Source organism: Arthrobacter sp. 01T428, assembly GCF_056398685.1.
Window position 1 is genome coordinate 113,977 of record NZ_JBFTPW010000003.1, and the last position, 197,848, is coordinate 311,824.

Annotated in this window: 163 protein-coding genes, 2 tRNA genes, 1 rRNA gene and 5 pseudogenes (1 of these 171 cut by a window edge); 68 read left to right on the forward strand and 103 right to left on the reverse strand. The window is 63.2% G+C overall.

What is annotated here, in order from left to right; translation table 11 throughout:
• Positions 1 to 555, forward strand: the 3' portion of a protein-coding gene (locus AC1DJB_RS05865) for a hypothetical protein (RefSeq protein ID WP_441432740.1). It extends 327 nt beyond the left edge of the window; only the last 555 of its 882 coding nucleotides appear in the window; the start codon falls outside the window, past its left edge; its stop codon occupies positions 553 to 555.
• 231 nt (positions 556 to 786) lie between these two features.
• Positions 787 to 1,359 carry an MOSC domain-containing protein gene (locus AC1DJB_RS05870; protein ID WP_441432739.1) on the forward strand — a complete coding sequence of 191 codons (573 nt, stop codon included), beginning with the start codon at positions 787 to 789 and terminating at the stop codon, positions 1,357 to 1,359.
• 8 nt (positions 1,360 to 1,367) lie between these two features.
• Here AC1DJB_RS05870 and AC1DJB_RS05875 read toward each other — a convergent pair whose 3' ends face one another.
• Positions 1,368 to 2,642: an MFS transporter gene (locus AC1DJB_RS05875; RefSeq protein ID WP_441432782.1), complete on the reverse strand. Its 1,275-nt coding sequence runs from the start codon at positions 2,640 to 2,642 to the stop codon at positions 1,368 to 1,370.
• Between the two features lie 320 nt (positions 2,643 to 2,962).
• Between AC1DJB_RS05875 and AC1DJB_RS05880 the strand changes: the two genes are divergently transcribed.
• The gene (locus AC1DJB_RS05880; RefSeq protein ID WP_441437420.1) at positions 2,963 to 4,441 is read left to right on the forward strand and encodes an HNH endonuclease; all 1,479 of its coding nucleotides are present in this window, start codon (positions 2,963 to 2,965) and stop codon (positions 4,439 to 4,441) included.
• A gap of 5 nt (positions 4,442 to 4,446) precedes the next feature.
• Here the strand turns inward: AC1DJB_RS05880 and AC1DJB_RS05885 are convergent, their stop codons facing one another.
• The 4 genes from AC1DJB_RS05885 to AC1DJB_RS05900 are packed head-to-tail and all read right to left on the reverse strand — an operon-like array spanning position 4,447 to position 7,676.
• Positions 4,447 to 5,523, reverse strand: a complete 1,077-nt coding sequence (locus AC1DJB_RS05885) for a sensor histidine kinase (RefSeq protein WP_441437421.1) — start codon at positions 5,521 to 5,523, stop codon at positions 4,447 to 4,449.
• 11 nt (positions 5,524 to 5,534) lie between these two features.
• Positions 5,535 to 6,209 (reverse strand): response regulator transcription factor, encoded by a 675-nt coding sequence (locus AC1DJB_RS05890; RefSeq protein ID WP_059388236.1) that lies wholly within the window; start codon positions 6,207 to 6,209, stop codon positions 5,535 to 5,537.
• Positions 6,210 to 6,214: 5 nt separating this feature from the next.
• Positions 6,215 to 6,868 (reverse strand): DedA family protein, encoded by a 654-nt coding sequence (locus AC1DJB_RS05895; RefSeq protein WP_284989579.1) that lies wholly within the window; start codon positions 6,866 to 6,868, stop codon positions 6,215 to 6,217.
• A 10-nt stretch (positions 6,869 to 6,878) separates the two neighbouring features.
• A complete protein-coding gene (locus AC1DJB_RS05900; protein ID WP_284989578.1) occupies positions 6,879 to 7,676 on the reverse strand; it encodes a phosphatase PAP2 family protein in 798 nt (265 codons plus the stop codon).
• A gap of 168 nt (positions 7,677 to 7,844) precedes the next feature.
• On the opposite strand from AC1DJB_RS05900, the gene AC1DJB_RS05905 reads away from it, so the two are divergent.
• Genes AC1DJB_RS05905 through AC1DJB_RS05915 form a run of 3 tightly spaced genes read left to right on the forward strand, consistent with a single transcriptional unit; the run spans position 7,845 to position 10,438 of the window.
• A complete protein-coding gene (locus AC1DJB_RS05905; RefSeq protein WP_284989577.1) occupies positions 7,845 to 8,630 on the forward strand; it encodes an alpha/beta fold hydrolase in 786 nt (261 codons plus the stop codon).
• Positions 8,631 to 8,649: 19 nt separating this feature from the next.
• Complete coding sequence (locus AC1DJB_RS05910) at positions 8,650 to 9,546, forward strand: hypothetical protein (RefSeq protein ID WP_284989576.1); 897 nt, start codon at positions 8,650 to 8,652, stop codon at positions 9,544 to 9,546.
• 49 nt (positions 9,547 to 9,595) lie between these two features.
• Entirely contained in the window at positions 9,596 to 10,438 is an 843-nt protein-coding gene (locus AC1DJB_RS05915) for an IclR family transcriptional regulator (RefSeq protein ID WP_084784417.1), read from the forward strand.
• A 145-nt stretch (positions 10,439 to 10,583) separates the two neighbouring features.
• On the opposite strand, the gene AC1DJB_RS05920 is transcribed toward AC1DJB_RS05915, so the two are convergent.
• Both AC1DJB_RS05920 and AC1DJB_RS05925 read right to left on the reverse strand, forming a co-directional pair.
• Complete coding sequence (locus AC1DJB_RS05920; RefSeq protein ID WP_441432735.1) at positions 10,584 to 12,080, reverse strand: purine-cytosine permease family protein; 1,497 nt, start codon at positions 12,078 to 12,080, stop codon at positions 10,584 to 10,586.
• Between the two features lie 135 nt (positions 12,081 to 12,215).
• Positions 12,216 to 12,977 carry a FadR/GntR family transcriptional regulator gene (locus AC1DJB_RS05925; protein WP_441432734.1) on the reverse strand — a complete coding sequence of 254 codons (762 nt, stop codon included), beginning with the start codon at positions 12,975 to 12,977 and terminating at the stop codon, positions 12,216 to 12,218.
• Positions 12,978 to 13,070: 93 nt separating this feature from the next.
• Between AC1DJB_RS05925 and AC1DJB_RS05930 the strand changes: the two genes are divergently transcribed.
• The 4 genes from AC1DJB_RS05930 (at position 13,071) to AC1DJB_RS05945 (ending at position 17,681) form a co-directional block, all read left to right on the forward strand.
• Positions 13,071 to 13,949, forward strand: a complete 879-nt coding sequence (locus tag AC1DJB_RS05930) for a carbon-nitrogen hydrolase family protein (RefSeq protein ID WP_441432733.1) — start codon at positions 13,071 to 13,073, stop codon at positions 13,947 to 13,949.
• Between the two features lie 10 nt (positions 13,950 to 13,959).
• On the forward strand, positions 13,960 to 15,309 hold the full coding sequence (locus AC1DJB_RS05935; protein ID WP_441432732.1) for an APC family permease: 1,350 nt from the start codon (positions 13,960 to 13,962) through the stop codon (positions 15,307 to 15,309).
• 37 nt (positions 15,310 to 15,346) lie between these two features.
• Positions 15,347 to 16,147, forward strand: coding sequence for a carbon-nitrogen hydrolase family protein (locus AC1DJB_RS05940; protein ID WP_441432731.1), 801 nt, complete (start codon positions 15,347 to 15,349; stop codon positions 16,145 to 16,147).
• Positions 16,148 to 16,229: 82 nt separating this feature from the next.
• Positions 16,230 to 17,681 (forward strand): purine-cytosine permease family protein, encoded by a 1,452-nt coding sequence (locus tag AC1DJB_RS05945; RefSeq protein ID WP_441432730.1) that lies wholly within the window; start codon positions 16,230 to 16,232, stop codon positions 17,679 to 17,681.
• A gap of 51 nt (positions 17,682 to 17,732) precedes the next feature.
• Here AC1DJB_RS05945 and AC1DJB_RS05950 read toward each other — a convergent pair whose 3' ends face one another.
• The 4 genes and pseudogenes from AC1DJB_RS05950 to AC1DJB_RS05965 form a co-directional block, all read right to left on the reverse strand.
• Positions 17,733 to 18,590 (reverse strand): aldo/keto reductase, encoded by an 858-nt coding sequence (locus AC1DJB_RS05950; RefSeq protein WP_441432729.1) that lies wholly within the window; start codon positions 18,588 to 18,590, stop codon positions 17,733 to 17,735.
• Between the two features lie 24 nt (positions 18,591 to 18,614).
• Positions 18,615 to 19,025 carry a (R)-mandelonitrile lyase gene (locus AC1DJB_RS05955; protein ID WP_306963764.1) on the reverse strand — a complete coding sequence of 137 codons (411 nt, stop codon included), beginning with the start codon at positions 19,023 to 19,025 and terminating at the stop codon, positions 18,615 to 18,617.
• Positions 19,026 to 19,224: 199 nt separating this feature from the next.
• Positions 19,225 to 20,415, reverse strand: a pseudogene (locus AC1DJB_RS05960) (MFS transporter); the annotation flags it as partial.
• Between the two features lie 99 nt (positions 20,416 to 20,514).
• Positions 20,515 to 21,567 carry an NAD(P)-dependent alcohol dehydrogenase gene (locus AC1DJB_RS05965; protein ID WP_441432728.1) on the reverse strand — a complete coding sequence of 351 codons (1,053 nt, stop codon included), beginning with the start codon at positions 21,565 to 21,567 and terminating at the stop codon, positions 20,515 to 20,517.
• 144 nt (positions 21,568 to 21,711) lie between these two features.
• Here AC1DJB_RS05965 and AC1DJB_RS05970 point away from each other — a divergent pair, with 144 nt between their 5' ends.
• From AC1DJB_RS05970 to AC1DJB_RS05980, 3 genes are all read left to right on the forward strand, one after another.
• On the forward strand, positions 21,712 to 22,380 hold the full coding sequence (locus AC1DJB_RS05970) for a TetR/AcrR family transcriptional regulator (protein ID WP_441432727.1): 669 nt from the start codon (positions 21,712 to 21,714) through the stop codon (positions 22,378 to 22,380).
• Between the two features lie 7 nt (positions 22,381 to 22,387).
• On the forward strand, positions 22,388 to 23,644 hold the full coding sequence (locus AC1DJB_RS05975) for an FAD-dependent oxidoreductase (RefSeq protein WP_476910025.1): 1,257 nt from the start codon (positions 22,388 to 22,390) through the stop codon (positions 23,642 to 23,644).
• A gap of 147 nt (positions 23,645 to 23,791) precedes the next feature.
• Positions 23,792 to 25,018, forward strand: coding sequence for a S53 family peptidase (locus AC1DJB_RS05980; RefSeq protein WP_284989563.1), 1,227 nt, complete (start codon positions 23,792 to 23,794; stop codon positions 25,016 to 25,018).
• Positions 25,019 to 25,094: 76 nt separating this feature from the next.
• Here the strand turns inward: AC1DJB_RS05980 and AC1DJB_RS05985 are convergent, their stop codons facing one another.
• The 16 genes from AC1DJB_RS05985 to AC1DJB_RS06060 form a co-directional block, all read right to left on the reverse strand.
• Positions 25,095 to 26,267 (reverse strand): flagellar hook protein FlgE, encoded by a 1,173-nt coding sequence (locus tag AC1DJB_RS05985; RefSeq protein ID WP_441432725.1) that lies wholly within the window; start codon positions 26,265 to 26,267, stop codon positions 25,095 to 25,097.
• A 39-nt stretch (positions 26,268 to 26,306) separates the two neighbouring features.
• Complete coding sequence (locus tag AC1DJB_RS05990; RefSeq protein ID WP_284989484.1) at positions 26,307 to 26,732, reverse strand: flagellar hook assembly protein FlgD; 426 nt, start codon at positions 26,730 to 26,732, stop codon at positions 26,307 to 26,309.
• A gap of 16 nt (positions 26,733 to 26,748) precedes the next feature.
• Positions 26,749 to 28,188, reverse strand: coding sequence for a flagellar hook-length control protein FliK (locus AC1DJB_RS05995; RefSeq protein ID WP_441432724.1), 1,440 nt, complete (start codon positions 28,186 to 28,188; stop codon positions 26,749 to 26,751).
• A complete protein-coding gene (locus AC1DJB_RS06000; RefSeq protein ID WP_441432723.1) occupies positions 28,188 to 28,856 on the reverse strand; it encodes a C40 family peptidase in 669 nt (222 codons plus the stop codon). The genes AC1DJB_RS05995 and AC1DJB_RS06000 overlap by 1 nt, the downstream gene beginning before the upstream one ends.
• Positions 28,853 to 29,278, reverse strand: coding sequence for a flagellar FliJ family protein (locus AC1DJB_RS06005; RefSeq protein ID WP_284989482.1), 426 nt, complete (start codon positions 29,276 to 29,278; stop codon positions 28,853 to 28,855). The genes AC1DJB_RS06000 and AC1DJB_RS06005 overlap by 4 nt, the downstream gene beginning before the upstream one ends.
• Entirely contained in the window at positions 29,275 to 30,606 is a 1,332-nt protein-coding gene (locus AC1DJB_RS06010) for a FliI/YscN family ATPase (protein WP_441432722.1), read from the reverse strand. The genes AC1DJB_RS06005 and AC1DJB_RS06010 overlap by 4 nt, the downstream gene beginning before the upstream one ends.
• Complete coding sequence (locus tag AC1DJB_RS06015; RefSeq protein WP_441432721.1) at positions 30,603 to 31,217, reverse strand: FliH/SctL family protein; 615 nt, start codon at positions 31,215 to 31,217, stop codon at positions 30,603 to 30,605. The genes AC1DJB_RS06010 and AC1DJB_RS06015 overlap by 4 nt, the downstream gene beginning before the upstream one ends.
• A complete protein-coding gene (fliG, locus tag AC1DJB_RS06020) occupies positions 31,207 to 32,235 on the reverse strand; it encodes a flagellar motor switch protein FliG (RefSeq protein ID WP_284989479.1) in 1,029 nt (342 codons plus the stop codon). The genes AC1DJB_RS06015 and fliG overlap by 11 nt, the downstream gene beginning before the upstream one ends.
• Positions 32,232 to 33,851: a flagellar basal-body MS-ring/collar protein FliF gene (gene fliF / locus AC1DJB_RS06025; RefSeq protein WP_284989478.1), complete on the reverse strand. Its 1,620-nt coding sequence runs from the start codon at positions 33,849 to 33,851 to the stop codon at positions 32,232 to 32,234. The genes fliG and fliF overlap by 4 nt, the downstream gene beginning before the upstream one ends.
• Positions 33,851 to 34,192: a flagellar hook-basal body complex protein FliE gene (gene fliE, locus AC1DJB_RS06030; RefSeq protein WP_441432720.1), complete on the reverse strand. Its 342-nt coding sequence runs from the start codon at positions 34,190 to 34,192 to the stop codon at positions 33,851 to 33,853. The genes fliF and fliE overlap by 1 nt, the downstream gene beginning before the upstream one ends.
• Positions 34,192 to 34,584 (reverse strand): flagellar basal body rod protein FlgC, encoded by a 393-nt coding sequence (locus AC1DJB_RS06035; protein ID WP_059388252.1) that lies wholly within the window; start codon positions 34,582 to 34,584, stop codon positions 34,192 to 34,194. The genes fliE and AC1DJB_RS06035 overlap by 1 nt, the downstream gene beginning before the upstream one ends.
• Positions 34,584 to 34,925, reverse strand: a complete 342-nt coding sequence (locus tag AC1DJB_RS06040; protein WP_441437423.1) for a flagellar basal body rod protein FlgB — start codon at positions 34,923 to 34,925, stop codon at positions 34,584 to 34,586. Before AC1DJB_RS06040 ends, AC1DJB_RS06035 begins: the two co-directional genes overlap by 1 nt.
• 134 nt (positions 34,926 to 35,059) lie before the next feature.
• Positions 35,060 to 35,356, reverse strand: coding sequence for a hypothetical protein (locus tag AC1DJB_RS06045; RefSeq protein ID WP_476910026.1), 297 nt, complete (start codon positions 35,354 to 35,356; stop codon positions 35,060 to 35,062).
• Positions 35,346 to 35,786: a flagellar export chaperone FliS gene (gene fliS / locus AC1DJB_RS06050; protein WP_284989475.1), complete on the reverse strand. Its 441-nt coding sequence runs from the start codon at positions 35,784 to 35,786 to the stop codon at positions 35,346 to 35,348. The genes AC1DJB_RS06045 and fliS overlap by 11 nt, the downstream gene beginning before the upstream one ends.
• 12 nt (positions 35,787 to 35,798) lie before the next feature.
• Positions 35,799 to 37,178 carry a flagellar filament capping protein FliD gene (fliD, locus tag AC1DJB_RS06055; RefSeq protein ID WP_059388255.1) on the reverse strand — a complete coding sequence of 460 codons (1,380 nt, stop codon included), beginning with the start codon at positions 37,176 to 37,178 and terminating at the stop codon, positions 35,799 to 35,801.
• Between the two features lie 117 nt (positions 37,179 to 37,295).
• On the reverse strand, positions 37,296 to 38,162 hold the full coding sequence (locus AC1DJB_RS06060) for a flagellin N-terminal helical domain-containing protein (protein WP_284989473.1): 867 nt from the start codon (positions 38,160 to 38,162) through the stop codon (positions 37,296 to 37,298).
• 300 nt (positions 38,163 to 38,462) lie between these two features.
• Between AC1DJB_RS06060 and AC1DJB_RS06065 the strand changes: the two genes are divergently transcribed.
• From AC1DJB_RS06065 to AC1DJB_RS06085, 5 genes are all read left to right on the forward strand, one after another.
• Positions 38,463 to 38,963, forward strand: a complete 501-nt coding sequence (locus AC1DJB_RS06065; RefSeq protein WP_284989472.1) for a flagellar protein FlgN — start codon at positions 38,463 to 38,465, stop codon at positions 38,961 to 38,963.
• 76 nt (positions 38,964 to 39,039) lie between these two features.
• Positions 39,040 to 40,479: a flagellar hook-associated protein FlgK gene (gene flgK, locus AC1DJB_RS06070; RefSeq protein WP_441437425.1), complete on the forward strand. Its 1,440-nt coding sequence runs from the start codon at positions 39,040 to 39,042 to the stop codon at positions 40,477 to 40,479.
• Positions 40,480 to 40,482: 3 nt separating this feature from the next.
• Positions 40,483 to 41,370 carry a flagellar hook-associated protein FlgL gene (flgL, locus tag AC1DJB_RS06075; protein ID WP_441437426.1) on the forward strand — a complete coding sequence of 296 codons (888 nt, stop codon included), beginning with the start codon at positions 40,483 to 40,485 and terminating at the stop codon, positions 41,368 to 41,370.
• Positions 41,367 to 41,753, forward strand: coding sequence for a flagellar assembly protein FliW (locus tag AC1DJB_RS06080; RefSeq protein ID WP_441437427.1), 387 nt, complete (start codon positions 41,367 to 41,369; stop codon positions 41,751 to 41,753). Before flgL ends, AC1DJB_RS06080 begins: the two co-directional genes overlap by 4 nt.
• Positions 41,754 to 42,264: 511 nt before the next feature.
• A complete protein-coding gene (locus AC1DJB_RS06085; RefSeq protein ID WP_284989468.1) occupies positions 42,265 to 43,830 on the forward strand; it encodes an APC family permease in 1,566 nt (521 codons plus the stop codon).
• 71 nt (positions 43,831 to 43,901) lie between these two features.
• Here AC1DJB_RS06085 and AC1DJB_RS06090 read toward each other — a convergent pair whose 3' ends face one another.
• From AC1DJB_RS06090 to AC1DJB_RS06135, 10 genes are all read right to left on the reverse strand, one after another.
• Positions 43,902 to 44,447 carry an AMIN-like domain-containing (lipo)protein gene (locus tag AC1DJB_RS06090; protein ID WP_284989467.1) on the reverse strand — a complete coding sequence of 182 codons (546 nt, stop codon included), beginning with the start codon at positions 44,445 to 44,447 and terminating at the stop codon, positions 43,902 to 43,904.
• A 371-nt stretch (positions 44,448 to 44,818) separates the two neighbouring features.
• Complete coding sequence (locus tag AC1DJB_RS06095; protein ID WP_059388261.1) at positions 44,819 to 45,121, reverse strand: DUF4193 domain-containing protein; 303 nt, start codon at positions 45,119 to 45,121, stop codon at positions 44,819 to 44,821.
• Between the two features lie 143 nt (positions 45,122 to 45,264).
• On the reverse strand, positions 45,265 to 45,441 hold the full coding sequence (locus tag AC1DJB_RS06100; RefSeq protein ID WP_172465532.1) for a hypothetical protein: 177 nt from the start codon (positions 45,439 to 45,441) through the stop codon (positions 45,265 to 45,267).
• 56 nt (positions 45,442 to 45,497) lie between these two features.
• Positions 45,498 to 46,346, reverse strand: coding sequence for a DUF6454 family protein (locus tag AC1DJB_RS06105; RefSeq protein WP_441437428.1), 849 nt, complete (start codon positions 46,344 to 46,346; stop codon positions 45,498 to 45,500).
• Positions 46,327 to 47,874: an inositol monophosphatase family protein gene (locus AC1DJB_RS06110; protein WP_441437429.1), complete on the reverse strand. Its 1,548-nt coding sequence runs from the start codon at positions 47,872 to 47,874 to the stop codon at positions 46,327 to 46,329. Before AC1DJB_RS06110 ends, AC1DJB_RS06105 begins: the two co-directional genes overlap by 20 nt.
• Positions 47,871 to 48,932, reverse strand: coding sequence for an ABC transporter ATP-binding protein (locus tag AC1DJB_RS06115; RefSeq protein WP_441437430.1), 1,062 nt, complete (start codon positions 48,930 to 48,932; stop codon positions 47,871 to 47,873). The genes AC1DJB_RS06110 and AC1DJB_RS06115 overlap by 4 nt, the downstream gene beginning before the upstream one ends.
• A gap of 49 nt (positions 48,933 to 48,981) precedes the next feature.
• The gene (locus AC1DJB_RS06120) at positions 48,982 to 49,845 is read right to left on the reverse strand and encodes an ABC transporter permease (protein ID WP_441437431.1); all 864 of its coding nucleotides are present in this window, start codon (positions 49,843 to 49,845) and stop codon (positions 48,982 to 48,984) included.
• Positions 49,845 to 50,807 carry an ABC transporter permease gene (locus AC1DJB_RS06125; protein WP_284989461.1) on the reverse strand — a complete coding sequence of 321 codons (963 nt, stop codon included), beginning with the start codon at positions 50,805 to 50,807 and terminating at the stop codon, positions 49,845 to 49,847. Before AC1DJB_RS06125 ends, AC1DJB_RS06120 begins: the two co-directional genes overlap by 1 nt.
• Positions 50,804 to 51,964 carry an extracellular solute-binding protein gene (locus AC1DJB_RS06130; protein ID WP_306963814.1) on the reverse strand — a complete coding sequence of 387 codons (1,161 nt, stop codon included), beginning with the start codon at positions 51,962 to 51,964 and terminating at the stop codon, positions 50,804 to 50,806. Before AC1DJB_RS06130 ends, AC1DJB_RS06125 begins: the two co-directional genes overlap by 4 nt.
• Before the next feature lie 172 nt (positions 51,965 to 52,136).
• Positions 52,137 to 52,955 (reverse strand): COG4705 family protein, encoded by an 819-nt coding sequence (locus tag AC1DJB_RS06135; protein ID WP_284989459.1) that lies wholly within the window; start codon positions 52,953 to 52,955, stop codon positions 52,137 to 52,139.
• 117 nt (positions 52,956 to 53,072) lie between these two features.
• Between AC1DJB_RS06135 and AC1DJB_RS06140 the strand changes: the two genes are divergently transcribed.
• On the forward strand, positions 53,073 to 53,387 hold the full coding sequence (locus AC1DJB_RS06140; RefSeq protein WP_306963817.1) for a hypothetical protein: 315 nt from the start codon (positions 53,073 to 53,075) through the stop codon (positions 53,385 to 53,387).
• 20 nt (positions 53,388 to 53,407) lie between these two features.
• Here the strand turns inward: AC1DJB_RS06140 and AC1DJB_RS06145 are convergent, their stop codons facing one another.
• The 8 genes from AC1DJB_RS06145 to AC1DJB_RS06180 form a co-directional block, all read right to left on the reverse strand.
• On the reverse strand, positions 53,408 to 53,725 hold the full coding sequence (locus tag AC1DJB_RS06145; RefSeq protein ID WP_284989456.1) for an ArsR/SmtB family transcription factor: 318 nt from the start codon (positions 53,723 to 53,725) through the stop codon (positions 53,408 to 53,410).
• Complete coding sequence (locus AC1DJB_RS06150; protein WP_476910027.1) at positions 53,722 to 54,204, reverse strand: SRPBCC family protein; 483 nt, start codon at positions 54,202 to 54,204, stop codon at positions 53,722 to 53,724. Before AC1DJB_RS06150 ends, AC1DJB_RS06145 begins: the two co-directional genes overlap by 4 nt.
• A 66-nt stretch (positions 54,205 to 54,270) precedes the next feature.
• Positions 54,271 to 55,464 carry a virginiamycin B lyase family protein gene (locus tag AC1DJB_RS06155; protein ID WP_476910028.1) on the reverse strand — a complete coding sequence of 398 codons (1,194 nt, stop codon included), beginning with the start codon at positions 55,462 to 55,464 and terminating at the stop codon, positions 54,271 to 54,273.
• 88 nt (positions 55,465 to 55,552) lie between these two features.
• Positions 55,553 to 56,224, reverse strand: coding sequence for a response regulator (locus AC1DJB_RS06160; protein WP_059388273.1), 672 nt, complete (start codon positions 56,222 to 56,224; stop codon positions 55,553 to 55,555).
• The gene (locus tag AC1DJB_RS06165) at positions 56,221 to 57,849 is read right to left on the reverse strand and encodes an ATP-binding protein (protein ID WP_306963824.1); all 1,629 of its coding nucleotides are present in this window, start codon (positions 57,847 to 57,849) and stop codon (positions 56,221 to 56,223) included. Before AC1DJB_RS06165 ends, AC1DJB_RS06160 begins: the two co-directional genes overlap by 4 nt.
• An 80-nt stretch (positions 57,850 to 57,929) precedes the next feature.
• Complete coding sequence (locus tag AC1DJB_RS06170; protein WP_476910029.1) at positions 57,930 to 59,312, reverse strand: amidase; 1,383 nt, start codon at positions 59,310 to 59,312, stop codon at positions 57,930 to 57,932.
• Entirely contained in the window at positions 59,305 to 59,481 is a 177-nt protein-coding gene (locus AC1DJB_RS06175; RefSeq protein ID WP_306963828.1) for a hypothetical protein, read from the reverse strand. Before AC1DJB_RS06175 ends, AC1DJB_RS06170 begins: the two co-directional genes overlap by 8 nt.
• Positions 59,482 to 59,489: 8 nt before the next feature.
• Complete coding sequence (locus AC1DJB_RS06180) at positions 59,490 to 60,878, reverse strand: amidohydrolase family protein (RefSeq protein ID WP_441437435.1); 1,389 nt, start codon at positions 60,876 to 60,878, stop codon at positions 59,490 to 59,492.
• A gap of 81 nt (positions 60,879 to 60,959) precedes the next feature.
• On the opposite strand from AC1DJB_RS06180, the gene AC1DJB_RS06185 reads away from it, so the two are divergent.
• Positions 60,960 to 61,880: a polysaccharide deacetylase family protein gene (locus AC1DJB_RS06185; RefSeq protein WP_284989446.1), complete on the forward strand. Its 921-nt coding sequence runs from the start codon at positions 60,960 to 60,962 to the stop codon at positions 61,878 to 61,880.
• Here AC1DJB_RS06185 and AC1DJB_RS06190 read toward each other — a convergent pair.
• The 15 genes from AC1DJB_RS06190 to AC1DJB_RS06260 all read right to left on the reverse strand — a co-directional run bounded on the left by AC1DJB_RS06190 (position 61,870) and on the right by AC1DJB_RS06260 (position 74,954).
• The gene (locus AC1DJB_RS06190; protein ID WP_441432781.1) at positions 61,870 to 62,667 is read right to left on the reverse strand and encodes a maleate cis-trans isomerase family protein; all 798 of its coding nucleotides are present in this window, start codon (positions 62,665 to 62,667) and stop codon (positions 61,870 to 61,872) included. The two genes, AC1DJB_RS06185 and AC1DJB_RS06190, sit on opposite strands and share 11 nt — an antisense overlap.
• Positions 62,592 to 63,209 (reverse strand): helix-turn-helix domain-containing protein, encoded by a 618-nt coding sequence (locus tag AC1DJB_RS06195; RefSeq protein ID WP_059388278.1) that lies wholly within the window; start codon positions 63,207 to 63,209, stop codon positions 62,592 to 62,594. Before AC1DJB_RS06195 ends, AC1DJB_RS06190 begins: the two co-directional genes overlap by 76 nt.
• A gap of 152 nt (positions 63,210 to 63,361) precedes the next feature.
• Positions 63,362 to 64,102, reverse strand: coding sequence for an aldolase/citrate lyase family protein (locus AC1DJB_RS06200; RefSeq protein WP_284989444.1), 741 nt, complete (start codon positions 64,100 to 64,102; stop codon positions 63,362 to 63,364).
• The gene (locus tag AC1DJB_RS06205) at positions 64,102 to 64,503 is read right to left on the reverse strand and encodes a cupin domain-containing protein (protein ID WP_441432704.1); all 402 of its coding nucleotides are present in this window, start codon (positions 64,501 to 64,503) and stop codon (positions 64,102 to 64,104) included. The genes AC1DJB_RS06200 and AC1DJB_RS06205 overlap by 1 nt, the downstream gene beginning before the upstream one ends.
• A gap of 29 nt (positions 64,504 to 64,532) precedes the next feature.
• Positions 64,533 to 65,456, reverse strand: coding sequence for a polysaccharide deacetylase family protein (locus AC1DJB_RS06210; protein ID WP_441437436.1), 924 nt, complete (start codon positions 65,454 to 65,456; stop codon positions 64,533 to 64,535).
• A gap of 84 nt (positions 65,457 to 65,540) precedes the next feature.
• Positions 65,541 to 66,365: an MBL fold metallo-hydrolase gene (locus AC1DJB_RS06215; protein WP_059388282.1), complete on the reverse strand. Its 825-nt coding sequence runs from the start codon at positions 66,363 to 66,365 to the stop codon at positions 65,541 to 65,543.
• On the reverse strand, positions 66,362 to 67,102 hold the full coding sequence (locus tag AC1DJB_RS06220; protein ID WP_307052701.1) for an MBL fold metallo-hydrolase: 741 nt from the start codon (positions 67,100 to 67,102) through the stop codon (positions 66,362 to 66,364). The genes AC1DJB_RS06215 and AC1DJB_RS06220 overlap by 4 nt, the downstream gene beginning before the upstream one ends.
• 29 nt (positions 67,103 to 67,131) lie before the next feature.
• Complete coding sequence (locus tag AC1DJB_RS06225) at positions 67,132 to 67,806, reverse strand: cysteine hydrolase family protein (protein WP_307052700.1); 675 nt, start codon at positions 67,804 to 67,806, stop codon at positions 67,132 to 67,134.
• A 105-nt stretch (positions 67,807 to 67,911) separates the two neighbouring features.
• Positions 67,912 to 69,504 carry an ABC transporter substrate-binding protein gene (locus AC1DJB_RS06230; protein WP_441437437.1) on the reverse strand — a complete coding sequence of 531 codons (1,593 nt, stop codon included), beginning with the start codon at positions 69,502 to 69,504 and terminating at the stop codon, positions 67,912 to 67,914.
• A gap of 73 nt (positions 69,505 to 69,577) precedes the next feature.
• A complete protein-coding gene (locus tag AC1DJB_RS06235) occupies positions 69,578 to 70,393 on the reverse strand; it encodes an MBL fold metallo-hydrolase (RefSeq protein ID WP_332601791.1) in 816 nt (271 codons plus the stop codon).
• A 10-nt stretch (positions 70,394 to 70,403) separates the two neighbouring features.
• Positions 70,404 to 71,228, reverse strand: a complete 825-nt coding sequence (locus AC1DJB_RS06240; protein ID WP_059388287.1) for an MBL fold metallo-hydrolase — start codon at positions 71,226 to 71,228, stop codon at positions 70,404 to 70,406.
• 63 nt (positions 71,229 to 71,291) lie between these two features.
• Positions 71,292 to 72,353 (reverse strand): ABC transporter permease, encoded by a 1,062-nt coding sequence (locus AC1DJB_RS06245; protein WP_476910030.1) that lies wholly within the window; start codon positions 72,351 to 72,353, stop codon positions 71,292 to 71,294.
• Positions 72,350 to 73,162: an ATP-binding cassette domain-containing protein gene (locus AC1DJB_RS06250; protein ID WP_284989435.1), complete on the reverse strand. Its 813-nt coding sequence runs from the start codon at positions 73,160 to 73,162 to the stop codon at positions 72,350 to 72,352. Before AC1DJB_RS06250 ends, AC1DJB_RS06245 begins: the two co-directional genes overlap by 4 nt.
• Before the next feature lie 2 nt (positions 73,163 to 73,164).
• Positions 73,165 to 74,055: an ABC transporter ATP-binding protein gene (locus tag AC1DJB_RS06255; RefSeq protein ID WP_441432696.1), complete on the reverse strand. Its 891-nt coding sequence runs from the start codon at positions 74,053 to 74,055 to the stop codon at positions 73,165 to 73,167.
• A complete protein-coding gene (locus AC1DJB_RS06260) occupies positions 74,052 to 74,954 on the reverse strand; it encodes an ABC transporter permease (RefSeq protein WP_441432695.1) in 903 nt (300 codons plus the stop codon). The genes AC1DJB_RS06255 and AC1DJB_RS06260 overlap by 4 nt, the downstream gene beginning before the upstream one ends.
• A gap of 272 nt (positions 74,955 to 75,226) precedes the next feature.
• On the opposite strand from AC1DJB_RS06260, the gene AC1DJB_RS06265 reads away from it, so the two are divergent.
• From AC1DJB_RS06265 to AC1DJB_RS06290, 6 genes are all read left to right on the forward strand, one after another.
• On the forward strand, positions 75,227 to 76,204 hold the full coding sequence (locus AC1DJB_RS06265) for a branched-chain amino acid transaminase (protein WP_307052695.1): 978 nt from the start codon (positions 75,227 to 75,229) through the stop codon (positions 76,202 to 76,204).
• A gap of 33 nt (positions 76,205 to 76,237) precedes the next feature.
• Positions 76,238 to 77,143: an acetamidase/formamidase family protein gene (locus tag AC1DJB_RS06270; RefSeq protein WP_306963851.1), complete on the forward strand. Its 906-nt coding sequence runs from the start codon at positions 76,238 to 76,240 to the stop codon at positions 77,141 to 77,143.
• Between the two features lie 33 nt (positions 77,144 to 77,176).
• Positions 77,177 to 78,601, forward strand: coding sequence for a dihydroorotase (locus AC1DJB_RS06275; RefSeq protein WP_306963853.1), 1,425 nt, complete (start codon positions 77,177 to 77,179; stop codon positions 78,599 to 78,601).
• 171 nt (positions 78,602 to 78,772) lie between these two features.
• On the forward strand, positions 78,773 to 79,771 hold the full coding sequence (locus tag AC1DJB_RS06280) for an aldo/keto reductase (protein WP_284989428.1): 999 nt from the start codon (positions 78,773 to 78,775) through the stop codon (positions 79,769 to 79,771).
• Between the two features lie 153 nt (positions 79,772 to 79,924).
• Entirely contained in the window at positions 79,925 to 80,539 is a 615-nt protein-coding gene (locus AC1DJB_RS06285; RefSeq protein WP_306963856.1) for a PepSY domain-containing protein, read from the forward strand.
• A 116-nt stretch (positions 80,540 to 80,655) separates the two neighbouring features.
• A complete protein-coding gene (locus tag AC1DJB_RS06290) occupies positions 80,656 to 81,045 on the forward strand; it encodes an MmyB family transcriptional regulator (RefSeq protein ID WP_307052820.1) in 390 nt (129 codons plus the stop codon).
• 455 nt (positions 81,046 to 81,500) lie between these two features.
• Here the strand turns inward: AC1DJB_RS06290 and AC1DJB_RS06295 are convergent, their stop codons facing one another.
• Positions 81,501 to 81,980 (reverse strand): SRPBCC family protein, encoded by a 480-nt coding sequence (locus AC1DJB_RS06295; protein ID WP_306963860.1) that lies wholly within the window; start codon positions 81,978 to 81,980, stop codon positions 81,501 to 81,503.
• A 207-nt stretch (positions 81,981 to 82,187) separates the two neighbouring features.
• On the opposite strand from AC1DJB_RS06295, the gene AC1DJB_RS06300 reads away from it, so the two are divergent.
• Entirely contained in the window at positions 82,188 to 82,799 is a 612-nt protein-coding gene (locus tag AC1DJB_RS06300; protein WP_441432694.1) for a PadR family transcriptional regulator, read from the forward strand.
• A 151-nt stretch (positions 82,800 to 82,950) separates the two neighbouring features.
• Complete coding sequence (locus AC1DJB_RS06305) at positions 82,951 to 84,174, forward strand: amidohydrolase (RefSeq protein WP_441432693.1); 1,224 nt, start codon at positions 82,951 to 82,953, stop codon at positions 84,172 to 84,174.
• A 473-nt stretch (positions 84,175 to 84,647) separates the two neighbouring features.
• On the opposite strand, the gene AC1DJB_RS06310 is transcribed toward AC1DJB_RS06305, so the two are convergent.
• Complete coding sequence (locus AC1DJB_RS06310; RefSeq protein ID WP_441437438.1) at positions 84,648 to 86,273, reverse strand: phospholipase D family protein; 1,626 nt, start codon at positions 86,271 to 86,273, stop codon at positions 84,648 to 84,650.
• 108 nt (positions 86,274 to 86,381) lie between these two features.
• On the opposite strand from AC1DJB_RS06310, the gene AC1DJB_RS06315 reads away from it, so the two are divergent.
• The 3 genes and pseudogenes from AC1DJB_RS06315 to AC1DJB_RS06325 all read left to right on the forward strand — a co-directional run bounded on the left by AC1DJB_RS06315 (position 86,382) and on the right by AC1DJB_RS06325 (position 90,936).
• Positions 86,382 to 87,239 (forward strand): phosphatase PAP2 family protein, encoded by an 858-nt coding sequence (locus tag AC1DJB_RS06315; protein WP_441432691.1) that lies wholly within the window; start codon positions 86,382 to 86,384, stop codon positions 87,237 to 87,239.
• Between the two features lie 127 nt (positions 87,240 to 87,366).
• A pseudogene (locus tag AC1DJB_RS06320) lies at positions 87,367 to 89,427 on the forward strand (phosphocholine-specific phospholipase C).
• A gap of 228 nt (positions 89,428 to 89,655) precedes the next feature.
• Entirely contained in the window at positions 89,656 to 90,936 is a 1,281-nt protein-coding gene (locus AC1DJB_RS06325; protein WP_476910031.1) for a hypothetical protein, read from the forward strand.
• 567 nt (positions 90,937 to 91,503) lie between these two features.
• Here AC1DJB_RS06325 and AC1DJB_RS06330 read toward each other — a convergent pair.
• The 4 genes and pseudogenes from AC1DJB_RS06330 to AC1DJB_RS06345 all read right to left on the reverse strand — a co-directional run.
• Positions 91,504 to 92,559 (reverse strand): SIS domain-containing protein, encoded by a 1,056-nt coding sequence (locus AC1DJB_RS06330; RefSeq protein ID WP_441432689.1) that lies wholly within the window; start codon positions 92,557 to 92,559, stop codon positions 91,504 to 91,506.
• Complete coding sequence (locus tag AC1DJB_RS06335) at positions 92,556 to 93,335, reverse strand: ATP-binding cassette domain-containing protein (protein WP_441432688.1); 780 nt, start codon at positions 93,333 to 93,335, stop codon at positions 92,556 to 92,558. The genes AC1DJB_RS06330 and AC1DJB_RS06335 overlap by 4 nt, the downstream gene beginning before the upstream one ends.
• Positions 93,332 to 93,802 carry a hypothetical protein gene (locus AC1DJB_RS06340; protein ID WP_476910062.1) on the reverse strand — a complete coding sequence of 157 codons (471 nt, stop codon included), beginning with the start codon at positions 93,800 to 93,802 and terminating at the stop codon, positions 93,332 to 93,334. The genes AC1DJB_RS06335 and AC1DJB_RS06340 overlap by 4 nt, the downstream gene beginning before the upstream one ends.
• Positions 93,779 to 94,183, reverse strand: a pseudogene (locus tag AC1DJB_RS06345) (alanine racemase); the annotation flags it as partial. The gene AC1DJB_RS06340 and the pseudogene AC1DJB_RS06345, both read right to left, overlap by 24 nt.
• A gap of 214 nt (positions 94,184 to 94,397) precedes the next feature.
• On the opposite strand from AC1DJB_RS06345, the gene AC1DJB_RS06350 reads away from it, so the two are divergent.
• Positions 94,398 to 94,772, forward strand: a complete 375-nt coding sequence (locus AC1DJB_RS06350; RefSeq protein ID WP_441438379.1) for a transposase family protein — start codon at positions 94,398 to 94,400, stop codon at positions 94,770 to 94,772.
• Positions 94,773 to 96,073: 1,301 nt separating this feature from the next.
• On the opposite strand, the gene AC1DJB_RS06355 is transcribed toward AC1DJB_RS06350, so the two are convergent.
• The 4 genes from AC1DJB_RS06355 to AC1DJB_RS06370 all read right to left on the reverse strand — a co-directional run bounded on the left by AC1DJB_RS06355 (position 96,074) and on the right by AC1DJB_RS06370 (position 100,203).
• Entirely contained in the window at positions 96,074 to 97,036 is a 963-nt protein-coding gene (locus AC1DJB_RS06355; protein WP_241708022.1) for a carbohydrate kinase family protein, read from the reverse strand.
• A 118-nt stretch (positions 97,037 to 97,154) separates the two neighbouring features.
• Positions 97,155 to 97,949, reverse strand: coding sequence for an ATP-binding cassette domain-containing protein (locus AC1DJB_RS06360; protein ID WP_241708021.1), 795 nt, complete (start codon positions 97,947 to 97,949; stop codon positions 97,155 to 97,157).
• Positions 97,946 to 98,992, reverse strand: a complete 1,047-nt coding sequence (locus tag AC1DJB_RS06365) for an ABC transporter permease (protein ID WP_234750546.1) — start codon at positions 98,990 to 98,992, stop codon at positions 97,946 to 97,948. Before AC1DJB_RS06365 ends, AC1DJB_RS06360 begins: the two co-directional genes overlap by 4 nt.
• A gap of 95 nt (positions 98,993 to 99,087) precedes the next feature.
• Positions 99,088 to 100,203: a substrate-binding domain-containing protein gene (locus AC1DJB_RS06370; protein ID WP_241708020.1), complete on the reverse strand. Its 1,116-nt coding sequence runs from the start codon at positions 100,201 to 100,203 to the stop codon at positions 99,088 to 99,090.
• A gap of 166 nt (positions 100,204 to 100,369) precedes the next feature.
• Between AC1DJB_RS06370 and AC1DJB_RS06375 the strand changes: the two genes are divergently transcribed.
• Positions 100,370 to 101,368 carry a LacI family DNA-binding transcriptional regulator gene (locus tag AC1DJB_RS06375; RefSeq protein ID WP_241708019.1) on the forward strand — a complete coding sequence of 333 codons (999 nt, stop codon included), beginning with the start codon at positions 100,370 to 100,372 and terminating at the stop codon, positions 101,366 to 101,368.
• Between the two features lie 46 nt (positions 101,369 to 101,414).
• Entirely contained in the window at positions 101,415 to 101,708 is a 294-nt protein-coding gene (locus tag AC1DJB_RS06380) for a putative quinol monooxygenase (protein WP_241708018.1), read from the forward strand.
• A 419-nt stretch (positions 101,709 to 102,127) separates the two neighbouring features.
• Here AC1DJB_RS06380 and AC1DJB_RS06385 read toward each other — a convergent pair whose 3' ends face one another.
• Positions 102,128 to 104,734 (reverse strand): GH32 C-terminal domain-containing protein, encoded by a 2,607-nt coding sequence (locus AC1DJB_RS06385; protein ID WP_476910032.1) that lies wholly within the window; start codon positions 104,732 to 104,734, stop codon positions 102,128 to 102,130.
• 376 nt (positions 104,735 to 105,110) lie between these two features.
• Here AC1DJB_RS06385 and AC1DJB_RS06390 point away from each other — a divergent pair, with 376 nt between their 5' ends.
• The 9 genes and pseudogenes from AC1DJB_RS06390 (at position 105,111) to AC1DJB_RS06430 (ending at position 115,272) form a co-directional block, all read left to right on the forward strand.
• Entirely contained in the window at positions 105,111 to 106,181 is a 1,071-nt protein-coding gene (locus AC1DJB_RS06390; RefSeq protein WP_241708017.1) for a LacI family DNA-binding transcriptional regulator, read from the forward strand.
• A gap of 78 nt (positions 106,182 to 106,259) precedes the next feature.
• The gene (locus tag AC1DJB_RS06395) at positions 106,260 to 107,936 is read left to right on the forward strand and encodes an ABC transporter substrate-binding protein (RefSeq protein ID WP_284762649.1); all 1,677 of its coding nucleotides are present in this window, start codon (positions 106,260 to 106,262) and stop codon (positions 107,934 to 107,936) included.
• Positions 107,937 to 108,063: 127 nt separating this feature from the next.
• Positions 108,064 to 109,041: an ABC transporter permease gene (locus AC1DJB_RS06400; RefSeq protein WP_241708015.1), complete on the forward strand. Its 978-nt coding sequence runs from the start codon at positions 108,064 to 108,066 to the stop codon at positions 109,039 to 109,041.
• A 10-nt stretch (positions 109,042 to 109,051) separates the two neighbouring features.
• Entirely contained in the window at positions 109,052 to 109,978 is a 927-nt protein-coding gene (locus AC1DJB_RS06405; protein WP_284762648.1) for an ABC transporter permease, read from the forward strand.
• A complete protein-coding gene (locus AC1DJB_RS06410) occupies positions 109,975 to 110,937 on the forward strand; it encodes an ABC transporter ATP-binding protein (RefSeq protein ID WP_241708013.1) in 963 nt (320 codons plus the stop codon). The genes AC1DJB_RS06405 and AC1DJB_RS06410 overlap by 4 nt, the downstream gene beginning before the upstream one ends.
• A complete protein-coding gene (locus tag AC1DJB_RS06415; protein ID WP_241708012.1) occupies positions 110,934 to 112,004 on the forward strand; it encodes an ATP-binding cassette domain-containing protein in 1,071 nt (356 codons plus the stop codon). Before AC1DJB_RS06410 ends, AC1DJB_RS06415 begins: the two co-directional genes overlap by 4 nt.
• Positions 112,001 to 112,627 (forward strand): annotated as a pseudogene (locus AC1DJB_RS06420) (glycoside hydrolase family 32 protein); the annotation flags it as partial. The gene AC1DJB_RS06415 and the pseudogene AC1DJB_RS06420, both read left to right, overlap by 4 nt.
• A 152-nt stretch (positions 112,628 to 112,779) precedes the next feature.
• Positions 112,780 to 113,556, forward strand: a complete 777-nt coding sequence (locus AC1DJB_RS06425) for a glycoside hydrolase family 32 protein (RefSeq protein ID WP_476910063.1) — start codon at positions 112,780 to 112,782, stop codon at positions 113,554 to 113,556.
• A 222-nt stretch (positions 113,557 to 113,778) separates the two neighbouring features.
• Positions 113,779 to 115,272, forward strand: coding sequence for a glycoside hydrolase family 32 protein (locus AC1DJB_RS06430; protein WP_284762646.1), 1,494 nt, complete (start codon positions 113,779 to 113,781; stop codon positions 115,270 to 115,272).
• 512 nt (positions 115,273 to 115,784) lie between these two features.
• Here the strand turns inward: AC1DJB_RS06430 and AC1DJB_RS06435 are convergent.
• Together AC1DJB_RS06435 and AC1DJB_RS06440 are read right to left on the reverse strand one after the other, a co-directional pair.
• Positions 115,785 to 117,041, reverse strand: coding sequence for an IS110 family RNA-guided transposase (locus tag AC1DJB_RS06435; RefSeq protein ID WP_476910064.1), 1,257 nt, complete (start codon positions 117,039 to 117,041; stop codon positions 115,785 to 115,787).
• A gap of 456 nt (positions 117,042 to 117,497) precedes the next feature.
• Positions 117,498 to 118,484 (reverse strand): response regulator transcription factor, encoded by a 987-nt coding sequence (locus AC1DJB_RS06440; protein WP_284762645.1) that lies wholly within the window; start codon positions 118,482 to 118,484, stop codon positions 117,498 to 117,500.
• Between the two features lie 358 nt (positions 118,485 to 118,842).
• On the opposite strand from AC1DJB_RS06440, the gene AC1DJB_RS06445 reads away from it, so the two are divergent.
• From AC1DJB_RS06445 to AC1DJB_RS06460, 4 genes are all read left to right on the forward strand, one after another.
• A complete protein-coding gene (locus tag AC1DJB_RS06445; RefSeq protein ID WP_476910033.1) occupies positions 118,843 to 120,006 on the forward strand; it encodes a N,N-dimethylformamidase beta subunit family domain-containing protein in 1,164 nt (387 codons plus the stop codon).
• A gap of 123 nt (positions 120,007 to 120,129) precedes the next feature.
• Positions 120,130 to 121,536, forward strand: coding sequence for an APC family permease (locus AC1DJB_RS06450; RefSeq protein WP_284762643.1), 1,407 nt, complete (start codon positions 120,130 to 120,132; stop codon positions 121,534 to 121,536).
• Positions 121,537 to 121,973: 437 nt separating this feature from the next.
• The gene (locus AC1DJB_RS06455; RefSeq protein ID WP_241708006.1) at positions 121,974 to 122,321 is read left to right on the forward strand and encodes a N,N-dimethylformamidase alpha subunit family protein; all 348 of its coding nucleotides are present in this window, start codon (positions 121,974 to 121,976) and stop codon (positions 122,319 to 122,321) included.
• A 5-nt stretch (positions 122,322 to 122,326) separates the two neighbouring features.
• The gene (locus AC1DJB_RS06460) at positions 122,327 to 124,681 is read left to right on the forward strand and encodes a N,N-dimethylformamidase beta subunit family domain-containing protein (RefSeq protein ID WP_284762642.1); all 2,355 of its coding nucleotides are present in this window, start codon (positions 122,327 to 122,329) and stop codon (positions 124,679 to 124,681) included.
• Positions 124,682 to 125,112: 431 nt separating this feature from the next.
• Here AC1DJB_RS06460 and dctA read toward each other — a convergent pair whose 3' ends face one another.
• The gene (dctA, locus tag AC1DJB_RS06465) at positions 125,113 to 126,423 is read right to left on the reverse strand and encodes a C4-dicarboxylate transporter DctA (RefSeq protein WP_284762641.1); all 1,311 of its coding nucleotides are present in this window, start codon (positions 126,421 to 126,423) and stop codon (positions 125,113 to 125,115) included.
• A 57-nt stretch (positions 126,424 to 126,480) separates the two neighbouring features.
• Positions 126,481 to 127,620, reverse strand: a complete 1,140-nt coding sequence (locus AC1DJB_RS06470; protein WP_284762640.1) for a PrpF domain-containing protein — start codon at positions 127,618 to 127,620, stop codon at positions 126,481 to 126,483.
• A 125-nt stretch (positions 127,621 to 127,745) separates the two neighbouring features.
• On the opposite strand from AC1DJB_RS06470, the gene AC1DJB_RS06475 reads away from it, so the two are divergent.
• The 5 genes from AC1DJB_RS06475 (at position 127,746) to AC1DJB_RS06495 (ending at position 134,632) form a co-directional block, all read left to right on the forward strand.
• Complete coding sequence (locus tag AC1DJB_RS06475; protein ID WP_476910034.1) at positions 127,746 to 128,681, forward strand: LysR family transcriptional regulator; 936 nt, start codon at positions 127,746 to 127,748, stop codon at positions 128,679 to 128,681.
• A 168-nt stretch (positions 128,682 to 128,849) separates the two neighbouring features.
• Entirely contained in the window at positions 128,850 to 129,140 is a 291-nt protein-coding gene (locus AC1DJB_RS06480) for a single-stranded DNA-binding protein (protein WP_284762638.1), read from the forward strand.
• A gap of 354 nt (positions 129,141 to 129,494) precedes the next feature.
• Positions 129,495 to 133,067, forward strand: coding sequence for a MobF family relaxase (gene mobF, locus AC1DJB_RS06485; protein ID WP_476910035.1), 3,573 nt, complete (start codon positions 129,495 to 129,497; stop codon positions 133,065 to 133,067).
• 112 nt (positions 133,068 to 133,179) lie between these two features.
• Positions 133,180 to 133,392, forward strand: coding sequence for a helix-turn-helix domain-containing protein (locus AC1DJB_RS06490; RefSeq protein ID WP_476910036.1), 213 nt, complete (start codon positions 133,180 to 133,182; stop codon positions 133,390 to 133,392).
• A gap of 25 nt (positions 133,393 to 133,417) precedes the next feature.
• Positions 133,418 to 134,632 carry a site-specific integrase gene (locus AC1DJB_RS06495; protein WP_476910037.1) on the forward strand — a complete coding sequence of 405 codons (1,215 nt, stop codon included), beginning with the start codon at positions 133,418 to 133,420 and terminating at the stop codon, positions 134,630 to 134,632.
• An 89-nt stretch (positions 134,633 to 134,721) separates the two neighbouring features.
• Here AC1DJB_RS06495 and AC1DJB_RS06500 read toward each other — a convergent pair.
• From AC1DJB_RS06500 to AC1DJB_RS06510, 3 genes are all read right to left on the reverse strand, one after another.
• Positions 134,722 to 134,804, reverse strand: a tRNA-Ser gene (locus AC1DJB_RS06500).
• A gap of 484 nt (positions 134,805 to 135,288) precedes the next feature.
• The gene (locus tag AC1DJB_RS06505) at positions 135,289 to 135,459 is read right to left on the reverse strand and encodes a hypothetical protein (protein WP_476910038.1); all 171 of its coding nucleotides are present in this window, start codon (positions 135,457 to 135,459) and stop codon (positions 135,289 to 135,291) included.
• A 1,425-nt stretch (positions 135,460 to 136,884) separates the two neighbouring features.
• The gene (locus AC1DJB_RS06510; protein ID WP_476910039.1) at positions 136,885 to 137,871 is read right to left on the reverse strand and encodes a protein kinase domain-containing protein; all 987 of its coding nucleotides are present in this window, start codon (positions 137,869 to 137,871) and stop codon (positions 136,885 to 136,887) included.
• A gap of 307 nt (positions 137,872 to 138,178) precedes the next feature.
• Here AC1DJB_RS06510 and AC1DJB_RS06515 point away from each other — a divergent pair, with 307 nt between their 5' ends.
• The 3 genes from AC1DJB_RS06515 (at position 138,179) to AC1DJB_RS06525 (ending at position 141,894) form a co-directional block, all read left to right on the forward strand.
• On the forward strand, positions 138,179 to 138,880 hold the full coding sequence (locus tag AC1DJB_RS06515; RefSeq protein ID WP_476910040.1) for a vWA domain-containing protein: 702 nt from the start codon (positions 138,179 to 138,181) through the stop codon (positions 138,878 to 138,880).
• A 78-nt stretch (positions 138,881 to 138,958) separates the two neighbouring features.
• On the forward strand, positions 138,959 to 139,831 hold the full coding sequence (locus tag AC1DJB_RS06520) for a PP2C family serine/threonine-protein phosphatase (protein ID WP_476910065.1): 873 nt from the start codon (positions 138,959 to 138,961) through the stop codon (positions 139,829 to 139,831).
• 659 nt (positions 139,832 to 140,490) lie between these two features.
• Positions 140,491 to 141,894 carry a type IV secretory system conjugative DNA transfer family protein gene (locus tag AC1DJB_RS06525; protein WP_476910041.1) on the forward strand — a complete coding sequence of 468 codons (1,404 nt, stop codon included), beginning with the start codon at positions 140,491 to 140,493 and terminating at the stop codon, positions 141,892 to 141,894.
• A gap of 1,410 nt (positions 141,895 to 143,304) precedes the next feature.
• Here AC1DJB_RS06525 and AC1DJB_RS06530 read toward each other — a convergent pair.
• Positions 143,305 to 143,607 (reverse strand): hypothetical protein, encoded by a 303-nt coding sequence (locus AC1DJB_RS06530; protein WP_476910042.1) that lies wholly within the window; start codon positions 143,605 to 143,607, stop codon positions 143,305 to 143,307.
• Between the two features lie 1,062 nt (positions 143,608 to 144,669).
• Positions 144,670 to 145,347 (reverse strand): DUF6308 family protein, encoded by a 678-nt coding sequence (locus tag AC1DJB_RS06535; RefSeq protein ID WP_476910043.1) that lies wholly within the window; start codon positions 145,345 to 145,347, stop codon positions 144,670 to 144,672.
• Positions 145,348 to 145,535: 188 nt separating this feature from the next.
• Here AC1DJB_RS06535 and AC1DJB_RS06540 point away from each other — a divergent pair, with 188 nt between their 5' ends.
• Positions 145,536 to 148,538, forward strand: coding sequence for a DEAD/DEAH box helicase (locus AC1DJB_RS06540; RefSeq protein WP_476910044.1), 3,003 nt, complete (start codon positions 145,536 to 145,538; stop codon positions 148,536 to 148,538).
• A 353-nt stretch (positions 148,539 to 148,891) separates the two neighbouring features.
• Here AC1DJB_RS06540 and AC1DJB_RS06545 read toward each other — a convergent pair whose 3' ends face one another.
• The 5 genes from AC1DJB_RS06545 to AC1DJB_RS06565 all read right to left on the reverse strand — a co-directional run bounded on the left by AC1DJB_RS06545 (position 148,892) and on the right by AC1DJB_RS06565 (position 151,535).
• Positions 148,892 to 149,149, reverse strand: a complete 258-nt coding sequence (locus tag AC1DJB_RS06545) for a hypothetical protein (protein ID WP_476910045.1) — start codon at positions 149,147 to 149,149, stop codon at positions 148,892 to 148,894.
• A 219-nt stretch (positions 149,150 to 149,368) separates the two neighbouring features.
• Entirely contained in the window at positions 149,369 to 149,653 is a 285-nt protein-coding gene (locus AC1DJB_RS06550) for a hypothetical protein (RefSeq protein WP_476910046.1), read from the reverse strand.
• Positions 149,654 to 149,958: 305 nt separating this feature from the next.
• Positions 149,959 to 150,378 (reverse strand): hypothetical protein, encoded by a 420-nt coding sequence (locus tag AC1DJB_RS06555; protein ID WP_476910047.1) that lies wholly within the window; start codon positions 150,376 to 150,378, stop codon positions 149,959 to 149,961.
• A 612-nt stretch (positions 150,379 to 150,990) separates the two neighbouring features.
• Positions 150,991 to 151,251, reverse strand: a complete 261-nt coding sequence (locus tag AC1DJB_RS06560) for a hypothetical protein (RefSeq protein ID WP_476910048.1) — start codon at positions 151,249 to 151,251, stop codon at positions 150,991 to 150,993.
• On the reverse strand, positions 151,248 to 151,535 hold the full coding sequence (locus AC1DJB_RS06565; RefSeq protein ID WP_476910049.1) for a hypothetical protein: 288 nt from the start codon (positions 151,533 to 151,535) through the stop codon (positions 151,248 to 151,250). Before AC1DJB_RS06565 ends, AC1DJB_RS06560 begins: the two co-directional genes overlap by 4 nt.
• A gap of 252 nt (positions 151,536 to 151,787) precedes the next feature.
• Between AC1DJB_RS06565 and AC1DJB_RS06570 the strand changes: the two genes are divergently transcribed.
• Entirely contained in the window at positions 151,788 to 152,921 is a 1,134-nt protein-coding gene (locus AC1DJB_RS06570; RefSeq protein ID WP_476910050.1) for a DNA methyltransferase, read from the forward strand.
• A gap of 79 nt (positions 152,922 to 153,000) precedes the next feature.
• On the opposite strand, the gene AC1DJB_RS06575 is transcribed toward AC1DJB_RS06570, so the two are convergent.
• The 3 genes from AC1DJB_RS06575 to AC1DJB_RS06585 form a co-directional block, all read right to left on the reverse strand.
• Positions 153,001 to 153,576: a recombinase family protein gene (locus tag AC1DJB_RS06575; protein ID WP_476910051.1), complete on the reverse strand. Its 576-nt coding sequence runs from the start codon at positions 153,574 to 153,576 to the stop codon at positions 153,001 to 153,003.
• A gap of 146 nt (positions 153,577 to 153,722) precedes the next feature.
• Positions 153,723 to 154,178, reverse strand: a complete 456-nt coding sequence (locus tag AC1DJB_RS06580) for a hypothetical protein (protein WP_476910052.1) — start codon at positions 154,176 to 154,178, stop codon at positions 153,723 to 153,725.
• Positions 154,179 to 154,499: 321 nt separating this feature from the next.
• Positions 154,500 to 157,634, reverse strand: a complete 3,135-nt coding sequence (locus AC1DJB_RS06585; protein WP_476910053.1) for a toprim domain-containing protein — start codon at positions 157,632 to 157,634, stop codon at positions 154,500 to 154,502.
• A 1,472-nt stretch (positions 157,635 to 159,106) separates the two neighbouring features.
• Here AC1DJB_RS06585 and AC1DJB_RS06590 point away from each other — a divergent pair.
• Positions 159,107 to 160,516, forward strand: coding sequence for a hypothetical protein (locus AC1DJB_RS06590; protein ID WP_476910054.1), 1,410 nt, complete (start codon positions 159,107 to 159,109; stop codon positions 160,514 to 160,516).
• Positions 160,517 to 160,565: 49 nt separating this feature from the next.
• On the opposite strand, the gene AC1DJB_RS06595 is transcribed toward AC1DJB_RS06590, so the two are convergent.
• From AC1DJB_RS06595 to AC1DJB_RS06635, 9 genes are all read right to left on the reverse strand, one after another.
• Positions 160,566 to 161,825 (reverse strand): McrC family protein, encoded by a 1,260-nt coding sequence (locus tag AC1DJB_RS06595; RefSeq protein WP_476910055.1) that lies wholly within the window; start codon positions 161,823 to 161,825, stop codon positions 160,566 to 160,568.
• Positions 161,825 to 164,842, reverse strand: a complete 3,018-nt coding sequence (locus tag AC1DJB_RS06600; RefSeq protein ID WP_476910056.1) for an McrB family protein — start codon at positions 164,840 to 164,842, stop codon at positions 161,825 to 161,827. The genes AC1DJB_RS06595 and AC1DJB_RS06600 overlap by 1 nt, the downstream gene beginning before the upstream one ends.
• Positions 164,839 to 168,630, reverse strand: coding sequence for an Eco57I restriction-modification methylase domain-containing protein (locus tag AC1DJB_RS06605; protein ID WP_476910057.1), 3,792 nt, complete (start codon positions 168,628 to 168,630; stop codon positions 164,839 to 164,841). The genes AC1DJB_RS06600 and AC1DJB_RS06605 overlap by 4 nt, the downstream gene beginning before the upstream one ends.
• A 267-nt stretch (positions 168,631 to 168,897) precedes the next feature.
• On the reverse strand, positions 168,898 to 171,759 hold the full coding sequence (locus tag AC1DJB_RS06610) for a helicase-related protein (protein ID WP_476910058.1): 2,862 nt from the start codon (positions 171,757 to 171,759) through the stop codon (positions 168,898 to 168,900).
• Positions 171,756 to 176,936, reverse strand: coding sequence for a DEAD/DEAH box helicase (locus tag AC1DJB_RS06615; RefSeq protein WP_476910059.1), 5,181 nt, complete (start codon positions 176,934 to 176,936; stop codon positions 171,756 to 171,758). The genes AC1DJB_RS06610 and AC1DJB_RS06615 overlap by 4 nt, the downstream gene beginning before the upstream one ends.
• 203 nt (positions 176,937 to 177,139) lie before the next feature.
• Positions 177,140 to 178,378: a tyrosine-type recombinase/integrase gene (locus AC1DJB_RS06620; protein WP_476910060.1), complete on the reverse strand. Its 1,239-nt coding sequence runs from the start codon at positions 178,376 to 178,378 to the stop codon at positions 177,140 to 177,142.
• Entirely contained in the window at positions 178,378 to 178,605 is a 228-nt protein-coding gene (locus AC1DJB_RS06625) for a helix-turn-helix transcriptional regulator (RefSeq protein ID WP_109863918.1), read from the reverse strand. Before AC1DJB_RS06625 ends, AC1DJB_RS06620 begins: the two co-directional genes overlap by 1 nt.
• Before the next feature lie 136 nt (positions 178,606 to 178,741).
• Positions 178,742 to 178,818: transfer RNA gene (locus AC1DJB_RS06630), tRNA-Thr, on the reverse strand.
• Between the two features lie 173 nt (positions 178,819 to 178,991).
• Positions 178,992 to 179,870, reverse strand: a complete 879-nt coding sequence (locus AC1DJB_RS06635) for a DsbA family protein (protein WP_284988873.1) — start codon at positions 179,868 to 179,870, stop codon at positions 178,992 to 178,994.
• A gap of 180 nt (positions 179,871 to 180,050) precedes the next feature.
• Here AC1DJB_RS06635 and AC1DJB_RS06640 point away from each other — a divergent pair, with 180 nt between their 5' ends.
• The 4 genes from AC1DJB_RS06640 to AC1DJB_RS06655 all read left to right on the forward strand — a co-directional run bounded on the left by AC1DJB_RS06640 (position 180,051) and on the right by AC1DJB_RS06655 (position 185,131).
• Positions 180,051 to 181,541: an alpha,alpha-trehalose-phosphate synthase (UDP-forming) gene (locus AC1DJB_RS06640; RefSeq protein WP_306963940.1), complete on the forward strand. Its 1,491-nt coding sequence runs from the start codon at positions 180,051 to 180,053 to the stop codon at positions 181,539 to 181,541.
• Complete coding sequence (otsB, locus tag AC1DJB_RS06645) at positions 181,531 to 182,355, forward strand: trehalose-phosphatase (protein WP_441438378.1); 825 nt, start codon at positions 181,531 to 181,533, stop codon at positions 182,353 to 182,355. Before AC1DJB_RS06640 ends, otsB begins: the two co-directional genes overlap by 11 nt.
• A gap of 194 nt (positions 182,356 to 182,549) precedes the next feature.
• Positions 182,550 to 183,632 carry an ABC transporter ATP-binding protein gene (locus AC1DJB_RS06650; RefSeq protein WP_059388327.1) on the forward strand — a complete coding sequence of 361 codons (1,083 nt, stop codon included), beginning with the start codon at positions 182,550 to 182,552 and terminating at the stop codon, positions 183,630 to 183,632.
• Between the two features lie 89 nt (positions 183,633 to 183,721).
• Positions 183,722 to 185,131, forward strand: coding sequence for a DUF4032 domain-containing protein (locus AC1DJB_RS06655; protein WP_307055248.1), 1,410 nt, complete (start codon positions 183,722 to 183,724; stop codon positions 185,129 to 185,131).
• A 9-nt stretch (positions 185,132 to 185,140) separates the two neighbouring features.
• Here AC1DJB_RS06655 and AC1DJB_RS06660 read toward each other — a convergent pair whose 3' ends face one another.
• Positions 185,141 to 185,812 (reverse strand): GntR family transcriptional regulator, encoded by a 672-nt coding sequence (locus tag AC1DJB_RS06660; protein ID WP_284988877.1) that lies wholly within the window; start codon positions 185,810 to 185,812, stop codon positions 185,141 to 185,143.
• Positions 185,813 to 185,985: 173 nt separating this feature from the next.
• Here AC1DJB_RS06660 and AC1DJB_RS06665 point away from each other — a divergent pair, with 173 nt between their 5' ends.
• The 6 genes from AC1DJB_RS06665 (at position 185,986) to AC1DJB_RS06690 (ending at position 193,267) form a co-directional block, all read left to right on the forward strand.
• Complete coding sequence (locus tag AC1DJB_RS06665) at positions 185,986 to 187,029, forward strand: ABC transporter permease (RefSeq protein ID WP_441432676.1); 1,044 nt, start codon at positions 185,986 to 185,988, stop codon at positions 187,027 to 187,029.
• 42 nt (positions 187,030 to 187,071) lie between these two features.
• Positions 187,072 to 188,796 carry an ABC transporter substrate-binding protein gene (locus tag AC1DJB_RS06670; RefSeq protein WP_441438377.1) on the forward strand — a complete coding sequence of 575 codons (1,725 nt, stop codon included), beginning with the start codon at positions 187,072 to 187,074 and terminating at the stop codon, positions 188,794 to 188,796.
• Between the two features lie 99 nt (positions 188,797 to 188,895).
• The gene (locus tag AC1DJB_RS06675) at positions 188,896 to 189,897 is read left to right on the forward strand and encodes an ABC transporter permease (protein ID WP_284988880.1); all 1,002 of its coding nucleotides are present in this window, start codon (positions 188,896 to 188,898) and stop codon (positions 189,895 to 189,897) included.
• On the forward strand, positions 189,894 to 190,982 hold the full coding sequence (locus tag AC1DJB_RS06680) for an ABC transporter ATP-binding protein (RefSeq protein WP_284988881.1): 1,089 nt from the start codon (positions 189,894 to 189,896) through the stop codon (positions 190,980 to 190,982). The genes AC1DJB_RS06675 and AC1DJB_RS06680 overlap by 4 nt, the downstream gene beginning before the upstream one ends.
• Before the next feature lie 8 nt (positions 190,983 to 190,990).
• A complete protein-coding gene (locus AC1DJB_RS06685; RefSeq protein WP_332601818.1) occupies positions 190,991 to 192,013 on the forward strand; it encodes an ABC transporter ATP-binding protein in 1,023 nt (340 codons plus the stop codon).
• A 24-nt stretch (positions 192,014 to 192,037) separates the two neighbouring features.
• Positions 192,038 to 193,267, forward strand: coding sequence for an amidohydrolase family protein (locus AC1DJB_RS06690; protein ID WP_284988882.1), 1,230 nt, complete (start codon positions 192,038 to 192,040; stop codon positions 193,265 to 193,267).
• A gap of 71 nt (positions 193,268 to 193,338) precedes the next feature.
• Here AC1DJB_RS06690 and AC1DJB_RS06695 read toward each other — a convergent pair whose 3' ends face one another.
• From AC1DJB_RS06695 to rrf, 5 genes and pseudogenes are all read right to left on the reverse strand, one after another.
• Positions 193,339 to 194,655, reverse strand: coding sequence for an MFS transporter (locus AC1DJB_RS06695; protein WP_441438376.1), 1,317 nt, complete (start codon positions 194,653 to 194,655; stop codon positions 193,339 to 193,341).
• 134 nt (positions 194,656 to 194,789) lie between these two features.
• Positions 194,790 to 196,208, reverse strand: coding sequence for an FAD-binding oxidoreductase (locus tag AC1DJB_RS06700; protein WP_441438396.1), 1,419 nt, complete (start codon positions 196,206 to 196,208; stop codon positions 194,790 to 194,792).
• Between the two features lie 54 nt (positions 196,209 to 196,262).
• Positions 196,263 to 196,733: pseudogene (locus AC1DJB_RS06705) on the reverse strand (N-acetyltransferase family protein); the annotation flags it as partial.
• Positions 196,702 to 197,196 carry an SRPBCC family protein gene (locus tag AC1DJB_RS06710; protein WP_059388335.1) on the reverse strand — a complete coding sequence of 165 codons (495 nt, stop codon included), beginning with the start codon at positions 197,194 to 197,196 and terminating at the stop codon, positions 196,702 to 196,704. The gene AC1DJB_RS06710 and the pseudogene AC1DJB_RS06705, both read right to left, overlap by 32 nt.
• 572 nt (positions 197,197 to 197,768) lie before the next feature.
• Positions 197,769 to 197,848 (reverse strand): 5S ribosomal RNA (gene rrf / locus AC1DJB_RS06715); the annotation flags it as partial.

Sequence of the window (197,848 nt, forward strand, 5' to 3'; positions counted from 1 at the left end):
AGTAGTTATGCCACAGGCAAGGGAACTCAGACACTGATCAACATTGCTTCAAACACTGCGGATCGAGAATATCGGTTTCCCTTGTCGCTCCCCGCAGGATCAAAAGCAGCCATAGACACTGATGGTTCCGTTGTTGTTCGCACCGCTGAGGGTGCGATTGCTGGGGGTTACAGGGCTCCATGGGCTTACGATGCGCTCGGCAGGGCTGTTCCGACGCGGTTCTCCCTCGACGGAGAGGCTCTCGTGCAGTCGATCGATTTTGATCAGAACACAGCCTTTCCGGTAACCGCTGATCCGAGCGACTTTTGGGGCTGGGCCAAGTGTATAGCGACCGTTACGGCAGAGGTTGCTGCTAACGCTCTGGTCGCCGGTAAAGTCGCTAAACTAGTTGCAAGGTTTGGAAGTATTCAGAGGACCTTCGAAATTCTCTTCCGCGCCTGGAACGCGGCATCCGGGTTGGAGAAGAAGTGGCAAGCTGTCGTTGCCGCCGGCGGTGGTCTTGCTGGAGAGGTTCTAGGCATCGCCTCGATCAAGGAAGCGTGTTTTGACTCCTAAAGGTGCTCGCGACATTCCTATTTCCCTGCTTCTATTTGCATTGGTAGCGGTTCTGCTATTCATAACGGCCGCCGGATATATGCAGCTCTGGTGGTCAATACTTGCTGGTATCGCGCTTGTTGGAACCGGCATCGGAGCTTTCGCTGATTTCCAGCGTCGCAAGAACTAGCTTTTCAAGGTTGGGGTAGAGTGCCCGGGGTTGCTCACCCGGGACAGGCATAGCCTTATGGCATGACCGCAAGCTACAGGTACGACGTGGAGATCCTGTATCTCCTTGTGTCATCCGGCCACGCCTACTTCGGCCGCGCACGCGATGGTGCCGCCGAGGTGCCCACAACGGACGCCGAGCAGGTCGACGTCGTAAGCGGCAAGGGCATCGTCGGTGACCGGTTCTTCGGCAAGGCCGCGCACATGGATGCCGCAGTCACCCTGATAGCCATCGAGTCGCTCGAAGCGATGGCTGCTGAGCTGGGGGTCGCCCCTTTTGACCCGCTCCTCACGCGCCGCAATGTGGTCCTCAGGGGAGCCCACCTGGCTCCCCTGCTGGGCGAAGAATTTGCCTTGGAATCGCGGGGCGGCGTTGTCCGGTTCCGCGGCGGACGTCCGGCCCACCCCTGCGCGTGGATGGACCAAGTCCTGGCTCCGGGCGCGCACGCCGCCATGCGCGGGCGTGGGGGCGTGCGCTGCCAACCGCTTTCGGATGGCACCCTGCATCGTGGCACAGCTGTGCTAATTAGTCCCGTGCCGCTTGTTCCTGACAAGGCCGGCGAGGCCACGTTCCACGGGGCTTCGCGGCTTCCGTAGGTCCATTCTTAGGACTGCCGTGGTTCCGTTTCGGATGTGATGATCGCGGCGTTGGCCTGGTCGGCCAAAGAGCCCTGCCGACGACTCGCCAGGAGGAACGGCACCGCGATCAGCTCGATAACGCCGCTGATCGCGAGCGAGGCGGAGTAGCCGTAAACATCGGCGGCCCGGCCGAGCAGCGGCTGCACCACCACTCCACCGCTTGATCCCATCAGCGAGTCGAAGCTCAGCACTGTTGCCCGCTGCTTCGACGGGATCATGTCGTTCACGTAGGCCTGCCGTACCGGTGTGGCCGCCGAGTCGACCATGGCCCAGAACGTCAACAGCGCCAAGGCCACCCAGAAGACATTCGTGAACCCGAGCACCACCAGAATCGATGCGCTCACCACTCCACTCAGAATCAACACCGTAGTGCGTTTGCGAACGAGGCGCCGGATACGCGGTGCAAGCCATCCGCCCACCACCTGCGCCCCCGCCACGATTGCCGCTGCCAGCCCGGCCACCGAGTACGCGCGCGGGTCACCGAAGAGCTGAAGCAGGTACGGCTGCAGGGCATAGAACACATAGATCCCGACGCCGGCACTGAACGGCGCTGCCAACATCACGTACCGCACGGGTGGATTTTTCAAACCGTTCTCGATCGAGGCGTCGAGGACAGCACGGGTCGCCTTGAGTGGAGGGGCAGAGCGCTCGGGGGTGAAGCCGACGTCGTGCATCAGCAAGAAGGCCACCACGAACATGGCGAGGAGCACGCCCACGCGAATCAGGAACGGGACTCCCAGGTTGGTGGCCTGCGCGATCACCCCGCCAGCCACTGAGCCCGCAAGCATGGCGGCACCCGACACCATCTGTCCCCGCCCGAGCACCGTCTCCAAGCCACCCTCATATCCAGTGAAGCGCAACGCGTCGACGAGCCAGGCCTCCACTGCACCCGAGAAGAAGGTGAAGCCCAAGCCGAGCAACACCGACACCACGGCCCACCACAAGAACGGGGCCGAAAGCTGCCAGAGCAGAAAGTAAAGGTAGGTGGATCCGGCCAGTGTCACCGTGCCAAGAAGGAACGAAACGCGGCGTCCCCAACCATCGGCCACCACTCCAGTGGGCACTTCGAAGACGACCATCCCGGCAGTGAAGAAGGCGTTTGCCGCAAAGGCCTCAAGATTGCTGAGTCCGGCATCCAGTAGGAAGAGGGTATTGATCCCCCAAATGAACGAGGCCGCAAGGGTATTGCCGAGGGTCAAGGTGAGGTAGACACTTTGGATCTTTCGGGCGGCGGGGTTCATTGGAACGACGGCCCCGCCTTGGCGAGGGGGAACCACGAGGCCATTCTCGTCCGCTTCGGATGCGCACGCCAGAGGCGGACGGGACGGGTTTGAGGGGAGCCCACCGCAAAGCACACCTCACGCCGGCGAAGCCGATCACAACGTCGCCCATCGGGTGATTATCGACGGCTGCGAGGTTGAGCCGGTGGCGGCGGAAGGAGACCCGGGAACCGGAATCCTTCCCGAGCAAATATGGAAAATTTCTGCTGATTTCCGGGATTTTTCGGTGGGCAGGTGTTCTTCGACCTAAGAATGTCAGTGGTCCCTGGGATGCTTTGGTTATGGCCGGAATTCGGGAAACCCAGCTGATGGGGACGGGCGCGCCAGTCGGCGGCGCAGGTCCGGATGCTGCTGTCTCGTGGGCCGAAATAAGAGACCTGCTCGGTGCGGTGGCCTCGCTCCGGCCAGGCGCCGACGGCGCTGAACTGATTGACCAGCTGCGGGCACTGGAGGATTTCAAGTCCGCGGCCGCGGCTGCGCAGGCCCGGATTGCCGTCTCCTTCGATGCGGCCCAGCGCAGCGCCGAGACGAACCTGGGCGTCCCCGCCGACGAGCGCGGCCGCGGCGTCGCAGCCCAGATTGCCTTGGCCCGGCGGGAATCCCCCGCCAAAGGACCCCGATTGCTGGGTTTGGCGAAGGCCCTCGTGACCGAGATGCCGCATACCCTGGCCGCGCTGGATTCGGGACAGCTGAACGAATGGCGCGCCACCCTGCTGGTGAAGGAAACAGCCTGCCTGTCCGCCGAAGACCGCTGCGCCGTGGACGAGGAGCTCGCCGCCGACACGGGAGTCTTCGACGGCGCCGGAGACAAGACCATCATCTCCGCCGCACGGGCCGCCGCCTACCGGCGGGACCCCCGCTCCGTCACCCAACGCGCCAGCCGTGCCGCGGCGGAGCGGCACGTGAGCCTTCGCCCGGCACCGGACACCATGACCTACCTGACCGCCCTGCTTCCCGTCGCCCAGGGCGTGGCCGTGCACGCGGCCTTGACCCGGCACGCCGACACCCTTCGCTCCGGCGGAGACACCCGGTCCCGCGGGCAGATCATGGCCGACGCCCTGGTCGAACGCACCACCGGCACCCCCGGCAGGATCAGTGGGGTTGAGGTCCAGCTCGTCATGACCGACCGCACCCTCTTCCATCGCGACAGCGAACCGGCGCGTCTCCCGGGCTACGGGATTGTCCCCGCTGCGTGGGCACGGGCAATGCTGGTTGGGAACGAGGGCCAGGCGGAACCCGGCCAGGCCGGTCCCGGCGGCCAGTCCGCGGACCGGGCCTTCAAGGTCTGGCTCCGGCGCCTCTACACAGCCCCCGGAACCGGGGACCTCGTCGCCGCCGATTCGAGAGCCCGGCTCTTCCCGCCAGGCATGAGGCGCTTCATCCAGGCCCGCGACGACACTTGCCGGACACCCTACTGCGACGCACCGATCCGCCACTTCGACCACATCATCCCCTGGCACGACGGTGGACACACCACTCTGGCCAACGGCGCGGGGCTATGCGAAGCCTGCAACCACACCAAAGAACTCCCCGGCTGGACAGCACAAACCGGAGCAGCAACAACCCAGCACGGGACACGGCATGTCCTGGACATCCGCACCCCCACCGGACGCCACTACCGGTCAACAGCCCCGCCCCCGCCAGGAACCGGGCTATCCATGACCACGGCGGCGCCAGATTCCAGAAGCCACCGACGCAAGCTCCGACACCATGCAAAGGCGCTTAAATACGCCCAACCCGCCAAACTGCGGGCCGCCTAAGTAAGCTATGCCGAGCCGGACGACGTGTCTTTCGGGCCGGTGTCTTTCGGGCCGGTGTCTTTCGGGCCGGTGTCTTTCGGCGCCGCATCTTTGGGGCCCGCATCTTTCGCAGCGAGCGGCAGGGTGATCCTCATGACCGTTCCCCGCGGCCCGCTGCGCTCAACCTCCACAGTGCCGCGGGCCCCGGTGATGATTTCACGGACCAGCGCCAAGCCGATTCCGAAGCTGCGCTGGCCTGGTGCGCCCTCCGGACTGTGTGTCCTCACGAAGCGGTCAAAGATCCGGGTCTGGTCCACGCCTTTGATCCCAGCCCCGGAATCCGAAACCGTGACCACTGCGCGGTTGCCGAGCACCTCCGTCGTGATCCCCACCTGGCCGCCAGCTGGGGTGTGTGCCAGCGCATTGTCGGCCAGCGCGAGGAGGGCACGTCGGAAGCCATTGCTGTCAATGAGCGCGAAGGGGCGGTCCTTTTCCGTCAGGGTGACGCGGACGTTCTTCTCTCCCGCGAGCTGTTGCAAGCTCTCGACAACGGCACCCGCCACCTTGGCGAGATCGCTCGGCTCTGCGGCTGCGTCCGGAGGCGAGCCGGTGGCTGCGACAAGCAATTCGTTGACGATGCCGGTGAGGGTAGCTGTGTCATTTCGGATGCGGGCGAGCGCTTCCCCCGTTTTTGAGTCCGCGGCGGCATCGCGCTGGGCGAGCTGGACCCGTGCATCGAGGATGGCGAGGGGCGTGCGCAATTCGTGGCTGGCGTCCTGAACGAAACGTCGCTGCAGGGCAAGCGCTTCGCCAAGGGGCCTGATGGCGCTCCGCGCGCTGAGCCAGCCGATGGCACCGGCGAGGAGGATCCCCGCAATGCCGGCAACGATCATGGCCTTCAGGAGGTCCTTTGTGTCCAGATATGCGTAGACGGAGTCGGTTTCGCCTGGTCCCGGCAGCGTTGGATGCTGCGCCTGGTTGAAGAGGTAGATCGCGGCGGCCGCAAGCAGGCAAAGAACCAAAACCGCGCATGCCGCGCTGATCCGCACTGCGATCTTCAGGGAGGCTCTGCGGAGAGTCTCCTGGTCCGGGTTCTCAGTCATGGGTGTCGTTCTCAGTCATGGGGGTCGCCGATCTGGTATCCGAGGCCGTGGACTGTCCGGATCACCGTTTTGGAAATCTTGCGGCGCAAATGGTGGACGTAGGTGTCAATCACGCCCGGCTGGTCCGTGGGGTGGAACAAGGCGTTGATGAGGTCTTCACGGGTAAACACACGCTCGGGTTCGCCGGCCAGGATTTCGAGGAGCCCGGCCTCCTTCGCCGTCAGGGTGACGACGGAACCGTACACGGAGCGCACGGAGCGGGCACCGGCGTCGAACTCCCAATCCCCGATTCCCAGGGTCTGGGGCGGCAGCGCGTACGTTCGGGTGAGGGCTCGCAAGCGGGCGGCCAATTCCATGGCGTCGAACGGCTTGCTCATGTAATCGTTCGCCCCGGCGTCGAGGCCCCGGATCTTCTCGTCGGTGGCACCGAGCGCCGTCAGGATCAGGATCGGGGTGGCAATCCCCTTGGCACGAAGGGCCTTGATGAGTGCGATGCCGTCCATGACCGGCAGCCCCCGGTCAATGACCATCGCATCCCAACTCTGTGTCAGGGCGAGGTGGAGCCCGTCGCGCCCATTGACAGCCAAGCGGACAGAGAAGTCCGGCTCCAGGAGTTCGCTGATGAGCGGCCCCAGGGCGGAGTCGTCTTCGACCAAGAGGAGGGCCGGCCGCTCAGCTGTTGTCATGCTGCCTATTCTTCCCCGGCGTGCCCGTTCGCGGCGCCTACCTTGACGTTGCGCCGCTTTTTGAGCAACTCGACTCCCCACGGCAGGACGGAGACCAAAACCATGATTACGGCAATGGCGTCAATGTTGTTTGCGATGAACTCGTAGTGTCCCAGCCACGAGCCCAGGAGTGTCACGGAGGTCGCCCAAATGACGGCCCCGGCGATGTTCCACAGGGTAAAGGATTTGTAGTTGTAGCGCGCGATGCCTGCGCTGAGCGGCGCAAACGTCCGCACAATGGGGACAAAGCGGGCCAAGACGATTGCGGGGCCGCCGCGGCGCTTGAAGAATTCTTCGGCCGCATCCAAGTGGGCGGTTTTCAAGACCCGGGCGTCGTCCTTGAACCATCGCCGTCCGAACTTGCGCCCAAGCATGTAGCCGATCTGGTCTCCTGCGATGGCGGCGGCTGATACGACGGCGATCAACACAGGCAGTTCAAGCTGCAGTTGCTGGTGAAGCAGGCCCGTGGTGAACAGCAAGGAGTCACCGGGCAGGAAAGGGAAAAGGAGACCGGATTCGATGAAGACGATCAGCGCCACTACCCCCAGCGCCGCAGGGCCCAAGCCCTGGAGGAGGGTGGTGGGATCAAGGAATGCGGGCATGGCGGAAAGTACGTGCATGGGGTCCTCCTCAGGATCCGTGTGCTTGGGTTGGGGCTGCTCCCGAGGCGGCTGCCTCCGAGGCGCCTGCTTCTGATGCAACGCCAAACGGTAGCCGCGCGAAAACCCGCGGGGCGTACCGGTTCCAGAACCCGGCCAAGACGATCACTGCGGCGCTGGTGGCCAGGAATGACGCCACAACGTCGCTGGGGTAATGGACTCCGATGTAGATACGCGACCACGCCACCACCACGGCCATGACAGCACCGGCCCACGCAGTGATGACGCCCCACCGGCTTCCCCGGACCAGGAAGTACAGAGCGAAGGCGAGCGCTACGGCGAAGGCGGTGTGGCCGCTGGGAAAACTGTTGGAACCCGTTTCCGGAGCCAGGGGGTCGAAAAGAAGCGCGGGGTTGGGCCGGTGGCGGGCAACGATAAGTTTGAATACCTCGCTGGCAACCCAGCCCGAACATGCGAAGAGCACAAACATGACAGCCCGCACGAAGGACTTGCGGACCAGGCAAAGGTACAAGCCGATCACGAGGACAATGCAGACTCCCGCTACGGGGGCGAAGAGGACGTTCAAAGCCATGGCCGCGGTGGTCAGTGCGCCCACGTGATGGCGGCTGAGTTCCTGGTCAATACCGAATTCCCCAGTGGTCAGGCCTGCTACCGCCTGCACGCTGAAGCCAATGGCAAGGACGGCCGCGGCGAGGACAATGCCCCACAGGAGCCAGAACCTCGTCTGGGGAAGCAACGGCACACTGTGACGGACGACGGCGGAAGCGCGGCCTTCCGTGGAAGTGTTCTGCTTGGGGTGTGATCGCATGGTGTCTCCGGTTCGGGGTGACGGCCGTTGTGCGGCCTGTTTCCACTCTCCCGTGGGGCACTTAAGAAGCTCTTAAGAACTCCTGGACACGGCCCTTTCCCCTTGACCCGCACGTGGATGGGCCCCAGAGTTTAGGAACCTACTGTCCGCCACATCGAAGGGTCTGGGATGTCCGAATTTGCGATCTCGAAAGACGGTACCCGCATCGGGTATGACCAATACGGCGAAGGACCTGCCGTCATCCTGGTTGGCGGCGCGATGCAATTCAGGGGCTTCGACTCCAACACCATGGAAATGGCCAAGCTCCTGGCCGCCAAGGGGTTCACGGTGCTGAATTACGACCGGCGCGGCCGAGGGGAAAGCGCTGAGGCTCCGTCATTCAGCCTGAAGGACAACATCGACGATCTCGCCACGCTCATCGACATCGTGGGCGGCCAGGCCGCGCTCTTCGGGAGCTCTTCCGGTGGCTCGATTTCCCTGGCAGCGGCGGCAGCAGGCTTGCCCGTCACGAAGCTCGCGCTCTGGGAGACTCCGCTGAGCGAAGAACTCGGCGCCGGCGGGGCTGAATTCTTCGCCGGGCTCCAGGAACGGGTCGCCTCCGGCGACAAGGCCGGCACCATCGAGTACTACATGAAGGACATGCCGCCGGAGTGGCTGGCCGGAGCCAAGAACAGTCCAGGATGGCCCATCATGATCGAATTGGGCCCCAGCCTTTTGGCCGACGCCGAATCCCTCGCGTGGTCCCAGTCCGCGCCTCGGGCAGCGCTCTGGTCCGGCATCACCCAGCCCACCCTCGCGATAGTCGGCGAGCAGACCGTCCCGATCATGCCGAAAGCGGCCGACTCCATCGTGGCCAACATCCCGAGCGCCCGCAAAGCTACCATTCCAGGCGCCAACCACGGCTGGGAACCTAGCGTCATGGCCGACGCCTTGGCCGAGTTCCTCGCCGAGTAATACAGCACTCGCTTTCACCATGAACCTGGCCGGGATCGCCGTCGAGCTCTACACACTGGTTCCCTCGGCCTTCACGGCGGCCCGCACTGCGCGGGCCAAGGAAGCCAAGTCGGATGGGGATGCCGAACTGGCGAAACAAATCGCCCAGTTGCCCAAGCCTTCGACGGCGGCGTGGGCCGTCAACATGCTTGTCCGGCACGGCACCAAGGAATTCGCCGGCGTCCTGGAGCTTGGGGCCTCGCTCGGGCGAGCCCAGGAGCAGCAGGATCACGACCGTCTCCGCACGCTCGGCCAACAGCGCCCGCGCGTCCTGGGCGCCGCCGTCGAGCAGGCCCGGGCAGTGGCGGAAGGCCTCGGTGTCAAGGTCAGTGGCGCCGCCGCGATGGAGATCGAGGCCACGCTGAGGGCCGCCATGACGGATCCCGGCGCCGCCGCGGCGCTCCGCAGCGGGCAGCTTGTGCGTTCGCTCGCCACGAACGGATTGGAACCCGTGGATCTCTCGGGCGCGGTGGCGATTGCGGGCGCGCTTCCCGCGGTGGACGTCACCCAGGAAGAGCCCGACGACGGCGGGCGGCAACGGGGGCGGGCAGACTCACAGCGGGCTCGCGCCGACTCGGAGCGCGAACGCGAGAAGGCACAAACCGTACTCGCGGAAGCAGAGCGCAGTGCGGACAAGGCCGACCTGGAACTCGCGCAGGCCGAGCGCGAGAAGTCCGAGGCCTTGCGCCGGAGCGAGCAACTCGCCGTCGACGTCAAAGCCGCCAAGGACAAGCTGGCTGCATTGCAACAGGAGCTTGCCGCGACGGAGTGGGCGATCACCCTGGCTGAGCGGGACCGCAAGCTGGCAGCCCGGCTAGCCGAGCGGGAGCGCCGGGCCGCGGAAACGGCACGGGCCCGGTTGGAGGGACTTTCTTAGCGGGCGCAACGTCCGGTATACCGGACATTCCGAGGCGTATTCTAGGACAATGTACAGTCAATCGGTGCGGCCCAAGGCGCCGGCCGCGGCCCAGGTGCTGGCGGTTCTCAGATACGTTGCCGGACAGGCCGGCCCGGTCAGCGCGTCCATCATTGCGCGCGATGTTGGACTGCCTCGGTCCACCACGTATCAGCTCATTGCCTCCCTGATCGATGACGGCTTCCTGGTCCATCTTCCCGAGGAGCGCAAGTATGCCTTGGGAGTGACCGCCCATGAGTTGGGGACCGGGTATTCGCGGCAAGCTCCGATCCAGCGGATCGCCCGGTTCCCCCTGTCCCGGCTCGTCGCCCGGACCCGCCGGACTGCCCATCTTGCCGTGATGCACGGGCGCGACGTCGTTTACGTGATCGAGGAGCGGGCGCCGCGGCAAAGCCCCCTTGTCACCGACACCGGAGTCCGGCTTCCTGCCCACCTGACGGCCAGCGGCAGGGCGATGATGGCCCAGATGGACCCCGCCCAGGTGGCTGCGCTTTTCCCTGGGCCAGAGGCTTTCGCGGAGCGCCACAGCAAAGGCCCGCAATCCTTGCCCGCATTGCAGGACCTCTTGGCGCGGGCACGATCGCTCGGATACGCATGGGAGCAGGACGAGGTCACGGAGGGGTTTTCTTCTGTGGCGGTCGCCGTCCTCGACCGGCAACGCTATCCCGTGGCCAGCGTGACGTTGACGGTGTCGAACCGGGCGTTTCCCGGCGGAGGCACCCGTCACCGGGCCAAGGACGCCGAGACCCCGGAGGAAAGGGCGGTCCGCATCGAGGACGTCGCCCGCGAGTGGATTCCGGAAGTGACCAGGTGCGCGCGGGAAATTTCCCGCAGGCTGGGCACCCAAGCCTGACCCCGACGTCGTTCCCTCTGGTCGACTGGGACGCTCGCTAAAATATAGGACCAAATGCCAGGACGCTCGCTCACCAAAAGTGAGCGAGCGTCCGCCGAAAACATCCCAAAAGTGAGCGAGCGTCGGAGGGGGCACAGCCCAAAGGCTAGACTGCCGCGGTGTTCGACGCTGAGCCGGCTAGCGGCGCTATTGCCCCCGAGTCCGATTCCGCGGGGTCGGGTTCCGTCGGGTAGACCATCTCGGCCGGTGCGTTGGAGTTCCTCTTCGCCAGCGGGTAGAACACGATTGCCGTGACCACGAGGCCTACAAGCCAGGAGATGTCCGCCCCGCCGAGAAGCTCGGTCATCGGGCCGGTGTAGAGGGTCTGCGCCAAGAACGGGATCTGGACGACGATGCCGATCGCGTAGCTGAGCAGCGCTGTCTTGTTCCAACGGCCGTAGCGACCGTTCAGGTCGTAGAGGGCCGGAATGTCCACCTTCTCCTTGGAAACCAGGTAGTAATCCACCAGGTTTATGGAGCTCCAGGGGATGAACACCATCAGCAGGAGAAGGACGAAGTTCTTGAAGTTGGCGATGAAATCGGGGGAAGCAAGCACTGCGATGAGCACCGAGAGTCCGATAAAGCCGATCACGTAGGCGAACCGGGTCCATGACGCCACCGCGGACTTGCGGGTGAACGCCGTGACCGAGGTAAGCATGGTCATGTAGCCGCCATACGCGTTCAGCGTGTTGACGGTCAGTTTTCCGGTCACGATGACCAGGTAGATGACTACCGCGATCAGTCCGCCTCCACTCAGGTTCCCGAGGAAAGCGACTTGGCCGTCCAGGAACCGTGCACCCTTGGGCAATGCGAGGGCGGCGAAGAGAGCGCCCAGCGTCATGGACCACTGGGAACCAATCACCGTGCCGAAATAGGCCGACATGAAGGTCTTGCGTGCTGGGGTTTTGGAAGGCAGGTACCGCGAGTAGTCGGCGACGTACGGGCCGTAGGTCAGCTGCCATCCGGCGCCCAGCGAAATGGCGAGCAGGAAGGTGGGGAACTCGAAACTGCCGGCTCCCAAGAGTGCGCCGACGTCCTGGCTGGCCAACAACCTGATGCCCAGGTAGGTGAAGCCGAGGATACCGACGACGGTGGCAATGCGGCCCAACATGTGGATGTACTTGTAGCCCAGGGTCGCCACGACGATGGTCAGCGCCCCGAAGACGATCATGCCCACGGCCGGGGTGCCCGTGTGGAGGATGAGGCTGACTGCCTGTCCGGAGAGGACCGTACCGGTGGCGGCGAAGCCGAGGTACATCACGACCACCAGGACCAAGGGAATCACTGCCCCGAAGATCCCGAACTGTGCCCTGCTGGAAATCATCTGCGGCAGGCCGAGCTTCGGCCCCTGCGCCGCGTGGAGCGCCATCACAGCACCGCCCAAGAGGTTTCCGATCAGGAGGCCGATGATCGCCCACAGCGCATCCGCGCCGAACAGGACTGCCAAGGCGCCGTCGACAATAGCCGTGATCTGCATGTTCGCCCCGAACCAGAGCGTGAACTGCTGGCCAGGCGAACCATGGCGTTCATTTTCCGGGACAAAGTCGATGGAACGACGCTCAACGCGCGGCCCACCCGTTCCCGCTTTTCCTGTGGCCTGCATGCCTAATCCTCACTTTGACAACCGAAGTCCGATGTCCCCAACTGAGAATCAATCAGAGCATGCAAAGTGACAGTGATCACGGAAAGGGGTCGATCTTTAGTCCGATATCCCGGACGATAAGCCACGAGCTGTTGTTCACCCGGATTCATGGCCGTCGCCGCCGGCGAGGCCCATGAACATCGTCTTGTGCAACACGTCCACGTGCCGCCGCGATACCTCCACCGCGCCGCGGTCGTCGCCGGCGCGCAAGGCGTTGACGAGCGCAATGTGGTCCCGGTTGGACTCATGGAGAAACTCGATCGGGTACGGGATGAAGTATGCGTAGAGCTCCGCCAGCGCCTCGTTGTAGACGTCGACCGCAGCTCCCAGGCCCGAGCACGCCGCGACCAGCCTGTGAAACCTCTCGTCGGCCTGGTGATACTCGGACCAATTGCTTGATCCGGCCATCTCATGGGTCAACCGCTCCAGCTCATCCAGCTGCGCTGCCGTGGCGTTGACGGCGGCGAAGTGGGTAACCGCGCATTCGAAGAGCAACCGACGGTCCACCAGCCGGTTCACTGCATGGGATTCGGCTGGCGACGCAGCGAGCTCTTCAAGGACGTTTTGCGGCGGCTCGTCGGCGACGAAGGTTCCGCCGCCGCGCCCCCGCCGGCGGACAACGACCCCCTGGTCGGCCAGGCTCGCTAGGGCCCTGCGGGCGGTGATCGGGCTGACCGAAAGGCCCAGCGCGACGTCTTGCTGGTCGGGCAGCCTCTCCCCGGGCTGAAGCAGTCCCAAGGATATGGCCATGCCGATCCGCAACCGCACGGCGTCGATTGCGCTCCGGCGGTCGATTCCGAGCAAAGGGGCAGCATCGATGGGTGAGTCGCCGGTGGTGTCCTCGAGCTGACGGGTCATATCCGCTACTTTACGGGGCAAAATCCACCTTCCTTTTATTTGATCATTATGATCTAATATGAGGCGAGTCACAACGACAACGTGGAGAAACCAGTGCAACGCATCCTTCCCCTCATCGCCGCCCAGGCGGCACCCCGACTGATCGGCGAACCGATCGAGGCCTTCGCCGCCGAAGTCGCCGCCGCCGTCGCGATCCAACCGCACAGCAAGCTCGTGGTCTTCCCGGAGCTGCACCTTTTCGGGGATTCCAACCCGGACCTGCAGCGTACGGAAGTGCTGCAGGACTCGGCCGAGCCGCTGGACGGTCCGCGCGTCAAGGAACTGCGGCAGCTCGCAGCTGACCTGGGGATCTGGTTGGTTCCGGGCAGCGTCTGCGAGCGCGGCCCCGAGGGGCAATTGTTCAATACCCAGCTGGTCCTTTCCCCCGAAGGCGAGCTCGCCGGCTACTACCGCAAGGTCTTCCCTTGGCGCCCCTTTGAGCCCTACGACCCCGGCGACCGGTTCACCACCGTCGACCTGGAAGGGATCGGCAGGGTGGGCTTGAACATTTGCTACGACGCCTGGTTCCCCGAGGTGACCCGCCAGTTGGCGTGGATGGGCGCCGAAGTGATCCTCAACGTCGTGAAGACCACGACGCCGGACCGCAAGCAAGAACTCGTCCTCGCCAAGGCAAACGCGATTGTGAACCAGGTCTTCATGGTCAGCGTCAACTGCGCGGGACCCACCGGCAAAGGCCTCAGCCTGATCGTCGACCCCGAGGGGAACACCATAGCCGAGGCCGACGACGACGCGCCCACCCTTCTCTCCGTGGAACTGGACCTCTCCGCCGTCGAGCATGTCCGCACGCACGGGACCGAAAACCTCAACCGCCCCTGGTCCCAATTCCGCCCCGGCGAGCCGCCCATCGAGCTGCCTGTCTACCAAGGCCGCATCGACCCGACCACCTGGACCCCACGGTCCTCCAACTCCTAAGGAACCACCGGTGACAACGCAACCGAGCCTCACGCGCGCCCTGAAACTGCCCTCGCTGGTCCTGTTCGGGCTGGCCTACCTGACCCCGCTCATCGTGCTGGCGATTTTCGGCGTGATCGCCGAAACCACCGGCGGAGCATCCCCGTCGGCCTATCTGGTGGCCATGGTCGCCATGCTCTTCACCGCGCAGAGCTACGGACGCATGGCCGTTGCCTATCCGGTGGCCGGCTCCGCGTACACCTATATCCGGCGCTCCATCGATTCCCGGATCGGCTTCCTGGCCGGTTGGGCTGTCCTGCTGGACTACCTGTTCCTGCCGATGGTCATCTGGCTCATCGGCGGCTCGTACCTCACCGCGCAGTTCCCGGACATTCCCATCGGGGTCTGGATTGTCGCGTTCATCGCGATCACAACGCTGCTCAACGTGGTTGGCGTCAAGGTGGCTGACAAGGCCAACTACCTGCTGATGGCATTCCAGCTTCTAGTGATAGTCCTTTTCGTGGCCTTGTCCGTTGGAACCTTGGTCTCGACCTCCGGCGCGAGTGCCCTGGTCAGCACCGCTCCATTCTTCAACGACACGTCGAGCTTCGACAAGATCACCGCTGGCGCTGCCATCGCGGCGTACTCGTTCCTGGGTTTCGACGCCGTGTCCACCCTCACCGAGGAGACCATCGAGCCGAAAAGGACCGTACCGAAGGCGATCATGCTTGTGGCACTCATCGGCGGCGCGATCTTCGTCGTCGTCTCCTACACCACACAGTTGATCCACCCCGGCGGGGTGTTCGACGATTCGGCGTCGGCGGCGTCGGACATTGCCCTGAAGATCGGCGGACAGTTCTTCGGCGCAGTCTTCCTGGCCGGACTCGTGGTGTCCCAGTTTGCCTCCGGACTCGCGGCGCAAGCCAGCGCCTCACGATTGCTCTACGCCATGGGCCGGGATTCCGTCCTGCCGAAGAAAGTCTTCGGGGCGTTGAACAAGTCCTTCCACACGCCGGTATTGAACCTGGTCATCACCGGCGCGGTGGGACTCATCGCCATGTTCCTGGATGTCGCCACCTCGACGTCGTTCATCAACTTCGGTGCCTTCACCGCCTTCACCCTCGTCAATGTCTCGGTCATTGCCTACTACCTGCGCCAACGACGCTCGGGGAACCGGCTCAGCGTAATGTTCTACGTGGTCATGCCGGCTGTCGGAGCCATCATCGACGGTTTCCTGCTCTCCCAGCTCGATTCGAATGCCATCACGCTCGGACTGATCTGGCTCTGCGTCGGCGTCGTTGTACTCGGCATCATCACCAAGGGGTTCCGGAAGGCGCCGCCGGAAATGGTGATGGAGGAAAAAGAAGCAGCCCTGGTATGACGACGGAACACAGTAAACGGGGAGAAACGAGGACTGCGTGCGCATCACCCTAGCCCAGCTGGATTCCGGCACGGACGTCGGCCGCAATCTCGACCTCATCGCGGATTACTGTGCCCGGGCCGCCTACGAGGGCTCTGAGCTCATCGTGTTCCCGGAGTACTCGACGTACGAGAAAAGCCGGGTGGACCGGAGCTTCGTGGACATGGCCGAACCCCTTGACGGCCCTGTGGCTTCCACGCTCTGCGCGATGGCCGCACGCTACGGGATCGCCGTCGTCGCGGGTCTCCTGGAAGCGCCTGGTGACGGAGACGGAACCAAAGAACCGGACCGGGCATTCAACACCTTGGTGGCGATCGGTCCGGACGGTTCCCTCCTCGCCAGCTACAGGAAGATCCATCTGTTCGACTGCCAAGGATTCCGCGAATCGGAATACATCAGACCGGCGCCGGAACCATTGCCCGTCACCTTTTCCTGCGGCGGCATGACGTTCGGGTTGATGACCTGCTACGACCTGCGCTTCCCCGAGTTGGCGCGCATCCTGGCCGATGCCGGGGCCGAGGCGCTCCTCGTCTGTTCTTCGTGGGTTCCCGGTACCGCAAAGACCGAGCAATGGGCCACATTGGCCAAGGCCCGGGCAATAGAGAACGGCGTGTACGTGGCGGCGGTCTCCCAGACTCCACCGGTATCCATCGGCTACAGCATGCTTGTGGATCCCCTCGGGACTGTCCTGCACAGCCTCGACACGGAGCCGGCCACCGCCACGCTGGACCTCTCCCCGGATGCCGTTTTGGCAGCCAGGGACCAGTTCCCCACATGGCGGCACCACCGGCTCCCCTAGGAATCTCGCGGCCTCTTCTAGGCCGCCCCACTCTGTGCTAAACCAAAGTCAAGATGCACCGATGCTCCGAAGGAGATGCACCATGAGCGCAACGACGGACAAAGGATCGGGCCGAGGGCTGGAGATCCGGTCGATCGACTATGTTCCACTGAACGAGCGCCACGGCAAGGTCTCGCACATCGGACCGCTGTGGTTCGTCAGCAATGCCCAGATCGCCACCCTGGCAGTGGGGTTGATCAGCATCACCACCGGCGGCAACTTGATCTGGTCGCTGCTCGCGATCGCCATCGGGGTGCTCGTCGGCACGCTTTTCATGGCCGCGCACTCCTCGCAGGGCCCCCAGCTCGGCCTGCCACAGATGATCCAGTCCCGGCCGCAGTTCGGCTACATCGGCGCCCTTCTGGTTTGGCTCTTCGCCTACCTCCAGTACGCCGGCTTCAACATCTTCAACACCATCCTGGCCGGCCAAGCGATCTCGGAGTCAGTCAACTTCGGGTCGCAAAACCTTTGGTTCTGGGTGGTCACCATTGTCGCCGTCGTCATCGCCTTGTTCGGCTACGACCTCATCCACGCCTTTGAGCGCTACCTGACGTACCTGACCATCATCATGCTGGCGTTGCTCACCATTGCAGCCGTGAAGCTGGCCATTCCCGCTGGCGCATACAACCTGGCTGACTTCCACATGGTGCCGTTCCTGGGCCAGCTGGGGGTCGCGGCCGGCTACCAGATTTCCTGGGCCATCTACGTCTCTGACTACTCCCGCTACCTTCCGCCGGCCAGCGGACGGGGCACTTTCAGATGGACGTTCTGGGGCAGCGCGCTCGGCGGTATTTGGGTGATGTTCCTGGGCGCGTACATCGGTGCGGCCGCCGGGGAGAACTTCGAAACCATCGGCTCGATCAAGTCCACGGCCGACCAGCTCTTCGGCGGATTCGGTGGCATCGCCCTGTTCGTCGCCGCCCTGGGCTTGCTGTCCGTGACGGCCCTGAACATGTACGGCGGTTCGCTGACCTTGATATCGTCCATCGACAGCGTGCGGCAGATCCGGCCAACGCTAAGGCTCCGGATCATCACGATTTCCGTCACCGCCCTCATTTCCGTGGTCCTGGCTAACCTGGCCTCGGCCGACTTCCTCGCCAACTTCAACGACTTCCTGCTGTTGGTCCTGTACTTCTTCATTCCGTGGACGGCTGTCAACCTCACCGACTACTTCATCGTCCGCAAAGGCCACTACGCCATCGCGGAGATCTTCAAGCCCGATGGGATCTACGGACGCTGGGGCTGGCCCGGCATCATCTCCTACCTTGTCGGCTTTGTGGTGATGATTCCCTTCTTCTCGGCAGGCAAGCTCTTCGTCGGGTTCATCGCCCACGCCCTGGACGGCGCCGACATCTCGCTGTTTATCGGGCTCCCGGTCTCCGCAGGGCTGTATTGGCTAATGACCCGACGCATCGACGTCGAAGCAGAGACCCGCATGGCCAAGGAAGAGGCCGACGCCCTGGAGGCGGCCGCGCACGAACACCTGCTTCCGTAACTCCGCCGGACTAATGGGGTAGGGGTCGGGCAATGGTCCAACCCCGGCGCCTCAGTTGATCCTGCGATTGCCGAGCCAGCTGACCATGGCGGGGTCGCGGTGGTCGAAGAAGAGGCTGGCCCCGGTGTCCAAGGCGGCGATCCGGCTCATCTGCTCGTCGGTAAGGGTGAAATCGAAGACGTCGAGGTTCTGGGCCATGCGTTCGGGCCGGACGGACTTGGGGATGACGACGACGTCGCGCTGGATGAGCCAACGGAGAACCACCTGTGCGACGGACTTGCCGTGCGCATCGGCGATGGTGCTGAGAAGCGGGTTGGTGAACAGGTTGTTCTTGCCTTCGGCGAAGGGTCCCCAGGACTCGATCTGGACACTGCGTTCGCGCATCATTGCCTGGTCGGCCGCGCGCTGGTGGAAGGGGTGGGTTTCGATCTGGTTGACTGCCGGGACGATCTCGTTGTGGTCGATGAGGTCCACCAGCCGGTCGAGGTGGAAATTCGAGACCCCGATCGCGCGGGCGAGGCCGTCCTGGTGGAGTTCCTGCATGGCGCGCCACTCGCTGTAGTAGTCCCCCAACGGCTGGTGGATCAGGTACAGGTCGACGTAGTCGAGTCCGAGGCGGCGGAGTGAGTTGTCGAAGGCGCGCTTGGTGTCGTCCTGGACGCTGCCTGCCGGGGCGTGCTGGATCCAGAGCTTCGTGGTGATGAAGAGTTCGTCGCGGGCGAGGCCGCTGTTCTTGATGGCCAGGCCAACGGCCTCTTCGTTCAGGTAGGAAGCGGCGGTGTCCAGGTGACGGTAACCGGCGTCGAGCGCGGCTTCCACTGCGGCCTGGGTTTCCTCGTCCGGGATCTGGAAGACGCCGAAGCCGAGGATCGGCATTTCGACGCCGTTGTTAAGGGTGACGGTGTTCATGGGTTTCCTTCGCTTGGATGGGGGTTATCGGCTGATTTGGGCGTGGGCGGCTTGGTAGTCCTGTTCACTGACGGGCTCAAGCCAGGTGGCGCTCTCCCCGTTGTCATGCTCCACCAGGGCCAGGTGGCACATCATGTTGTCCTGGGTGGCGCCGTGCCAGTGTTCCTCGCCGGGGGGCGTGTGGACCGTGTCCCCTGCGCGCATGAGGATCACACTGCCGTCCCGGGTGGCAACGAACCCGGTGCCATCGGTGCAGTGCAGGGTCTGGCCAAGAGGGTGGGAATGCCAGTTCGTACGGGCACCGGGGGTGAAGCGGACCATCGCCGCCACGAGACGTGAGGGCGCCTCGCCGTTGTGGAGCGGATTGAGGTAGACGTCTCCCGTGAATCTCTCCGTAGGGGCTTTGACGGTCGGGGTGGGGGGAACGAGTTTCATGGCGTCTGCCTTTCGCTAGTGCCGTGATTGTTGTGCGTGCCGAAGCGGCAGGGACACCGCTACGAGGACCAGAAGGAGAAGGGCCGTGATACTCAGGTTGATGCGCAATCCTGCCATGAAGTTCTGACCGGCGAGTGCGGCCGAAGATCGCGACGCCGAGGGAGCCTCCGAGCTGCCGGGCGGTATTGACCGCGCCGCTGGCGGTCCCCGCCAACTCCGCCGGCACGTGGTCCAGGATGAGGGCAATGATCGGCGGAACCGTGAAGGAACCTCCGACGCCGACGGGCACCATCAGGAACGCGACGAGCAGGGTCGGCGCATTGCCTGGCAGGAGGCAGAGGCTCGCCAGCCCCGCGGCCATCAGCAATTGGCCAGAGACGATCGCGACTATGCGCCCGAATCGCTCCGCGAACCTGGCCACGAGGGGATTCAGGAGGGCAACAAGCCCGGTCATGGGCAGGAACAAAAGCCCGGTCTCCAGGGCGCTGGCTCCGCGTTCCTGTTGGAAGTAGAGGCTCTGGAGGAAGACGACGCCGTAGAACGCCGCCATGGTGACCCCGGCGACAATCAGGGCCGTGGAGACTGCGCGTGAACGGAACAAGTCGAGCGGGATCATTGGGTGGCTTCCCCGTGCTTGTGCTGCCACGAATACGGCTGCGGATGCGACACATATGGCGAACGTCAACAAGATGTGGGGGCTTCCGTAGCCGAGTTCGGCTCCTTCGATGATGCCGTACGCCAGGCTCGCGAGCGTGAGGACCGCCGCAACCTGCCCCGTCCAGTCAAAGGGCATCGAGCGTCGTGGCGAAGGAGCCACTCGGGAGAGGACCAGCAGGGCTGCCACTCCCACCGGAAGGTTGACGAAGAAGATCAGTCTCCAGTCCAGTTGCGTGAGGATGCCTCCGAGCACGGGCCCGGCAGCAGCGGCGACCGAGCCGCCCAGGCCCCAGTACACGATTGCCCTTCCGCGACGCGCAGGATCGTGGAACGCCTCCCGGATGAGGGCGAGGGACGTAGGGGTAATCATTGCCGCACCGATGCCCTGCAGGACGCGTCCGGCGATGAGTGCAGGAAGGCTCGGGCTGAACCCGCATGCCATCGAGGCAACGGTGAAGAGAATCATGCCGATGCCGTAGGCGCGACGCGCCCCAACGCGGTCTGAGAAGGTCCCTGCGAAAAGCTGCAATGCCGAGAACATCAAGGTATAGCCGGTGACTATCCACTGCAGGCCGGAAAGGCCACCGCCGAAATCATTCCGGATCTCCGGCAGCGCGACGTTGACAATCTGGGCGTCCAAGGCGACCACGAAAAATCCGAGCATGGCAACCGCGAGAGATGCGCGCGGACGCGCCACGGCTTCCGGAAAGGATTTGACGGTAGTCACGGACATGGTGGCCTTCCAAGCAGGGAAACGGGGACTGATTCAAGAAAACCAGTCCCCGGGTCCGCGTGGGAGTGCCTGTTATAACGTGTACTGCCAGTGCCTGTTTCAGTTGCCTTGAGCTTCTCGGATGGTGATCGCGATTTTCCCCCGCACTTTGCCGGCGTCGAAATAGCGCATGGCGTCCGGAACCTGCTCCAGCGGATAGCTGCGGTCGACGGTCGGGGTGAGGGTTCCGGCGTCGATGAGCCCGGCAAGGTATTCGAGGTCCGCAACGTCCTGCGTCCCCATGACCATGGTGAGCCGCTGACCGATGAACGGGGACAGCGCGAGGGCCCTGAATTGCCTGTCGATACTGCCCGTCCAGGAGCCGCCTTCTTCGCCGCCGGTGATAACAGCCGTGCCGGTAGGCGTGAGCGCCTTGCGGAGGCGTGCCAGGGTGGGGTTCCCGGCAATATCCAGGATCAGATCGTAGTGTTTGGTGCCGTCGGCGAAGTCCTGCGTGGTGTAGTCGAGGACGTGATCGGCACCGAGCGAGCGCACCAGGCCCATTTTGGCGGCACTGCACACGCCCGTGACCTCAGCCCCGGCAGCTTTTGCGAGCTGAACAGCGTAGCTGCCCACTCCTCCCGAGGCACCAAGGATCAGAACCTTCTGTCCCGGCGCTATCCGGCCCGCGGCGCGAAGGGCCTGCAGCGCAGTGCAGGCGGAAACCGGGACCACCGAGGCTTGTTTGAAACTGATGTTCGCCGGTTTGAGCGCCAGTTGGCTTTCGCGGGCCGTCGCATATTCAGCGAAGGAACCCTTCCCGACCCCGAAGACCTCGTCCCCGACGGCGAATCGGGTCACTGCTGCTCCGACCGCCGTGACCGTGCCGGCCAAGTCCATCCCGGGCACAGGATTTTTGGGGGCGCGGACGCCGAACGCCAGGCGCAGCGCGTAAGGCAGGCCCCGGGTTACATGCCAGGTCCCCCGGTCCAGTCCTGCAGCGTGGACCCGGACCAGCACCTCGTTCTCCGCAATCGTCGGTGTGGGGATCTGCGCCAGGTGCAGGACGTCGGCGGAGCCATAAGCCTCCTGCACGATGGCCCGCATCGTAACCTCCGGCTTTTGCGAGCCGCCTGAAATCGGAGTCTCCGCAGCATGCTGACCAGCGGTCATGGCCGTTCCTTTCCAGTCATTTGGGGTGTTCAGCTACTTTTTCGTACGCTGTACCAAAAAGATTATCGTACAATGTACTAAACCGCTAGACCCCCTGCACTAAATCGCTGGAGTACTGCACCAACTAGAGTCCAAGGAGTCCCGATGCCGGACACTGCACAGCCCCTCCCCCAGCGACGCCCTCCGTTGAGCCGCGAAAGGGTGCTCGGTTGCGCTGTGGATCTCGCTGACGAGTCAGGAATCGCCGCGCTGACCATCCGCTCGCTCGCCCAGAGCCTGGGAACCAAGCCCATGTCGCTCTACTACTACGTGGCCAACAAGGATGAAATTTTGGATGGCATCGTGGACATGGTCTTCCACGAAATCGCATTACCCTCCCCCGCGGGCGACTGGCGGGAGGAAATGCACCGGCGGGCACACGAAGTGCGCAGCGCGCTCAAACGCCATCCTTGGGCGGTCGGGCTGCTGGAAAGCCGCTCCGCCCCGGGCGAAGCGAACCTGCGTCACCACGAAGCGACCTTGGCGACCTTGAGGGCAGCAGGCTTTTCCGTCCAGATGACGGCCCATGCCTATGCCTTGCTCGATAGTTACATCTACGGATTCGCACTCCAGGAAGCCGCCCTTCCTTTTGACGGCAGGGACACCGCCGCCGAGATCACAGCGCCGATCGTTGAACGCTTTTCGACCGGGCAATACCCCCACATGATGGAGATCGCCACCGAACACGTCCTCAAACCCGGCTACGACTTCGGGGACGAGTTCGACTTCGGGCTGAACCTCATCCTTGACGGCCTCAGCCGGTCGATGAGGTGAGCCAGGAATGTCCAGCGAATCCGAAACCACACCCGTTCCGGGCCCCGGCCTCGGCCCATGTTCTTGGGACACGCAGTGTTGCGTGGTCGGCGGTGGACCGGCTGGCATGATGCTCGGCTACCTGCTGGCCCGCGCCGGAGTCGAGGTGACAGTGCTGGAGAAGCACGCCGATTTCTTCCGTGACTTCCGGGGCGACACCATCCATCCTGCGACTACCGACATACTGGCCGAACTGGGATTGCTGGAAGAGTTTCTGAGCCTGCCGCACACGGAGATACCGGAACTGCGTCTCGGCATCTCCGGACAGACCTTCGGGCTGGTGGACTTCCGGCACCTCCCCTCCCGATGCAAGTTCATGGCGTTCATGCCGCAGTGGGACTTCCTGACCTTCTTGGCCACCCAGGCCATGCAATACCCCACCTTCCGACTGGAAATGAGTACCGAGGCCACCGGCCTACTCCGCCACGGTGAGCAAGTGATCGGCGTACGGGCGCGCACTCCCCAGAGCGAAGTAGAGATCAGGGCGGATCTCACGGTGGCGTGCGACGGGCGGTTCTCCCTTGGCCGGGAACACGCGGACTTGCCGCTAAGGGAGTTCGCAATGCCGATCGACGTGCTGTGGTTCCGCGTGCCGCGCAGCGAGGATGCGCCGCCGACCCTGGGCTATGTCGGCGGCGGGCAGATCGTGCTGGCCATCGACCGCGGCGACTACTGGCAGTGCGGCACGATCATCGGGAAAGGAACACTCCCGCAGGTTCAGGCCGCGGGGCTGGCCGCCTTCCGCGACCGGGTGGCACGTGCCGCGCCGTTCCTGGCCGCCGGCCTGGCGGCGCTGACCGACTGGGACCAGATCAAGCTGCTGTCCRTGCGCTCCAATCGGTTGAGACGCTGGTGCGAGCCAGGCCTGTTATGCATCGGCGACGCCGCCCACGCTATGTCGCCGGCCGGAGCCGCCGGGGTGAACTACGCCATCGCCGACGCCGTCGCCACGGCCAATCACCTCGCAGTACCACTGCGCACGGGCACCATCGCCTTCGCCGACCTCCAGCGCGTGCAACGACGACGCGAACCAGCGGTACGGATCGCACAGGCATTGCAGCGACAGCAGACACGCCAACTCGCTTGCCTTGCCCAAAACAACCCACCCGTCCAACTCATACGGCTCATCAGCCACACGCCACTGGTCAAACGCCTCTTGGGCCGCATTGTGGGCCTCGGTTTCCGTCGCGAACACATCCACAGCCCCCACCTCACCAACCACTAGCAATCGAACCGCAAATCTCCCCGGTGGCTCATGAGACCGCAGGGGTGGATGTGACATGGGTGACAATAGTGACGTTTGGTGCGAAGCTTGTCACGCCGAGTTGACTATCCTGTCAAGTCGGATCTTATTGTTCCTCAGGGAGGTTTCGTGAAGAAGATCCTTAGCGTTTCCGGGACGTTGTTGCTGTTGCTGAGTGCGTTCTCAGCCACAGCACCGGCCGCAGTTGCCCAACCATCTCCGTCCGCCAACTGGCATGCGGAGAAGGTCTGCGCCGATGTCCCAGCCGGCAATGCGTCGTGTTTTGCGCTCAAGTACGTCGATGATTCGACGACTCCGGGCAAGTCGTCGCCGGGAGGACAAACCAAACCCGCTTCGAGCACGCCGCCCGCCACCGGCAAGACCCCCGCGGACATCCAGAGTGCCTACAACATCACAGGCCTCGCGTCTGGCGGCAGAACCGTCGCAATCGTGGATGCCTACGGCTATCCGAACCTGGAACGCGATCTCGGCGTTTACCGCTCACAGTTCGGCCTCCCGGCATGCACGGTCAGCAACGGCTGCCTCACCATCAAGGACCAAAACGGCGGCAACAAGCTTCCCAGGTTCAATTCCGGATGGGCCGACGAAACGGCCCTCGACGTCGACGCCGTCTCTGCAGCGTGTCCGGACTGCAAGATCCTGGTAGTGCAGGCGACAACAGCGAGCCTCAGCGACCTTGGGACAGCCGTGGCAACGGCCGCAAAACAGCCCGGCGTCGCGGCGATCTCCAACAGCTACGGCGGCGGGGATTCAGCAGACTCCAGCTACGGCACGTACTACAACCACCCGGGCATCGCGGTGACAGCGTCAACCGGCGACAACGGGTATACCGGCTCGTCCTACCCCGCTTCCTCGAGTTACGTCACCGCCGTGGGAGGCACATCGTTGGTCAAGAACTCCAGTGCACGCGGGTGGGGCGAATCTGCCTGGTCCGGCTCGGGATCCGGATGCTCAAGTGTCAATGCCGCGTTGCCAGCGGCTGCCACGTTCGGAACTGGGTGCAGCAAGCGCGCCTCGGCGGACGTCTCCGCCGTCGCGGATCCGCAGACCGGCCTGGCAGTGTACGCGCCGAGCAGCAGCACCACCTCGTCATGGGCCCAGTATGGAGGGACCAGCCTCTCCTCGCCCCTGATCGCGGCCATGTACGCGCTTTCCGGGAACACAGGCAGCTCCTCGGCACTGGCCAACTCTCTTCCGTACACGAACTCCGGGAAATTCAATGACGTCGCCTCGGGTTCAACGGGCACGTGCTCCACGAGCCAATGGTGCCTCTCCGGGACCGGATGGGACGGACCCACGGGCGTCGGCACTCCGAACGGGGTCGCCGGACTCTAAAAAGCAGTAACTGCCTGAAGGGTGGCCGGCGTCCAAGGATGCCGGCCATCCTTCTGTCTGTGAACGGGCAGTGTCACTAGTGCTTCAGGTTCGTCAGCTCCTGCAGGACCTCGTCCGACGTCGTGATGATGCGGGCGTTCGCCTGGAAGCCGCGCTGGGCAACGATCAGGTTGGTGAATTCCTGGGAGAGGTCAACGTTGGACATCTCAAGGGCCCCGGCAGTCAGGGTGCCGAGTCCGGCGTCGCCCGGGGCGCCCAACTGGGCTGCGCCGGAGTTGGCGGTAGCCACATACGTGGAGCTACCGGATTTCTCGAGGCCGCCGGGGTTGGTGAAACGGGCAAGGGCCACGCGGGCCATAACCTGCTTGCTGCCATTGCTGAACGAGCCGATGAGTGAGCCGTCGCCGCCGAGGGTGAATGACTCCAGCTTGCCTGCCTCGGATCCGTTCTGGCTGCCGACCGTGAGTGTGCTCATGGCGGCGAATCCGGTAACAGTGGACATGTCCACCGAGATGCCGCCGACGGTCATGGCACCGCCCGAGGTCAGCGCACCGTTCGCGAACGTGAGCGTCGAGTTCCCCGTGGCGCCGTTGGCGTCGGCCCCGGCCACATCCCAGCCTCCCGCAGAGCGGCTGAACGTCAGAGTCAGGCTGCGGGAGGCGCCGTCGGCGTCGTACACCTTGACCTGGCGCTCCACGCTGGTCCCCACGGCCGCATCGGACGGCAGGTTGCCGTCCAGCGAGGCCTTGGTGGTGGCGACGGCGGCCGACGTCGTATTGGGTGAGAGGGCGATCGGGCCAACGGGACCTCCCAAGTTCACGGCGCCGTTGGCGGCAGACCAGCCCTGCAGGATCCCGCCGTCGGGGCTCACCAGACGGCCGGCCGCGTCCATGTCGAAGGCGCCCGCGCGGGTGTAGAGCTGCTGTCCGGCCTTGCTGGTGATGAAGAACCCGTCGCCGGAGATCATCATGTCAGTGGCGCGCCCGGTGTTCTGCGATGAACCCTGGCTGAAGTTGGTGCTGACTCCCGCCACGCGTACCCCGAGGCCGATCTGGGCGGGGTTGGTGCCACCGGTCTCGGCTTGCGGGGCGCCGGCGCCCTGGGTCATCTGGGAGAGCGTGTCCTGGAACTGCGTGGAGGAGGCCTTGAAGCCGGCCGTGTTCACGTTGGCGATGTTGTTTCCCGTGACGTCCAGCATGGCCTGATGGGCACGGAGGCCGGAGATTCCGGAGTACAGCGAACGAAGCATGGTGTTGCCTTTCTTCGGGTGGTTCGAGGGTGTGGAGCGTCAGGCGGTTGGCGTGGCGGCGGCGGTCATCCCGCTGATGGAATCGAGCGGAACGTTCACTCCCCCGACCGCTACCGTGGGGGTTCCGGCCGCGAAGGAAACCGAACTCGCGACGCCCGAGCCCTTTGTCCCGTCGGCGAGCGCATAGCTGACGTTGTGCCCGATGATCTGTGCCGCGGCACTGCGCATCTGGAGCGAAAAACTCTCTTTGGCGTCCGCCGTGAGTTCCGTCATCTTCTCCATCATGGACAGCTGGACGGTCTGGTTCATCATCTGGTTGGTGTCCATGGGAGCGCTCGGGTCCTGGTTCTTCAGCTGAGTCACCAGGAGGGACATGAACATGCTCGAGTCCATGGTCTGCGCGGGTTTGGCTGCGGTGGTTCCGGGCTGGACTCCGTTGCTTGCCGCGATGGCTTGGATGGTCACTATTGGCTCTCCTTCATCAGACGAGAATGTCCAGGCTGCTGGTAATGCTTCGGGGAAGTACGACGGCGGTCCGCGCCTGGCGGAGCGACTCGCCGTCGCTGCCCCGTGGGAAGGCGGGACTTTCGGCCGGGCGCCGGTCACGGGGGTCCGAGCCGCCCGCCCCGGCATCGGCCGGAGCGTTGTGTTCGGACAGGTCGAGGCTCGCGCCGAAGCCCGATTCGCCGAGTCCACGCCGCAGTTCCGGCAGGATGCTGCGTATGGCCTCACGGCCGGCTTCTCCGGGGGCGAACAATTCGATCCGGACCCCTGCGCCTTCGATATGCGCCCGGACAGTCAACGGACCGAGGTCTTCCGGGGAGAGCTTCAAGGTCATCACGTGGGAGCCGGGCGCCGCCGATGCAAGCGAGAACAGCGGTGCGGACACTTGGGACAGCAGCTTCGCCGGGTCTGCCTGGAGAGTGGGCGTTGCCATGCCGGGAGCGGCTGTCGTAGGAGCCTCCTGAAGTGGCGGCGCCGGCCGCCCCACCAACGGAATTCCTGCCTGAATCCCGGAGGGAAGCCCGGGTGCCGCGGCGGCCGGCCTGTCCTGCCCGAGGACCGGTGGCGAGTCCCGCTGCGTCCCGGCTTTCCCAACGGGAAGTACGACGGCGGTGCCCGGCTCGCCTGCTTGGGCTGCGGTCGCGGTGACCCCGGTCTCAAGGCCGGCGGTCAGCGGGTTGATGGGCAGCGAGTTACCGCGGAGCGGGCCGGCGGGTAGCGCGACGGTTGGCTGCGGGCTACTGGGCAGGGCGCCGGGCATCTGGCTGGCAGGCGCAGCGGCCGGCAACGGGCTGGCCGGCAACGGGCTGGCCGGGATCGGACCAGGCTGGGTTGGGCTCTGACCAAGGCTCCCGATCGGCAGCGCAGCCGGCACAGCTGCGCCCACCTCCGTTCCAGCCGGCGTCGCCTGAGTGGGGCCCGCGGTCATCCCGACTGGCAGTCTTGCTGCCGCCGACGTGCGTGCAACCGCTGTGGCCGGTACCGCGCTGTCAACGGCACTGTCTTTGGCCGACACAGTAACGCCAGTGCCGCTCGCCTGCGGAGCAGCGTTCCCGGCCGCGAGTCCACCGGCAACAGCAGCCGCGGCGGCCGCATCAACAGCACCCGCCACGCCCACAACAGCACCCGGCACGCCAGCCGCCTCAACCACACCCACAGCATCAACCCTGTCCCTGGCGACCTCCGACGGTTCCGGTTTGGCGGCTCGGGCGACCGGCCCGGAACCGTCGCCGGCAGGCTCTTCCTGGGCGCCGCCGTCGGGGGTCTGTTGTGCGGTCCCGAGCGAGGTCTTCGCGTCGGACGCCAGCACGCCGTTCATCACGGCATCAAACCCGGCAGCCCCGCCGGACTGCTGCACGGGCGAAGAGCCGGGAACAGCCGGACGCGGAACTGCCGCAACAGAGAGTGGCAACGGCATCACGAGCCTCCCGCGGGGACAATCCGGCGGATCGCAGTCAGATTGGACTGCTGTTCCCACGCATCGCGGATCTGGATGGTCTGGCCGGGGACGGGCGCGTCGATCGCTTTGCCGTTGCCGAGGTAGATGGAAATGTGTTCGCCGCCGAAACTCACCAACAGGTCGCCGGGCTTGGCTTGGGCCAAGGATGCCACGGGAGTGCCTTGCCGCATCTGGTCGCTGACGACGCGCGGCAGATCAACGCCGAGGTCCTTGAAGACGCGCTGCACGAAGCCTGAGCAATCCATGCCCACCGCCGGGTTCGTGCCGCCCCAGACGTAGGGCACACCCACGTATTTCTTGGCGTCGGCCACCACGGCGTCGCCCGTGACAGCGCCGGTGGCCGTGCCTGTACCGGCATTCGAAAGCGCGCCCGCGATGCCGGAGAGGGCGGCACTGCCGCCGAGCCCCAAGGAAGAAGCTAGCTGGCTCACGTCCGGCGTCGCCGATTCCCCGACGGCGGAGCTCAGCGCTTGCGCGAAGGACGCCGAGTCGGTGGAAGTGGCCGCGCCCGCGGCAGTGGAAGCGGTGGTGCTCGCGGCAGTTGCCTGAGGGCGGATGCCTTGGCTGAGTTGCTGCAACATCGACTCGATGCTCTGGATGCGCCCGATGGCCTCGGTCACGCTCACGAGGTGGCCTTCCGGTGCCACGCGGAGGACGCGATCTCGTCCAGCACGCCTTGCTCAGCGCGCAGCGCCGAAGCCTCAAATGCGGCGCCGTGCCGGGTTTCGAGCTTCTCGAGTCCTACTGCGCGGCGCTTGGCTTCGGTATATTCCGCGCGGGCCGCGGCGGCTTCAGCCTCGGCACTGGCGGACAAGGCGTCAAGCTCGGCCAACATGCTTTGCGCGGACGCCCGGGCGGCCGCGATGGCCAAAAGAGATGCGGAGCTTCCGGCGCCTCCGGCGGACTCTGCCAGTTCCTCCCGGGCGGTGGCTCGGCGGGATCGCAGGGACGCGGACCGGGAGTTGGCACGGGCCAGTCCACTGGCGGCGGCATCCTGCTGCGTCTGGCGCAAGCGCAACAACCCGGCCAGGGAGAATTGACGGTTCACGCGGCTCCTTCGAGGCTTGCTGAGAGGCGGAAGAGTTCCGGCCAGGACTCGCTGTACGGGGTGGATTCGTCCATGCTTTGCTGCAGGAACCCGTTGATGGCAGCTTCGTGGTCCAGGGCCGCGTCAACCAAGGAATTGCTTCCACGGTGGTAGGCGCCGACGTCGATCAGGTCCTGGGCGCTGCGCCGCGCGGCGAGGACCCTGCGAAGGGATGCCGCGAGCGCCGTGCGATCGGCCGAGTTGACCTTGGAGGCCACGCGGGACACCGAGCCAAGGACGTCCACCGAGGGAAAGTGCCCCGTGACGGCGAGCTTCCGGTCCAGGACCACGTGTCCGTCGAGGATCGAGCGGGCGGCGTCGGCGATCGGTTCGTTGTGGTCGTCGCCGTCCACCAGCACTGTGTAGATACCGGTCACGGATCCGGTCTCGGCGGTGCCGGCGCGTTCCAGGAGCCGGGCCAGAACGGAGAAGGTCGACGGCGGGTAGCCGCGGGTAGCGGGCGGCTCACCGGCGGAGAGGCCGATTTCGCGCTGGGCCATGGCCACGCGGGTCAGTGAATCCATCATGAGGACGACGTCCTTGCCGGCTTCGCGGAAGGATTCGGCAATCCGGGTGGCAGTGACGGCGGCGCGCAGGCGCATCAGGGCAGGCTCGTCGGACGTGGCAACGACCACCACGGAACGGGCCAGGCCTTCGGGGCCGAGGTCGTCTTCCAGGAACTCGCGAACTTCACGTCCGCGCTCCCCCACCAAGGCAATGACGGACACTTCGGCATCCGTTCCGCGGGCGATCATGGACAACAGCGAGGACTTGCCGACCCCCGAGCCCGCGAACAGCCCCATGCGCTGGCCTCGGCCAAGAGTGGCCATGGTGTCCAGGACGCGGACGCCGGTCTGGAGCGGAGTGTCCACCCGGGCACGGTGCATGGCCGACGGGGCTTCGTTGTCCAAAGGGACCATAGGACTCGCGGGCATCGGGCCTTTGCCATCGATCGGACGCCCGAGCCCATCGAGTACCCGTCCGAAGAGGCCACGGCCGGTGGGGACCAGGATCGGAGCGCCCTTGGAACGGGCCGGGTCTCCCGCGGCCACTCCGGTCAACCGTCCCAGCGGCATGCAGCGGACAGCGCCACTGACCGAGGCGACCACTTCGGCGTCGAGCCCGGGCGCCTCGCCCACGGTCACCAGGTCCCCCACCGCGCAGTCCAGTCCGGAGACCTCCAGGCCAAGGCCGAGGACGGACGTCACGGTACCCACGCGCTGCGGCGCCGCGGCGGCGAGGGCTGCGCGGAAACGGCCCGCGTGCGGCCGGTAGTTGATGCCGCTCATGCGTCTTTCCCCAGCAGGGCTGCCTTGGCCCTGTGCACTGCGGTGCTGAGCCGGGCGTCGAGCCAACCCTGCGGATATTCCGCAATCGCATCGCCCGGGTCCAGGGCGGGATCGGCCTTGAGTTCGACGCCGGCCACGTTCCCGACGTCGACGGCGGACAGCGCGGCCAGGTCCGCCGGGTGGAGGCGGACCGTGGTCACCGCTTGCACGTCTGAAACCGTTGCCAGAGCCCGGGCCAACGCGGCGCGGGCGGTATTATCGCCGTCGTTGAGTTCGTAACCCAGAATGGCTTCCGCAAGCTCGATCGCGCTGGCCGCCAACACGTCCTGCGCTTCCTCCAGCACGGCACCGCGGTGCTGCCGGGACGCTGCGGCCGCCGCCTCGAGCGCTCGGACAGCTTGCTCCACAGCCAGCTGCCCGGCGTCGAGCATTGCGCGGTGTTCGGCCTCGAATTGTTCGCGAAGGCGGCGCTGTTCCGCGGCCGCAGCCTGGATCCCGGCCGTGTAGCCCGCCGCGTGTCCCTGGGTGTATCCCCGGTCCACTTTGCGCGACCTCGCGGCTGGTTGGATGTCCGGGAAGACCACCCTCTGGAATTCAGCCTCAGTAGACATAGTCGTCTTCCTCGCCGCGTCGGACCACGATGGCGCCTTCGGCTTCCAGCTCACGGATGGAACGGACAATCTCTGCCCGGGCTTCTTCAACCTGGGAGGCGCGCACCGGCCCGGCGGAAGCCATTTCGGCTTCCAGGATTTCGAGGTTGCGGCCGGACACGTTGGTGCGCACGGCGTCGAGAACCACGGCAGGGGCACCCTTCATGGCGACAGCGAGCACTTCGGCATTGACGCCACGAAGGATCTGCTGGATGTCGCGCCGTTCCAATTTCACGATGTCCACGAAGGTCAGCATCCGGGCGCGCACTTCCGTGGCCAGTTCCGGATCGAGGGTTTCCAGGCCTTCCAGCACGGAACGTTCGGTGTTGACGTCGGAACGGTTGATGATGTCGACGAGTGGCTGGATGCCGCCGACAATCTCGCTCGACTTCCTTTGCGACATGACGGCTCCGGCACGAACCTTGAGCGTTTCGGCCACGATGCCCACGGCCTCCGGCGAAGCCAATCCCATCGTGGCTATGCAGCGGGCCACCTCACTGCGTTGCACGTCGCCCAAGCCGGCCATGACCGCGGAAGCCTTGCCCGGCCGCAAATGCGCCAGGATCAAGGCGATGGTCTGCGGCATCTCGCCGTCGATGAGGGCCAACAGCTGGCCGGAATCCATCATTTCCAGGAATTCGAAGGACTTCCCGGCCATCGTGGAGGCGAGACGGTCCATGAAACCGGCCGCTTTGTCCGCACCGAAGGACGCTTCCAGGAGCCCGACGGCGAATTCCTGGCCGCCGCGGGCCGTCCGGCGTCCGCTGACCGCAAGGTCGTGGAATTCCGTCATGACGTGGTCTGCCACGGATGAGGAAACGCGGCGCAAGCGTACGATCTCGGCGGCGATGTCCTCGGCCTCGGATTCGGAGAACTGGGTCATGACGGACGCTGCGCTGGTAGGGCTCATCTGCATGAGCACCACCGCCACCTTCTGGGCGCCGGTCAAGCCTCCTACGTCCAACTCCCCCACCCTCATACGGACTGCCTTTCATCCATAAGCCCGCGCAGGTAATCGGCGGTCCGGGCGGGGTTCTCGGCAACCATGGCTTCAATCTGTGCCCGCCGCCGTTCGCCGTCGAGAGCCTCAGCGCCTGGCATCGGCAACGCCGGGACCGGATGAACCGGCGGCAGTTCGATCGCCGAGGTGGCGGGCGGTCCTTCGAGCGCCGGGGTCGAGACCGCTTCAGGCAGCATCTCGTAATCAAGGCGTTCGCCAAGGTCAACCGGTTCGCGGTGCTGCCGGCGCCGCAGGAGGATCAGCACGAGCACGATCAGCGCTACGACTGCCAGCAGGATGCTGCCCGCGAGAATGAGCGTGTTCATCAAATCCGACTGTTGCTTGGCGTCGGCTTGCGATTTGGCCGCGCCCAGTGCCTGGGCCGCCGCGTCTGCGGCCGAGGTACTGAAGGGCAGCACTTCGACTGTCACCACGTCGCCGCGGGCGGGATCGACGCCGGCCGCGGAAGTGACGAGGGCCTTGACCGAGTTGACGTTGAGTCCAGCCGCCGCCGACTGGTTGATGGCCACCGAGATGGTCTGGCGTTTCACGGCGCCTTGCGGAATGGTGCGGTCTTCGGTGACTTTGTTGACGGCGTTGTTCTTGGTGGTGTCGCTGGAATCGAACGTTCCGTTGCCGTTGGTGCCGCCCGGCACGGCAATGTTGTCCGGGCCAAGGACACCGGAGGCGCCGCCGCCGGTTCCCGTGTACTTCTCGGTCTTGGTGGTCTCGCTGAGCGGAGCGGCATCCTTGGCGGTGGAGAACGTCTCGCTGCGCTGCTGCGCGGACTCGGCGGTCACGTCGGCCGCGACGGCGACGGTGGCGTTGCCCGGTCCCACAACCCTATCGAGTACAGCCTTCACCGAATCGGAGGTGCGCTGTTGGTAGTCGGCGGCTTGCTTGGAGGAGGAGCCCGTGGCTCCGCCTCCCACCGTGGAGAGGACGTTGCCCTGGGAATCCACCACGGTCACGTTCGTTGGCTTCAGGTTTTCGATCGCGGCGGACGTCAAGTGCACGATCGCCTGGACCTTATCGGCGGACAGGGTGATGCCCGGCTGTGTTTCCACGAACACGGATGCCGTCGCGTCCGGAGCCTTGTCAACGAACACCGTTTTGGCCGGAAGGGCCAACTGCACGGCGGCTGTCTTCACGCCGTCCATGGCCTGGATGGTGGTGGCGAGTTCACCCTCGAGCGCGCGTTTGTAGGTAACCGATTGCTGGAATTCGGACGAGGTTACGCCGAGCTTGTCGAGCAGCGAATAGCCGGTGGCCGCGGCCGCCGGAAGACCGGCCGCGGCGGCTTTCAGCCGTTCGTCGTTGACCTTGTCGTCGGGGACGAGGATGGTGGAACCGCCGTTGCTGAGCTCGTACGGGACATTGTCCTTGCGCAGCTGCTCCACGATCCCGTTGGCATCCGTGTCCTTCAAACCGGAGAACAACGGCGAGTAGGACGGCTTGCCCAACCATGCTGACAGGGCCACTCCGCCGAGCACCAGGACGGCGATGCCGATGATGGCGATGGTGCGCTGCCCTGCCGTGAACCCCTTGAATCCATCGCCCATCTTGCGGAAGAAGGCGGCAATCTGTGGAGGCATCAGGCCTGCATCCTCATGATCTCGTTGAACGCGTCAACGCCCTTGTTCCGCACTGTGGAGACAAGCTCCATGGTGATCTGGGCGCGGGTGGCAGCGATTGTCGCCTTGTGGATATCGTCAAGGTTGCCCGTTACCGCGGACACGGCCACCTGGTTCGACGTCGACTGCAGTGACTGGAGGTTGTCCACGGCACCAGTCAGCGCCGTCGCAAAGCCGTTGCCGTCCGAAGTTCCCGCGACTCCGGTTACGTTGCCGGCGCCGCCCAGGTAGCCGGTGCCGGTGACGCCCTGCACGGAAAGTCCCCCGCCGCCTTGAATTGCGCCGATCGGGTCCAAAGCCATCAGGATTTTCCTATCTCAAGCGCTGCCTGGTACGTCTCACGGGCCCGGTCGACCACTTGGGCGTTGGCCTGGTAGCCGCGTTGCGCCACAATCAGGGCACCCATCTGTTCGGCGAGGTCGATGTCCGGGTAACGGACATAGCCTTGGGCATCGGCAAGCGGATGGTCCGGTTGATACACGAGCCTGCCGGTCGCACTGCCTTGCGGTGTGCTCTTGACGTACACGCCGGTTCCATCGCTGCCCTCGGCGGCTTCGATGTAGCGGGCTTGGAACGCCTTGCCGCTGGTGCGGGTGGCGGTATTAATGTTGGCCAGGTTGTCCGAGACTGCATCGAGCCATTTGCGGTGGACAGTCAGGGCGGAGCCGGCAATCCCGATCGCGTCGAAAGTCATCAGCTGGTCCTCAGGGCCGTGCGTAGGGCGGTGAATTGTTCGCCGATGGCACGGGAGGCGAACTGGTAGCGCAGGACGGTGTCTACGTTCGAGAGGGTTTCGGTGTCCAGGTTGACGTTGTTGCCGTTGAGCTGGGTGGGTTCCTGGGACGTAGTGACGGAAGCCGTGGCCTGCCCGTCTCCGGCGCTCACCGAGGCCGCAAGCGTGTCTTCGAACTGGACCCTTTTGGCGTGGTAGTTCGGTGTGTTGACGTTGGCGATGTTGTTGGCGATGGTGCGCTGGCGCAATGAGAGCCCGTCCAGGGCGCTACCAAGGGCAACAGAAGTCACTGACTCGAACACGACGGCCTACCTTCGCGAATAGTATGAAGAGGCCGATCCGTGGCCGTGCATCGAGCAATCCCTGCTCAACTTCCACCATCGGCAAGCATGTGGCATCCGTTAGCCGATGAGCGATTGTTTTCAATACTTTCTCTTCAGCCCTGCACATCCAGGAACAGCGGGCGCGCGGAACTTTGGCTGTCCGGGACCGTGCTGAGCGCGTCCAAGTGGGCGAGGGCGTCGTTGCGGACCTTGCCGAGCATCGCCATCGACTCCAACTGCGCGTCCCGTATCCGGCGTGCTTTGTCCGCCAGCTCCTCAGGCAGCGGCCCGGCCTCGTCCGCGGCGGGCGGATTCCATGCCTCGGGCTCGCCGCCGGAGACGGCCAAGGCGATGTCCGCTTCAAGCCGGTCCAGGATTCCGGACCATGCCTGCACAGGGTCAGCCGACACCGAGTGTGCCGTTCGTCCGCGCCGTCCCGGATACCGTCGCCCGGACAGGCAGCTGCGAAGCGGCGTCGTGCCAGCCTTGCCGGAGCGGTTCCAGGAGCACAATGCATTCTTTGGTCCGGTTGACGTCGCGGTAGATGTTTGCGCCGATCATCGCTTCCATCGCGTACTGGTAGATGCTCAGCAGCCCGGATGCCCCGTCCCACACATCGGTCTTCAGGGTGGAGGACAGCTCGGTGACGATCGACTGGGCATGCAACAGGTTCTCGCTTGCCACACCCCAGTTGGCATTCTCCTGGGCGAACTGGGCGCGGTTCAGGTCCAGGAGCAGCCGGTCATAAAGCATCGTGAGGAGCCTGGCCGGCGGAGCCGACAGGACGGCGTCGTCGTTGTACCGGGAAAGCTGGCTGGCGCGGAGGGCTGTGGAGGTCATGCGTTACGCTCCTTACTTCGTCGAGCTCGAGAGGCCGGCAATCTGGCCGGTGAGCCATGATTGCTGGGCGTTGAGTTGGCCAAGGGCAACTTCCATGGCGTTGTACGTCGTTTGCAGGGTCTGCCGCCTGGAGGCCAAACGCTGGTCCCAGTCGGAGATCTGGCTCCCGAGGTCGGTCACTTCGGATTGTTGCCCCTTGATCAGGGCGGTTACCGAACCACTGAACGGATCGGTAGCGCTGGTTGCTGCGTCGGACACGCGGGATGCAATGGTCTGGAGCGCTGCCTGCGTCCCGGCGGGATCCGAAGCCAAGGACGATTGGAGCTTGGCCGCGTCAAACGTGAAGTTTCCATCCCTGGTGACGTTGATTCCGTATTCGGAGGGAGACTTCCCGTTCACGGGCATGGACACGGCGGAGAAGACTTGGTCGTTGACCGAGCGGACGCCGCTGTTGCCGCTGAAGATGCCGCCACTGGCTGCGGAGGCGCCGTTGGCGTCGGTCGTCTGGGTCACGGCGCTGTAAATGGAGACGAAGCCGAGGACGTCATTGACGGCGTTCACCAGATCCCCGGCCTTTTTGGTGATCCCCGCGGAGTCACTGGCAATGTTCACGGTCACCGGTCCGGCAGTGACGGCGGAGGCCGCCACTGACACACCGGGAAGCAAATCAGTGAAGGTGTTGGTTCCGGACGTGATTGTCTGCGCTGCCGGAGTCCCCGCATACAGCGTCGCTTTGGCATCCTGGGCGGCCTTGACGACGGCGGCGGAGGGGTCAGCCATCAGGTCGGTCGCGGTGCCCGCGCTCACTTGCGCTGCCGTGCCCTGGTAGACGCTGTACGCTCCAGCCGCACCTGAAGTGGCCGCGGTCAGTTGAAGGCGATAGGTTCCGTTGCCTGCCGGGACCTTGACGGCCCGGGCCGGGCCGGACGCCGCGTTGATCGCCGTCACGACGTCGTCAAGGGAGGTAGATGCAGGCGTGATCTCAGTCTGTTTTCCCGTGGAGTCGACGAGCGTCAGGTGTGCCGGTGCACCCGAGCCGTCGGTGGGCCAGTTGCTCATGGCCGCGGTGACGTCCACTTGGCTCTGGGCCAGCTGGGTGACGGTGACGTCGATTGAGCCCGCGGTCGCGGAGGTGGTCGCCGTCGCAGTGATCGACGGGGAAGTCGTGGTGGCGCTAAACAGGTTCAAGGCGTTCACGGCCGAGTCGCCGCTTGCGAGGTCTTTCAGTGACGACAGCTTCGAGTTCAGCGATTGAAGCGTCGAAATCATTGTCTGGTCCGACGCAAGCTTCGTCTTCAGAAGTGTCTGCGGTTGTGCTTCCACCGCCATGAGCGAATCAATGATGGAGGTGGTGTTCAAGCCGCTGGCGAGGCCGTCGATCGAGCTTGCCACGTTTGGTCCTTCCGGATGTGTTGGTTACGTCGGCGGGGTCCGGACGCGAATGGCGGCCAGGGGTGTGTTCCCGTCCTGGCCGCCATTCGCTGATTACCGGTCAGCTACCGGAAGGTCTTAGCGCAGGAGCGAGAGAACGCCCTGGCCGGACTGGTTGGCCTGGGCCAGCATTGCGGTGCCGGCCTGGGACATGATGTTGGCCTTGGTGTACTTGACCATTTCCGAAGCCATGTCCGTGTCCGTGATGCGGGACTCGGCTGCCTGCAGGTTTTCGCCGGAGACCTGGAGGGTCTTCGTGGCGTGCTCCAGACGGTTCTGGGTTGCACCCAGGTCGGCGCGCTGGGCGGAAACGGCCGCGATGGCCGTGTCAACGGCAGCGATGGTCAGCTGGGCGTTGGCGCTCGTGTCCACTTTGAAGCCTGCAGCACCCGCGGCGCCGGAGAGGCCGGTAGCGCCGGTTCCGACGGCGGTTGCGACGTCGCCGAGGTTGACGGCGATCTTGTCGTTGGCGCTGCCGCCGGTGCCGACCTGGATGTTCAGGGACGCGCCGCTGTTTCCAGCCGCACCCTTAAGCAGATCGATGCCGTTGAACTGAGTGGACTGCGTGAGGCGGTCCAGTTCCTTGCCGAGCGAGTCGCCTTCACCCTTGATCGCCGCACGGGAAGCGGTGTTGTTGGTGTCGTTCGAGCCCTGGACAGCGAGGTCACGCATGCGCTGGAGGATCGAGTGGACTTCGGTCAGTGCACCTTCAGTGGTCTGGATGACCGAGATGCCGTCCTGGGCGTTGCGGGCGGCGACTGCCGAGCCGCTGACCTGGGACTTGAGGCCTTCCGAAATTGCCAGGCCTGCTGCGTCGTCAGCTGCACGGTTGATGCGCAGGCCGCTGGAAAGCTTCTCCATCGACTTGGACACGTCGTTCTGCGTGCGGTTGAGGTTGCCGTAAGCGTTGTTCGCCATCAGGTTTGTGTTGATTGCCATGCCCATGATGTATTCCTCCATGATTGGGTCTGCTGGTACTTCCAGGCCGTCCGTGGCCTGTCACTTCTGGTTATCGGAACGGCGGTCCCCTTTGGTTAGCAAAACGCCGCAGGAAAATTTGCCACAGGGCTCAAGATCCGCCGCGCGTCGCTTGACTGGACAAAGCGAATAAATCATGCATAAACAACGCCTAACGCATGGGCCGCGGCAGCCGATAGTTGTTTTCAGCGCGGCGAAGGCACAGGGGAAGTGTTTTCCCGCGGCAACGCACCCGAAAAACCAACCCGGAACTGGAGTTGACCCGACATGGCCATCCATGAACTGTCGGCCCTGCTGTGGCGAGAACGTGAGCTACTGGATCTGCTGACATTCAAGCTGGAGGAAGAGCAACTGCTCCTCACGGCGGGCAAATCCCGTTGGTTGCCGCATGGCACCCGGGAAGTGGAGCAGGTCCTGGGGCACCTGTCCAAGGCCGGGCTTGCAAGGGCGGTGGAAGTGGCGGCCGTGGCAGAGCAATGGGGGTTGCCTGCCGAGTCTTCACTGGGCGAGCTGGTCACAGCGGCCCCGGAAGAGGCCTGGGCTGATGTCCTGTCCGCGCACCTGAACGCGATGCAGCAGCAAACCGCGGCCATCAAGGAGCTGCGTGATTCGAACGAGCAGTTCCTTCGCGCCGCCGTCCGCTCCACCCAGGAAACCATGGCGGACCTGAAACCGGCGGCCGGGACGTACGACTCCCACGGGCGGACCGGTTCCCAAAGCGGGACAGCAGACTCAACCCCGTCCCGCCTTTTCGACCAGCAATTCTGACCGAAACTCATCAAACGTAGACGGACATGCAAAGGCCGGATCACCTCAAGGCCCGGATCACCCAAAGGACACAGCAGTGAGCACATTCGGCGGACTCAATACGGCCTACCTGGGCCTCACCGCGGCGCAGCAGGGCATCAACGTTGCCGGACAGAACATCGCCAACGCCGGCACTGACGGGTACACCAGGCAGCGGATCGAGCAATCCGCCGTCGGCGCACCCGCGCGCACGGGCCTCTTCACGGCGGGTGCCCAGGCCGGTCAGGGCGTGTCGGTGGACGGAATCGCCCGCCTGGGCAACAGCTTCCTCGATGCCGGGGTTCGCTCCAGCGCGGCCCAGGCCGGTTACGCCGGCTATCGGTCCACCCAACTCCAGCAACTCGAAGGCTCGCTGAACGAGCCCGGGCCCGCCGGAATATCGACGGCGTTGCAGACCTTCTGGTCCTCGTGGCAGGGCGTCTCCAACCACCCAGGCGAAGCAGCCCCGGCCGGCGTGCTGCTGCAAGCCGGCACCACCGTTGCCAATGCGGTGTCGGCGGGATACAAGGCCTTGGATTCCCAGTGGACCCGGATACGAGGAGAAGCCCAAAGTACCGTCGCAACCCTGAACGATGCCGCAGCCCAGGTGGCCGGCTTCAACGCGACGATCCGTTCCGTCACAGCCTCGGGCGGCTCAGCCAACGAGATCATCGATGCCCGAAACAAGGTGGTTGAAACCATTGCTTCCTTGGCTGGCGGAACTGCCCGGGACAACGCCGACGGCACGGTGGATGTCTTCGTGGGCGGCAACGCCATCGTCTCGGGCACGTCGCACCGCGAGCTCACGCTGGGCGGCCAGGCGAGCATGGGCGCACCGGGCTCGACATTGGCGCTGGGAGGACCCGTCCAGCTGGAATGGGCCAATCGCCCCGGTGTGGCGGTTTCACTCGACGGCGGAAAACTCGCCGGCGCCGTCTCCCTCCTTGCCCCCGCCACGGCGGGAGGCGCGGGAGGGGCCATCTCCGAGGCCGCCGCATCCTACAACGCCTTCGCCACCAAACTCATGAACGACGTCAACGCCGTGCACCGCACCGGGCAGTCCACCACCGGCGCCTCAAATCTCGATTTCTTCGCAACCACCCCTGGCGCCCCGGCGGCCCTGTCCCTCAGCGTTGTCCCGACGAGCGCCGCGGGAATCGCCACCGGCAGCCCCGGCTCCGGCGCCCTCGATGGCAAAATCGCCGACGCCGTTGCCCAAATCGGCACCGGGCAAGGATCCCCTGATGCCTTGTGGTCCGGAATCGTCACAGGGATCGGCACGACGTCCCAATCGGCACAGCAGCATCAGCAGCTCGCCGATGCGGCGAGCACAGCCGCCGTCGGGCAGCGTTCCTCCGGTGCGTCCGTCAGCCTCGACGAGGAGAACATCAGCCTCCTGAGCAACCAGCACGCCTACCAGGCGGCTGCCCGGGCCATGACGGCCGTGGATGAAGCCCTCGACGTCCTGATCAACCACACCGGATTGGTGGGAAGGTAAGCCATGCTGAACCGTGTCACGAACCAAACGATGTCCGCGGCCGCGCAACTGAACCTGCAGGCCGGGCAGGCCAAGCTCGCCGCGCTGCAGGACAAGGCCAGCAACCTCAAGAACATCACCAGGCCCTCCGACGATCCCGCGGCCACGGCGAACCTGCTCGCCACGAAAAGCCAGCTCAGCGCCGCCGGACAGTATTCGAACAACATCGACGACGGCAATGGCTGGCTGACCACCGCCGATTCCGCCCTCGGGCAGGCCACCAACATCCTCAACCGGGTCCGTGACCTCACGGTCCAGGCTGCCAACGGTTCCCTGAACAGCAACGCCAAGGAGGCGATCGCCGTCGAAATCGAAGGCCTCAACAAGGACCTCCTGGCCCAGGCGAACACGCAGTACCTGGGCCGCAATGTCTTCGCCGGGAGTTCCGATTCAGCCGGCGCGTTCAGCAATGCCACGCCACCGGTCTTCAACGGAACGCCAGGCAGCACGGTGGAACGGCGGATTGACGCAACGCAGACGGTGCGGGTAGACGCCGACGGCGGTGCGATCTTCGGTGACGGCGCCGGCTCCGTCTTCGCTTTGGTGAGCAACGTCGTCGCCGATATCCGCTCCGGCGCGGATGTCAGCGGGCGCTTGACGGCGATCGGCGACAAGATCAAGTCGGTTGTCAACGGACGCGCGGACGTCGGTGCCAGGCAGACTAAGCTCATGCGCGCCCAGGACTCCGTCGACGGACTAAAGGCCTCGCTGGACGCGCAGCGCTCCGGAATTGAAGACGCAGACATCGGAAAGGTCGTCATGGACTTGAAGCTGCAGGAAACCAACTACCAGGTTGCCCTCGCGGTCACCGCCAAGACGCTCCAGCCCACGCTCATGGATTTCCTGAAGTGAGCACCGCACAGGCTTCCCGGGCGTTGAACTTCACCGCGCCCATGCCCGGGCTTGAAGCGTCTGACGGCTTCGCTTTGCGGGGAATCGACGGCGCCCCCGGGCTCTACGCGATGGAGTCGGCGAGCCCGCGGATCCGGATGTTCCTGGCCGAGGCCGTCGTGTACGTTCCGGGCTACGCGCCCGCCATCCCCCGCTCGACACTGGACGATCTCGGCCTGGACCGGGCTGAGCTGGCAACCACGTTGGTGGTGGTCAACCCGAGCCCGGAGAAGACCACGGTAAATCTCGCGGCCCCGATCGTGCTGAACCCGGAAACCGGACGCTGCACGCAGCTTCTCCTCGATAGCAAGGAATACCCCCTCCGGGCCGAGCTGAGCGCCTAAGAAGCACGCCTCCCCTGACGCTCGCTCACTTTTGGGTCCCTTCCGGCAGACGCTCGCTCAGATGATCTGAGCGGGCGTCACCGCTTTTGGCCCCATATGTGAGCGAGCGTCCCCTTCTTGAGCCGCGGGGAGCCGCGGGGATCCCAGGATCCCAGGATCGCGGCTCGCTAAACCCGCTGGGCCTCCCCCGACGCTCGCTCACTTTTAGGCCGTTTCCGGCCGACGCTCGCTCACTTTTGGGCCGTTTCCGGCCGACGCTCGCTCAGAAGTTCCACTCCGAACCAAAATTGTTTGGTCAAACCACTTGCGCCAGGGCTTCTCCCCGTCCATACTAAATGAACGTCATTCATTTAGTGACTCCCGTCTCACCGGAGAACAGCCATCATGATCTGCACCACCTACCCGGGCGCCCCAACCTCCCCCGCCCGCCATCAGCTTCGATGACCCCGCAGACGGCTTTCACTGCAACACCCAGCAACAACCTTCGGCCCATCTAGAAAGAGCCAAGCACATGACTCAAATAACCCGCCCAAGCGCCAGGAAAACCGTGGAGGCCCACGATCCCGCCGGCACCGAGCACGGCATCAGCGGCAAAGGACTCAAGACGGGGCAGCTGGGGCTCCTCGCCGTCGTCGTCCTTGGTATTTCTTCCGTGGCGCCCGCGTACAGCCTGACCAGCTCACTGGGCCCGGCGGTCAACGCGGTAGGCCTGCAACTCCCCGCGATTTTCATCGTCGCCTTCATCCCGATGATCCTCGTGGCGTTCGCCTACCGGGAGCTCAACGCAGACTCGCCGGACAGCGGCACCACCTTCACATGGGCAACCAAGGCTTTCGGCCCCTTCATCGGATGGATGGGCGGCTGGGGGCTGCTTGCCGCGAACATCATCGTCCTTTCCAACCTGGCAGGCGTCGCGGTGGACTTCTTCTACCTCTTTCTCGCCCAGGTTTTCGGCAACCCCGATCTTGCCGACCTCACCTCCAACAAAGCCTTGAACATCGCCACGTGCCTGGCCTTCGTGGCACTGGCTGTCTGGGTCAGCTACCGGGGACTTCACGCTACCAAACTCGTGCAGTACGCCATGGTGGGATTCCAGGTAGTGGTCTTGGGCGTGTTCATCGTCATGGCCCTCACCCATGCCTCCTCCGGCGACACCCCGACGGCTATCGCCTTCAGTTGGGACTGGTTCGACCCCACGAAGATCAGCAGCTTTGAGCAGTTCGCTGCCGGCATGTCCCTCGCGGTCTTCGTCTACTGGGGCTGGGACGTCTGCCTGACGGTCAACGAAGAGACCAAGGGCGGCAAGGGTACTGCCGGCAAGGCGGGCACCACGACGGCGATCGCGGTGCTGGGTCTCTACGTCGCCGTAATCGTCGCAACCATGATGGTGGCTGGCGTTGGTGGGGACGGCATCGGGCTCAACAACCCGGACAACCAGTCCAATATCTTCGCCGCGTTGGCGTCCCCTGTGATGGGTCCTTTGGCCATCCTCATGTCTTTGGCCGTACTCGCAGGCACAGCGTCGTCCCTGCAGTCCACTATGGCCTCCCCCGCCCGAAGCCTTCTCGCCATGGGTCACTACGGCGCCCTTCCGCAGAAGTTCTCCTCCGTGAGCAAGCGCTTCGGTTCCCCCGGATTCGCAACCATCATGGCCGGGGCTATCTCCGGCGGGTTCTACGCGATCATGAAGGTTGTCAGCGAGAATGTCCTCAACGACACCATCCTGGCTCTGGGCTTGATGATCTGCTTCTACTATGGAATGACCGCCTTTGCCTGCGCTTGGTACTTCCGGCACAGCGTATTCAGCAGCGTCCGCAACTTCTTCATGCGGCTGCTTTTCCCGGTGATCGGCGGCGTGGTTCTGACCCTCGTCTTCATCCAGACGGCGGTGGACAGCTGGTCCCCCGACTTCGGCAGCGGTTCCGAGATTTTCGGCGTCGGCCTCGTATTCATCATCGGCGTGGGCATCCTGGCCCTCGGAGCGGTGGTCATGGTGATCATGGCCCGCGTCCGTCCCGGCTTCTTCCGCGGCGAAACCCTTCGCAAGGACACACCGGCCCTCGTGGTTCCCGAATAAGCCAGCAACTCTCAGCGTGGCAGAAGCCCTGTTCCGGCATCACCCGGAGCAGGGCTTCTGTTGTAGTTGCTTCACCACATGTGCGCGACGTCGATCACCAGCCGCGATCCCGTTCCCGGACCGGCCAGCGTGAAGACCCTGAAGGGGAGCCGGGCGCGGACACCCAGGCCAAGGCTCGTGTATCCCTCGAAGCTGCCCGCGAAGGCCACTTGCCGGAAAGTCTTGTAGTCCGAGACGTTCGTGAGCTCGTTCTTGTCGGCCGGGTTGTACGTGGCATTGCCGCTGGAACTATAGGCGGGGGCGTTGACCGTGACTTGCAGGAACGCATTGCCCCTCAGCTCGACGGGAAGTCCCGAGCCATCGTGGAGTACTTGTGGAACGTAGCGGATTGAATAGCCGGCAACGGCGCCATTCAGGTCGATCACCAGGCGGTCAAAGCACGGTTGCTGCCCCGTCCGGACATTCACCACTTGCGCTTGGGTCAGCGCGGGGTTTGACTTCGCCAACGATCCCCACGCGATCCCGCAATACGGGGCTGCCGACGCTTCCCCTGGAACCACTAGACCAAGCCCGGCGGCCACTACCAAAGCTGCCAACCACGCGTAAAACCTTCTCACTTGGGCCCACTCCCCTTGAATTCTTGAGCGATCCGATACCTCAAGCGTAGGAGCGTCCGGCCCCTTGAGAGAGCTTCGTATCCGCTTCGGCGCCCAACTGTTAACAGGCTTCGCGAAGGGTCACGAGGACGTAATTCAACGGTCTGCTTCCCGCGGTTTTCCGGGGTTTCGGCGCCGTCTCGCGCCTCTGTTCGTTATCACGGATAACGACGTCGGAGCGCTTGCCGGCATCGATTGCTCCGTAACTGTCGTTTTGAACGCTCAGAACGACAGTTACGGAGCAATCGATGGGCCTACGCATGCAAAAGCCCCGCCCGACTGGTTTGGGGATGCTGGATTCCAGTCGGGCGGGGCTGATTTGCGTGCGGGGTTTAGCCTTCGCAGTCGCGGCAGTACTTGAGACCGTTCTTTTCCAGCGCGATCTGCGAGCGGTGACGGACCAGGAAGCACGATGAACACGTAAATTCATCGGACTGCTCCGGGACAACGATGACGGTTAGTTCTTCGCCGGACAGATCGGCGCCCGGAAGATCGATGCCCTCGGCTGTGTCGTTCTCGTCGATGTCGATGACAGCAGTCTGGGCACCGGAGCCGCGCGATGCCTGAAGGGCCTCGAGCGATTCGGCGGGAGACTCTTCTTCGGTCTTGCGTGGGGCGTCGTAATCGGTAGCCATTGGTGTGGTTCACTTTCGTTGCTGCATAGTGCCATTTCAGGCACCTCAGTGAAGCAGTTTAGGGCATAGTACACGCCGTCAACGAATAGTGTGTTCAACAAGACATTTGGCCACGTAAGAACCCCGGAATCCCGGGGGTTTCGCTACTCCACGACGCGGATTTTCCGCGCTTGGGCGTCGGCAATGGCCACACCGCTGAGCGCCGGGAGCCAACCGTAGCGGGTGGTTTCAGTGGCTCCGGAGGCCCCCAGCTCGGCAGCGTCGTAGAAGTAGGCAGCTTCGATCCAGGCGCTCACCTTGGACATGATGGAGACGATCATGCGGCCACGCTATCGAGGCCCGGTTCAAGACCCGTTTCCGCTCTGTCACAGCCGTGTTAAATGATCCTGTAGCTCAGTAACCGCGTGCCGCCGTCGTCGTCGCCGTCGTCGGGCGCCGCGTGAATCAGCAGCCCGGATTCATCCGCAGTGACGGTGACAGGGTTGCGGGTGATGACGTGACCGGCGCCGCTGAACACGCCGATGGGCACGTCCCACGTGATTCTTTGCCGCAGCGGTTCCACCAGGGCCAGCCCTCCGAGTTCAAGGACACCACCATCAACCTGCGGCAACAGGGAAATCCCGCTGCACAGCAGAAGTCCCGGACCGAGGAGCTGGGCATCCTGGTAGTCGACGAAGTGGCCAGGGTTCTCCCACTGATCCACCAGGCGGCCTTCCGTGTCCCAGATGTAGAGCTGCCGGGAACCCCAGCTTCCGCCGAACACCAGGTCCAGTCCGGGATCGCGCACGATCCAACCGATGTGGTCCTCCACCCGGAACCGCTCGCGGACCTCGAAGGTGCCCGGATCGATCGTATAGATGGTGCTTCTGCTCGCGGCCCGGTACTCGGCGACGGAAACCCAGACGTGGTCGCCGTCGAAATCGATACCCCCGGGGTGATACGCCGCGTCCTCGCCCACGGGAATATCGCGAAGCAGCCCACCGTCCGGCCCGAGGACGAACACGTGCCCGCTCCCCCGCCCCGGAGTCCGTAGTGCCGGATCCGCCGCGGGGCGCGGCGCATCGAGGATCTCAACGGAGGACAAGAACGTGAGTCCCTTGGCGAAGGCCATGCCCTGCGGGTGGTGGGTCGGAAAGTCGAGGCTGATCTCCCCGACCAGCTTGAAGCAGCTCCGCCGGTCGAGTGCGAAAAGAGCGGCGAGAAGCTCAGTCCCCCGCATCGGCATGGGCCTGGCTCCACAGCTCGTAAAGCTCGGCCGCGTATTCCGGACGGGCCGCAAGGACCCCGCCCTGCTCCGGGAACGTGTCCATCTCGCCTTCGGAATTGAGGACGACGCCACCGGCCTCCTGAACAATGAGCGTCGCCGCCAGGTGGTCGATCGGGCTGAAGCTTCCGATGATTGCTCCCGCACCACGCCCGGCAGCTACGCCCACCACCGTCATGGTCGCTGAACCCATAATCCGCATGATGCTGTGCCGTTCGCCCAGCTCCGCGAGCAGTTCCAGCATCCCGGGCCACGGCAGGTGCCCCGCGAGTTCGGTCGCCACCACGGTTCCGGCCAGGGCCGCCGTCGAACTCCCCGCGGGAGCCAGGGATACCGGCTTTCCGTTGAGCCACGCACCGTGACCGGCCCACCCCTCGAAAATCTCGCCGCGCCAGGGATCTGCGACGACGGCGACCGCGGGCTTGCGGTCCACGGCCAAGGCAAGTGAGAACGCCGTCCACGGAATCTGGTTCACGTAATTGGTGGTCCCGTCGACGGGGTCAAGGTACCAACACGGTGCGCCGGGCACGGCGACTCCGCCCATTTCCTCGCCAACCACCGTGTGGCCCGGAAGGCGGGCTGCAATCACTTCGCGGACGTGGCGCTCGACGGCGACATCGACTTCCGTGACCAGGTCGGCAGGGTGCGCCTTGGTTGAGACCAGGCCGCGATCGACGTCGCGCATGTACCCGACCGCCCATTCGGCCAGCTCCATCGCGACTTTCCGGGACTCAAGGACTTCGTCTCCGGCCAGTCCTCTGGGAGCCTGGGCCGAAGTCCATGCCTGTGGGTCTTCGGCGATGGCGCTTTGCAACAGGTCCAGTTGGTTGCTCGTGATCGAGTCCACGCCGAGTCCCAATGCCCAGCGCATGGTTTCCAGGTTGTCCACGGTCCAGCACGCTACTTTGGCTCCCGCGGCGTGGATCTGTTCCACCATGCCCTTGCTGAGGACCACGTGCTCGGAATTGACGAACTCGGGACCCAGTTCGGCCAGCAACTCCTCCGGCGGGGCAGTCCTCTTGCTCCAAGGCAGCCAGATCCGGGCATCCTTATCGAGGGCGCGGATGATCCGCATCCCGTCCAGGTTCCCGCACCAGGCCACTTCGATGCCGCTTTCGCGTACGACGGCGGCAGTCGCCTTCGCGGGGCCGGGCTCGTCCATGTCGATGAGCAAGGTTGACCGGCTGTCGCGAAAGAGCTCAAGGGCTTCGGATAGCAGGGGAATACGTTCCTCACCGGCGCCCAGTTGCCTGATGCGGTCATAGTCGACGTCTGCAACGTCCGCATCGAGGCTCCAGATCCTGAGCAGCGCGGCATCGTGGAGCAGGATCACCTGCCCGTCCTTCGTTACCCGGACGTCCACTTCCACGAGGTCCGCACCCGCGTCGATGGCTGACGCGATGGCGGGCAAGGTGTTCTCCAGGTATTTGCTGGAGTCGCCCCGATGGGCCGCGGCCCGGGTCCTTTTGGTGTCGATCGTGTTGCTCACAGTGCGGCACCTGCCTCTCCTACCAGGCGTCCGTCCCGGAAGGTCATGGCCTTGCGGATCCCCGCATATGTCTGTTGGCCGGGCTGCATGAGCTCTCCGCTGACAAAGCTGCGGAGCCGGGCGTCGGCCCTGCGCACGTACACTTCCTGGAAGTGTCCGCGCGGGACCACCCTCTCGACGGTCGCCGGCACAGCACCTGCGAAGGGGGCGTCTGCCAGGATGACGTCCTCGGGCCGGATCCCGAGAATGTCCGGGCCCGCAGTGATGAGTCCGCCGTCGAGCGAGCCTTCCAAGCGATTCATGCTTCCGATGAAGGTGGCGACAAACTCGGTTTCCGGGCGGGCGTAGAGCGCTTCCGGGGTGCTGTATTGCTCGATCCGGCCTGCATTCATCACGGCGATGCGGTCCGACATGGACATCGCCTCTTCCTGGTCGTGCGTGACGATGACCGTTGTGATGCCCAGTTCCTGCTGGATCTTGCGGATGTCTTCGCGCACTTTGACACGTAGTTTCGCGTCCAGGTTGCTCAAGGGTTCGTCAAGGAGCAGGAGCTTCGGCTCCTGGACGAGTGCCCTGGCCAATGCCACGCGTTGCTGCTCGCCGCCGGAGATGCGTGCCGGTTTGGAATCCGTGTGGTGCAAAAGGCTGACCAACTCCAGGACGGCTTCCACCCTGCCCTTGATCTCAGCCTTGGACAATTTGCGGAGCTTCAGCGGGAAGCCGACGTTCTTGGCCACGGTCATGTGGGGCCACAGCGCGTAGTTCTGGAACACCATGGCGCTGGGGCGGTTCTCCGCGCCGAGGTGAGAGACCTCCTGGCCTTCCACCTCAATGGAACCGGAGTCCGGCTCCAGGAACCCGGCGATCATGCGTAGCGTCGTTGTCTTGCCGCAGCCGGAGGGCCCTAGCAAGGACACCAGCTCGCCCTCCTTTACCGACAGATCGAGGTTGTCGATGATGGTGCGGCCGCCGAGGATCTTGTGGAGGCCGCGGATGGTCAGGCCACCGCCCGACGCCGGAGTGCCCGGCCTTGTTGTGCTGGCAGGTGGTTCAGTCAATTGTTCATGGATTGTCATGGGTTCTCTGTCTGACATTGAGCGCGATGCGCTATTTGATCTGGAAGCCTTCGGCGAGCTGGCCGCCGAGGATGTGCTTGTGCGCCGCGAGCATGAGGGCCACGGAGGGGATCGCCAGCAGGATCGAGAAGACGGCAGCCACCTGGGTGGGGTAGTTCAGCACCAGGCTGTACATCTGCGTTGGCATGGTCATGAAGGCCGGTGCACCCACCAAGTACGTTCCTTGTGCTTCGTCGAAGGACGCCAGGAAGGACATCACGGCCGCGACGATAATCCCGGGCAGGGCCATGGGGAGGGTCACGGAAGCGAACACGCGCAATGTGGAGGCTCCGGCGTCGCGGGCTGCCTCCTCAAGGTTCCGCGGCACGGCAGCGAACGCTGCCGCCGGAATCCACGTCATGAACACCACGGTGCCCAGCACGTGCACCACGAGGATTCCCAGCACCGTGTTCATCAGGTTCAAGGCGTAGAAGAGCGCAGCGAGGGTGACGAACAAGCCCATCTTGGGGAAGGCGTTGGTCGCGAACAGGCTGATCAGGAAGAAGCGGCGTCCGGGGAAATCAAAGCGGGCGAAGGCGTAGGCGGCGGGCAAGCAGATGATCGAAGACACAAGGACCGTCAGCGGGGCGAAGAACAAGGAGTTCTGCACCGCAATTCCGAGCGCGCCGTCGTTGACCACCACCTGCCACCAGCGCAATGTCCAGTCATCGGGAAGGAGGTTGGGGAAGGTCCAGTTGCCTGCGAAAGCGCGGACGCCCAGCCAGAGCAGGGGGCCAAGGATGAAAACGACCATGAGGACCACGAACAGGCCCACCAGCGCACTGCGGACAATCGAGTCCAGCGTGAGCGGCCTGCGGGTGCGGGACCCAGCCGGGGATCCGGTAGGGAGAGCCATCAGACTTTCCCCTGTTCCTTGGCGGAACGGAAGTTCGCCCACACGTAGAGCGCGGCGATTCCGGAGGCAATCAGGAAGACAGTGAAAGCCATGACCGCGGACTGCTGTGGCTGGTTGAAGGCAGAGAAGTAGTTGGACATGTCCACTCCGAGCATGTTCGGTGAATTGGGCCCGGTGAAGTACGGGACCGTGAACGATCCAACAATTCCAATGGCCGTAAACGTCGTCGCGATGATGATGGGAACTGCCGCCATCGGAACGATTACCGATACGATCGTGCGCAAGGACCCGGCACCGGCGTCGCGGGCTGCTTCGATCATGGCGTTCGGCACGGACTGCAGTCCGGAGGAGACCATGAGCACGGCGAAAGGCAGGGAAGTCCAGACCGAGCCGATGATGACCGTGACCATGGTGAAGGCCCACACGGGGAAGTCAAGCCCGAAGAGGGCAAAGACGCTCCGGAGGAAACCGGTGCCGGAGTAGAAGGTCAGGATCGCCCACGAGGCGATGACCACCGGGATGAAGAGCGGCACGATCGCCAGTCCGGAGAGGAGGCGGGCCATTCGACCGCCTTTCAGCTTGAGGTAGAGCCCAATGCCCAAGGCCAGGAAGATGACCGTTGCCGTGCTGACCAGCGTCACGATGACGGTGACCAGGAGGTCCCCGAGGAAACGCTTGTTGGTGAACATCTCCTGGTACGCGGCCAGCGTTCCCCACCAAGCGTCTGCCTCGTGCACGTTCTGGCCAATGGTGGCGATGGTGTGGTTCAACCCGCCGGTCAGGCCGATGCTGAAGCCGAAGGCGAGAACGATCGGGAAGCCGACGAAGATCGCGATCAACAGGATCGGCGGCAGTGCCATGAAGAACCCGACGGCGCGCTGGCCCAGGCGCTTGGGGCGCGTGGTACGAGCCGGCGGAACTGTTTGCTGCAGTTCCGCCGGCTTGTGAAGCGTGGTTGTCACTGGCCGGGAACCTTCTGGTCCCAGAGGTTGTTCAGGTCTTTGCCCATCTGGTCGAAGTAGCCCTTACGCAGGTTGTTGGTGTCTGCGTCCTTGAACTTGTCCTTCACATCACCCGGAAGTTTGTCCAGGCTGATGGCCGGGAAACCGGACATCTCCTTGATGATCATGGTCTGCGCGTCCGGCGAGAGGACGAAGTTTGCAAGCTTCAGCGCCGCTTCCTGGCGGGGCGAGGACTTGGGAATGCCGAGGTAGGCGGCGCCGCCGGTGAACGACGGGTTGCTGATCTGGGTGGCCTTCACGGTGGACGGGATCTGGCCGTTGGTCAAGCCGGTGATGAACTGGTCAGACCACACCGGAGCCATGGAGATCTGTCCCTTGGCGAGCAGGTCAAGGGTCTGCTGGTTGCCGTTGGGGTAGACGCCGCCCTGGAAGACGGACGAGTTGAGGTCCTTCAACGTCGCGAAGCCCTGGTCCCAGTACTTCTCGAGATCCTTCTCGTAGCCCACCGTCATCTTGGCGCGGGCGTCGGCCGGAACGAACTTGTCCAAAACGGTGGCAACGAATGCACCGCCGGACCCACCGGACTTGGGCGAGTTGTAGGTGAACTTGCCCGGGTTTGCCTTGATCCAGGCGAGCAAATCGTCGAGGGTCTTCGGCGGAGTGGCAACCGTCTTGGTGTCATATGCGAGGAGCACCGCGGAGCCGCGGTACGGGATGCCACCGGTGCCGCCGGCCTTGATGACGTCCTGCGGGACATCGTTCAATGCCGGAATGGTCTGGGAACTCACGGAGGTCAGCAGATTGGCTGCGGAAGCCTTGGAAACGAAGCCGCCATCGACGAGGTCGAAGTCAGGTTCCTTGTTTTGCTCCGTGGCGCTGGTCAGTTTCGCCAGGGTCTGGGAATCGTGCTCGCCGTGCAGATCGAGGGTGACCTTCACGTTGTAGCCGGGGTTGGCCTTTTGGAAGGCGGGAACAAGGCTCTTTTCCCACAGGTTCTGGACGTTCGTGTCCCCGCTGATGAAAACGGTGATCGTCTTGTCCGGGGATGCGCTGGCGCCATTGTTCTGGGCCGTTGCGGTGCTGCTTTGAGCGCAGCCGGTCACAGCGGTGGCTGCAACAACGGCGACGGCGGCCGCTGCTAGAAAGCGGTTGGTCATGGTGTTCCTTCATCTTGAACCGAAAAGTCCCCCAAGGGCAGGAACTACCATCCAAGGGCAAGGTGAAGGAGTGGGTCATGGCCCATGAATCCGGGGTTAACCCGAGGAAGAATTAACGCAAATATGTCAGGACATACGAACAACAGCACGAAACGTTTTGCAGTGGATCGCCCTACTTGCGGGCTCGCTTCCAACCGATCGTCAGGAACGTGACCAGGACCGCTATCGCCGCGGCCAGGGCCAGGCTGACCGGGCCGGTTCCCCAGTCGAGTCCCCCTCGGTCAGGAGAAACAGCGGTCCAGTCGGAGAAGGACGCCCCCAATGGCCGGGTCAGGATGTACGCGAACCAGAAGGCCGGGATCGCCGCCAGCAGGCGACGCCAGCGGGCCAGTGCCGGGACAGCGATGACAACCGCGAACATGATGCCCGAGGCGAGGTAACCGAGGCCCAGCGAGTAGGCGGCCAGGTCCCCGGTAGCCGTGCCGAGGGCGAAGGTTGTCAGCACAGCGGCCCAGTAGAAAGCCTCCCGACGCCGGGTGGTGATGCTATGGATGGAAAGGGTCTTCTCGTTCCGGTGCCAGAGCAGGAAGACAACAGCGAGAGCCACGGTGAAGAAGAGGGTCGACGCCAGATAGGGGACGCCAAGTCCGACGTGGACAGCGTCCGCAGCCATGGTCCCAAACACACTGACCATCGCGACGGCGGTCCAGTACACCCAAGGGATGTAGCGGCGGACGCGGAACTGGAGGACCAGCGAAATTACCAACGCCGCAAATCCGAGGCCCAGAGCGATCTCGGGCTCAAAGCTGTGCACCAGGAAATCGGACGTGGTTTCGCCCATCCCGGTAGTGAGGATCTTCACTACCCAGAACAAGACGGTCACCTCGGGTACTTTCGAGGCGGAAGCTCGGGCGACGGCTTTCTGCAGTCGATCGCCAGCAGCTACGGTGTCCTTGGCCCGCGGGCTAGCGGTGAGTTCTTCGGGCATCATGGCCCCCATTGTTCAGGGCTTTCCCGAGCGTTTCCCGAATGTGACGCGTGGGCCCTCGCCCTGACACGGCAACGCGTCCCCCAAGCCACCCCGCGCCATTCGCGGGATAATGGAACCATGGCCGATCAGGATCAGGATCCTTGGGAAGAGTTCGACAGGCTCAAGCCCGCGGGACACGATCGCGTCCAGGGCTATCCGGGAGGAGAACCCTTGGGTTTTGGCTTCCAGACGGGCGTGCGGAGCGCAAGGGTGGCCTTTGGTTTCGCCGTCTACACTCTGGTCCTCGGAACCGTTCTGGTCTTCGTCGGAATCATCGACTTCATCGGCACCGGCGAGTTGCTGTGGCTCGGACTGATGGTGCTCATCGAGGCCGCCTTCATCTACGGATTCATCCAACTGGCGCACCAAGCGCGCAACCGACGCTCAACTTAGGCGCGCCCGTTGTCGAAGAATTACAGTCCCTCCGCGATCCGCTTGATCGCGGCCAGGCGGCGGTCCCACTCTGCGCCGATGCGCTCGAGGCTGCGTGCCGTCTCGCTCAGCTGTGAGCCGAGCACCCTGTAGCGCAGTTCGCGGCCCACGCGCAGCGATTCAACGAGTCCGGCTTCCTGCAGTACGGCGAGGTGCTTGGCGATCGCTTGCCGGGTGACCGGGAGCCGCCCGGCGAGGGCCGACGCCGATGCGTCGCCCTCGCCGAGGGCAGCCAGGATGCTCCACCTCGTCTCGTCGCCGAGTGCGGCGAACACTGGAACCAGGGTGCTCGCGGTCACGACCCACCCTCGACATAAGCGGCCAGTTCGTCGAGTTCCGAGTCCCAGCCCTGGCGGTGGCTCTCCATGTTGAACGCCGGATCGCTCGTCGTGTCGAAACCGGTCTCGACGACGGTGAGCTGCGTTCCGCCGTCGAGCGCTTCAAGCGTGAAGCGGAAAACGGTCGAACGTTCAGGATCGACCTCGGTGGGCTGGGTGCCGCGCGCGTCGTCGTTGCTCCAGCGGCAGGCAATCATTCGGGGTGGGTCGAGCTCCTCGATCCGCACCGGGAAGGCGCCGTATCCTTCGAAAGAGAAGACACCGCCGGCGCCGACGGCGACCTCGTCGAGGACGGCGGCCTGTCCGAACCAGCGCGCGATATGCTCGGCCTCGGTGATCGCGGCCCAAACCTTCTCGATTGGTGCTGCGATGGTGATGGTGCGCCTCACGGTGAATTCGCCGGCGTCGACGACGGAGGCCTGGTTTGCAGTCATAGTCATGATTCTGTTCCTTTCAGTCAGTTACTGCAACTACAGGGTTGCATTAACCTAAAGAAAGAGCAACCCCTAGGTTGCAGATCGAGGCTTGCCGCCGTCGCCAAGGGCGGATCTCTTGCGGCGTCCCGAGGCCACGATGAAGACTGCGACGGCGATTGCCACTATCGCGGCGGCGCCGCCGATTGCAGTGATGATGCTCCAGGGGCTGACAGTCCCGTCGTCGGATTGCGTTCTGGCTGTGGTGGCCGCAGGCGCGGGCTTCGAGGCTGCAGAGGTTGTTGCGCCCGCGGCAACCGCGGCGTAACGGGATACCGAGCCGTCGCCGGTATCGTTGCCCGGGCTCGTCACGATGAGCGTCCCGTCCGGAGCCACAGCCAGATGGCCGGAGTTCTTATCAGTGGGAATGGAGGATCCCACAGCTGTTGCGCCCGGCGGGACGACGGACAGCACGCGGTCCTGGACAGTGGTCACGTACAGGGTTCCGTCCTGCCCGACGGCTGCCTCTTGGGGGCCTCCCGGGACGAAGATACGGTATGCAACCGTATCAGTGTCCGGCTTGATGACAGCTACCCGATCGGAACTGATGTTGGTGACGTAAATTGTTCCGTCGGGCCCGGCGGCGATCCCGTGGGGGTTCTCGGTGTCGCCGGGTGTCGAACTAACCTGAATGGTCCGTGAGACGGCGCTGGCTCCGTAAGGAATGACCGAGACCGTCCCTGCGATTTGGTTCGCGACGAACGCGGTGCCGTCCTTCGTGACTGCGACCTCCACCGGCCCTGCTCCGACGGGTACTGTCCGGCCCACGGTCGATCCGTTCGGTGCAATGACCGACACGGTGTGCTCCGAGTGGTTCGGAACATAGATCGTCCCATCAGGTCCTGCGGCGATCAGATGGCTCCCCGGGGAAACCGGAATTCTCCGGGCCACGCCGCTCGCGCCAGCAGGAATAACGCCCACGTCGTACTGATTGCTGGCGCTGTCCCGTTCCGCGACGTACAGGGTGCCGTCCGGGGCCAATGCCAGGCCGGAGGTATATCCTCCCGTGGTGATAGTCCGGGAAGGCTTAGCGTCTCCGGGCGGTATCACACTGATGCCGCCGACCGCTCCGTAGTTGCCGACATACGCAGTGCCGTCGGAACCAACCACCACGCCAACGGGCACCCCGCTCACGTCCAGAACTTCCGAAGGTGCCGCCATCGCAGGCACAGCGCCCAGATAGGCGAACGCCGTCGCGGCCACGACGGCCAGGCTCCAAATTTTCACTCTTCTTCCCCCAAAATCCCCACAACGGCGCTGGACGCCGGCTCAGCGGAGCGTGCTCCGCGTCTGCAGCATATCCCGCCGCCGGTCCTCACCCCTTGCGCGGCAGATACGTGTTGACCGGGCGGCCGGTCGAACCGTAGGCCAAATGCAGGTCAACTAGTCCTTTGCGTTCGAGTTCGCTGAGATAGCGCTGGGCCGTCGGGCGGCTGATGCCGACGCTGCCGGCAATCTCCGAGGCACCCAAAGGCTCCGTGGAGTGAACCACCATGTCGAGGACTTTTTGCATGGTGGGCGGCAGGCGCCGGGGTGCTTTCGCAGGGGGAGCCGTCCGGCGCAGGCTGAAGAGCTGGTCCACGGTCGCCTGGTCGGCCACGGTCCGGGACTCCGCTTCCTGCCGCCAGCGCCGATAGGCCTCGAGTTGGGTTTGCAGCTGCTCGAAGCCGAACGGTTTGACGAGGTAGTACACCGCTCCCCCGCGCATGGCGGCCCGCACGGTCTCAAGGTCCCGGGCGGCGGTGATCATGACGGCGTCGAGCTTTTCGCCGGCTCCCTGAAGGGACCGCAGTAAACTGATGCCGTCTTCATCGGGGAGGTAGACATCCAGCAGAAGAAGGTCCGGTTTGAGCCGCTGCACGGCTTCCCTGGCCTCCGCCGCAGTGTGTGCCTCGCCGACGCATTCGTATCCCTCTATTTTGGCCACGCGGCTGGCGTGGATGCGCGCTACGCGGAAGTCGTCGTCGACCACCAAGGTGCGGATCATTCGATCGATTTTCCTGTCATGACCGGGGTTTCGGATTCCAAACGCGGTTCCGGTAACCAGATTTCAAAGCGTCCCCCGGGTCCGGGGAAAACATCCATGGTTCCTCCCGCACGGTGAACGATCCGGCTCACCAGCGCAAGGCCTATCCCGCGACGCATTCCCGGCCGCGGTTCTTTGGTGGTGAATCCGTCAGCGGTGATCGTGCCCACCAATTCTGCAGGAACACCGGGCCCATTGTCGGTCACGCAAATGAAAATGCCCGAGGAGTCGTCCAGTTGGATGGTCACCTCACGGGGTGTGGGTTGCTCCGCGAGGATCTCGACGGCGTTGTCCAGGAGGTTCCCGACGATCGTCAGCAGTGCTTGCGTTTCAAGGAACGGTTGGCGCAGCTGGGAGTCGTCGGTCACCGAGATTTCCACATCCTGCTCGGCAGCCACGGTGATTTTCGCGAGCAGCAGCGCCGCGAGCTCCGGCGGCTCGATCCGCGAGCGCAGTCCTTCGCCAAGTGAGCGCGAGGTGTCCGAAATCCGCGATACGAAATTCCGCGCCTGGTCCACATCTCCAAGCTCCAAGAGTCCGTCCACCACGTGGAGACGGTTGGCGTACTCATGCTCCTGTGCGCGCAAGGCTTCCATCAGGCCTTCGACCGAGCGAAGGTCGCGGACGAGGCCCTCAACCTCGGTACGATCACGCAATGTGACCACCGAGCCGATGCTCCTTCCAGCCAGGGCAACGGACATCCGGTTGACCACCAGCAAGGCGTCCTCGGTGATCACGATCTGGTCGGTTCCGCTGATCTCACCCGTCAGGAGGGAACGAAGCCGTCCGGGCGGCAGAAGATCCTCGATCTTCTCTCCCAGCACGTTTTCTTCCAGATGTAGCAGGGAGCGTGCCTCGGAGTTGATGACGGTGACCCGGCCGTCGTCGTCGAAGCCGATCATCGCCTCGCGGATGCCGTGCAGCAAGGCTTCGCGCTCTTGCAGGAGGGACGCAATCTCCACCGGTTCGAGATCGAAGGTGACCCGCTTGATTCGGCGCGCCAGAAGGGCCGAACCCATGGCACTGATCACGAGCACCACGGCTGAATAGCCGGCGATCAGCAACACCTGCTTGGTGAGTTCGCTGCTTTCCGTGGTCTCCAGGATTCCCACCGAGACCTGCCCGACGACGGTCCCGTCCGCCGCGCGCACCGGCGCCTTGGCGTTGACTGAGTCGCCAAGGCTGCCTTTGTCTATTCCGACGTGGGTCTGCCCGTCAAGGACCGCGACGGGTTCTTCCAGGGTCTGCCCGATGAGGTTTGGATTCGGGTGGGAGTACCGGACACCTTTCCGATCGGTGACCACGACGTAGTCCGGCTGTGCCTGGGACTGGACCTTGCTCGCGATCGCCTGAATCGAGTGCGTGGGATCTCCGTTCCCCAGCGACGTCACGATTTCCGGCATTTGCGCCACCGTCGTGGCGATTCCCAGCGCCCGGAGCCTGTACTGGTCTTCGAGGGTCTGGTTGCTGATCTGGGTGTAAAGAAGCGCGCCCAGAGTGACTGTCACAAAGAGGATGCAGAGCAACCACACCAGAATCTGGGAGGCAAGGGGCCGGGCCTTCCAGCGCGCGCCGAAAAATCGCAAGCCACGCGACTCTGGATGCACTGCCAACCTCTTCCTACTCTCCTAGTAGCTTATGTGACAAAGTTCACGGCTACTACGGCTCAGCGGCGCACCGGCACCTTGGCATGCCACGAGGTGTGTTTCTCATAGACGTGCGCGATGCCCAAGAGATCCGCCTCCGCGAATTCCCGTCCCAGGAAATGCATCCCCACCGGCTGTCCTCCGGCAAATCCGCACGGGATGCTGAGTCCGGGCATTCCGGTGAGGTTGGCCGGCGAGAGCATCATGAGCGCGCTGGAGAGGGAATCCTTCCCCGTTGAGCCGGTGAGCGAATGGGACATGTCAGCTTCGATCGGCGCGATGGACGGCAGCGTCGGGGACACCAAAGCCTGGACTCCTGCGTTGTCCATGGCAGTCCGCAGGGAGGCGCGAAGAGACGAGCGCACTTGACGCGCCAACTGGACGTCTTCTCGCGGCACCAAGGCGCCGGTTTCGATCATCACGCGGGTTCCGCGGAGATACTTGTCAGCGCTTCCGGCCAATAGTTCGCGATGGTGTTCAACCGATTCGGACAGCGAAATCGCCAAGCTCGCCGGCAGGGCCATCTTCAGTTCCGGGAGGGACACCTCAACAAGCTCCACCCCGAGTCCTTGCAAAACCATCAGAGCCTGCTCAAGGACCGCAGCCACTTCCGGCGTGACCTCCCACTCGGCCCAAGCGCCACGATCCACCGCCACCCGGGTCGGGGCCGGCATCGCCTCGGGGAGCACCATCTCCTGAAGGCGTGCCGCCGTCGCGGGCTCCAGCATGCCTTGGAGCAGCACCGCACAATCCGACACGCTTCGAGTGATCGGACCGATGTGGTCGAGGGTATGGCTGACGTTGAGAACGCCCGAACCGTCCACCAGTCCGGCCGTGGCTTTGAGGCCCACCAGCCCGTTGACCGACGCCGGATTCCGCACCGATCCACCGGTATCCGTGCCCAGGGCGCCCGGTGCGCTCCCGACGGCCACGGCCACTCCCGAACCGATGCTGGACCCGCCGGCGTAGCGCTCCGCCCCCCAGGGATTTTTCGACGGCGGGGTCCCTTGTCCGAAGGCGAACTCATGGGTCACCGTCTTGCCCAGGATCACTGCCCCGTTCCGCCGCAAGTGCCTCACCACACCGGCGTCGTCGGAAGCAACTCGGCCCCTGAGCGCCAGGGACCCGCCTTCAGCCGGCATCCCGCGCACGTCGATGACGTCCTTCACGCCAAGCGGAATCCCGTGGAGCGGTCCGAGAAACTCTCCGCGCGCCGCGCTATTGTCCGCGGCGCGGGCCGCGTTTCGGGCGCCTAGCCGGTCGACGTGGACCCACGCATGCACTGAATCTTCGGTGGCCTCGAGCCGCCCGATGACGGATTCCACGAGTTCGGCCGCCGAAAGTTCGCCGCGGCGCAGGAGCCCGGACGCCTCCGTGATTCCCAGTTCCCATGCTTCAGTCATTCGCGCCTCCTCCAGGGGCTTCCTGCAAACGTCGGGGGTCGAAATCGGCCCTCAACGCGGCCATGCCGCGCTGAAAGTCATTGAATGAGCGTTCGACGGCGGCCGCGTCCTCCCGCTGGATGGCCTCGCCAACCAGCTCGATGAGTCGCGCGGACTGCTCTGGAGTCAAGGGCCCGTTCACCGGTGCGCCGCCGGAGTCAGCCGACCGTCCCGCACCACGCAGACGCCGCCGACGAAGACGAACCGTACGTCGCGGAAGTCTTCGGCGCTGGCGACGACGACGTCGGCATCCCGTCCCGTTTCAATCCGCCCACCGTTCGGCGCAATCCCCGGAATCAACCCGGTCACAGCGGATGTTGCCATGGCCACTGCTCCGGCCAAGGATCTGTAGCCATGCTCGGCCACATCCTGCACGGCCGAGATCAATTCATCGTGGTGGCCCTCGTGGCCGTAGTCCGTGGCGAGGACATCCACCAGCCCGGGCTCCTGCAGCAGTACATCCCAGTGCTCCCGCGTGGTCACGGTCTGTTTGCGGTGCAGGAGGTCGAAAACGGAGACTTCGGCCGGCCAACCGTGGTCCCTGCCGAACTTGGCCAAGGCAAGCGCCTCCGCGGGAGTGTGCGAGGGGTGGTTGGCGTGGGAGGCAATGACACTCGCCTTCGACCCGCCTGCCGTGGCCTGTGGTGTCCCGTCCATGAGTTCGCGCATGACTCGGGCTGTCGCGGCTGCGCTGTGTACAATCGCCGGGACGCCGAACCGAGCCGCGGCCTGGACGCCCTCCCGGATGCCGTTGAGTGCTGGCTCGATGGAAGGCAACACGGAATCCGCGATGATATTCCGCAATTCGACGAGGCCGATGTGTCCTTCCAAGCCGGCATCGGCGGCCGCGGCGCGCAGTTCGGCCATGTCGCAAGCCTCGGGATCGATGAAGCGGCCAAGGACGGCTTCCTTCATCCGCCGGGCCTGCGCCGAGTGCACGCGCACGCCGCTCGCCTTTTCGATGGCGCGGGGGATATAGCTCAGGTCCTGCCCTCCCCCGCCGAGGGTTTGTCCGCCGCCGAGCTCGCCGATCGCGATCGCACCGTCCTCGAGCATCTTCTCCACCGTGCTCTGGCCGGCCTGGGCGGGCAGTCCCCTGCCGTCAGCCAGTCGTGCGGCCCGCTCAGCCTCGGGCAAATACGTCGTTGCTCCGCGGACATGGACCGCATGGCGGCTGTCGGCTTCCCGGACATGGTCCATGGTGCAGAAACCGCAAAGGTTCAGCACTGTGGTGGTTCCCGCAAGAAGGTGGCGGTCAAGATTCGCCAGCCACTCGTCGTCGGGCAGCGCAGGGGCGCCGCTGGGCATGAGTGGCCCGGGAGTCACGCCGTGGACGTGGCTATTGATGAGACCAGGCATCACGACGCATCCGCCCGCATCGATCATCTCGCCGTCGAACGCTTGATCGCGATCCCAACGCTCGAGAACGTCGGCGACGCGACCGCGGCGCAGGATCACTGCTCCCGTTTCGAGCACCGTAGTGCCTGTGCCTGGCACTACGGTGCCACCGTGGATGAGCGTAGACATTCGACTCCCTATCGATTACGTTCATGATATCGAAGTATCTTCACTATAACCACAGAGAAAAAGCGCAGAGGAGATTCCACAGTGCCAGTCCCCTCCACCTCCCGGGATTTCGTGGGCTACGGCGAGCATCCACCGGAGTTCCGCTGGCCTGGGGATGCACGCGTTGCCGTGTCCCTGGTGATCAATGTCGAAGATGGAGCGGAGCGCAGCATCGCCCGCGGGGGCCCAGCGGACGATCTTGGAGCCCACTGGATCAAGCACCCCGCCCACCCCACGGTCCGGAACCTCACGCTGGAATCCGCTTTCGAATACGGATCACGGGCAGGCATCTGGCGCGTGTTGCGCATTCTGAGGCGCCACGACGCGAGGGCAACGGCTTTCTGCTGCGCCACGGCGCTTGAGCAAAACCCGCAGATCGCTGCTGCGCTCGTCAGGGACGGCCACGAAATTGCCGACCACGGTTACAACTGGGATACCCACGCCGGGCTCGCTCCCGAGGAGGAGCGCGCGCTCATTACCGCTTCCCGCGACTCCATCGCCCGAAGCACCGGCGTTCCGCCGACCAGCTGGTACTCCCGCGACGGACTCAACCCTGGCACGCGGGACATTCTCGCCGCCGCTGGATTCATGTACGAGTCCAATAGCTTCAACGATGACTTGCCGCACTCCGGAACCGGGATGGACAAGGCGGGGAAGGACGGAACGGGGTTGCCCGTGCTGCCCTACGCCGGTGACACCAACGACTCGGGCCTCTTCAGGCAGTTCCCCACGGCCACCGCGTTCGCGCGCCACTTGTGCGGCACGCTCGACATGATGCTCACTGACAGCCGGCACGGCCCGTCCGTCATGAACGTGGGCTTGCACCCGCGCCTCATTGGCCGGCCTGCCTACGCCGCCGCCCTGGATGCGTTCTTGTCCCACGCGGGCAAAAACCAAGCGTGGATTGCGACGCGATCGCAGATCATCCAGGCCTGGCTGCTGAAGACGAGCCCTAGGCCCTAGCGAGCAGCGCGCCCCAACCAGGGATCGGGCGCGCAGTTCCGGCCAGCCGGAGGAGATGCCACAGCGTGGCTGTTGCGCTGTCGACCACGGGCACGCCGAATTCGGATTCGAAGCCGGCCGCAAGATAGGCGGAGCGAAGGTTCGTCCCGATACAGACCACCGCGTCGACGTCGGAACCAAAGGCGGGCTTCATGAGCGCGCCGATTTCGGTGCTGGACATCCGCGAGATCTCCGGATTGGACATCGACGTCGCGGGCACCGAGGAACGGACTACTTCCAGGCCGCTGGCTGCGTACTCACGTTCAATGAGTGCCACGATGCCCGCGGGGCCGGGAAAAACGACGGCGACCCGGCCGGCGTCGAGCGCTTCCAGGGCGGCCACGAGCGCGAGGGACGCCGTGGTGGCTGGCGCGCCGGTGGCCTGCGTCAATGATTCGGCGAGTGCCCGGTCGCCTTCGAGGCCGGTCCAGGATCCCGACGTTCCATGGAACGCGATGGCATCCAGCTCAGCATCGCTGAGCAGTGACGGCGCGTCGCCGAGAACCGTCGCATCGATGCGGTCATCGAGGTCCGCCGGGAGCCGGAAGCGGCTGTAGTGGACGCCGACGTCGGGCGATCCGGCCAGGATGTCGGCTGTCAGGGACTCCGCGTTCGAGTTCGACGACGGCACGAGCATTCCCAAACGGGACGACGGGCCGGGCGGGCGGCTGATCAATGCGATTTGCCCAGCGACGGCGGCGTCGAGATCGCCACCATGACGGCCGCGGTGTCCGTGAGGTTGCTCCACCAATGCGGCAGCGTGGCATCATAGGTCAGGCTGTCGCCCTCGCCCAAGGTGAACTCCTGCCCGCCAACACTCGCCACGAGCGTGCCGGTCTGGACCACGACGCACTCCTCACCCTCGTGCGAATGCGGAACCTCCGCGCCGTCGAAATGCGCGGGGATGGTCATGTTGATGACGCCAAGCTTCCGGTCCGCATCCGGCACGATCAGTTCCATGACGATTCCCTGGGAAGGAATCTCGATGCGGCGGCGATCGGCCCGGCGCACCAGCATGTGGTTCTGCGTCTCGCTGGGGTCGGTAAACATGCTCGCCAACGGCACACCGAGGGAATTGGCGAGGCGAAGGAGCGTGGCGAATGACGGATTACCGATGCCGCGCTCGATCTGGCTGATCAGTCCGGCGCTGACGCCGGCCCGGTCCGCCAATTCCTCGACTGTGAATCGCCCGGCACGCTGTTCCTTGAGCATGGCCCCCAAGTGGGTGATCCACAGGTTGCGGTGCAGAGTGTCATCGTCGTCGACTTTAACAACTTCCGTGCTTCCCAATACGGCTCCTCAGTGTTCCAGCACTCATCAGTATATCGAAGACTCGTCAACTAAACGAAGGATCCTGGCTGGATCCTCCGGCGTCGAGCCCTTCTTCATCGTCACAGCATGCCAGCATCGGCATCGCTGCAGAAGAACCACGCGGTTCATTTTCACAGGGAGTCACACCTCGTCACCCGGGTCTCCGGAGCGACGGCATCAGCCAGCTGCGCGATCATCGAGGCGAGCTCACGCTCCCAGTACACCGCGGCGCGATCGGCGCCCCGGGCGTGGACATCGCCGGCACTGGCAATGTCCGCGGCAGGAAGGCCCACGCTTTGGCCGGCGGCGCCGAGGACGTCGACGACGCGCTGGACAGACTCCTCAAGAGCGACCGCCCCGGGCCTCCCCTGTTTCATCAGTTCGCCGGCCAGGTCCGTGGGGCCAACCCAGCCGCCGTCGAAACACTCCAACGCGACGAAGTCTTCGACGGCGTCGACGGCTTCCACCGTCTCAAAAAGGACCGTCAGCCGGGGCTCCAGCGAATAGTCCGCACCAAACGCCGAGGCGAACGAAGCCTGTTTCGGCCGGAACCCATGAGGGCTGAACCTCGTCGCCCGATAGGCCCTTTCAAGTTCCTTCGGATGCCGCACCCTGGGGAGCACAATCTCGTCCACGCCCGTGTTCGCGAACGCCACCAAGGTCATGTCGTCGAGGTCGGGGACACGGACGGCCACCCGGGTGTTGGCGCCCGACAGTCGCTGGACCGCATCCGCGCATTGCTGCAAGGTCAATGTTGTCTGCTCTGCGTCGAGGACCACGAAATCCAGGTTTCGGTAGGCAACCACGGACAACAGCGTGGGCGTCGGCTCGGCCGTGATGAGTCCGACCTGCCGGACCAGCGACGCCGCCATCACTCGTCCGCCACGAACTGCCAGTCGGCGGGCTTGCTGACGCCGACAACAAGGTTGACGTCTTCGTCGCCGTCGTTGGTTATGCCATGGGTGGTGCCGCGGGGAATGTAGATGCCATCGCCAGGCTTGGCCCGGTACTCGGTGTCGCCCAGATGGACGAGGGGCTCGCCCGAGATGACCACGTAGAACTCGGAGGCATCGGGGTGGTGATGGCACAGGTGATGTTGCCCGGGGAGGATCCTGCCCCAACTGACGCAGAGGTCGTCGGAGCCGCTCAGGTCACGCGAGATGAGCGTAGAGACGAGCCCCTGGTCCCTTTGTCCGCGCAATCCCGTCTTCTCCAACGCCGTGAAGCCTTGCTCGTCCACGTTGTGGACCAAGCGCGAAATATCCGTGGCCATTGGAGTCCGTCCTCCCGGCATCGACGTCGTCACGCGCGGCCTTCGTACGCTGGTTGGAGCTGACCGGCGGCAGGCGGGTTGGCGATCCACCACCGGGCAATTTCCTCCCTAGTGGCGAACCAAACGTCGTTCCGGGCACGGGCATACTCCAGGAAGCGCCTGACGCCCAAGGCCACGCTGGGCCGCCCCCCGATGCGCAAGTGCACTCCCACGGACATCATCCTGGGCACGGTTTCCCCTTCGATCAGAAGGCAGTCGAGGCTGTCCTTCAGTACATTGAAGAAGTCATCCGCTGTCCCGAGGCTTCCGGGACCCCAAAACCTCGCGTCGTTCGTGTCGCCTGAGTAAGGGACCACAAGGTGGCGGGATTCCCCGGCGGAGACAAAATACGGCAGGTCATCCGCGTAGGAATTGGAGTCATAGAGGAAGCCCTCGTCCTTGAGGATCGCACGGGTGTTCTCCGTGATTCCTTCGCGGACGTACCAACCCACCGGCCGGACACCCGAGACTCCCTCGATCGCCGCGACGCAGGCCCGGATTTCGGCCAGTTCCTCGGCCGGAGTCATTCCAACGGTCCCCCGCCATTTGTAGCCGTGCGCGCAAATCTCGTGTCCATCGCGCACGATCGCCTGGGCGGCCTCCGGGTTTCGTTCCAGGGCTACACCGCACGCCATGAATGTCGCGGGCACGTTGTAGTCCCGGAGCAAAGCCAGAAAGCGCCAGATGCCTACCCTGCTGCCGTACTCGAAGAAGGATTCCTTCATCAAGCTCCGCCGCCGCGGATCCGAAGACCATCCACCGAAAATCGTGACGTCTTCATCGCTTTCATCACCGGCTTCTATGGAGCTCTCCGCGCCTTCCTCGTAGTTGATGACCATGGAGATGGCCACCTTGGCACCATTCGGCCACGTCACGACCGGGGGGTTTTCCCCGTATCCAATGAGGTCTCGCATTGACTCACTCCTTGCCGTTCGTCGCTATCAATCGAAGCGTCGAATTCTAGAATTCATTATATTGAACTGAACTTCACTATGCAATCAGCGGCCTTCCGCATAGACCCTCCTGTGCGCGGCCAATGACGTCCTGAGCATTCCGTCGACGTCGTCGATCACGTTGCCGTGGGCCGGGCCGATCAGTTTCGTGGGAAGCGTGTCCAGTACCGCTTCGATCGCCTCGAAGGCATCACTGACATCCACGAACTTCGTCCAGTAGAGAGCCCTCCCGGTGCCATACGCCGCTTGGTCCACGGTGGGAGGTTCCGGCATCTCGCCCGACAACAGGCGGCATTGGCCGGGAAGGTGGACCGGTTCGTCGTCGTCCTCTGCTTCCCCGTCTCCGCGCGCTGCGGGGACATCGTGGATAAAGGAGAAGCCGTCCGAAACGAACATCATCCGGGCGCCGTCGTCGTGGCCCCAGAGAGTGTTCTCCAGGTCCCGGATGAAGGCCGGAAGGAAGCGGAACTCCCGATTGCCAAGATCGATCCGGCTTCCGGCCGCCTGTGTCCGGAACCTGGAGCGGTATTCGGGGAAATGCAGGTGGTAGTCACGGACATCCCCCACTACGAGCGCCCCGGGATACTTGTCCAGCAGGGCAGGCAGGTTGCCGGCGTGCGGGATCTCGGGATGGGTCGGGAACACATAATCCAGGGGACGTTCACCGAGAACCAATTCAAGCTGGGCGAGAAGGAGGGCGCGGTGAGCCGGATCCCCCGTGTCCACCAAGAGCGTCGCTTTGGAGCCCACCACCAGGTAGGAGGAGACGTGATAGTGGACTTCCTGCCCCTGGGCGTTGGCCGACAGGCAGCCACCCAGCCAATAGGTTCCGTCGGCAAGCCATCGGAGTTCGACTGCATCGTGCTTCACTGGACTCTCACTCTCTGGATCCCGACTTCCTCGATTGCCCGCGCCAGCTGCTGTGCCTGCTCAAGGCACAGGTCCCTGCCCACAAAGGGTGTCCCGTAGCCGGGCCCGACGGCGCGGACATCGCGGTCCCGGAAGATGTCGGCAACGTTCCTGGCGATCGGCCCGGTATCTGCCCCTGTGAACCAGCGGAATTTCCGGAGCCCCTCGCGGGTCTCCGGCTTGGCACTCCCGCCGTGCGTGAACGCATCCGAGGTCAGCAGCGCGCCCGATTCCGGATCGAACACCCAGAGGGTCGGCAGGAGCCGGAGGAGCGGCGACACGAGTTCGACGACGACGCCGTCCTGCACTTCTACGCGCATCGACGTCCCCGGATCCACGGCAATCCGCTTGGATTCGGCCTTCGAACGGGGCACGGTGATTCCGCCCGTGTACCAGACCGCGCCAACCGCAAAGTGTTCCTCGATGGCCGGGATGTTGAGGCAGCATTCCATTTCTGTCCTGGTGAGGACAATGGATAGTGGCTCTCCGGGTGACAGCAGCCGGTCGAGCTGTTCGATGATGCCTTCCTGGTGAAGGCGAATCCCGGTGTCCACCAGCACTGAACCGGACGGCCCCTTGATCAAGTAGCAGTTCACCGCTTGCGCACGCTGTACGCCAGGCGGGCACCAGCTCACGCGCTCATCCAGTTCGATGTCCCCGCCGAGCCGGTAGATCCGGCCGCTCAGCAAACCGCCCATTTTCACTCCTTCCCTTGGATCCGGATGGTTCAGGAGGCGCTGGCTGTCTCCCAGACAGCAATAGCTTCGTCGAGGGTGCAGACGTCGTGCCGGGCCCGCATGACGGTCAACGCGGCGTCGTGCACCACCGTGTCGTAGGCTCCCACCGCATCCTCGAGCAGCACGGCATAGAAGTCGTTGTGCACGGCGTCGCGCAGGGTCGCTTCGACGCAGCCACCGGTGGAAACGCCCACGAGCGCCACCGACTCAATCCCCTGGCTGCGCAGCAGCAAGGCGAGTTCGGTGGCGATGAAAGCGCTGGGACGTCGCTTGGTGATCACGACTTCCCCGTCTTCGGGCATGCAGGGTTCGCAGAATTCCGTCGCGGGGTCGCCTTTGGCACTGAGCTTGCCGAGGTCAATGGGGCGGCCGTTCGCAGCGGTATAGAGGGCACGCAGCCAGGCCGCCGGCGAGCTTGCGCCGTCGGGAAGGTTCTCGACACGAATGTGGAAAACCGGCACCCCATTGGCACGGGCCGCGGTGATGGCCCGCCCGCATTTTTCGACGACGGACGGCATCATGCTCATGTCATGCCCGGAATCCCCAATTGCGCCACCGTGCGAAACAGCTCCCACCTGCATGTCGATGACAACCAGTGCAGTAGTGGCGGGATCGAGCAGTTCCTCGAGGGTGTCGCGGACGGGTTTGCCACAGATTTCAATCATGGTTTCTTCCTTCAAGCGGATCCGGGGTCACAGCGGATCTGGGGTCGGGTGAGTCCTGGCCGGCGGTCGCCCCGCCGGCCAGAACCATGTGCTTCTTGGGATTTGCTACTTGCCCAGACCGGCGAAATAGACCTGGTCGTTGGTGAGCGGTACCGCACCTGTCAAGGTGTCTTGCTTGACGATCAGGTTCCGGACCTCCACCAGGGAGAGGATCGGGGCGCCCTGGTCCACCAATCCGGCCATCTTCTTGAGCAGGGCCGCCCGCTGGTCCGTGTTCGTGCTCGGGGTGGCGGCCAGCTGGGTCCGGGCGGCATCGAATTCAGGATTGGACCATCCGGTGCTGTTGCTCGGAGCTCCCGTGGAGTAGAACGCGTAGGTGTAGAACGCGGGGTCTGCGATGACGATCGGCTCGGAGTACAGGACGGCCTGGAAGCGTCCGTCGATGAGCGCCGAGGAGAAGTCGGTCGGGCTCGCAACGTTCAACAGCTGCACCGTGATGCCCACCTTTGCCAGCATGGATTGGATGAGGACGGCTGAACTCTTCGCGACGGGACCCGGGCGGCTCACGCTGTAGCTGAGTGTCAGGGGGAATCCGTTCGCGTACTGGGTCTGTGCCAGCAGCTTCTTGGCCCCGTCGGGGTCATATTTGTAGGTGGGCGAATCCTTCACCGCGGGAAAGATCGAGCCCGCCGGGTCCGCGAGGCCGGCGTAGGCACCCTTGGCCAGGGCGGCCCGGTCGATCGCCATGGAGACTGCCTGGCGAACCTTCTCGTCTGCCAGCGGACCGGTCTTCGTGTTGAACATCATGGTGTCGCGTGTCTGGCTGGTGCACTTGAGGACACTTACCCCACTGACACCGGTCATGGAGCTGTATTGGTCATATTCGAAGCCGTTGGCAATCTGGGCCTCGCCGGTCTTCACCAATTGGGTCCGGGTCGCGGTGTCGGGAACGGCCTTGACCACAACCCGCTTTACCGAGCCTCGATCGCCTCCCCAGTTCGGGTCCGCGGTCACCGTCAGGGACGTCCCGGGAGTAAACTCCTCAAGCTTCCACCCGCTGTAATCGGCAAGGTTCTTCGAGAGCCACTTGTTGGCCGTGGGGTCATCCGGCGTGACGTGAAGTTTCGCTTCCTTGCTGTCGTGGATGTAGAAGAGATTGTTCTGCAGTGACTCGAGCGTGTATGACGTCATGCCGAGGGTGTTGAGTTCAACAGTGCGGTCATCGATCACCGTGACGAGGTTGTCCACATTGAATCCGCTGCTCTTGAGCGTCCCCTTCATGACGGGCTGCCGCACCATCCCGATCGCGAGGCTCCATTTCACGTCCTCGGCCGAGAGGGTGTTTCCAAACTGGCTCGTCAGCTTCCGCAGCTTGACGATGACCCCCTTGCCGTCCGGGGCGGCAACCGCACTTTCGGCGAGCCGGCCGGTCACCGCGGTAGACGGCGTCGAGCATGATTGGTCATCAGTTGCGCCGGTCTTGTACTCCAGCAACTGGGAACCGAGTCCGCTGAGCACAACGTGTGATGCACTGCCGCCCCACGGGGCGGGGGTGAGGCTGTCCGGGAGGGCGCCGACCGCAATGACGACCGACTCCGGCTTGGCCACCGCCGCGGTGGGAGTGGCTCCCCCGCATCCGGTGAGCGACACAGCTGCCGCTGCTGCGACCCAGCCGAGCAATAAACGCGAATTCTTCATAAGCCTGGTTCCAATTTCTGTACAGAGGGAAAGGACGTGTTACGAGTAGTGCGCTGCTGATGGGGGCAGTGGATTAGTAACGGTAGGCGTGCTTGTGGCCGGCCCGGATGATGGGCGCCACCTCCGGAATATTGGTGATCACGTTGCCGTGGGTGGGCGCTACGATCTTGACCCCAAGGTCATCCATCAGCTTGCCGACCCGGTCATAAACCTGGTCGGCGTCGTTGGCGAATCTGGCCCAGTACAACGCGCTGCCGGTAAAGAAGGCTGCGTTCTCGACCGCGATGGGTGCCGAGAGTTCATCTGTTGTCAGGCCACATTCGCCGGGGAGGTGCACCGGATCCTCATCATCGAGTTCCGGGCGGTGCATGTAGCAAAAACCGTCGGCCGTGAAAAGAACGCCCGACTTCGGTACGAAGCCCCATTGGGTATTTGGCAGGTCCCTGATCATGGCCTCGACGATCACGAATTCATACCCGCCGCCGAGATCCACTTTGTCCCCGGGAACCCGGGCGTGCAGGTTGGGCACGATCTGCGGGTAGAAGAGGTGGTAGTCCCGGATGTCGCCGACAACCTTGATATCGGGGTACTTCTCCACGAGGCGCGGAAGGTTTCCCGTGTGCGGAAGCTCCGGATGCGTCGGGAAGACGTAGCTCAGCGGTTTGTCCCCGAGCAAACCGTCAAGGGTTTCCGAAATGATGTTCCAGCTGGAGGGGTTGCCCGTATCAATGAGGATTGACGACTCGGTCCCTTGTACCAGGTACGTGGAGGTGTGCCCGTGGATAACGCGGTCCTGGAGGTGGAACGGCAGGCACGAACTCATCCAGGTGACGCCGTCGGCTACCTCGCGCGGAAGGTCGCGGCTCATGGTTTCTACTAGTTCTTCCATCGGGATTCTCCTATGCCTTTTCCGGTGTCAGCGCGGCGAGCATGAAATCAAGGTGCCGGCGGACGAGCTCGCGCCCGCGGATCACGCAACCGCGGGAAGGGGCGATGGTCTCTGGGGCCAGGGTCTCGAACTTGTCCGAGAGCCATTCCCGGAGCGGCTCGCACGTGGCCCGCGGGATCCACTCGTATTTCGCGTAGAGGTGCTCGGCGACCTGCTTGGCCGTGGTGGTGTCCTGGGCGATCGAGTCGATGATGCGGGAACCGTCCGGGCTCGTCATGGTGCCGTGGGTGAAGGTGTCGGAGGTGAAGATGGTTCCGGTATTCGCGTCCCAGCCCCAGAAGGTCGGGAGGAGCCGCAGGAGCGGCGACTCGATGGTCAAGTGACGGCCCGGCGCCACCTCGATCTCTGGGGTGCGGGCCATGGAATCTCCGCCCTCTCCCTTCTGGTCGATCTGCTGCCGGCGTCCTCGGAGCGCAAGCCGGCTGAGGTCATCGAAGGCATCGAAGGGGTTGATGGCGCCGCCGGTGAAGAGGCGTTCGATGTCGAACTTCCCGGCAATGGGTTCCAGGTTCGAAACGCAGTCCATCTCGCTCCGCGTGAAGAACATGGAGAGCCGGCCGTCGTCGTCGAGCAGTTCAACCAGGTCATCGAGGATTTCCTGGCTGTGGACTGCGAGCCCGGTGTCGACCAACAGTCGGCCGGACCCTTCGCTGAGGAGATAGCAATTCGACGGCTGGAAGCCGGTTGCCCCGGCCGGTACCCAGCTCACGCGGCCATCGAGCGGAATGGTTCCACCGAGGGCAATAACTTTATCTTCATGAACTTTAGTGAACATGTCTTCAATCTATTGAAGTCGGGAGACGTCTGTCAAGACTTCTCGGGGGCGGCTGAGGGCTTCTTAGGAGATGGTTGCCGGCGTTGCGCGCAGGCGCTTCTGACGGCGTCCTGCCACGGCTTTGCTGCGCGTACGGGGGTCCAGAAGGGTGATCAAGGCGTCGAGAACGACGTAGCCGAGCAAGCTTGTGGTTCCCATGACGAGGACAAAACCTTGAATGACGGGCACATCGCCTTTGAGTACGCCGTCGAGCGACCAACCACCCACTCCTGGCCAGGAAAAGACACTTTCCACAATGGCCGCTCCGCTGAGGGACGCGGCAAAGAGAAGTACCAAGTAGGTCATGAGTGACCCGCGGATGTCACTGAGGGCATATCGGAAGACCTGGGTGGGACGCAGTCCGCAGGCCCTCGCGAACTCGATTTGTGGTGATTGGAGCACCTGCAAGAGTCCCGAGCGCACCGTCTTTCCAAACGGGGCAGCAAAGAACAAACCCATCGTCACGATAGGAAGGACAGCGCGGCCGAGGATTGACGAAAACGTACCCCATTGGCCGGCAACTATGGCGTCGAGGGGAATTGATCCCGTGACGCGCGGCGGAGTGATCTGCGCACTGGAGAGCATGCCGATCGGTGCGGGCGCGATGCGCAGTTGTTGATAGAAGACGAACAGCAACACGAGGGCCAGCACGAATTCCGGCATGGCCATGAGGATGGATATCCAGAACGTGAAGGCTTTATCGGCAAAACGCCGGTAGCGATAAGCCGCGAACGTTCCACTCGCCATGCCGATGATGAGGGCCAAGGCGAGCCCCGGCACCATATAGATCAAGGTATTCGGGAGCCGGGTCAGGATTTCGCTGGACACCGAACTGCCCGTGAAGAGGGAATGGCCAAGGTCCCCGCTCAGGGTCCTGGACATGTACCCGAGGTAGCGTTCCCAGAAAGGCAGGTCCAGGCCAAGTTCCGCGTGGATACGGGCGACGTCTGCCGGGGTTGCGTATTCACCCAGAAGGGCCACCGCGGGGTCGCCGGGAAGAAGGGACACGAGGCCAAAGCTGAGGGTGATGAGGCCACACAGCAATAAGGCAGCAACAAGGAGCCTTGAAATGATGTAGCGGATCATGAAATCTGCCCCCGGGAATTCGTAGAGCCAACGACGGCGGAATAGGGAACTACCGGCAACGCAGCGGAAATCAGCGATTGGGTATAAGGGTGCTGCGGAGCCATCAAGACATCTCGGGTGGGACCAGTTTCGACGATTTTTCCGCGGTGCATGACAGCCACCGTGGAACAGAAGTGCCGGACCGTTTCGATGTCGTGGGAAATGAAGACGTACGTGAGGCCGCGCGAAGCCCTGAGGCGCGCGAGGGTGCGCAGGATAGAGGCGCGGATAGTCAGGTCCAACGAGGACGTTGGCTCATCCAGGACCACCAGGCTGGGATTCGTGACCAGGGCGCGTGCGATGCCCACGCGCTGCTGCTGTCCCCCGCTGAGGTTCGCCGGGCGCCGGTCCATGAAATCGGCCGAGAGGCCCACCTCTTCCAATGTCGCCAGGACCCGCAGCCGCCGCTCGGCACGGTCGCCCATCCGGGCGACGATGAGCGGCTCCTCGACGATCTGCCGGATCGTCAGGCGCGGGTTCAATGACGCGAAGGGTTCCTGGAAGACGATCTGCCAATGGCGCCGCTTCCGGCGGAGTTCGCCACGGCCAAGGGCCAACACGTCCTGCCCCTCGATAACGACGGATCCGGAATCCGGCTCGGCGAGCCTCAGGATCAAGCGGCCCAGGGTCGACTTGCCAGAACCGCTTTCGCCGATGACGCCGAGCGTCTCGCCGGCTTCCACGGACAGGGTGATTCCATCCACGGCGCGTGCTTCCCCATGGGGAGTACGGAAGATCTTCGTGACATCCACGAGTTCAAGGAGCGGCATTCTCAAGACCTCCGGGCTTCGGACAATTGGACCGTGGAGGGGTTAGGCGCTTCCGGCTCCGCGGTATCCGGAGCTTCGGCGTCCCCTGGAACGAATTGCGTCTCATCTTCGGGACGCACCACCGAGTTGAGCAGGGAGATCGTGTAAGGATGCCGCGGACGGACAAAAACGTCCTCAACGAGTCCTTGTTCCACGATATTTCCGCGATACATGACAAGGACGCGGTTGCAGTAGGAGGCCACCACCCCGAGGTCATGGGTCACGATCAGCATCGAACGGCCGCTCTCGACCGTCAGCCGGCGAAGGGTGTCCAGGACCTGGCGCTGGACGGTGAGGTCCAGCGCCGTCGTCGGCTCATCGGCGATCACCAGCTGCGGGTTGAGGTAAAGCGCCATGGCGATGACGACGCGCTGGGCCATGCCGCCGCTGAGTTCGTGCGCGTAACCGCGCATCACGCGTCCCGGATCGCGGACTCCCGTCGACTCCAAGAGCTGTAGTGCACGGCTGCGCTCGGAGGCATCAACCTTCACTCCGTGCGCCTTGGCGATATTGGCGAACTGCTTTTCGATGCGGGTCACCGGATTCAAGGCGCTGAACGGATTCTGGGCGATGAATCCGATCTCCTTGCCCCTGATTTGGCGCATTTCCCGCTCGGGCAGGTCCAGGAGGCTGCGTCCGGCGAAGTTGACGTTGCCGGCAGACACCTTGCCCGGCGGCATCAACAGCTTCGTGATGGAGCGGACCACGGTCGATTTGCCCGAGCCGGATTCACCGACGATCCCGACAATCTCGTTGTCCTGCACCTCAAAGGAGACGCCATGCAGCGCCCGGACCACACCCCGGGGAGTGTGGAACTCGGTTTCGAGTTCCCGGACTTGGAGGGTCTTGTTCATCGGGTGTGCTCCACTCGTTCCATCTTGTCCTCAATGGCACCGGCGATGATGTTGAGAGAACCGATGACCAGGAGGAGGGCGAGCGCCGGAAAAGCCACGGCCCACCACTGGCCGCGGATGAGCATGCTCACGCCGTCGTCGATCATCGCGCCCCAGCTTGGCTGGGGCGGTTTGACCCCGACGCCGAGGAAGTTCAAGGCGGCAATCGTGCTCAGGGCGCCGGCCGTGGTCAGCGTGGCCTGCACGAGGATCACGCCGTAGGCGTTCCTGAAGATGTGGTTGAAGGCCACGCGGATGGGCGAGCATCCGATGGCCACTGCTGCCTCAACGTACCGTGACGAGCGGAGCGAAATCGCCGCCGCACGGGATAAACGGACAAAGCGCGGAGCCGCAACCAGGGCGATGGCGAGGATGACATCGGTGGCTCCGCCGCCCATGAGCTGGATGGACACCACGGCTATCACGATGATGGGGAGGGCGGCGAAGGCGTCGACTACGCGCATGATCGCCTCGCCCGCCATGCCGGTAGTAGCGAAGAGGCCCAAGGGAACGCCGATGACAAGGGCAATGGCCGTCGCCGCGAGGGATATGGGAAGGTCGAGCCTCGCCGATTCAATCGTCCGGGAGAACACGTCCATGCCGTTGCCGTCCGTGCCGAACCAATGAACGGAGTTGGGGGCCAGGGCCATGGATTCCACGTCCGGCTGGAGGGGGTTTTGGGGAAGGTGGAGAAAAATCGCCGCGAGCGGGAGTCCCACAATGAAGGCGGCGGCGACGACGGCGAGGACCGCCCCTGATCGCTTGTACGCCCAGGCCCTGCCTTGCTTGGCCCAGCCCGACGCACGTCCGCCCAGGGACCTCACTGGAGTCCGGGACTCGGCTGTCGTAGTTTCACTCAATTGGCACTCGATCCGGTTGACGGGTGTAGGTGAAAGCCTTCTTTTGACTGGCGCATGAGGGGCTCCAGCCACTCGACATCCTGCCGAGAATTTGCATATCGAAGTTTCATCACTTTATTGAAGTCTATGATTGTGTGTCAATGGTCACTGTTGACAGGACCATCAAGCGTCTTCATTATGGTGACAACACCAACAGTAAGATGAAGACGGATGTCAACCTTGGTGTGAAGCCGAGCCCTGATCTGTTTTCCGAACACGATTTGGAGACAACAATGACCAATCTGAGTAAATCGGCAACTGTGACCGACACCAAAGAGCCCGCATTCGAGCCCAGCGTTCGCTACCTGCTCCGTGACGGTGAACTGGTGGAGTACGCGGATGCCAAGCTCCATGTCCTGAGCACCACGTTGAAGTACGGCGTCGGCGTCTTCGAAGGGTTCCGCGCCTACTGGAGCGATGAGGACCAGCAGCTCTACGCCTTCCGGGTGGCCGATCACATGCGCCGCTTGATTGACTCGATGCGGGTGGTGGAAATCGACGGACCGCGCGACATCGGCGTCTTGAGTGAACAATTGCTCGGCCTGGTGCGGGCGAACGAGCTACGCGGGAACCTCCACATGCGCGCACAAGTATTCGTCGACTCGAGCGACGGCAAGCCGGAGGACACCGGCCCTGTCTCCGTATTTATGGCGGCCATCCCCATGGGCAACTATTTCGGTGCCAGCGGACTGGACGTGCAGATCAGCAGTTGGGCCCGCTTGTCCGACCGCTCCATGCCGCCCCGCGTCAAATCGATCGCCAACTACCAAAACGGGCGCCTTGCCATGCTGGAGGCCCGGCGCAACGGTTACGACGCAGCCCTTCTGCTGACCGAGGACGGCCATGTTGCCGAAGGTGCCGGCTACAACGTGTTCATGGTCCGCCAGGGCCGGTTGTGCACTCCCCCGGCAACGGACAGCATCCTGGAGGGGATCACCCGGGACAGCGTCCTGCATCTGGCACGCAACGTCCTCGGCGTCGAGGTCGACATCCGCCCGATCGACCGCACGGAACTCTACTCGGCCGACGAAATCTTCGTGTGCGGCAGCGCCGCCGAAATCAACCACGTTTCTTCCGTGGACCGCACGCCCATCGGCGACGGTACTGCGGGTGAACTCACCCGCCAGCTGCAGCACGCGTACCGGCAGGCCGTCGTCGGAAGGGTCGCCGCCGATCAACAGTGGGCACAGCCCGTCTACCCCACCGCATAGCTTCACCCCGCCGACTCAAACGAAAGGGGCAGCATGCTGAACATGCTCCACGCAAGCCATGAATCGGCGTCGGGATCCTTTGACCGCGACGCCACCCCCGTGATCGAAGTAAGCCAGGGCGAGCAGTTCTCCCTCGGCGCCCGGAGCCTACTGACAGGCGGCCTGTTCGAAAGTACCGGGGAGTACGAGAAGTTGTCGATCCCCGTGACCGGGCCGGTGGCAGTGCGCGGCGCCAATCCCGGGGACACGCTCCGTATTGACGTCCACGAGATCCGGATAGCGGACCGGGGCGCCATGGTGACACTTCCCGGGCGCGGCGGTTTCACCGGCGGACTGGGGCGGTCCGGCCGGGTGGTAGAGATTGCGGACGGGAGCGTCCGGTTCGACGACGACATCCGGATTCCCATCCGGCCCATGATCGGGAAAATCGGTGTGGCACCGGCCGATGGGAATCCCAACTCCAGCACCGTCGGAATGCACGGCGGCAATATGGACTGCAAGGACGTCACCGCCGGTTCCGCCGTGATCCTGCCCGTGCAGAGCGCGAACGCCTTGCTCTACGCCGGCGACCTTCATGCGGTACAGGGCGACGGCGAGTGCTCCCTTACCGCCGTCGAGGTCGAGGGCAGCGTTGTCCTCTCCTGCCACGTCTTGCCCGGGGTCACCGTCAAACGGCCGGTGGTCTTGTCCGGGGGTTCCGTCATCACGATCGGCGACGGCGAGACGCTCGACGACGCCGCGCGGCTGGCGCTCGACGACATGCTCGAACTCCTGCAGGCGGACCGGAAGTGGACCCGCGAGAAGACAGCGATGCTGATGAGCGCGGCCGCAGACGTTTCCGTGTCCCAGCTCGTCAACGCCCGTGCCTCGGTCAAAGTCTCCCTTGCCGCCCGCTACTTCACCTCCGCACCGTTTTCCCTTGAACCTCACCAACACTGAACCGTCACCAACACTGAAAGGCGCGACCCCCTGATGCTTGATCTCGTTCTCACCAACGGCTTGGTCGTTACCCCGTCTGGCGCCAAAACCCTGGACATCGGCATCGCGGGAGGCAAGATTGTGTCCCTCCGCGAGACCGGCCTCGGACACACGGAGGAAGCGACACGTACGGTCGATCTCCGCGGCCAATTGGTTGTCCCCGGCGGCGTAGACCCGCATGTCCACACCAATTCCGTCCTTCCGACGGCGGCCGAAAGCGGAATCAAGTGTTTTGGCCCCGACCGGGTGAGCGAGGGCGCCATCTATGGCGGCACCACCACGCTGGTGGACTTCGCGCATTGGCAACCCGGCGATGAGCTCTCGGAGTCCTTTGCCCGCAAATCGGCCGAGTGGGCCGGGTCAAGCTACACCGACTACGCCTTGCACGGCACGTTCAAGGAACCGGAGATTCCATTCGAGGTACTCGAGCAGATTCCCGACGCCGTCGCGGCCGGCCATGGCAGCTACAAGGTCTGGATGACCAACACCACCCCGACGCGCCCCAAGCAGAAGACAGACCTCGGCAACATGTGGGGGCTCATGCAACAAACAGCCCAGGCCGGGGCAATGCTCGCGGTGCACGCCGAGGACGACGACATTGTCATGTACGCCTACAAGCAATTGCAGCGCGAAGGCAGGATCGGGCTGGAGAACATGCACCACGCCCACAACAACCTCTCGGAAAAGTTGTCCTTCCAGCGGGTCATCACCCTCGCGGAGCACGTTGGTGCGCCCATCTACCTCATGCACGTCAGCGCCCGCGAAGGCGTGGACGCCATCCGCGAGGCACGCGGGCGCGGCCAAGCGGTGTACGGCGAGATCCTCCCGCACTACGCGTACTTCACGGCGGAAGACTACAAACAGAAGAACGGCGCGATTTATCACACCTACCCGTCCTTGAAGTCGGAAACGGACCGCGACTCCATGTGGGAATCGTTGCTCGAAGGCTCACTCAGCACCCTAGCAACCGACGGCGTGTGCACCGACCTTGAGGTGAAGACCCGCGGCAAGACCATTCTTGACGCCACGGGCGGTCATGCCGGCGTCGAAATGCGCATGGCCGTCGCGTACACCGAAGGGGTGGCCAAACGCGGTCTTGACCTGACCCGCTTTGTTGACATCACCTCGGCCAACGCGGCGAAGATCCTCGGCCTGTACCCGCAGAAGGGCGTGATCGCGGTGGGCAGCGACGCCGATCTGGCGGTCCTGGACACCACAGTGAAGAAAGCCATCCATGCCGAGGACCTGCACGAAGCCGACTACACCCCGTGGGACGGCTACGAGGTGGCGGCGTGGCCGAGCATGACGGTCCTGCGCGGGCAGGTCATGGTTGAAAACCGGGAATTGAAGGCAGAAGCCGGTGGCTCGCTGCTCAAGCAGCATGTCTCGAGCGACGTCCGGAACCGGCCGGCCTGCTGACAAGCAGCCCCCGACGGCGGCGGCTCACTTGGGCCCCCGACGGCGGCGGACCGCCGCCGTCGGGAGCTCCGCGCTGAGAGAGGTACTGACAGGGACTCCCTGACAGTACCGACGCGTCCCTAGTGTTGACGGCAAGGCTGGATCTTGTTTCACGACACAGGAGGACGAACGATGGAAAAGCGCACACTGGGCACCCACGGCTTGGAGGTCTCCGCCGTCGGACTGGGCTGCATGAGCATGACAGGTGGATACAGCGACAAGCCGGACCGGCAGGAAATGATCTCGCTGATCCGTGCCGCCGTGGACCGGGGCGTGACATTCTTCGACACTGCCGAAATCTATGGCCCGTACGCCAACGAGGAGCTCGTGGGCGAAGCGCTCGCTCCGTACAAGGGCCAAGTGGTGATCGCCACCAAGTTCGGGTGGGACATCGATCCCGCAGAACGCAAGCCGAGCGGGCGCGTGAGCAGCCGCCCGGAGGTGATCAAGGAGGTCGTGGACGGCTCTTTGCGCCGGCTGGGCGTCGACGCAATCGACCTCTACTACCAGCACCGGGTGGATCCCGACGTTCCTATCGAAGACGTGGCAGGTGCGGTCAAGGAACTAATCGAGGCCGGCAAGGTGAAGCACTTCGGCATGTCCGAAGCGTCCGCCGGAACCATCCGCCGGGCGCATGCCGTCCAGCCCCTGAGCGCCGTCCAAAGCGAATACTCCCTCTGGTGGCGCCGCCCCGAGGAAGAAGTGCTGGCCGCGTGCGAGGAACTGGGCATCGGCTTTGTGCCCTACAGCCCGCTCGGCAAGGGCTTCCTGACGGGAACCATTACCGCGGACACCAGTTTCGACGCCGGCAACGACATCCGCAGCACCATCCCCCGGTTCGCGCCGGATGCGCTCCAGCACAATGCCGCCGTCGTCGAGTTGCTCGCGAACATCGCACAACGCAAGGGTGCCACGCCCGGTCAGATCGCCTTGGCCTGGCTCCTGGCACAGAAGCCCTGGATCGTCCCGATCCCCGGAACGCGCAAGCTGCACCGCTTGGAGGAAAACATCGGTGCCGCCGCCGTCGAATTGTCAGCCGCGGAACTGGGCGAAATCGAGGACGCCGCCTCCAGGATCCAGGTGCAGGGCGGGCGCTACAACGACGCCGCGGAACGGATGACCAACCTCTAGGCGTACGCATGGTGCCACGCTTCCGGATGCTGTGAGCCGGACAAAAATGTCACAGTCCAGGCACAGCATAGGTATACAGGGGCCAAAGCGTGGGGTTCGAGGATGGGATACAGCTTCGAACCCCTCGGAGTTGAACCTCTAAGGAGCAACATCGTGAACAAAGTCCGGAAAATCGCCGTAGGCGCCGCCTTGATTGGCGCCGTCGCAGGCGGCGGAGCCCTCACCGCCATGGCCCTGCCCGCTAACGCCGCAACTACTGACACCTCGACCGCCAGCCCATCCGCCCCCGCCACGAACGGCGGCAACCATGGGAACGAAACCGACCTCACCGGTGACACCGCAACAAAGGTGAAGGCCGCTGTACTTGCCGCCAACTCCGGCGCCACGGTGGAGAACATGACTACCGAAGACGACGGCAGCGCCGCCTACGAAGCCCACATCACCAAGTCGGACGGCACCCACGCCACCGTCAAGCTCGATGCGAGCTTCAAGGTCACCGCAACCGAAACCGGCGGCCCGGGCGGCGGGAAGGGCGGCCACGGCAACCACGGAAGCGAAACCGACCTCACGGGTGACACCGCAGCCAAAGTGAAGGCCGCCGTACTGGCCGCCAACTCCGGCGCCACGGTGGAGAACATGACCACCGAAGACGACGGCAGCGCCGCCTACGAAGCCCACATCACCAAGTCGGACGGTACCCACGCCACTGTCAAGCTCGATGCGAGCTTCAAGGTCACCGCAACCGAAACCGGCGGCCCCGGTCACTAACCCCCCAAGGCAACCAAGCGCTGTGGGCGGATACGGCACCCAGCGGTATCCGCCCACGGCGCTTAAACGGTGTACTGACAGGACCTCCCACACTTCCCGTGCCGGAAGTAGCCTGAATCCATGGACGCAACTTCTACATCGATTGGGAGCAAGGCGCGAACGACATTGTGGCCACCCTGCGCAGTTACGCCGGACGGCAGCCACACAACAAGGGCCTAAGTGATCTGGTCGGCGAGCTCGCTACCCGGAGCGAGGAATTCCGCACACGCTGGGCCGCCCACAACGTCCGCTTCCACCGGACCGGCATCAAGCGCATGCATCACCCTGTGGTCGGGGATCTCGAACTCAGCTACGAGGCAATGGAACTGCCGGCCAACCCCGGGTGGACGATGTTCGCCTATACGGCGGAACCAGGGTCGGCGAGCGACGAACGCCTGAAACTGCTCGCGAGTTGGGCGGCCACCACCGCAAGCGAACTGGCGGCGCCGGCGTCGATCTCGGACTGAGCCCGGTGTGGGTAGGACCGCCAATCCTAGGAAAAGCAGGGAGCGGCCTAGCTGCTGACATCGTCTTCCGGAGCGCTTAGCGTCTTTAACAGGACCTTGAACGACGGCGGTTCCGCCTTGAGTATTCGGGTTTTTTCCAGCCGCTAACTGATTACAGTCCAGGGCTCCACGTTTTAGATGAGAAGAAGATGACTATGGATTTTTCGTTGATGATGGCCTGCGCGGTCATTGGCCTCGTGAACAATGACAGCCGCAGTGCCTTGCCGGGGGCACCGGTTGTTCCGGCACGCCCGGCAAGGCGCTCGCGGCTGGCTCGGCTCCGGGGTTGGCTCGCAACCGCACTCCACCGGGTGGCGTGGGGAATCGAGCCTAAAGTGCCAGCGTTCGTGGAGCCTTGCCGGTGAGGTGTACGGAAGGATCCGAGCTGTAGAAGACGACGAATTGCATTGTTTGCCTTAGCTGTCGAGTTCGGCGCTGTCGGATTCAGTGCTGTCGAGTTCGGCCAGGGTCTGGCCGAGCCGCGGAAGCACATGGTTTCGCCAGCCACCGCTCATGATGCGGTGCGATGCCACGTGCGTCGGCTCGTCGGGATTGAACCCGTCATGGACGAGCGACAGACGGCTGCCCGTGTCTTCCGCGGCGATCGACCACGTCACGGTGCTGTTGAGGCTGTTTCCGGAGTTCGCGTCCCGCCACGAAATACGCAGTAGCTTCTCCGTTTCCACGTCAAGGACTTCGCTGGCCACCAAACCGCTGAAGCCAACTGCCGGAACGGGAATCCCGCGCATCTGGAACTGATGCCCGACGATCGCTTGGAAGTCGTTTTCCATCAACCAGCGGGCGATCAGCCTGGGTTCCGTCAGAGCCCGCCAAACCTTGGCGGGCGAATGCGGCAGGAATTCTTCGACCTCGATGGTCGTCAGTTGTTCGCTCATCTGTTGTCCTCAATCTCGTTAGCGACCATCCTAAGTTCCGAGTGGGCAATCGGCAGAGCGATCGGGTATCCCCGGCGTGCGTCGCAGACCAAGTTCGAACAAAATCCAGCTCTTGTTTAACGACAGTCAGCGATATATCGTTAAGTATCGCAGAACAAACTGCGAGCCTGAGGGCAACCCACAAAACACTGAAAGGACGATGCCGTTATGAAAGGCATTCACGACAATAAACACACAGATTGCGGTCCGGATATGGAACGTTTCGGACGCGGCCGCAGCCGTCGCGGTCCCCACGGACACGGCGGATTCGGGCCGGGCCGCGGATTTGGGCCGGGCCGCGGTTTCGGACCAGGATTTGGTCCCGGCTTTGGTCCCGGGGGCCCGCGTCGGGCCAACAAGGGCGACGTTCGTTTCGCGATCCTCTCCCTGCTGGCTGAAGCGCCATCAAATGGATACGGGCTCATTAAGACAATCGCCGAGAAGACGTCGGGATCGTGGCGCCCAAGCCCGGGTTCCGTCTATCCGACCCTGCAGCAGCTCGTTGACGAGGAACTCATTGCGCCCGTCGGCGAAGGCCGGCGCACCGAGTTCACACTCACCGATGCCGGGAAGGCATATGTAGCGGAGCATGCTGAGGAGCTGGAAAATGCGTGGAACATCGATCCGGAGGGATCAGGACCCGCGTTCCACCAGAGCGTGGCAAAGCTCATGGGAGTCATCCATCAATTCCGCTTCGCCGCAACGGACGAACAGCGTACGGCGGCTATGGAAAAGATCGACGAAGCCCGGCGAGCGCTGTACCACATCCTCGCTGACTAGTACCGCCCCTTCCGAAGCCGCGACGTGGAAGTAATCCCGCTCGCGGCTTCGGAATGTACACTCCCCCGGTTCGGTTTCCGGGTCTATGCTGGGTTTCCCGGTTGCGCGGGTTCGCCCAGGCGCCCGAACTGCTACTGAGAGCGATGGGTCCATGAGCGGTTGCGAAGCAGTCCTTGCAGGCCTTGAAGGAGAACTCGCCTGGATCCGGGACACATATATGGACCTGCACAGACACCCCGAGCTGAGCCTCGAGGAGCATGGGACCTCCAGGGTCGTCGAGGGGAAACTCGCGGGGTTCGGCTATGCCGTAACACGCATCGGGGGCACCGGCGTCGTCGGCATCCTCGCCAATGGGGACGGCCCAACGGTGCTTGCCCGCGCGGACATGGACGCGTTACCGGTCACCGAGGCGACGGGGCTGTCTTATGCGTCGGCCGTGGACGGTGTCATGCACGCATGCGGGCACGACTTGCACGTGGCTGCGCTGCTCGGCGCGGCCAAACTCATGGCCGACGGCCGGACAGCCTGGTCCGGGACGTATATCGCGCTATTCCAGCCCGGCGAGGAGATCGGGGCCGGGTCCCAAGCAATGCTCGACGACGGACTCGTCGCCAAAGTGCCGCGGCCGGACGTCGCCTTCGCGCAACATGTGATGCCGATCCCGGCAGGGATGGTAGCGACCACGCCAGGCCCCGTCCTCTCCGCCGCGGACTCGCTCAAGATCACCGTGTATGGGAAGGGCGCGCACGGCTCAATGCCGCACATGTCGGTCGACCCCGTGGTGCTTGCCTCCTCGATCGTGCTCAGGCTGCAGTCCATCGTCTCGCGGGAGACGAAACCGGGCGACTTCGCGGTTGTCACAGTGGGGGCGCTCAACGCCGGGACGACGTCCAACATCATCCCCGACCGCGCCACACTCCTGCTCAACGTCCGCACTTACGATACCCAGGTCCGTGCGTCGGTCCTCGCGGCCATTGAGCGGATAGTCCTTGGCGAGTGTTCCGCCGCGGGATCACCGCAAGACCCGGATTTCGAGTACTACGATCAGTTTCCCCTCACCCGCAACGACGCGGCTGTGACAGAGACGGTCCGGGCCGCATTCGCCGCCCACTTCGGGGAAGACTCAGTGCGTACCGCATATAGGCAGACCGCGTCAGAGGACTTCAGCCGCGTTCCGGACGCCTTCGGGGTCCCATACACGTTCTGGCTCCTAGGCGGCGCGGACCCCGAAACCTACCGGGCCGCCGTCGAACGCGGGACAGTGGCCCGGGACATACCGGCAAACCACTCTCCACTCTTCGCGCCCGTGATCGATCCGGCCCTGTCCATGGGCGTCCAAACCCACGTGGTCGCAGCGCTGTCCTACCTGGCTTAGGAGTACCACTGCCACTCGGGCGGTGCCCAGCCTGAGGGAACCTGATGGTTGTCCTTTGTACCGCATCGTGCACAGCTGTAGCTTGCCGACGGCGGCCGCAATCCGCTGCCATCGGCCGCATAGACCGCCGGAACATATTCATGGAATGTCAGGGGAAACCCCGGGCCGCACCGCCCGCAAGCCGGCACCCTTGGCAGCGCTGCGGGAATACAGGGACGATGGGTGGCAATTCGATGTCCAGCACGAGCAAGCGTCATGTTTCTCCCTCACGTCTTCATCGGTCGGGAATCGGCGTCGGCCAGATCCCCGAATTCAAAGTTCATTCCCGAGCGCCCACATCGTGTTGATGAACCCAGTCGGGCAGCCGGCGGGTAGTGGGTCAAACCCTATGCCAGGATTCACAGAAGGGCCATGGGCAAGCCGGAAGAGATGGTTCGCAATCAGTTATGCCGGGCCGCTTCGGCCCAGCTTGCCTAGAACCGGGTAGTGCCGCGCAGCCGGCGGGGACGGCCGTCCGGGTCCACGACGAAACGGCTGAGCGGATCCGCCCAGAGGCGCTGGAGGAAGGACACCGGTTCCGCGGTGTGGCGCCGCACGTTTCCGGTCGGACGGGGCGAGCGGCGCCCGGATTCATGCCAGTGGTCGAGGGCGCCGGCGCTGGCTTTCCACAGCCTGAGCCCCGCCGCCGGGTCGTGGAGTTGGGGATCGTCCTCCTCCAAACCCAGGTGTTCGGCCCAGAGTTGGAGCCGGAGCCCGCGGGCCAGCGGCCGGGAAGCGTGGCCGGCGCCAATGTCGTGGCCGTCAGCGCCGGGCGACTCTCCGTTGCCGGCGGTGGCGTCGAATACGGCGCAGGTGAGCTCGCTATCGGTGGTCCAGGACCGGCGGTTGAAATTGTCCGAGCCGCAGGTGAACCACATGTCGTCGATGATGCAGATCTTGGCATGGACGTAGATCGGAGTTCCCGAGCTGTTCTCCAGGTCGAACACTCCGACCCTGTCGGGTGCCGTCTGGTGCAACATCCTCAGGGCGCGAAGTTGACCGATCCGGCTTGCCGGTCCTACCAGAGGGCCGTCGGAGTCGGGGTAGCGGGGAACGACGGCGATCACGTTCAAGTCGGGGTTCCGCTCGAGGGCCCCGGCGATTCCGGCTGCAACTTCTGTCGACCACAAGTACTGGTCCTCGATGTAGATCAGCGAGCGGGCTCGGGCGAAGGCTTTTGCGTAACCGAGGGCAATGCTGCGTTCGCCTTCGGGTGCAAACGGGAACGGGGGACGTTTCACGCCGTAGGTGCGCAGTAGCTGCACTGCATGAGGACCGGCCGGTGGTGGCGGCGGGGCGGCAGCCGGGAGCGGTTCGGGGTGCCGGGGCATGCGGGCCAGGCGTTGCTGCAGTATCCGGTACGGGGTACCGCGGTCCAAGGGATGGGGGTCGTTCCACCGTTCAGCGAACACTGCGAGCACATCCGCAACCACGGGGCCACGCAGCTCGAGTGCGGCATCGTGCCACGGAGGCCGTTTCCCGTATCTGGGATCCATGGTTACCGCTTGCGGGTCTCCCCCATGGTCGGCGCCGTCCCGTCGGCTGTGGGAAAGGTCGAGCCCGCCAATGAACGCGACATCCCGCGAAGGATCGTCACGACGGCGGATGACGAACAACTTCTGGTGGTGGGAGCCGAACATTCGGACGCGCTGATCCAAAAGCACTTCTCCGCCGGCGTCGTTGATCTTGCGGGTAAGAAGCTCGTTGGATCGGCCGCTCATCGGAGCCGATACCCGCTCTCCATGGGATCTCCAGACAAGGCCCCGCACTTCCACCCCCGAGCGTGCCAACCCCGCTAGCAGATCCCCGATCGTCGGTCCGTCCGCCAGTAGCCGCTCGTCGGCGTCGCCACGCCAGTCGGTGAACCACACCCGGTCTCCCGCCTGAAGCGCGGTCAACTCCTCATGCAGTCGGGCAAAATAGCTCGCTCCATGAATCAGGGGCCGCACGAGGTTGCCCTCCGACCATGCCGGAGCCCCGGCACCGCCCGCGTGCACGTCCGTGGCCAGATTCCCCCGCTCAGCACGGCTCAGGAACCAGCTATCAGCGTCATTGTCCACTCCGTGCTCCTTCCCGGCGCCCGAGGCCAATCCTCTGGATCCGGACTTCAAACAGCCTAGAAGGTAACCTTACTGATCAAATCCATGCACGATGTGAGGCGGAAGACAATGGGCGTTCACCCCGAAGGCACATCGGACGAAGATTCAGCCGGAGGCAAAAGCGAGCTCAGCGACGACCGGTTTGTCGGCGACGCTGACCTGGCCCGGTGGAAGACCCCCGCCGGAAGGTGGCTCGCCTCCCGCGCACAACGCCTCAGCGCCCGTCTCGGCGCGTACGGTGCGCTGATCCTGGTCCTCGCTGCGGGAGCCGTCGTGGCATCACTGCTGGCCTTCGCGACCGGCGAGGTGTACGAGGCAGTGACGGAAGCAGATGGCGTGGCCGCCCTGGACCACCCGGTCCTGGAGGCGGCGATGACCTTGCGCAGCCCAGCACTCGACGCCGCCGCCACTGCCTACACCGATCTAGGCGGAGGAATCGGGATGCCGATCCTGGCCGCGATCGCCACCTCCGTCCTGGTCCTCCGGCGCCGCTCCTGGACCCCTGCGATCCTCATTGTCACTGCGGCTGCCGGCTCCCTGCTCATGACAATCGCCGGCAAGCAGCTCATCGGCCGTGCCCGGCCGCCGCTCATCGACGCCGTGCCGCCCTACGAGTATTCCCCCTCGTTTCCCAGTGGGCATTCGCTGAACTCGTTCGTCATCGCTGGAATCATCGCCTACCTGGTCATCCTGCGTTGCCGCTCCCGCCGGGCCCGAGCCTGGACCGTGACCGCCGCGGCCCTCTTCGCCCTGACCATCGGCCTCAGCCGGGTGTTCCTGGGCCACCACTGGCTCACGGATGTCCTGGCGGCCTGGACCCTCGGTGCCGCCTGGCTGGTCCTGGTCATCACTGCCCACCGCCTTTATCTCACCGCCCGAAAGACGGAAAAGCTCAGCCACTCCCCGGGCGGGACTCCAGGCGGATGAACGCCGGTTCCGGCGCAGCGGCCGCATGTTGCCCCAAAATTTGCCTTTCCGGCACTTAACTTTTGCCTGGCGCTGGAAGAGTCGGTCGGGGGTTTTCGTCAGCTAAGCCAAGCACTGGGAGCAGCTCATGTCAGGTCTCAACCGTCGGCGTTTTCTTCAACTATCCGGGGCCAGCGCAGCCACCGCAGCAATCGCTGAGATGCTCGGCGAGAGCATCGCTCGCGCCGCGACCATCCCGGCCAACCGTGCCACCGGCTCGATCAAGGATGTCGAGCACGTCATCGTCTTCATGCAGGAGAACCGTGCCTTCGACCACTACTTCGGCACGCTCAAGGGCGTGCGTGGGTTCGGAGACCCGCATCCGGCCATACTCCCGAGCGGAAAGGACGCGTTCGCGCAGAACAACGGGACGCGGGACATCCTCCCGTACCACCCAGCCGCACCGAATCTCGGCATGCAGTTCATGGAAGACCTCGACCACTCGTGGAAGCTCACCCACGAGGCCTTCAACGTAGGCAAGTACGACAAGTGGCTCCCCGCCAAGTCCGAGGCCACCATGGCGTTCTACGAGCGCGGCGACGTCCCGTTCCACTTCGCCCTCGCGGACGCGTTCACCATCTGCGACCAGTACCACTGCTCGCTGCTTGGCCCCACGGACCCCAACCGCTACTACATGTTCACGGGCTGGGACGGCAACGACTACAAAGCCGGCGGCCCCGACCTGTGGAACGCCGAGGTCGGCTACTCGTGGAGCTCATAACCCGAGGAGCTCGAGAAGGTCGGCGTGAGCTGGAAGGTGTACCAGGACGTCGGCGACGGCCTCACGGCTGCGGGCTACTGGGGCTGGACGGGCGACCCTTACATCGGCAACTACGGCGACAACTCGCTCCTCTACCTCACGCAGTACCAGCACTCGAAGCCCGGCAGCCCGCTCCACGAGAAGGCGCTGACCGGCACGAACGCGAAGGCCGGCGACGACCTGTTCCGGATCTTCCGCGAGGACGTCGCGGGCGGGAAGCTCCCGCAGGTCTCATACGTCGTGGCCCCCGAGGCGTACACCGAGCACTCGAACTGGCCGCCGAACTTTGGAGCCTGGTATACGGCGAACATCCTCAACATCCTTACCTCCAACCCGGATGTCTGGAGCAAGACGGCCGTGTTCTTCATGTACGACGAGAACGACGGCTTCTTCGACCACGTCGTGCCGCCGCACCCCAACACCTCGCAGATCCCGGGCGCATCCACGGTTTCGACCGCGGGCGAGTGGTACGACGGCCGGATGACGTTCTCAGGCATCGCCGACGTCCCGGGCCATTACGGTCTCGGCGTGCGCGTGCCGATGCTGGTCGTCTCGCCGTGGAGCATGGGCGGATGGGTGTGCTCGGAGACGTTCGACCATACGTCGATCGTGCGCTTCCTCGAGTCGCGCTTCGGGGTGAAGTCCCCCAACATCTCGCCGTGGCGCCGCGCAGTGTGTGGTGACCTCACGAGCGCGTTCGACTTCACGGCGAACGGGGGTGCGGCCCCGGCCCTGCCCGACACCTCGGCATTCAAGCCCGCGGACCACAACCGGCACCCGAGCTACGTGCCGACGCCTCCCGCAGTGAACTCGATGCCGGCCCAGGAGAAGGGCACGCGCCCGTCGCGCCCGCTCGGATACGCGCTCGACGTCGAGGTCTCGATGTCGAGCGGCAAGCTCTCCGCCCGCTGGTCGAACGCCGGGGCGATCGGCGCACACGTGCAGGTCCGCTCGAATCTCCTTCCGGCGGGCCCGTACTCGTACACGATCGGCTCGGGTGCGGCCCTCGACGCCGCGTGGGCGCTTGGCGCCGAGTACGACGTGCAAATGCATGGCCCGGCAGGTTGGTACCGCCGTTTTGCAGGCACGACGGCGGCCGCGGACATCCGTGCGACCGTCACCCGCGACGGCGTGTCCGGCCACGCGCAGTTCCGGATCGAGAACACCGGCACGGCCGCGGCCGCCCTCACGCTCACCGACGCGTATGGCGCCGGGTCGCAGGCCCTCGGCCTCAACCCAGGCCAGGCCAAAACCGTGGTGATCCCGACGCAGGGCGGCTGGTACGACCTCAACATCACCGCCGCGGCGGATCCGAAGCTCGTTCGAGTCCTCGCGGGACGCCTCGACGACGGCCGGGCGCTCACCTCCGATCCGCAACTGGGCAGATAACGGGCGGTCACCCGAAAGCAGCAACGTGCCCACCTTCGTCTGGATCGGTCCCAACCAGTTCTAGATCGGTCAACATTAGACCAGATCACGGTGTCGGCCCCTCGCAGATTATGCGATAGTTTGCCGTAAGAACGGGGGCACCATTCGCGGCGGGGGGAACGGAATGACCTACATCTGTGGACACACCTCAGCTCGGGCTCCAGGCGATGTTCCTGCCGAGATGCCCGCATGAAGGCCGGCACTCTCCGGGAGTCGATGATGGAAGCGGCCGCTGACCGCTGGCTCAGCGCTTCCGACTTAGTCGCCGCCGCACGGAGCACTGGTGTTCTTTCGGATCATCGACGGGCCAGGGAACTCACCCTCGAAGCGATCAAAGAGCTGGTTGCCGAAGAATTATTGGTCGCGGGAGCATTCGGAACCGGCCGGTATATGCCTTGGACGCTGACAGGCACGGATGCGGCGCGCAAGGTCGAGGGCGAGTGGAACACGAGCGCCATGTCCCGCACATGGTTCACGGCAAAGGCCAACCTGACCTCGTCCGAGCTCGGCGATCTTCCACAGAGAACCCCTCGCCACTCTGCACGCGAAACCGCCGAGGATCCGCTGGCGGTCACGGGCAGCGAGGCGACGGGACCCTGGGTCCAGGTCACCAGGGAAACCCGTATAGCGGCGACCATCCCGCCAGACTCCGCGCCTCCGGCGTGGAAAGGAAGCTGGCTTCGCAGGAGGCTTTGGCTCAAACGAGCCGCCGCCGTGTTCGTCATCGCATCTGTCTCAGGCTGGCTCGGATGGGCCGTCATCGCGGGGATCAAACACACACTCGCCAGCTACACCAAGATCGACGGGACAGTCACGGCACAAACCGATACCTCGGCACGCCGCGTTTCCTCGTGTCAGCTGGACGTGGACTACTCAGTCGGCGGCCGCCAACTGCATAGCGTCGCCAAAGTCAACGCGAACTGCCATACTCTGCCGGGCCCGGGGTTCCCGACAACTATCGACGTCGACACAACCGATCCCCAAGACATATGGATCGACGGCGCCAACGATGCGAACCATCCCGATCCGTCGGCCTTGGCGATATTTCTGCTAATACTGCCGCCCGCAATCGCCCTCGTACTCAGGAACGAGCTCGGAGACTATGGCAGAATCCGGAAACTGCTCGCCTCTGGAGCCCAGTGGCGGCAGGTCGAGGTCACCGTCACACGGAAAACCGCCGGTCGAGAGGGCGTCATTATCCGGCTCGAAGGAAAGGACCCCGCAGGAAACCGGCGCTCGTTCTATATCTTGTCCCGATTTGTGAGCCTGATCGGCCACGCCAGCAAAGGCGACAAAGCAAGCCTCAAGCTCATCGCGGACGGCGAAGGGCGGGCGCTCATCCGGAGACCCGATACCGGCCGAATACGCGTTGCGCGCATCAGCAGATCGAGTTGGCCACTAGGTTGGGGCGACCGGCTATTGGTCGGGCGCACCGCGAAATTGGTAACGCGCAGGTCAAAGCCAAACTAAGCGCCCCCTGTCGGATTCGAACCGACGACCCCCGATTTAGGCCCAGTCCCTTTGCTTACCCGTGATCTGGTGGTTTTCGCCAGGATTCTCGGGGTTTTGGAGGCAACGATGGGCGATGATTTGTCATTGGTTGCCGCTCATTAGGGTGAGTTAAAGGTGAGTCGGTCGCAATTGGGGGCCGCCTGGCTCTGTCTGGCATTCCGTCCGATACCCGGGGCAGGACGAGGACGATAATGCACTCCTGGCGTCATGCCGCGTTTGCAACGGCCGGCCTCTGGTGTTGCTGGTTACCCACAGCCAGGGCGGGGATACGCCGCAATGTCGTCGAACAGAACTTCAACGCCTTCACGCAATGGCGCGGCCCTGGACGAGGCGTTCCGCGGCAGGAAAACTGGCGGCCTCGATGCTTGACCGCCTCGCGATACAGGTGGCAGCCAGCCGGGTTGAACGACAATTACCACCGATGACGAAGCCTCGATCCGGCTGTTAGCCGGATTCGCCACACGGCGTTGAACGCCGGCCACTCGTTGACCTCGGGACTCTTTCGGGCGGATGTGGTGGCGCGGATTAGTGGGTCTTGGTGACTTTGGCGAGACCGACTGGACTGTCTGGGTCGAGTCCGCGGCGTAGTGCCAGTTCCAGGGCCAGTCTCTGCAGCGGGAGAATGTCGACGAGCGGCGACAGTTCGGTCGACACCGTGGCGCTCGGCACCTGGACCTGGGCGGCCGCGATTGTCCGGCCGCCCAGCTCAGCGACGAGCCCGCCGAGCCGGGTGGCCGCTTCGGCGAAGGAGATGACGGAGTCGCGGCCTGCGTCGCCGCGCGTCAACGCGATGATGCCCGCGCCAGGCACGACTTGCCCGAGCGGGCCATGGGTCGCATCGGCGGCGCTCCAGCCCGAGGCTGCGATCGCGTTCGTCTCCATGAGCTTGAGGGCACCCTCCTTCGCGGTGGCCATCCCGTAGCCTCGGCCGACGATGAGGATGCGTTCGCGGCCCTCGAAGGCATCGACCAGCTCGTCGAGTGGCTGACCGAGGACTGCGATCGCCTCCTCCGCTGTCGCACGGACGCGAGTTCCGATGTCGTCCCAATCGAGGCCGGCGACGCGGAACACCACGAGTGCGATGGCCAAGAGCTCCGCGGTGTATGTCTTGGTCGCGGCAACTGAGAGTTCCGGCCCGGCCGCGAGCGGAATATGAACGCGCCCGAGTGCGGCGAGGGCGCTCCGGGAATCGTTGGTGATCGCGACGATGGGCACGCCCGCTTCGGCAATGGATTCGGCGGTCGCGAGCAGGTCCGGGGACTGGCCCGATTGGGAAACGGCGACGGCGACAGTCGAGGGGTAGCGGAGGCTCGTGTCGAACGCGGTCACCGTTGCCGGGGTCGCCAGCATGGCCGGGATGTGAAGAAGGTTGTGGACGAGGTATTGGCCGTACATCGCGGCATGGTCGCTTGACCCTCGTGCCACGAAGACGAGCAATTCTGGTTGGGTTTCACGGATCAGGTCGGCGGCGGCGTCGATGGCGACCCGCTGGTCATCAAGCAGGTCGATCCAGCGGCTGGGCTGCTCGGCGATCTCCGCCCGCATTAGTGCCCCGGGCCCGTCGATGATCGCCGCGCTCACGAAGCGAGCCCCGTGATCATCGAGATCAGCTCATTGTGGGACGTGTCGGCGACGCGCCGGGTTCCCACCTGTGTCCCGCGTCGGAGGACGGTAACCCGGTCGGCGATGCGGAAGACCTGCTCCATGTTGTGGCTGACGACGAGTACGGCGGCGCCGCGCTCCTTGAGTTTGAGGATGGTCTCCTCGACCTTCGCGGTCTCGGCCACCCCCAAGGCCGCCGTCGGTTCATCCATGAGCACAAGGCTGCTGGCCCAATGGGTAGCGCGAGCGATGGCTATGCCCTGTCGTTGGCCGCCCGAAAGGTCGCTGAGCGTCGATTTCGCAGAGGGGATGCGCACATCCAGCTCGTCGACGAGCGCCTGCGTGCGCGTTGCCATCCCCTTGCGATCGAGCGTGCCGAACGGCGGCTTGCGCAGTTCGCGGCCGAGGAACAGGTTCATGTACACCGGCTGGAGGTCGACGAGTGCGAGATCCTGGTAGACGACCTCGACCCCCTTCGTGCGTGCATCGGAGGCGTCGCGAAAGATGGTTCGTTCCCCGTTCAACCAGATCTCCCCGTCGGTGGGCTGGTAGAGGCCGGAGATGATCTTGACGAGCGTCGATTTGCCGGCGCCGTTGTCGCCGACAAGCGCGACGATCTCGCCTGGCTCGATCTCGAGGTCGAACCGCTTGATGGCGACGATGCCGCCGAAGTGCTTGCTGATGCCGTCGAGCCGTAGCGGCTTGACCGTTCCGTCGTCGGGTTTCGGCGTGGATGTGGGGTCTGCGGTGATCATGCTGTCCTCCTGGGTGCAGCGAGTGTGTCGGAGATGGTGAGGGGTGCTGAGCCGTCGGAAGACCAGATACCGGCGACCGTCGGCGTTCCGGTGGAGAGGCCCGCAATGCCGGCGGTGAGGGCGCGGGTGACGAACACTTGGGGGCGGAACCCGAACAGCACGGTGTCGCCTGGTTGTGCGCGGTGGTCGCCGAGGGGAACGGTGGCGTAATAGTCGATCGCGTCGGCTGCCGGCATGTCCACCCGTAGCTCGGGCGCGGTGACCGCGTTGGTATCCGGCGCCACAAGGAGTGCTGTTGTCGTCGAGCCACCGAGCACCGGATCGACGTAGAGGCCACCGCCGAAGACGTAGGCGTCGCCGTTCCAGAGGTGGGAGACCTCGGAGACATAGGCGATGGCGGGTTCCTCCACGAGGTCCTGCACCGCGTGGATCGGAGTGGTGCCCGTCAGGCCGTGTCCCGGTTCCACTTGGGTGGCTCCGGCCTCGGCGAGCGTTGCCAGGATGGAAACGGAGGTCGTTCCTGGCGCGTTCACCTGCACATCCCGGCGGCCCGCTCGTTCCAGTTCCCGCAAGGCCGTGGTGAGCGTGGCGAGGTTCGGAGTGGAGCGTGCGCCACCCGTTGTGGCGTCGAAGAGCGTTGCGGGGAAGGTGGTGATGCCAGCGAACCGAACGCCATCAATGGCATCGATCCGGTCGGCAGCGCCCACGACGTCGCTGGCGTCGAACCCGCCCTCGTGTCCGCGATAGAACCGATCGCCCGGGGCCTGGATACGCAACAGTACGTCTTGGACCCGGCCGTGCGCCATAGCGGCGGCGCCGGCTTCAGCTGCCTTCGTTTCCGAGAAAACCGTCCAGTAGAGCGGTTCGAGCGTCGGACAGCAATGAAAAGGCTACGCGCTGGCCCTAGGCGAAAGTTCGCGTCCGCGCTGTCCGCGGTATGCCAGGTTGACGGCTCTTCGTGGTTGGTGGGGAAATGAGTTCGTGTCGTTGAAGACAAGGGGGCCCGTGGCCCTGCTGGGATGAGTGTGTCTATGCATTCAACCTGGAACAGGACCACGAGCCTTGAACGAGCCTACCGGTGTCGCAGCTGAGGCTGCCACCAACATCTTCAACCTGCCCGATTACCGTGTCATTTCCACCGGCGTGAGCCCCGATGGCGGCCGGAGGGTCATTGTCGAAACCGACCAGCCGCCGGGCTGCCCCACGTGCGGGGTGGTTGCGTCGCGGCGGAAGGAACGACGCTTCCAGCGGATCCGGGACATTCCTGTCGCCGGCCCGGTGGAGGTCCTCTGGTCCAAGTACCGCTGGTATTGCGAAGAACCGACGTGCGGGAGGCTCTCGTTCTTTGAGTCCACCGCCCAGGTCCCGCGGCGTGTCACCACCCGCGCCGTAGAGGACATCCGCATCGAGGAGGAATTCTTCGACACCGTTTTCTGACAGCCATGCATCAGACTGCTCCGCAAGTTGTCCAGAATCCATAAGGGATCGCGACGTGGTGTTAAAGGTGAGTCCGGCGCCAAAAAGTTCAAATGGCTCTGACCAGAATCAACAAACCCGCAGGTCAAAGCCAAACTAAGAGCCCCCTGTCGGATTCGAACCGACGACCCCCGCTTTAGGACCCAGGTCCTCTGTGCGCCTTGAATATGTCCCTCTCCCCCGGAATCTAGGGGTTTTTGTAGGCGACGATGGGTGATGAATTGTCATTGGTTGACGCTGATTAAGGTGAGTTAAAGGTGAGTCGGTTGCAATCTCCGGGGCCTCGCTCGGCCAAGTCGCCGCTTGTGGAGCTCGTCCCCTACTTGGACATTCTCGTGCTCGACCACAGGAGCACAGGAGCACAGTAAAGCCCAACAGCTCTGCTGCTTTCCCGCACAGATGTGGCGTCGTGTTTGGGCCCTTACCGCTGACCACAGGCAGCCGTAGTCATCGCTGTTTGTCATTCTGATCGTCGATTATCGCTGGGCCGGCCCTCCGCGCAACCAGGGCGTTTTGCGCCGGCCCCAATCCAAAACTTCGCTCGGCGCTCCGCTTCTTTCCTCGCGAACTTTCGGATCGTTCCCGGTTCCCCAAGTTGCACTCCGGCCCCTCATGCCCAGCGGAGGCGCCTCTATCAGAACGACGCCGGAACCTAACGCCCACTCGCCCACTGGCGACGCCGCCTCGGAAAGAGAAGGACCATGGAAACGCTCATGATCAAAACTGCTGCCGATGTCCTCAGTTTCCCCGGCCACACCCCAAGTTTCTGGCCGCACGAAAGCCTCGTGTGCATCACCCTGGACACCGACCACATCGGCGTGACGGGGTGATAACACCGATACAAACACGGCGAGTACGGGTCCGTCCTGGACCCCGGACAGGACGGAGCCGAGCATTTCCAAATCGAATTCGACGGGTCCAGGGTCCGAACTGCCGCCTCGCTCGACGGGAAAGATGGAACCGGCTCGGGGCCTACTGGATATCAGCTTCATCAGCGACGACCATGCCGGGCTCTTGCGTTTCACAGAAGCTCTCGCTGGGATTGCCGCAAAGGATCTGACGGAGCGCCGACTTTGAGAGCGTCACCTTTACGAGCTGAACCTTGGCCAATGCCCGGGACTCTCAGCTGGGGCTTCCGTCGCAGTGCAGGAACATGAAGAGCATTAGCGTCGTTGAAGATCTCGCTTCTTGGCCTGAATGAGCGCACACACAAGTGGACGGCGGTGCGTCGAACTGACAGCCGAAGATCGGGCGGTGGATGGTTAAGAATAGGCGACGGCGTGCCGACGTCGCCGAGGGCCTGCCAGACGCGTCTGCAACTCTTCGGCGGTCGGCGGGTTGGCGCCCGGGCGGCTCACTGTGATTGCGGCGGCCATCGACGCGGTCTGCCCAATGGCTTCGAGCCCGGGCGGCGTAAACGCTTCGTCGCCCCGGGTCAGCAGTCCGAAGATGAGTGCGGACATGTAGGAGTCGCCGGCGCCGATGGTGTCGGCAACGTCGGTTTTCACGGACGGGATGCTGAAGCGGCCGCCGGGTGTGGCGACAAGGGCACCGTCGGCGCCCTTGGTGATGACGGCCAGGCGCGCGCCATGTTGCAGCAAGTGGGAGGCGACGTCGTCCGGGGACCATCCGGGGTAGAGCCAGTGTGCATCTTCGTCGCTGAGTTTGACGACGTCCGTGAGCGGAAGCAGGTCCTCGAAGATCGTCGTTGCCTCGGTGTGGCTGCCAAGGAGAGCAGGGCGGATATTGGGGTCGTAAGTGACCAGGCAGGACTGGTGGCACTGCTCGAGAAGAGTGCGGACGGTGCCGGCTCCCGGGGCCAGGAACGTAGCGATCGAGCCCGTGTGCAGAATTTTCGGGATCATGGCCGGCGCCACAGGTGCCAGCTGCCAGGCGATGTCGAACTCGTAGCTGGCTGAGCCGTCGGCAGCCAATGTCGCGGTGGCGGTTGCCGTCCGTTCAAGGGAAGCGGATCCGGGAAGAAGCTCGACGCCTGCGCTGTGGAGGTGGTTGGTGATGGCGGTGCCGTGCTCGTCGTCGCCGATTGCCGTGAGCAGCCCGGTCCGGATGCCGAGCCGCCCGAGGCCATAGGCGACGTTGGCCGGGGACCCGCCCGGATAACTGATGGATCCTTCGGGGCCGTTGACGATGTCGATCAGGGCTTCGCCGATGACAACAGCGTCTATCAGCTCGTGGTTGGAGCCGTCCGGTTGGGGTTTGTGCATCGGGGTTCTTTCTTCGGGTTGACTGGTGGGAGCCCGGTATGGATCCGTCCGCGGACCTGTTGGCAGGTCCGCGGACGGAGAAGGGGCTCCGGTGGAGCGGGAGGTGCCGGTGGGCCCGTCAGGCCTTTGCGGCTCCTGTCATGATTGCGACGGCGTCGGTCATGCTGTGGGACTGCGGGGTGATGGTGGCCGCGCACTTGCCCAGGCGCTGGATGTGGATCCGGTCGGCCACATCGAACACGTGCGGCATGTTGTGGCTGATCAGGATGACCGGCAGGCCGCGGTCGCGCAGGTCGCGGACCAGTTGGAGGACCTGGTTCGATTCGCGCACGCCCAGGGCCGCCGTCGGCTCGTCCAGAACGACCACCTTGGACCCGAAAGCCGCCGCGCGTGCCACGGCGACGGCCTGGCGCTGGCCGCCGGAAAGGTTCTCGACCGGAACTGTGACATCCTGCAGGGTGGAGATGCCCAGCCGGGTCAGCTCTTCCTTCGCCTTCCTGCGCATGCCTTTGGTGTCGAGCATCCGGAACACGCTCCCCAGGAGGCCCGGGAGTCGTTCTTCACGGCCGAGGAACAGGTTCGAGGCGACATCGAGGGCCGGGGAGACGGCCAGGTTCTGGTAGACCGTTTCGATGCCGTGGACCCGCGCGTCCTGCGGTCGTTTGAAGTGGACCTGCTGTCCCGATACGTAGAGCTCCCCGGCGTCGGGGACTTCGGCGCCGGTGAGGCACTTGATGAGCGTGGACTTGCCGGCGCCGTTATCGCCGATGACGGCCAGTACCTCGCCCGGGTACAGGTCCAGGCTCACGCCGTCGAGGCCGACGACGCGGCCGAAGGTCTTGACGAGGTTCCTGGCCTTGAGGATGGGTTCGCGGGTGTTGGTGTGGGAGGCTGCAAATTCTGTCGTGGTCATGACTTGACCTTTCGGATCCACTGGTCGATAGACACGGCAACGATGATCAGGATCCCGACGGCGAGAGTCTGGTAGAGGACGTCCAGGCCTGCGAGTGAGAGACCGTTGCGGAAGATGCCGACGATCAATGCGCCAAGCAGGGAACCCCAGATGGAGCCGCGGCCGCCGAAGAGGCTGGTTCCGCCGATCACGACGGCGGTGATGGAGTCCAGGTTCAGGTCGACCCCGGCGTTCGGGCTGGCGGCGTTCGTCCGGCCTATCTGGATCCAGGCACCGACTGCCAGCACCGCCCCGGCGGCAAGGTAGACGCTCATCAGAACGCGGCTCACAGGAATGCCGGCCAACCGGGCGGCTTCCTTGTCATCGCCCACGGCGTAGACGTGCCGTCCCCAGGCGGTCTTGCCCAGGATGAAAGCGACCACGACGTAGAGCAGGATCATCATGACGACGCCGGTGGAGATGCGTACGGGTCCGATCGGGAACGTGCTTCCCAGCCATGTGAGCACCGGCGGCATCGCGGATCCGCGGACCGTGCTGCCGCCGGAGTAGAGCAGCGTCAAAGCGACGAAAATGTTCAGCGTTCCGAGGGTGACGATGAACGGCGGGAGCCGGAATCTGGTCACCAGGAAGCCGTTGAGTGCCCCGGCCGCCAGACCGACGGCGAGACCTGCAATGAGGGCGAGCGGCCCGGGGATGCCGTTGCTGACTGCGAGCTGGGCGATCACCATTGACGACAGGATCATGACCGCCCCGACCGAGAGGTCGATGCCGGCCGTCAGGATGATCAGGGTCTGGGCGATCGCCAGGGTGCCCACCACCGCGACCTGCTGCGTGATGAGAGACAGGTTCTCCACCCGCAGGAAGCGCTCATTGAGGATCCCGAAGACCACCACCGCGATCAGCAGGACAATGGCGGGGCTGAGGGCCGGGTAGCGGTGGAGAATGTTGCGGATTCTGCTGAGAGGGGTCTGGCGGTCGAGGAATTCCTCGGCCAGGTCAGCATGACCGGCGCTCGGCGGGCCGGCGGTCTGTTGCTGGGTCACTTGAATTGCTCCTGAACTTCAATGTTCTATAACTGTTGTCGTGCTGGGTATTCTGCGGGGAGGCGCTTTTAGCGCGCCCCCCGCAGAGAGAGGCGTTACTTGCCCCAGCAGATCTGGGAAGCAGCCGTCGTGTCGATGCTCTGCAGTCCGGAAACTGCCTTGTCCGTGACGAGTGCGGAGCCGGTGTTGAAGAAGTCCAGGCCCGCTGAGACCGTGGGCTTCTTGCCTGATGTGGCCAGGTCCTGGATGGCCTGGACGCCCAGCTGGGCCATCTTCACCGGGTACTGCTGGGCAGTGGCACCGATGATGCCGGACTTGACGTTGTTCACGCCGGTGCAGCCGCCGTCGATGGAGACGACCAGCACGCCCTTGTCCTTGCCCGCGGCCTTCAGGGCCTCGTAGGCGCCTGCCGCGGCAGGTTCGTTGATCGTGTAGACGACGTTGATGTTCGGGTTCTTGGACAGCAGGGTTTCCATTGCCGTGCGGCCGCCGTCTTCGGCGCCCTGGGAGGCCTGGTTGCCGACGATCTCGTAGTCCCCGCCCTTGCCGCCGGTGTACTTGCCGGTCTTGGCCTCGTCACCGTTTTTCGTCTTGTCGGCGGTGTCGATGCCCAGGCCGGTCAGGAACCCCTGGTCGCGGTTGTAGTCAACCGAGACGACCTTGTCGCTGAACAGGTCCACCAGCGCAATGGTGGCCTTCTTGCCGTCCAGCTGCGCCGCGGTCCACTGGCCGATCTGCTTGCCGGCCGCGAAGTTGTCGGTAGCGAAGGTGATGTCCACGGCACTTGCCGGGTCCGGCGGGGTGTCCAGGGCGATCACGTACAACCCCGCGTCGCGGGCCTTCTTGATCGCGTCGACGACGGCCGGGCCGTTCGGGGTGATCAGGATGCCCTTGTCACCGCTCGAGATGGCGTTCTCGATGGCCTGGATCTGAGTGTCCTCGTCGCCGTCGGACTTGCCTGCAGCGAGCTTCAGGTCAATATTGCCGCCTTCGGCTGCCTTCTTCGCGCCGTCCTCCATCGCCACGAAGTACGGGTTGGAGGTGGTCTTCACGATCAGCGAAACGCCGATCTTTCCTGCGGCACCTCCGCTGGAGGAAGAGCTAGAGGAACTGCCTCCGCAGGCGGTCAAGCTAAGTGCGCCGAGGGTCAGGACTGCGCCGGCGGCAAGAAGGCGGGTCGCGGCCGGCCTCGGGGCTTTGGAACTCAACATTGAAACTCCTGTGTTTGTGGCGCCTTTCCGGCGCCAGACAACGATGTCATGTATCATGTAACCAAGCTCACACTGGGGAGTCAAGTGTTAATCGATGATGAGGAGCAGTTCGTTGACAACGGTGTCTAATCGTTACCAATCCGTTTCCGGGCGGAGGCCTCCGACGATGAAAAACGTCGCGGATCTCGCGGGAGTCGGGATCAAGACGGTCTCAAGAGTCGTGAACAACGAACCAGGCGTTTCGGAGGAAACACGCCAGCGGGTGCTCAGGGCCACGGAACAGCTGCAGTATCACCTTGACATGACGGCGGGCAGCCTGAAACGGTCCGGACGCAAGACCCAATCCATCGGGTTATTGCTGCCCAGTGTTTCCAACCCCTTCAGCGGCGAGATCCACAGGGCACTGGAAGACGCACTGACCGAGCGCGGGATTGCGGTTTTCGCCTCAAGCCTGGATGACGATCCGGAGCGGGAGAAAAAGCTGATTTCCGCTTTCCTGGGGCGCCGGGTCGACGGACTTGTCCTGACCCCGATCGCCAGAAGCCAGGCCTACGTCATCCCGGAGCACTCACGGAACCTGCCCATGGTGTTCATCGACCGCGAGCCGGTAGGCATCGAAGCCGACGCGGTGGTCACGGACAATGAGACGGGCGCCTCAAAGGCGGCCGCGCACCTCATCCGCCACGGCCACACCAGACTCGCCTACCTCGGCGACCGGACAGACATCCAGACGGCAACGAAACGCCGCACGGGGTTCCTGGAGGAAATCGGCAGGGCAGGAATTGCGACCTCGACCATCCCGGTGCGCAACGGACTCCACGACGAGGAGACCGCCCTCCGGGCGGCGATCGAGTTGCTCACCTCGGAGAACCCTCCCACCGCGATCTTCTCCAGCCAGAACCTGATCACCTTCGGTGCCATGCGCGCGCTGAGATCCCTTGGGTTGCATCACAAAGTTGCCTTGATCGGATTTGACGACTTCACCCTGGCCGACATGATGGAACCGGGGATCACCGTGATCGCCCAGCACCCCGAGCGCATCGGCAAACTCGCCGCCGAACGGATCCTCGCCAGAATCGACGGAGACGACGGCGCCCCGAAAACCTACATCGTCCCGTCAGAACTGATCCCTAGGGGATCAGGCGAGCTCCCGCCACTGAACTAACAACCAACTCTGCAAGACATCCGAACCCACCAAGTAAGGACCGGACATGACCAAAACACTGTACGCGGAATTCACCGTCAGACAGGGCAGCGAAGCGAGGGTGGCCGAAATGATGGCCGAGCTCACCGCTCACGTCCGCCGGGAACCCGGGAACGTCATGTTCCTGCCCTACACCCGCGAAACCAACCCGCGGGAATACTTCGTGTTCGAGGTCTACCGCGACCAAGCGGCATTCGAGGAACACATCGGAGCGGAATACGGCCGGAAATTCAACGCCGAACTCGCCGAGCACATCGAAGAAGACGGCTCCGTCCTGACCTGGCTCCACCCACTGATTTAGGGCCCGCCAAGGCAGAAAAGTGCGCAGGGCTGAAAAGCGCCTGCACCCCAGCGGTCGTTGCTGCTCCCGGACTACTTCGGGAGCAGCAAAGCATACTCAAGAGTGGATGATGCGCCTGGAAATCTGGCACCACCGGGCAGACGACCCCCTCCGTCATGGAAGCGATGGGCACTGGCTGGAAGTGCCATTCGTCGTGTCCCATCCTCCTCAGGAGGACTCGTGGACGCCTGTTTCCTGATGCGGCGCCGCTCCGGCGCATTTTCGTAGCCCGCTCCGGTTGCAGGATGAGGTCTGCTGGCTGCTCTCCTGACCCGGCATGATTGCCCCGGTACGTGCATGATGCAAGGGCCGCTGGGTGCGGCGCCCGCAACGGTGAAGTTGCGGGCGCCGCGGTCTGATCAATGCGATGGGGCTTCCGGTTATTGCCAGGCCGACTTCATCTGCTTGACGTCCAGAGAAGTAAGAACAGCGTTTCCTCCGTTGGCGAAAGCTTCGATGCCTTGGCTGGATGGGTCCGGGAAGATCTGGTCTGTCAGGACGATTTTCCCGTCGTCGGCGAAGACTTCGACCGAGGACCAGTCAACCAGGATCCGGAGTTTGACTGTTCCTCCGCTTGTCGTGAGCGGCGCGGTCTGACCTCCGGGGAAGCTGGGGTTGAATCCCACGGCGCCGGACTTGGTCCGGTCGATGTAGACCTGTCCGGATTTGTTGTCATAGCCGATGAGTGTTTCCTGGCCGGACCCGGTGCGGACTTTCAGTCCGTAGGAGCTTGCAGTACCGGCAGTGAAGGACGCCGAGATGTCGAGCGCCTTCCCTGTGGCCGGCAGGACGATGCTTCCGGCAGGGACGGACATGTTCTCCTTGTGGACGGACGGCCCCGTAGTGAGCTGGTTGAGCTGCTTGACCGGTGTCTGCATCAGGCGGGGTGCGCCGTCGACGGTTTGGAGGGACAGCTCCCGCGGGACGGTCATGGCGCTGCGCCATGGTGAGGTGGGAATGGATCCTCCATAGTCCCAGTTGTTCATCCAGCCGATCATGATCCGCTTGCCGCCAGGGGCGTCATTGAAGGTGACACCGGCGTAGTTGTCCTTGCCGTAGTCGACCCAGTGAGCGCGTTGGACTGCGGATTGTGCCGCTGTGTCTGAGAGGGTGAAGTCGTCGGCCAGGATGTGTCCCCAGCCGCCGGTGTTGTGGTCGACGACCTGGATCTGCGCCTGCTTGCCGATCAGGTCGCTCAGGTCCCACGACGCCCAGTCCAGGTTCTCGCTGTTTGCGCCCGTGGCGGAGCGCACCACCTTGCCGTCGACGACGAGATTAACGGAGGTCTGCGTGTCCCAGGACTTGGCCGGGGCGTTGGCGAAGACGATGTCGCCCACCATGAGGTGGCCCCATCCGCCGGTGGACCCGTCGTTCTGGTCCACGACCTGGATCTGCGCCTGCTGGCCTTGGTACTTGCTCACGTCCCAGTTCGTCCACGTCAGGTCAGGGCTGTTGGGGCCGGTGGTGGTCGCGACGACCTGTCCGCCGATGATCAGGTTGACCGCGGTCGCGTTCGCCTGGCCCCAGGGGTGGTTCCCGCCAGCGACTTGCAGGTCGATGTACGGGCTGTTGACCGTGAAGGTCGGCGAGGTGATGGTGCCCGTGCCGGGATCTCCGGCGGGCGCATAGGTGTCCAGCACCTTGGGGCCGAGCTGGTTGGGCAGGCTCTCTGTCGAGGGCCCGGAGCTGGCGAAGGAACCGGTGGCGGTCCAGCCGGCACCGTAGGTGGTCCCGGAGAAGTCGTTGAACACCTGACCGGCCGGCAGGGTGCCGAACGGGACGGTGTCGGCGGCGTAGGGGTGGTTGCCGCCGCCGACGAGGAAATTCAGGTGGGATTTGTTGACGGTGAAGGTCTGGGAACTGAGTGTGCCGGTGGGGCCGTCACCGCCGTTGAAGCTGTTAGCGAAGCCGGTTCCTTCAAAGCCTGTAACGCTGGACTGGCCCGGCAGGCTTCCTGTTGCCGGGGCAGTGCCGAAGGCGGTCCCGGTGGTTTGCCAGCCATCGTAAGTACCGTTATCGAAGTTTCCCAGAGATGTCCCGGCCGGGGGGACGTAGGGTTTGTCATCCGAGGTGAACTTGGTGCCGTCGAAGCTTCCGGTGAAATATTGGACGCCCGAACCTCCTGCGATCCCGCCCGGGTTGAGGTTGACCGTCAGTACCCACTTCTGTTTGCCGGGGTTGGCGGGATCCGGCAGGGGGAACAGGTCAGGACATTCCCAGGCACCGCCCGTGGCACCTGCAGGACCGAAATCACTCAGATGCTTCCACGTTTTCAGGTCAGGAGAACTGTAGAAAGACACCTTGTGCTGGTCGGACAACGCGGCCGACATCAGCCACTCGTGTCCGGCCTCGTACCAGAAGACTTTCGGGTCCCTGAAGTTGTTTGACCCGATGTCCAGCACTGGGTTCCCGGAATATTTGGTGAAGGTCCGGCCTTTGTCCGTGCTGTAGGCGAGTGCTTGGGACTGCTTCCCGGTAGCCTTGTCGGCGGCGGTGTAGATTGCCACCATGGCGGGGTTGCCCGGCCGGCCAAAGCCCGTCGTGTTGTCTTTATCGATGACAGCACTGCCCGAGAAGATCATGTTTTTGTCGTCCTGCGGAATGGCGAGCGGAAGCTGCGTCCAGTGCACCAGGTCCGTGCTGACGGCGTGGCCCCAGGACATATTGCCCCAGGTGTCCCCCGAGGGGTTGTACTGGAAGAACATGTGGTATTCGCCTTGGTAGTAGACCAGGCCGTTCGGGTCGTTCATCCAGTTCGTTGCCGGGCTGAAGTGGAACTGGGGCCGGTATGTCTCGGAGTAGGGCGAGGAAGTTCCGACCGCGCCGGAAGCCGTCGAGGCCGCCCCGGAGGTGTCCGCGGCCAGAGCCGGGCCGGACAGCGGAAGGGCGCTGCCAGCGGCCATGGCGGCGGCGAGGATCAGGGCGTTGAGACGTTTTTTTGATATTGGTCCGGGTGTCAGACCGGGACCGGAATGTGTGCGGCGCACGTATTCACCTTTCGTGTCGACAGTGACAGGCAGGTAATGCCGGTTGTCGCTCGGCTGGTTGTGTGGGGCCTTGATCGACTCAAATGCTGCACTTGCGTCAGATCCACCGAACGAAGACAACGTTGTCAAAAAGGGAACCTACGGCTTGTCCACCGGACAAGTCAACAGTCAAATCCTCCGACGCCCGGCCTGGCTCAAGTGGTCGTGAACCAACTGTCCGCATGCCGGTGGAAGCCGTTGACAGCCACGAGGTAACGCGTGTAACCTCAATCACACCGTTGAAGGTAACCCGCGTTACTTGCCAACGATTGCGATACGACCTCAGACCGAACCCTTGGTACTGCGCGCAGGATCAACGAAGACACCGGAGCATTCAATGGCGAAAACCACCACCCACCAGAAAGCCGCCGCTGTGCGGCAGCGGGGTGTCACCATGAGTGATGTCGCCCGGCACGCCGGTGTCTCCCGGACGGCGGTCTCGTTCGTGCTGAGCAACCGAGAAAACGCCAGCATTTCTGAGGAAACACGCATCCGCATCAACGACGCCGTTCAGGCATTGGGTTACCGCCCGAATGCCGGAGCGCGCGCACTGGCTTCCCAGCGCAGTGATTGGTACGGACTCGTCACCGAGATCGTGACGGCCCCGTTTGCGGTGGACATCATCAAGGGCGCCCAGGATCAAGCCTGGCTTGACCACCGGTTCCTGCTCATCGCGCCTTCCGACCAGGCCGATGCCGTGGGACCCAACCAAGGGCTGGAAGATGCAGCAACGGAAAAGCTGCTGGAACAACGAGTAGAAGGACTTTTGTACGCGGCAACATACCACCGCGGCGTGCACGTTCCGGAAAGCGCCCACGAGGTTCCCACCGTCCTGATCAATTGTTTCGACGCGGACGGGAAGCTGCCCTCGATCGTCCCGGACGAGCGCGCGGGCGGCAGGGTTGCCGTCGATCGTTTGCTCCGGGCCGGCCACAGCAGGATCGGAGTCATCAATCTGGACCCGCACATTCCCGCGGCCATCGGGCGTTTGGAGGGTGCACGAGAAGCACTCGCGGGCGCCGGGCTGGAACTGGATCCGGAGCTGGTGGTGTCCGGGCATGCGACGGCGGATGGAGGCTATGAGGCGGCGTGCCAAATCCTGGATCGTTACCCCCAGCAGGACAGGCCGACCGCACTGTTCTGCCTCAATGACCGCATGGCGATGGGCGCTTATGACGCCATCAAGGAACGGGGACTGACCATCCCCGGCGACATCGCCGTGATCGGCTTCGACAACCAGGAACTGATTGCGGCCTACCTCAGGCCAAAGTTGACCACGGTTGCGTTGCCGTTCGAAAAAATGGGCGCTCTGGGAGTCCAGACGCTCGCAGCTCTCACAGCAGGACAGCCGATCACTGCCGACCAGCAATTGGTCGACTGTCCGCTGCTAGAACGCTCTTCGGTCTGACCGTGAAATCAATGTCGAAGAGCAAACCCTTACCCACCACTTCACCTTGCTGATGAAGATAGGAAAGAGATACCCATCATGACACAACCCCGATTCTTGAGGTCTGCCCGCATTGCAGCGGCCGGACTGGCTGTGGGTGCAATGCTGCTGACTGGCTGCGCTGCCACCGTCAACAAGTCCGCCGGCACCGACGCCGGAGCCAACGCGAACGCCTTCCTGACCATCCCGCGTGAGGACATGAGCACCTTCGACCGTAACTTCAACCCCTTCGCCCCCACTGTGAACCCCATGGTCCAGCAGGCCATCTACGAACCCCTGATGGTCTTCAACCCGGCCAAAGGAAACACGGTCCCCTGGCTGGGCGCCTCCTGGGACGCTGCCAAGGACGGCAAATCCGTCACCTTCACCCTGCGTGAGGGCGTGAAGTGGTCCGACGGGCAGCCTTTCGTCGCCGATGACGTGGCCTACACCTTCCAGCTGCAGAAGAAGCTCAAGGGCGGCTTCGAGTACCTGGATTCCGTCACTCCGGTGGGCACCGACAAGGTGACATTCACCTTCAACAAGCCCTGGTCCCCCGCGCTCTATGAGATCGGGCAGCTCCCCATCCTCCCCAAGCACATCTGGTCATCCATCGCCGATCCCGCGAAGGACACCAACGCCAACCCCGTAGGAACCGGCCCCTACACCCAGGTGGACAGCTTCCAGTCCCAGTCCTTCGTGCTGAAGAAGAACCCGAACTACTGGCAGCCTGACAAGCAGAAGATCGCCGGCATCAAAATGCTGGCAATGTCCGGAAACGATGCCGCCAACCTGGCCAGCGTCAACGGCGATGTGGACTGGTCCACCCAGTTCATCCCGAACATCGAGAAGACCTTCATCGCCAAGGACAAGGACCATCGCCACTTCTGGTTCCCGCCCACGGGCGCCATGATCAACTGGCAGTTGAACACCAGCAAAGCGCCGTTCAACGACGCGACAGTGCGCAAGGCCCTGAGCATGGCAGTTGACCGTGACCAGGTCACCAAGATCGGCATGAGCGGATACGCCACCCCGGCCGACTGCACAGGCCTCTCCGGCAACTACGCGAGCTGGAAGAACGCCGATGTGGCGAACAACTGCACCTGGACCAAGCTGAACGTCGACGAAGCGAACAAGATGCTCGACGCAGCCGGTTACCCCAAGGGCGCGGACGGCAAACGCACCCTCAAGGACGGCAAGCCCTTCGAGTTCAAGATCTCCGTGGGCGCCAGCTCCTCCGACTGGCTCTCAGTGGCCAACGTGATCGCCCAGAACCTCCAGGCCATCGGCGTGACCGCCAAGGTGGACTCCCCTGACTGGGCCTCCGTCGTCTCCAGCTACGAGCAGGGAACGTTCGACACCGGCATCGTCTGGAGCGCGAACGACCCCAGCCCGTTCAAGTACTTCAGCTCCACCATGGGCACCTCCACCGTCAAGCCGGTGGGCGCCAAGGCCACCGAGAACTACCACCGTTTCGGCGATCCGAAGGCCGATGATCTCCTGCAGCAGTTCGCTGCTGCCGGCGACGAAGCCGCACAGAAGCAGATCGCGAGCCAGCTTCAGGCGGAATACAACGCGGTGGCCCCCACGGTTCCACTGTTCTCCGGCCCCGAATGGGGCGACTACACGGACGTTCACTTCACGGGATGGCCCACTCAAGACAACCCCTACGCAACGCTCTCTGACCGCTCCCCCACCACGGTCCTGGTCCTGACCACTCTGGAACCACGCAAGTAGCCGGCACCAGTTCCCGGCCGGTGGCTGCAGTTGCCACATTCCGGTTCCCACCGGCCGGGAACCTTCTCATCTTTCCCGCCCGGGACCACTGTCGTCCCGGACCCCGCCTTTCCCGAACGGAGCAACCGTGCGCTTCATCCTGCGCCGCCTGGGTTTCTACCTGATCGCCTTCTGGGCCTCCATCACCCTGAACTTCCTGCTCCCGCGCTTCATGCCGGGAGACCCCGTCTCACGCATGTTCGCCCGTACCCAGGGCAAGATGCAGCCCGAACAGATCGAAGCCCTGCGCAAGATGCTCGGCGTGGATACGCGGCCGCTCTGGGAACAGTACGTCGACTACATGCACAACATACTGACCGGCCAGATGGGTGTCTCCATCTCGCGTTTCCCCACCCCGGTCACCGAGGTCATCGCCAGCCAGATCGGCTGGACCCTTTTGCTGGGCGGAACCGCCCTGGTGTTCGCCGCCATCATAGGCAATCTCCTCGGCATCCTGGCCGCCTGGCGACGCGGCGGCGCGATCGACTCCGCCCTGCCACCGCTCCTGATCTTCATTGGATCCTTCCCGTACTTCTGGCTGGCCATGGGAGCCCTGTACCTGTTCGGCGTAGTGCTGGGCTGGTTCCCGATCCGCCACGCCTTCACGGATGGACTGGAGCCCGCCTTCACCTGGGAGTTCATCGGCGACGTCGGTGCGCACCTTGTGCTCCCGGCGCTGACGATCGTCCTGGTGTCCATCGGCGGCTGGATGCTGGGCATGCGGAACACCATGATCGCCACGAACGCCGAGGACTACATCACCATGGCCGAGGCCAAGGGTCTCCGGCCGGGCCGCATCATGCTCCGCTACGCCGCCCGCAACGCGATGCTCCCGTCGGTCACGAGCTTCGGCATGAGCCTGGGCTTCGTGGTGGGTGGTGCAATGCTCACCGAGGTGGTGTTCGCGTATCCGGGCGTCGGCTACCAACTCCTCAACGCCGTCCAAGGCCTCGACTACCCGCTTATGCAGGGCCTGTTCCTGACCATCACCGCCGCTGTGCTGCTGGCGAACTTCCTGGTGGACATCCTCTACGTCCGCCTCGACCCGCGTGTGCGCAGCAACTGAGGGACCCATCATGACAACCGCAATTCTCAAGCAGCCCACTGAGCCCACAGCTGCCCGCAAGCCCAACCGCAGTTTCGTCCACGGACTTATCACCAACAAGAAGGCCCTGGTGGGCATGATCGTGATGCTCGTGTTCATCGCGCTCGCGTTGCTGGCCCCCGTGCTGTTCCCCGGAGACCCATCGCGGATCACCGCGATGGCCTCGCTGGAACCGTCTCCCGAGCACTGGCTCGGCACCACGGCCAAAGGTCAGGATGTGCTTGCCCTGACTGTCCATGGCTCCCGCAGTTCCCTGTTCGTCGGGTTGACTGTGGGCTTCGCATCCACCTTCATCGGCATTTTGGTGGGCCTGGCGTCGGCGTACTTCGGCAAGTTCATTGACGAAGCACTGTCCCTGGTGACCAACGTCTTCCTGCTCCTGCCCGGACTCCCGCTCCTTGTCATCCTGGCAGCTTTCCTGCCGCCGGGTTTGGGAACCGTGATCCTGGTGCTCGTGGTCACCGGCTGGGCCGGGTCGGCACGTGTATTGCGCTCCCAGGCGTTGTCCATCCGCTCAAAGGACTTCGTGGCCGCGGCCGTGGTGTCCGGCGAACGGGCGGGCCGGATCATGTTCCGGGAAATCCTCCCGAACATGGCATCGATCGTCATGGGAACCCTGCTCGGCTGCGTGATTTACGGCATCGGCGCCCAAGCAGGCCTGGAGTTCCTTGGCCTGGGCGACGTGAGCACCGTTTCCTGGGGCAACAACCTCTTTTGGGCCGGCAACGAGGGCGCCCTCCTGACCGGCAGCTGGTGGGTCTTCGTTCCCTCGGGTGTCTCCATCGCGCTGGTCGCGTTCGCACTGGCCCTCATCAACTATGCCGTGGACGAAGTCACTAATCCGCGGCTACGGAAGATCAAAACCCCAAAGAATACCGAAAGGAGCGCCGGCAAGTGACAGTCTCACAAGTTTCCTTCGGCTCCCATGAACCCGTCCTGGACGTCAAGAACCTCAGCGTCAAGTACATCGGCGACACCCGCTCCACCACCGCCGTCGACCGTGTTTCCTTCAGCATCGGCACCGGTGAAGTGTTCGGGCTGGCGGGCGAGTCCGGCTGTGGAAAGTCCACCATCGCCAACTCGATCATGCGCCTCCTGAAGGATCCCGCGAAGATCGCCGGCGGCAGCATCTCCTTCGGCGGCAAGGATGTCCTGGCCATGAGCCCGGAGGAACTGCGGGGCTTCCGCTGGCAGGACGTCGCTATGGTCTTCCAATCGGCCATGAACTCGCTCAACCCTGTGCTCACCATCGGCGAGCAGATCGTGGACATCTTCACCACACACGCCGGCTACTCCCGCAAGGAATCCCTCCGACGCGCGGGCCAGCTGCTGGAACTTGTCAGGATCGACCCCGCTCGACTCAAGTCCTACCCGCACCAGCTTTCGGGCGGCATGCGCCAGCGTGCGGTGATCGCGATGGCCGTAGCGCTCAAACCGTCGCTGCTGATCCTCGACGAACCCACCACGGCCCTGGACGTGGTGGTCCAGCAGGAAATCATGGCCCAAATCAAGGAACTCCAACGCGAACTGGGATTCTCCGTCCTCTTCATCACCCACGACATGTCCCTCATGGTGGAGCTCTCGCACCGCATGGCCGTGATGTACGGAGGCCGGATCGTGGAGACCGCGAAAGCCCAGGACGTCTACGCCAACCCCCGCCACCCCTACACTCAGGCCCTCATGGGTGCGTTCCCACCGCTCACCGGTCCGCGGGTTCCGCTGACCGGACTGCCCGACGGCGTGAAGTTCCGGAACATCCCCGACCTCACCGAAGCAGCACCCGGCCATTTCGTGGCACCTGTCAGTGCCGACGCTTCAGCGGCTGACACCGCCATCATGGAAGGAGCCGCACGATGAGCCACGCTGTGCTGTCATCCCGGCGCCCCTCCGCCGACACAGAAGCTGCGGCCCTCGAGGTCCGCGGACTAGGAAAGTCTTTCCCTCTAGGTGGTTTGTTCTCCCGGGAGTCCGTCCGGGCCCTGCACGGCGTAGACCTGGCCATTGGCCGCGGAGAAATCGTGGCCCTCGTGGGAGAGTCCGGGTCGGGTAAGAGCACCCTGGCCCGCTGCGTTGCCCGGCTGGAACGACCGAGCGCCGGGGAGATCCTGATCGACGGCGTCGACGTCCTCAAGCGCGACCGCTTCCAGGCATCGCGCGCCTTCCGCTCCCAACTGCAGATGGTCTTCCAGGATCCCTTCGGCTCGCTGAATCCTGCCCACAGGGTGGAGCATTTCCTGCGGAGGTCGCTGGCGATCCACCGGAAGGGCGGCAGCTCCGAGACAGAGACACGGCAGCGACTCGAGGAGCTTATGACTACCGTAGGCCTGCAGGCCGACATGCTGAACTCCTACCCGCACGAGCTCTCCGGCGGGCAGCGCCAGCGAGTCGCGATCGCCCGGGCCCTCGCCGTGGAACCACAGGTCATCCTCGCTGACGAACCCACCTCCATGCTGGATGTTTCGGTCCGCATCGGTGTTCTGAACCTGATGCGCAAACTCCGCGATGAGCAGGGAATCTCCATGCTCTACATCACACACGACCTCGCTTCGGCCCGATACCTCGCGGATCGGACGGCCGTCATGTTCGCCGGTGAGCTCGTTGAAGAGGGCGAGTCCTTGGACCTCCTGGCCAATGCGGCCCACCCGTACACGCAACTGCTGGTCTCAGCCGTCCCGGATCCGGCCAGGGCGGGCTCCTACGATCCCGTCCGCCGGGCCGAGCTGCGGCAGGCTGTGATGGCTTCGACCAGCTGCGCTTTCGACGGCGACCCAAACCAGGCCTGCTCGGCCGAGGAACCCGTTCGCCACGGTGTGGGAGACCCCGAAAACCGCCACTGGGTGCGCTGCCACCTCTACCGCCCGCAGGCTGGAGCCGGCGGCCACGCCCTGGCAACTGAACCTACCGATAACAAGGCCTCCGCATGACTGAATCGACGCACCCACTCGGCACCGTTCCCCAGGACGAACTGATTGCCCGCGCCGATGCGGACCCCCTTCGGCCGCGCTTCCATTTCGTGTCCCCGGCCGGTTGGCTGAACGACCCCAACGGCGTGAGCCAGTGGAACGGCACCTATCACCTCTTCTACCAGTACAACCCCGAAGGCGCCTTCCACCACCGCATCCAGTGGGGCCACGCCACCAGCACCGACCTCGTCCGCTGGACGGACCAGCCGGTGGCACTGGAACCGTCCGCAGGTCCGGACGCCGACGGCTGCTGGTCGGGGGTGTTGGTGAACGACGGCGGAACACCCACCTTGGTGTACTCGGGACGGCTGGGCGAGCAGGAGTTGCCCTGCGTTGCCGTCGGATCCGCAGACCTCCTGAGCTGGAGCAAAATTCCTCAGAACCCGGTCATCGCAGCTCCACCGGCCGGCGTGGACATCACGGCGTATCGCGATCACTGCGTCTGGCGCGAGGGTTCCATCTGGCGGCAGTTGGTGGGATCGGGCATCCGTGGGCGCGGCGGAACTGCGTTCCTGTACGAGTCCCGCGACCTGCGCTCCTGGGAATACGTCGGGCCCCTGTTCATCGGCGACGCCTCCCAGGGCGATCCTGCCGAAACCGACTGGACCGGGACCATGTGGGAATGCGTTGACCTGTTTCGGGCAGGCGGGGGCTCGTTGGGTACGGTTCCTACTTCTGGCGACGCGCCCGACGTGCTGGCTTTTCCGCATGGGACAACGGCGACACCAGACACCCGCTGTACTGGACCGGCCGCTATTCGGAAAACACCTTCGAGCCGACCGGGCTGCATCGGCTCGACTACGGAGGACGGTTCTTCTACGCGCCACAGTCCTTCCAGGATCAGTCCGGCCGACGCATCATGTTTGGCTGGCTTCAGGAAGGCCGCAGCAATGCCGCGATGATCGAGGCCGGGTGGTCGGGCGTCATGAGTTTGCCGCGCGTCACCGCCCTGGCCGACGACGGATCCCTGGTGTTCGCGCCCGTGCCTGAAATCGAGAAGCTGCGCCGGGACCACGTCGGCCTGCCGGTACAGGAATTGGTGCCCGGGGCACCTGTGCCGACCGGGGTGTCCGGCAACCAACTGGACCTCGAACTGGATTTGCAGCTCGAGCCTGGTGCCGTGCTGCGGCTGGGCTTACTGGGATCAGCTGACAATGGTGTTTCCGGCAGTTCCAAGGAGGAAACAGTGATCGAGCTGCGCCGGACCACTGAAGGCGGCAGCCAAGGCACACTCCGCCTCGACCGTACTCAGAGCAGCCTCGATCCAACCGTTGATGTCGACGACAAGGCCGGACCACTCCCGATGCCCGACGGCCGGGTGCACCTGCGCGTCCTGGTGGACCGGTCCGCCGTCGAAATTTTCGCCAACGGCAAGCCGCTCACCGCCCGCGTTTACCCGACCCTGGCCGGCGAGCACGTGAGCCTGACCGCCGAAGGTACCGTGAGGCTGCTCTCCTTCGATGCCTGGACCATGGCTGAGATCTTTGGAGGAGCTCGGAACCTCTTCCCCTAACTCAGGATCCGACCTCTCCCGCCTTTGGAGTCATCTCCAAATCGCTCAATCACGTAAGACATCCAGCTCATGGCCGGGGGCATCCCGCCGCGAAGCGGACGTACGACCTATACAGGAGCAACTGCCAACCCCAGCCGCCGAACAGCGCCCCGCGCCGTTCGCCGGCTGGATGGCCGCACCCACCCTTCCTCAGGAAGACGAAATGAAACGAGACTTTGATTCATGACTGCGGTAACCGCGCCCACACGTGAGGCTTTCCGGCCGGCGATGCATTACGCCAGCAAGGACACCTGGCTCAATGACCCCAACGGCCTCATCTACTACGAGGGTAATTACCACCTCTACTACCAGAACAACCCCTTTGGGAATGTCTGGGGAAACATGTCCTGGGGGCACGCCACCTCCACGAACCTCATCACGTGGACAGAGCAACCCGTCGCTATTGCCTGCGACGAATACGAGGACATCTTCTCCGGCAGCGTCGTTTACGACCAGCACAACACCAGCGGCTTCGGCGACGGAACTGCTGCACCCCTGGTCGCCATCTACACAAGTGCCTACAAGGAGAACTCACAGCACGCCGGGATCCAGGCCCAGTCACTCGCGTGGAGCACGGACGGCGGCTACACCTGGTCCAAGTACCACGGAAACCCGGTCCTGAACCGCAATTCCGCGAACTTCCGCGACCCGAAGGTGTTCCGCTACAACGGCCCGGCCGGTGCCTATTGGGTAATGGTCGCTGTCGAGGCACTGGATTTCACGGTCGTGATGTACCGTTCGGGTGACCTGAAGAGCTGGGACTACCTCAGCAGTTTTGGGCCGGCCAACGCTACTGGCGGAGTCTGGGAATGTCCTGACCTGTTTCCTCTGCCACTTGACGGGAACGAGGACCTGATCAGATGGGTGCTGACCGTTAACCTCAATCCCGGCGGGCCGAACGGAGGATCTGCTGGACAGTACTTCGTGGGAGACTTTGACGGCGTGACGTTCAGGTCCGAAACCACGGTCACTGAAGGCGACCAGGATCCGGCGCACATGGCCGAGTATCTTTGGCTCGACTGGGGCCGGGACTACTACGCGGCTGTGTCCTTCAGCAACGTTCCGGACGGTCGCCGGCTCATGATGGCCTGGATGAACAACTGGCAGTACGGCAACGACATTCCAACCTCCCCGTGGCGAAGCCCCATGTCGCTTGTACGCGAGGTCTCGCTCGTCACCTCTGAAGGGGCACCGCACCTCCTCCAGCAGGCCGTGATTGACCCCGCAGCGCTTACCCGCACAGTTGCCTACACAGAGCTGGACGTCGATGGCATCCGTTCCGTGGCAGGCGGGGGCTCCGTGCAACTCATCGAGGTAACGTTTGTGCCCGGTTCCGCAGAGGAATTTGGCCTCGTGATCCGCGGCAACGGCAACGAAGGTATAAGGATCGGCATCCGTCCGGGTGACGGCAGACTGCTCGTGGATCGAACAGTCTCAGGCAACACGGCGTTCCACAGCGCCTTCGCATCGATCGACACCGCTCCCCTGCGTGCCGTGGATGGAGCGTATAATCTGCGCATTTTCGTTGACCACTGCTCTGTGGAGATCTTCGCCCAAGACGGAGAAGTCACCCTCACCGAACTGGTCTTCCCAGACCCCTCCAGCACCGGCGTATCGCTGTACACCACCGGAGGAACAGCAAAGGTCACTTCGCTCAGGCTCATCACCCTCGCCTGACCATGGCTGCCCAACCGCCGGATGGTTTCAGACCCACCCAATCAACGCGGCGGGTGGACGACGGCGGCTCAGCTTGCCGGCCAGGGCACGCGCCTGAAATAGAGAGTCCCCTGGCGCGCGTGCGTTTGAACGCCGTGCCGCTGCCCTGCAGTCACTACCTCCGCCGCGCCGAACTGCTGTTCCCGGTCCTCACCGAGTGGAGGAAAAGAACTCCATCGCGATCGCCAGCAATGAGTCCTTCTCGAGTGACATGTGGACCTGCAACCTGTCCTTGGAAGGTGATTTGGCCCGGGAGGCGGCGCCTGACTTTCAGGTTTCGTGCTGCGACCGACTGCACGCCTCCCGGCCCAAGAGTGTGGGGCTATACACACCGAGGAATCTGTGGAAGCCCGCGCGGCTTTCCTGGTCCGCCTACTTGGAGATGGTGGTTGGTAGCCAGGCGGGTCTGGTTCTCTCAAAGTCAGTAATTAGTTCTTGGTCTTGCAGGGTCAGAAGTCCGATTGACGTGTCTACTAAGAAAACGAAGGTGGGCTCCCTGCAGAAAGTGGGGTGAGGATGGGCTTGAATCCGAGCGAGACCATTCTGCGTTGGAGACGTTTCCTAGCGCGTTCGGGGTTCGTTTTGTCGTAATGATCGATGCCAAGTTCGTCGTAGGCGACACCGTCGTGGAGCATGTTCCAGACGATGACGAGCAGCGTGTGTTGGATTGCGACTACCGCACGGAGGGCGCCGGCACGGGACTGAATACGACGGTATTTCACGGCGAGATAGGTCGTTTTTGATCGGGACACGGCCAGCGCCGCGATTCCCAGAGCGGCTTTCAGGTAATGGTCGCCGGGCCGGGTTTGAGTGGACTTGATCCGTCCGGCGGACTCGTTCTGGCTTGGACATACTCCGGCCCACGAAGCCAGGTGGCCTGCAGTGTCGAAGACGCTCATGTCCACGCCGGCTTCGGCGATGATGACGTTAGCGACATTCTTCGAAATTCCAGGGACTGTCGTCAGCAGCTCCCGGGCCAAGGAAAAGGGTTCCATCACAATATCGATGCGAATATCGAGGGCCGCGAGGGACGCCTCGATCTGATCAATGCGGTCCAGATGCAGCTGCACCATGAATGCGTGGTGGTCAGTAAAGCGGCCGGTGAGGGCTTCGACCAGCGCTGCGGATTTGCGGCCCATCGAGGCGTGCACCAGCGAAGCTAAGGCCTGCGGGTCACGTTCTCCGGATACAAGAGCTCCGAGGATGCTGCGCGCGGATTGGGTGCTCAGCGTGCTGACCACCGAGGACAACTTGATGCCCGAGTCCTCCAGTGCTTTCTCCAGTCGTGAGAATTCACGAGTCCGCTCATGCGTCAGGTTCGATCGTGTGCGGGTCAAATCCCGCAACTGGCGGATCGGTTCGGGTGGCACGAAACTAGCCCGCAGCAGATTATGGGCGGCGAGCTCCGCCAGCCACGTCGCGTCTGAAACATCGCTCTTCCGCCCCGGGATATTCCGAGCAGCTTTGGCATTAACCAGTAGTACGTTCAGTGTCTGCGCTAGCAGGAAGTAGAAAGGTTTCCAGTAGTCGCCGGTGGCCTCCATTACCACCACCGTCACCGCGGCTGCCTCCAGATCACGGCGTAGACGCACGATCTCATTCGTCGTCGCCCCATATGTAGAAACTGTCCTGTTAGACGTTCCTGCCCGCGTTCCCGGTATCCGAATGCAGACCTTCGCATCGCGTTTGGAAATATCCATTCCTGCGGCGCGCTCGTGCACGACTTCCATCATCTACTCCTCGGATCCGGTCCAACAACACCACCGGCTGGCGGTGCCAGGTGCCGCGGGAAGGGCGGGGAAATGATTCAGGAATCTACTAAACGGGCTCGTCAGACCCAACACTCCCGGGCTGGCGGCACCAATCCACGGTTCCCGTGGAAGCCCCCACACCATGCTCATAAACAGGCTCTGCGCACTAAGACACAGCGGCGTCGACCGCGGCACCGCCATCATCCTCCGCTACCCAAGCCAGCCACAAGGCCGTTTTCTCAAGTCCACAACGCCGCGGAGCGGCTCCCCAGCTCATAACCCCTCCGTCTCAAAACGCAAGACTTACAAGACAAAACAACTGGCACTTCAGTCCATATCTTGGAATGCAGGCCCGGACGACGAACCCTTGGCGCCCGATCCTGTTCCAAGGTCCGTGAAGGGCCTGACTGCGTTGCGCCTCCGCAACGACGGTCGCTACCTTAGGTCGAGCCGACGCAGGCCCGCACCGATGGCCACCGAGGCCACACCAGAGCGGGATTCCTGTGCCATTTTGACGAGGATGTTCTCCACGTGTGTTGTGACGGTGCGGATGGAAATACCGAGTTCGGAGGCAATCTGCTGATTTGAGCGCCCCGCCGTTATCCGATCGATGACCTCCGCTTCCCTCGTGGTCAGTCCGAACGGAAGTTCCATCGGTGTTTCAACGATCAGGGCAACGTCGCGGTGTCCTGCCCATGCCGCGGCCGTGCGGGTGATTTCCAGGGCGACCGTGCCGTTGTCCGTGGCCCACAGCCCTGAGACGGAAGCTGCGTCGCCTGCGAGGAACCGGGCGACGAATTCGCGGAAATGCGGCCGGAAGACCACGCTGCTCATGTCCCTGGAGATGACGGGGCGGGGATCGTCCTGTCCGTCGAAGAGGGCGGCTTTGCAATCTTCCCGAAGCCGGAGCGTGGGGTAACCCGCGGTTTGACGTCGGCACAGCTCAGCGACGATCGGTGAGAGAGCGCCGATGAGGTCCCGGGCGTCATCGTCGAAGTTGTGGAAATGAGCGGCCGAGAGATGGAGCATTCCCGAGTATTGGCCATCGTCGGAAATCAGGCACGTGCTCATCCCATCGGAAAAGCCTGCCGGTGCCAGCGCGGTCTGATACAGACGGGTTTCCCGGTAGTCGTACTTCAAGTCATCAATGCGCAACGGTCGATGCAGTTTCAACAGCTTCCGATGCGCCTTGGTTGCAGCGTAAGGGTCGCCCAACGCGGCCAGGGTTTCCGGCTGGTAGCCATCATTTGCCAAGACATCATGCCGGGCCTGGACTGGGTCCCAGAAGAGCAACGCCGCAGCGTCATGCCTGGTGCCATCGGCCAGGATGTGCAGGATCTGGTCAGCACCGTCAAGGTGATATTGCGCCGCACCGGCAGCAAAAGCCGCCTTGAGCAGAATCCGGGACTTTCCGCTGACCATCAAGGCCTCCAAGACAGGAGGAACGTGTCCTCCGGGTATGCGGCTTAATTATACGGCTCACGATCCGGGTCGCTCATGCCCGGGTTCCAACATCTGAACGGCCCCCGTGATTTCCATGCCTTCGTCCGCCCGGTTGCTCGGCAGTACGTATAAATACCGATACTGCAGGCGCGGCCGCATTCATAGGCTTGATTACACAAAGCGGTGAGCCTTGTATCGGTCGTGAAAGAGCACAAAGTGAAAAGCATTGAGCCAAAACCCGGTGAAGCCATCATGGCGTGCGGGCACAGTTGCCTACTCGATCAGCGAATCCGACCCGCCTCGTGCGGCGGCAAGGCCGGAACGAAGGACCTGAGCGATGGCCGCTCCTGAGCTTCACGGGCAGGCGGACCGGTTCACTGTCAGCCCGTCGGCGGGCATCTGTTTCACCATCACTTGCCGGGGCGCATCCAGTTTTGAGACGCAGCTGCTGCGTCTCAAAGGCAGCCGAGGCGAAGAAGCGAATCCGGAGCTGGGAGGAACTGCGGTGTGCAGCAGTATCAATGCACGATATGAACGCCGCCGGCATGGAATTTGCCGCCACCCCTACCTGGAAGTGCCAGGCAGCGAAAATGTCTTCAGCGGGGCTGCTGGCGTTACCTTCGGGGCTTTCATACGCTCCGACGCGCCGACGGCCGCCCGGCAAGCGGTTCTCACCGCGTGGGACACAAGCATGGGCGCGGGATTCGGAATATTCCTTCAGAAGGGAAAGCTGACGCTTTTGGCCGGCCACGGCGAGGCCAGGATGGAGCTCAGCATCCCCGAACCTCTCCAGCCGGGCATCTGGTACGAAGTGGCCGCGACCTACGACCTCGCATCAGGTCTCGGGGCCCTGTCTCAGAAACCATGCTCCGCGGGCGTGGGGTCCCGACGTATAGCGTCCCCGAGAGCCCGCAAAACCCGGACAACAACTGATCATTGCAGACTCGCGCAGCTGCCGCCCGCGCCGATCATGATCGGCGCCAGCGCCAAGCTCACTTCACACTGGACGGCTGCCGAAGAATCCTTCAGGGGAACGATTGAATCCCCCTACGCCATCGCGAACGCAACAAGTGCCTCGGATCTGCCGGGGCTGCACGCCCGGCGCTTGGACTCTCCTGCCCTACTTGCGGCATGGGATTTCTCCCAAGGGCTTTCCGACGACGGCATCCACCCCGATGAAGTGCCCGACATCACCGGTTCTTTTGACGCCCGCTGCGTGAATGCACCGCTGAGGGCGGTCCAGGGGCATCTTGGCAACGCGATCGAAAACTTCAGGACCGCGCCGGAAAGGTACGGCGCCATCCGTCTGCTGGACAGGCGGCCTGATCCCGAGAGATGGCAGTCGCAGATCACCCTCGCAGTCCCGGAATCCCTGGAAAGCGGGTTCTATGCCGTGCGGATACGCGCCGCGAATACCGAGGAATATGTCCCGTTTGTCGTCTCGCCGCCGAGACAACCGACGTTGCACAGGGCAGACGGCACGGGGGCCGCACCCGATTGAGTTCCGCCCACGAGGCCAAGTCGCATCATTGAGCACCCACCAACCGCTCATCCAACTAACCCAGATCCACTTACGGAATCCACAGCCCAAGTCTAGGATTCTTCCGAGAGGCACAGATAGCCCATGAAAAGCGAAAGTATTGCTACGTCGCCCGACGACGCCGGAGTCAACGACGTCGAAGAGCAAAAACTAGGGGCGCTCGGCTACAAGCAAGAGCTCAACCGCACCATGACCTTGACCGATGTCGTCGTTTACGGCCTCATCTTCATGGTCCCGCTGGCCCCGGTGGCCGTGTTCGGTACCATCTTCAATTTCTCCCACGGCATGGCCGCGCTGGTCTACCTCGTTGCCGGAATTGCCATGTACTTTAGCGCCGTCAGCTACAAGGAAATGGCCAAGGAGTACCCCGTTGCCGGGTCCGTATATTCGTATGTCCGCCTAGGTACCACGAAGTTCGTGGGGTTCCTGTCGGGGTGGGCCATCCTCCTGGACTACCTGCTCCTGCCGGCGCTGCTGTTGATTCTCGCAGCGTCCGCCATGGCAGCGCTCATGCCCGATGTTCCGGGCTGGATCTGGGTCATAGGTTTCCTCGTTGTGGTGGCCTTTATCAATCTCCGCGGCATCGTTGTCACGGCCCGGATGAACATGATCTTCCTGATCATCCAGGGCGCGGCGCTCATCGTTTTCGTCGGCGGGGCCCTGGTCGCGATCGCCCAAGGGCGGGCGCAGTTCAGCCTTGCCCCGTTCTACCAACCTGAATTCTTCTCCTGGGACCTCGTTTTCACGGCCATCCCGGTCGCTGCCCTGAGCTACATCGGCTTCGACGCGATTTCGACGCTCAACGAGGAAGCCAAGGGCGGCGGAAAAACCGTGTCGAAAGCAACCATGATCGTCCTGTGGCTCGTGATCGCGTTATTCGTCGCACAGGTCTATTTGGCGGCCCTGTTTGTCCCCAACAACACGCCATTCGCCGACGGCGACGCGGTGAACAACGCCTTCTACTACATCGCCGAAACCGTAGTGGCCCCCTGGTTCAAGATCGTCTTCACCCTGATCACAGCCATGATCGCACTGTTCGCCAACGTCCTGGTTTCCCACGCCACCACATCGAAGATGATCTTCGCAATGGCCCGTGACGGCCAGCTGCCCCGCCGTCTGGCCGTCGTGAGTAAAAAGCACCAGGTCCCGACAGCGGCCATGATCGTAGTGACGATCCTCACCACCATCATCGGAGTGCTGGGAGTGGGACAGATCGATGTCATCGTCACCATGGTCACCTTCGGCGCCCTCACGGCCTACATCCTGCTTCACATCAGCGTCATTATCCACTTCGGCGTACGTCAGTCCAGCAGGAAGTACTTCATCCACTGGATCTCTCCCGTGCTCGGCATTGTCGTGCTCGGATACGCGCTCTACAGCACCAACATCCTGGCCAAAATCATCGGCATCTCATGGCTGGCCATCGGCACCGTCGTCGCACTCATTCTGAAACGGTCCGGCCGCACGCTTGAAACGGAAGACGGCCTCTAAATCCCCGCCGAGACCAACCCTGCAGCCGCCTTCTGGGGAAGGATCACCGGTTCTGACTCTCAAGCCAGAACCGGTGATCCGGTACAGCTCGCGGACACCGGGTTCAGCGGGGCCAATCCACGGCTGGGTCCGTGAGAGGGTGCTTCGGCTGATCAATGTCCGTGAAACTCCACGGCCGGGCCACCACCTAAACCAACTCCGTGAGCGACCCGACCGGTACGTACAACTACCGATACCTCCACAGCCAGCCCGGTCATACCGTGGAAGTTATAGCCAACAAACGTCTGGGCACGGTCAACGCAAGCAGGCTGTCTCCCTGCCAGCCAGCCCGTCGCACGACCGGCACCACCTCAACAACGAAAGCGAGACCCTTACATGACTCCGCGGACCAGTCCAAAGCCTGGCTACTTCCACCGTGGCCGAACCGGGGCGAAGTGATGCGTACCAGCGCGGACCGCTCATCCGAGCTCATGAGCATTTTCGAGGAACGTTTCTCATCCCGGCTCCGTCGCGACTTTACAGGCGACGTAACAGCCGCCTACGACCGCTGCCCATTAGGCCCCCACGACGACAAGACAGCCCGCGTCGTGCGGGCACTCGGGAATGCCTCCGCCAACGGCAAGGAGATCATCCTGAACCTTGGCCCCAACGGGCCGTGGGGCATCGGCAGGATCACCCTCGGAGCACCAGGAAATCTCCTCCTCCTGCCGGGAACATTCCACAGTTACGAAGACGCGCTGCGCCGAGTGTTCTCGCTGCGCCGCAAGAATTTTTTGGAGAGCTAAACAAAATGACCGCAGCACCCAAACCAGAGACCCGGCCCGAACCGAAAATCTTCGGCTACACCGACCGCTTCGCTGCCCGCCCCGGAGAGAGCCTCTCCTTCCACGTCAGCTGCGAAGGAGCCTCCGCCTACCAGGCGTCGCTGGTCCGGCTACGCCACGGGTTCACCGGCGAAGCCGGACCGGGATTCCTCGAAGCACCGGTCCGTTCAGAAATCGATGGTGAAAAAAAGGGGACGAAGTACGCCTGCCAGCCAGGATCCTACGTCGAGATACCCGACCCTTCCTCACTGCTGACCAGCCCGGAGGGACTGGTCATCCGGGCCAAGGTATACCCCACCCTGCCCTTGAGCTCGCGCTCCGGGAACTTCGGCGCCTACCACGTCACCCAGAACTCGTTCGGGGGCGGAAACGACCGGCAGGTCATCTTGGGAAACTGGGCAGAGGAATCCGCTACCGGTTACGCGCTTGTCCTGGATGCCGGGCGACCCACCTTCATCTGGAGCGAACAAGGGGCCGTAAAGTCCGTTTCACTGGACAGCCCCTTGGAAGGCCATCACTGGTACACGCTCCACGTCGAAGTCGACGCGGCGGCCGGCCGCATCCGCCTCATCCAGGCTCCGCTGTCCAACATCATGAACCGGTACACCGACCAGGCGCTGCCCCTGGAGCCCGAAGAAAAAGTCGTGGCCGCCCGACCGTCCGCATCCGCAGTCGCGGACGCTCCGTTCCGCATCGGTGCCGGCGCCCGGTCGGACGGGGAACGATGGCTCGCGGCCAACGGCTTCAACGGCAAGGTCGGCGGCGTCTCGATCCAGCGCTCCACCCCGGGCACGACCGACACCATCGCTGACTGGCACTTTGGGCGCAGCCGCCGCGAGGACGGACTGCTCCTGTGGGACGTACTCGACCAATCCACAAACCAGCTCCACGGGAGATGCCACAACGCACCCACCCGCGCCGTAGCGGGCCATTCGTTCACAGGTCTCATCGACGACTTCCGGCTGGTTCCCGATGAATATGATGCGATCCACTTCCACGATGACGACATCACCGACGCCGGCTGGCCGGCCGCGTTCACCCTGAACGTTCCCTCGGACCTGCCCAGCGGAGTGTACGCAGCCAAACTCACCGCGGACGGAGCAGAGCAGTACCTTCCCTTCTTCGTCCGGGCAGGCCAAAAGAAAAACGACGTCGCCGTGCTCTTCTCTACCGCCACGTATCTGGCCTACGCCAACGACCGGATTGCCTTCGAAGCAGACGGCGCCGAAATTATCGTCAGCCGCACCCCCATTCTCGACCGCGAAGACCTCACGCTCCAGGACCATCCCGAATTCGGGCGCTCCTGCTATGAGATCCACAACGACGGGTCCGGGGTCGTCTTCGGCAGCGTCCGCAAACCCATCCTGACCCTGCAGCCCAAACACCGTGCATGGTTCCAGGCAGAAGGTGTGTGGGGGCTTCCAGCGGACTTGTGCATCGTGCACTGGCTCGAAGTCGAGAACTGCGACTTCGATGCCATCACCGATGAGGACCTCGACCGCGAAGGCTACGACCTGCTCCGCGACTACCAGGTGGTCATCACCGGCAGCCATCCCGAGTATGTGACGCGCAACGAGCTCACAGCGCTGGAGGAGTTCACATCCAACGGCGGCAGACTCATGTACCTGGGCGGCAACGGTTTCTACGCCACCATCTCCTTCGACCCCGAACAACCACATCTGATGGAACTCCGACGCTCGGACGGTGGCACGCGCCCCCACCAATCCCCGTATGGAGACAAGCGCCACGCCACTTCCGGTGAACTTGCCGGGATCTGGAGGAACAAGGGTCTGCCGCCCCAGAAGCTCGCAGGAGTAGGATTCGCCGCTCAAGGCTTTGACCGTTGCACCTACTATGAGCGGCTCGAGGACAGCCACTCACCGGCCGCCGGGTTCATCTTCCAGGGAATCGGCGAAGACGAACACATCGGCGATTTCGGCATCATGGGCGGCGGAGCCGCAGGCGCCGAGGTCGACTGCTACCAGCCCGGACTGGGTTCACCGCCCGGCACCCTCGTACTCGCCACCTCCGGGCCCCTTTCCGACGCGTACCTCCTGGCCGCAGAAGAAGTCTACGAATCCATTCCCGGCATCGGAGCCACAGAGCAACCCGGAGTCCGTTCCGACATCGTGTACTGCGCACTGGACGGCGGAGGCGGCTTCTTCTCCGTCGGCTCCATCGCCTACACCGCGGCACTGTCCCACAACAACTACGACAACAACGTCGCTAAGATCACCGGCAACGTCCTCAGGCGCTTCCGCAGGACCGAAGCGCTCCGGGAAATCCTCAGCGAAAGCTCATTCCAGCCAGCTGGGAGCTGATTCTCGATCCAAAAACCGGATCGGCGCGCCACCAGCCCGGCCACTTCTAGAAAGCACCTGCTGGACAGGAGTGCAGACGGCGGGCCATCTTCAAGATAAGCTGCTCCCCGAAAGTTGGACTGAGAATTCAGTTCTGACTTACGGGGAGCAGTTCAGTTTTGAGCCGGTCCCCGTGGGACGCGGCGGGGAGCAGCGTTCTGCTCCCCACCGCGTTGGCATCGGACCCGTGCTCCTGCACCCGACTTTCGGGTTACCTGTTGCGATGGAATATGCAGGGCCTGGTGTCCGATGCGGCTTTGTGGAGGGGACCCCTGAGTGTTGGTTCGCATTTCGCAGGCTCCCGGGGCGGCTGCTCTGAGATGTTTCGGTGCTTCTTACTCTGGCGTCAGGCCCTGTGCAGAGCGTAGGAGCCTGACTCGTGGTGGGCTCTCTCAGTGGGCCAGGGCGGGTTCGCTCAGCTGGTGCTTTTCCGCCTCGGTGGGCACGAAGCCAGCTTTGAGTTCGGATTGGAGCTTGTCGGTGTCGAGCGCGTGCTGCCACTTGGCAATGGCGACGCACGAGACGATGTTGGCCATGGTGCTGGTGAGGGCGCGGGCTTCGCTCATGAAGCGGTCGATGCCGACGATGAGGGCCACGCCGGCAACCGGAAGCGTGGGCATGACCGTCAGGGTCGCGACGAGGGCGACGAAGCCGCTGCCCGTCACGCCCGCTGCACCTTTGGAGGTCAGCAGCATCATTCCGAGCATGAGCAGGATCTGGTCCCAGCTGAGATGGATGTCGCAGGCCTGGGCAATGAACATCGAGGAGAGCGTGAGATAGACCGCGGTGCCGGTGAGGTTGAAGGAGTAGCCGGTCGGGACCACGAGGCCGACGACACCGCGGTCGCAGCCGAGGCGCTCGAGTTTGGAGAGCAGGCGCGGAAGGACGGGCTCGCTTGAGGATGTGGCGAGGACGATGAGGAACTCGTCGCGGAAGTAGCGCAGGATCCGCCAGAGGCTGAAACCGGTGAGCTTTGCGAGGATGCCGAGGGCGAGGACCACGAAGATGATGCACGCGGCGTAGAAGGCGAGGATCAACATTCCAAGATTGCCGATCGAGTGGGCTCCGTACTTGCCAACCGTGAACGCCATGGCGCCGAACGCCCCGATGGGGGCGACCTTCATGAGGTAGCCGAACACGACGAACAGCAGTTTGTTGAAGCTGTTGACCACGTTCAGGGCCAGCTGGCCCGGTGCGCCGAGCTTACTGAAGGCGAAGCCGCAAAGCAGCGCGATGACGAGCACGGGCAGGACTTCGCCGTCGGCAAAGGCTCCGATAAAGGTGGTGGGGATAATGCTCAGCAGGAAGTCGGCAGGGTTGCTGCTGGGCAGTTGGGTTGTGTACTTCGAGGCGACCGAAGTATCGAGGTGGGCCGGGTTGATGTGCATGCCTACGCCCGGCTGGAAGAGCATGACCGCACCCAAGCCGATGGCCAGTGCCACCAACGTGAGCACGTAGAACAAGCCCAGTGAACGGATCAGGGTCGGGCCGACCTTCTTGGTGTCGGTCAGGGAGGTGATACCGCTGACGATGGTGCAGAAGACGATCGGCGCGATCATGAACTTCACAAGCTTCACGAAACCGTCGCCGAGCGGCTTAAGGGAGGAACCGAGGTCGGGCCACAGCGCGCCGACGAGGATGCCGAGCGCGACGCCGATGAGTACCTGGACATAGAGGTGTCCGAGAATGGATTTGATCTTCATTGAACAACTTCCTGGGTGAATGCCGCATCAAATGATGGCTAGGGCGGATTGAAGGGGCTAGGCAGTCTGTGCCACAGGCTGAGCGACGTCGATGTCGGCGACGGCGAGTTGGCGGGCCGCCCGGTGGAGGGCGACCTCGCTGACGCAACCGTTGTCGTTGCTGACGACCTCGGTGGTGATGACACCGGCAGGCGTTCCGATGCGCAGAAGCCGGCGCCCTTGGTGAGCACTGTCTGCCGGGCGCAGCGCCTTGGCCACCACCGATCCAGGCAGGGCAGCAGCGAGGGAAACTGCCACGGCGGACGTCAGGCCGATGGCGGGGTGGGGCGCGAGCATCGAGAGCATCCGCACCCGCAGATCGTGGCTGTCCGCCGCGATCCTCGTTCCGTCGGCTGCGGTGTAGTCGCCGGGCGCTGCCACGACGCCGACCTTCGGCACAGCGTTCTGCGCAGGATCTTCAGGCTTCCTCAAGCCCATCATCAGACCCGCCGACGCGCGGGCTGCCACGAGCGTGGGCAGGTGCTCGGACAGATTGCCGGTCATCGACGACAGGTCGATGCCTGCTTCGTCAGCCGGAATCAGCACGGCCGGCGCCCCGGCGTCAACCAGGGTCGCCGTAAGAGTGGTTCCGCCGGCAGAGATTTCGTCGGTCACGGTTCCCGTCGGCAGAACCGCGCCCGTCGTCCGCCCCCACGGGGCGTGGAACGAGAGGCTGACGGGCACGCCCAGCGCGCTGCTGCCCGGAACCTTTGCCATGCCCGACGTCGGGATGCGGCCGCCCGGGGTCGCGATCGTGCCGCTCAGCACGGCTCCCGTGTTGAGGTTGCGCATGCTGACCCGCGTTGTTCCCGCCCGGGGAGGAACGACACCCGACTGCACCGCGTACAGGGCGATCGCGGTGGCGCAATTCCCGCAATTGGAACCGAGTTCCACGGTGGGATCACCGATCCCGACCTGGGCAAAGAGGTAGTCGAGGTCCGCCGGCCCCTCGGGGGTGGCGCGGATGACCGCAGCCTTCGACGTCGTTGAGGTGCCGCCGCCGACGCCGTCGAGCTGGCGGGCATCCGCTGCGCCGAAGGCATCGGCCAGCAGGTTGCGGATCTCCTCGCGGCTCCCGGCGTGAGGTGCCACGTCTTCGGCGTTGAAGAGCCAGCACTTGCTCGTGCCGCCCCGGTACCAATGACCGCGGAGTTGCATGGTCTCTTTCCTTCACGTGTCGTAGTCACGCCTCACGGCGCCTGCTCCTTCTACGATCCACGCCCCGAGAGTTGAGCACAATCACAGGATTCTCGACCACCGTTCACTTTTGCTAAACTCAATGCATGGCCGACCTTGACCTGCACCGACTTCATCTGCTCCGCGAGGTGAGCCGTTCCGGCTCACTGACGTCCGCCGCGACGGCCCTGTCCTTCACAACGTCAGCCGTCTCCCAGCAGATCGCAAAGCTTGAACACGAAGTGGGCGTCGCCCTGATTGACCGCCATCCAAGGGGCGTCGTGCTCACCGATGCAGGTCAGGCGCTCCTGCGATATGCGGACGACATCGACAGGACAATCGAGGCTGCCCGGGCCGAGATGGGCGAGTTCGCGGGGCTGCGGCGAGGCCAGCTGCACATGGGGACGTTCCCCACCGTCGGCGCTTCCCTCATGCCCGACGTCGTGCTCGCCTTCCGCGCGCGCCATCCAGAGGTCGCCGTCACGGTGGTCAGCGCGCGACGGGACGGCCTGCTCGAACGGCTGCGGCGAAGAGACATCGAGCTCACGCTGCTGTGGGACTACCCATGGGAGCGCATCGAGGACGAGGACCTGAACGTCGTTCGGCTCATGAACGACCCCACCATGCTGCTCGTACCGTGCGACCACCCTGTCGCGGCGCGTCGCGCCGTGCGGATCGACACGCTGAGAGACCAGGAGTGGATCGTCCGCGACGAACACCCCGTGGCCGACGTCCTCCGACGGGTCTGCCGCGATGCCGGATTCGAACCGCGCATCGCCTTCGCGGCCAACGACTATCAAGAGACGCAGGGCATGGTCGCCGCGGGCATTGGCATCGCCCTGGCCCCGCAGCTAGCCCTGAGTGCGCTCCGCCCCGACATCATCGCCGTTCCGCTCAACGGTTCACCGACCCGGCGGATCCTCCTCGCCCACCTCGCCAACCGCAGACTCAGCCCCGCCGGGCAGCAGGCCGCGTCCGTATTCCGGGCAACGGCGAAACGCTTGCAAAGCACCGCACTCGCATCAGGCAACCCTAGTTCGTAAGTCCCGTGCCGCCACTACGCGCGGATTCTCGTTCCTTGAGCCATCAACGTAGGCACGTGTGCCCTCTGGCGGATCGGTCGGCCCATACCGAAATGACCGCTGCCTGATTCCGAGGGCAGAGGACTTCTGGCAATCCCGTGCAGGCGACTTCGGAAACTGACACACATCATGGCCGGCGAAACAACCATTACAGTGATCGAAAATCTAAATGCGGATCCAGAACTGAGATTTTCTCCCGTTTCCCGTGGGTTCGGGAACACTGAAGGCACTCCCGTCGCGAACTTCACGATTGCTTCGACGCCTCGTACCTTCGATCCGGCCTCCAATGAGTGGATAGACGGGGAGACGCTTTTCCTCCGGGCCACTGTGTGGCGGGATATGGCCGAGAACGTCGCCGCGTCCCTGCGGATCTCATCCCACAACTCATCGCGCTCAGCCAGGAAACGGTCACGTACCTAGAAAATTCGGTTACGTCGCCCTGGACGCCTTCTACGGTCGCGCCGCATCCGCGTCCATCTAAGCAGGCAACGCAAGCGGTATAACAATCCTCATCCCTCGACCCGCTGAAGGAGCACGTGCATCATTTGAACATCCGCATCGTGCACACCTCTGGCACCAAAGGTCGTCGCCGTGAGCACCGTCTCACGGCACGTCATGTCGCGACGTAATGCCACCCCGATGAAGAATCGTGAAAGGGAAGACTTGCGGTGAATGTGGTCAAGACTTCGAACAGTTTCGCACCTCGCAGCGATTCCGCTCTACGAGCTGCGGCAACGGGCAGCGAGACCGCCGACGGCGGACACGGAGACGGCCATGACCATGTCGATCGCCCGGCTCTCCGCGCAGTCGGGTCTGAGGTACCTGTTCAAGACCACGATGATGGATGATGTGTCGCCGACTCCCCCGGACGCCACAAGCTACTACCTGAAGGCCGGGACACCGCAGGGGCGCTGGCTCGGTAGCGGCCTGGGTGGCATCACCCGGGCCCGCGGCGACCCAGTCACCGAAACTGATGCCAAAGCCATCTTCGACGAAACTGTCCATCCAGACACCGGCGCTCCCCTGGGCCGCCCGCACGGCCAACCCACACTCGCCCAAAACAGCCTGGGACAAGCCGGCACGCGCCGCGCTGTCGCCGGATTCGATCTGACGTTCAGCGTCCCCAAATCAGTCTCCGTGCTCTGGGCGCTGAGCCCACGGACCCTCCAAGACCAGATCCTTCAAACCCATCACGACGCCGTCACCGCCACACTGGAATGGTTGGAAGAGTCCGTCATCCATACAAGATCCGGACGCAATGGCGTTGCCCGCATCGGCACCACGGGAGCCATCGCCGCCGCCTTTGATCATTGGGAGTCGCGCGCCGGGGACCCGCAGCTGCACACGCATCTGGTCATCGCCAACCGCGTCCAGCGGATCACGGACGGCGCCTGGGTCACCCTCGACTCCAGGACGCTCTACAAGGCAGCGGTTGCCGCCAGTGAGCACTACAACGGACTCCTCTTCGACTCCCTCCACCGCCACCTCGGGACCGACACCGACGTCCGGGAGCCCGCAGCCAGCACCCACAACCCCAGCCCGCAGCTCACCGGAGTCCACGACGCCCTGATCCGCGAATTCTCCCACCGGTCCCGCCTCATCGAGCTGGAGACCGACCGCCTCGTGGCCGAATGGACCACAGACCACGGCACTTCCCCAACAGCGAGAACCACCATCAAACTCCGCCAGCAGGCAACCCTCTCCACCCGCACCCCCAAAGCCAACACCATTGCGCCGCTCCGCGAGCTCTCCGCACAGTGGAGGGCACGGGCCGTCGCCCAAGGTTTCGACCCAGAATTCGTGCTGGCCGACACGGTTCGGCGATCTCGGACCGCTCCTTTCCGCTCGTGCGACTTCACCGCCGAGTGGGTGGACGCCGTCGCGTCACTGACGCGGGAGCGAGTCGCCACCAAGCGCGCCACCTGGAACCGCTGGAACCTCCTCGCCGAGGCCGAACGGGTCTGCGCCGCGATCCGCTGCCACACACCGGAGGACCGCAACGCCCTGATCGACGCCGTCGCCACCGCCGCCGAAGCCCAATCGCTGCCCCTGAACGACTACCGGTACTGCATCCCCGCGGACTCGCGGCCCGATCTGCGCATCGGCAAGCAGAGCGTCTTCGACTTCCACGGCTCCCGCCTCTACACCGACGCCAACACCCTCGCCTACGAGGAGACCGCCATGGAAGCAAGGAACGACGACGGCGGCCCCGCCGTCCGGCCAATGGTCGCCATGGATGAACTCACCGGATACAACCACCACGGTCGGTTCGGACTACATGAGGACCAGCGGGCCGCCGCTGCAGAGATCCTGCTAAGCGGAAACCGGCTCGACGCCGTCGTCGGACCGGCAGGCACCGGCAAGACCACCACCCTCGGCGCGGTCAAGGCCGCCTGGGAAGCAGAATTCGGACCCGGAAGCGTAGTCGGATTGGCGCCCGCGGCGGCGAGTGCCGAGGTTCTCGGGCGGGAACTGTCCATGGTCGCGGAGAATGTCGCCAAGTGGCTGTACGAGTCCGCCGGTGAGGGGGCCAGTCGCCGGGCTGAGCGGTTCTTCGATGCGGAGCGGCGGCTCACCAATCCTGTGGCTAAGTCAAGCCCGCAGACCGCTCTGCTCGCACAGAAAGCCGCTTGGCTCTCCGCCGAGCAGGACAGGTGGCGGTTCCATTCGAACCAGCTGGTGGTCGTCGACGAGGCCTCGATGGTGTCGACCCTTCAGCTCGCCGCGCTTGTGGAACAGGCCCGGGACGCCGGGGCCAAGGTCCTGTTGGTGGGCGATCCCGGGCAGCTGGATGCGATCGACGCCGGCGGCGTCCTGGGCTGGCTGGACCGCCAGGGCAAGACCGCCCGGTTGAGCACCATCTGGCGCTTCGAGAACGCCTGGGAACGGGATGCCTCGTTAAAGCTCCGTACCGGGGACGTCGCAGCCATCAGCGACTACGAGCAGCATCAACGGATCCGGCATGGAACCTACCTGGACATGGTCGATCAGGCATATCTGCAGTGGCAGTCCGACATCCGCGTGGGAAGGTCGTCCATCCTTATTGCCGCCGACAACGACACCGTCAGCATGCTCAACGAACGAGCCCAGGCGGACCGCGTGATCCAGGGTCTTGTAGACGCCGAACAGACAGCACTCCTGGCGGACACGCTGTCCGCCGGGCGCGGTGACACGGTCATCGCTCGCCGCAACGACCGCACAGTTGCCGACAGCAACGGTGACTTCATCCGCAACGGCACTCTGCTCGACGTCGTGCGTGTCGGCAGGCGCGACGGCTCCCTGGTGGCGGTCCGGAGGGACACCGGCGCCATCGTCACCCTGCACCGTGAGTATGTCGAGTCGGCCGTGGAACTGGGATACGCGACCACTGCCCATCGCTCCCAGGGGATTACGGTGGACGCAGGCCACACGGTCGTCACCCAAGGACGTCTCACACGCGAGCTTCTCTACGTCAGCATGACGCGCGGACGCGGCGGCAATTACGCGTACGTCAGCGAAAACGACCCCACCGACCACGAACCGCTGGACCCCTCCTTGCAACCGCAATGGCAGGAGATCCTCGCCGAAGTGCTCGCGGCAGAAGGCGCCGAACGAACCGCTCACGAAGTCCGCGACGCCGAACAGTCCAGCGCCGACACGCTCGACAGGCTCAGCGCCGAATACGACTACCTCGCCCAGATCGCAGCCGCCGAAGACCTGACAATGTTCATCAAGGCGCGCACTCCGGAGATTGATGAGGTGTTGCAACAATCCCCCTCGTGGGGGACGGCCGTCGCAGCCTGGCGCCGAGCGACCGCGGCCAGCCCGCCCGGGGCTCAGCGGACTGTCACCGCCGCTTTGGAAACAAGCGGCGACGCAAAGGACGTCGCAGCCGTTCTGCACGCCCGGCTCGTCAACTTCTCATCCCGCATGCCAGCCGGCGACCGTGCCGTCATCCCCGAACCACTTCATACCAACCGGCCCGACCTCGCTGACATGATCAACCAAGTAACCCATAAGATCAGGCAGCGGGCCAAGCAAGTCGCGTTGGCCGCTTTGACGCAGGACACTGAATGGAAACGAAAACTCGTCCAAACGCTCCCGCCGAACGTGACCACGACAGATACCGCCCGCCTGGTCGCCAGGGTTGCCATCTACAGGGACCGCTGGGGTATCGACGACTCACCCCTCCCTCTGGGACCTGCACCGGCAGACCATGATTGGGAACAGTCATCGCAGTACGAACACCTCAAGCGCGTTGCCGACCGGGCTTCGTCCCAAGCCAACCGGCAACAACAACCCGGCCAATGGCTGGAAGATTCGATCCCCCGACAGATCAGCCCCATTACTGTCGGTAGGCAGCTCTGACATCAAAATCACTCTTCTCCTCCGCACGGTCATGCCGTCTGCACCTTTGTCTCCCATGAAGTTGGAACAGAGCCTGGCCCCATGTCAGGTGACCAAGACCACGGAGACTCCAATGACGACGACGCCAAATCGCAACCAGCCCGTCGAGGTTGACCAACAGTGGCTAACCCCGAAGGAGATCTGCGCACAGCTACAGATCCCCGAACAGACCTTCTACCAGTGGCGAGCCAAGCACATCGGGCCACACGCATACCGCATCGGCAGGCACCTGCGAATCAGCCAAAGCGACTTCGCTGCCTGGCTGTCGCTGCACGCAGAGCCGTAAGCGGCCCAAAACCTGCACGCGATAAATGAGCAGGTACCCACTACCCCTCGGAACATGGGGTCTCATCCGCACTGACCGGGCAACAGCAAGAAGCTGGCGTGCACGGGCCAGATACCGGGACCTCGACGGGCAAACGCGAAAAATCGAAGCCCGCGGACCATCCGCCGCAGCGGCACGGCGAAATCTCCAAATCAAACTGCAAAAAAGGCAGACCCAAGGCAACGCCCTCATCAGCGCAACAGACCAGATCCGCGACCTCTCAGAGGTCTACCTGGCAGAGCTGCAACGCTCGGACAAGGCATCGCGGACCAAAGACAAGTACGCGTTCAGCGTCAAGAAGTACATTCTGCCTGGAATCGGCTCTGTCCGCATTGGAGAGACAACGCCAGGCGTCGTGGATCACTTCATTCGAAATGTTGTCGACGCGGCCGGCCCGGCTACGGCCCGCACTTGCGGGGCCGTGTTGTCGTCGATGTTCAAAATTGCGCTGCGCCACGACGCTGTGAGCATCAATCCGGTCCTAGGAATCTCTATCCCGAGAAGTCGGGCGGCAAAGCCTCAAGCTCTGGATCCGGAACAGTTTCTGGATCTGAGGAGCAAGCTCATCGCTTGGGAACAGGGATCGGTGCTTGGCCGCACGAGGTCCCAGGAACTCCACCAAATCGTCGACGTCCTCATCACCACAGGCCTACGCCCAGGCGAACTCTTCGCACTGTCCTGGGCTGATGTCGACCTCGACGCAGACCCGCCGACCGTCCATGTCCATGCCACAGTTATCCGTACTTCCACCGGGGGTGTCACCATTCAAGACCACCCAAAATCCGAGCACGGATTCCGCTACGTGACCGTACCGCCAAATCTCGCCGAGTCGCTTCGAAGGCGACAGCTCAGGCAACGCAGCAACGCCACTGGGAATCCCTTGGACTTGGTCTTTCCCTCATCCACAGGAACGGTGTGCGATCCGAACAATGTCGGCAAGACCTGGCGCAAAGCGGCAGACGAAATCGGATACTCGTCGGTGACGTTCAAAACGTTCCGCAAGGCCAACGCGACTCTCATCGCACGGACTATGGGCGCCGAAACGGCCGCCTACCAGGCAGGGCACTCCAAGGTATCAATGACCCGAAAGCACTACGTCGAGGAATACAAAGAAGCGATCGACACACGGGCCGTGCTCGGCGCTTTCGACGCAGCCAACGGGGGACCAGGAGCGCCTGGCAAGACCGGTCTCCAAATCTGATTCAGGTGAGTTAAAGGTGAGTCCGGCGCCAAAAAGTTCAAACGGCTCTGACCAGAATCAACATACCTGCAGGTCAGAGCCAAACTAAGAGCCCCCTGTCGGATTCGAACCGACGACCCCCGCTTATCGCGGTCGGGTATCCCGGGTGCTCCCGGTGGTGCCCTGAACTGGCCTCTGACCAGCGATTTCGCAACTTTTGATGTTGGAATTGTACCCGGACTCTCCCGACGGTTCCCGTCGAAAGCGTGTCGTAAGCGTGTCGTTGTCATATGACCGGTCGCGGCGCTGCCCGCATCCCGCCGACGGCTCGGATGGTCCGACAATAAATTGGCGAGATGGGGGCAGGTGGACGAGCGTGCCTCGCAATTTCTTAACCTTGGTGGGCCCGGCGATTCCGGCCGGGCTCATCAGCTCCGCGGCCGGATACACGCTGACGCGCACATCCATGCCCCTGGTCAGTCGGGTGCGGATCCGGAGGGATCGGTAAGTGCCGCGGCTGGCGGCGTAGACTTCCCTCACCGACCCGATCAGCCATTGCCTGCGCATCCGGGTCAGCGACTGCAGCCCCTTCCGGTACTCGTAGTAAACGGGACTGCATACGCCCAACAGCTGGTAACAGCTCTTCGCAAGAGTCCCGACTCCGGCCAGCTCGCCGCTCATCGGGTGGACCCTTTTGAGCACGGCCGCTCCTCACCGAGCAGCTTCGCCGCCGGGTTGAGGATGCCCGCCTCCGTCTTCAACTGCCGGGTCCGCTTCTCCGCCTCGGCCAGTTCGGCGCTCTCGGGAGGCGTCAATCCGCGGCGTCCGCCCCCGGTCGATATGGTCACGACGGACCAAGTTGTAGAGGCCGCCTCCCGATGCCCAGCTTGGCAGCCACACGGCTAACGGGCTTGCCGGCCGGAACCAGGGCCACTGCCCGTTCACGGAATGCCGGCAGGGTCTGGGATGTCTGGAAGCCTCTCAGCGAGAAATGAAACTCAACCATTCCGGGCAGTAATCCTCGAGGCCGCGACCGATGCACCGCCTTCGATTAAGACATTAATGACCCGCGAAGAGCCAGACGTGGAGGGAACACCCCGTTAGCGCGCGAGCTTCGGGCATCCGCTTCCTGCCGCTGCTTAGGCGAACTACAGTAGTGTCCGATCGAGTCTTAGCGTCAGCATGTGTTCAGGGAAGAGACGAAATGCCGACATGTCGGATTAATCCTCTACACGTCTATCCGCCGAACAATCCCTCCTGCCCCTTCTGCGCTCGTGACTCTTCCTCTCGGACACGGCAGAAAAAGAGTAGTGGTGCGCCAGGTTCGCCACCCAGACCAACTTCACCGCGCGCGCCGGCGGCGACGTCTGTGCAGCATGGTCCCGCAGTCGGCAGATCTAAGCGACCGCCGAGCTGGAGGGCTGGGATGAGCGTTCTCCTTGCTATAGGCGCCGTCGCGACGGCGTCACTATTGCTCCTCAATTCCAACGCTTCTGAAAACGCGTCGGGTATCTCACCATCGCAAACGGCGGCGCCGCCGCCTACCGCTTTGCCCGCCGAAAACGCTGCCAAGTCGAATGGCCAACCTGTTGAACAGCCACTCAACAATGCCGACCGAGCCTACTGTCAAAATCGTGGAATACTGCGGCGGCTCGCCGCGTCCGAGTCCTACCGCGGAGCACTCTGTTCGATGAACGGCAGTCTAGTCGTGGTAACAATGTCTCGAACGGTCGGAGGGAACCTCGTTCTGCCAGCCACTCTCGTCCAAGGAAATTACAGTGCCAGAGGCTTGGACGGCACGGAATATATCTACTCTGCAACTACAGTTTCCGTCGTCACGGCCGCGAAAACGTTTGAGGAAAAGACTACAGAATGGGACGCCCCCGGCTCTAACTCTCTTGCGAATCCCGGCGACTTAGGTCTTAGTACCCCGATTACGTTCCCCTCTTGTGACGACGGCTCTGTTGCAATAATTCTAGGAACAGCCTGGCATCCAGCAACGAACGCCACAGAAGTCGAAGCTCTACTCAATGCAAATCCGGGATCCAGCTACTTAAGGACCGATCTGTCTTGCCGGAGCTTCTGGGGGCCATCAAGTGCAAACAGTGACGGCGAATACGTCTATGCTGTCTACTCCAAGGCCGCCAGCCCAGAGGCCGCGTGCAAGCAAACGGCCGGAACAAAGAACTATGTGCGCTTGCTTAGCAACCAGCTCGAGCCTGGCAGAAACATCGTCACTTGTTAGCTGGCGCTTGACCATCCTCCCGCTTTTACTACAGGGTTCGAATCATCTTCGATAGTGCATTCCGCCACTCCAAGGCGGTGGGCCGAATGCTCGGGTCCTTCACGCCAAGTCGGAAAGCGCGTTCGAATAGGGCAAGGACATAATCGGGGAGGAAATGCATCGGAAGAGCGGTGCGCATCGGCTTGACCGGAGATTTAGCACCCCCCGAGTAGTAGCCCGCCCTAATTCGTTCGACAGGGCTGGGACGTTCGCCTCGACCGGACCACTCGCCGGCTTGGAAAGGATGCGCACCATCAAGCAAAAGCATATAGATGTGGATGGCAAGCGCAAATAGATCAGATTCCTCCTTTCGCGCGGTCTTTCGTAGGTCAACACCTTGGAGTTCCGGTGCAGTAAATTCGGGCCGGCCGACCTCACACAGGAAGATCCGACTGCCCTCCCTGTACTGCATTGAGTCACAATCAACCAACGTAACCTGTGTTCGATTATCAACGAGGACGTTGCGTTCATTGAAGTCTCCAATCAGCGCGCCTCCACGGTGGGCTGTCTCTACGGCAGCTGAGAGATTCAAGGCGATGTTGGAGAGATGGCGAAAGTTCAGATTCTTGGCCCATTGAGGCCCTTTCGGCATAGGAGCGGCGCGGTCTGAGGGATTCGCAATCTGGTGAAGTTCGAGCACATTGGACAAGTCGAGTTTCGGCATGACGAAACCGATCACGTCGGTAGAGTCTGTCAACTTTTCATGGGGCCAAGCAAGGACGACATGGTCCGTACTGTCTTTCCACCCCGCCGGTTTGTGGCTGACCATCGCCGCGACTTTTTCGCGTTTTCGCGCGAGCCCATCCTGCTTTCGTTGCAGATCATCGCGGCTAGTGACACCCGGAAATGTGGTGTGGAAGATCTTCGCGACCCACTCTGGGTGACCTTCTACATCAGTGATGCGCCCTTCCCCTGCGCTGGCGAGAACTCGCCCTAGCTCCACCGTTCCACCGGAACCCAGCCGCAAGCGTGACATCAGGTAAATCTCCCCACGTTCAGGAGCTCAGCCGATCCTGCATCAGCACACTGCGGAAGCTTCGGCCAAACCCATTTCTGAAGATACCGCTCACACGGCAAATCCGCCGCCTATGAATTTCCTACTGATCACCCGCGAGTCCCATGACGCAAGTGCAGAAGCCTGTCGCCGGAGTGCTATTCAACTTCATGAATCGTCCGTTACTCTGATCCGGAGCGCACAGAGCAGTGCACTCCCTGATCGCTCCGGGGGGAACACAGGGCCCAGGGTGAGATGGATCGCGAAGATTGAGCGAGAGGCGTTACAAATGGGAATTGGTGACCTCGAAATCCCCGTCAACAGCCAGAACCGGGACCCTAGGGTTGCATGCGTGCTCTTGGTCGACGTGTCCGGCTCAATGTCAGGTGAGCCGATCGCTGAACTGGAGCGTGGGTTCAAGACTTTCGTGGAAGATGTTCAAAACGATCCACTCGCTCGTAAACGCGCCGAAGTCGCGGTCGTAACTTTTGGATCGGAGGCTTCGCTACTTGTCCCGTTCCAGGAAGCACGCGATCTTTCACCTGTCGGCTTCAAGATCAGTGGGTCGACGAACATGGCCGATGGTATTCAGCTCGCGCTCGACGAGCTCGAGGCCCGGAAGTCCGAGTACAAGGCTGAGCATCTTGAATATTTCCGCCCCTGGCTATTTCTTCTCACAGATGGGTCCCCTGATTCGGGCGGCTTCGACGCCGCGCTAGCGCGGCTCAATGCAGCAGAATCAGGGAAGAAAGTTACCGTATTTGCCGTAGGTGTCGGCGATCACGTGAACTGGGAAACTCTCAACAAGATCAGTAAGGAACGGCCTGCACTCAAGCTCAACGGTCTTGCGTTCCCCGAAATGTTCAAGTGGCTCTCTCAGTCGCTCTCCTCTGTATCGAACTCATCCAACTTTGGCACTGACGACGCAAGCCACGAAAATCCGACCGAACAGATTGCGCTCGCCCCTGTGGGCTGGGGCACCGTCTACTAGGCGGCGAACGTGCGATTTCCCGTGTTGAGACGGAAATCTTCAACGGTCAGCTCACCTAATTTGGCGGCTTCGTGGGAGATGGCGGCGGCTTCCGTCGCCGGAGCCTCCCATGTCGGGGCGGGACGAGGTGCGGACGATGCCTTTGCCTTTGCGATCTTCGAGGGAGGGTCCCTGGTTGCTGCCGTCGCTGATGGCGCCGGCAGTCGAAGTGGAACATCTGCCTTTGGATCTTTCGCTGCTTGCCAGGCCGTAATGAATAAGGCGCCGATGCTGGTTGACATGGTGGGCTCTGGAGACCCCCCGCAGACTTACATGAGGGGCATTTTCCAAGCTGCACTGGAGGAGATTCAGGTGCGGGCATCCGAGCTGGGCTTGGCACCCGGGCAGCTCGCCACGACGCTGGCCGTCGCAGTTATCACTCCTCGTGCGACGACTGTGGCACAAGTAGGCGACGGCATCGTTGCATGTGAGCTTAACGGTCGGCCGCAAGTGCTCGTTCCGGAAGTGAAGGGGGAGTACGCGAACGAGACTGTCTTCCTGACAAGTGCGGGTGCGCTCGATTCGCACCTGCAGGTCGAACATTTAGCGCTGCCAGTGCAACGCTTCGCGCTGAGCACAGACGGTTTGAGGTACAAGATCCTCAAACTTCAGGAGGGGGGTCTGCCGTTCGAACCGTTTTTCGAAGCCATTTGGAAGAAAGTCGAGGCGGGAGACCTTCAGTCCCAAGAGCTTTCAGAATGGCTCGATGAGCTCGACGACCAGACAGGCGATGACAAGACACTAATCGTTGGTGCTCTCGCTGGTAGTTCAGCCCAGGGTCGCACGATACTTCGGAAGGAGATCAGCGCACAACCGCCTCAACCCACTGGCTTTCTTCCTAGTCCAGGACAGAGCCTTCCCAGCGATTTAACGCCGGTCGGATCCGGTCCTCCCGACAGGGATGATGCGTAAAGTGACCTGGCCAACACGCTTCCTCGCTGTGCCAGTCTCAGCCTTGACGCTCAGCAGGGAGCAGCTCTGCCCGACTCCGAAAGCCACACCTCAGGAATTGGCCCGATACGTCGCGGCGGTTCCCGCTGTACATCAACGCCTCGCCGCCGGCTTCACCGAGTCGGACTTCCAGCAAATGCGACAATCCCCGCTCACATCTAGCGAACGGGTTTTGGCGGACACGTATATGCATTTGTACTCCCCGTCCGGACGCGGTTCACGAATCGAGGCCGAGTTCATTCACGGCCAGGGGCTGGTCGTCACGCGTGGACGCCACAGAACCGCTGCGGCTCAAGAACTTGGACTTCAGTTCCTCCCCGTCCACGTCCGGGCCGAAGACCAGCAGACCCTAGATCGAATTAGCACCCAGCTGGAGACCGAGATCCGGCGGATAGCACCGGGAGTCGTCGAACAGCAACACGTCCTCGAAGCTGCGCATCGCAGCCGGAGGGACAACCCAGCCTCCTCCTTCAGCGGTGAACATATGCGCAGCTCGATGAATGAGCGTACACACGAGCGAGGACGTTAGAAACATGGGTGCCGGTTGGCGCATTCTGTCGGGGCTGGCGGTTGGTACCGCGAAGGCGAGCGCTGCTCTGAGCCGGTCAGTCTCTGGTCAGGTGGAATCAGCATTTGCCAACCGGGGGATTATTGCGGCTCGCAGCGGAATTCTCTCACCTGGAGATCCCACTCCTCCCCCAGAGTCGGGCGACTTCTACGACTACAGAGGCCTCGCCACACCGAAGCAACTCCGAGACATTCGCGGACCCTTCCCCCTAGGCCACTCGATCGACCCGCGTCGCGGGCCGCTTGCGCCAATTGGTCTGAGTTCCGCGATTCTCGAACGACATGCCGCCGTCATTGGTCCAACTGGCGCCGGCAAGACCAGCTCTCTGATGGTGCCTTGGATCGCATCTGCCCTACGGGAAGGGCACTCGGTCATTGCACTCGACGTCACCGGAAACTTGTTCGACAAGATTATCGAGTATGCCCAGGCGACGGGTCCCTTGAACGCTCGAGTCGGTCAGTGGGACTTCACGCGCCCAAGCAGCTCTTCGTCTTGGAATTGGATTAACGATCTCTCTAACGGCGATGCCGTTGTCGCTGCCGTCGAAGCACTCATAGGTCGCGATAGCCCGAACGATCCACAGCCCTACTTCATGCAAAGGGACAAGCGGGTCTTGCGAGGCCTCATCGAAGGAGTTCTCGCTACGCGTCAGCCAGCTCTGGGAACCCTGGTTGCCAGCGCCAATGACCAATCACTTGTTCGTCGGCTCAGCGCGATCCACCCCGATGTCGGCCGACGCCTCGCTGAGGTTTCAGCCCTCCCGCCTGTGGACTTTGGGCGCGCCATGAGTGGGGTGGTAAACGCTCTCGATGTCTTCGAGCACGCAGGGGTCAGGGCCGTATCCAGCAGAACCGAGATCACACTAAGTTCGCTAACCGATGTTCCTTCGCTTCTCGTTGTAGGAGCACCACTCCATGGGTCGCGTACGTCTGCCAGTCTGTCTTCTCTGATGATCTCGGTTCTAACCCGCGAGCTCTACACACGATTCGGGCAGGCACAGACTCGCAAGGTCTTCTACTTCATTGACGAAGCTGCGCGTTTGACCGATCGCGTCAATTTTGAAGAGCTCCTCTCCGTCTCTCGCGCGGCCGGTATTTCAACGATTCTTGCCGCCCAAAACGTTGCCCAATTTGCGGACAAGAACGAGCGAGTAACAATTCTCGACAACTGCGCAACTTACATCACTCTGCCATCGCCATCAGATGAATCCGCCTCCTATTTTGCTTCCCGCCTAGGGACTAGAGAGGTGTCAACGCTGACCGCGAACCGCACTGTGGGTGGGCTGCTGTCCCCAGGGGGAACACAGTATTCCCGGTCCCTTGCAAGCGTTCCTGTCCTCGGTAAACGCGAGATCATGCATCTACCTTGGGGCGAGCGTTCAGCTCTAGTGCATTGCCGCCCGCTTACCGGGATGCCCTTCGCAGTAGATCTGACTCGCCCAGACCTCACGACATGAACTACGGACTACGCTTTACGTCGGTGAGGCTAGTGAAGACCTGCGCAAGCAGATAAGCCGCACCAACTGCCACGGGCAGAATATCCCATTGCCACAGTGCACCGCCAACTGAAATTACTTGCCAGAAAAACCCTGCGAGACCTGTTATAACCGCCAACTGAACCAACCAAAGAAATCTAGCTCGAAGACCAAACACCAGATTTATAAGGAGTACGGCCATACAGAAGAATGCAAGAGCCCAAGCTAGGTGAATGTAGAGAGTGATCGGAGAATCACCCGCCGTGCGTCCATTATTCTCACTACTCGCGAACACTGCTGTCTTCAAATTCGGCATAACCAGGGTGCCAAATGAAGCTACGATGGGCGTCAGTAACCAAACCGGAATAGAGAACCCGATCATCGAAAAAAAGGTCTTGAATGCTTCGCCTGGATCTCGCCGGCTTGAACGGACCCCTCGAGTTCGAGAGGCCGGCCGTCCCTGGCTCCCAGACGGCGTTGTGGCTACCGGGGCTCTGGCTGAGGAGGGCTTGCCTGCACCCGAGCCCGGCCGATGTGCTGCGACTGGAGGAAGCGCGGTCTGCTTAGGCGGAGCAGACGCCTTCCTGGCGACCTCGCACCATGGGCACTTCTTGTTGTGAGCCGGGTAGACGTGAGCCGGGTTCGCGGCGCATATTGGCATTCAAAGGCCCCCGTTTCTCTGCACTTAGGCAGTAGAACTCCCATTTTGCTGAATTGCCGAATTCACCTGCAGTACGGCAAGGCCAATTTTACCCACTCTCGCTGACGAATCAGCCTTCGAACCGAAATAAAAAGGCCTCATGTTGTCATGCTGAACCGAACGACAAACGGCACATGCCTCATTCCAGGCCGAAGAAAGAAGTCCGCGTATCCGACGCCCCAATGGGTTTCGACAATCGCTGTGTCTGGGCGAGCGCCTCGGAACGCCTCGGCCATCTTCCTGGCCTTGTTCGCCGGAACGGTCAGCAACAAAGACATCAGGTCGCTAAAATCGTCAGCCCGGGGAACAGGTCCCAGACATCGGCGCTCCTCGGGCGGGTCACCGATGAGAAGGCGACCGGTGAACTCTACCGCGATAGCTGCCATCGGGACGATGCGCTGTACGGGGGCATTCGATTTGCTCGGACGCTAAGACATAGGAGAACTCTACGATTCCCTTTGGATCAGCCCTTGGACCCGCCGATTGGCTGCTCGGTCAGGCCCCTCTTGCCCCGAGCGTGACACTCAAAACGATCCTTTTATGCTTGCGGCGACAAGGGCAGCCGGCGAACCCTCCAAACATGACTCACAGCAGTAAAAGGCCTCGTTTGGCGGCGCCAACTGGCGTCTGAATCATAGGTCGCAACCGGAAAGGTTGTCGACGGTGTCCCTAGACATAAGCTCCCAAGTAGCTCATCGCGGGACTACAACAAACAGGCACACAGCTGTCGCGATGATCCCAAAAATCCCGAGAGGTTCGCTGGCGAAGATGAAGGCAAAGACGAGTGAGGCGATTCCTGCAATAAGTCCGACGACAAAAATCCACCCGCCGCCCTTGTCGAGCACCCATGAAAGACCCCCCATTATTGCGAATCCGGCGATCACGATGACGACCAATACTCCCAAAAGCGCCAGCAAGGGGCCAACGATGCTCCACAGCGAAGCAGCCCGGGAAGCGGGGTCGTCCTCAGCCAGAATGACTGAAAGACTGGACATAGCCGAGAGGCTACGCTCGAACCAACACTCCCGCAAGAAAAATTCGCATCTACACTTACGAAATGCCCGATGAGATAGTTCGTTGGAAAAGCTCCTGGAAGGCTCCAGCCATTCTCGCGGTGGAGCCGGATGGGCCCAGCAACGCCACGAAGTAGCTGCAGACGCAAGCTGACGAAACTTGTGACTGGCGAAAGAAGCGTGGGGTTGTGGTCGAATTCGAAGATGGGCGTCGTGAATTCCAGCAGCGTTAAGGGCAGTGCGCAGTTGCCTCCTCCTCGCGCCCGAGGCCTGCATGTAAGTCTCGCGCCGAGAGCAAGACTGCGCCCCCGCCGCATGTTTCGCCGTGGACTCCGCGATCCGGCGTGAGAGTACGTCCACGACGAACCCAGGCACCGAGACGATCCGCTCGCTTCCCGGGTTCTTCACGAGGTATTGCCGGTACTCGGGCCATGTCGCGGCTCCACCAACGTGCCCGTGTTGGCGCTCTTTCCGACATCACTGGCACGTGTCGATGTCTTCGAGACGGATCGCAGGCACCTCTCCCGTGCTGGCTCCGGTATCGAGCAGCACTGCCAGATGTCAGCCAGAATGCTGGTCGGCCGTAGACCGGAGCGCCCCGGCTCCACAGCCCCCAGCTCCGCCCCGCGTCGCGGACTTCCGCGAGCGTCGTGTCACTGAGCCCTAGGGGCTTCTTGGGCGATCTAATTCGACTACGGGGTTGCCCGAATGTATAGGTCGTACCGGACGGCGTAGGACAATATCTGTTTGAGCAGCGTTTTCGTCAGACGAGCGTTCGTGCGCCCGTTTCCATCCTCGACAAGAGAACGGAGGAAACGGTCACATGTCAAAGTCGTAATTCCCTTGTTCTTGAGCCCACCGCGGTTCGTCTCCATGAGGTTGCGGATAATGCTCTTGTTCCGGTTCCATGTCTGGCGCAGGATTTCCTCAGTACAGTAGTCTGGTATGCAACGCGACGACGCATACCACCAGCCGAGCACCTCCAGGGGCGTGCAGCAATCGCGTGTACCTAGCCAATCGGCTTAGAGGCTGCGTTGTTGGAAGCTAACTTCGTCCCTTCTTGGGCGCCCGAACAACCTTCTCGTGGATTAGGCGCCAGGTGACCATATCCATCGCCCGCAGTGGAGTGATAGCGGGGCCGGGTGCCATCGCTGCGATGGTTTCCCAGTGATCCATTCCGCCAACCAAATCAGCCTGGACCTCCCGCAGCCAGGCTGACACCCAAGTTCTCCCTGGGCGTCTGCCCGGGGGCGGCGGAGCAACCCGGGGAGTCTCGCCCCGGTAGCTATAGGCACGCAGCACATACAGGTCGAACAACGGAAGAAGGCCTGGTCGCTTGCGATGCAGCACCTTCGTCAGCTTCGTCAACTGCACCTGCGGTTGCGGATCATCCATGTGACTGGCGTAAAGGTTCGTGATAGCCGCCAGAGTCTCTGGGGAAGCCTCGTCAAGCGTGCCCACGATGTCCCTATGGGTCAGCCTGTTGTTCATAACCTCCAATAGGTTCAGCAACCCGTAATAAGTCTGAAGCGGTTGTTGCCCGGCATTCAGGAGTCCGACCGCCGGAAGGTCCTGATGGCCCACCTCACGAGAATCAGGCGTGCCCGGGTAGCCGTCGTAGGCAGGGTAAGACCAGCCGGGTTCGGTCAAGTAGCATCGAGCAAGTTGGTACGCGTGGTCGACCGAGGTCTGCAAGCCCCCGACCGTGAGCAGATCAGTCATGAGCTGAGCATAGGCGTCCCGTTTCCCGAAACACCCGGTGACGCGCCAGGGCGGTGCTGAGCGTCGAACCGATCTGCCGATGGTGATCGCCCGCCGGCATTATGGGCCGACCCGCCCGAATTTCCGGGTATTTGGTTCCGTGAGCCCTAGGTTGGATACATGCAAAAACTGTCAGTGTTGGGTCGCCCGTGACCAGCGCGAAAGCCCTCTCTTCCAGTCTTTGGCTGCATCAAAAGGCAGCTCTCGAAGTGATCGACGAATATCTCAACCAAGAGCATGCGGGCGGCCAATCTGCATTGATCACTATGCCGACTGGGACTGGGAAGACGGCGGTTGTCGCTGCGGCGATCGAGAATGCATCTGCTGGCACAAGTCGTTCCGGCAAGCACTTCCTCGTGATTGCCCCGTGGCGAGGAATCGTGGGGCAGCTGAAACGAGATCTTGAGTACCGGGTTTGGGAACGGCTCGATACACCTCGTTCTGACAACTTCCCGGTCATCTCGGAGTTGCCTACAACAAAGCAAATCAGCGAATTGGCAGACGTGGAGGAACCAACCGTCTTCGTAGCCACAACCGCGAAGCTATTGAAGATCTACGAAGAATGCGACCGGGACGCAGTCCGAATGGCGGAGTTGTTCGCAGAGATTAGGGCAGTCTTCGTTGATGAGGGCCACTACGAGCCAGCGCCGCGATGGTCAACGGCCATAAGATCTCTCGGGTGTCCAACGATTCTCCTGACAGCCACCCCTTACCGGAACGATCAGAAATTCTTCAACGTCGATCCCTCGCACCGGTTCCGTTATTCGCATCAAAAGGCGGCCAGCGAGGGCTTCCTAAGATCTCCCCACTTTCGAACCTTGCCCGCATCCAGCTTGGACATTTTCGTAAGCGAGCTAGTCGAGTTCGTTAAGGAGAAGACAGCAACTCATCCGGACACGAGGGTGATCATCCGTTGCGGCAACGCCGAGAGCATCCTCGACATCGTTGCTGCCCTGCGGAAGGCGGGACGCCAAGCCATAGGCATTCATGAAAAATTTGAAACGGACGAGAGCGTTGGGCTCCTGCGATCCGTTCCCAACCCGGACAAATCGGATGCCGACTATTGGGTTCACCAATTCAAACTCGTTGAGGGCGTAGACGACCCTCGATTCCGCATCCTCGCCTTCTACGATCGCCTTGGTACGGACCGGGGTACGATCCAACAGATCGGTCGAGTACTCAGGAATCCTACAAAAGACCCTGAGGACAGCGCTGCCTGGGTAGTCGCACGAGACGGATTTGACGTCGAGGCGGTGTGGCGAAACTACGAGACCTTCGACGAGAAGGCCGGCGAGGCAGCCGCCACCACTCCAAGTCTCGCAAAGGACCTGATCTCCGCTCAGCCGTCCAGTGTCTACTATGGTGGCAAGTTTCGCTCACTGCTTGATCTTGAAGCGGACGACGCGTGGAAGCACTTTTCTTACCCGTTAGCGACCAGGGTTTTTCGCTCTGCGTCCTTGATGAACCTTGATGAGATCGCCGAACGAGTTTCGGAGGAATGGCAGGCCGAAGATCGAGAGGTCCTGAGTTGGCAATACCCTGACGACCGCACCATAGTCCTGCCGTTTATTGACGTAAACAACTCCAAGTTCCTCCGCACTGGGCTTTTCATAGAGGCGAGGTTCGGCTTCACAGTCCTTCGCGTCAAGGACGCGCATGTCTTCGTGTTCGATACCGAGGGCCGCACACCATCGTTAATGACGGATGCCTTCAGCCGCGAGACACCCATGCGGCTGTCGCGGCTGCTGGCCGGTGATTCCCTCCTAACGACTGTCTCTATGGACAACACCGACCTGAGCAAGCGGTCGATTCGGGCCAAGACCATCCGGGCGGCCGCCATCGGTGACCTGGCACCAGATCTTACCGATTATGCCTACATCTGCTCCGTGGCCGAGGGCTATCCTCAGGTGAAAAGTGACGACGAAAAGTTCCGCCGCTACCTGGGCCTCAGTCGATCGCGTGTTCGTGACAGCCGTAGCGCGGAGCGGACCTTTGCTCAGTACGCTGCATGGATTGACGAACTTTCGTTGACACTCGAGGACGACGCTCACCAACCTACTTCTACGTTCCATCGCTATGCCCGTTCATCAGACGACCCGTCGGACAAGTCGCCCACCCACATCCTGCTTGACGTCGACATGGAGCGCTTCGAACGCCAACTGGAGGGTGGCTCATCCGAGCAGCTGCGCCTCGACGACTACGCGAACGACGTGATCAACGGGCAGACAACCCTTGAGGTCAACGGCGAGACGTTCACCGCTCACGTCGCCTGGCAAGATGACCGCGGGCGCTACCAGTTCAGCTGTCCGAAGCTCGCCCAGATGGAATTCAGAGATCGTTCTGCCCCACATCGGGAGCTGACCGGGGTCATTAATGCAGAACAACTGCTTCGCGTTGTCCCAGCCGAGCAAGGCTTCATGTATGCAAACGGAAGCTTCGTACAACCAATGCGGCCCGACCAAGACACCAAGCAATTCTGGCTGCTGGACGTTCTCACTGCTGTTGACCCGCTAGCTTCCGCAACGAGTGAAAAGGGACGTCCTCGACGCGACGGCAATTGGGACGGCGACTCGGTTTTCGGCCTAATTGATCAACTCGCGAAGAGAGCTCCAATCGGAACGAGCCCAGAAATGACAAAGCATTTTCCTAACCTTGACATGCTGCTATGCACGGATTTGGGCGCCGAGATAGCGGACTTCATCGCCGTCCAGCCGGATCGGATCGCATTCCTCCATGCGAAGGCCGGCAAAGGATCCAAGCTCTCGGCATCTGCCTTGCATGAGATCGTTTCTCAGGCAGTGAAAAATCTCCTCTGGCTACAACCGATCAATTCCGACGTCCCTCAGGTTGGCTACTGGGGGCAGGATTGGACGTTGACGAAAAAGGGGAGCCAACATGTGGCCAAGAGACTTCGGGCTGGACGCTTCGGCAATGGCCAGGAGATGTGGACGCACGCACGTTCAGTCATTAGAAACCCCAATGCGGACCGGGAGGTCTGGCTCGTACTCGGAGCAGCGATGAGCGAGTCAGCACTGCGCGCCGCCGTCGAAAATCCAACACCCCAACTCATACAGATCTACGCCCTACTACAGACTGCCTGGAGTGCAGTCTCCCAAGTAGGCGGCCGCCTACGGGTCTTCTGCTCGCCTTAACGAAACGGGGCTGTTCCAGCACATCGGTCTCCACTGCCCTCTCGAAGTGATAGATGTTCTGACACCTAACTGGCTGGGGCGGAGCTAGCCGGATCAAGGATTGAGGCGCCAGCGTCGAGGCACACCTGATGGGACGGGCGTTCAATGTGTCTTCCGATGTTACCCGTGTGAGATGGTCCACAGTTGGGGCTGCTGAAGGTTTGATTGAAAGCTGTCAACTAAACCGTCCAGAGACTACTCCGGGACTTAAGGGGTAGGGTTTTCGCTAGTGGCGACCCGGAACATAGACCAACGGTGACCTTGCGGTAGCTGTCTAAGGAGCGGCGCGCGTGCCACCGTCGTCACATTCAATGTCAAAGCGGGCTGAGCTTCAGCCAAGTTTCCGGCTCAGTGTCTTCAATCCCTTCGATGACAAAATCCTGGTCCGGCCCGAGGACGGCGCGGATTCCATCGACCAGCATTTTCCAATGCCAGGACGAGACAGTTCGTCCCGGGCCAACCTCCACCACTAGGACAGGCCCCGTTCCCGTCACTTCGTACTGCCATACCTTGTTCCACGCCAACCAACCGGCGACTTCCATAATGGCCTTTCCTTGATCCTCAGAAACCATGGATTCGCGCTCCCTTTCTACCCGACTGCCGTGCCGATAGATTCGAGCCACGGTCCCCTCTCGCGGCCGGCGATGGACAATGCACTCACCTGCGGCCAGGCGAGCCGTCAGTGCGTCCAGAACTGACACAGTCACGTCCCGATCATCCGCCTCGTCTTCCGGTTCCCCGTTGCGAGGTATTTGGCCGCGAAGGTCCGAAGGACGATTCTTCGCCGTTGGTCAAAGGGCTTCGCGTTCTTTCATGGCCGCAAACTGGGCCAATTCGTAGGGTTCGAAGCCGCTCGCCCTGGCGGAGAGGATGCTCGTCTGGTTGCGCACGACGATTGTGTTCCCGTCGAGACCGTCGTCGTCCAAGAGAATTGCAACGCAGGCGAGCCATGTGACGTCCTCGATGTCGTCCTCGGCGGTGAAGTTGGTATCGTCCAGCTCCGAGTGGGCTTCCAGGGAGAGGAGTCGCTGCTGAGCGTCCCGGATGTGTCCGGGGAGATGAGTGGTTTGGGTCATGATGCTGTCTTTCTCTTAGTTGTTTTGCCTGATTTGGAGCGTCTCGCGGTGCCTGAATTCCGGGGCAATCCAGTCCGCTGCCAGGCCGCGAGACCGCGATTCCGTGCTTCACGCCTGCGACGGGGGTCTTCGTTGGCCTAGGTGTAATTCCCACGGACGTTGTGAGGAGTTTCTTCAGGCACCGACTCCCGGCCTTTCAGCGAGAACGGCGACGTTCGAGTCGGGGCACTTTCAAGACGCCGGTCCCAGCAAAGCCGCCTGCCACAAGTCTGTGTGCCCTGAACCGGCCGAGGGTTGTAGTGCTGTTACGGAAGGAGGCTTGCTGTGTGGATTACAAGACCTTCTGAAGTCAGGTGGAGGTAAAGCTTCACGTGAGTGGCTGCTTCTGCCCTTTGGGTGTCGGGAACGACGCTGACCAGGAAGGGTGCCCAGACTGGCTGGTCCGGCGTCCGGAAGTGTTTGGCCTGCAAGGCCCGCCTCGCCGTGGTGGACATGAAGAGTACGTCCCAGAGACGCACGTCTTCATAGTCGTCTTCGGGAGAAATACCCAGACCGAGGAACTGGTCCCTGGTGATGGGCTGGGTCCAGCGGACCGCCGCAGCCCAAGCGTCGTGGGTGATCTGGGTGGTGACTGCATTGTTCAGCTTCGCTGCTACTGCGCTTACATCGACTTTCGTTTGTGTCTGGCCATTGTGGAGTGCGACGTTGCTTGTGACGGTCGGCATTCGGGTCTGCTTTCATGAAGAGGGCTTCGCTCGGCCGCTATTGTCTGGCTTCTGCGTTGCTAGTTATGTGTGCGGCGGTTCGGAGAATCCTCCCCGCCTCAACTAGTGGTCGGGAGCGGATGGAACCGCAGGTGGAAAGGACAACCTGTCGCTATTGCCAGCGATGCTCGCTGGGTCTGGCTGCTGCGTTGGTAGCTGTGGGCATGGGGAGTGAAGGACCAGTTCCAACAAGGAGCGGTGTTCGTCAGCGAAAGGAACCCCGGATGGGTAGCGCCGAGTTGGGGTGTGGCCCCGAAACTCCTGGCAGTAGTTCGGTCAGGAAGTTGCCATTGTCGCCCTTGCCAATTGGGGCCGACAGGATATTCGACTGCGTTTGAGTCTCCGGAAACTGGGCCGACATCACTGCTTTGGACGCTGCCAGGGCCGGCCCAGCAGTCCGGAGACTCATGGTTCGGGGCGGCGGGATCGGCGGTCAGAGCCGATCCCGCCTTCGAGAGTGCCCGCTCTTGCCGTAGTTCCGCGCCTTCTAGCGGATTCTCGTTCGGACGATTTAGGGGCTTTTCGGATGGATTCGAAGGATGCGCTAGCTTTTTCGAGCCATTGTCCGACTGTTCAGGGCCTCGGGAGGATGCGGTAGCCGTGATCGATGAGCGCAGCCCCGGCCAACTGAACGGCCGCTTTCCGAGCTTCCCGGGTCTCCCCCGGCCATGTAAGGTCCCATCGCTCGGTCCCCGTGTTCGACCGGGAGTTGAACTCCGCCGTCGCGGCGTGCTGGCCGACGATTTCAATCACGTGTTTCGCGACGCCCTTGTCCGCCAGGAGCTTCGAGAGGTGGAGTGCGACACCCATGTCCTTGTCTTTCGCGGTGTTCATCGGGTCTTCCGTTCGCCGGTCGGGATGTTGTTCGGTTGCGTCTTTGGCTCAGCAGCGATGCTGGCGAGTTCGGACACGTCTCCGGGCTCCCACCCCATTGCCCTGTACTTGAGGATTGTTGTCTGTTCGCGGGCGACGATGGTGTTGCCGTCAGTGAGGAGCGCATCGAGGAGTGCGGCGATCCGGGCGAGCCAGGTGACCTCATCGATGTCGGCGGCTTCGAGGTGGGCCAGTTTTCCACGGGCTTCCAGGATCTCGTCCGGTGAGTACGTTTTTGCTGTCATGATCAATCTTTCTATGTGTTGTGAATTTGCTGGTTCGGCACGAACCATCCGCAGCGGGTTTTTAGGCCCATGGCTGGTTGAGAGCCGGAGACCGCGTCCCCGGTTGGATGGCCCTTCCGGGGATGTCCTTCATGTGTGCGGCGTCCCGGCGAAACCTCACCGGTTGCTAGGCAACCGACTCAGAATTCCCGAACTACCTGCTATGTGTGCGGACTGTCGGCAAACTCTCCCCGCATGAGCCAGAATTGAGCAGTGAGCCACGCGGGGACTAATTCAATCCATATAGGGGACGCTCGGAGGGTTTTGCCCGAACTCATCGCCGACGGGCACGGGAACTCCGTAAAGCTTTGCTATCTAGACCCCCCGTTCAACACAGGCGGAGCAACCGCAACAAGGGGCCACTACCGCGACCACAGGACCTCCGGCGCTTGGGCAGAAATGATGCACGAGGTCATGCACAGCGTACGAACCCTGCTGCGCGACGACGGGTCGGTATGGCTTCACCTGGACGCCAACGAGCTGAGCAGCGGACTCCAGATCTGCGAGGCGGTTTTCGGCGCCCGGAATTCGGTCACGATCATCACTTGGGAAAGGACTCGGCGACCGGCGTTCCTCCACGGACAAATCTCGTCAGTCACGGACTACATCGTTGTTTTCGGAAAGGACCGAAGGAGACTGGCCCCGTTCACCGAAGGTGTCACCGAGCCAGGCAAAAGGATCCCCCTTGCGCACAGAGGAAACCCGGTCGCTCAGCTGGCCTTTCCACCGGGCACAGTGAGATTTAACTGTGCGGACAAAACATATGTTGCGGGGGACCATTCCTCTCCCGGCATTGACGCCCGACTGCTGGAAGACGTCACCATAGGTGGCGGCCGCAATGAGACTTGGCTTCGGATGAACCTGCCCTCACGGTATTCGGCAGCCAAGCTAGCCGAGCTGATTGCTGAGGGTTCAGATTTCCTCGTACCGAAAGTGCCGTTTCGTCCCAGTCTCATCGCAGCTGGCGGGAAACCGAAGATGATCAGCAATCTATGGTCCTGGCAATTGGAACCGGTCGAGACCAACGAGGATGCTGCTAGACAGCAGGGCCTTCTGAATCCGACCCGCCCCTTCAAATCGGCCAAGCCTGAAGGGTTAATCGGGCGCATCGTGTCAGTGGCCTCCAATCCAGGCGACATCGTCCTGGATTGTTTCGCCGGGTCGGGCACGACAGCCGCGGTCGCTGACAAACTTGGACGAAGGTGGATCGCGGTCGAAGAGCAACTGCAAACGGCTAATGACTATCTCAAGCCACGGTTGGCTCATGCCGTCATCCCCCGGTTGGGAGAGACGACAGAACCGAAGATCACCGGCCTGCTGCCGGACAGCCAGCCGCAGACGGTGTAGCTGGTCACCTCCTTCTCGCACGCCGACGGTCCCGCAAGTGGCCGCATCGGCCGGCCTCGGTGAAACCCCAGCTGTGGTCCTACCTTGCTGCCGCACGTTCGAGGGCCCGGTAAACCGTCCCGCGAGAAACGGAAAACAGATCCGCGAGTTCGCTAACGGTGTGATCGCCGACAGCGTGCAGGGCCACAAGATGCTCCTCCTGCTTAGGGTTAAGTTTCGGTTGTTTGCCTCGGAGCCTGCCCTTCGCTTTGGCTAACTGCATGCCCTGTCGCGTCCGGGACCGGATCAAATCCGACTCGAACTCCGCGACCATGGCAAGAGCGTTGTAGAGCAGGCGCGCCGTAGGATCCTTTGGGTCGTGGACCGAGGTTCCCAGCTGGAGACTCACGCCCATGCTTGTTAACTCCTCGACGATGTCGCGGGCGTCGGGCAAGGATCGCGCCAGCCTGTCCAATTTCGTCACGACAAGCACGTCAAATTCGCGGACTGCGGCCATAGCTTCTCGAAGACCTGGGCGGTCCCGGTTGGTTCCGGTCAGCCCGTGGTCAAAATATATGCGCGTGGCGCCAAGCTCGCGCAACTGTTGGCGTTGGGCCGCGAGGTCCTGCTGTGCCGTACTGCATCTGGCGTATCCAATCTGCATCTTCTTCTCCATCGTGTTCGTTTAGCCCCCGTTCTCCGGACAGTTCACCGGACGGGTCTTACGAACGCACTTAGTAGGGTCTTGCCTGAATTGGAGTGGTGTACCGGTAGCCGATCCCCTAACGGACGCCTGGTAGGGGCCCAGACCGGGTACACCTCTCACTCCACCGCGGCGAGGTTGATCAACATCTGTGCCCTCCACGCGGGTTCGGTCAGGAGGAATGCATGGGCGACAAAATCGACTTCAAACTCCCCGGAGAAGGAGAGCTCCTCCAGGGCCTCCCCGTACTCGAGCAGCCTGTCCTTGGGGTTGTCCTCCTCCGGATAGACCGCCGCACAGAACTGGGACATCCATTCCTTCGCTGCTGCCAACGTTTGGACTCGGGGGACGACTTCCGCGAATGAGTAACCATTGTCGCGGTCCGCCAGAATGGTGTCTTGGTGGTCTGCGACCCAACCGGCTGAGTATGGAACAGCGTCCTTGAGGTGGAGGGCTACGGCACCGAGGAACAGCACGTCCTCGAGCATGTCTTCGATGACGCCGTAAGGCGAGCTACTGATCCCGTCGCTGGCCCTTTGGATGGCCCCCGGATGATAGCGGTAGTGCTCGTACATGTACTTCTCCTCTGAGCGGCTGATTGTGTACCCCTCATGTGTGCGGAGCGCAAAAGAAGTCTCACCACTCCCGGCGACTGGAATGACCCAAACGAAACACAGGTGGCGGTGCGCCGTCTGGAAACACCCCTGGGAGTGTGGGGAAGATTGCGCCCTGTAACAGCGGCCGCACCGCGGCAGGACGGCTGAGGTGAGGTCCGGTCGATTGCCGAGAGTCGTAGGGCGGTCATCCTGCGAACAAGAGCGAGTGCGCATCGTGCTGCTTGGGGCCCGCGGTTGCGGGCCCCAAGCGTGAAGCGTGTTACTTGTCGTTCCTGGACGTCATCGATCTGACTCTTCTGGACGCTGGCCATCGTTGAGGAGGACGGCCACCTCGATAGGGACACCGGAGATCTTGTTGTGTCGGTGTGTGGACTTGGGCTTGCCGCCCGACTCACCGTTCCTCGTGATGAATTGCGGCGTGAGTTTTTCTTCCCACGCTGCCCGCCATCCGACAGTCGGCTTCTGGCCGAAGGGGACAAGGTCCTTGTGGGCGTTCTGTGCGGCGTTGAAGGCAGTGTCCACCGCGAAGAGGACGACTTTGTGCGGTTGGCGGTTTTTGTCCATGAGGGTCACGACGGTGCCGATGTTCTTCCCGGAAGCACGGAGGGCTCCGTCGTGACCTCCGGCCGCCCAGCCGAGCCTGCTGTTGACCATTGCTTCGGACTCCCCCGTCCCCTCGATCGGAGGCCGGGATGGGTCATCGCCCGAGATAACGTGGGCTCCACCGGACGCGAGGAGCTGGGCCAGTGCCCTGACAAGAGAAATGCCTGGCGCTGACTGCTGGTTCTCGGCGTGGGCGTTGGTAACCAGCTGGATGACCGACATGGACATGTCCCCGTCCACGGCGAACTGTTCGACGAAGTCATCGTCCATGTCCAGTTCCCGCGCAAGGTTTTCGAGGATAAAGAACGTCAGCAGCACGTCGGCGGCCAGAGTCGAGATCCGTTCCTTATTTCCGGAGGCAGCCCCCATCTCCGCCATCAGGTCCTTGATCTGGCCCTTCAGCTGTGTGCGGGCGCGTTCCAGGTTTTTGGCGTAGTAGGCCCAGCCCCCCGGGCACTTCGTGGCGGCGTAGCGGATGTACTTGATCAGCTGGAAGGTGAACCGGGCGGGTGTGCCGCGTTCGAGTGCGAGATCGTTCAGGGCGTCGGTAGGTGCACTGTCCGGGTGCAGTTTGCCTTTGCCCATGTAGATCGGGATGATCCGCTCCCTGACAGAGGGAGTGCTCAGTTCGTTCTCACCCGTCATGATCAGCTGCGTCATCGGCTTGTTCGACTTCTTTGCCGTCATGTCCGAGTTCATGCGCAGCTTCGTGGCGTTGTTGAAGATGGCGCGGGTGATGTCGCCGAGCTTGGCGTCCTCCTGTTCCGCCTGGCGGCGGACAGGGGACGGAGCCAGGTCATCGATGACCCAGATAGGGGTGCGAGCAACGGCGTTCTCCATGGCTGCCACCGTGTCCTTGGCCGAACCGGGCAACTCCTCGTGCCAGTCGCCGCGGTGGCGGGCCCAGAAGTGCATCATGTTTTCAGCCAGAAATCCTTTGCCCTTGCCTTTGGGCCCATAGATATAGACGGTCGCCTTTGGGCGGAGGGGGATGGTGGGCCGCAAGGGGACGACCACGGCGAGGGTGGCAGTGGACAGGTCGGTCCAAGCCCCGGAGTGGACGTAGGTGTTCATGATGGTCCGGAAATTCCTCCGGGTCTCCTCACGGAATTCGTCGTCGTCGAAGTCACCAGTCTCGTTCTCGCCGACACCGTACTTCTGGACAACGTCGATCTCGCGGGCGCTGACACCAGGCAGCACGTTGGCGGTCGATTCCGCGCCGCCGACGATTTGGTCCCCGACGACGAATACGGGGTCACCGTCCTGAACTGGGACCCAGCCCATCTGCATCCAGCGTGTCTTCAACGCAATCTCTTCAGGCCGGTTCGACTTGATGGCCGAGAGCCAGCTCTTGCCTTCAGGCCCCGAGGGAGGCCATTCCGGGTGGAGCAGCAGCTGTGGCGGGATCGAGGCTTTCTTCCGGTCCCATTCTTCGGGCTTGTAGCCGAGGATGGATTCGGGGCCGGTGATGGTGGCGGTATGGTCACGACCGTTGAGGTGCCAGGAGACCTCGATCTCGACCTGCGCGTCGTCGATGTCCTCGTTCTTGACGTTCGGGTTGAAGATGCCGGTCTTCAACTCCTGGTCGGTCGGCTGGCGACAGGCTGTCAGCGCCACGACGCGGCCACCGATATTGGTGCGCCTCTCCCACCGGTACTCGCGGATGGTGCCGGCGCCGCCTTTAACGGCAACACACTCTTCCATGAACTGGCCGGTTGATCCAACACGCCAATTGCCGGGCTTGTCCTCGACGTTCCTTGCCGGGGCGTCCGGCATGACGTCGTCGAGCTGGTTGATCAGAGCAGCCCAGTTTCCGTGCTTGGCCAGGAAGTCGTCCACGCCGGCCTTCGCCATCGCCCCGTTGTCTTCGGCGGTGACCTCCGGATTCAGGTACAGGACCTCGGACATCTTGGACTTGTCCAGCAGCTGGGTGGAAAGCTTGTTCGCAGCGGCGTGCACAGCAGGGTTGACGGCGATGTCCGCGTCGAAAGCGATCCAGCCAATTCGCTCCTTCAACTGGATTTCGCGCCAGTCGACGGCGTTGCCGGAGGCGTTGTAGACCCCGCCGATGGAGACGATCAGGATGCGCTCCTCCTGCGGGATACGCTCAAGGAGGTCACGCAGCTTGGCCACCGGGTTTTCGACACCTTCTGAGCGCAGCTCAGAGTAGCTGATGCCGTTGTGAACCAGGTACGCGGACAGAGCCGAGTCGCCCTTGAGCATGCCTTCGGCGAACATGACCACCGGAGTCGTGTCGATCCAGTCCGTCGGGATGGCCGGGTGCACGTCCAAGGGTGTGCCGATGTTGGCGACGAACTCGTATTTCAGCGGCTTGCCGGCCTCATTGTTCTCCGGGAACTCGGGGCGGACCTGGTAGGTGTGCGGGACCGGTTCTTGCCCCTCACGCGCCGCTTTCGCGCTTCCGGCCAACGAGTACCACGGCATGAGCATGCCGTCCTTGCCCGGGGCCGAGAGGGACCGTTTGAAACGCTTACCCTGGCCGGAGTTGCCGACGACCTGCATCTTGCGGGCCATCTGGACGTAGTTGGTCTTGTCGATCCGGGCGTAGCCGCGGGCCGCTGCCACCAGCGGGGCGACGCCGGAGTCGGCCAGCTTGTGGGCGCCGGAGCCGGTAATGCTGGCGGCGTAGTCGGCCGGCTTCCATTGCGGGAGGCCTGCCTCCACCTGCATGGTGTCTTCCGTTCTGTTCGTTCTTCTACGATCCTCCACGGCGACGGATTCAGGCATGGCCGCTACCGCCTGCTCCGTGCCGAAGGGACCCTGGTCAATGCGTATCTTGATTTGCTCCACGGCTTCCCTATGCGTCAACTCCGCTGACGGCCAACAAACGCCGTCCTGTGACGGGTCACAGCCGCCGACCGGGCCAACGACGGGCAGCAGCCGGCCGCGGTGTCCAGCAATTCGGTCCTCACTTACACCGCAAAAATCAGCACTTGCTTGTCTGGCCAGACAGCCGCCTCCCTACACCGCCCCCTAAACCTTTCCGACCGGGGTTGGACCAGTGTGTCTAAGGCTGGAACCCGCAGACGCAGAGGGCAAAAGAGCCTCCCCCTCTCCCTCTTTAGACCTTTAGACCAGTTAAAGAAATAGAGAATAGGCCGCTGACGCTTTCTTACATCCGGCCCAAAACAGAGAAAGAACAACCTCCAGCCCTACTGCTCTCCAAGAAAACGGTCTAACGGTCTAAAGCAGAAGCGATCCCGCCCCGAACGAGACTCTGGACCGCGCCTGCACTGCGATGTCGGTTTCGACTGAGAGGTCGAAGGCACCGACAGCAAAGCCGCCCCAAGTCGAAACTGGCGCGGGAGCCTCCGCTGCCTTCTTCACGCTGAGAACATGGGAAACACACGCGTGATGTTCAACCCGCGGCTTGTCAGCCCGCACGGCGGCGGGATCAGCCGCGTCGACCCCTCGGCCACGACCAGCCAGACGGTCGTGCGTCGACATGGCGGCGGCATTGGCGTCGTCAGGATCCCACTACCATCAGCACACTCGCACACGGTAGCCGATAATCGTCGGCCCCTGCGGGCGGCGATAGCCGACAAGCGCAGACCCTGGACGGCTGTCCAGTGCGTGCGATATAGAAAGAGGCTCGACTCTGACGAGTCTCGCCTGTGATCTCTGTCCGTTGCCAGGTCGACAACCAACCCAACTGCCTCCCCCCACGAATACCAGTCTCCTGACATTCCTACGTAACCAACCCCGTGCCGGACGGCGCTGCCGCGGCCGTCCCAGAAGTACCAGCGGATTCTCGGTGCCTCGCCCGCTTCGAGACCTCCGTCACCGGGCGACTGTCCGTTCAGGCGCCTCACAACGCCGCCGCCCGGTGCGCCGACCACCGCAAGCCGCCAACTCATACCCCAGCGATCTCATTCCGCGTCGTCGGTTAGTGGCGAAACAACGCTCTACTGCGGCCGTCCTGCCATGCAGCACCCGAAAGTTAGGGAAACGGCAGCCTCATTCTGGGCCTCGTTTGGGGGGATTTGCGGCATTTTGCAGCCGCACTTCTGGCAAAATCAGAGCCGCAAATTGGTGAAGTTTCCTGGTGGGCAGCCATTGTCCCTGCGTCTACGCATGTTCCTTGGTATGAGCAAGCTATCGCGGCCCATGCCGCCATCACCGAAGAGATCCCCCCGGACGTTCCGCGGATCGCAAGTCCAAAAGACTCCTGCGTTTGCCGGCGTCGGCGTCGTTATGGAAAGAACAAGAAGAGGCGCCCAGAATGTTTCTCCGTCCGAGACCTCTTCCAGCAGGGCCGGCAGGTGTTCCCATTGAGCACTCAGCACCCGCGCCGGAAGACCCCCGAAAGCATCCACGCCGCGATGCTGCCCTCCGCCTGTACCCTTGACGGCGTCAGCACCGCCCAGCGCGTCGACCCCTACTGGGACGAACTCTGGGTGCCAGGCAGTCAGGCAAACTGGACTACGGCATACGCCGAGAGGTACTACCGTGACCATGGAGGCGCACCGGGCGTCCCGCCGCGCCTCCTCATGGAACAGGATGAATATCTCCGTCTGCTAACGACAAATCGTGGCCGGGTCGACCGCAATAACGCGTGGTCCGTTACGCATGCCTACCGCACCGTCACAGCAGAACAACTCGCCGCGTTTACGGGATGCCGGGCGTTTCTTGATTACCGGAGCGCCCCCCTGGCCGCTTCCTTTGCCAGCGACCTTACGGATTTCGGGTGGTTTCCCGTTCCCCGGCGATACGGCGGCATCAAACCAGGTAGGAACATCTTGTACCGGCCTGCGGCCACGGACGTCTTCAAACGCTTGATTGCGCCGACCCTAACCGGCCCAGAACTGCTGACCGTAACAGGTGGCCAGCCTTGGTCCTCCGGGGGACAGTACGACAGACACAACGTGTTGGCCTGTGAGCTAGCTCTCAGGGCTGCCGAGGTGCTGCCCATCGGGACCGTCCTGGGCGAAACGTTCGCCTCCGTAGACCTGCTTCTCGGCAGAGGGCTCGGCAAGACCGTGAAGAAGCCGGACAACCGCAGGGCGGACGGTGTGATCGTGCGCAGGGACGGCCTCCGCATCGCCTACGAGATCACAGCAACCGCGTCACGCGGTCTGGAAAGCAAGGTCCGCCGATGGGCCCAGGCTTTAGCGGCGCACCCGCTCGAAACGTCGGGGCTGGTCATAGTTTTTATCCCAGCCCCGCACCCCGACCGAAAAGACGGAAAGAACCCTCTCACAGCCATCCGCAATGCCGTTAGCGACGTCCTTCGTGACTTCCCCGGGACGGGAACAGACTCCCCCGCCGCACGCATCGGCGTCGCATCCTGGGCCGACTGGTTCCCTGCCCGCCACGAATTGAGCGAGCTCTTCTTCAGGCTCGAAGCGGATTTCGCCACCGGTGACGGAAAAGGTGCCGCGAAGTGGGCACCCCGCGGGCTCCTCGACGAACAAAAATTCGAACCGTGGAAGACCTTCGACGCCACCGCCGTCATCGACAATGCGCCGCTACTTGGTGCGACGCCGTACTGGCTCCGCGAATCGGGGAAGGACTACACAAAGCTTATCGGCAGCCCCATGGATCGCTCCGGTGAGCCAGTACCTCATCCGACACCCGCCAATCCAAAAACGGCGAAAGGACGGCAACTCGGGGCCGGAGTAGGCTCTGCGAAGGACACGCAACTCCCTCGTAGGCTCCGGATCATCGGATGACGAGCCGGCATGTTGCTCTGGGGAAACCGGCCGCGACGCCGGCAAGGATCTAGCTGGCGTCCCTTCCGGCAGCTGAGGACTCGTAGGCTCGCTCCGTGCGGCCACGGTGCCCCCATTCCCGGTAGGCCGCTTCAGCGAGCGCCTTCACCCGTGCCAACAATGCGGCGGGTGCCTGGGAAATATCAAGCGGGAACTCGACAATGGACACCGAACTGTTGGTGACCCGCCGCGTCCGAGCCTGGCCGGGCCCCGCATATATCAGCCATGCCGTCGGCACGGTCAAAGCCGTGCAATAGGCGAGCATTTGATAGTAGTCAGCATTGGGATACCCGTCAGCCACAGACGCTGCTTTGTACTTCGCATCGAACACCATCGCGGGAGCGCCGCGTACCGAATGAACGATGTCCACTGCCATGCGGATACGATTCCCCATCTGGCCAACTACAGCCTCATCCAGGAATGTCTCGTATTGCCCGCTGGTCTCGCCGGGATAACCGTCAAGCGCCTCGCGAAGCGAAGTTGTAACGAAGTCCTCGAACACCTTGGCCATGTTCACAACGAAAGAGGCGACGGAATGGCGTCCTAGGCCGGCCTCGGCCGACATGTTCCGAAGTATGATCTCCGCCAAGCGGAGGGCCGGAACATAGTGCTCGTTGAGACGCGATTCTGTCCAGGGAGGTAGCGTGGCTCCGAACCGTAGCTCCGAGACTCCGTCCAGCTTCGAATCCAAGTGGGCCAGCTTCCAGCCCACATCATGGGAAAGCCTCGGGACCTGCATCATCAAGCGTATGGCGGCCCGCAGGATACGATTCTCTGCAATGTCAACGGTGAAGTCGTCGTAGGCGACCTCCAAGGGCAGGAGCATCCCGGGGCGGCGGGTCATCTGGTCGCCCACACGGATCCGCCCTCGGACTGTCCGAAGGGCATCCTCAACGTGGACGTACCCACTGAGCGCACCGCGTTCCAGCGCCCGCAACCCCTGGCGGGCCAAGGATTCGCCAAGGGCGGCGAACAGGTCGGTGTCTTCGATGCCCGCAACGTCTTCCGGACGGAAGCCCGGGTTCGCGGCGTAGCCGAGAAGGAACAGCAGCCGGCTGAGACCGACCTTCTGTTTTGGCGTGACCTCGACTTGAAGGTTCCCCACCTGAACAGCCCCCACAGTTCCCGCGGGGAGCACCGTCCACAATCCACCGTGAGCAGGCAGTACCGTCACCAGCCCGGTGTCCCGGAGCGTCGCGGCGACTTCCGGATCCAGCTCAACTGCATCCGCCGAACTTTGCAGCTCGTCGAGGACGATGGACCTGAGCATCAGGAGGACGTGTCTTCCGAATCAGTCAACAACTGCTCGAGTTCCTCAGCGCCCTCACCATCCAGCACCTGCTCGATAGACACCAAAGAAAGATCCACCGGCCCGATCTCAGCGCCGGCTTTCCGCCTCATCGCCGTCAGCCCGAACTTCTCCCGGACCTGGTCCCGTTTCAATCGCCCAAAATACTGTTCCTCCAACAGCGGCAGTAACTCGTACTTCCAGATTTCCTCGAGCCCCTCATCGGTCTCAGCATGGGGCTTCATGAAATAAGACGGCCCAATCATCAGGTCGCGGTTCGTATCCTCAATCTCGTTATTTAAAGCGTTGAGGAGATCGGCTCGCAGTGAGGGTTTGCCGTTGGCCTCGAGGAAGCGTTCCAGCAGCCCCGAAATCATGCCTTCCTGCGGGTGCAACTCAATGAACGCAAATCTACGCCGAATGGCCGCGTCCACCATCGCTATGGATCTGTCGGAGGTGTTCATCGTGCCGATGATGAACAGGTTGGGCGGCAGAGCGAAGACCTTGTCCGGGTTGTACTGGAGATTGATGCCCTCGTTGCGATACTCCAGCAGGTAGTACAACTCGCCGAAGATCTTGGCGAGGTTGCCGCGGTTCATCTCATCGATGATCAGAAAATACGGCTTATCGCGGTTTCCCTCCGATGCCGCGTCGTCGGCGATACGCCGCAGCGGACCCGCTTCGAGGCTGAATGCCACGTTTCCGTCCTGGCTTTTCGCCGGCCGGTAGCCCTCGAAAAAGTCTTCGTAGGCGTAGGAAGGGTGGAACTGAACCGTCTTGACGTGGTCGGAGTGCTCCTCCCCCGCCAGAAACTTGGCGAGAGCCGTTCCCAGAAAGGTCTTGCCGGTTCCGGGAGGTCCATAAAATACGATCTGCTGCCGGGTCTGGAGGAGCCGGATCACCTCCTGCAAGTGCTTCTGGTCCACGTGCAGCTTTCGTGCCAGTTCAGGCGTGGCTTTCTTCAGGTGGGGCACGACGGCGATTTGCGGCACGGGTGCCACAACCTCCGTCTCGTTGTCGGGGTCAGCTTCCACACCGAACCAAGCCGTGATGATGGAAAGTGCTTCGGTAAGATCTACGACTGACCCTTGCTCGGCCAGCAGCCGCGGCAGGGGTGCGGGCATGTCTTCATTACTGATCGGCGTCTTCTGCCACGCGACAGCGCGTCGCAAGCGCGATGTCGCGTCCTCGACGTAGTGAGCCTCCCCGGTCACGACCCCCAGATAGAGACCATCTTCGAAGGCGGTGAGGACGAAGTCGTCCACTTTCATGATGCTGAGGAAGCGATGGTATTCCATGGCACGGAGTTTCCGCTCCGAATATTCGATGTGCTGGTAACCCTTATTGACGGCCGCCTGTACTTGGCCCAAGTTCGATCCTGGCGTGGGTGACCCAAGGTGTTGCGCGGGGGTGGACACGAACCCGTCCTCAAGCCACGGATGCAGCATGGCCGTCCCCGCCTGGCTCTGCCTTACCAGCCACGCCCGCTGTCCGGAGTCTTCCGCGCCCGCCCGCCACTGGCTCAGATAGGGCTCGCTGTACCATTCCACGAATTCATTCGAGCTCCCCTGTTGCACGAGCCGAATGGCATGGAGGTCCTTGGCAATGGCGGCCTCATCGTTATCGTTTCGACCAGTTGCACCGCCAATGACGCCTGCAAACGCATGCCAAATCTCTGTCCGGTGGTCCCGCTTTACGACCGGGGGCAAGTATCCCGGCCACGCGATGTAGTCCACGCTGTAACGGATCATGGGGCGGTCGTCGAGGACTGACTGGGTGATGTCACGAAACGCCCACGGATCCGAAAGTGCGGCTTCAATCAGGCTCATTGGTTGTGTCGCTACATGTTCGACGAGCCGGGACATCCATTTCATGTGTTCTGCAACCTGGATGTTGAATCCGACACCACCGTGGAACGCACCTTCGGCGCCCAGGCCCTCTTGAAGCATCGGAGGTAGCGGCATTTCGTCGTGTTCGATCCAAGAAAGGATCTTCTCGATCCTGGCGATCTTTGTTTGGGCGCCTACGTTCGAGAGAGGCAGTACCTGCAGGTACGCCAGTTCCGCCGCCAAGAGGACCACGCCACGGCTGGCACCTTGCAGCTGACGTTCGAACTTCGCCATAAAGGTTCCGGGGCCGACGTCAAGCTCGCTTCTTCTTGCCAGCTCGCGGGCGTTCTCAACCGTCCACGTTGGCGTTGCGCCGTCGATGGCGGACGGCGCGCTGCGGAATCCGCTCTCGAGGATCAGGCGCCCTGCGGCTTCGAGCTGGGGAGCTATCGTGGCAGCAGGCGTGCTGAGATCGACCTCGGCAGCCGCGGCCTTGTCTCCGCGCCATTTACGGAAGTTCACAACGTCCTGGGAGGCCCATTCGTCCGTCGGATCGGCGTTCATGACCGTCCACATGATGCCCTGGGCTTCCAAGCGGTCAAAGTTACCGAGGCCCGCAAGAGCCAGCTCCGATCGGAACTGATCCAGGACGTCCAAGAACGCGTCATAGCGTCCTTGCGGAGTCCGTACGGCGTCTTTGTAGTCAAAACCGATGATGTTCCAGAACAGTCGGACCGCTTCGGGACGGTACGGCGGGAACTCGGTCGGATCCACAGCCATAAGCAAGACAGAACCCACTCCGGTGGCGATGCCCTCGGAAAGTTCTCGAGAGTTCAACTCCTTAAGGCCGGCGACTAAGGCATCCAGCTTCCCTGTATCGGGTGCCCCAGCCCAAAACCTCGTCAAGGAGGTTTGCAGGCTCTGCGACGAAGCATCATCCAGCTTGTCCATGGCGCCAATGGTTCTGTAGTTGACGAGGTTCGTCGTCCGCAGGGCCCGAACAAAGTGTGGGTGCCATTCAGGATCCCCGGCCAGCAACTCGGTCCGCACGGCCGAGAGCTTTGCCGCCAGCTCTTTCTTGTAGTCATTCTCTTCCGCGTGAAGGTCGACAGTTTCGATAAATTTGCCGGCAAACTCTATGAAGGGAGTCCAGTTCAAATTCTGAGTCATGCGTAGATCTCCTTGGCGGGGTGGCGGGGTCCTCGGCCGGGCCGCGGGGTAAGCGTCGACTCAAAGGGGATGCCGGTCTTGATGGCTTGCTGCATGGCGTCGTAGGCCTCGAGAATGAGGCGTTTGGTACGGTACTCGCCAAATTGAGCCTCATCTTTGCGTTTCACGATCGGAAACTGCTCCAGGACGTACTCGGCCTCGTCTCGCTGCATTCCGAACAGGTACAGGAAGGCAGCGTCAATTTCTGCTCGCAACATTGCCCTACGGGTAGCGTCCCAAATGAACGGCTCCACAGGGCCATCCTGCGCGGGTTCAAGCTCGGGTGCGTCGCATGATGTGTACGTCAATTCATTTGCGCGGGTGATCAGCCACTGGGCCAGAGTCTCAGACGGGCACCAGATACAAGGTAGATCGAACGTTGACGGTGACGGCATAACAAACTGCTTAACGAGATAGAACAGCATGTTTAGGCCTGCCATTTTTTGCCGAACGACAAAATCAAATATGAAAGTATTGAAGGCGGCAAGTAGGAGTTCTTTTCGCGGAGCATCCAAGATGAACACGGAATCCCCCGCGCCCACCGGTGGTATTGGCGCTGCGTGGAAAGTCCTAGCATTCGTGGCACTCGATATTCTCAGAAAAGCCAAGTGCCACTGAACAGTGGGGATAGCGTTCCCAGTGGCTGCAACCCAGTACTTCGGTATTGCCACCCTGTCGGCCAACTGATGTTCACCTTCTGTTAGGTAGCGGGGCTGATTCTGGCGCTTGGCTGCCGTCAAACTGGTAACGACGTCGGCGGCTCGATGGTCGTACTGGCCGATCATCTTGGCCTCGTATAGCGGCAGCATCCTTTCTAACTTTTCGCCAACAGACCGCTCGAAGACATTGCCCTTAAGCGTCCATCCCTCCCCCTCCAGCTGCTCGTGGGTGTGGAAGAGGTGCGAGTCGTTGGACATGTGGAACATTGTCATGAACGAGACGCCCCAGGGGTTGCCGTTGATGAGGTCGTTCTCGTTGATGAGGACCGGAACGCGGCGGTAGATGCCCAAAGTGATTTCCGCGTCGCGGCGGGTGCGGAAAATGGGCAGGGTGCCCGTGTTGGGGTTTATGAGTTTGATCTCGTCCGGTGAAAGATCAAACTCGGACGTCGCAATGTCGGCTGGGTCATGCAGGAAGAACGCGAAGGACGCCACTTCTTCCTTCGCCAGCCGGCCGGCCACCGTCAGCAGGCAGAACTTGAAGCTTCTGTGCACGCCCTCGAACAAAGGCCGTGCGTTTTCGAAGTCGTACAGCGCCGCGATGGTGCTGGTGTCCACGAGATCCTTGAAAAAATACTGGGTGGTGGCGTCTGTGGCAATGCCCGTGGGAACAATGACGCCGGAGCGTCCGTGCGGCCCGGTCAGGCTCCGGAAAAGCTCAGCAAAGACGGCGTAAGTGTTGACGTCGCCACGACCGTTGAAGGGGTACCGGCCGGACGTGCGCATGCTCGCGCTTTGACCTTCCGCGTTGCGCTTGGCGGCCAAGAACTCGTCATGCAGGATGGGGTCGTCCTCCACGAGCCTCTTGATGAGCCGAGTCCGTGCAGCGGCGTTCGGTGCCTTCGCAATTTCCTCGTTGCGTGCCGCGAAGAACTCCTGTTCCTGTAGCTTGACCCGCTCCCATGGCGGGTTGCCGAGCATGCAGGAGAAACCACCAGGCCAGCCCTCGACTCCGACATCTTCGCCGGATTCAGGGTCGCCAAAGACTTCCGGGAATTCCAAGTGCCAGTGGAAAAAACGGTACTCATCAGCCAGTTTGTGAATCTCAGCCACCGTCTCGGCATATCCGGCTGCCGTGCCGGAGTCGCCCAACTGCCGGACGATGGATGAGGTGGGGGGTTCGGGTTCGCCGGCCTTGAGCGGCCACACGAAGGCTGCGCACCAGGCATCTGCGTGGAGCCTCTTCTGCTCCATAGCCGCGGAGTGGTCGAACGCGTCGTAGGCTTTGGCCCGGGAGCGTGCTTCCTCGGCGCTGGTCACTGGCTTGACCAGTTCGCGGCGTTGGCTGATCAGCTGCGCCAAGGCGGACGTCGTGCCACCAAAGCTAAAGGCGTCCTGTCCCAGCGAGCCAAAGAGCCTGTCCGCCTTCCGCGTATTCTCGGCTTTGTTCCGCTTTTTGGCCTCAGCCGCAAATTTCTTGTCGTCGCCTTCCAGAACGGTGAAAGCCCCCTCGGGTACGCCGCCCGCGAGCAGCGCAGGCGTTGTTCCCAACAGACTGTTGCCGATCTTGATCCGCGCGTCCAGGAAGCCGAGCGGTTTTCCGGGCTGCATGGCTTCCAACCACAGGGACACCTTTGCAAGTTCGGCGGCGAGGTCATTCATATCCACGCCGTAGATACAGCGTTCCACCACGTCGTGGAGTGCGCTCTGCACCTCGCCGGGGGTGGGCTCGTCCTCGCCGGCGCGCACCTCCGCCAGGCGCCGGGCAATCCGGCGGGCGGCGGCCACCAGAAAGCCGCCGGAGCCGGAGGCAGGGTCGCACACGGTCAGCGCGAGCAGGCGTGCCTCGGCGTCGTCCCGTCCGACTGCACCGTTTACGGCTTGGTCCAGCAGCGGGTCCAAGGCGGTGTCCAGGAGCGCGGACACCAGACTCGGCGGGGTGTAGTACGAGCCGGTAGTCTTGCGCTCGTTCCCGGCCAGATGCGCAAGTTCAAAGGACCGCGTCTCGGTGTCGACGCGGGGCACCAGTTCCAGCAATGATTCGTAAACGGAGCCCAGTTCCTCGGCCCCGAGATGTCGGTAATCCACGGGCTGCAGGCGGCCGGTCTTTCCAGCCACCCAGCCCAGGCCGCGGATGGCCTTGAGGAGATCCTGGTTTGCCAATTCTGCACCTAGCAAGAGGTCCCCATGCGGTTGCCCGGCTAGACGTACGGCGCGGGAATCGGGATCAAAGAGGCCGCCCAGTGCCGGCAGACCGACTACACCGAGGCCGTCGCCGCCGAGGGCGCCCAACACGAGTTTCTGGGTACGCCACAGGTCCGGGTGCGGGCCTCCGTCGCGGATGCGGGACATCTTCCGCAGCCTCTGCGTGGAGAAATAGGTCTCGTAGCGGTGGCGGGCCTCGTTGGTCGCAGCCGGATCGAGGAGAGCGCCGCGATCCTCCACCACGAACAGGAACAGCAGGCGGTAGGCAGTGCGAAGGAGTGCCTTGTGGAAGTCGCGATGGCTTAGATCCCCGGAATGCAGGGCATCCACGAGCCAGCGGTTGTCCGGGTGGCACAGAAAGCCCGAGCCCAGGAAGCCCAGAGCTTTCTCGACGCCGGCACCCAGCTTGTCGAGGGCACGAGCTCCGGCCTCGACGGATTCACCGCGCCAGAGTTCAAGCCAGCAGTCAGACGGGGGCGCTTCGGAGCCACCGCGTTTGTCCAGCCGGGACTGGTGGCAGAGTTGCCAGAACAGCTGGAACTCGGAATAGAGATCCGACTCGAAGATGGTCTCGAGATCGAATTCGATGTAGGCGGAGCCTGCCAGCGCGGTGGAGTCCCGCAGGAGACGGAGTCTGAGGCCGTTGCTGAGAATGGCCCAGAGGTAAGTGTCCTCACGGTTCAGGAATTCCTGCATCATCGCCTGGGGCGCGCGTCGGGCCGCACCTTCAACCTTCGGGGTGCGCTTGTCCAGGTCCACGCCAGGGCCGAGCAGGTGGATGGGCACGGACTCCCAACGGTGCGAGATGGGGTACGCATCGCCACCGATCGTCAGGCCGCCGGGGGTCGCCGGAACTTGCCCATAGCCGAGTTCGCGGAGTAGCACCAGAAGCCACTTCTGCCGGGCATCGCCGGTGCCGGCGCCTTGCCCCTCCGGGGCGTTTGACGGCGTCCAATTCGCGCCAAGCGCGCCAGGCGCCCTGAAGATACATCCATGTCCGTGAGGCCGCGTCACGGACCGTTTCCGTGCCGGCAAGGTGGAAACTGGCTGGAGTCATGCTCCTGGCATCATTGACTTCCCCGGCTTGGATGCGCCCCAGCAACGAGGGGGGAACGACTCCTCCGACGACGGTGATGGATTGAAATGCCGTGCTCATTTGGTACCTCCGGCCGGGCTGTAGACGTAGACGCCCAGGATGTCTGCGGGGAGATTCGGTTCGACCGTGAGGCCTCGGATGCCGAGCTGGCCGGCACGGTCGCCACGGGCGGCGATCCTGACCTCGCGGTGGGCATCACGGATTTGTTCGGCTACCTCGCGGGCTTTCTGGTCCAGCTGGTCCTTCAGCTGGTCAAGGGAGCCGAGGATGGCGGCCATCATGTTAGTGACATCGCCGGCGTTCGCGTCCGGTCTGGCCTGGAGCAGCGCTTCGACGGCTTCTTCCGGGAGCCAGACGGGATTCTGCGGGCTGCCGCTGAAGGCCAGTACGCGGGCCTCCTCTGCCATATCTGTCTTGTCGCCGAGCCGTGCGGGAAGCACCAGCTTGGTGCGGAAGCGGATCAGGAGGGCCACGGTAAGTTTGTCCACCGCGTTGGTTTTGATGAAACCGCAGCGGCGGGCCGGGCGTTCCTTGCCCCTGAGTTGCGCGTCCAACGCGGAGTTGAGGACGTAGTTTGCCGCGGCAGCGACCACGGGGTCCGTCCGTACCAGCACAGAGGTGTGGTGCGGGGCCGGGAAGTCGTTGACGAACAAGACCCTGGAATCCGAGCCCAAGGCGTTGCGGATGCCGGGCACGGCTGCTGTCAGCTCGGCCACAAGCCCATCAGGAGTGGTATCGACGTGCGCGCCCGTTTCTTCGAGGGCTGCTTTCACAAATGCCGCGACGTCGTCGGGGTCGCCCAGGCTTCGCCGGGCTGCCTCCACGACTTTCTGAACTTCTTCCGGGCGGATGGCATTCTGCGCGAAGCGGGAGCGGCTGAGCTTCTCCTGTTCCGCACTGCTTCGCCATTCAGCGTCCAGTTCCTTGGCTTCCGGGGTGAGGCTGAACAGCTCCAGCTGATCGTCGTTCTTGCCGCGCATCATGATGCCTTCGAGGAGGGCGGAAAGGATCTGATCACTGCGGGGCGGGACGGGTACGCTGATGCCCAAGTCCCGGCGAATGCTCTCATGCTTGCGAAGCAGGACATCCAGCACGATGCCGTCGATACCGTTGTCATCCCCGTAGACGGTGAGGGCGCGGACGGTATCCGACAACTGTCCGAAACGGTCCACCCGCCCCTCGCGCTGTTCGTGGCGGGTGGGATTCCAGGCGAGGTCATAGTGGATTACGGCTTGGAAGCCGTCCTGCAGGTTCACGCCCTCGGACAGGCAGTCTGTGGCCACCAGCACCTTCGGAGTGTCGCCGGCGCGTTCCGCCTGCGCGGCGATGCGAGCGGCGCGTTCCTCCGAGGGCAGTTCGCCGGTGACTACCTCGACGTCGAACTTCTTCTTCCCCACATCCCGCAGGTACTCCGAGACGTAGTGTGCGGTTGGGATGAAGCGGCAAAAAACGATGGGCTGGAAGCCCTCGGCAATGAGCGCTCGGATGCGCTTGACCAAGAGCTGAAGCTTGGCGTCCTGCCCGGGGTTGGCCTGGAGCTCCCCCGCTGTCTTGAGGAACGCATTGAGCTGACGTTTTTCCCACGACGTTTCATCCAAGGCATCCGGCCGGGAGCCGGGCACGACGTCGATGCCTTCGCCACCGTCGTCCTCCACCTGGTCCATCACCACTGCCATGCCTCGCTTCTCGGCGGCGGCGTCCGATTCAGCATCTTCAGCGACAGCACGGGTGTTCAGGGTAGCGGCGGCCGATGCAGGCGAGGAAGCCATGGCACGCAGCAGGGACAGCGCGGACCACCAACGGATCCTCTGGTCACGCTTGGTGCCGGAGGTGTCCTGCACCTGGCCGCGGACGTAGTTCAGCACGGCGTCGAAGAACGCCCGGTGCTCCGGCGAGAGCTTGTAGGCGACCTCGACTGTCTCCCGGTCGCTGGGGAACTTGGTGTCCGACTTCAGGTAGCTGCGAATGTCCACGCGGCGGCGCTGGACCATATGGTCCGCGAGTTTGCGGCGGCCCGTCTCGGTAGAGAGGTCCACGGTCTTGAGGCTGTTATCCAGCAGGCCGATCAGGTTGCGGAAGGCACCGTCGTTGCCGCTGTGCGGCGTTGCCGTCACCAGCACGAGGTGACGGTCCGGGTCATCGGCCAGTCCCCGCACCAGCTCGTACCGCTGCGTGCGGCCGACGCCGCCCTTGCCGGAGTCATCGGCAGTGACGCCGTGGGCCTCGTCCACAATCACCAGGTCTGGTGCGGTCCGCATGAAGTCGTGGCGCTTGGACTCGGACTTGATGAAGTCAGTGGAAACGATCGTGTGTTTGAAATACTCAAAGATGGACTTGTCGTAGCCGGCTTCCCTCTGCAGCCGCTTCACGGTCCCTGGCAGGACCAGCTCGGCGTCAATACCAAACTTCTCAGAAAGTTCCTGCTTCCACTGCTGGGCCAGGCTCGGCGGGCATAGGACAGCGAGTCCGCTGGCGTCGCCCTGAGCCAGGAGCTCGGAGGCGATCAGTCCAGCCTCGATGGTCTTGCCAATTCCCACATCGTCGGCGACCAGGAGACGCACGACATCCTGGCGGAGCGCCAGCAGCAGTGGGACGAGCTGATACGGGCGCGGGCTCACATTCAACCCTGCCAGCGAACGGAACGGGCCACCGCTGGAGCGGAACCCGATACGGAGCGCGTCGCGGAGCAGCCGGGCGCTTCGGTCATCGCCCAGGTCGGTTGCCAGCGGCAGACCGAAGGATGCCGGGTTCACTTCCTCGATGGAGGGGATGACTCCGGCGATGTCGTCCATGGTGCCGCCCAGGGGCTGGAGGACAAGGAAGTCGGAGGTGCTCTCGGGCAGAACTACCCATTCCCGGCCGCGGGCCGCTACCAGCGAGCCAACCGCAAAACTGTGCTCCGCCGTCGTACTAGTCACTCCACCACTCCAAATACGTTCGTGTGTCCACTAACAAATGCTTCAATGTTTTCGTCCTGACGGCACCTGATGACGTTCCAGTTGCCGTACGTCAGTGCCAGGTCATCGACGGGAGGTCTGGACACGTCCTCCACAATCACAGCAATGCCCACCGACAACTTAGCGGTGTAGACGAAATCCACCACATTCCCCTCAATGCTGGGGCCGATTTCATCGGGCAGATTTCGCCCGTTCTGCAGCAGATAGTCCAACAGGCTTTGGGCCCGCGGGCTGACCACAGTTCCGGGGGGCATAGCGTGCTTGGGTTTCGGCGTCGGTGCTGCGGCCACCGTGACAGCGCCGGCCAACTGCATCAGCCGGTCTATGACGAGCCTCCGGTCGATGATTTCGTGGTCACGCTGATTGCCGTAAGACAACAGGCACCGGTAGCAGCCACGGACGCAGCTGTTTTCCATGTCGTTGCCCGTAGCGGCATCGACGTGCAGAATTTCCAGCGCCTTGGCGGCGACCCTGGCCATGGCGTCCGGCTCGCTTTGCAGCCGGCGCAACACTCCGGCGCCGCCCTCCGCGGCCTCGATGAACAGCAGACGTCCCCGATCCTCACTGTCAGCCAAGAGCTCGCTGGAGAGTTCGGAGTCCTCCAGCTGGAACACGGTCTCGATGCCGCGTTCCATGGCGAACTGCATGGTGGTTGCTTCTGCGGGCGTCACGTTCTCCGCCCAGCGGACGACGGCGATGTTGCGGCGGTCCTCAACGTAAGGCGTCACCATCTGCTTCTTCTTGGACTGTTCTACGGTCATGTCATCCGCGTCGGTGGCCTCACTCGCGTCTCCGGTATCCGCGGTGGCCTTCTTTTCCGACAGCCATTCGCCCGTGATGAGGTCGAGCCAGAAGCCATGCCGATCCTGGTTGGCCCGGTTCCGTCGACCCAGGTTGGTCACCCGGACGGTGGCTCCGTCGCCGTAGTGCACTGCACCGATGGCTACCCCGCCGTTCAGCATCTGCGCATCGGAGCGACCCGGCTTCTTACCGTGCGGTGCAAAGCGGTAGTTCGTGACCAGCTCGAAGCCTTGACGGTTGCGCTCCTCCTCGTCCGCGCTGATACGTTCGCGGCGACGGGTGATGACGGACTGCAACTGCATCAGGTTTGACCAGCTGCCGGCCAGCGGTTCATTGCACGATTCGCAGATGTCGAGTCCGGCCTCGCGCTGGTGCAGGTAGCCACACGCGATGCAGACACGGGCCTCCCCGAGGACAACGTCTCCCACGCCCCCGCCGTCGGAGTCCCGCGGCAGGCTGACGCGCTTGACCTGGTAGCGGGCACCTTCGTGGTAAATCAGGGAGTCCGGTCCGAACTCGCTGATCGCCAGGAATCGCGAGCGTTGCAGCCAGGTGCTGTTGTTGTCCTTGCCTCTTCGGATGCCAGGGATGAAGGCAGCCAGAGGCAGCCGCGGGAACGAGTATCCCGGGAGGAAGCCTTCGGAGGCCAAGTAACGCAGGGTGTAGAAGTCCGATTGGCCCTTGGAATCGCTGTCGTTGAGAAGGATTTCCAAGCGCTGCCCGGCTTCGCGGTGCCGGTTGGCCGCCATTTCCCGTTGCTTGGAATCAGTGGAGTGGTCCTGGCTGGCTCGGTGCGCGGCGTCCTGTTCGGTGATGGCGCTCCGGTAGAGCTGTCGCCACCTCTCGCAGGCCTGATCGAAGTTGGCCAGAGCGTTGTCAATGACGGCATCGGACCATGATTCGGTCCACCATGACGTGTCTTTCAGTTCCCCTTCGATGCTCCGCAAGAGGACCTCTGCCGATGCCTTGGCGCGTTTCGCTGCCTGTTCATCAGCTAGGACAGATCTGATCTCGGGCTGAAGGGGGTAGCTCTTGTCTTCAAGCTTGAGCAGCCCGCTCATGGACTTACCCAGACCCGAGCTGGTTGCGGCGAGGGCCTCAGCGAGCCAGATGGCATGGACATGTGACCTGATCAGGTCTTCGTTGGCGAAGTCCAACCGCGGCGGCTGGACCTGACCGGAAACCATGAGGTTCGAGCGTTCGAAGTAGTAGGAGTCGTGGGGGCTGCCGGTGGCGCAGTAGGTCAGGACCAGGGCGGGCTGGCCGGAGCGTCCCGCACGGCCGCTGCGCTGCGCGTAGTTTGCCGGCGTCGGCGGAACGTTGCGCATCGCCACCGCGTTGAGGTCAGCGATGTCGACGCCCAGCTCCATGGTTGGAGAACAGAACAGCAGGGGAAGTTCTGCTTCGCGAAACGCCTGTTCTCTGGCTTCCCGGTCTTCTGCACGTACCTGGGCAGTGTGCTCCGCCGCATTGAGGCCGGCCAGCTCCTGTCCTTGTTCCAGGTACAGGTCCTTGAAGAACTGGATTACGCGGGGCTTCTGGTCGGCATGATAGGTGCGGCGGAGCAGGTCGGGGGCGCCGTATTCGCCGTCGCCCTTCCTCAGAACCATGCTGGACAGTTTGAGGCGATAGCCGGAGACTTTCCCTTCAACGACCTCGGCAATGAAGCCGGTCTCGAGCAGAATTTGGAACAGCGACGCGATGACTTCGTCCACCTCGGCGCGTTTGAGCTTGTTGCCGGGTGAGGCCGTCTTGGCAAGCCATCGGCCAAATGTTCCGTAGGAGGTCACGGGGAGAGTCGTCCGGTAAGCCATCTTCTTGGGCTCCGTGGTGACGAGCCCAACGCTGGCAGCAGATTCCTGGTCTGGCAAAGCCCAGATACCCGTCAGGAATTCGCGGCTGCGGTTCTTGACGCGATCCAACCAGTCTGCCGTGAGTTCCTCGGCGTCGATGGCAAGAACGCGGCGGAACTCATCCAGCAGGACCCGGATAATCTCCTCGCGCTTGCCGGGATCCGCGTCCCGGAGCACATAGTGAGCTTTTTCCCAGCGCCGATCCTGCTCCGCCAGATTCCCGGCAAGGGGATAGTCCACCACAAGGAGACCTGTCTGTTCAAGGTTGGGAAGAGTAATCCGCCACCCGCGTTGCAGGTCGCGCAAAGCGCGGTAGGTCACAACTTCATTCAGGGCCCGCTTGGTCGGCTTGGGGTCCAGCGGGTCTTCCGTCCGCGCATAGTCGGACCATGCCAGGCTGAGCGTCTTGATGATCGCATCACCCAGTTCCATGGCCTCAACTCCTGCATCGCCGGCTGAGGCGACTGCGCGGTAGAGGGCAGAGCGAAGCTGGGCCACCTGGACGAAGTCGTTCAAATGGCCTGCCTGGAGGGACGCGTCCTGCCTGTTGTCCACGAAAGTCAGCAGTTTCTTGGCGCGCGGACTCAAATCGCTGCCGGCCTCTGACTTCAACAACTGCACGAGCTTCGTTGCGATCACGGTCATCGCGCTGCTACGGCCCTCTTGGTCAAGAGTCACCACCTTGGAGAATTCACCACTCCGGGCGGATTCATAGGTGACCTGGCAGTTCAGGCAGAAACCAAGGCTTCCCGGGACCCAGGCGGCGAGCTGCCCATCGTCTTGGGTGTACTCGTTGTCTCGGGCCGCTGCGCCGTCAGGCTGGACGCGGTAGCGCGACGGAATCCGCTTGCGCTTGGACTCGATGACTCGATTCCCAGACACCGCCTCATTCAGCCAGGAGGCAGGGATGCGACCCGCCTCGATAGCCTGCTCCGGCCATTCCTGCTCAGTGGAGATGTACAGATAACCGTCCTGGCCATTGTCCGAGCCGCCCGTATCCTGCATTTTCAGTTCGTGACGGGCGATTAAGCGGAAGTCGCCCCCGGCCTCCGTCAACCGTGCCATGAGGTATTCCTGACCGCACTCGCGACAAAACGCGAGGGGATAGAGCCGCTTCTCCGCGTCTCCGACGGTCAGCTGGAAGTCGGTCTCGATGAGCCTCGTGTCCTCGGACTCCGCTGTGGCATAGAGGGAGCCGGCCTTGGAAATGAACTGGTGAAGACGGAAGGCGAACAGCGGACGGTTGGTCTCAGTGTGCTTTGCCCTCGACCCCGCAAGGAGAGTCGCGCGGATAGCGGTGGCGCAGCTGCCTGCTGTTTCCCCGGTCTGCCTAGCCAGTTCCTCTGCGGCATGGGTGACGGTCTGTGGTTGTCTGCGGATGATCTTGCCGGATTCCTGCTCCGTTGTCAGGCCGAACGTGTCCTCAATCCAAGATGCCAGCGGATCTGAGGTCATCAGCGTGTATCCGCCGTCCAACGTGGGGCTGCTGTACTCGGCGTCACCGCGTTCTCTCACAGCAGCCTTCAGATCCTGGTCCGATCGGTGCTGGTTGGTGGTCGCTTGGACCAAGGTCTCGGTCACCACGTGCTCCGGCGAAACAACGGTTCCAAAAATCCGGGAAGCGACCTCGGCGACGTCCCTCTGCTGTTGGGCTACTGTTCCACCGCTCGACATCGTGGCGGACGTGCCGATGCACTGCAGGGTGCTCTGGGCGTTACAAGCGTCCCGCAAGCGGCGCACGAGCATGGCAACATCGGCGCCCTGCCGGCCACGGTAAGTGTGTAGCTCGTCCAGGACCAGGAACTGCAATCCGGAGGCCGCTCGGATGAGCGACTGCCGCTCCTCCGGGCGCGTCAGGACGTATTCGAGCATCACGTAATTCGTCAGCAGAATGTCCGGTGGGTTCTTCAGGATGTTCTCGCGGCTTTCTCCGCGCTCCTGGCCGGTATAGCGCGCGAAAGTGACCGGCGGCTTGCCGTCAAATCCGTTGTCGAGAAACTTGGATAGCTCCTCCATCTGGCTGTTGGCCAGGGCGTTCATCGGGTAAACGATGATGGCCTTGACGCCTTTGCCCGTCCCTTCGCGGAGCACACGGTCCACAATCGGGACTATGTACGCAAGTGATTTACCGGAGCCCGTGCCCGTTGTAAGGACGTATGAATCCCTGTTGGCGGCGATTTCAATGGCATCGCGCTGATGCTTGTGCAGCGTGATGGGCGCCGAACCCCGATCGCCGGCATCCTTCTTGGGCCTGAAAATGGCATCGCAGTCGGGGTGCAGGAGCCCACGCCGTACGAGCTCGTCTATGCGGCCACCGGAACTGAAAGAGGGATTCAGGGACAGCCACGGGTCGGGCCACTGCCGTCCCTTGTCTCCGAGCTCGACGACGGCATCCTTGATCCGCGGGTCCTGGATGTCAACGAAGCCTTCCGTGAAGGACCGGTAGCCGGCGATCAGCTTTTCACGAATTCCGAACGCATCCACGCGTGTTCCCCCTGTTGACAAGACCTTCGATAACTAAAGCGAAGTTTAGCCGGGTGCGGCCACCCGTTTCGCGAAGCCACGGTCCGACCAGCCGCCCACAAACGCTGGAATGAGCCGCCCAATCTCTTCACGACTCATTCCAGCGCATAGCAGGCCTCATCGGCGGTCTCATTAGAGGCGGACAGACAACACCGATTTGCCTATTACCGGGCCTTCGGTGCGAGCCGGTCCAAGACCGTGGTGTAGTCCGCCACGTCCCTCAGCCTCTCGATGTAGGCGGCGTGGGTCATGGAGACGTCGGCGTGACCCAGCATGGCAGCGGCGGCCCCGTCGGTCAGCTCCCTGGCGAGAAGGGACGCAACAGTTCGCCGAAAGGCGTGCGGAGTGATGACTGCCGTGTTCTCCATCTTGGACGCGGTCAGCGCGGAACGCAGCTGCCTGCGTACGCTTGACGCCTGAACGTAGGTGCCGGTCCTGGACCAGAAGAGGGCCCCGGCCTTGTTGATCTCCGGAGATTCGAGACTCCTGCGGATGAGTACGTCGACGACAAACCGAGGCACTGGGATGACCCGCTCGCTGCTGCGGCTCTTGAGGAAGCTCTGGCGGTACTTGGGGCCGTGACGAGGCTCCACCAGCGTTCCGGTGAGTGCGATCTTTCCTACGTCGCCTGAGAGGTCGATGTCTTCCAAACGGATTGCCAGGACCTCCCCGATGCGCGCCCCGGTGCCGATCAGAACATCAACGACATCTGCCAGTACGTTGCTGGGGCGGGGACCGAATTGGCCGGGTTCTGTCCGCCAAATCCGGACAGCTTCGCGAACATCGTGCAGGGTAGCCGCGCTCAAGCTAACGGGCTTCTTCCGGAGCCTGTTCAGCCGATCGACCTCACGCACCGGATTGCCACCCACGTACAGGTCGTGCCTGATGGCGTAGGACATGATCTGCGTCAGCACCGTTTTGGCCAGCCGGGCATTCGTATGCCCTTTCCCGTCCACTACCAGGGACCGCAGGAAGCTGTCACAGGTGGAGGTGTTGATTTCATTGATCTTCAGCGCACCGAGAGCAGGCTCGATGAGTCGGTAGATGAGCCCTTCGTACTGGTCCCAGGTCTGGCGCCGGATACCGCCCGTGCTGGCAGCCGCGACCATGTTCCCGTTGCCGTCGACAACGACCTTGGGGACCTCGATGCTGGCGAGCCACTTCTCGGCGACGTCGTTCAGCGGAGGGTTCGCGGTCACTCGACCTGCGAGCAGCTGGCGCTCTTTCATGGACGCCAGCAGGGCTGTCTCGGCTTTGCCCTTGGTTGACCCGAACTTGCTGTAGCTCCGCGTGACACCATCCCAGCCGCGGAACCTGCAGCTGGCCCGCCATTTTCCGGTGGTTGCGTCTTTCTTGGCGCTGATCGTGCCCCAGGCGCCAACCGGCAGGCTTGAGCGCCCCATCAGGCTGCAGCCTTCGAAGTGTTGCCGATCCAGGCCTCGACAGCGGCCCGGTCGTAACGGACGACGCTATGGAGTTTCAGGGCCGTCGGTCCGATCCCGGCGGAGCGCCAGTTCCGGAGGGTCTTGGGTGCCACCTGCAGCCAGACGGCTACTTCCTCGGTGGTCAGGAGCTGCACTACGTTGCCCTGGTCCGTTGCCGGTCCCAAGGTCTTTCTGCTTGTCTGCATGGCTTCCCCTATGCGGCCCGAGAGCCGACGGGCCTAAGCTGTCTTCCTGAAAGCGTGTCGTAAGCGTGTTGTGCCCTGTTTTCGCGCACAAAAAACCCCTCCGTTCCGGGCAAAGTCGCCGGAACGGAGGGGTTCGTGGGGCCCCCTGTCGGATTCGAACCGACGACCCCCGCTTTACAAGAGCGGTGCTCTGGCCAACTGAGCTAAGGAGGCGCGCCCCGGCAGGCCGGAGCTGATTGCCCCGGCAAGCCGGAGCTGGTTGCCCCGGCAGGCCGGGACTGGTACCCCGGCGAACCGGAGCTGGTGCGCGCGAGCGCTAGATAAGGTTAGCCCACGACCTCCCGCCCACGGAAATTCCAGCGGACGGGAGGCCTAGGCCAAGGGAACTACTTCTTTGCTGCGATAGCTGCATTCAGGACGGTCATGAAGTCCGACTTGTTGTCCCACTGCTGGCCGTCGATGAAGACCGTGGGCGTGCCGGATATCCCGATGTTCTTGGCCTCCTGCGTGACCACCTTGACGAACGGCCGGTACGTCTTGTTGTCGATGCAGGAGTCGATGTTGGCCGATCCCGCTTGGGTGGCCAACTTCTTGAGGTCGTTGTCGGAAATGCCTGCGCTGCCCTCGGCGGGCTGCTGTGCGTACAGCAGATCCACGAGTGCCGAGTACTTGTCCGGCGACGTGTTCGCCACGCACGCTGCGGCGTTGGCGGCGCGGGAGGAGTAGTTGGTGCTGGAGCTGGCGTCCAGGAAGCCGAACGGACGGTACTCCAGGGTGATCTTGCCGTCGTCCCGCAACTGGGTCAGCTGCTGGCTGTACGTGCTCTCGAAGTTCTTGCAGATGGGGCAGATGAAGTCGATGTACGCCACAACCTTGACGGGCTTGCCGGCTTCAGCCTCGGCGCCGGGAGCGGTCACCGTGGCGGGCGGGGTGGCCGGGGCTGATGGCAGGGACGCCAGGCTGACGGTACCGGCGGCCACCTTCGCCACATCGGTGCCCTTCAGCAGCGTCACGCCGCCGTGCGCGTTGGCGTTGGCCGGCGTCGGTCCCTGATCGGCGATCGGGGCGTTGTTCACAATGTTCTGGGTGAACACGAGGGCAATGACCGCGAGGATCGCCACAACGGCAACCACAATGCCCCATCCGATGAGCAACTTATTGCGCTTGTCCTTCTTCAGCTGAGCTTCGCGGATCTCGCGGGCCTTTTCGCGGGCCTGGGCGGTGCGCTCTGCCTTGGACAGGCGTGGTTCGTTTGCGGGGCTCATCAGTTCCTCGTGATTTATCGACGGCGTTGGTTTTTAGCTAGGGCAACGGTGCCAGTTTACGGGAGAAGACCGGCAGCTTTGCTGGGGTCCTCGACTCCAGTCTGAGGAACGAGCAAGTGTCCTCGATGATTCCCGCCGGTAGGGTGGGAGATGAGTCACAGGCAACCCCAGGGGGCAGCAATGCAACAAACGGCAAGCGAAAAAACCGACAGCGCACCCGAAGGCAATCAGGCTCCAAGGGCCCGGAAACACGATTTCATGGTGGTCTCCAACCGCCTTCCGGTAGACCGTTACACCAGCGATGACGCGGAAAACGGCGAGGAAGGCTGGCGCCGCTCTCCGGGCGGCCTGGTGACTGCCCTCGCGCCGATGATGACCAAGACCGACGGCGCGTGGGTGGGCTGGCACGGCGCGCCGGACGAAGCGTTGGAACCCTTCAGCCACGGCGGCATGGACCTGATTCCCGTGGAACTCAGCACGCGCGATGTTGAGCTCTATTACGAAGGGTTCTCCAACGCCACTCTCTGGCCGCTTTACCACGACGTCATTGCCCCGCCCGAGTTCCACCGAACCTGGTGGGACAGCTACCGCCGGGTCAACCAGCGCTTCGCCGACGCCGTCGTCCAGCACGCAGACCACGGAGCCACCGTCTGGGTGCAGGACTACCAACTCCAGCTCGTGCCGAGCATGCTCCGCCGGGCGCGCCCGGACCTGCGCATCGGCTTCTTCAACCACATCCCGTTCCCGCCGCCGGAGATCTTCGCCCAGTTGCCGTGGCGCCAGGCCATCATCGAAGGCCTGCTCGGCGCCGACCTGGTGGGTTTCCAGCGCCCCAGCGACGCGGCAAACTTCATGCGCTCGGCACGCCGCTTTATTGGTGCAAGCGTCAAGCAGCAGCAAGTCCACGTCAAGGGAGCGGATGGGCAGATCACCCATATTGCCCGCGCACAGGCCTTCCCGATCTCCATCGCCGTGGATCAAATCAGCGAGCTCGCGGAGCGCCCGGACATCATCGAACGTTCCCGGCAGATCCGCCAGGACCTCGGTAACCCCAAAACCATCCTCCTGGGCGTGGACCGCCTCGACTACACCAAGGGCATCCCCCACCGCCTGAAGGCCTTTGAGGAACTCCTCAAAGAGGGACGGCTCACGGTGGAGGACGCCACACTGATCCAGGTTGCGAGCCCCAGCCGCGAGCGCGTGCGGCAGTACCGGCTCCTGCGGGAAGAGATTGAAGGCACCGTAGGCCACATCAACGGCAGCTTCGACACCATGCAGAACACCGCCGTCCGCTACCTCCACCACAGCTACCCGGTCGAGGAAATGGTGGCGCTGTACCTCGCGGCCGACGTCATGCTGGTGACGGCATTGCGTGACGGCATGAACCTCGTGGCCAAGGAATATGTCACAGCCCGGACCAACAACACGGGTGCCTTGGTCCTCAGTGAATTCACCGGCGCGGCCGATCAACTCAAGCAAGCCCTCCTCATGAATCCGCACGACATCGACGGACTGAAGAACACCATCATGAGGGCCGTGAACCTGCCCCCGAATGAATCACGCCGCCGGATGAAGTCCATGCGCAAGCAAATCCTCGACCACGACGTCGATCATTGGTCAGCCGAATTCCTCTCGGCCCTGGCAGAAACCGTGGTGCGCGATGACTCCTGAGACAGCAGCCACTCCCCCGCTGAGCCTGACGCCCGAACTGCTCGACGCCGTCCGCAGGATCGCGCGAACCGACCACCTTTTGGTGGCGATGGACTTTGACGGCACCATCTCCCCGATCGTGGACCACGCCGACGCCGCGCGGCCGCTCCAGCGCTCAGCCACTGCTTTCGCTGAACTCGCCAAACTCCCGAGGACGACGACGGCGCTCATCTCCGGGCGGGCACTGGCCAGCCTGCGGGCGGTCGCCTCCCCTCCCGAGGCAACGCTGCTGATCGGCAGCCATGGCGCGGAGGCCTGGATGGGCCCCGGTTCGGCGGAACTCCAACTGGACGACGCCCAACGGGAGCTCCTTGCCGAAGTCCGCGAGGTCTTGGCCGGAATCTCGCAGGAAGCTCCGGGGACAGTCCTCGAAGACAAGCCTGCCGGCGTCGTACTCCATACGCGCCGAGCCGACGATGACGTAGCGGAGGACGCCGTCGCCGCTGCGCGCGCGGTCCTTGAAGGTCGCCCGGGAGTGTTCCTCAAGAACGGCAAACGTGTCCTCGAGACCTCGGTGGTGCATTCCTCCAAGGGCGAGGCGGTCGAGTTCCTGCGCCATGCAACCTCTGCTACCGGGATCCTTTTCGCGGGCGACGATGTGACGGACGAGGACGCGATCGCCAGACTCGGCGCCGGGGATGTCGGGGTGAAAGTCGGGCTGGATTTCACCCAGGCCGAGTTCCGCGTCGAGGCCCCTGTCCACGTCGCCGAGCTCCTGGAAGCGGTCCTTCGCGAACGTCGCCGCGAGGTCTCGGGAGACTCATCTCACATGTGACGTTCGTAACATTTAGGCGAATAACCCGGGCTGCTGCCATACTCTTGGTTGTGATGTGGCGCACAACTACCGTGCGGCGTCACTCAGTCTCCCTTGCCCGGGCCCAGCCCAGGGCGGGGAGTCCAACTGAATAAACATGAACCATTCACAACGGATCGTCCGGCACGTACCTGCCGGTGAAGGGATTGATAACTGTGGCAACAGTTACTTTTGATAACGCTACGCGTCTGTACCCGGGCACAGATAAGCCCGCCGTCGATAAGCTCAACATCGACATCGCCGATGGCGAATTCCTGGTCCTCGTTGGACCCTCCGGTTGCGGTAAGTCCACCTCCCTGCGCATGCTCGCAGGCCTCGAGGATGTGAACTCCGGCCGCATTCTGATCGGCGACCGCGACGTCACGGACGTCCCGCCGAAAGACCGCGACATCGCAATGGTCTTCCAGAACTACGCTCTGTACCCGCACATGACCGTTGCGGACAACATGGGCTTCGCACTCAAGATCGCCGGCGTTTCCAAGGAAGAGCGTGCCGAGCGTGTCCGCGAAGCAGCCAAGCTTCTTGACCTTGAGCAGTACCTGGACCGCAAGCCGAAGGCCCTCTCCGGTGGCCAGCGTCAGCGTGTTGCCATGGGCCGCGCAATCGTCCGTAACCCGCAGGTCTTCCTCATGGATGAGCCGCTTTCCAACTTGGACGCAAAGCTCCGCGTGCAGACCCGCACGCAGATCGCATCCCTGACCCGCCGACTCGGCGTCACCACCGTCTACGTGACCCACGACCAGGTCGAGGCCATGACCATGGGTGACCGCGTTGCCGTCCTCAAGGACGGACTGCTGCAGCAGGTGGACACCCCGCGCAACCTGTACGACCGCCCGAAGAACGTCTTCGTTGCCGGATTCATCGGTTCCCCCGCAATGAACCTGCTGGAACTGCCGGTCGTCGACGGCGGCGTCCAGTTCGGTGGCACGGTTTACCCGGTACCGCACGATGTCCTCGAAGAGGCACACGGCAAGACCGTCACGCTCGGTTCCCGTCCGGAAGACCTCGAGACCGTTGGCGCCGGCGAGGGCCTCGAAGTTGAGGTCGACGTCGTCGAAGAGCTCGGCGCCGACGCCTACGTCTACGGCCACACGACGCTTGACGGCAAGAGCCACGACATCGTGGCCCGCGTCGACGGCCGCCGTCCCCCGATGAAGGGCGAGTCCATCTTCGTCCGCCCGCAGTCGGGCCACGTGCACTTGTTCGACACCAAGTCGGGCCTGCGCCTGGGCGACTGACACCCACACCGCATTACCGACGGCGGCCCTTCCGAGTGGACGGGCCGCCGTCGTCGTTAACAACAGCCTCCATACGGAAGAATTGACCCATGACCGAGCAAAGCGGTGCCAAGTGGCATGACGAACCCACCGACTACGCGCAGATCGGCAAACTCCCGCGCACCGAGGCTGCGAGCGCCAATGACGCGGCACCGCCGGCAAGTGTCATCGGATCCCTCAACATCACCGCAGCGGCGGCGGATCCCGAGCTCCTGGACCTCCCCTGGCACATCGCACTCGAAGACTGGCCCGCGGCGAACCTGGCCGCCCTGCCCCGCGGCATCTCCCGGCACATCGTGCGTTTTGCGCACCTGGCCGGCTCCGTCATCGCCATCAAGGAAACGTCCGAGCACGTTGCCCGGCACGAATACCACATGCTCCGCAAGCTGGCACGGATGGATGTGCCTTGCGTCGAGCCGGTCGCGGTCATCACCGGCCGCACCACCGTTGACGGCAAGCCACTGAACCCGGTGCTGGTCACCCGGCACCTCAAGTTCTCCATGCCGTACCGTGCGCTCTTCTCACAGATGCTGCGCCGGGACACCCTGACACGGCTTATCGACGCCCAAGCGCTGCTGCTGGTGCGCCTGCACCTGATCGGCTTTTATTGGGGCGACGTTTCCCTCTCCAACACCTTGTTCCGACGCGACGCCGGGGCGTTCGCCGCGTACTTGGTGGACGCCGAGACCGGCGAGCTGTACCCGGATCTGTCGGTGGGCCAGCGCGAGTACGATCTGGAGATTGCCCGCGTCAACATCGCCGGGGAACTCATGGACTTGCTCGAAGGCGGGCTGATCGAGGAGAAGGTGGACCCGGTAGCGACGTCGGAGCTCATCATGGACTCGTACCGGCGGCTATGGGCCGAACTCACCGAAAAGGAATCGTTCGAGCTCGGCGAACGCTGGCGCGTGGGCGCGCGCATCCGCCGCCTCAACGAACTCGGCTTCGACGTCGAGGAATACGCCATCAAGACCACCGCGGACGGATCCACCATCCAGCTTCAGCCCAAGGTGGTCGACGCCGGCCACCACCAACGGCGGCTGCTCCGCCTCACCGGCCTGGACGCCCAGGAGAACCAGGCCCGGCGGTTGCTCAATGACATGGATTCATTCCGGGCAGACAACAACCCGGACATGGATGAAGAAATCAGTGCCCACACCTGGGTCAGCCAGATCTTCGAGCCGATCGTCCGTTCCATCCCGCGCGACCTCGCAGGCAAGCTTGAGCCGGCAGAAGTGGTCCACGAAGTCCTCGAACACCGCTGGTACATGAGCCAGAAGCAGGACAGCCACATCCCCTTGGCGGAAGCCGTGCAGTCTTATCTGGACACCATCCTGCGCCACCGGCGTGACGAGGCTGCCATCATGCTCAATCCGGACACGGCGATGCTCAAGATCCTGGAAGCCGAAACCGAGGAATCCCGGTACGACGAGGACGAATACCCGGATTCCGACGACTAACGCAGGGGTTTAGGGCTCCAGCGTCTCCGCGAGTCCCTTGAGCACGGGTTCACGCCCGAGCTCGATATGGGAGTACGCCAGGGTGTAGGCGAGCTCGGCCTTGCCGCCGAGGATGGCGTTGCACAGTTCCATGTGCTCATCGCGCTGGAGTTCGTTGCTGCGGTTGTGGGCGAGCCCGAAGATCCAGCGCATGCGGCCGAACAACGGCTTGACCGACTCGATGAGCAGCCGGTTGCCGGACAGCCGGACAATTTCGGCGTGGAACGCCGCACTGAGGCGCACGACGTCGTCGGTCCGGTCGTCGTCGATCGCTTGCCTCGTGTCGTCGAGGAGTTCCTGCAAACGGCCTCCCGGTTCGCCCGCGGCGACCCGGATGGCCGCCATGCGGGCGGCGAACGTTTCCAGGCACAACCGCACGTCGAAGAGTTCATTGACGTCGGTGAGCGTCAATTGCCGCACCACGGCGCCCCGGCGGGGGAAGGTTTCCACGAAGCCATCCTGCTCGAGGCGTTGGATGGCCTCCCGCACGGGGATTCGTGAAACGTTGTAGAGCTCGGAGAGCTCCCGTTCACGCAGCCGCGCGCCCTGTTCGTATCTCCCCGCCACGATTCCCTCAAGGACCAGCTGGTAGACCTGTTCGGCCCGGGCTTCGTCGTCGCGGCCAGTCAGCGTTTCGGGCATCGGCGTCGGCCACCCTTCCCTTCCCCGTCGTCTTACGTTCCACCCGAGCATACACGGGAGGAAACAGAGCTGTTTGGTATTCCAGATAGTGCAATATTTGTGATTTACATCCCATCGAACCTGCTCTAGTCTATTTTTGGTATACAAAAAGTCCGGAGCCTACTCCTTGGATCATGAATCGAGCACCCCCGTTGACCCAGCTACAGTCCACCGCCGAAGCTACGGCTGAGAGTCCATCCCCCAGCACGTCCCCAAGCAGACCCACTGCCGAGGCGCGGTCGCTCCTGGCGACGGCCTGGCTGCGGATCCGCCGGAGCAAGATTGCCCTGTTGAGCCTCTGCGTGGTGGCGGCCATCATGTTGTTCGCCATCCTCGGCCCGCTGCTCAGTGCCATGTCCGGCAACGATCCCTTCACGTCCAACACCAGCCCCGATGTCCTTGACGACATCCAGACTCCCGGTTTGCCGCTCTCCGGATACATGTACCCTTCGGCCGGCCACTGGCTGGGCGTGGAACCCGGACTGGGCCGTGACCTGTTTTCCCGCCTCGCCTATGGGGGCCAGGTTTCCCTCACCATTGCCCTGCTGTCCACTGCGGTCTCGGTGGTCCTGGGAACTGTGATCGGTGCAGCCGCGGGCTACTTCGGCGGCAAAACGGACGCCATCATCAGCCGGATCATGGATCTCTTCCTCGCTTTTCCGCACCTCCTGCTGGTCCTTTCACTGACCCCCATCCTGCAGTCACGGCTGCGGGACACCGCGCTGGGCCAGGGCAGCTTCCTGCCCATGGCTTCGCTCGTCATCATCCTGGGCTTCTTCGGCTGGGCATACCTCGCCCGTATTGTCCGCGGCCAAGTACTGAGCCTCCGCGAGCGCGAGTTCGTCGAGGCCGCGCGGTCCTTCGGCGCCTCGCACCTGAGCGTGTTGTTCCGGCAGATCATTCCCAACGTCATGGGAGTCGTACTGGTCTACGCCACCATGCTCATCCCCACGAACATCTCTGCAGAAGCGGCGCTGTCCTTCCTCGGCGTCGGCGTCAAGGACCCCACGCCGTCGTGGGGCCAGATGCTCAACGCCGCCCAATCCGGCAACTGGTACCTCAGCGACCCCTGGTTCCTGGCAGTCCCCGGCGCCATGCTCATCGTCACGGTCCTGGCGTTCAACCTGCTCGGCGACGCCGTGCGGGATGCCCTGGACCCCAAGGCATCCCGCCACTAATCCCCCTTCAAATCCGTTCCACCCACCCAAATGAGGAGCACAATGAATACCCCCACCAGAGCGCTGGCCCTTGCCGTGCTGATCGCCACCGCCGCCACAGGCTGCGCGGCGGGACAGAACCAGCCCGGAACTGCCGCCTCCGGCGCTTCCAGCACCGAGCAGGCTCCCGAAGTGGTCAAGTCCGGTTTCACCACCAAGGGCGGCAACATCAACGTCCTGATGTCCTCGGACTTCCAAACCCTGGACCCGGGCAACAGCAACTACGTCCAGACGGCCAACGTCGGCCAGCTGTACTACAGGAACCTCACCATGGCGAAGGAGACGGCCGGACAGCCGCCCACCATCGTTCCGGACCTCGCCACGGACACGGGCCAGGTGTCCAAAGACGGACTCACCTGGACGTTCACCCTCCAGAAAGGCGTCAAGTTCGAAGACGGCCGCCCCATCACCTCCACCGACGTCAAGTACGGCATCGAACGCACCTTCGCCCAGGACGTCTACACCCAGGCCCCGCAGGAGCTCAACGCGGCGCTCGACGCCGGCGGCTACAAGGGGCCGTACAAGGATCCTTCCGCGGACCTCAAGGCCGTGGAAACTCCGGACGAGCGCACCATCGTCTTCCACTTGAAGAAGCCATTCGCCGAATTCCCGGCGCTGGCCTCCCGTTCCAACACTTCGCCTGTCCCGAAGGACAAGGACACCAAGCTGGACTACACCAACCACCCGGTGTCTACAGGCCCGTACATGGTTGATTCGTACAGTCGCGGAAAGTCGCTCAAACTGGTCCGCAACCCGAACTGGGATCCGTCCACCGACCCCAACCGCACGGCACTTCCGGACACCTTCAGCTTCTCGCTCTCCACTTCGCAGGCCACCATCAGCCAGCAGCTCCTGGCCAACTCCGATCCCAATGCCCTCACCCTGGACTCCAACGGTGCACTGCAGACTTCGGATTCCGCCAAGCTCGCTGATGCCCAGGTCAAGGACCGCGTTGCATCGGGACTGCTCGGTTGCAACGACGTCCTCAGCCTCAACACCGAGAAGATCACCGATCCAGATGTCCGCAAGGCAATCGCCCTGGCCCTTGACCGCCAGTCCATCCTGGTCCAGTACGGCGGGCGCCGCTTCGGCGAACTCACCCAGACCCCGCTCAACGCCAAGATGCGCGGTTACGTGGCCCAAGACCTCGAGATCGACCCCACCGGCAAGCCCAAGCTGGAGGAAGCCAAGAAGCTCCTCGAAGGCAAGAACTACCCCAAGACCCTCACCTACGGGTACGCCAACAACCGCGACGCCTACAAGAACACCGGCACCGTGATCCAGCAAAACCTCAAGGCCCTGGGCATCGACGTCCAACTGGTGCCGATCCCGGCCCCGAACTACTACTCCGTCCTGGCCAGTGACCAGCTGCCGGACATTGCGCGCTCGGGCTGGTGCGGCGGCGCCGACCCTGCGTCGGTGCGTACGTCCGCCGATCCCATCCTCGGACCGAACAACGACGGCACCAGCTACGGCTTCTCCAACACGTCGCGCTACTTCGATCCGCAGATTTCGAAGGCCATGTTCGAGCTCCGGAACACTTCCGGGACCTCGGAGGAACTCGGCAAGAAATGGTCTGAGGAGTTCGGCAAGGCCCTGAAGACCTACCCGATCATCCCGCTCGTCCGCAGCCACACCAACAGCGTGGTTGGCTCCAATATCCGTAACGCCCAAGTGGGCTACTTCTTCGGCGGCATCGACCTCTCGATCGTCGGCGTCGAGCACTAACCAGGCCAAATACACAACCGGGCCTGTTCACACCAATCAGGCCAGCCCAGAAGGGAGGCGGGCCGTCCGGCGACTACCGGACGGCCCGCAACCAGCACAATGATCAGATTCATCTTTCGCCGGACAGGCTCCCTGATCCTGCTTCTCGTCGCCGTCAGCTTCATCACCTTCACGCTGTTCCAGCTGGGTCCTGCCGATCCTGCGTCCGCCGCTTGCGGCCAGGAGTGCACTCCCGAACGCATCGCGGAAGCCCGCGTGGCCCTTGGCATGGACCACCCTTTCCTGGTCCAGTACATCGACTACATGCGCGGTCTGGTCTCGCCGCGGATGATCGGTGCTCCCGGAGCGGAATCGATCTGCCAGTGGCCATGCCTCGGCAAATCGTTCCAAACCAATGAAAACGTCTCGGACATCATCGCCCGCTCCTTGCCCTACACGCTCTCCATGGCGGTCGGCGCGCTGGTGCTCTGGACCGTTTCCGGCGTCGGGCTCGGTTTGCTCGCCGCCCTTCGCAAGGGATCCGCCACGGACAAGTTCATCGTCGGCGCAGCGTCCGTTGGAGTCTCGCTGCCCATCCCCGTCACCGGCCTGTTCCTGTTGCTGGTTTTCGTCAACCAGCTGCATCTCCTGCCCTTCACGACGAACGAGATCAACAGCCCCTTCGGCCCGCATGGTCCGGGGGCCTGGGTACTCAACTACTTCCTGCCGTGGGTCGCCCTCGCGGTGCTTTTCAGCGCGGCGTATATCCGGGTCACCCGGACCAACATGATCGAAACCTTCAGCGAGGACTTCATCCGCACGGCCCGTGCCAAGGGCCTGGCGCCCCGAACAGTGACGTTCAAACACGGTGTCCGGGCCGGGATCACTCCGGTGGTGACCATGCTTGGCATGGACATCGGGCTTCTCCTCGGCGGCGCGGTCCTCACCGAGCAGATCTTCTCCGTCCCGGGACTCGGTTTCACGGCCGTCCGGGCTGCCATTTCCGGCGACCTCCCCGTCACCATGGCCATCACCATGCTGGCTGCCTTCTTCGTCATCGTCGCGAATGTCGTCGTCGACCTCGCCTACGCTGCCATCGATCCCCGAGTGAGGCTCCAATGACCCAGCTCCAGCCCAGTCCGGCCGGTCAACCGGCCACGCGAACCGCGCATCAGGCCGCGGGAACCGGCCATCAGGCCGCGGAAGCCGCCGCGTTCCTCGACGTCCGGAACCTTTCGGTGAAGTTCCCCACCGACGACGGCCTTGTCTCGGCAGTCAACGGGATGGATTTCTCCTTGGAGCGCGGGCAGACCCTCGGCATCGTCGGAGAGTCAGGGTCCGGCAAGTCGGTCACCAGCCAGGCGCTCATGGGGCTCCTCAAGGGGACCTCAGCCCGGGTCACCGGCCAGGCGTTGTTCCAAGGCAAGGACCTTGTCACACTGCCCGAGTCCGGCATGCGGCAGCTTCGCGGCCGGAACATCGGCATGATCTTCCAGGATCCTCTCTCGGCCCTGCATCCCTTCTACACCGTGGGCCATCAGATCGCCGAGGCCTACCTCGTCCACAACAAGGCAAGCAAGAAGCAAGCCCGCGCGGCCGCCGTCGACATGCTCGGAAGGGTAGGCATTCCGAGCCCCGAGCAGCGCTACGACGAATACCCGCACCATTTCTCCGGAGGCATGCGCCAGCGCGCCATGATTGCCATGGCACTGATCTGCGAACCGGAACTGCTCATCGCGGACGAACCCACCACCGCGCTGGACGTCACCGTGCAGGCACAGATCCTGGACCTCATGTCCGAGCTCCAGCAGGAAACCAACTCGGCCCTGATCCTGATCACCCACGATCTTGGCGTCGTGGCCGAAGTGTGCGATTCCGTGCTGGTCATGTACGGCGGGCAATGCGTCGAATCGGGACCGGTGGACGAGATCTTCTACGACACGCGGCACCCCTACACCCTGGGCCTGCTCAAATCGATGCCCACGCTGAGCAGTAGCTCGGGCAGGCTCAACCCCATTCCGGGCCAGCCGCCGTCGCTCCTTGACCTCCCGAAAGGCTGCATTTTCAGCGCCAGGTGCGAGTACGCGGCCCTTGCCGGCGACGGCGTATGCGCGAGCCAGCGCCCGGAGCTCGTGGTCGAAGACGGCCACGGAAAGCGCTGCCACTTGAGCGGCCCCCAGATCGTCACTATTCGGAATACGCGTTAGGACCCGCCATGGACACGCAGGCAATTCTCCAGGTGGAGAGCCTCCAGAAGCATTTCCCCATCAAAGGCGGTCTGTTCTCCCCCAAGGGTTCCAAGACCGTCAAAGCCGTCGACGGCGTCTCCTTCAGCCTCGCGCGCGGCCAGACGTTGGGACTCGTGGGTGAGTCCGGCTGCGGCAAGTCCACCACCGGGCGCATGATCGCGCGCCTCATGGATCCGACCGGCGGGAGGATCCTGATCGACGGCGTGGACATCAGCCAGCTGGGCGGCCGCGATCTGTACAACTTCCGCCGCAAGGTCCAGATGATCTTCCAGGACCCCTTCGCCTCGCTCAATCCACGGCAAACCGTGGGCACCGCCATCGCCGCACCGATGCTGGCGCAAAAGATCAACCCGGCCGGCGGCCTCAAGAACCGGGTGAAGGAACTCCTCGAGCAGGTGGGCCTCAAACCGGAGCACTACAACCGTTTCCCGCACGAGTTCTCCGGCGGCCAGCGCCAACGGGTGGGCATCGCGCGCGCCATCTCGCTGAACCCCTCGGTGATCGTCTGCGACGAACCCGTATCCGCCCTCGATGTCTCGGTGCAGGCGCAGGTGGTCAACTTGCTCCAGGAGATCCAGCGGGACACCGGAGTGGCATACATCTTCATCGCACACGATCTTTCCGTGGTCCGCCATATCTCGCATGAGGTGGCGGTGATGTACCTCGGCAAAATCGTGGAGCAAGGAAGCCGGGAGGACTTGTTCCGGGAGCCCCGGCATCCCTATACGCGAGCTCTCCTGTCCGCCGTGCCCCTGCCGGATCCCAGGGCAGCCCGCCAGCAGCAAAAGATCCGGCTCCGGGGAGATCTCCCGTCGCCGGCAAACCCACCCAGCGGCTGCGTCTTCCGCACCCGGTGTCCGTTGTTCGGCACCTTGGGAGCGGAACAGCAGCAACGGTGCATCAGCGAAATCCCCCGACCCGCCAGCGCGACTGCCCCGGCCTGCCACCACGCAGGTCTGGAATCCGCAGCCCTCGCTGGTGTGCAATAGATCCAACATCAAAGGAGCAATACATTGAACACCCTGATTCGTGCCGTCCGTCCTTGGGGACAAGCATTGAGCGACGTCCTCGTCACGGACGGCAAGATCACCGGCGTCGAACCCCATGACCCTGCACGCGCTGCGGCGACTGGCGACACCACCGTCGTCGAGGGCCGCGGCCGTCTTCTCGTGCCGTCGTTCTCGGACGTCCATGTGCACCTGGACTCGACCCGCATCGGACTGCCGTTCCGCGAACACACCGGCGGCCCCGGCGTCTGGACCATGATGATGAACGACCGGCAGAACTGGCGCAACGCCGAGGTTCCGCTGCAGGAACGGGTCAACAACACCCTCGGCCGGATGATCGCCCGCGGCACCACGCGCGTGCGCTCCTATGCCCAGATCGACGTCGATTGCCGCCTCGAGCGTTTCGATGCCGTGATGGCCGCCAAGGAGCAGTTCAAAGGGCAGGCCGACGTCGACATCATCGCGTTCCCCCAGGCGGGCCTTCTCCTCGAGGACGGCACTGTCCCCCTCATGGACCAGGCACTCAAGGCCGGCGCAAATGTCATGGGCGGCATCGACCCGTGCAGCCTGGACCGCGACCCGGCCCGGCATCTGGACATCGTCTTCGGACTGGCCGAAAAGTACCAGGTCCCCATTGATATCCACCTCCACGAGCCCGGCGAGCTCGGCGTCTTCAGCACGGACCTCGTGATCGAGCGCACCCGCGCCCTGGGGATGCAGGGCAAGGTCACCATGTCCCACGCATACCAGCTGGGCAGCGTCTCCGAGGCCACAACGCGCCGCCTCATCGACGAGTTCGCCGAACTGGACATCTCCATGGCGTCGGTGGCGCCGGGCTCCGCCGGTGTGGCCGCCCAGCTGCCCATCCCGCTGCTCGCCGAAGCCGGCGTACGCATGGGCCTGGGCGAGGACGGCCAGCGCGACTACTGGTCCCCCTATGGCAACACGGACATGCTCGACCGCACCTGGCAGCTCGCTTTCACCCACGGCTTCCGCAAGGACGAACTCATCGAGCACTGCCTTGCTATCGCCACGGTCGGTGGCGCAAGCGTCCTCGACCCGTCCGCCACTCGCCTGAAGGGCACGGCACACCGCCCGGGCGTCGAGGTCGGCGATCCTGCCGAACTCCTGCTGCTCGACGGCGAAACGGTGGCCTCCGCGGTCATGGACCGCGGCACCGACCGGACGGTCATCCACCGCGGCAAGGTCGTGGCGGATCAGCTCGAGCTGGTCTAAGCCCGCACAAATCCAAGCCGCACAAAAATGTGGCCGGTCCCTCGTGCGAGGGACCGGCGACTTTTTTGGTTTTAGCGCCCGACGGCGGCGGGCTCGCCACGATGTTCCGTCTCGACGGCTTCCACCGACACCGCCGGCCCGCGCACCGCGAGGAAACCGGCCACCGCGAGAAGCACCGCTTCGGCAGCTAGGACCCAGAAGGGAACGTCCCAGCCACCGGACAACTCATGCAGGAATCCAGCCCCCAACGGCCCCAGGGAGGCCAGCGCGAAGCCCAAGCCCTGGCTCATGGCGGACAGGCTGCCGGCGCTCTGTGGTCCGGTTGAGCGGATGACAACCAACGCCATTCCCAGCCCGAAGCCGGCACTCTGGACGATCCCCAACACGCCGACCATGAGGAACTGCAAAGCCACGGGCGCGGTCAAGACCCCTATCAAAGCCGCGGCGACGAGCAATCCCAGGCCTGGAGCCATGACCTTCAGAACCGCGCGACGCCCCGCGAGGACGGGAGCCAGCAGGCTCGCGGGCAGCCCTGCGACACTGAACCATGCCAAGAGACCTGCTGCGTCGGCCACGGTCTGCCCCTTCGACACCAGGAACACCGCGAGCCACGAGGTGATCGCGAAATACAGCATGGCTTGCAGCCCGAAGAACGCGGTCACGGCCCAGGCCGTCCGCTGCTTCCGCAACGGAATGGTGCCGGTTTCCCCCGTTGCGCCACCCGCCGTCGTCGTCTTCTGCAAACCAGCGCCCGACGCCGGTCCGCCGGTTTCGGTCTCGTCGGTCCCGTCGGGACTCCCCGCCGGTTGACCGGCACGGTGGATCAACGTGGCCCCCAGCAGGGCGGGGACGGCCCAGACGGCCAGCGCCCAAGCAAGGCTTCCGCCGAGCGCTTGCTGCAGCGGCTGGACGAGCCCCGCGCCGAGCGCCGCGCCCAGCCCGAAGCCCATGGTGCACAGCCCCGTCCACCAGCCGGTACCGCGGTTTGCCTTGACGATCTGTGGCACGAGCACGCTGGCGGTCATAATGGATGCCCCTGCCAGGAACGTTCCGGGCAGCAACAGTCCGGGCACGAATACGCGGAGGATCAGCGCGGCTGCAAGTACCAGGAGCGCAGCCGAGACGGCCCCTCCGGTGCCCAGGCGACGGGCCAGCCACGGACCGCAAGGAGCCGAGACGCCGAAGGCAAGTACAGGCAAGGCGCCAAGCAACGGCAGCAGATGCGCGTCGAGTCCGAAGCCTGCCTGCAGCTGACCCATGGTGCCGGCGATTGTCGTAATGGCCGGACGGAGGTTGATGGAGACAACCGCCAGTGCAACGAGTATCCAGGCAGTCCGTCGAGCGGCGTACGCGGAAGTACCGCGGCGCGGCGGCTGTGCTTGTCCCATTGGTTGCCTCCCTGGAATTCTTATTTGGTATACCAAATAAGATTAGGGGCATTGCGTGGCAAAGTAAACTGCCGCTAAAGTGGCAGCTGAGTGTGACGCTGGACCATGACGATTAGATTTGGAATACCAGAGCTTTAGATAGCCTTGCCGGGGTTGAAGATTCCGGCCGGGTCGAAAAGTTCTTTGATGCGATGCTGCAACTCCCGGATGGGCTCAGGCTGCTCAAGTCCGAGCCAACGCAGCTTGTACTGCCCCACCCCGTGCTCGCCGGTGATGGTCCCGCCCATCGCCAGCGCGGCGTCAATCGAGTCGTCCAGGGCCTGGTTGAGGCGGGACATGGCATCGGCGTCCACTTCCCTGTCCACGCGGTCCACCCAGAAGGTGGGGTGCAGGTTGCCATCGCCGGCATGGGCCACCACCTTGAGCTGGACCTCGTGGGTAACGGCCATGGCCTCGAGCGCGGCCACGTAGTCGACAAGCCGCGACCTCGGAACAGCGACGTCCTCGCCAACCCGGAATTCGTTGTCCACTTCGTCGCCTCGACTCGAGCGCCTCATCTCGATGAGGCGCTCCGCTTCGGCATTGGACTCCGCCGTCACCGCGGCGCCGCCGGCGGCGAGCACTTCCCGTACCAAAGCTGCTTCCGCTGCCGCTCCAAAGCCGTCAGTCTGGATCAACAGCAGCGCCTGTCCGCGTTCTCCGAGGTCCGAGCCGTACAGTTCGTCGAGCTGGGCCAGCGTTCCGGCGTCGAGCATTTCCATGATGGCCGGCTGGACGCGGGCCCTTCCGACCGCCAGGACACCCGCTGCGGCACCGCGGAAGTCCGGATAGAAGGCGGCAACTGTCTGTACCTCGCGCGGCAGGTAGCGCAGGCGCACCGTCACACCCACCACGATCCCCAGGGTGCCCTCGGAGCCCACAAACAGCGCTGTGAGATCGTACCCGGCCACACCCTTGAAGGTCTGGTGACCTGTGTGGATAAGCGAGCCATCGGCCAGGACGACGTCGAGCGCCAGCACCGAGTCCCTCGTCACGCCGTACTTGGCGCAACGCAAGCCGCCTGCGTTCGTGGCCACATTGCCGCCGATCGTGGACATTTTGTAGCTCGCCGGGTCCGGCGCGTACATCAGGCCGTGTTCGGACGCGGCGGCATTCAGGTCAGCGTTCACCACGCCAGGTTCGACGACGGCGGTCTCATCGTCCGCGTTGAGCTGCAGGATGCGGTTCATGCGTTCCAAGCTGAGGACGATGCACCCCTGGCTGGCGTGGGCGCCGCCGGAAACCCCGGTGCCGGCGCCGCGGGCCACGATCGGAACTCCGTGCCGGGCGCAACTGCGCACCACATACTGCACGTCTTCGACGGATTCGGCGAACACCACAGCCAAGGGCAGCTGCAAGTCCAGGACGGGTCCCAGGTCTGCGGCATAGGTGGTGCGTGTCTGTTCGTCGACGGCGACTTGCCCCGGAGCGAGGGCGGCCCCTAGATCATCGATGAACGCGCCCGGGCTTTCGCTTTGCTGGGTTTCACCCGCGGGTGGAAGCCGGCGGGCCATAACGATCTCCAACCTGGCCTTGTCCTGCGGATAAGGCCGGCTGGCACCGGTGTATTCAAATCCGTGCCGCTCGTAGAACGCCTTCGCTCGGGCGTTGTCCTCGTGGACGCCCAGTTCGATCACGCCTGCTCCGAGCTCGGCGCCTGCTATTGCGCAAGCCTCATCAAGCAACTGGTCGGCCAGGCCCAGGCCACGGTGTTCGGGTGCGACGTAGACGCTGATCAGCATGGCTTGTAGAGCCCGGGAAGGATCCTGCGGCTGCTTGATGACCACGCGCATAAGTCCGCTGATCGGGCTACCGTCCGTGCCGTCGTCCGCTATCAGGGTGATACTCGAGTCGCCCGACATCGTGGCTGCTCGCTCTTGCCATTGAGTGTCAGTCTGGCGCCGGGCGGCCGCGAGGCTCTCCACGTAGGCCATCGGGGTGTCCGACAGCATCTCCAACCGGACGTCGCGAAGCAATTCCCAGTCAGTCGCTTGGAGGCGACGGATTCTATTCACTTGCGCCGCCCATGAACCGGACATAGCGCTCAAGAACTCCAGGCCAGTCAGCCGCGTAGTCTGCACGGGTCTGCGCGGGGTGTTCGGCACCTTCCCAGCCGTCGTGGACCAGACGAACCTCCGTTCCTCCGTCAACAGCACGGAAGGCCAGACGAAGTTCGGTGGACCACATCGCGGTACTGCCTGGATACCAGCTCGCATGGAAGGACAACGGCGGCTGCCAGTCGTCGATGGTCCCCCATATCGAGGTTCGGCCGTCGTCGGCCGTCTCCAGGATCAAATTCTCCTCGAACTCAACGTGCGAGCCCGCCCCGTAGACGCTGTGGTCCTCCATCGGCCACCAGAGATGCGGGTGGTCGGTGAAGCCCATGAAAGCATGCGCCACAGGCGAAGGCACGACGACGGTGCACACCACGGGGTCCAGCTCACCGGATTGCTCCGGCTGGGGTTCGGAGTCCGGCGCGAGGTGACTAAAGAGGCTCTCCATGTGCACCAACTTTACCGCCCAGCGGCACCCCCGATTCCGGATCCAGCGCGCTCGCCCCTGACGCCGGCTCACATATGCCGGCTCCCGGCAGGACGCGGGCTCACATATGGCGGTTCCCGGGCGGGACGCCCGCTCACATATMCCGGCTCCCGGCAGGACGCCCGCTCACATATACCGGCTCCCGGCAGGACGCCCGCTCACATATACCGGCTCCCGGCAGGACGCCCGCTCACATATACCGGCTCCCGGCAGGACGCCCGCTCACTTATGGCGGCGGGCGTCGGTCGTGGAACCTGGATAGGTGAGCCGGGGTTTGGGATTTCCCTGCCATATCCGAGCCGGGGTCTGCCAAAATGGCCCTATATCTGAGCGGGGGTTTGGGATTTCGAGGCCATATCCGAGCGGGGGTCCGGGGAAACCGGGTCATAGGTGGGCCGGGGTTGGATGCCCCGGACCCCCGCTCAGTAATAAAGGGTTTTCGTTGGTCGCGGGCTCTCGTGTGCCGTGTGTTGGGGTGTTTTAAGTGGGTCAGGCCCCGACACGGTGTGTCGGGGCCTGGCCGGTGAATGGTTGTCCGGCGGTGTCCTACTCTCCCACACCCTCCCGGGTGCAGTACCATCGGCGCTGTGGGTCTTAGCTTCCGGGTTCGGAA

Bases quoted from the DNA above. Each gene is read 5' to 3' on its own strand.
- flgL (WP_441437426.1), top strand. From the start codon at position 40,483: ATGCTGAACCGTGTCACGAACCAAACGATGTCCGCGGCCGCGCAACTG.
- AC1DJB_RS05905 (WP_284989577.1), top strand. From the start codon at position 7,845: ATGTCCGAATTTGCGATCTCGAAAGACGGTACCCGCATCGGGTATGAC.
- AC1DJB_RS06700 (WP_441438396.1), bottom strand. From the start codon at position 196,208: ATGGCCCGCCGGCTTCCACCCGCGGGTGAAACCCAGCAAAGCGAAAGC.
- AC1DJB_RS06695 (WP_441438376.1), bottom strand. From the start codon at position 194,655: ATGGGACAAGCACAGCCGCCGCGCCGCGGTACTTCCGCGTACGCCGCT.
- AC1DJB_RS06515 (WP_476910040.1), top strand. From the start codon at position 138,179: ATGGGAATTGGTGACCTCGAAATCCCCGTCAACAGCCAGAACCGGGAC.
- AC1DJB_RS06270 (WP_306963851.1), top strand. From the start codon at position 76,238: ATGCTGAACATGCTCCACGCAAGCCATGAATCGGCGTCGGGATCCTTT.
- AC1DJB_RS06100 (WP_172465532.1), bottom strand. From the start codon at position 45,441: ATGATCGTCTCCATCATGTCCAAGGTGAGCGCCTGGATCGAAGCTGCC.
- AC1DJB_RS06130 (WP_306963814.1), bottom strand. From the start codon at position 51,964: ATGACCAACCGCTTTCTAGCAGCGGCCGCCGTCGCCGTTGTTGCAGCC.
- otsB (WP_441438378.1), top strand. From the start codon at position 181,531: ATGACTCCTGAGACAGCAGCCACTCCCCCGCTGAGCCTGACGCCCGAA.
- AC1DJB_RS06160 (WP_059388273.1), bottom strand. From the start codon at position 56,224: ATGATCCGCACCTTGGTGGTCGACGACGACTTCCGCGTAGCGCGCATC.
- AC1DJB_RS06490 (WP_476910036.1), top strand. From the start codon at position 133,180: ATGACGACGACGCCAAATCGCAACCAGCCCGTCGAGGTTGACCAACAG.
- AC1DJB_RS05925 (WP_441432734.1), bottom strand. From the start codon at position 12,977: ATGACCCGTCAGCTCGAGGACACCACCGGCGACTCACCCATCGATGCT.
- AC1DJB_RS06640 (WP_306963940.1), top strand. From the start codon at position 180,051: ATGCAACAAACGGCAAGCGAAAAAACCGACAGCGCACCCGAAGGCAAT.
- dctA (WP_284762641.1), bottom strand. From the start codon at position 126,423: ATGAAGATCAAATCCATTCTCGGACACCTCTATGTCCAGGTACTCATC.
- AC1DJB_RS06685 (WP_332601818.1), top strand. From the start codon at position 190,991: ATGGACACGCAGGCAATTCTCCAGGTGGAGAGCCTCCAGAAGCATTTC.
- AC1DJB_RS06135 (WP_284989459.1), bottom strand. From the start codon at position 52,955: ATGATGCCCGAAGAACTCACCGCTAGCCCGCGGGCCAAGGACACCGTA.
- AC1DJB_RS06240 (WP_059388287.1), bottom strand. From the start codon at position 71,228: ATGTTCACTAAAGTTCATGAAGATAAAGTTATTGCCCTCGGTGGAACC.
- AC1DJB_RS06415 (WP_241708012.1), top strand. From the start codon at position 110,934: ATGAGCCACGCTGTGCTGTCATCCCGGCGCCCCTCCGCCGACACAGAA.
- AC1DJB_RS05880 (WP_441437420.1), top strand. From the start codon at position 2,963: ATGGCCGGAATTCGGGAAACCCAGCTGATGGGGACGGGCGCGCCAGTC.
- AC1DJB_RS06430 (WP_284762646.1), top strand. From the start codon at position 113,779: ATGACTGCGGTAACCGCGCCCACACGTGAGGCTTTCCGGCCGGCGATG.
- AC1DJB_RS06535 (WP_476910043.1), bottom strand. From the start codon at position 145,347: ATGACTGATCTGCTCACGGTCGGGGGCTTGCAGACCTCGGTCGACCAC.
- AC1DJB_RS06200 (WP_284989444.1), bottom strand. From the start codon at position 64,102: ATGGCGGCGTCGCTGGTCCGGCAGGTCGGACTCATCACGGCCGAGCCG.
- AC1DJB_RS06470 (WP_284762640.1), bottom strand. From the start codon at position 127,620: ATGCAACTCCGCGGTCATTGGTACCGGGGCGGCACGAGCAAGTGCTGG.
- AC1DJB_RS06475 (WP_476910034.1), top strand. From the start codon at position 127,746: ATGGCCGACCTTGACCTGCACCGACTTCATCTGCTCCGCGAGGTGAGC.
- AC1DJB_RS06710 (WP_059388335.1), bottom strand. From the start codon at position 197,196: ATGGAGAGCCTCTTTAGTCACCTCGCGCCGGACTCCGAACCCCAGCCG.
- AC1DJB_RS05995 (WP_441432724.1), bottom strand. From the start codon at position 28,188: ATGCCGTTGCCACTCTCTGTTGCGGCAGTTCCGCGTCCGGCTGTTCCC.
- AC1DJB_RS05895 (WP_284989579.1), bottom strand. From the start codon at position 6,868: ATGCACGTACTTTCCGCCATGCCCGCATTCCTTGATCCCACCACCCTC.
- AC1DJB_RS06375 (WP_241708019.1), top strand. From the start codon at position 100,370: ATGAAAAACGTCGCGGATCTCGCGGGAGTCGGGATCAAGACGGTCTCA.
- AC1DJB_RS06655 (WP_307055248.1), top strand. From the start codon at position 183,722: ATGACCGAGCAAAGCGGTGCCAAGTGGCATGACGAACCCACCGACTAC.
- AC1DJB_RS06670 (WP_441438377.1), top strand. From the start codon at position 187,072: ATGAATACCCCCACCAGAGCGCTGGCCCTTGCCGTGCTGATCGCCACC.
- AC1DJB_RS06255 (WP_441432696.1), bottom strand. From the start codon at position 74,055: ATGAACAAGACCCTCCAAGTCCGGGAACTCGAAACCGAGTTCCACACT.
- AC1DJB_RS05910 (WP_284989576.1), top strand. From the start codon at position 8,650: ATGAACCTGGCCGGGATCGCCGTCGAGCTCTACACACTGGTTCCCTCG.
- AC1DJB_RS06085 (WP_284989468.1), top strand. From the start codon at position 42,265: ATGACTCAAATAACCCGCCCAAGCGCCAGGAAAACCGTGGAGGCCCAC.
- AC1DJB_RS06370 (WP_241708020.1), bottom strand. From the start codon at position 100,203: ATGTTGAGTTCCAAAGCCCCGAGGCCGGCCGCGACCCGCCTTCTTGCC.
- AC1DJB_RS06170 (WP_476910029.1), bottom strand. From the start codon at position 59,312: ATGACTGAAGCATGGGAACTGGGAATCACGGAGGCGTCCGGGCTCCTG.
- AC1DJB_RS06565 (WP_476910049.1), bottom strand. From the start codon at position 151,535: ATGACAGCAAAAACGTACTCACCGGACGAGATCCTGGAAGCCCGTGGA.
- AC1DJB_RS05970 (WP_441432727.1), top strand. From the start codon at position 21,712: ATGCCGGACACTGCACAGCCCCTCCCCCAGCGACGCCCTCCGTTGAGC.
- AC1DJB_RS06620 (WP_476910060.1), bottom strand. From the start codon at position 178,378: ATGGGGCGCTCAAGCCTGCCGGTTGGCGCCTGGGGCACGATCAGCGCC.
- AC1DJB_RS06280 (WP_284989428.1), top strand. From the start codon at position 78,773: ATGGAAAAGCGCACACTGGGCACCCACGGCTTGGAGGTCTCCGCCGTC.
- AC1DJB_RS06390 (WP_241708017.1), top strand. From the start codon at position 105,111: ATGGCGAAAACCACCACCCACCAGAAAGCCGCCGCTGTGCGGCAGCGG.
- AC1DJB_RS06625 (WP_109863918.1), bottom strand. From the start codon at position 178,605: ATGCAGACAAGCAGAAAGACCTTGGGACCGGCAACGGACCAGGGCAAC.
- AC1DJB_RS06395 (WP_284762649.1), top strand. From the start codon at position 106,260: ATGACACAACCCCGATTCTTGAGGTCTGCCCGCATTGCAGCGGCCGGA.
- fliE (WP_441432720.1), bottom strand. From the start codon at position 34,192: ATGGCTTTGGACCCGATCGGCGCAATTCAAGGCGGCGGGGGACTTTCC.
- AC1DJB_RS06405 (WP_284762648.1), top strand. From the start codon at position 109,052: ATGACAACCGCAATTCTCAAGCAGCCCACTGAGCCCACAGCTGCCCGC.
- AC1DJB_RS05915 (WP_084784417.1), top strand. From the start codon at position 9,596: ATGTACAGTCAATCGGTGCGGCCCAAGGCGCCGGCCGCGGCCCAGGTG.
- mobF (WP_476910035.1), top strand. From the start codon at position 129,495: ATGACCATGTCGATCGCCCGGCTCTCCGCGCAGTCGGGTCTGAGGTAC.
- AC1DJB_RS06150 (WP_476910027.1), bottom strand. From the start codon at position 54,204: ATGACTATGACTGCAAACCAGGCCTCCGTCGTCGACGCCGGCGAATTC.
- AC1DJB_RS06180 (WP_441437435.1), bottom strand. From the start codon at position 60,878: ATGTCTACGCTCATCCACGGTGGCACCGTAGTGCCAGGCACAGGCACT.
- AC1DJB_RS06065 (WP_284989472.1), top strand. From the start codon at position 38,463: ATGGCCATCCATGAACTGTCGGCCCTGCTGTGGCGAGAACGTGAGCTA.
- AC1DJB_RS06275 (WP_306963853.1), top strand. From the start codon at position 77,177: ATGCTTGATCTCGTTCTCACCAACGGCTTGGTCGTTACCCCGTCTGGC.
- AC1DJB_RS06360 (WP_241708021.1), bottom strand. From the start codon at position 97,949: ATGACCACGACAGAATTTGCAGCCTCCCACACCAACACCCGCGAACCC.
- AC1DJB_RS06245 (WP_476910030.1), bottom strand. From the start codon at position 72,353: ATGATCCGCTACATCATTTCAAGGCTCCTTGTTGCTGCCTTATTGCTG.
- AC1DJB_RS06250 (WP_284989435.1), bottom strand. From the start codon at position 73,162: ATGCCGCTCCTTGAACTCGTGGATGTCACGAAGATCTTCCGTACTCCC.
- AC1DJB_RS05955 (WP_306963764.1), bottom strand. From the start codon at position 19,025: ATGAAACTCGTTCCCCCCACCCCGACCGTCAAAGCCCCTACGGAGAGA.
- AC1DJB_RS05885 (WP_441437421.1), bottom strand. From the start codon at position 5,523: ATGACTGAGAACCCGGACCAGGAGACTCTCCGCAGAGCCTCCCTGAAG.
- AC1DJB_RS06235 (WP_332601791.1), bottom strand. From the start codon at position 70,393: ATGGAAGAACTAGTAGAAACCATGAGCCGCGACCTTCCGCGCGAGGTA.
- AC1DJB_RS05985 (WP_441432725.1), bottom strand. From the start codon at position 26,267: ATGCTTCGTTCGCTGTACTCCGGAATCTCCGGCCTCCGTGCCCATCAG.
- fliG (WP_284989479.1), bottom strand. From the start codon at position 32,235: ATGAGGGTGGGGGAGTTGGACGTAGGAGGCTTGACCGGCGCCCAGAAG.
- AC1DJB_RS06555 (WP_476910047.1), bottom strand. From the start codon at position 150,378: ATGCCGACCGTCACAAGCAACGTCGCACTCCACAATGGCCAGACACAA.
- AC1DJB_RS05945 (WP_441432730.1), top strand. From the start codon at position 16,230: ATGAGCGCAACGACGGACAAAGGATCGGGCCGAGGGCTGGAGATCCGG.
- AC1DJB_RS06205 (WP_441432704.1), bottom strand. From the start codon at position 64,503: ATGGCCACGGATATTTCGCGCTTGGTCCACAACGTGGACGAGCAAGGC.
- AC1DJB_RS06455 (WP_241708006.1), top strand. From the start codon at position 121,974: ATGCGTACCAGCGCGGACCGCTCATCCGAGCTCATGAGCATTTTCGAG.
- AC1DJB_RS05920 (WP_441432735.1), bottom strand. From the start codon at position 12,080: ATGCAGGCCACAGGAAAAGCGGGAACGGGTGGGCCGCGCGTTGAGCGT.
- AC1DJB_RS06495 (WP_476910037.1), top strand. From the start codon at position 133,418: ATGAGCAGGTACCCACTACCCCTCGGAACATGGGGTCTCATCCGCACT.
- AC1DJB_RS06010 (WP_441432722.1), bottom strand. From the start codon at position 30,606: ATGAGCGGCATCAACTACCGGCCGCACGCGGGCCGTTTCCGCGCAGCC.
- AC1DJB_RS06520 (WP_476910065.1), top strand. From the start codon at position 138,959: ATGGCGGCGGCTTCCGTCGCCGGAGCCTCCCATGTCGGGGCGGGACGA.
- AC1DJB_RS06600 (WP_476910056.1), bottom strand. From the start codon at position 164,842: ATGACTCAGAATTTGAACTGGACTCCCTTCATAGAGTTTGCCGGCAAA.
- AC1DJB_RS06380 (WP_241708018.1), top strand. From the start codon at position 101,415: ATGACCAAAACACTGTACGCGGAATTCACCGTCAGACAGGGCAGCGAA.
- AC1DJB_RS06210 (WP_441437436.1), bottom strand. From the start codon at position 65,456: ATGCGAGACCTCATTGGATACGGGGAAAACCCCCCGGTCGTGACGTGG.
- AC1DJB_RS06635 (WP_284988873.1), bottom strand. From the start codon at position 179,870: ATGAGCCCCGCAAACGAACCACGCCTGTCCAAGGCAGAGCGCACCGCC.
- AC1DJB_RS06480 (WP_284762638.1), top strand. From the start codon at position 128,850: ATGGCCGGCGAAACAACCATTACAGTGATCGAAAATCTAAATGCGGAT.
- AC1DJB_RS06335 (WP_441432688.1), bottom strand. From the start codon at position 93,335: ATGATCACCGCAGACCCCACATCCACGCCGAAACCCGACGACGGAACG.
- AC1DJB_RS06300 (WP_441432694.1), top strand. From the start codon at position 82,188: ATGAAAGGCATTCACGACAATAAACACACAGATTGCGGTCCGGATATG.
- AC1DJB_RS06675 (WP_284988880.1), top strand. From the start codon at position 188,896: ATGATCAGATTCATCTTTCGCCGGACAGGCTCCCTGATCCTGCTTCTC.
- AC1DJB_RS05890 (WP_059388236.1), bottom strand. From the start codon at position 6,209: ATGACAACAGCTGAGCGGCCGGCCCTCCTCTTGGTCGAAGACGACTCC.
- AC1DJB_RS06355 (WP_241708022.1), bottom strand. From the start codon at position 97,036: ATGCACAAACCCCAACCGGACGGCTCCAACCACGAGCTGATAGACGCT.
- AC1DJB_RS06595 (WP_476910055.1), bottom strand. From the start codon at position 161,825: ATGCTCAGGTCCATCGTCCTCGACGAGCTGCAAAGTTCGGCGGATGCA.
- AC1DJB_RS06575 (WP_476910051.1), bottom strand. From the start codon at position 153,576: ATGGAGAAGAAGATGCAGATTGGATACGCCAGATGCAGTACGGCACAG.
- AC1DJB_RS06660 (WP_284988877.1), bottom strand. From the start codon at position 185,812: ATGCCCGAAACGCTGACTGGCCGCGACGACGAAGCCCGGGCCGAACAG.
- AC1DJB_RS05875 (WP_441432782.1), bottom strand. From the start codon at position 2,642: ATGAACCCCGCCGCCCGAAAGATCCAAAGTGTCTACCTCACCTTGACC.
- AC1DJB_RS06550 (WP_476910046.1), bottom strand. From the start codon at position 149,653: ATGACCCAAACCACTCATCTCCCCGGACACATCCGGGACGCTCAGCAG.
- AC1DJB_RS06460 (WP_284762642.1), top strand. From the start codon at position 122,327: ATGACCGCAGCACCCAAACCAGAGACCCGGCCCGAACCGAAAATCTTC.
- AC1DJB_RS06665 (WP_441432676.1), top strand. From the start codon at position 185,986: ATGAATCGAGCACCCCCGTTGACCCAGCTACAGTCCACCGCCGAAGCT.
- AC1DJB_RS06305 (WP_441432693.1), top strand. From the start codon at position 82,951: ATGAGCGGTTGCGAAGCAGTCCTTGCAGGCCTTGAAGGAGAACTCGCC.
- fliF (WP_284989478.1), bottom strand. From the start codon at position 33,851: ATGCCTCCACAGATTGCCGCCTTCTTCCGCAAGATGGGCGATGGATTC.
- AC1DJB_RS06060 (WP_284989473.1), bottom strand. From the start codon at position 38,162: ATGGGCATGGCAATCAACACAAACCTGATGGCGAACAACGCTTACGGC.
- AC1DJB_RS06510 (WP_476910039.1), bottom strand. From the start codon at position 137,871: ATGTCACGCTTGCGGCTGGGTTCCGGTGGAACGGTGGAGCTAGGGCGA.
- AC1DJB_RS06265 (WP_307052695.1), top strand. From the start codon at position 75,227: ATGACCAATCTGAGTAAATCGGCAACTGTGACCGACACCAAAGAGCCC.
- AC1DJB_RS06580 (WP_476910052.1), bottom strand. From the start codon at position 154,178: ATGTACGAGCACTACCGCTATCATCCGGGGGCCATCCAAAGGGCCAGC.
- AC1DJB_RS06095 (WP_059388261.1), bottom strand. From the start codon at position 45,121: ATGGCTACCGATTACGACGCCCCACGCAAGACCGAAGAAGAGTCTCCC.
- fliS (WP_284989475.1), bottom strand. From the start codon at position 35,786: ATGACCTCCACAGCCCTCCGCGCCAGCCAGCTTTCCCGGTACAACGAC.
- AC1DJB_RS06035 (WP_059388252.1), bottom strand. From the start codon at position 34,584: ATGACTTTCGACGCGATCGGGATTGCCGGCTCCGCCCTGACTGTCCAC.
- AC1DJB_RS06450 (WP_284762643.1), top strand. From the start codon at position 120,130: ATGAAAAGCGAAAGTATTGCTACGTCGCCCGACGACGCCGGAGTCAAC.
- AC1DJB_RS05950 (WP_441432729.1), bottom strand. From the start codon at position 18,590: ATGAACACCGTCACCCTTAACAACGGCGTCGAAATGCCGATCCTCGGC.
- AC1DJB_RS06230 (WP_441437437.1), bottom strand. From the start codon at position 69,504: ATGAAGAATTCGCGTTTATTGCTCGGCTGGGTCGCAGCAGCGGCAGCT.
- AC1DJB_RS06295 (WP_306963860.1), bottom strand. From the start codon at position 81,980: ATGAGCGAACAACTGACGACCATCGAGGTCGAAGAATTCCTGCCGCAT.
- AC1DJB_RS06120 (WP_441437431.1), bottom strand. From the start codon at position 49,845: ATGGCTCTCCCTACCGGATCCCCGGCTGGGTCCCGCACCCGCAGGCCG.
- AC1DJB_RS05900 (WP_284989578.1), bottom strand. From the start codon at position 7,676: ATGCGATCACACCCCAAGCAGAACACTTCCACGGAAGGCCGCGCTTCC.
- AC1DJB_RS05870 (WP_441432739.1), top strand. From the start codon at position 787: ATGACCGCAAGCTACAGGTACGACGTGGAGATCCTGTATCTCCTTGTG.
- AC1DJB_RS06560 (WP_476910048.1), bottom strand. From the start codon at position 151,251: ATGAACACCGCGAAAGACAAGGACATGGGTGTCGCACTCCACCTCTCG.
- AC1DJB_RS06530 (WP_476910042.1), bottom strand. From the start codon at position 143,607: ATGTCCAGTCTTTCAGTCATTCTGGCTGAGGACGACCCCGCTTCCCGG.
- AC1DJB_RS06545 (WP_476910045.1), bottom strand. From the start codon at position 149,149: ATGGTTTCTGAGGATCAAGGAAAGGCCATTATGGAAGTCGCCGGTTGG.
- AC1DJB_RS05965 (WP_441432728.1), bottom strand. From the start codon at position 21,567: ATGACCGCTGGTCAGCATGCTGCGGAGACTCCGATTTCAGGCGGCTCG.
- AC1DJB_RS06220 (WP_307052701.1), bottom strand. From the start codon at position 67,102: ATGGGCGGTTTGCTGAGCGGCCGGATCTACCGGCTCGGCGGGGACATC.
- AC1DJB_RS06140 (WP_306963817.1), top strand. From the start codon at position 53,073: ATGGCCGATCAGGATCAGGATCCTTGGGAAGAGTTCGACAGGCTCAAG.
- AC1DJB_RS06440 (WP_284762645.1), bottom strand. From the start codon at position 118,484: ATGGTCAGCGGAAAGTCCCGGATTCTGCTCAAGGCGGCTTTTGCTGCC.
- AC1DJB_RS06225 (WP_307052700.1), bottom strand. From the start codon at position 67,806: ATGATTGAAATCTGTGGCAAACCCGTCCGCGACACCCTCGAGGAACTG.
- AC1DJB_RS06105 (WP_441437428.1), bottom strand. From the start codon at position 46,346: ATGCCGATGCGGGGGACTGAGCTTCTCGCCGCTCTTTTCGCACTCGAC.
- AC1DJB_RS06445 (WP_476910033.1), top strand. From the start codon at position 118,843: ATGGCCGCTCCTGAGCTTCACGGGCAGGCGGACCGGTTCACTGTCAGC.
- AC1DJB_RS06015 (WP_441432721.1), bottom strand. From the start codon at position 31,217: ATGTCTACTGAGGCTGAATTCCAGAGGGTGGTCTTCCCGGACATCCAA.
- AC1DJB_RS06315 (WP_441432691.1), top strand. From the start codon at position 86,382: ATGGGCGTTCACCCCGAAGGCACATCGGACGAAGATTCAGCCGGAGGC.
- AC1DJB_RS06435 (WP_476910064.1), bottom strand. From the start codon at position 117,041: ATGGAAGTCGTGCACGAGCGCGCCGCAGGAATGGATATTTCCAAACGC.
- AC1DJB_RS06325 (WP_476910031.1), top strand. From the start codon at position 89,656: ATGAAGGCCGGCACTCTCCGGGAGTCGATGATGGAAGCGGCCGCTGAC.
- AC1DJB_RS06680 (WP_284988881.1), top strand. From the start codon at position 189,894: ATGACCCAGCTCCAGCCCAGTCCGGCCGGTCAACCGGCCACGCGAACC.